Annotated in this window: 154 protein-coding genes and 1 tRNA gene; 43 read left to right on the forward strand and 112 right to left on the reverse strand. The window is 67.9% G+C overall.

The annotated features are described in order from the left end of the window. Window positions 1-571: 571 nt before the first annotated feature. From prpD to QLQ85_RS06355, 6 genes are all read right to left on the reverse strand, one after another. Complete coding sequence (gene prpD / locus QLQ85_RS06330) at window positions 572-2,056, reverse strand: 2-methylcitrate dehydratase (protein ID WP_282738208.1); 1,485 nt, start codon at window positions 2,054-2,056, stop codon at window positions 572-574. A gap of 124 nt (window positions 2,057-2,180) precedes the next feature. Continuing rightward, window positions 2,181-3,368 carry a 2-methylaconitate cis-trans isomerase PrpF gene (prpF, locus tag QLQ85_RS06335; RefSeq protein WP_282738209.1) on the reverse strand — a complete coding sequence of 396 codons (1,188 nt, stop codon included), beginning with the start codon at window positions 3,366-3,368 and terminating at the stop codon, window positions 2,181-2,183. A 94-nt stretch (window positions 3,369-3,462) separates the two neighbouring features. Continuing rightward, entirely contained in the window at window positions 3,463-6,081 is a 2,619-nt protein-coding gene (gene acnD, locus QLQ85_RS06340) for a Fe/S-dependent 2-methylisocitrate dehydratase AcnD (RefSeq protein WP_282738210.1), read from the reverse strand. Between the two features lie 68 nt (window positions 6,082-6,149). Then, window positions 6,150-7,277 carry a bifunctional 2-methylcitrate synthase/citrate synthase gene (gene prpC / locus QLQ85_RS06345; RefSeq protein ID WP_282738211.1) on the reverse strand — a complete coding sequence of 376 codons (1,128 nt, stop codon included), beginning with the start codon at window positions 7,275-7,277 and terminating at the stop codon, window positions 6,150-6,152. A gap of 116 nt (window positions 7,278-7,393) precedes the next feature. Further along, on the reverse strand, window positions 7,394-8,278 hold the full coding sequence (gene prpB / locus QLQ85_RS06350; protein ID WP_282738212.1) for a methylisocitrate lyase: 885 nt from the start codon (window positions 8,276-8,278) through the stop codon (window positions 7,394-7,396). A gap of 32 nt (window positions 8,279-8,310) precedes the next feature. Beyond that, window positions 8,311-9,021 (reverse strand): GntR family transcriptional regulator, encoded by a 711-nt coding sequence (locus QLQ85_RS06355; RefSeq protein WP_282738213.1) that lies wholly within the window; start codon window positions 9,019-9,021, stop codon window positions 8,311-8,313. 237 nt (window positions 9,022-9,258) lie between these two features. Here QLQ85_RS06355 and pabB point away from each other — a divergent pair, with 237 nt between their 5' ends. Both pabB and QLQ85_RS06365 read left to right on the forward strand, forming a co-directional pair. Then, entirely contained in the window at window positions 9,259-10,626 is a 1,368-nt protein-coding gene (gene pabB, locus QLQ85_RS06360) for an aminodeoxychorismate synthase component I (RefSeq protein WP_282738214.1), read from the forward strand. 114 nt (window positions 10,627-10,740) lie between these two features. After that, window positions 10,741-11,361, forward strand: coding sequence for a phosphoadenosine phosphosulfate reductase domain-containing protein (locus QLQ85_RS06365; protein WP_282722353.1), 621 nt, complete (start codon window positions 10,741-10,743; stop codon window positions 11,359-11,361). Between the two features lie 6 nt (window positions 11,362-11,367). Here the strand turns inward: QLQ85_RS06365 and cysB are convergent, their stop codons facing one another. Further along, window positions 11,368-12,339: an HTH-type transcriptional regulator CysB gene (gene cysB, locus QLQ85_RS06370; protein ID WP_282738215.1), complete on the reverse strand. Its 972-nt coding sequence runs from the start codon at window positions 12,337-12,339 to the stop codon at window positions 11,368-11,370. Window positions 12,340-12,599: 260 nt separating this feature from the next. Here cysB and trxA point away from each other — a divergent pair, with 260 nt between their 5' ends. Next, a complete protein-coding gene (trxA, locus tag QLQ85_RS06375) occupies window positions 12,600-12,923 on the forward strand; it encodes a thioredoxin (RefSeq protein WP_282738216.1) in 324 nt (107 codons plus the stop codon). 63 nt (window positions 12,924-12,986) lie between these two features. On the opposite strand, the gene QLQ85_RS06380 is transcribed toward trxA, so the two are convergent. After that, window positions 12,987-14,093 (reverse strand): AI-2E family transporter, encoded by a 1,107-nt coding sequence (locus tag QLQ85_RS06380; protein WP_282738217.1) that lies wholly within the window; start codon window positions 14,091-14,093, stop codon window positions 12,987-12,989. 197 nt (window positions 14,094-14,290) lie between these two features. Here QLQ85_RS06380 and QLQ85_RS06385 point away from each other — a divergent pair, with 197 nt between their 5' ends. Beyond that, entirely contained in the window at window positions 14,291-15,067 is a 777-nt protein-coding gene (locus QLQ85_RS06385) for an SIMPL domain-containing protein (protein WP_282738218.1), read from the forward strand. 131 nt (window positions 15,068-15,198) lie between these two features. On the opposite strand, the gene serS is transcribed toward QLQ85_RS06385, so the two are convergent. Next, the gene (gene serS / locus QLQ85_RS06390; RefSeq protein ID WP_282738219.1) at window positions 15,199-16,476 is read right to left on the reverse strand and encodes a serine--tRNA ligase; all 1,278 of its coding nucleotides are present in this window, start codon (window positions 16,474-16,476) and stop codon (window positions 15,199-15,201) included. A 199-nt stretch (window positions 16,477-16,675) separates the two neighbouring features. Here serS and QLQ85_RS06395 point away from each other — a divergent pair, with 199 nt between their 5' ends. Both QLQ85_RS06395 and QLQ85_RS06400 read left to right on the forward strand, forming a co-directional pair. Then, window positions 16,676-19,906: an FAD-binding and (Fe-S)-binding domain-containing protein gene (locus QLQ85_RS06395; RefSeq protein WP_282738220.1), complete on the forward strand. Its 3,231-nt coding sequence runs from the start codon at window positions 16,676-16,678 to the stop codon at window positions 19,904-19,906. Window positions 19,907-19,977: 71 nt separating this feature from the next. Beyond that, entirely contained in the window at window positions 19,978-20,178 is a 201-nt protein-coding gene (locus QLQ85_RS06400) for a DUF2905 domain-containing protein (protein WP_282722346.1), read from the forward strand. A gap of 61 nt (window positions 20,179-20,239) precedes the next feature. Here QLQ85_RS06400 and trpC read toward each other — a convergent pair whose 3' ends face one another. The 5 genes from trpC to QLQ85_RS06425 form a co-directional block, all read right to left on the reverse strand. Then, complete coding sequence (gene trpC, locus QLQ85_RS06405) at window positions 20,240-21,040, reverse strand: indole-3-glycerol phosphate synthase TrpC (RefSeq protein ID WP_282738221.1); 801 nt, start codon at window positions 21,038-21,040, stop codon at window positions 20,240-20,242. A 36-nt stretch (window positions 21,041-21,076) separates the two neighbouring features. Further along, a complete protein-coding gene (trpD, locus tag QLQ85_RS06410) occupies window positions 21,077-22,096 on the reverse strand; it encodes an anthranilate phosphoribosyltransferase (RefSeq protein WP_282738222.1) in 1,020 nt (339 codons plus the stop codon). Between the two features lie 28 nt (window positions 22,097-22,124). After that, window positions 22,125-22,709, reverse strand: a complete 585-nt coding sequence (locus QLQ85_RS06415; RefSeq protein WP_282738223.1) for an anthranilate synthase component II — start codon at window positions 22,707-22,709, stop codon at window positions 22,125-22,127. Window positions 22,710-22,793: 84 nt separating this feature from the next. Continuing rightward, on the reverse strand, window positions 22,794-24,281 hold the full coding sequence (trpE, locus tag QLQ85_RS06420) for an anthranilate synthase component I (protein WP_282738342.1): 1,488 nt from the start codon (window positions 24,279-24,281) through the stop codon (window positions 22,794-22,796). 265 nt (window positions 24,282-24,546) lie between these two features. Beyond that, window positions 24,547-25,212, reverse strand: a complete 666-nt coding sequence (locus tag QLQ85_RS06425; RefSeq protein WP_282738224.1) for a phosphoglycolate phosphatase — start codon at window positions 25,210-25,212, stop codon at window positions 24,547-24,549. A gap of 105 nt (window positions 25,213-25,317) precedes the next feature. Here QLQ85_RS06425 and QLQ85_RS06430 point away from each other — a divergent pair, with 105 nt between their 5' ends. Then, window positions 25,318-26,616 (forward strand): NAD(P)/FAD-dependent oxidoreductase, encoded by a 1,299-nt coding sequence (locus QLQ85_RS06430; RefSeq protein WP_282738225.1) that lies wholly within the window; start codon window positions 25,318-25,320, stop codon window positions 26,614-26,616. 78 nt (window positions 26,617-26,694) lie between these two features. On the opposite strand, the gene QLQ85_RS06435 is transcribed toward QLQ85_RS06430, so the two are convergent. Both QLQ85_RS06435 and rpe read right to left on the reverse strand, forming a co-directional pair. Continuing rightward, window positions 26,695-27,000, reverse strand: a complete 306-nt coding sequence (locus tag QLQ85_RS06435) for a GIY-YIG nuclease family protein (RefSeq protein WP_282722340.1) — start codon at window positions 26,998-27,000, stop codon at window positions 26,695-26,697. Continuing rightward, on the reverse strand, window positions 26,997-27,701 hold the full coding sequence (gene rpe / locus QLQ85_RS06440) for a ribulose-phosphate 3-epimerase (RefSeq protein ID WP_282738226.1): 705 nt from the start codon (window positions 27,699-27,701) through the stop codon (window positions 26,997-26,999). Before rpe ends, QLQ85_RS06435 begins: the two co-directional genes overlap by 4 nt. A 203-nt stretch (window positions 27,702-27,904) precedes the next feature. On the opposite strand from rpe, the gene cysP reads away from it, so the two are divergent. From cysP to QLQ85_RS06460, 4 genes are read left to right on the forward strand one after another with little or no spacing between them, the layout of a single operon-like run. After that, the gene (cysP, locus tag QLQ85_RS06445; RefSeq protein WP_282738227.1) at window positions 27,905-28,915 is read left to right on the forward strand and encodes a thiosulfate ABC transporter substrate-binding protein CysP; all 1,011 of its coding nucleotides are present in this window, start codon (window positions 27,905-27,907) and stop codon (window positions 28,913-28,915) included. Continuing rightward, on the forward strand, window positions 28,912-29,769 hold the full coding sequence (cysT, locus tag QLQ85_RS06450; RefSeq protein WP_282738228.1) for a sulfate ABC transporter permease subunit CysT: 858 nt from the start codon (window positions 28,912-28,914) through the stop codon (window positions 29,767-29,769). Before cysP ends, cysT begins: the two co-directional genes overlap by 4 nt. After that, window positions 29,769-30,614, forward strand: a complete 846-nt coding sequence (gene cysW, locus QLQ85_RS06455) for a sulfate ABC transporter permease subunit CysW (RefSeq protein ID WP_282738229.1) — start codon at window positions 29,769-29,771, stop codon at window positions 30,612-30,614. The genes cysT and cysW overlap by 1 nt, the downstream gene beginning before the upstream one ends. After that, entirely contained in the window at window positions 30,611-31,726 is a 1,116-nt protein-coding gene (locus QLQ85_RS06460; RefSeq protein ID WP_282738230.1) for a sulfate/molybdate ABC transporter ATP-binding protein, read from the forward strand. The genes cysW and QLQ85_RS06460 overlap by 4 nt, the downstream gene beginning before the upstream one ends. A gap of 70 nt (window positions 31,727-31,796) precedes the next feature. On the opposite strand, the gene QLQ85_RS06465 is transcribed toward QLQ85_RS06460, so the two are convergent. After that, window positions 31,797-32,237, reverse strand: coding sequence for a GNAT family N-acetyltransferase (locus tag QLQ85_RS06465; RefSeq protein WP_282738231.1), 441 nt, complete (start codon window positions 32,235-32,237; stop codon window positions 31,797-31,799). A gap of 124 nt (window positions 32,238-32,361) precedes the next feature. On the opposite strand from QLQ85_RS06465, the gene QLQ85_RS06470 reads away from it, so the two are divergent. Next, window positions 32,362-32,952 (forward strand): YajG family lipoprotein, encoded by a 591-nt coding sequence (locus QLQ85_RS06470; protein WP_282738232.1) that lies wholly within the window; start codon window positions 32,362-32,364, stop codon window positions 32,950-32,952. A gap of 79 nt (window positions 32,953-33,031) precedes the next feature. Here the strand turns inward: QLQ85_RS06470 and QLQ85_RS06475 are convergent, their stop codons facing one another. From QLQ85_RS06475 to QLQ85_RS06485, 3 genes are all read right to left on the reverse strand, one after another. Next, the gene (locus tag QLQ85_RS06475) at window positions 33,032-33,670 is read right to left on the reverse strand and encodes a class I SAM-dependent methyltransferase (RefSeq protein ID WP_282738233.1); all 639 of its coding nucleotides are present in this window, start codon (window positions 33,668-33,670) and stop codon (window positions 33,032-33,034) included. A gap of 22 nt (window positions 33,671-33,692) precedes the next feature. Further along, on the reverse strand, window positions 33,693-34,316 hold the full coding sequence (locus QLQ85_RS06480; RefSeq protein WP_282738234.1) for a TIGR04211 family SH3 domain-containing protein: 624 nt from the start codon (window positions 34,314-34,316) through the stop codon (window positions 33,693-33,695). A gap of 258 nt (window positions 34,317-34,574) precedes the next feature. Next, window positions 34,575-34,904: a DUF1820 family protein gene (locus QLQ85_RS06485; protein ID WP_102626271.1), complete on the reverse strand. Its 330-nt coding sequence runs from the start codon at window positions 34,902-34,904 to the stop codon at window positions 34,575-34,577. A 243-nt stretch (window positions 34,905-35,147) separates the two neighbouring features. On the opposite strand from QLQ85_RS06485, the gene miaB reads away from it, so the two are divergent. From miaB to lnt, 5 genes are all read left to right on the forward strand, one after another. Further along, a complete protein-coding gene (miaB, locus tag QLQ85_RS06490) occupies window positions 35,148-36,491 on the forward strand; it encodes a tRNA (N6-isopentenyl adenosine(37)-C2)-methylthiotransferase MiaB (RefSeq protein WP_282738235.1) in 1,344 nt (447 codons plus the stop codon). Window positions 36,492-36,578: 87 nt separating this feature from the next. After that, window positions 36,579-37,670 (forward strand): PhoH family protein, encoded by a 1,092-nt coding sequence (locus tag QLQ85_RS06495; RefSeq protein WP_282722329.1) that lies wholly within the window; start codon window positions 36,579-36,581, stop codon window positions 37,668-37,670. Then, entirely contained in the window at window positions 37,667-38,188 is a 522-nt protein-coding gene (gene ybeY / locus QLQ85_RS06500) for an rRNA maturation RNase YbeY (RefSeq protein ID WP_282738236.1), read from the forward strand. Before QLQ85_RS06495 ends, ybeY begins: the two co-directional genes overlap by 4 nt. After that, window positions 38,185-39,054 carry an HlyC/CorC family transporter gene (locus tag QLQ85_RS06505; RefSeq protein ID WP_282738237.1) on the forward strand — a complete coding sequence of 290 codons (870 nt, stop codon included), beginning with the start codon at window positions 38,185-38,187 and terminating at the stop codon, window positions 39,052-39,054. Before ybeY ends, QLQ85_RS06505 begins: the two co-directional genes overlap by 4 nt. A gap of 31 nt (window positions 39,055-39,085) precedes the next feature. Then, window positions 39,086-40,546, forward strand: coding sequence for an apolipoprotein N-acyltransferase (lnt, locus tag QLQ85_RS06510; protein ID WP_282738238.1), 1,461 nt, complete (start codon window positions 39,086-39,088; stop codon window positions 40,544-40,546). A gap of 126 nt (window positions 40,547-40,672) precedes the next feature. Here the strand turns inward: lnt and phaC are convergent, their stop codons facing one another. From phaC to prmB, 5 genes are all read right to left on the reverse strand, one after another. Continuing rightward, window positions 40,673-42,514: a class I poly(R)-hydroxyalkanoic acid synthase gene (gene phaC / locus QLQ85_RS06515; RefSeq protein WP_282738239.1), complete on the reverse strand. Its 1,842-nt coding sequence runs from the start codon at window positions 42,512-42,514 to the stop codon at window positions 40,673-40,675. Between the two features lie 133 nt (window positions 42,515-42,647). Next, window positions 42,648-43,070 carry a phasin family protein gene (locus tag QLQ85_RS06520; protein WP_282738240.1) on the reverse strand — a complete coding sequence of 141 codons (423 nt, stop codon included), beginning with the start codon at window positions 43,068-43,070 and terminating at the stop codon, window positions 42,648-42,650. A gap of 121 nt (window positions 43,071-43,191) precedes the next feature. Beyond that, the gene (locus QLQ85_RS06525) at window positions 43,192-43,593 is read right to left on the reverse strand and encodes a DUF6489 family protein (RefSeq protein ID WP_282738241.1); all 402 of its coding nucleotides are present in this window, start codon (window positions 43,591-43,593) and stop codon (window positions 43,192-43,194) included. A 56-nt stretch (window positions 43,594-43,649) separates the two neighbouring features. After that, on the reverse strand, window positions 43,650-44,735 hold the full coding sequence (aroC, locus tag QLQ85_RS06530) for a chorismate synthase (protein WP_282738242.1): 1,086 nt from the start codon (window positions 44,733-44,735) through the stop codon (window positions 43,650-43,652). 39 nt (window positions 44,736-44,774) lie between these two features. Then, window positions 44,775-45,728, reverse strand: coding sequence for a 50S ribosomal protein L3 N(5)-glutamine methyltransferase (prmB, locus tag QLQ85_RS06535; protein WP_282738243.1), 954 nt, complete (start codon window positions 45,726-45,728; stop codon window positions 44,775-44,777). A gap of 119 nt (window positions 45,729-45,847) precedes the next feature. Here prmB and QLQ85_RS06540 point away from each other — a divergent pair, with 119 nt between their 5' ends. Then, entirely contained in the window at window positions 45,848-46,423 is a 576-nt protein-coding gene (locus QLQ85_RS06540; RefSeq protein WP_282738244.1) for a Smr/MutS family protein, read from the forward strand. Between the two features lie 11 nt (window positions 46,424-46,434). Here the strand turns inward: QLQ85_RS06540 and QLQ85_RS06545 are convergent, their stop codons facing one another. The 19 genes from QLQ85_RS06545 to kdgD (QLQ85_RS06635) form a co-directional block, all read right to left on the reverse strand. Further along, complete coding sequence (locus tag QLQ85_RS06545) at window positions 46,435-47,508, reverse strand: patatin-like phospholipase family protein (RefSeq protein ID WP_282738245.1); 1,074 nt, start codon at window positions 47,506-47,508, stop codon at window positions 46,435-46,437. A 4-nt stretch (window positions 47,509-47,512) separates the two neighbouring features. Further along, a complete protein-coding gene (locus QLQ85_RS06550; protein WP_282738246.1) occupies window positions 47,513-48,400 on the reverse strand; it encodes an alpha/beta fold hydrolase in 888 nt (295 codons plus the stop codon). 2 nt (window positions 48,401-48,402) lie between these two features. Next, window positions 48,403-49,209 carry an alpha/beta fold hydrolase gene (locus tag QLQ85_RS06555; RefSeq protein WP_282738247.1) on the reverse strand — a complete coding sequence of 269 codons (807 nt, stop codon included), beginning with the start codon at window positions 49,207-49,209 and terminating at the stop codon, window positions 48,403-48,405. Window positions 49,210-49,517: 308 nt separating this feature from the next. Continuing rightward, complete coding sequence (locus QLQ85_RS06560) at window positions 49,518-49,652, reverse strand: hypothetical protein (protein ID WP_282738248.1); 135 nt, start codon at window positions 49,650-49,652, stop codon at window positions 49,518-49,520. Between the two features lie 55 nt (window positions 49,653-49,707). Further along, window positions 49,708-50,508, reverse strand: a complete 801-nt coding sequence (locus QLQ85_RS06565; protein WP_282738249.1) for an NAD-dependent epimerase/dehydratase family protein — start codon at window positions 50,506-50,508, stop codon at window positions 49,708-49,710. Between the two features lie 55 nt (window positions 50,509-50,563). Next, on the reverse strand, window positions 50,564-51,439 hold the full coding sequence (locus tag QLQ85_RS06570; RefSeq protein ID WP_282738250.1) for an amidohydrolase family protein: 876 nt from the start codon (window positions 51,437-51,439) through the stop codon (window positions 50,564-50,566). A gap of 4 nt (window positions 51,440-51,443) precedes the next feature. Continuing rightward, a complete protein-coding gene (locus tag QLQ85_RS06575) occupies window positions 51,444-52,580 on the reverse strand; it encodes a mandelate racemase/muconate lactonizing enzyme family protein (protein WP_282738251.1) in 1,137 nt (378 codons plus the stop codon). 28 nt (window positions 52,581-52,608) lie between these two features. Then, window positions 52,609-53,889, reverse strand: coding sequence for a TRAP transporter large permease (locus QLQ85_RS06580; protein ID WP_282738252.1), 1,281 nt, complete (start codon window positions 53,887-53,889; stop codon window positions 52,609-52,611). A 2-nt stretch (window positions 53,890-53,891) separates the two neighbouring features. Continuing rightward, a complete protein-coding gene (locus QLQ85_RS06585) occupies window positions 53,892-54,434 on the reverse strand; it encodes a TRAP transporter small permease (RefSeq protein ID WP_282738253.1) in 543 nt (180 codons plus the stop codon). A 61-nt stretch (window positions 54,435-54,495) separates the two neighbouring features. Beyond that, the gene (locus QLQ85_RS06590) at window positions 54,496-55,491 is read right to left on the reverse strand and encodes a TRAP transporter substrate-binding protein (protein WP_282738254.1); all 996 of its coding nucleotides are present in this window, start codon (window positions 55,489-55,491) and stop codon (window positions 54,496-54,498) included. A 32-nt stretch (window positions 55,492-55,523) separates the two neighbouring features. Then, window positions 55,524-56,441, reverse strand: coding sequence for a 5-dehydro-4-deoxyglucarate dehydratase (gene kdgD, locus QLQ85_RS06595; RefSeq protein WP_282738255.1), 918 nt, complete (start codon window positions 56,439-56,441; stop codon window positions 55,524-55,526). 431 nt (window positions 56,442-56,872) lie between these two features. Next, window positions 56,873-58,441 (reverse strand): aldehyde dehydrogenase (NADP(+)), encoded by a 1,569-nt coding sequence (locus QLQ85_RS06600; RefSeq protein ID WP_282738256.1) that lies wholly within the window; start codon window positions 58,439-58,441, stop codon window positions 56,873-56,875. Between the two features lie 24 nt (window positions 58,442-58,465). Further along, window positions 58,466-59,191, reverse strand: a complete 726-nt coding sequence (locus QLQ85_RS06605; protein ID WP_407650359.1) for a FadR/GntR family transcriptional regulator — start codon at window positions 59,189-59,191, stop codon at window positions 58,466-58,468. Window positions 59,192-59,274: 83 nt separating this feature from the next. Next, window positions 59,275-60,600: an enolase C-terminal domain-like protein gene (locus QLQ85_RS06610; protein WP_282738258.1), complete on the reverse strand. Its 1,326-nt coding sequence runs from the start codon at window positions 60,598-60,600 to the stop codon at window positions 59,275-59,277. A gap of 53 nt (window positions 60,601-60,653) precedes the next feature. Beyond that, window positions 60,654-62,216: a galactarate dehydratase gene (garD, locus tag QLQ85_RS06615; protein WP_282738259.1), complete on the reverse strand. Its 1,563-nt coding sequence runs from the start codon at window positions 62,214-62,216 to the stop codon at window positions 60,654-60,656. Between the two features lie 33 nt (window positions 62,217-62,249). Next, window positions 62,250-63,758, reverse strand: coding sequence for a tripartite tricarboxylate transporter permease (locus QLQ85_RS06620; protein WP_282738260.1), 1,509 nt, complete (start codon window positions 63,756-63,758; stop codon window positions 62,250-62,252). A gap of 17 nt (window positions 63,759-63,775) precedes the next feature. Continuing rightward, window positions 63,776-64,219, reverse strand: coding sequence for a tripartite tricarboxylate transporter TctB family protein (locus tag QLQ85_RS06625; RefSeq protein WP_282738261.1), 444 nt, complete (start codon window positions 64,217-64,219; stop codon window positions 63,776-63,778). Between the two features lie 107 nt (window positions 64,220-64,326). Next, window positions 64,327-65,382, reverse strand: a complete 1,056-nt coding sequence (locus QLQ85_RS06630; protein ID WP_282738262.1) for a type 2 periplasmic-binding domain-containing protein — start codon at window positions 65,380-65,382, stop codon at window positions 64,327-64,329. A gap of 29 nt (window positions 65,383-65,411) precedes the next feature. Beyond that, complete coding sequence (gene kdgD, locus QLQ85_RS06635; protein WP_282738263.1) at window positions 65,412-66,329, reverse strand: 5-dehydro-4-deoxyglucarate dehydratase; 918 nt, start codon at window positions 66,327-66,329, stop codon at window positions 65,412-65,414. Window positions 66,330-66,560: 231 nt separating this feature from the next. On the opposite strand from kdgD (QLQ85_RS06635), the gene QLQ85_RS06640 reads away from it, so the two are divergent. Further along, window positions 66,561-67,508, forward strand: coding sequence for an AEC family transporter (locus tag QLQ85_RS06640; protein ID WP_282738264.1), 948 nt, complete (start codon window positions 66,561-66,563; stop codon window positions 67,506-67,508). Here the strand turns inward: QLQ85_RS06640 and sixA are convergent. The 9 genes from sixA to QLQ85_RS06685 all read right to left on the reverse strand — a co-directional run bounded on the left by sixA (window position 67,505) and on the right by QLQ85_RS06685 (window position 76,732). After that, entirely contained in the window at window positions 67,505-67,987 is a 483-nt protein-coding gene (sixA, locus tag QLQ85_RS06645) for a phosphohistidine phosphatase SixA (RefSeq protein ID WP_282738265.1), read from the reverse strand. The genes QLQ85_RS06640 and sixA overlap by 4 nt on opposite strands. Then, a complete protein-coding gene (locus QLQ85_RS06650) occupies window positions 67,980-69,047 on the reverse strand; it encodes an NAD(P)H-dependent glycerol-3-phosphate dehydrogenase (protein WP_282738266.1) in 1,068 nt (355 codons plus the stop codon). Before QLQ85_RS06650 ends, sixA begins: the two co-directional genes overlap by 8 nt. A gap of 115 nt (window positions 69,048-69,162) precedes the next feature. Then, on the reverse strand, window positions 69,163-70,605 hold the full coding sequence (locus QLQ85_RS06655; RefSeq protein WP_282738267.1) for an NAD(P)(+) transhydrogenase (Re/Si-specific) subunit beta: 1,443 nt from the start codon (window positions 70,603-70,605) through the stop codon (window positions 69,163-69,165). Window positions 70,606-70,621: 16 nt separating this feature from the next. Continuing rightward, complete coding sequence (locus QLQ85_RS06660) at window positions 70,622-72,193, reverse strand: Re/Si-specific NAD(P)(+) transhydrogenase subunit alpha (RefSeq protein WP_282738268.1); 1,572 nt, start codon at window positions 72,191-72,193, stop codon at window positions 70,622-70,624. A 170-nt stretch (window positions 72,194-72,363) separates the two neighbouring features. After that, a complete protein-coding gene (locus QLQ85_RS06665; RefSeq protein WP_282738269.1) occupies window positions 72,364-73,188 on the reverse strand; it encodes a glucosaminidase domain-containing protein in 825 nt (274 codons plus the stop codon). A gap of 154 nt (window positions 73,189-73,342) precedes the next feature. Beyond that, on the reverse strand, window positions 73,343-75,247 hold the full coding sequence (gene htpG / locus QLQ85_RS06670; RefSeq protein ID WP_282738270.1) for a molecular chaperone HtpG: 1,905 nt from the start codon (window positions 75,245-75,247) through the stop codon (window positions 73,343-73,345). A 95-nt stretch (window positions 75,248-75,342) separates the two neighbouring features. Then, window positions 75,343-75,822: a PaaI family thioesterase gene (locus QLQ85_RS06675; protein ID WP_282738271.1), complete on the reverse strand. Its 480-nt coding sequence runs from the start codon at window positions 75,820-75,822 to the stop codon at window positions 75,343-75,345. Beyond that, complete coding sequence (locus QLQ85_RS06680; protein ID WP_282738272.1) at window positions 75,815-76,312, reverse strand: PaaI family thioesterase; 498 nt, start codon at window positions 76,310-76,312, stop codon at window positions 75,815-75,817. Before QLQ85_RS06680 ends, QLQ85_RS06675 begins: the two co-directional genes overlap by 8 nt. A gap of 51 nt (window positions 76,313-76,363) precedes the next feature. Next, window positions 76,364-76,732 carry a YkvA family protein gene (locus QLQ85_RS06685; protein WP_282738273.1) on the reverse strand — a complete coding sequence of 123 codons (369 nt, stop codon included), beginning with the start codon at window positions 76,730-76,732 and terminating at the stop codon, window positions 76,364-76,366. A 160-nt stretch (window positions 76,733-76,892) separates the two neighbouring features. Here QLQ85_RS06685 and QLQ85_RS06690 point away from each other — a divergent pair, with 160 nt between their 5' ends. Continuing rightward, window positions 76,893-78,833 carry a transglycosylase SLT domain-containing protein gene (locus tag QLQ85_RS06690; protein ID WP_407650357.1) on the forward strand — a complete coding sequence of 647 codons (1,941 nt, stop codon included), beginning with the start codon at window positions 76,893-76,895 and terminating at the stop codon, window positions 78,831-78,833. A gap of 16 nt (window positions 78,834-78,849) precedes the next feature. Here QLQ85_RS06690 and QLQ85_RS06695 read toward each other — a convergent pair whose 3' ends face one another. Continuing rightward, on the reverse strand, window positions 78,850-79,494 hold the full coding sequence (locus tag QLQ85_RS06695) for a LysE family translocator (RefSeq protein WP_282738274.1): 645 nt from the start codon (window positions 79,492-79,494) through the stop codon (window positions 78,850-78,852). Between the two features lie 304 nt (window positions 79,495-79,798). On the opposite strand from QLQ85_RS06695, the gene QLQ85_RS06700 reads away from it, so the two are divergent. Continuing rightward, window positions 79,799-80,005, forward strand: a complete 207-nt coding sequence (locus QLQ85_RS06700) for a cold-shock protein (RefSeq protein ID WP_010627343.1) — start codon at window positions 79,799-79,801, stop codon at window positions 80,003-80,005. A 128-nt stretch (window positions 80,006-80,133) separates the two neighbouring features. Here QLQ85_RS06700 and QLQ85_RS06705 read toward each other — a convergent pair whose 3' ends face one another. The 4 genes from QLQ85_RS06705 to QLQ85_RS06720 all read right to left on the reverse strand — a co-directional run bounded on the left by QLQ85_RS06705 (window position 80,134) and on the right by QLQ85_RS06720 (window position 83,845). Then, window positions 80,134-80,796, reverse strand: a complete 663-nt coding sequence (locus tag QLQ85_RS06705) for a hypothetical protein (protein ID WP_282738275.1) — start codon at window positions 80,794-80,796, stop codon at window positions 80,134-80,136. Between the two features lie 72 nt (window positions 80,797-80,868). Next, complete coding sequence (locus tag QLQ85_RS06710; protein WP_282738276.1) at window positions 80,869-81,297, reverse strand: VOC family protein; 429 nt, start codon at window positions 81,295-81,297, stop codon at window positions 80,869-80,871. 21 nt (window positions 81,298-81,318) lie between these two features. After that, a complete protein-coding gene (locus QLQ85_RS06715; protein WP_282738277.1) occupies window positions 81,319-83,235 on the reverse strand; it encodes a M48 family metallopeptidase in 1,917 nt (638 codons plus the stop codon). A 13-nt stretch (window positions 83,236-83,248) separates the two neighbouring features. After that, entirely contained in the window at window positions 83,249-83,845 is a 597-nt protein-coding gene (locus tag QLQ85_RS06720; RefSeq protein WP_282722293.1) for a LemA family protein, read from the reverse strand. A gap of 122 nt (window positions 83,846-83,967) precedes the next feature. Here QLQ85_RS06720 and QLQ85_RS06725 point away from each other — a divergent pair, with 122 nt between their 5' ends. Both QLQ85_RS06725 and QLQ85_RS06730 read left to right on the forward strand, forming a co-directional pair. After that, entirely contained in the window at window positions 83,968-85,566 is a 1,599-nt protein-coding gene (locus QLQ85_RS06725) for a cation:proton antiporter family protein (RefSeq protein WP_282738278.1), read from the forward strand. Between the two features lie 129 nt (window positions 85,567-85,695). Further along, on the forward strand, window positions 85,696-85,983 hold the full coding sequence (locus QLQ85_RS06730) for a hypothetical protein (RefSeq protein WP_282722291.1): 288 nt from the start codon (window positions 85,696-85,698) through the stop codon (window positions 85,981-85,983). Window positions 85,984-86,040: 57 nt separating this feature from the next. On the opposite strand, the gene pepN is transcribed toward QLQ85_RS06730, so the two are convergent. The 5 genes from pepN to QLQ85_RS06755 form a co-directional block, all read right to left on the reverse strand. Further along, window positions 86,041-88,674: an aminopeptidase N gene (gene pepN, locus QLQ85_RS06735; RefSeq protein WP_282738279.1), complete on the reverse strand. Its 2,634-nt coding sequence runs from the start codon at window positions 88,672-88,674 to the stop codon at window positions 86,041-86,043. Window positions 88,675-88,766: 92 nt separating this feature from the next. Further along, a complete protein-coding gene (locus QLQ85_RS06740; RefSeq protein WP_282738280.1) occupies window positions 88,767-89,144 on the reverse strand; it encodes a YbaN family protein in 378 nt (125 codons plus the stop codon). A 179-nt stretch (window positions 89,145-89,323) separates the two neighbouring features. Beyond that, on the reverse strand, window positions 89,324-89,854 hold the full coding sequence (locus tag QLQ85_RS06745) for an Hsp20/alpha crystallin family protein (protein WP_282738281.1): 531 nt from the start codon (window positions 89,852-89,854) through the stop codon (window positions 89,324-89,326). Between the two features lie 183 nt (window positions 89,855-90,037). Beyond that, window positions 90,038-90,523, reverse strand: a complete 486-nt coding sequence (locus QLQ85_RS06750; RefSeq protein ID WP_282722287.1) for a YajQ family cyclic di-GMP-binding protein — start codon at window positions 90,521-90,523, stop codon at window positions 90,038-90,040. A 43-nt stretch (window positions 90,524-90,566) separates the two neighbouring features. Further along, a complete protein-coding gene (locus QLQ85_RS06755) occupies window positions 90,567-91,064 on the reverse strand; it encodes a GNAT family N-acetyltransferase (protein ID WP_282738282.1) in 498 nt (165 codons plus the stop codon). Between the two features lie 177 nt (window positions 91,065-91,241). Here QLQ85_RS06755 and QLQ85_RS06760 point away from each other — a divergent pair, with 177 nt between their 5' ends. The 8 genes from QLQ85_RS06760 to QLQ85_RS06795 all read left to right on the forward strand — a co-directional run bounded on the left by QLQ85_RS06760 (window position 91,242) and on the right by QLQ85_RS06795 (window position 103,633). Then, complete coding sequence (locus tag QLQ85_RS06760; RefSeq protein WP_282738283.1) at window positions 91,242-92,738, forward strand: RimK family protein; 1,497 nt, start codon at window positions 91,242-91,244, stop codon at window positions 92,736-92,738. A gap of 79 nt (window positions 92,739-92,817) precedes the next feature. Then, window positions 92,818-93,417, forward strand: a complete 600-nt coding sequence (cobO, locus tag QLQ85_RS06765; RefSeq protein WP_282738284.1) for a cob(I)yrinic acid a,c-diamide adenosyltransferase — start codon at window positions 92,818-92,820, stop codon at window positions 93,415-93,417. A 356-nt stretch (window positions 93,418-93,773) separates the two neighbouring features. Next, on the forward strand, window positions 93,774-95,120 hold the full coding sequence (locus tag QLQ85_RS06770; protein WP_282738285.1) for a UDP-glucose dehydrogenase family protein: 1,347 nt from the start codon (window positions 93,774-93,776) through the stop codon (window positions 95,118-95,120). Window positions 95,121-95,129: 9 nt separating this feature from the next. Next, window positions 95,130-97,067, forward strand: coding sequence for a glycosyltransferase (locus QLQ85_RS06775; protein WP_282738286.1), 1,938 nt, complete (start codon window positions 95,130-95,132; stop codon window positions 97,065-97,067). An 18-nt stretch (window positions 97,068-97,085) separates the two neighbouring features. Further along, entirely contained in the window at window positions 97,086-98,636 is a 1,551-nt protein-coding gene (locus QLQ85_RS06780; RefSeq protein WP_282738287.1) for a PilZ domain-containing protein, read from the forward strand. A 68-nt stretch (window positions 98,637-98,704) separates the two neighbouring features. Further along, a complete protein-coding gene (locus QLQ85_RS06785; protein WP_282738288.1) occupies window positions 98,705-99,586 on the forward strand; it encodes a polysaccharide lyase in 882 nt (293 codons plus the stop codon). Between the two features lie 64 nt (window positions 99,587-99,650). Further along, a complete protein-coding gene (locus QLQ85_RS06790; RefSeq protein ID WP_282738289.1) occupies window positions 99,651-100,913 on the forward strand; it encodes an alginate lyase family protein in 1,263 nt (420 codons plus the stop codon). A 38-nt stretch (window positions 100,914-100,951) separates the two neighbouring features. After that, window positions 100,952-103,633 carry a tetratricopeptide repeat protein gene (locus QLQ85_RS06795; RefSeq protein WP_282738290.1) on the forward strand — a complete coding sequence of 894 codons (2,682 nt, stop codon included), beginning with the start codon at window positions 100,952-100,954 and terminating at the stop codon, window positions 103,631-103,633. A gap of 112 nt (window positions 103,634-103,745) precedes the next feature. Here the strand turns inward: QLQ85_RS06795 and QLQ85_RS06800 are convergent, their stop codons facing one another. From QLQ85_RS06800 to QLQ85_RS06850, 11 genes are all read right to left on the reverse strand, one after another. Further along, window positions 103,746-105,041: an adenylosuccinate synthase gene (locus QLQ85_RS06800; RefSeq protein WP_102627631.1), complete on the reverse strand. Its 1,296-nt coding sequence runs from the start codon at window positions 105,039-105,041 to the stop codon at window positions 103,746-103,748. A gap of 107 nt (window positions 105,042-105,148) precedes the next feature. Further along, window positions 105,149-106,324 carry an ATP phosphoribosyltransferase regulatory subunit gene (locus QLQ85_RS06805; protein ID WP_282738291.1) on the reverse strand — a complete coding sequence of 392 codons (1,176 nt, stop codon included), beginning with the start codon at window positions 106,322-106,324 and terminating at the stop codon, window positions 105,149-105,151. A gap of 231 nt (window positions 106,325-106,555) precedes the next feature. Beyond that, window positions 106,556-107,467 carry a protease modulator HflC gene (gene hflC / locus QLQ85_RS06810; protein WP_282738292.1) on the reverse strand — a complete coding sequence of 304 codons (912 nt, stop codon included), beginning with the start codon at window positions 107,465-107,467 and terminating at the stop codon, window positions 106,556-106,558. Further along, a complete protein-coding gene (gene hflK / locus QLQ85_RS06815; protein ID WP_282738293.1) occupies window positions 107,468-108,691 on the reverse strand; it encodes an FtsH protease activity modulator HflK in 1,224 nt (407 codons plus the stop codon). A 149-nt stretch (window positions 108,692-108,840) separates the two neighbouring features. Beyond that, window positions 108,841-110,157: a ribosome rescue GTPase HflX gene (gene hflX / locus QLQ85_RS06820; RefSeq protein WP_282738294.1), complete on the reverse strand. Its 1,317-nt coding sequence runs from the start codon at window positions 110,155-110,157 to the stop codon at window positions 108,841-108,843. An 8-nt stretch (window positions 110,158-110,165) separates the two neighbouring features. Continuing rightward, window positions 110,166-110,417, reverse strand: coding sequence for an RNA chaperone Hfq (hfq, locus tag QLQ85_RS06825; RefSeq protein WP_102627626.1), 252 nt, complete (start codon window positions 110,415-110,417; stop codon window positions 110,166-110,168). Window positions 110,418-110,541: 124 nt separating this feature from the next. Next, complete coding sequence (gene miaA / locus QLQ85_RS06830) at window positions 110,542-111,480, reverse strand: tRNA (adenosine(37)-N6)-dimethylallyltransferase MiaA (protein WP_282738295.1); 939 nt, start codon at window positions 111,478-111,480, stop codon at window positions 110,542-110,544. Window positions 111,481-111,484: 4 nt separating this feature from the next. Next, window positions 111,485-113,446 (reverse strand): DNA mismatch repair endonuclease MutL, encoded by a 1,962-nt coding sequence (gene mutL, locus QLQ85_RS06835; RefSeq protein WP_282738296.1) that lies wholly within the window; start codon window positions 113,444-113,446, stop codon window positions 111,485-111,487. Between the two features lie 69 nt (window positions 113,447-113,515). After that, entirely contained in the window at window positions 113,516-114,925 is a 1,410-nt protein-coding gene (locus QLQ85_RS06840; protein ID WP_282738344.1) for an N-acetylmuramoyl-L-alanine amidase, read from the reverse strand. Window positions 114,926-114,969: 44 nt separating this feature from the next. Next, window positions 114,970-115,479 (reverse strand): tRNA (adenosine(37)-N6)-threonylcarbamoyltransferase complex ATPase subunit type 1 TsaE, encoded by a 510-nt coding sequence (gene tsaE / locus QLQ85_RS06845; protein ID WP_282738297.1) that lies wholly within the window; start codon window positions 115,477-115,479, stop codon window positions 114,970-114,972. Then, entirely contained in the window at window positions 115,460-116,998 is a 1,539-nt protein-coding gene (locus QLQ85_RS06850) for an NAD(P)H-hydrate dehydratase (RefSeq protein WP_282738298.1), read from the reverse strand. Before QLQ85_RS06850 ends, tsaE begins: the two co-directional genes overlap by 20 nt. Window positions 116,999-117,119: 121 nt before the next feature. Between QLQ85_RS06850 and queG the strand changes: the two genes are divergently transcribed. Then, window positions 117,120-118,226: a tRNA epoxyqueuosine(34) reductase QueG gene (gene queG / locus QLQ85_RS06855; RefSeq protein ID WP_282738345.1), complete on the forward strand. Its 1,107-nt coding sequence runs from the start codon at window positions 117,120-117,122 to the stop codon at window positions 118,224-118,226. A 202-nt stretch (window positions 118,227-118,428) separates the two neighbouring features. Here queG and orn read toward each other — a convergent pair whose 3' ends face one another. Next, window positions 118,429-119,022, reverse strand: coding sequence for an oligoribonuclease (gene orn, locus QLQ85_RS06860; protein WP_282738299.1), 594 nt, complete (start codon window positions 119,020-119,022; stop codon window positions 118,429-118,431). Window positions 119,023-119,120: 98 nt separating this feature from the next. On the opposite strand from orn, the gene rsgA reads away from it, so the two are divergent. The 3 genes from rsgA to asd are packed head-to-tail and all read left to right on the forward strand — an operon-like array spanning window position 119,121 to window position 121,887. Beyond that, on the forward strand, window positions 119,121-120,140 hold the full coding sequence (gene rsgA, locus QLQ85_RS06865; RefSeq protein WP_282738300.1) for a small ribosomal subunit biogenesis GTPase RsgA: 1,020 nt from the start codon (window positions 119,121-119,123) through the stop codon (window positions 120,138-120,140). Window positions 120,141-120,192: 52 nt separating this feature from the next. Beyond that, window positions 120,193-121,023 (forward strand): sulfurtransferase, encoded by an 831-nt coding sequence (locus QLQ85_RS06870; protein ID WP_282738301.1) that lies wholly within the window; start codon window positions 120,193-120,195, stop codon window positions 121,021-121,023. Between the two features lie 15 nt (window positions 121,024-121,038). Then, the gene (gene asd / locus QLQ85_RS06875) at window positions 121,039-121,887 is read left to right on the forward strand and encodes an archaetidylserine decarboxylase (protein ID WP_282738302.1); all 849 of its coding nucleotides are present in this window, start codon (window positions 121,039-121,041) and stop codon (window positions 121,885-121,887) included. On the opposite strand, the gene epmA is transcribed toward asd, so the two are convergent. Together epmA and efp are read right to left on the reverse strand one after the other, a co-directional pair. Next, a complete protein-coding gene (gene epmA, locus QLQ85_RS06880; RefSeq protein ID WP_282738303.1) occupies window positions 121,884-122,858 on the reverse strand; it encodes an EF-P lysine aminoacylase EpmA in 975 nt (324 codons plus the stop codon). The two genes, asd and epmA, sit on opposite strands and share 4 nt — an antisense overlap. A 371-nt stretch (window positions 122,859-123,229) precedes the next feature. Beyond that, window positions 123,230-123,796, reverse strand: a complete 567-nt coding sequence (gene efp, locus QLQ85_RS06885; RefSeq protein ID WP_102628015.1) for an elongation factor P — start codon at window positions 123,794-123,796, stop codon at window positions 123,230-123,232. 108 nt (window positions 123,797-123,904) lie between these two features. Here efp and epmB point away from each other — a divergent pair, with 108 nt between their 5' ends. Next, window positions 123,905-124,942 (forward strand): EF-P beta-lysylation protein EpmB, encoded by a 1,038-nt coding sequence (gene epmB / locus QLQ85_RS06890; protein ID WP_282738304.1) that lies wholly within the window; start codon window positions 123,905-123,907, stop codon window positions 124,940-124,942. Here epmB and leuA read toward each other — a convergent pair. The 9 genes from leuA to pgi all read right to left on the reverse strand — a co-directional run bounded on the left by leuA (window position 124,939) and on the right by pgi (window position 137,221). After that, window positions 124,939-126,645 (reverse strand): 2-isopropylmalate synthase, encoded by a 1,707-nt coding sequence (gene leuA, locus QLQ85_RS06895; RefSeq protein ID WP_282738305.1) that lies wholly within the window; start codon window positions 126,643-126,645, stop codon window positions 124,939-124,941. The genes epmB and leuA overlap by 4 nt on opposite strands. 333 nt (window positions 126,646-126,978) lie before the next feature. Beyond that, window positions 126,979-127,341, reverse strand: a complete 363-nt coding sequence (locus QLQ85_RS06900) for a protealysin inhibitor emfourin (protein ID WP_282738306.1) — start codon at window positions 127,339-127,341, stop codon at window positions 126,979-126,981. Beyond that, window positions 127,338-128,381 carry a M4 family metallopeptidase gene (locus QLQ85_RS06905; RefSeq protein WP_282738307.1) on the reverse strand — a complete coding sequence of 348 codons (1,044 nt, stop codon included), beginning with the start codon at window positions 128,379-128,381 and terminating at the stop codon, window positions 127,338-127,340. The genes QLQ85_RS06900 and QLQ85_RS06905 overlap by 4 nt, the downstream gene beginning before the upstream one ends. Window positions 128,382-128,467: 86 nt before the next feature. After that, window positions 128,468-129,301 (reverse strand): ion transporter, encoded by an 834-nt coding sequence (locus QLQ85_RS06910; protein ID WP_282738308.1) that lies wholly within the window; start codon window positions 129,299-129,301, stop codon window positions 128,468-128,470. 4 nt (window positions 129,302-129,305) lie between these two features. Continuing rightward, window positions 129,306-130,526, reverse strand: coding sequence for a phosphoserine phosphatase SerB (serB, locus tag QLQ85_RS06915; protein WP_282738309.1), 1,221 nt, complete (start codon window positions 130,524-130,526; stop codon window positions 129,306-129,308). After that, entirely contained in the window at window positions 130,523-132,775 is a 2,253-nt protein-coding gene (gene parC, locus QLQ85_RS06920) for a DNA topoisomerase IV subunit A (RefSeq protein WP_282738310.1), read from the reverse strand. Before parC ends, serB begins: the two co-directional genes overlap by 4 nt. Before the next feature lie 216 nt (window positions 132,776-132,991). Then, window positions 132,992-134,872, reverse strand: a complete 1,881-nt coding sequence (gene parE, locus QLQ85_RS06925; RefSeq protein WP_282738311.1) for a DNA topoisomerase IV subunit B — start codon at window positions 134,870-134,872, stop codon at window positions 132,992-132,994. Continuing rightward, the gene (locus QLQ85_RS06930; RefSeq protein WP_282738312.1) at window positions 134,869-135,507 is read right to left on the reverse strand and encodes a YqiA/YcfP family alpha/beta fold hydrolase; all 639 of its coding nucleotides are present in this window, start codon (window positions 135,505-135,507) and stop codon (window positions 134,869-134,871) included. Before QLQ85_RS06930 ends, parE begins: the two co-directional genes overlap by 4 nt. Before the next feature lie 28 nt (window positions 135,508-135,535). Further along, a complete protein-coding gene (pgi, locus tag QLQ85_RS06935) occupies window positions 135,536-137,221 on the reverse strand; it encodes a glucose-6-phosphate isomerase (protein ID WP_282738313.1) in 1,686 nt (561 codons plus the stop codon). Between the two features lie 87 nt (window positions 137,222-137,308). Here pgi and cmoA point away from each other — a divergent pair, with 87 nt between their 5' ends. Both cmoA and cmoB read left to right on the forward strand, forming a co-directional pair. After that, a complete protein-coding gene (gene cmoA, locus QLQ85_RS06940; protein ID WP_282738314.1) occupies window positions 137,309-138,079 on the forward strand; it encodes a carboxy-S-adenosyl-L-methionine synthase CmoA in 771 nt (256 codons plus the stop codon). Between the two features lies 1 nt (window position 138,080). Further along, on the forward strand, window positions 138,081-139,073 hold the full coding sequence (gene cmoB, locus QLQ85_RS06945) for a tRNA 5-methoxyuridine(34)/uridine 5-oxyacetic acid(34) synthase CmoB (RefSeq protein ID WP_282738315.1): 993 nt from the start codon (window positions 138,081-138,083) through the stop codon (window positions 139,071-139,073). A 22-nt stretch (window positions 139,074-139,095) separates the two neighbouring features. Here cmoB and QLQ85_RS06950 read toward each other — a convergent pair whose 3' ends face one another. The 11 genes from QLQ85_RS06950 to QLQ85_RS07000 all read right to left on the reverse strand — a co-directional run bounded on the left by QLQ85_RS06950 (window position 139,096) and on the right by QLQ85_RS07000 (window position 149,432). After that, a complete protein-coding gene (locus QLQ85_RS06950; protein WP_282738316.1) occupies window positions 139,096-139,905 on the reverse strand; it encodes an ABC transporter ATP-binding protein in 810 nt (269 codons plus the stop codon). After that, window positions 139,899-140,972, reverse strand: coding sequence for a FecCD family ABC transporter permease (locus tag QLQ85_RS06955; RefSeq protein WP_282738317.1), 1,074 nt, complete (start codon window positions 140,970-140,972; stop codon window positions 139,899-139,901). Before QLQ85_RS06955 ends, QLQ85_RS06950 begins: the two co-directional genes overlap by 7 nt. Further along, a complete protein-coding gene (locus QLQ85_RS06960; RefSeq protein ID WP_282738318.1) occupies window positions 140,965-142,095 on the reverse strand; it encodes an ABC transporter substrate-binding protein in 1,131 nt (376 codons plus the stop codon). The genes QLQ85_RS06955 and QLQ85_RS06960 overlap by 8 nt, the downstream gene beginning before the upstream one ends. Window positions 142,096-142,265: 170 nt before the next feature. Then, entirely contained in the window at window positions 142,266-142,940 is a 675-nt protein-coding gene (locus QLQ85_RS06965; protein WP_282738319.1) for a zinc metallopeptidase, read from the reverse strand. A gap of 54 nt (window positions 142,941-142,994) precedes the next feature. Further along, window positions 142,995-144,098: an App1 family protein gene (locus tag QLQ85_RS06970; protein WP_282738320.1), complete on the reverse strand. Its 1,104-nt coding sequence runs from the start codon at window positions 144,096-144,098 to the stop codon at window positions 142,995-142,997. 189 nt (window positions 144,099-144,287) lie between these two features. Beyond that, window positions 144,288-145,712, reverse strand: coding sequence for a sulfate adenylyltransferase subunit CysN (gene cysN / locus QLQ85_RS06975; RefSeq protein ID WP_282738321.1), 1,425 nt, complete (start codon window positions 145,710-145,712; stop codon window positions 144,288-144,290). Beyond that, window positions 145,712-146,704 (reverse strand): sulfate adenylyltransferase subunit CysD, encoded by a 993-nt coding sequence (gene cysD, locus QLQ85_RS06980; protein WP_282738322.1) that lies wholly within the window; start codon window positions 146,702-146,704, stop codon window positions 145,712-145,714. The genes cysN and cysD overlap by 1 nt, the downstream gene beginning before the upstream one ends. Before the next feature lie 119 nt (window positions 146,705-146,823). Then, window positions 146,824-147,558, reverse strand: coding sequence for a phosphodiesterase (locus QLQ85_RS06985; RefSeq protein WP_282738323.1), 735 nt, complete (start codon window positions 147,556-147,558; stop codon window positions 146,824-146,826). 48 nt (window positions 147,559-147,606) lie between these two features. Further along, window positions 147,607-148,053, reverse strand: coding sequence for a DUF1249 domain-containing protein (locus tag QLQ85_RS06990; protein ID WP_282738324.1), 447 nt, complete (start codon window positions 148,051-148,053; stop codon window positions 147,607-147,609). A gap of 1 nt (window position 148,054) precedes the next feature. Continuing rightward, complete coding sequence (locus QLQ85_RS06995; RefSeq protein WP_282722242.1) at window positions 148,055-148,702, reverse strand: NUDIX domain-containing protein; 648 nt, start codon at window positions 148,700-148,702, stop codon at window positions 148,055-148,057. Window positions 148,703-148,796: 94 nt separating this feature from the next. Continuing rightward, window positions 148,797-149,432: a hypothetical protein gene (locus QLQ85_RS07000; RefSeq protein ID WP_282738325.1), complete on the reverse strand. Its 636-nt coding sequence runs from the start codon at window positions 149,430-149,432 to the stop codon at window positions 148,797-148,799. A 148-nt stretch (window positions 149,433-149,580) separates the two neighbouring features. Here QLQ85_RS07000 and greB point away from each other — a divergent pair, with 148 nt between their 5' ends. After that, window positions 149,581-150,120 (forward strand): transcription elongation factor GreB, encoded by a 540-nt coding sequence (gene greB / locus QLQ85_RS07005; RefSeq protein ID WP_282738326.1) that lies wholly within the window; start codon window positions 149,581-149,583, stop codon window positions 150,118-150,120. On the opposite strand, the gene QLQ85_RS07010 is transcribed toward greB, so the two are convergent. From QLQ85_RS07010 to QLQ85_RS07020, 3 genes are read right to left on the reverse strand one after another with little or no spacing between them, the layout of a single operon-like run. Next, a complete protein-coding gene (locus QLQ85_RS07010) occupies window positions 150,121-151,128 on the reverse strand; it encodes a class I SAM-dependent methyltransferase (RefSeq protein WP_282738327.1) in 1,008 nt (335 codons plus the stop codon). After that, entirely contained in the window at window positions 151,125-151,925 is an 801-nt protein-coding gene (locus QLQ85_RS07015) for a methyltransferase domain-containing protein (protein WP_282738328.1), read from the reverse strand. The genes QLQ85_RS07010 and QLQ85_RS07015 overlap by 4 nt, the downstream gene beginning before the upstream one ends. Before the next feature lie 10 nt (window positions 151,926-151,935). Next, window positions 151,936-153,462 (reverse strand): amidase, encoded by a 1,527-nt coding sequence (locus tag QLQ85_RS07020; protein ID WP_282738329.1) that lies wholly within the window; start codon window positions 153,460-153,462, stop codon window positions 151,936-151,938. Window positions 153,463-153,566: 104 nt separating this feature from the next. Between QLQ85_RS07020 and QLQ85_RS07025 the strand changes: the two genes are divergently transcribed. After that, window positions 153,567-153,643 (forward strand) — tRNA-Arg (locus tag QLQ85_RS07025). Window positions 153,644-153,815: 172 nt separating this feature from the next. Next, window positions 153,816-154,904: a type 2 periplasmic-binding domain-containing protein gene (locus QLQ85_RS07030; protein ID WP_282738330.1), complete on the forward strand. Its 1,089-nt coding sequence runs from the start codon at window positions 153,816-153,818 to the stop codon at window positions 154,902-154,904. A gap of 51 nt (window positions 154,905-154,955) precedes the next feature. On the opposite strand, the gene QLQ85_RS07035 is transcribed toward QLQ85_RS07030, so the two are convergent. The 9 genes from QLQ85_RS07035 to QLQ85_RS07075 form a co-directional block, all read right to left on the reverse strand. Beyond that, complete coding sequence (locus QLQ85_RS07035; RefSeq protein ID WP_282738331.1) at window positions 154,956-156,941, reverse strand: sensor domain-containing diguanylate cyclase; 1,986 nt, start codon at window positions 156,939-156,941, stop codon at window positions 154,956-154,958. A gap of 88 nt (window positions 156,942-157,029) precedes the next feature. Continuing rightward, window positions 157,030-159,024 (reverse strand): diguanylate cyclase domain-containing protein, encoded by a 1,995-nt coding sequence (locus tag QLQ85_RS07040; RefSeq protein WP_326521370.1) that lies wholly within the window; start codon window positions 159,022-159,024, stop codon window positions 157,030-157,032. 217 nt (window positions 159,025-159,241) lie between these two features. Further along, entirely contained in the window at window positions 159,242-160,375 is a 1,134-nt protein-coding gene (locus tag QLQ85_RS07045) for a porin (RefSeq protein WP_282738332.1), read from the reverse strand. 426 nt (window positions 160,376-160,801) lie between these two features. Continuing rightward, window positions 160,802-161,815 (reverse strand): ProQ/FINO family protein, encoded by a 1,014-nt coding sequence (locus QLQ85_RS07050; protein WP_282738333.1) that lies wholly within the window; start codon window positions 161,813-161,815, stop codon window positions 160,802-160,804. A gap of 108 nt (window positions 161,816-161,923) precedes the next feature. Continuing rightward, complete coding sequence (locus tag QLQ85_RS07055) at window positions 161,924-162,493, reverse strand: dihydrofolate reductase (protein WP_282738334.1); 570 nt, start codon at window positions 162,491-162,493, stop codon at window positions 161,924-161,926. Further along, window positions 162,490-163,263, reverse strand: a complete 774-nt coding sequence (locus QLQ85_RS07060) for a thymidylate synthase (RefSeq protein ID WP_282738347.1) — start codon at window positions 163,261-163,263, stop codon at window positions 162,490-162,492. The genes QLQ85_RS07055 and QLQ85_RS07060 overlap by 4 nt, the downstream gene beginning before the upstream one ends. Before the next feature lie 77 nt (window positions 163,264-163,340). Then, on the reverse strand, window positions 163,341-164,129 hold the full coding sequence (gene lgt, locus QLQ85_RS07065; RefSeq protein WP_282738335.1) for a prolipoprotein diacylglyceryl transferase: 789 nt from the start codon (window positions 164,127-164,129) through the stop codon (window positions 163,341-163,343). Between the two features lie 70 nt (window positions 164,130-164,199). Continuing rightward, window positions 164,200-164,979, reverse strand: coding sequence for a sulfite exporter TauE/SafE family protein (locus tag QLQ85_RS07070; RefSeq protein ID WP_407650360.1), 780 nt, complete (start codon window positions 164,977-164,979; stop codon window positions 164,200-164,202). Between the two features lie 11 nt (window positions 164,980-164,990). Next, complete coding sequence (locus QLQ85_RS07075) at window positions 164,991-166,376, reverse strand: response regulator (protein ID WP_282738337.1); 1,386 nt, start codon at window positions 166,374-166,376, stop codon at window positions 164,991-164,993. Window positions 166,377-166,489: 113 nt separating this feature from the next. On the opposite strand from QLQ85_RS07075, the gene QLQ85_RS07080 reads away from it, so the two are divergent. After that, window positions 166,490-167,269, forward strand: a complete 780-nt coding sequence (locus QLQ85_RS07080) for an NRDE family protein (protein WP_282738338.1) — start codon at window positions 166,490-166,492, stop codon at window positions 167,267-167,269. 29 nt (window positions 167,270-167,298) lie between these two features. Here QLQ85_RS07080 and ptsP read toward each other — a convergent pair whose 3' ends face one another. Both ptsP and QLQ85_RS07090 read right to left on the reverse strand, forming a co-directional pair. Beyond that, window positions 167,299-169,557 (reverse strand): phosphoenolpyruvate--protein phosphotransferase, encoded by a 2,259-nt coding sequence (ptsP, locus tag QLQ85_RS07085; RefSeq protein ID WP_282738348.1) that lies wholly within the window; start codon window positions 169,555-169,557, stop codon window positions 167,299-167,301. Between the two features lie 88 nt (window positions 169,558-169,645). Further along, window positions 169,646-170,137 carry an RNA pyrophosphohydrolase gene (locus QLQ85_RS07090; protein ID WP_282738339.1) on the reverse strand — a complete coding sequence of 164 codons (492 nt, stop codon included), beginning with the start codon at window positions 170,135-170,137 and terminating at the stop codon, window positions 169,646-169,648. Between the two features lie 175 nt (window positions 170,138-170,312). Between QLQ85_RS07090 and QLQ85_RS07095 the strand changes: the two genes are divergently transcribed. Next, complete coding sequence (locus tag QLQ85_RS07095; RefSeq protein ID WP_282738340.1) at window positions 170,313-170,969, forward strand: histidinol-phosphatase; 657 nt, start codon at window positions 170,313-170,315, stop codon at window positions 170,967-170,969. A 140-nt stretch (window positions 170,970-171,109) separates the two neighbouring features. Here the strand turns inward: QLQ85_RS07095 and QLQ85_RS07100 are convergent. Next, window positions 171,110-172,470 (reverse strand): IS3 family transposase gene (locus tag QLQ85_RS07100; protein ID WP_407650358.1). Its coding sequence is split into 2 segments (ribosomal slippage): window positions 171,110-172,005 and window positions 172,005-172,470, totalling 1,362 coding nucleotides; the frame shifts between segments, so codons are not numbered across the junction. Between the last annotated feature and the right edge of the window lie 51 nt (window positions 172,471-172,521).

Consider the following 172,521-nt stretch of genomic DNA (forward strand, 5'->3'; position numbering starts at 1 on the left):
GACGAGTCGCTTGCCTTGATGGTTCTGTGACTGGTCACCGACCCATCGACAAGCGCCCACATGAATTACCTGATCGATTGTTAAAGAGCGGCTCCACACCCTGTGAAGAGAGGAGCGTCTCGCTGTTGCTGTGCCGCGTGGCCCAGCGCCCGGCGAGGAAGGCGTATTCTACTGATTCGCTGCGGCGTGTCAAGCGCTGGTCGGCGATGAACTGCCTCCCGTTTTGCTGACCACCTCATCCTGCCCATGGCAGCAATGACTGGCGAATAGAGCCCTTAGCGAGCCCTGTAGCAGAGTGAGGCGCATTCTAGCGAATCCGCCGTGACTGTCAAGATTTATGCTTCCAGAACAATCACTTCTGCCACTCATCACCGCCTGCAACGTTGCCCGTCGCCGGCAGCGGATGCGTACTTTACGGATTTCACAGGGCATGCGCAACCCCCCCGCATCTAAAAAAGGTAGCCCACTCCTCGCCTCTCTGCCATGACTCGCGTCAAGTTTCTCCCTTGCCTGGTCGCCGTGCCGGCAAGACACCTCCCCGAGGCCATTCATGGCGATCGCCTGGACCGGGTCATATCACGAACAGATCGACAAACCTGTGGACCGGGGTGCTCTCCAGGCGAGCCTGATCCTTGCACAGCTCCAGGATCTGCGCACAGCGGCCGGAGGGGAAGCGAGTGGCCAGATTGCGCCTGAACTTCTCTTCCAGCACCGGGATGCCCTCGGCGCGGCGACGACGGTGTCCGATCGGGTATTCGACCTCGACCTTGTCGGTGGCACTGCCGTCCTTGAAGAATACCTGGATGGCATTGGCGATAGAGCGCTTCTCGGGGTCGTGGTAGTCACGGGAGTAGCGCTCATCCTCGACCACCTCCATCTTCTCGCGCAGCTCGTCGATGAGCGGGTTGGCGGCATGGAACTCATCCTCGTAGTGCTCGGCCACCAGGTTGCCGAAGATCAGCGGCACGGCGGTCATGTACTGGAGGCAGTGGTCACGGTCGGCGGGGTTCGCCAGCTTGCCGGACTTGGAGATGATGCGGATCGCCGAGTCATGGGTGGTCAGTACGATCCTGGCGATCTCGTCGAGACGCTCCCTGACCTGAGGATGCAGGGCAACGGCGGCTTCGCAGGCGGTCTGGGCGTGGAACTCGGCCGGGAAGGCAATCTTGAACAGCACGTTCTCCATCACATAGGTGCCGAAGTCGCGCTGGAAGGAGAACTTGCGCTCCGTCTCGGGCTTGAGCTTCTGGTCCTTGTTGGTCTTGGAGAACAGGATGTCGTAGAAGCCCCACTGCGGCGCCGTGAGCACACCGGGGATGCCCATCTCGCCGCGCAGGGCGATATCGGCCAACCGGACCCCCCGCGATGTCGCATCCCCCGCCGCCCAGCTCTTGCGCGAGCCGGCGTTCGGGGCGTGGCGATAGGTGCGCAGGCTCTGGCCGTCGACCCAGGCATGGGACAGGGCGGAGAGCAACTGTTCACGGTCGGCACCCATCATCCTGGCGGCCACCGCCGTGGACGCCACCTTGACCAGCACCACGTGGTCGAGGCCGACACGATTGAAGGAGTTGTCCAGCGCCAGCACGCCCTGGATCTCGTGGGCCATGATCATGGCCTCGAGCACATGGCGCATCCGCAGCGGCGCTTCACCCTCGGCGACTCGCTTCTGGGACAGGTGGTCGGCCACGGCCAGGATGCTACCCAGGTTGTCGGAAGGGTGGCCCCACTCGGCGGCCAGCCAGGTGTCATTGTAATCGAGCCAGCGGATGATCGTGCCGATGTCCCAGGCCGCCTTGACCGGATCGAGGCGGAAGGAGGTGCCGGGCACGCGGGCACCATGGGGCACCACGGTGCCCTCGACGAACGGCCCCAGGTGCTTGGTGCATTCCGGAAAGCGCAGCGCCAGCAAACCACAGCCCAGGGTGTCCATCAGGCAGTTGCGGGCGGTATCCAGGGCCTCGCCGCTCGCGATCCGGTACTCCAGGACGTAGTCGGCGATCCGCTGCAGCTCGACGTCGTAGTCCGGACGGACATTGGTTTCCACCGTCGTACTCATGAGTCTGCCTCCTCTTTCGCTGAATACGAAAAGGCTCGGCCACTTGCCAGGTACCCGGGCACGCCCTTCCCCTGACAGGAGTATCGTTATGGAGTGTCCGGGTGGCCAGAGGCAATTCGGTCGCTCACGCCAGTTGGAAGGCATCGCCGGGTACGCGGACCCAGCCTTCCATCAGCACTCTGGCGCTGCGGCTCATGACTGCCTTTGTCGCCGTCCACTCGCCGTTCACCTCCACGGCTTCGGCACCGACCCGCAACGTACCGGAGGGATGGCCGAAGTGCACGGAGGTGCGCTCGCCGCCGCCCGCGGCGAGGTTGACCAGGGTACCGGGAACCGCCGCGGCGGCGCCGATGGCCACGGCGGCGGTGCCCATCATGGCGTGGTGCAGCTTGCCCATGGAGAGCGCACGCACCAGCAGGTCCACATCGGCGGCCTCGACCAACTTGCCGCTGGAGGCAACGTAGTCGTCCGGCCGGGCCACGAAGGCCACCTTCGGCGTGTGCTGGCGGTTGGCGGCGTCAGCGACATGCTCGATCAGCCCCATGCGCACCGCGCCATGGGCGCGGATGGTCTCGAACATCGCCAGCGCCCTGTCGTCGCCGTTGATCGCCTCCTGCAGCTCGGTGCCGGTGTAGCCGATCGCCTCGGCATTGACGAAGATGGTCGGGATACCCGCATTGATCATGGTGGCCTTGAGGATCCCCACCCCCGGCACCTCGAGGTCGTCGACCGGGTTGCCGGTGGGGAACATCGCCCCCTCGCCGTCGGCCGGGTCCATGAACTCCACCGGGACCTCGGCCGCCGGGAAGGTGACGCCGTCGAGCTCGAAGTCGCCGGTCTCCTGCACCGCACCGTTGGTGATCGGCACCCGGGAGACAATGGTCTTGCCGATGTTGGCCTGCCAGATGCGCACGACAACCACGCCGTTTTCCGGAATGCGCTCAGGGTCCACCAGGCCGTTGCTGATGGCGAAGGGCCCCACGGCAGCGGAAAGGTTCCCGCAGTTGCCGCTCCAGTCGACGAAGGGCGTGTCGATGGCGATCTGGCCGAACAGGTAGTCGACGTCGTGATCGGGGCTCTCGCTCTTCGACAGGATGACCGTCTTGCTGGTGCTGGAGGTCGCCCCGCCCATGCCGTCGATCTGTTTCTGGTAGGGATCGGGACTGCCGATCACCCGCATCAGCAGCCTGTCCCGGGCCTCACCGGGCAACCGGGCGGCCACGGGCAGGTCCTGCAGGCGGAAGAAGACGCCCTTGCTGGTGCCACCACGCATGTAGGTGGCGGGAATCCTGATCTGGGGGACATGTGCCATGGAAATCGCTTCCTGTGGACAGGGAAGGAGCGACCCGGGCCTGGGAGGCGCCGGGTCGACAAGAGGGTTAAACCGATATCAGCCGTTAGCCGGCTCAGCCGACCGCTTCTGCCTCGGCTTCCAGGAAGTCCTGGGCGAAGCGCTGCAGCACGCCACCGGCATCATAGATCGACACTTCCTCCTGGGTATCCAGTCGGCAGGTCACCGGCACTCCCAGGCGTTCACCGTTCCGGCGGGTGATGACCAGGGTCAGGGTGGCACGCGGCGTGAACTCGCCGATCACGTCATAGGTCTCGGTGCCGTCGAGGTCCAGCGTCTTGCGGGTGGTACCGGCCTCGAACTGCAGCGGCAGCACGCCCATGCCGATCAGGTTGGTGCGATGGATGCGCTCGAAGCCCTCGGCGACGATCGCTTCCACGCCGGCCAGGCGTACGCCCTTGGCGGCCCAGTCGCGGGACGAGCCCTGACCGTAGTCGGCGCCGGCGACGATGATCAGCGGTTGTTTGCGCTGCATGTAGGCCTCGATGGCCTCCCACATGCGGGTCACCTGGCCTTCCGGCTCGATACGCGCCAGCGAGCCCTGCTTCACCGCGCCGGTATCATCCCGCACCATCTCGTTGAGCAGCTTGGGGTTGGCGAAGGTGGCCCGCTGGGCCGTCAGGTGATCGCCGCGGTGGGTAGCGTAGGAATTGAAGTCCTTCTCCGGCAGGCCCATCTTCGCCAGGTACTCCCCCGCGGCGCTGTTCGCCATGATGGCATTGGACGGCGACAGGTGATCGGTGGTGATGTTGTCACCGAGCACCGCCAGCGGACGCATGCCCCGCAGGGTACGCTCCCTGGCGAGGGCCCCTTCCCAGTAGGGAGGCCGACGAATGTAGGTGCTCTGCGGGCGCCACTCGTAGAGCGGGCTCACCTGGGCATGTGCGCCCTTGTCCACATCGAACATCGGGATATAGGTCTCCCGGAACTGTTCGGGCCTCACGCTCACCTTGACGATGGCGTCGATCTCCTCGTCGCTCGGCCAGATGTCCATCAGGGTGACGGGATTGCCGGCCGGGTCATGGCCCAGCACGTCCTTCTCGATGTCGAAGCGGATGGTGCCGGCAATCGCGTAGGCCACCACCAGCGGCGGCGAGGCCAGGAAGGCCTGCTTGGCGTAAGGGTGAATCCGCCCGTCGAAGTTGCGATTGCCGGACAGCACCGCGGTGGCGTAGAGATCACGGTCGATGATCTCCTGCTGGATCGCCGGGTCCAGGGCGCCGCTCATGCCGTTGCAGGTGGTGCAGGCGAACGCCACCACGCCGAAGCCCAGCGACTCCAGCTCGGGCAGCAGGTCGGCCTCTTCCAGGTACATCTTCACGGTCTTGGAACCCGGCGCCAACGAGGTCTTCACCCAGGGCTTGCGGGTCAGGCCCAGCCGGTTGGCGTTACGGGCGATCAGGCCGGCCGCCACCATGTTGCGCGGGTTGCTGGTGTTGGTGCAGCTGGTGATGGCGGCGATGATCACCGCGCCATCGGGCATCCTGCCTGCCTCGCTCTCCACCTTGCCGCTGATGCCGCGCGAGGCCAGCTCGGAGGTCGGCAACAGGGCATGGGGGTTGGAGGGGCCGGCCAGGGTGCGCGGCACGCTGGACAGGTCGAAGGTCAGCACGCGCTCGTACTCGGCGTTCGCCAGGCTATCGGCCCACAGGCCGGTCTCCCTGGCGAAACGCTCCACCAGCGCCACCTGGTCGTCGTCGCGACCGGTCAGCCTGAGGTAGTCGATGGTCTGCTCGTCGATGTAGAACATCGCCGCGGTGGCACCATATTCCGGCGTCATGTTGGAGATGGTGGCGCGGTCGCCCACGGTCAGCCTCGAGGCGCCCTCGCCGAAGAACTCCAGGTAGGCCCCCACCACCCGCTCGCGGCGGAGAAACTCGGTCAGCGCCAGCACCATGTCGGTGCTGGTGATGCCCGGCCGCAGCTTGCCGGTCAGCTCGACACCGATGATATCCGGCAGGCGCATCCAGGAGGCACGGCCCAGCATCACGCTCTCGGCTTCCAGGCCGCCCACCCCCACCGAGATCACGCCCAGGGCATCGACCATCGGCGTGTGGCTGTCGGTGCCGACACAGGTATCGACGAAGGCCACGCGCTTTCCATTCGCATCGGGGCGCACCTGGACCACCGGCGACATCTTCTCCAGGTTGATCTGGTGCATGATGCCATTGCCCGGGGGAATCACGTCGACGTTCTCGAACGCGGTCTTGGTCCAGTCGATGAAGTGGAAACGGTCGTCGTTGCGACGATCCTCGATGGCGCGGTTCTTCTCGAAGGCATCCGTCTCGAAGCCGGCATGCTCGACGGCCAGGGAGTGGTCGACGATCAGCTGGGTCGGGACCACCGGATTGACCTTGGCCGGGTCGCCGCCCTTGTCGGCGATGGCGTCACGCAGGCCGGCCAGGTCGACCAGCGCGGTCTGGCCGAGGATGTCGTGACACACCACGCGTGCCGGGAACCAGGGGAAATCGAGGTCGCGCTTGCGTTCGATGATCTGTTCGAGCGAGGCCGTGAGCGTCTCGGGGTCACAGCGGCGCACCAGGTTCTCCGCCAGAACCCGGGAGGTGTAGGGCAGCGTGTCGTAGGCACCGGGCTTGATCGCCTCGACGGCGGCGCGCGCGTCGAAGTAATCCAGCTCGGTGCCGGGAAGCGGTTTACGGTATTGGGTATTCATGGCGTCGGGCGTCTTCCGTGGGATCGGTGCGCAGGCGGCCGCTTGGGCCGCCTTTCGGGTGGGGGCGGTCAGTCACGCTCCTCGATCGGCACCCATACGCTATTCTCGGGGCCGACGTAGTCTGCGCTCGGGCGAATGATGCGGTTGTTGGAGCGCTGCTCGAACACATGGGCGCACCAGCCGGTGACACGCGAACAGACGAAGATCGGCGTGAACAGCTTGGTGGGGATGTCCATGAAGTGGTAGGCGCTGGCGTGGAAGAAGTCGGCGTTGCAGAACAGCTTCTTCTCGCGCCACATGACCGCCTCGACGCGCTCGGAGACCGGGTAGAGCACGCTGTCGCCCACGTCCTCGGCGAGCTTTTTCGACCACTCCTTGATGATGGCGTTGCGCGGGTCGGATTCGCGATAGATCGCGTGGCCGAAGCCCATGATCTTTTCCTTGCGCTCGAGCATGCCCAGAATCTTGCGCTCGGCCTCGTCAGGAGACTGCCAGTTCTCGATCATCGCCATCGCCGCCTCGTTGGCACCGCCGTGCAGCGGGCCGCGCAGCGAGCCGATGGCACCGGTCACACAGGAGTGCAGGTCGGAGAGAGTCGAGGCGCAGACGCGTGCGGTGAAGGTCGAGGCGTTGAACTCGTGCTCGGCATAGAGGATCAGCGAGACGTTCATCACCCGGGCGTGCAGCTCGCTGGGCGCCTCGTCGCGCAGCAGGTGCAGGAAGTGGGCGCCCACCGACTCGTCGTCGGTCTCGGTCTCGATGCGCACGCCGTCATGGGAGTAGCGGTACCAGTAGCAGATGATCGATGGCAGCACCGCCAGCAGGCGGTCGGAGGCGTCCTGCTGCTCGTCGAAGCTCTGCTCGGTCTCCAGGTTACCGAGCATCGAGGCGCCGGTACGCATCACGTCCATGGGGTGGGCGGAGGCCGGAATCTGCTCGAGCACCGCCTTGAGCGCCTGGGGCAGGCCGCGCAGGCCCTTGAGCCTGGTGATGTAGGCGGTAAGCTCGGCCTGGTTGGGCAGCTTGCCCTTGAGCAGCAGGTAGGCCACTTCCTCGAACTTGGCCTTCTCGGCCAGCTCCGCGATGTCAAAGCCACGGTAGGTCAGGCCAGAGCCGGTCTTGCCGACGGTGCACAACGCCGTGCTGCCGGCACTCTGGCCGCGCAGGCCGGTACTACTGACGGATTTATCTGCCATCTCGTGTCTCCTCGTCTTGCACTTGGCTGTCGTAGGCATGCTTGTCGTGTCGTTATTGTCGGGCGTCCGCCACAGCATTCCGGCGCGCGCCTCGTCGCCACCTGTCTCGGCACCCGTCAGTCGGCGCCTTCCTCGAAGAGGGCATCGAGCTTGCGCTCGAAATCGTGGTAGTTGAGAAAGTCGTAGAGCTCGTCGCGGGTCTGCATCAGCTCGACCACGTCCTTCTGGTGCCCCTTGTCGTGGATGCTCTGGTAGACCTTGAGTGCCGCCGCGTTCATGGCGCGGAAGGCCGACAACGGGTAGAGCACCATGCGACAGCCCACCTCCCCCAGCTCCTGCTGACTGAACAGCGGCGTGGCGCCGAACTCGGTGATATTGGCCAGGATCGGGGCGTCGACCTGCTCGCAGAAGGCGCGGTAGTCATCGAGGGAGTGCACCGCCTCGGCGAAGATGGCATCGGCACCGGCCTCGATGCAGGCGTTGGCACGCTCGATGGCGGCGTCCAGCCCCTGCTTCTGGAAGGCATCGGTGCGGGCGATCAGGTAGAAATCCGGATCGATGCGGGCATCGACGGCGGCCTTGATGCGATCGACCATCTCGGCCTGGGAGACGATCGCCTTGTTGGGGCGGTGACCGCAGCGCTTCTGGGCGACCTGGTCCTCGAGGTGCACCGCCGCCACCCCGGCACGCTGCATCTCCTTGACGGTGCGAGCGATATTGAAGGCGCCGCCCCAGCCGGTGTCGATGTCCACCAGCAGCGGCAGCTCGGTGGCACCGGTGATGCGATGGGCATCCTCGACCACGTCGTTCATGGTGGTCATGCCGAGATCCGGCAGGCCGAAGGACGCATTGGCCACGCCACCACCGGACAGGTAGATGGCCCGATGCCCGACGCGTTCGGCCATCATGGCGGTGTAGGCGTTGATGGTGCCGACGATGGGCAGCGGCCGACTGGCGTCGAGAGCGGTGCGGAAGCGAGCCCCCGGTGTCTGTTGCGTCATGCGATCTCTCCTCATGTGTATCCGGATCGGCCTCAGGGGGTCGTCTCGGCTTCCTGTGCCAGAATGGTGGCATAGCGGTCGGCGACATTGGCCCGCGAGGCACTGACGTGTCGACGCATCAACAGTTCGGCCAGTTCGGCATCGCCGGCCTCGATGGCATCGACGATACGATGGTGCTCGACGAAGGCGCGCTGGGGTCGCGAGCCGCTGGCGCTGAATTGGGTGCGATAGAGCCTGACCAGGTAATAGAGGTCGTCACAGAGCAGCGTCATCAGCATGCGGTTGTGACTGCCCTGGACGATGCGAAAGTGGAAGTCCAGGTCGCCCTCGCGCTGATAGTAGGCCTCGCCACGCTTGAGATCGCTCTGACGCTCGTGCAGCGCGAGCACCTCGCGCAGCCCGGCGACCTCCTCGCTGGTCATGTGTTCGGCGGCCAGGCGGGCCGCCATGCTCTCCAGCGCCTCCCGCAGGTCGAACAGTTCCAGCAGCTCCTTCATCGACAGCTTGACCACCCGCGCGCCCACATGGGGCACCCTCTCGATCAGGCGGTGCGCCTCGAGGCGACGCATCGCCTCGCGCAGCGGCCCGCGGGAGATGCCGTAGGCCTTCGACAGCCCGGGCTCGGTAATCTTGCTGCCCGGCGCCAGCTCCCCCCTGACGATGGCGTCCTGAAGCTGCTGGAAGACCCGCTCGGCCAGGGTGCGGACCTCGGGGGTAGCCTGTTCCGGTACGATTGAGTTCATGGCAATTGTCGACAATCAAGTGGTAAAAACACTTTAATCACTGACCGGCAGACGGTCAACCGTGGATAATACGCGACCGACTACACCTTTGGTTGTAGACAACTCACCACGCCAAGCGGGCGATGTCGACAATCCTGGCCGGCTCGTTGACGGGGCGTCCTTGCTCGAGGGCCAACGGGAGGGACAAACCGGGCCATGATGCCTAGAATGAGGCGCCTGTTCAGGGAAGGCACGTTGATGACACCACGACTCGAGATCACCCCCCTGCCCCACCGCGAGGATCCGTTGGGCTACTTCACGGCACTGCGCAACCGCCCCGGTGCCGTGCTGCTCGACAGCGGGCGCCCTGCCGCCCCGGGAGGACGCTACGACATCCTCAGCAGCGACCCGGTAGGTCTGCTCGAGATCGATGCCGAGGGTGAGGTGCACGGTGATCCGGCGCTCGTCGGCCTCTCCCCCTTTGCCGCCCAGCAGGCGCTGCTCGATCGCCTGTCGGCTACGGTGCCCGACAGCGACCTGCCGTTTCTCGGCGGTCTGATCGGTTACTGGAGCTACGACCTGGCGAGCCAGCTGGAGCCGATCCCCGGCCGGGCACGGCGGGTGGTCGACCTCCCCTCGAGTCGCGTCGGCCTGTATGACTGGGCCCTGATCCAGGATCAGGTGCGTCGGGAGACCTGGTTGGTGGCCACCCCCGAACGGCGTCGGCAGGTGGTCGCCTGGCTGGATGAGTCGCCCATGCCGCCAGGCGACTTCCGCCTGACCGCCCCCTTCGCCGGCGAGATGGATCGAGAGGGTTATCTGCAGCGCTTCGACGCCGTGCAGCACTATATCCGTGCCGGCGACTGCTACCAGATCAACCTGGCCCAGCGCTTCAGCGCCCCTTTCGCAGGCGACCTGTGGGCCGCCTACCTGCGACTGCGCGAGGCCACGCCGACTCCCTTCGCCGGCTACCTGGCCTGGCACGACAAGGCGATCCTGTCGCTTTCGCCCGAGCGCTTCCTGCGCTGCCTCGGCGACCAGATCGAGGCGCGCCCGATCAAGGGCACCCGCCCCCGCGGCGACACTCCCGAAGTGGACCGGCGCCTCGCCCTGGACCTCGAGGCGAGCCTCAAGGACCGCGCCGAGAACGTGATGATCGTCGATCTATTACGCAATGATCTGGGGCGGGTCTGCCGCCCGGGCAGCGTCCGGGTACCGCAACTCTGCGGACTCGAGAGCTACGCCAACGTCCACCACCTGGTCAGCGTGGTCACCGGTGAGCTGGACGCGGGGCGTCGTCCCCTGGACCTGCTGGAGGCCGCCTTTCCCGGCGGGTCCATCACCGGCGCGCCCAAGGTACGCGCCATGCAGATCATCGACGAGCTCGAGCCCTGCCGGCGCAGCGCCTACTGCGGCAGTCTCGGCTACGTGGACGTGCGCGGCCGCATGGATACCTCCATTGCCATCCGCACCGCCGTGGCCGATCGCGGCCGGCTGCACCTCTGGGGCGGTGGCGGCCTGGTGGCCGACTCCAGAGGCGAGGACGAGTACGCCGAGACCCTGGACAAGATCCGACACCTGATGGACGCCCTGACGGCCACCGACACTCAGCACGATATGGAATAAGTGGTGGCTTTTTTCTTTCATTTAGATATATCAATCCAATGAAACGGTATTGGGGGACGCTGCGCCGGCTTTGGTAGGGTAAGGCCAACTGCCGTCAACGACCCGGAGCCCCTCATGGCATCATCACTCGACGCTATCAACAGTGACCTTGGCAATGACCCCGACGCCCTGATCCGCTGGGCCCTGGAACAAGGCGAACGCCCCATCTGCACGACCAATTTCCGCCCTTTCGAGGCGGTCATCCTGCACATGGTCACGCGCCAGCGGCCGGACATCCCGGTGGTGTGGATGGACAACGGCTACAACACCGAGGCCACCTACCGCTTCGCCGACGAACTGGTTCAGCGGCTCGATCTCAACCTGATCACCTATCTGCCGCGCCGCTCACGGGCCCACCGGGAAGCCGTGGAGGGCCCGATGCCGGGCATCGAGGACCCTCGCCACGAGGCCTTTACCCGGGAAGTGAAGCTGGAACCCTTCGAGCGCGCGCTGCAGGAAATGGCACCGGACATCTGGTTCACGGCGCTGCGTGCCGAGGACACGCCGGAGCGCGCGCGCATGGCCCCCGTCAGCCGCAATGCCGATGGCTTGCTGAAGGTCTCACCGCTGCTGCACTGGAGCGCCCGGGACATGTACCAGTACCTGCAGGCCCACGACCTGCCCAACAACTTCGACTACTTCGACCCCACCAAGGTCGAGGAGAAGCGGGAGTGCGGTCTGCACCTGCAGCACTGAGCCGGGTCAGCGCACCGGTAGCGCGATCCCCTCGAACAGCCCCTGTTCATGGCGAGGCCCCGCCGTCATGGCGGCATCGACCAGGTCGCGGTTCAGGTGCGAAGCGAAGCGCTGGAGGAAGTCGTACATGTAGCTGCGCATGAAGGTGCCGCGACGGATGCCGATCTTGGTGGTCGAACTCTCGAACAGGTGCCCGGCATCGAGCGCCACAAGGTCGGTATCCTGTTCCGGATCCACCGCCATGTGGGCGACGATTCCCACTCCCATGCCCAGACGCACATAGGTCTTGATCACGTCGGCGTCGGCGGCCGTCAGCACCACGTTGGGAGACAGGCCATGGGCCCTGAAGGCGTCGTCGAGCTGGGATCGGCCGGTGAAGCCGAACACGTAGGTGACCAGCGGATGCGCGGCCAGGGCCTCGAGAGTCAGGGACTCGAGCTGGGCGAGGGGGTGATCCCTGGGGACCAGTACACAGCGATTCCAGCGATAGCAGGGCAGCAACACCAGGTCGTTGAACAGCTCCAGCGACTCGGTGGCGATGGCGAAATCGGCCTGACCGTCGCTGACCATCTGGGCGATCTGCTTGGGTGTGCCCTGCTGCATGTGCAGGGCCACGTCCGGGTACTTGCGGGTGAAATCGCGGATCACCGGAGGCAGCGCATAGCGTGCCTGGGTGTGGGTGGTGGCGATCGACAGGCTGCCGCGGCGTTCGTCGCTGTGCTCCTGGGCCACTTCCTTGATGTTCTCGGTCAGGCGCAGCACCCTGCCGGCCAGTTCGATGATCGCCTGTCCCGCCGGCGTGACCCGGGTGAGGTGCTTGCCGCTGCGGGCGAATATCTCCACACCGAGCTCGTCCTCCAGCAGGCGGATCTGCTTGGAAATCCCCGGCTGCGAGGTAAAGAGGCTCTGGGCCGTCGCCGACACGTTGAGATTGTGACGCGTGACTTCCCAGATATAGCGCAGCTGCTGAAGTTTCATGGTGGACTCGGCTCCCTCTGCCGCCCGACGACTCGATACACGATAGCGATTAAAGCGGCATCATGTAATCACTATATAGCATAAAAGAAAACCGCCCGGATCGGCCCTCCTCCCGACTCATGATAGTCGGGCGCTATGATCCGCCAAGTGGGCTCCCATTTGCCAGCAACCCGGTCGGCCGCTAACATCAGCCGACCGGACACGCCCCAAGCGTGTCACCCCGATCCGCTCGATGCAGCGCAACGTAACTGGAGAATCACATGGCCAACAACGTCGATGTCACCAATGCCAATTTCGAGCAGGAAGTCCTCAAGGCCGAGACACCGGTCCTGCTGAAGTTCTGGGCCCCCTGGTGTGGTCCCTGCAAGGTGATGGCACCGGTGGTCGACGAGGTCGCCGAGGAGCGTACCGGCAACCTCAAGGTCGTCAGCATCAATGTGGACGATGCCCCGGAGATCGCCGCCGAACAGGGAGTGCGTGGCGTTCCCACCGTGATGCTGTTCAAGTCGGGCAGCAAGGTGGCGTCCCTGGTCGGCGCCCAGTCCAAGTCGCAGCTGGTACAGTTCATCGACCAGAACGCCTGATCGGCTACCGCGGGAACACAGATGCCTCGCCCCGGCTCCGGCCGGGGCGAGGCCGTTCTGGGCTCATCCCGTGTCGTCACGCCGGGAGGGCGGCTGGTCGGCATCCTCGATGTCATCGTCGACGAAGCGCTCGCCGGGACCCAGCAGGTGGGCGATCCAGCGGGTATCGGGGTGACTGTCGAGGGCGATCTTGAGCGTCATGGTCAGCACCACCGAGAGCAGCATCCCCACCGCACCGAACACCCAGCCCCACACCACCAGTGAGAGAAAGGCCACGAAGGTCGACAGCCCCAGCGCTCGCCCCATGACCCGTGGCTCCACCAGGTTGCCGAGCACGAAGTTGATCACCAGATAGGCCGAGGCCAGCAGCATCGCCGACCACAGCCCGCCATCCTGGGCCACCAGCAGCAGCAGGACCGGCGGAACGGCGGCGATCGCCGAACCGATATTGGGAATGAAGTTGAGGGCAAAGGCGAGCACGGCCCACAGCAAGGGAAAATCCACGCCCACCAGCAGACAGGCCAACCAGACCAGCACCCCGGTCACCAGGCTGATCATCGTCTTGACGGCCAGGTAGCGCTTGAGCGTCAGGCTGAACTCGCCGAAACGGCGCAGGCTCGGCGCCGGATTGGACAGCGCCCGCGAGACCTTGTCGCGAAAATTGAGCGTCTCGAACAGCATGAACACCACCAACAGTGCCACCACCACGCTCTGCACCAGCAGGTTGCCCAGCTCACCGAGCAGTGCCGTCACCCAGGCGCCATCGTCCTCGATCTCCAGTAGACTGGCCAGGCGTTCCGGGTCGATGGCGAGCCCCATGGTGGCGAGCCTGTCGAGGAGACTCAGGTAGTACTCGTAGAGCCGCGTCTCGATGCCCGGCAGGGCCTCGACGAAGGTGCCGAAGCTGTTCACGACCAGCAGCCCCAGCAGAGACAGGAACACCCCGATCACCAGCAGGGTGAGCCAGACCGCCAGACGCAGGCTGAGCCCCAGGCGATGGAGCCACTGCACCGGTGCCGTGCAGACCACCGCGATGAACAGCGCCAGCAGCAGCGGCACGATCAGGTCCGACCCCGCCTTCATGCCGGCGATGATGATCACCAGGGCGGCCAGAGCCAGCGTGAGGTTGAGGGGGACGGTCCGTAAGGACTCGTCGTCGGGAAGGCGCATGCCGGGATCCCTACCAGCCAGTGAACACTCATGATGCCGCCTGCCGGGCGCGGGTACAAACCGTTTGAAATCCCCCTGGAAGAAGATGCAGATTCGATGGATGCTGCCCCGACCGCGGAACCACGGCTGACGTCTGCGCTCGAAGCAGGGCGCGGTATCATGCCGCCGCGTCCACCACCCGTTGCAAGGAGGCTTCCATGTCGCTCTCTCCGTCACCCCGGCAGCTGCTGCTGGGTGCCATACTCGTCGCCACGTCACTGATCGCCACCACCACGCTGGCCGAGGAGCCCCGCTCGCGGCTCGATGTCCAGGCCGAGGCCCAACTGGACGTGATACCCGATCGTGCCACCCTCAGCGCGCGCCTCTGGGAACGCACGCCGGCCATCGCCCAGCGAGACGACACCGCCAACGACCCCGATGCCCTGCGCGAGGCCCGCGACCGCCTGGAGACGCGCGCGGCCACCCTGATCCGCACCCTGGAAGAGGCCGGCCTGGAGCGCGAGGCGATCGGCGCCGGCTCCCTGAACGTGCAGCCCGAATACCTGCCCGGCGAGAGGCACGGAGGCGACGATCGCGAGACGCTGGTGCGCACCCGCCTCGAGCGCCCCTTCCGGGTCGAGATCGAGGACCTGGAACGCCTGCCGCTGCTGCTCGATGCCCTGACCGAGGCCGGCGTCGATGCGCTGGATGGCGTGACCTACGACCTCGCCGATCGTGACGCCGCCACCGACGAGGCGCTGGTCCAGGCACTGGAGAGGGCCCGCCGCAAGGCCGAGCTGATGGCCGAGACCCTGGGCGTGTCGCTGGGCGCGGTGACCGGCATCGCCGAGACTCGCCCCCCGGTCTATGCCCCACGCATGATGGCCATGAGCGCCGATGCCCGGGAGAGCGCGCCACAGGCCGAGTACCGCCCCGGCACCATCACCATCGAGGCAGGCGTCAGCGTCAGTTGGGAGATTGAACCACAGCCGTAAGCTGGAACCGCAGCATTCCCTCAAGCCAAACAAGCACAACCCCCATCGGACAATCCCGGATGGGGGTTGTTGATCTTCAAGCTTCCAGGCGCGAAGCGCCGCTCTTCAAGCTTACAGCGACCATTAACGCCTCAAGCGTTAATGGTATCGATCCCGCCCATATAGGGCCGCAGCGCCTCGGGCACGGCGATGGAACCGTCGGCGTTCTGGTGGTTCTCCATCACCGCGATCAGGCAGCGGCCCACCGCCAGGCCGGAACCGTTGAGGGTATGCAGCAGCTGCGGCTTCTTCTGTTCGGGATGGCGGAAGCGCGCCTGCATGCGCCGTGCCTGGAAGTCCTCGCAGTTGGACACCGAGGAGATCTCTCGGTAGGTGGCCTGGCTCGGCAGCCACACCTCCAGGTCGTAGGTCTTGGCGGCGCCGAACCCCATGTCGCCGGTGCACAGGGTCACCACCCGATAGGGCAGCTCCAGCGCCTGGAGGATCGCCTCGGCGTGGCCGCGCATTTCCTCCAGCGCCTCGTAGCTGCGCTCGGGCTCGACCAGCTGCACCATCTCCACCTTGTCGAACTGGTGCTGGCGGATCATGCCGCGGGTGTCACGGCCGTGGGAGCCCGCCTCGCTGCGGAAGCACGGCGTATGGGCGGTGAGCTTCACCGGCAGCGCCTTGAAGTCGAGGATCTCGTCCCGGGCGAAGTTGGTCAGCGGGACCTCGGCGGTGGGGATCAGATGGTAGCCGCGCTCGTCGTCGAGGCGGAACAGGTCCTCGCCAAATTTCGGCAACTGCCCGGTCCCGAAGAGCGAGTCGGCGTTGACCATGTAGGGGACATAGCACTCCTCGTAGCCGTGCTCGAGGGTCTGCTTGTCGAGCATGAACTGGGTCAGCGCCCGATGCAGCCGGGCGATCTGGCTGCGCATCACCGCGAAGCGCGCCCCGGTCAGCTTGGCCGCCAGGTCGAAGTCCAACTGGCCCAACTTGGCGCCCAGGTCCACATGGTCGCGGACCTCGAAGTCGAAGGCCTTCGGCGTGCCCCAACGGTGCAGCTCGAGGTTCTCCTCCTCGCTCTCGCCTACCGGCACGCTCTCGTGGGCCAGGTTGGGGATGCCGCTGACCAGGCCGTCCCACTCCTCCTGCACCTCGACCAGGCGCACCTTGGCGGTGTCCAGGCGCTCGCCCAGATCGGACACCTCATCGAGCAGCGGCTGGATGTCCTCGCCCTGGGCCTTGGCCTTGCCGATCGCCTTGGAACGGGTGTTACGCTCGTTCTGCAGGGACTCGGTCTCGGCCTGCAGCTCGCGACGCCGGGCCTCCAGCGTCGCGAGCCGCTCGGTATCGAGAGTGAAGCCCCGCGTGGCCAGTCGTTGGGCGACCGCATCGAGGTCGCTGCGCAGCAGTTTGGGATCGAGCATGGAATCCGGTCCGTTGCAGTCGTGAAAATCGATAGGGCTGTCGGTGACGACAGGCAAGACAGGCCGCCCATTGTAGGCAAAAGCCCGGCAGGGCGCCACGCGCCGGGATGCGCGCCACCGCCCTCTCGCGGTAGAGTAGGGCCATTCCCTCCCACCGTCGGGCCACGTCGCGGCGGCATCACAACAGAATACGACCATCATGATCGCAAGACTGGACACCACCGGCGAGCCCATCCACGCGACCCAGGAGGCCCCCTATCGGCGCTTCCTCGCGGCCCTCTCGGCCGCCGGCTTCGAGGGCGAGATCGCTCCCGACTACGCCAACCGCACGGTGCTCGCCACCGACAACTCCATCTACCAGCGCCTGCCCCAGGCGGTGCTCTACCCGAAGAACACCGCCGATCTCGAGCGCATCGCGCACCTCGCCGGCCAGGTGGAACACCGCCGGGTGGTACTGACCCCGCGCGGCGGCGGTACCGGCACCAACGGCCAGTCGCTTACCGACGGCCTGGTGGTGGACGTCTCCCGACACATGAACCGGATCCTCGAGATCGACGTCGAGAACCGCCGGGTGCGGGTCCAGGCCGGGGTGGTCAAGGACCAGCTCAACGCCGCCTTGAAGCCCCACGGCCTGTTCTTCGCCCCCGAGCTCTCCACCTCCAACCGCGCGACGATCGGCGGCATGATCTCCACCGATGCCAGCGGCCAGGGCAGTTGCGAATACGGCAAGACCCGCGACCACGTGCTCGAACTCGACAGCGTGCTGCTCGGCGGCGAGCGCCTGACCAGCCGCCCGGTGGAGGACGCCGACCTCGCGACGCTCTGCGCGCGCGACGATGTCACCGGCCGTGCCTATCGTACCGCCCGGGAGCTCATCGACACCCAGGGCGAGCTGATCCGCGCCAAGTTCCCACCGCTCAACCGCTGCCTGACCGGCTACGATCTGGCGCATCTGCGCGATGCCGAGGGCCGGCTCGACATGAACAGCCTGCTGTGCGGCTCCGAGGGTTCGCTGGGACTGCTCAACGAGGCGGTGCTCAACGTGCTGCCGATCCCCAGGCACTCGACGCTGGTCAACGTGCGCTACGCCGGCTTCATGGATGCCCTGCGCGACGCCAAGGCACTGATGGCGAGCAGTGCCAAGCCCACCTCCATCGAGACGGTGGACGACACCGTGCTGCTGCTGGCCATGGAGGATTTCATCTGGGACAGCGTCGCCGAGTTTTTTCCAGCCAGCGAGCCCGTCCCATCCGGCCAGGGCGGTGACACCGCCACGGCCACTCGCCCGGCGGTGGCGATCCGCGGCATCAACCTGGTCGAGTTCAACGACGACGACCCCGCGCGGCTGGCCGAACGGGTCGCGGCCTTCTGCCGCCATCTGGAGGCGGACGCGAGCGTCGAGCGCCTGGGCTACACCCTGGCCGAGGGACGCGATGCCATCCAGCGCGTCTACGCCATGCGCAAGCGCGCCGTGGGCCTGCTCGGCAACGTCCAGGGCGAGAAGCGTCCCATTCCCTTCGTCGAGGATACCGCGGTGCCGCCGGAGCACCTGGCGGACTTCATCGGTGAGTTCCGCGCCGCCCTGGATGCCCGCGGCCTCGAGTACGGCATGTTCGGCCACGTGGACGCCGGGGTGCTCCACGTGCGCCCGGCCATCGACATGAAGGACCCGGCGCAGGAGCGGCTGATCCGCGAGGTCTCCGACGAAGTGGCCACGCTCACCCACAAGTACCACGGCCTGCTGTGGGGCGAGCACGGCAAGGGCGTGCGCTCGGAATACGCGCCCCGGTTCTTCGGCGAACTCTATCCCAGCCTGCAGCGGGTCAAGGCTGCCTTCGACCCCCACAACCAGTTGAACCCCGGCAAGATCGCCACACCGCTCTCTATCCCGCCCGACGCCGCGGGAAAGGCGCTTGATACCCCGCCCGACGCCGCGGGCGCTACCGGTGCCGCCGCCACGGAAGCGCCGGCAAGGCTGGTCGACCCGGGCCTCTTGACCATCGACGGCGTGCCCACCCGCGGCCAGTACGATCGCCAGATCGACGAGCGGGTCTGGCAGGCCCACGGCGCCGCCGTCTACTGCAACGGCAACGGCGCCTGCTACAACTACGATCCCGATGACGCCATGTGCCCCTCCTGGAAGGCCACCCGGGAACGGGTCCACTCGCCCAAGGGGCGCGCCAGCCTGGTGCGCGAATGGTTGCGCCTGCAGGGCGCATCCGGCATCGACCTGGTGGAGGAATCGAAGAAGAAGCAGGCCGAGGGCGCCTGGGGCTTCGTCAAGGACTTCCCGCTGCGGCTCAGGAACACCCTGGCCAGGCGGCGCGGCGAGGCCGACTTCTCCCACGAGGTCTACGCGGCCATGGCCGGCTGCCTGGCCTGCAAGTCCTGCGCCGGCCAGTGCCCGGTCAAGGTCAATATCCCCGAGGCGCGCTCCCAGTTCCTCGAGGTCTACCACGGCCGCTACCTGCGCCCGCTGCGCGACTACCTGATCGGCGGCCTGGAGTTCATGGTGCCGACGCTCTCCCGGGTGGCGCCGCTCTATAACGCCGCCCTGGGCAACCGCCTGGTGGACCGCCTGCTGGCCGGCCCCATCGGCATGGTCGACAGCCCGCGATTGTCACGAGCGAGCCTGGCGAAACAGCTGCGCGCCTGGGGCGTCGCCGAGGCGACCCCCATCTCGCTCGGCCTGCTCACCGAGGTCCAGAAGGCCCGCAGCGTGGTGATCGTCCAGGACGCCTTCACCAGCTACTTCGAGGCCCGGCTGGTGATGGACATCGTCGAGCTGCTCAGCCGCCTCGACGTGCGGGTGTTCGTGGCGCCCTTCGCCCCCAGCGGCAAGCCGCTCAACGTCCAGGGCTTCCTCGGCGCCTTCGAGCGCACCGCCGAGAAGCAGGCCCGGCGACTGCGCACGCTGGCCGAGTTCGGCGTGCCGCTGGTGGGCATCGACCCGGCCATGACCCTGACCTACCGCCAGGAGTACGTGAAGGCGCTGGGCGAGGACGCCGTGCCCGAGGTGCTGATGCTACAGGAGTGGCTGGTGGCCCAGACGCCCTACCTGGCGCCGCGGGGCGGGGGCGAACAGGCCGATCCCGGCTACCGGCTGCTCGCCCACTGCACCGAGGCCACCAACGCCCCGGGCAGCCCCAAGGCCTGGCAGCAGGTGTTCGCCGCCTTCGGCCTCGACCTCGAGCTGGTCGCCACCGGCTGCTGCGGCATGTCCGGCACCTACGGCCACGAGGCCCGCAACCGCGCCACCTCCCGGGCCATCTACGGGCTCTCCTGGCAGACGCTGGTGGAAGACGAGACCAACGCCGGGCGCCTGCTGGCCACCGGCTACTCCTGCCGCAGCCAGGTCAAGCGGCTCTCCGACACGGCGCTTCCCCACCCACTGCAGGCCCTGCTCATGGAACTCAAGAGGCGCGGCTGAGCCAGCACGTAAAAACGCGCCCATCGGTAACACCACCGGTGGGCGCCCTGCCCCACTCAGGAGGCGATCCCATGAACCGCACCCTGATCCTGATCGGCCTGCTCATCATCGCCATCGGCCTGCTCTGGCCCTGGCTCTCAAGATTTCCCTTTGGGCAGTTGCCCGGTGATATCGTCATCCGACGCGAGAACGTCTCCTTCTACTTCCCCATCACCACCATGATCCTGCTGAGCCTGCTGGTCTCGGCCATCCTCTGGCTCTTCCACCGCTGAACGCGACAGCGGGCAGCCCTGAGGCTGCCCGCTGTCGTATCCGGACCACCACTACTAACACCTAGAAGAACAGTCGCCGCAGTGCCTCGCCGGGATCGTCCTCGCGCATGCAGGCCTCCCCCACCAGGAAGGCGTTGACGTCGTGTTCGCGCATGCGCAGCACGTCATTGCGAGTGTGGATGCCCGACTCGGTGACCACGGTGACGCCGGCGGGGATGCGCGGCAGCAGTTCCAGGGTGGTCTCGAGCCGAGTGTCGAAGGTGTGCAGGTCGCGATTGTTGATGCCCACCAGGGAGAGGTCGAGCTTCAATGCCCGCTCGAGCTCCAGGGCGTCGTGCACCTCCACCAGCACGTCCATGCCGAGCTCCACGGCCTGGCGATGGAGGTCCCGCATGCGGGCGTCGTCCATGGCGGCGGCGATCAGCAGGATGCAGTCGGCGCCGATGGCTCGCGCCTCGCTCACCTGATAGCCGTGGATGATGAAGTCCTTGCGGATCACCGGCAGCGAGCAGGCGTCGCGCACCTCGACCAGGAAGTCTTCGTGGCCCTGGAAGAAGTCGGCATCGGTGAGCACCGAGAGGCAGGCGGCACCGCCGGCGGCGTAGAGTGCGGCGATCTCGGCCGGGTGGAAATCCTCGCGTATCACGCCCTTGGAGGGCGAGGCCTTCTTGATCTCGGCGATCACCGCCGGGTCACCCTCGGCGATACAGCGATCCAGCGCCGAGATGAAACCTCGCGGGGCACCCTGCTTCCGGGCCAGGACCAGCAGTTCCTGCTCGGATACCGCGCGACGGCGCTCGGCGACCTCCTCGTCCTTGCGGGCCAGGATACGGGTGAGAATGGTTGGGATGGCAGCACTCATGTCGGTGTCCTGGTGATCGAGAAACGGAGCGCGTACTCAGGGAGTGAGCACGCGGGTGAAGTCGGCGAGTTCCTTCATCTTCTCCAGCGGCAGTTTCGAGGCCTGGGCATCCTGGGCCATCGCCACGCCCTCCTTGAAGTTGTCGGCGACGCCGGCGCAGTAGAGCGCCGCCCCGGCGTTGAGCGCGACGATATCCGCCGCCACCCCTTCCCCCACCAGGGCCTCACGCACCAGCCGCAGGCTGTCCTCGGCGCTGAGTACCTTGAGCGCATCCAGTGGCTGACGCGCGATGCCCACGTCTTCGGGCGCGATGGTGTACTCGCGGATCGCGCCGTCCTTCAGCTCGGCGACCCGGGTCGGGGCGGCCAACGAGATCTCGTCGAGGCCATCCTCGGCATGCACCACCATGACATGGCGACTGCCCAGGGTCTTGAGCACTTCGGCCATCAGCGGCACCAGCTCGGCGGCATAGACGCCGAGCACCTGATTGGGCGCGCCCGCCGGATTGGTCAAGGGACCGAGGATGTTGAACAGGGTGCGCACCCCCATTTCGCGACGCGGCGCCACCGCGAAGCGCATCGCCGGGTGGTGGTTGGGGGCGAACATGAAGCCGACGCCCACCTGCTCGATGCAGCGCCCCACCTGCTCGGCGTCCAGATCCAGGTGGATGCCGGCCACCGCGAACAGGTCGGCGCTGCCGGACGACGACGACACGCCCCGGTTGCCATGCTTGGCCACATGGGCGCCGCCGGCGGCGGCCACGAAACTCGAGGCGGTGGAGACATTGAACAGGTTGGCGCCGTCGCCGCCGGTGCCGACGATGTCGACCACGTTCTCGGCCGTGACCCTGACCGGGTTCATCAATTCGCGCATCACCTGGGCGGCGGCGCTGATCTCCTCGACGCTCTCGCCCTTCATCGCCATGCCCATCAGAAAGGCAGCGATCTGGGCGTCGCTGGCCTCGCCGGTCATGATCTGGCGCATCACCGCATGGGTGTCATCGAAACTCAGGCTCTCGCGGCGCATCACCGCGGCGATGGCCTCTCGCATCTGCATGGGACGATTCTCCTCTCGCTTGCGCGGCTCAGCGGCGTCTCAGGAAGTTGGCCAGCAGCTCGTGCCCCTGGCGGGTCAGGATCGACTCGGGGTGGAACTGCACCCCCTCGACATCCAGCTCACGGTGGCGCAACCCCATGATCAACCCCGGGGTAACGTCGTCGTCGTCGGTCCAGGCGGTGACCTCGAGGCAGGCCGGCAGGCTCTGCCGCTCCACCACCAGGGAGTGGTAGCGGGTCACCTCGAGTGGATCCTCCAGCCCCGCGAACACGCCCTCGCCACGATGGCGAATCCTCGAGGTCTTGCCGTGCATCACCTGGGGGGCCCGCACCACGCTGCCGCCATAGACCTGGCCGATCGCCTGATGGCCGAGGCACACACCGAGGATGGGAAGCCTCCCGGCAAAGTGGCGGATCGCCGCCATGGAGATGCCGGCCTCGTTGGGGGTGCAGGGCCCCGGCGAGATCACCAGGTGGCTGGGCGCGAGCGCCTCGATCTCCTCGAGGGTGATGGCATCGTTGCGGTGGGTGACCACTTCGGCCCCTAGCTCACCCAGGTACTGCACCACATTGAAGGTGAAACTGTCGTAATTGTCGATCATCAGCACGGACATGGATCGCTCTCCGGCGCTCGCCCGGCAACGCCAGGCGATGGAAATCAGGGGATCACTCGAGCACGAAGGTTATCGGGACCATCGCTACTCGAGGTTGTCGAGGCCGCGCTCGGCCATGGCCACGGCGCGGAACAGGGCACGTCCCTTGTTGAGGGTCTCCTGCCACTCCAGCTCGGGCTGTGAGTCGGCCACGATCCCGGCGCCGGCCTGGACGTGAAGCTCGCCATCCTTGATCACCGCGGTGCGGATGGCGATGGCGGTATCCATGTTGCCGTGCCAGGAGAGATAGCCCACGGCGCCGGAGTAGATACCGCGTTTGACCGGCTCCAGCTCGTCGATGATCTCCATCGCGCGGATCTTGGGCGCGCCGGAGAGAGTGCCCGCCGGGAAGGTCGCCCGCAGTACGTCCATCGCGGTCAGCCCCGGCCGCAACCGGCCGGTGACATTGGAGACGATGTGCATGACGTGGGAGTAGCGCTCCACCACCATCCGGTCGGTGACCTCCACCGACCCCGTCTCGCTGATGCGACCCACATCGTTGCGGCCCAGGTCGATCAGCATCAGGTGTTCGGCGCGCTCCTTGGGATCGCCCAGCAGGTCGGCCTCCAGGGCCCGGTCCTCCTCTTCCGTCCTGCCCCGCACCCGAGTGCCGGCGATCGGCCGCACGGTGACCTCGCCATCCTCCAGGCGGGTGAGGATCTCCGGCGAGGAACCCACCACCTGGTGGTCGTCGAGGTTGAGGAAGAACATGTAGGGCGAAGGGTTGAGGCTGCGCAGCGCCCGGTAGAGGTCCAGCGGCGAGGCCCGGTAGGGGATCGACATGCGCTGGGATGGCACGCACTGCATCACGTCGCCGGCCAGCACGTACTCCTTGATCGTCTCCACCGCGGCCTTGAAGCCCTCCTCGGTGAAGCCAGAGGTGAAGTGCCCCTCTTCCACCGCGGCGCCACCGGTGCCGGGGCTGATGGTATTGAGGGTGGCACTGCGCAGGCGCACCTCGAGCTGCTCGAGGTGCGCGCGAGCGCGCTCGTAGGCGTCCGGGTCGGCCGGATCGGCGTGAGTCCAGAGGGTCAGCCGGCCCGACAGGTTGTCGAACACCACCAGGTCGTTGCAGACCATCAGCAGGATGTCCGGCACGCCGATGGGATCGGGTTTCTGCACGCCGCGCAGGCGCGGTTCGATATAGCGGATGGTGTCGTAGCCGAAGTAGCCCACCAGGCCACCGTCGAAACGCGGCTGATCGTCGAGACGCGGCACCTTGAAGCGCGACTGGAACTGCTCGATCCAGGCCAGCGGATCCTCGACCTCGGTGGCACCCTGGCGCTCGCCGTCGACGACATGACTGACGGAGAAACCGCGCACCTCGATGCGCTCGCGACACGGCAGCCCGATGATCGAGTAGCGTCCCCACTTCTCGCCGCCTTGCACGGACTCCAGCAGGAAGGTCCAGGGCTCGTCGGCGAGCTTCAGGTAGGTGGACAGGGGCGTGTCGAGATCGGCCAGTACCTCGCGGGTGACCGGAATGCGGTTGTAGCCGGCGGTCGCCAGCTCACGGAAACGTTCGGGGGTCATCATGCCCGGATCCTCGATGATGGAAGTTGGCGATGGTGGTGACGGAGACGAGCGGAAGCCCGCTCAGCTGTGGAGCGTCACCATCGCCAGCCGCCGGGCACGGCGAGCGGCGCAGTCGGGTAGGCGGCGACCAGGGGGTCACCACCACGATAGGAGAGGTCATCCAGCGTCATGCGGCCGTCCATCGAAGCGTTTCCCGCGAGGGAAGTTATGATAGCGAAAACATATTGACCAGGCAGCGCTCATAGCGACAGCCAAAGTTACCCTAAACGAGTTCCGCCAGCGATTCAACTACCGCATCCGGGCCGCAGTCGCGCACCGGTTCGCCGTGATTGTAGCCGTAGGACACCGCCAGGGTACGGAAGCCCGCGCGCCGGCCCGCCGCGACGTCGTGGCGCGAATCCCCCACCATCAGGCAGGCCTCCGGCACCACCCGGAAGTGGGTCGCCACGTGCAGCAAGGGGGCCGGGGAGGGCTTCTTCTCCGGCAGGCTGTCGCCGCCGAGACACAGCCCGAAGTGTTTCTCCAGGCCGAAACCCTCGAGGATCGGGGCAATGAAGGCGAAGGGCTTGTTGGTCACCAGTGCCAGCGGCAATCCGCGTGCCCGCAGGCCATCCAGCGCCTCGCGCGCCCCGGGATAGAGCCGGGTGCGCGAGGCGGGAGCACGCCCGTAGTGCCCGAGAAAGCCCTGGTGACCACGTTCCAGCCAATCTGCCGTCGGCGTGCTGCCCAGTGCATCGGCCAGGGCGCGCTCCATCAGCTTGAGCGAGCCGTTGCCGACCCAGGCCCGCACCCTGGCCTCGCCGGCCGGCGCGAGCCCGAGGTCGACCAGGGCGGCATCCACCGCCACGGCCAGGTCGGGCACGGAGTCGATCAGCGTACCGTCGAGATCGAAGGTCACCAGCCGGATGCCGTCGAGGAGTGGGTGCATGGGAATCCTCCGCGGAAGGAAAGTTACCATTGTGCCGGATTGCCCATGGGCAGGGAATGCGGGCCGGCTTATGCTGGTACCCCCTTTATTCTCAGGAACTCACTCATGAGCGTACCAAGAATCGTGGTCGTCGGCGGTGGCGCCGGGGGCCTGGAGCTGGTCACCCGGCTCGGCCGCAGGCTCGGCAGGCGAGGCAAGGCCGAGATCGTGCTGGTGGACCGCAACTCGACCCATATCTGGAAGCCGCTACTGCACGAGGTCGCCACCGGCGCCCTGGATTCCGGACTGGACGAGATCGCCTATCAGGGGCACGCCCGGGCCCATGGCTACCAGTTCCAGCGCGGTACCCTGTGCGGCCTGGACCGGGAGGCGCGCACCCTGACCCTGGCGCCGATCCTCGACGACGACGGTGTCGAGGTGCTGCCCTCGCGGACCCTGCCCTACGACGAGCTGGTGATCGCCGTCGGCAGCGTCAGTAACGACTTCGGCACCCCGGGTGTCGCCGAACACTGCCACTTCCTGGACAGCCCCCACCAGGCCGAGGCCTTTCGTCGCGACATGCTCAATGTCTTCCTGCGCTACAACGCCCCGCAGCGGCAACGGAACCCGCGGATGGCAGTGGGGATCGTCGGCGCCGGCGCCACCGGCGTGGAGCTCGCCGCCGAGCTCTACGACGCCTCCCAGATGCTCAACAGCTATGGGTTCACTCCCCTCGAGAGCGAGCAACTCGAGGTGCACCTGATCGAGGCGGCTCCGGGCATCCTGCCGGCCCTGCCCGACCGCATCAGTCGGGCGGTGCATGCCGAGCTGGAGCGCCTCGGCGTCCGGGTGCACGTGGCGACACGGGTCACTGAGGTCGACTCCTCCGCCATCGTCACCGCCAGCGGTGAACGGATCGAGACCGACCTGAGCGTCTGGGCCGCCGGCATCAAGGCACCGGCCTTTCTCTCGGAGCTGGGCCTGGCGACGGAACGCAACCATCGCCTCAAGGTCGACGCCACCCTGCAGAGCGTCGACGATCCGCACATCTTCGCCTTCGGCGACTGTGCCAGCTGCCCCCAGGCGGGCGATGCGACGGTCCCCCCCCGCGCCCAGGCCGCCCACCAGCAGGCCAGCCGGCTGTATCGCAACCTGTTGGCACGGCTCGACGGCAAGCCGCTCAAGCCGTTCGTGTTCCGGGACCGGGGCTCGCTGATCTCGCTGGCCCATTTCGATGCCATCGGCAGCCTGATGCGCGGCGCCTCGGCACGCAGCCTGTTCATCGAGGGCCACCTCGCCAAGTTCTTCTACGCCTCGCTCTACCGCATGCACCAGCGCGCCATTCACGGCAGTCTGAAGACCGCCCTGATGGTGGTGGTGGATGGGCTCAACCGCTTCCTCAAGCCACGCATGAAGCTGCACTGAGCCGGACAGCGTCCGGGGCCGTCGTCGAACCGGCGGCGGCCCCGGGCGCTGCCTCAGCGTTCGAGCGCGGCCTCCTGGCTAACGGTGTCGCGGATGGCCTGCTTTCGGGCGCTCCGCCAGCCAGGCTCGCTTCTCCGTCGCCGGGAGACGCTTGAGCCAGGCCTCGAGCCGCAGCGCCTCGCCGCGGCTACCCACCGCCTCGTGGTGAACCAGTCGCAGGGGCCCGCGGCCACGCAACGCCTTGGCCCCACGCCCGGCACGGTGCTCGGCGAGCCGCCGCGTCACGTCGGTGGTGATGCCGGTATAGAGGGCACCACCGGCGGTCTCGATCAGGTAGAGGTGCCACCGCGGCGCCGGCGCCCCGCCGCCCTCCGCGCGACTCACCGGCGGATCACGGCCAGCTGCTCGCGGAACTCGCGGATCACGCTGTCGTAGCGATGCGGGTCGGCCTCGCTGCCGGCCTTGAACACCGCCGAACCGGCGACGAAGGTATCGGCCCCGGCCCGGGCGATCTCGGCGATGTTGTCGACCTTGACGCCGCCGTCGATCTCGAGGCGGATGTCGAGCCCCGAGGCGTCGATGCGTCGACGCGCCTCGCGCAACTTGTCCAGGGTGCCGGGCAGGAACGACTGGCCGCCGAAGCCGGGGTTGACGCTCATCAGCAGGATCATGTCGACCTTGTCCATCACATGGTCGAGGTAGGCGAGCGGGGTGGCCGGATTGAACACCAGCCCCGCCTTGCAGCCGCCGTCGCGGATCAGCTGCAGGGAGCGATCGATGTGGTCGGACGCCTCCGGGTGAAAGGTGATATAGCTCGCGCCGGCCTCGATGAAGTCACCGATCAGCCGGTCCACCGGCCGCACCATCAGGTGCGCGTCGATGGGCGCCGTCACGCCGTGCTTCCTCAGCGCCTCGCAGACCATGGGCCCGATGGTCAGGTTGGGCACATAGTGATTGTCCATCACATCGAAGTGGACGATGTCGGCCCCGGAAGCCAGCACGTTGTCCACCTCCTCGCCCAGGCGCGCGAAGTCGGCGGAGAGGATCGAGGGGGCGATGAGGAAGTCACGGGTCGCGTCGGTCATGGAAGTGTCCAGGCGGTTGCTCCAGAAAGAGTGCATTCTAGCAGAGGCACCCGTCTGGCAGCAGGCGCCACGGTTGTCGACGCCCGGGTCATGAAGAGCGACCATCAGTCTTTATTCCAAAAACAAATAAATAACGTGATTGTAATTCCTAAAATCGAGAATTAACCTTGTTGTTAGCGTCCAAACCATCTTCGGAGTCCCCCATGACCGCATCGCGCCTCCTCAAGCAGAGCCTGCTCGCCATCGCCCTGGGCACCGGCCTTGCCGGCCCGGCCATGGCCGCCGAGCGCGAACTGCTCAACTCCTCCTACGACATCGCTCGCGAGCTGTTCGCCGCCATCAATCCGGAGTTCACGGCCCGGTGGCAGGCCGAGCACGACGAAGAGGTCGAGATCAGCCAGTCCCACGGCGGTTCGTCCGCCCAGGCCCGCGCCATCCTCCAGGGGCTGCGTGCCGACGTGGTGACCTACAACCAGGTCACCGATGTCCAGGCGCTGGCCGACGGCGGCCTGGTGGCCGAGAACTGGCAGGCACAGCTGCCCAACAACGCCTCGCCCTACTACTCCACCACCGCCTTCCTGGTCCGCAAGGGCAACCCCAAGGGGATCGAGAACTGGGACGACCTGGTGCGCGAGGACGTGGAGATGGTCTTCCCCAACCCCAAGACCTCCGGCAACGGCCGCTACACCTACCTGGCCGCCTGGGGCTTCGCCGATCAGCAGTTCGACGGCGACGAGGAGCGGATCCACGACTTCATGCGCACCTTCCTGCGCAACGTGGCGGTCTTCGACACCGGCGGCCGCGGTGCCACCACCAGCTTCATCGAGCGCGGTATCGGCGACGTGCTGATCAGCTTCGAGTCCGAGGTCAACAACATCCGCCGCGAATACGGCGAGGAGGACTACGAGGTCATCGTGCCGCCGGTGAGCATCCTGGCCGAGTTCCCGGTGGCGGTGGTCGAGCCCAATGCCGAGCGTAACGGTAACCTCGATCTGGCCCGCGCCTACGTGGAGTACCTCTACAGCGAAGAGGCCCAGCGCCAGCTCGCCGGCTTCAACTACCGCGTGCACCACGAAGCGGTGGTCGAGGAGTTCGCCGAACGCTTCCCGCAGACCCAGCTGCTGCAGGTCGAGAACATCGTCGGTAGCTGGGAGGAGGCCATGGAAGAGCACTTCGCCGGCGGCGCCCTGCTGGATCAGTTGCAGCGTCGATGATCACGCTCGCCCTCCGCGCCGGCAGCACCCCCAGGCGTGTGCTGCCGGGCTTCGGTCTCTCGCTCGGCGTCAGCCTGCTGTTCGTCTCGCTGGTGCTGCTGCTGCCGATGACCGGGCTGTTCGGTCAGTTGGCCGATCTCAGCCTGGCCCAGTACTGGGCGATCATCACCGATGGCCGGGTAGTGGCCAGCTACACCGTCACCATGGGGGCCGCGGCGGTGGCGGCGATCGTCAATGCGGCCTTCGGCCTGCTGCTGGCCTGGGTGCTGGTGCGCTACGAGTTTCCCGGCAGGCGACTGCTCGATGCCCTGATGGACCTGCCCTTCGCCCTGCCCACGGCGGTGGCCGGCATCACGCTCGCCACCCTCTACTCGAGCAACGGCTGGGTGGGTCGCCTGCTCGAGCCGCTGGGTCTGCAGGTCGCCTACACCTGGGTGGGCATCGCCCTCGCCATGGCCTTCACCAGCATCCCCTTCGTGGTGCGCACCGTGCAACCGGTGCTCGAGGACCTGCCCGTTGAGGTGGACGAGGCGGCCCTGTCCCTCGGCGCCAGTGACGGCACCGCCTTCCGGCGGGTGATCCTGCCTCACCTCTGGCCGGCCCTGGTCACCGGCACCGGCCTCGCCTTCGTGCGCTCGCTGGGCGAGTTCGGCGCCATCATCTTCATCGCCGGCAACATGCCCTATGAGACCGAGATCACCGCGCTGATGATCTTCGTCAAGCTGCAGGAGTACGACTATGCCGGCGCCTCGGCCATCGCCTCGGTGGTCCTCGCCGTCTCGCTGGCCCTGCTGCTGGCCATCAACCTGTGGCAGGGACGCTTCATCAAGCGGCTGCATGGAGGGAAGGGCTGATGTCGCGACTCGAGGGTACCCAGCGCATCGGTGACGCCCCGCGGGTGCGGCGCCTGCTCGTGATCGCGGCGGTGGCCCTGTCGGCGCTGTTCCTGCTGCTGCCGCTGGTGGCGATCTTCGCCCAGGCCTTCGCCCAGGGCGCCGGGGTGTTCTGGACCAACGTCACCAACAGCTACACGCGCTCGGCCATTGGCCTGACACTGTTCATCACCGTGCTGACCATCCCGGTCAACCTGGTGTTCGGCGTCATGCTGGCCTGGCTGGTGACGCGCTTCCGCTTTCCCGGACGGCGCATCCTGCAGACCCTGATCGACATCCCCTTCGCGGTGTCGCCGGTGGTGGCGGGCCTGGTCTACCTGCTGCTCTACGGGCGCAACGGCTGGATCGGCGGCTGGCTGGACAGCCACGACATCCAGCTGATGTTCGCCTGGCCGGGCATCCTGATGGTGACCATCTTCGTCACCTGCCCCTTCGTGGCCCGGGAGTTGATCCCGCTGATGCAGGCCCAGGGCTCGCGTGACGAGGAGGCCGCCGTGACGCTGGGCGCCTCGGGCTGGACGCTGTTTCGCCGCGTGACCCTGCCCAACATCCGCTGGGCGCTGCTCTACGGGGTGATCCTCACCAACGCCCGGGCGGTGGGCGAGTTCGGCGCGGTGTCGGTGGTCTCCGGCGCCATCCGTGGCCAGACCAACACCCTGCCGCTGCACCTGGAGCAGCTCTATCAGGACTACAACACCGTGGGCGCCTTCGCCAGCGCTGCACTGCTGGCCCTGATCGCCCTGTTGACGCTGGCCGCCAAGGCCGGCCTGGAATGGCGCGCCGCGCGCCAGGAGGCTTCTACATGAGCATCCGCCTCGAGAACATCGCCAAGACCTATGGCCCGCCGGGTCAGGGGGCCGCCAGGGCCCTGGATCCCCTCGACCTGGAGATCCGCGAGGGCGAGCTGATCGGCCTGCTCGGCCCCTCCGGCTCCGGCAAGACCACCCTGCTGCGCATCATCGCCGGGCTCGAGGCCGCCGACCGCACGCCGGCACCCGGGCGCATCCTCTTCGGCGACCGCGACGTGACCCACGTGCACGTGCGCGACCGGCGCATCGGCTTCGTCTTCCAGCACTATGCGCTGTTCCGGCACATGACGGTCTACGACAACGTGGCCTTCGGCCTCACCGTGATGCCCCGTCGGCAGCGGCCGACCGGCGGCGAGATCCGCGCCCGGGTGCACCGCCTGCTGGAGATGGTCCAGCTCGAACAGCTGGCCAACCGCTACCCGGCCCAGCTCTCCGGCGGACAGCAGCAGCGCGTCTCGCTGGCCCGGGCGCTCGCCCTGCGACCCGACGTGCTGCTGCTCGACGAACCCTTCAGCGCGCTGGATGCCAAGGTGCGTCAGGAGCTGCGCCGCTGGCTGCGCCACCTACATGACGAGCTGAACTTCACCAGCGTCTTCGTCACCCACGACCAGGAGGAGGCACTGGAGCTCTCCGACCGGGTGGTGGTGATGAGCAACGGCCGCATCGAGCAGATCGACACGCCGGACAGCCTCTATCGCGCACCGGCCAACCGCTTCGTGTTCGAGTTCCTGGGCGACGTGAATCACCTGGAGGGAGAAGTGCGCGACGGCACCCTGACCTGTGGCGATGCACGGCTGGCGGTCGAGCTCCCCGACGGCCCGGAGGAGCTGCTGTTGCGCCCCCACGAGGTGAAACTGGCGGCAGCGCCGACCGCCGACGCCAGGCTGCCGGTCACCGTCACCGCCATCTCGCCGGTGGGCGCCGAAGTGAGGGTGGAACTCGCCGCGGACTGGATGGCTGCACCCTGGCTCGCCACGGTACGCCACGCCGACTACGAGCGCCTCGATCTGCAGCGCGGCCAGCGCCTCTACGCCCTGCCCCGGCGCTGGCATCGCTTCCCCGCGGCGTCAGGCACCCGCCCCACGAGAGCCCGCGAAGCGGTATCGTGATCCCGGAACCGGGCTCTCGATCCGCGACGCGCGGCCGATCGCCGATGGGCCGGGGTCGCGAACGTCGCGCTCACTCGCAGGCTGGCTGGCGGGTCCATTGCATCCGGGTCTCCTGCTCACCCGTCAGCGGGTCCTCGCGCTCGCCGCAGACCTGGAAGCCCAGCCGCCGGTAGAGGGAGACCGCCCGCACGTTACGCGAGTAGACACACAGGGTGATGCGGCGACGGCGTTCCATGGCATGGGCCATCAGCCGGGAACCGTGACCATAGCCCTGCACGTCCGGGTCGACGAACAGCGCCTCGAGGTGCTCGTCGTTGAGGGCGGCGAAGCCGATCACCCGGCTACCGATGTCCAGCACATGGACCTCGGCGGCGGGCAGGTAATCGCGCGCCATCGCCTCGGCCCGCGCCTCCCAGAACCCGGCGGGAATGAAATCGTGGGCCTGGCGCGAGGCTCGCAGCCAGATGTCGACGAGGAGAGGCATGTCCTCGGGCATCGCGGGTCGGATCATGAGGGCCATCCGTTGGTCTATCGCGACAGTGTAACCCTCCGCCGACACGCCGGGAATTCCTGCGCTCGTCGCCAGGGGATATACTCGCGGGACATCCTCCCATCCACCCTCACGGAGCCACCGGATGCGTCGACGCTCTTTCCTTCGCCTCTCCGCGGTGCTGCTCGCCGGCCTCTGGCTAACCGGCTGTGCCAGCCCCCACCACCTGCAACTGAGCCCCAAGCGCAGTGTCGCCGCGCCGCAGACCGGCAGCGGCCAGCAAATCACCGTGGTGGCCGTCGACGGCCGCGACAGCGAGGTGATCGGTACCCGCAGCGGCAGCGCCATGTCCACGTCCACCATCACGGCCAGCGCCCACGAGCTGGTGCCCCGGCTCCAGGCCGAGGCCGAGCGGGCCGTGCGCGAGATGGGCTTCAATCCCACCACCGAGAGTGCCCAGGGGCGCCCCAGCCTGACCCTGACACTCGATCACCTGGGCTACGAACGCGGCCAGAGCCGCCCGGTGATCGACGAGGCGCGCCTGGAGGCGGTGTTCATCGCCGAGGCGGTCAACGGCGGCAACACCTATACCGGCACCTACACCTCCCGGCGTACCCAGAGCTTTGCCGTGCGTCCCGACCGCGACACCAATACCCGCATGCTCAACGACCTGCTCTCGGACGGCCTCGACCGCGCCTTCCGCGATCCCGAGCTGGGCCGCCTGCTGGCACGCTGATCGCCTCCGCGGGCACCACGAGGGCGCCCCGCGGGGCGCCCTCGTGGCTTGCGGATGCCGGGCTCGAGACGCCGCGCCGCTAGACCGAAGGGCCGCGCCTCACCAGGGCCCAGGCGCTCTCACGGAAACCGCTGCCCGGCTCCGGCTCGCCGTCCTCCAGGTGGGTGACCTGGAAGTTGGGCTCGAACAGCTCGCGCACCTCCTCGGCGGCCACGCCGAAGGGCGGCCCTCCCTCGTCACCGGGCGCCCGGGTCAGGCTGATCAGCAGGCCACGGGCCCCGGGGGGGATCAGTTGGGCGAGATGGAAGGCGTAACGCTGCCGGGTGGCCGGCGGCAGGGCGATCAGGCCGGCGCGATCGTAGAAGGCACCGATCTCCGCCGCCTGCTCGATATGGAAGTGGAAGAAGTCGCCGCACCACAGCTCGACGTTCCCCTGGCGACAGACGTCGAAGCCGCCCTGCCGATATCGCGAGATCTCTCCCACCCCCGCGGCGACGAACTGTTCGATCGCCTCGGGAGCGAGCTCGATGCCCAGCACCGGGTGATCGTGCTGGCCCAGCCAGCGCATGTCCAGGCTCTTGCCGCACAGAGGCACCAGCACCTTGGTGCCGGGCGTCACACCCAACAGGGGCCAATAACGCACCAGCGAGGAGTGGATCTGCTCGCGGTGGAAGCCGATGCGGCCTTCCCGCCAGCGGTCGCGCCATTCGTTGGCCATCTTCGCTCCTGCCGGGCCCGGCTCAGAACCAGCGGTCGCGCTTCTTGCGGCGACGCGGCAGGTGAGGAATGATCAGGCCGACCAGCAGCCCTCCCCCGGCCACCCCGCCACCGTACATGAAGTAGCGCAGCAGCAGGTCCTCCTCCTGGGTATCGAGACGCGCCTGCAACCGACGGATGGTCCCACGCGACTGCTCGGCCTCGGCGTCGAGCTCGCGGTTATGGGCCTCGAGTTCCTCGATCCGCTCCTCGCCGGCGGCCAGGGCCTCGGTCATCGAGGAGACCCGGTTCTCCCACTCGTCGTTGATGCCGTCGAGTTCGTCGGTCAGTTGGGCCACCCGGGTTTCCAGCTCCGGCAGGCGCACCTGGGCACTGGGGGCCTGCTGGAGTTCGTTGCTCAGCACCCAGACGGTGTCGCCGTCGCCGTTCTGCACCCGGGAGTAATCGCCGCTGGTCTCCAGCACGGTGACCGGCTCACCGGCGGTCAGGGTGCCGACGATGCGGTAGCCGTCGGTGGGGCCACTGCGTACATAGGTGGTCAGTGAGTCGGAGACCCACTGGGTGCCGTCTTCGGCCTCCTGGGCGTGCAGCGGCAGGGCCAGCAGCCCCAGCCCCAGGGTCAAGAACTTGAAATCGTGTTTCGTCATGCCGTCGTCCTGGCTGTAACTAGCGGAATCCGCTCCTCCGCGACCCGTCACCGCCACCGGCATCCCTCCGGCAGCGGCACGATAAGACCTGAACTATCTGAAAACTACCGATGCCACCCGCCTTTCGGGCAAACGCCTGGTGTCCGGTGCCGTTTTCCACAGCTTCTGTGGACAAGTGCCGGGAAAACCGCTGGAAAGCCTCCGCCGAGGGCCACGCTGTCCGGCCTGCCCGCCTCCTGGTCATTGTATGACCAGGGTTCAGCGCTCACCCTTCGGGGGAGGGGCGAAGGATCGCGGAAACTCCGCCACCCGGCCCTCGCTCTTCACCGCTCTCGGCGGCCCCTCACGCTCCACCTCATCGATGCGCACGATGGCGTTGAGCGGCAGATAACTGCGCCCGACCCCGTCGAAGGTACGCCGCAGCTTGTCGGCGGAGGGATCCACCACCAGCTTCGAGACGTCCTCGAAGACGAACTCCTCGATTTCGATGAAGCCCCAGAGGTCGCTCTGGAAGATCTCGCGGACATACAGCTCCCAGACCTCACCCTGCTGGTGGAATACCACTCGATAGATCGGTTTGGCCGCCATGATAGTGCCTGTTCCTTGCCTGTCACCCTGAATATGACGCTCGTGCGTCGCGACATATCGCAAGGCGCCAAGGGTACCACAGACGGCCATTGTGCACCCGGGCGGCTGGCCCCCTGGGGGGTGCCTGCGTATAATGGGCGCATTCGAGCGGCCGCACCCGGCCGACCGCGCGACGACCTCGCGACCCCCATTCATCTTCATCGGTAACAGACGTCGGGCGCCAGCCGCCACGACCCTATTCTTATGGCGAAGAAACTCTTCATCAAGACGCACGGCTGCCAGATGAACGAGTACGACTCCGCGCGCATGGCGGATCTGCTCGGCGAATCCCACCAGCTGGAGCTCACCGACGACGAGCGCGAAGCCGACGTCATCCTGCTCAACACCTGCTCGATCCGCGAGAAGGCCCAGGAGAAGGTGTTCCACCAGCTCGGTCGCTGGAAGAAGCTCAAGGACGCCAACCCCGAGCTGGTGATCGGAGTGGGCGGCTGCGTCGCCAGCCAGGAGGGCGAGGCGCTGCGCAAGCGCGCGCCCCACGTCGACATGGTGTTCGGTCCCCAGACCCTGCATCGGGTGCCGGCGATGCTCGACTCGCGGCGCAACGACCAGATCTCGGTGGTCGACGTCACCTTCCCCGAGATCGAGAAGTTCGACCACCTGCCCAAGCCCAGCTCCGACGGTGCCACCGCCTTCGTCTCGGTGATGGAGGGCTGCTCCAAGTACTGCACCTTCTGCGTGGTGCCCTATACCCGCGGCGAGGAGGTCTCGCGGCCCTTCGAGGCGGTGATGGACGAGGTGATTCACCTGGCCGATCAGGGCGTGCGCGAGATCAACCTGCTGGGCCAGAACGTCAACGCCTATCGCGGCGAGAACCGGCTCGGCGACGAGATCGACCTGGCCGAGCTGATCGCCTGCGTGGCCGCGGTGGAGGGCATCGACCGCATCCGCTTCACCACCTCGCACCCGGTGGAGTTCTCCGACAGCCTGATCGAGGCCTATGGCGAGATCCCCGAGCTGGTCAGCCACCTGCACCTGCCGGTGCAGGCCGGCTCCGACCGCATCCTGGCGGCCATGAAGCGCGGCCACAGCGTCGAGGAGTACGTCGCGAAGATGGAGCGTATCCGCGCCCTGCGCCCGGACATCAGCTTCTCCTCCGACTTCATCGTCGGCTTCCCCGGCGAGACCGCGGAGGACTTCGAGGCGACCATGGACCTGATCCATCGCATCGGCTTCGACCACTCGTTCAGCTTCGTCTACTCGGCGCGCCCCGGCACCCCGGCGGCGGCCCTCGACGACGACACCCCCGAGGGCCTCAAGAAGCAGCGCCTGGCGATCCTCCAGGAGCGCATCAACCAGCAGGCGATGCAGATCAGCCGGCGCATGGTCGGGTCGACCCAGCGCATCCTGGTCACCGGCTTCTCGCCCAGGGACCCGGGGCAGCTCTCCGGGCGCACCGAGAACAACCGGGTGGTCAACTTCCGCGCGGCCAACCCCATCGACCTGATCGGCTACTTCGTCGACGTGGAGATCAGCGAGGCGCTGCCCAACTCCCTGCGCGGCGAGCTGGCGTCCCCGGAACGCTTCTGAGTCTTCGTTTCCGCCGTCATGCATTGCCCCGGCGACCGCCGGGGCAGTAAGCTGAGCCCACATACACAACGCACGGACCTCCCTGCCTTGAGCCAGCCAGCCACCCAGGCCAATCGCATCATCACCCTGAACCTCGAGCCCAATGATCCCCGGCGTCTGGCCAACCTCTGCGGCCAGCGCGACGAGCACCTCAAGCTGGTCGAGTCCCGGCTCGGCATCACCCTGCGCAACCGCGGCAACATCTTCCAGCTGGCCGGCCCCAGCCATCGCGTCAAGGCCGCCGCCAACGTGCTCGAGCATCTCTACCGCGAGGCCGAGGCCAGCGACCTGTCCCCCGATACCGTGCATCTCTTCCTGCAGGAGTCCGGCCTCGAGGCGCTGGACGAGGAGGAAGGTCCCGACCAGGAGGGCGAGGTGCTGCTGCGCACCCCGCGCACGCTGATCAAGCCTCGCGGCCTCAACCAGCAGGGCTATGTCCAGAGCATCCGCGCCCACGACATCAACTTCGGCATCGGCCCGGCCGGTACCGGCAAGACCTACCTGGCGGTGGCCGCGGCAGTGGAAGCCCTCAACCAGCAGGAGGTACGCCGCATCCTGCTGGTGCGCCCCGCGGTGGAGGCCGGCGAGAAGCTCGGCTTCCTGCCCGGCGACCTGGCCCAGAAGATCGATCCCTATCTGCGGCCGCTCTACGATGCCCTCTACGAAATGATCGGCTTCGAGCAGGTCGCCAAGCTGATCGAGCGCCAGGTGATCGAGATCGCCCCGCTGGCCTATATGCGCGGGCGCACCCTGAACAACGCCTTCATCATCCTCGACGAGAGCCAGAACACCACCCGCGAACAGATGAAGATGTTCCTGACGCGTATCGGCTTCGGCTCCACCGCGGTGATCACCGGCGACGTCACCCAGGTCGACCTGCCCCGCGGCCAGAGCTCGGGGCTGATCCAGGTACTCGACGTGCTCAAGGGCACCCCCGGCATCGGCGTGACCCACTTCGCCGCCAAGGACGTGGTGCGCCATCCGCTGGTGCAGCGCATCATCGAGGCCTACGACCACTTCGAGGCCGAGCAGGAGGCCGCCGAGCGCTCCCGCAAGGAGGCCCGGGAGCAGAAGCGCGAGACGCTCCGCCAGGAACGCATCGACCACGACCGAGCCAACGGAGAGCACAGAGACCCATGAATGCCCCGCTCGTCGACCGCCAGGTCGCCATCGAGGCCGTGGACCTGCCGAGCCAGGCCGAGCTCGAGGCCTGGGTCGCCGCGGTGCTCTCCCGCCATGACGTCGATCCCGCCTCGGAGCTGACGGTGCGCCTGGTCGACGCGGCGGAGAGCCGGGCCCTGAACCGCGACTACCGCGGCCGCGACAGGCCCACCAACGTGCTCTCCTTTCCCTTCGAGAGCCCGCCCGGCGTCGAGCTTGCGCTGCTCGGTGACCTGGTGATCTGCCATCCCGTGGTGGTCCGGGAAGCACGGGAGCAGGACAAGTCCCCGGCGGCTCACTACGCTCATATGGTGGTGCACGGCACCCTGCACCTGCTCGGATACGACCATCTCGAGGATGACGAGGCCGAGACCATGGAGGCGCTCGAGCGCGAGATCCTCGCCGGCCTGGGCATCAACGACCCCTATCGTGCGGACACCCGCGACGCCCCCGAGGCCACGGGCCCCGATACCGAGGACAAGAGAGCCGACGCATGAGCGAAGACCGATCGACCAGCCAGGGCGGCAAGTCCTGGTTCGAGAAGTTGTTCAGCGCCCTTTCCAGCGACAGCGACGAACCCAGCTCCCGGGACGAGCTTCTGGAGTTCCTGCGCCAGGCGGCCAGCCGACTCAAGCTCGAGCAGGACGCCATGATGATCATCGAAGGCGCCCTGCAGATCAGCGACCAGCAGGTCCGTGAGGTGCTGATCCCCCGCTCCCAGGTCACCGCCATCGCCCTCGACCAGCCCCTGGAGGAGTACCTGCCGGTGATCCTGGAGACAGGCCACTCGCGCTACCCGGTGATCGGCGAGAACCTCGACGAGGTCAAGGGCATCCTGCTGGCCAAGGACCTGCTGCCACTGCTGCGTCGCGGCCAGGAGAACGGCCTGCCGTTCCGCCTCGAGGAGGTGATCCGCCCGGCGATGTTCGTGCCCGAATCGAAGCGACTCAACAGCCTGCTCAAGGAGTTCCGCGACACCCACAACCACATGGCGGTAGTGGTCGACGAGTACGGCGGTACCGCCGGGATCGTCACCATCGAGGACATCCTCGAGCAGATCGTCGGCGACATCGAGGACGAGCACGACATCGACGAGGAGGAGGATATCCGTGAGCTCGGCGATGATCGCTACGCCATTCGCGCCCTGACCCCCATCGAGGATTTCAACGAACGCTTCCAGACGCGCTTCTCCGATGAGGAGTTCGACACCCTGGGAGGGCTGGTGATGCAGCGCTTCGGCCACCTGCCCGGCCGGGGCGAGCATACCGAGATCGGCGGCTGGCGTTTCACGGTGCTCAACGCCGACAACCGCCGCATCCGTCTGCTGGAAGCCCAGCCCCACGACGAACCGGGCAACGACTGACCCGATAAGCCTCTCCCCAAGGACGGCCAAGATGCCTGAACTGCGTTTCCCCCCGCTCCTGGGCTATCTGCTGGCCCTCGTCGCGGGGGGCTTCACCACCCTGACCGCCTCCCCCTTCGAACTCTGGTGGCTGGCCCCGGTGGCCGCCGGACTCGTCTATGCCGGCCTGCCGGCCCTGACTCCCGCCCAGGCCGCCCTGCGCGGCTGGTGCTATGGTGTCGGCCTGTTCGGCTCGGGGGCGTCCTGGGTCTACGTGTCTATCCATGACTATGGCTATACCGGCGTGCCCCTGGCGCTGTTCCTCACCGGCCTGTTCGTGGCCGGCCTGGCGCTGTTCTTCGCCGTCACGCTGTGGCTCTATCGTCTGCTGTGTGGCCCCCGTCTGGCGTTCCTCACCTTCGCCGGTGCCTGGGTACTGGGCGAGTGGCTGCGCACCTGGCTATTCACCGGGTTTCCCTGGTTGCTGCTGGGCAGCGGCCACGTCGACTCGCCGCTCGCCTCCTGGGCACCGGTGGTCGGGGTCTACGGCCTGTCGCTGATTACCGCCCTCACCGGCAGCCTGGGCGTAGAGCTCCTGCGCCGACGCTGGTGGGCATTGGCCCCCATCGCCGCCCTCTGGCTGGCCCCGCTGGCCCTGCCGACCCAGTGGAGCACGCCGGCCGGCGAACCGGTGCGCGTCGCCCTGCTGCAGGGCAACCTGCCGCAGTTGATCAAGTGGACCCCCGAAGGACGGCGCGTCGCCGCCAACACCTACAGCGACCTGACCCGCGAGCTCGACGACTCCATCGACCTGGTCGTCTGGCCCGAGGCCGCCCTGCCGATGTTCGAGGACGAGGCCGCCCCGCTGCTGGAACGGGTACAGTCCAACCTCGCCCCCGACACCGCCCTGCTCACCGGCATCCTGCAACGCACGGCTCGCGGGCTCTACTACAACAGCGTGATCGGTGTCGGTAGTGTGGAGGGCGAGTACCGCAAGGAGCACCTGGTGCCCTTCGGCGAGTACCTGCCCCTGGAAAACCTGCTGCGCGGCGCCATCGCCTTCTTCGACCTGCCGATGCCGGCGATGACGCCGGGTCCCGCCGGCCAGGCGCCGATCCGTGCCGCCGGCCTGACCATCGGCAACGCCATCTGCTACGAGATTATCTACGCCGACCTGGTCGCCGCCCGGTCCCGGGCTGCCGACATCCTGCTCACGGTCTCCAACGACACCTGGTTCGGCGCCTCCATCGGCCCCCTGCAGCATCTGCAGATGGCCCGTCTGCGGGCCCTGGAGAATGGCCGTCACGTGATCCGCGCCACCAGCAACGGGCTCACCGCGATCATCGATCCCCGGGGCAACGTCACCGCCCGGGCCCCCCAGTTCGAGATCGCCGCCCTCACCGGCGAGGTCACCGCCATGCAGGGCCTGACACCCTTCACCCGCACTGGCAGCTGGCCGGTCTGGCTGCTCGCCGCCGTGTTGGTCCTCCCAGGGCTGCGCCTGCGGCGCTGAGCTGGAAGCTGGAAATCAACGTTTTCCCCGAGGCAACAAACGACAACCCCTGCTGCGAGGCAGCAGGGGTTTATCTTCAGGCTTCCAGGCGCGAAGCGCCGCTCTTACAGCTTCAAGCTTAGGGCTTCAGGTTTCCGGCGAAGCCGGGGTCTCGCCCAGCACCTCGGGAATCGTCATCTTGACGTAGCGCCCCGGTGCCGGCTCGAGGATATCGAGTTCCCCCTCGCCGGGCTGGCGCGCCGGCACCATCTTCTCCGCGTCGACATAGCCGTTGCCGGTCATCCACTGCTGCCAGTGGGGCCACCAAGAGCCCTCGTGCCGCTCGGCACCGGCTAGCCACTCATCCGCCGTCTCCGGCAGTTCACCGTTGGTCCAGTAACCGTACTTGTTCCGGCTCGGCGGGTTGACGATACCGGCGATATGGCCCGAGCCCCCCAGCACGAAGGTCACCGGCCCCTTGGGCAGCAGCGCCCCGTAGTAGGTGCTGTTCCACTTGGCGATATGGTCCTCGCTGGTAGAGACGAAGTAGCTCGGCGTGGAGATCTTGCGCAGATCGATCTTCACACCGTCGAGCTCGATGCCGCCGGGCTCCACCAGGCGGTTCTCCAGGTACATGTGACGCAGGTACCAGGCGTGGGTGCCGGCCGGCAGGTTGGTGCCGTCGGTGTTCCAGTAGAGCAGGTCGAAGGGGGCCGGCATGTCCCCCTTGAGGTAGTTGCTGATATAGAAGGACCAGAAGAGGTCGTTCTCGCGCAGCAGGTTGAACGAGAACGCCATCACCCGCCCGTCCAGGTAGCCGTCACGCTCGAGCTTGGCCTCGATGCCGGCCAGCACCGGCTCGGAGAGGAAGACGCCAATGTCGCCGGGATCGCGGAAGTCCTGCAGGGTCGCCATGTAGGTCACCGACTTCACCTTGCGGCCGCGGCGGGTGCTGGTGAGGTAGGCGACGGTGGAGGCGGCCAGGGTGCCACCGATGCAGTAACTGAGCAGGTTGACCGATTTCTCGCCGGTGGCCTGCTCGATGGCCCCCATCGCGGCGATCGGCCCCATCTGCATGTAGTCGGCCCAGGTCAGGTCGCGCTGCTCGGGGCCGGGGTTGCGCCAGGAGATCAGGAATACCGTATGGCCCTGGTCCACCAGCCACTTGACCAGGGAGTTGTCCTGGCGAAGGTCGAGGATGTAGTACTTGTTGATCCAGGGCGGCACCATCAGCAGCGGCGTCTTGAAGACCTGCTCGGTGGAGGGGCTGTACTGGATCAGCTGGATCAGCTCGTTCTCGTAGACCACCGAGCCCGGGGTCACGGCGATGTTGTCGCCGACCGCGAAGGCACTGCGGTCGGTCATGGCGACATTGAGCCCTTCGGCGGAATTGGCCAGGTCCTCGCGCAGCCGGGTCAGGCCGTCGATCAGGTTCTGGCCGCGGGTCTCCAGGGTCTTGCGCATCACTTCGGGGTTGGTGGTGACGAAATTGGTCGGCGCCATGGCATTGACCACCTGGCGGGCATAGAAGGCCAGGTTGCGCTGCCGCTCGGGGTCGAGACCGTCGAGGCCCTCCACCAGTTCCTCGACCATCCGCGAGAACAGCAGGTACTGCTGCATGATCGCCAGGTAGTGCGGGTCGTTGGTCCAGGCCTCGTCGTTGAAGCGCCGGTCGCCCTTCGCCGGGGTGACCAGCGGCTCCATCGTCTCGCCGGCCAGTGCCCGCATGCCCTGCTGCCAGAGCTGGAACTGGTCCTGGAGCAGCCGTGACTGGGTCTGCCACAGCAGCGGGGGGTTGCGCATCAGCGACTCGGCTCCCGCCCGGAAGCTCTCGCGCATGTCCTCATAGACGGAGTCGGCGGCATCGCTGGGCACCATCCGCTCCATCATGTCCTCCATCAAGGCCCGATATTCCCCGCCGATCTCCTTGAGCTGGACGTTCCATGCCTCGAGCTCGGCCTGCGTCGGTGCGTGCACCCCTGGCTGCATTGCCCCCTCCTGACTTCCTGCCGGCTGATCGCCATCAATAAGAAAGCCGCCTCCCGCCACCCGCCGCGCGGGTACCGGGAAGCCGCCGTCGGTGTGGCCGGGCTCGGTCACACCACCTCAGTGCCCGTTCCGCTCAGCTCTTGCTGCCGCGCGAGGACTGACTGCTGGCCTTGGCCGGTGCGGCCTTGGCGCTGGCGCCGGCCTTCTCCGCCTGTTCGGTCATCTGCTGGCCGGTTTCGGCGAAGAGTTGCTCGAGCTGGTTCTTGAACTCGAGGCTCATCTCGCTCATGGCCCGGGCATCATCCAGCATCTGCCGGGAGAGTTCGTTCATCATCTCGGCCTGGCGAGTGCCGAAGTCGCGCATGCTCTCGGCATCGCCGACCTCACCGGCACTGCGCATGCGCTCGGTACCCATCTGGCTGTAGCGCTTCATCGACTCCAGCTGGTACTGGGTCATCTTCTCCATGTTGTCGAGCATCAGGGAGTTGATCTTGCGCATCGGCTCGAAGAACTGGCGGGTCTGCTCGTTGAAGGCGTCGGTCATCTTGTCTGACATGGCAGATACTCCTTGCGGGGTCTACATGGGTGGTAGCGCCACCCTTCATGTTGCACTGCACCAAAGAGTAGTCTGCCGGGGGCCGGGTTGCAATACGATCCTCGGCGAATCCGGCAGACGATCAGCCGTCCCGCTGGGTGCGAGAGCGAGCGCTGGCCGTGGTCTTGCGCCCGCCCCGGGAAGCAGCCGGCTTCGCCGCGCCGGCCTCGCCGTCGCCCTGCTCCTCCTTTCCACTCTGCTGGGCCGATCCGGTGCCGGCCTGGCGCAGCATGTCGAGCATCATCTGCTGGTAGGTGCCGAAGCTCGCCAGCCCCTGGGAGAGCCCCTGGGAGAGCCCCTGCGGCAGCCCCGGCTGCTGGAGGAACGGTTGCATCAGGCTCATGGGGTCGTAGCCCTCCACCCCGGATTCCATCTGCTTCTGGATGCGGCTCAGCAGGTCCTTCTGGAAGCCCTCGACATCCGGCAGGCCCAGCGCCTGGCGGAACTCCTCGGGGGTCAGGTCGAACTCGACATTGATCTTCATGGCAGCACTCTTGGTCGTCGTGATTCCAGTGTAGCAGCCATCACCGGGGCCGCGGCTCAACGCAGCCGCGGCGTCTCGACACGGACCTCGGCGTTCTGGCCGCGGTGACGCAGCAGGTGGTCCATCAGGGTCAGCGCCATCATCGCCTCGGCGATGGGCGTCGCACGAATCCCTACGCAGGGGTCATGGCGCCCCCGGGTGACCACCTCGACGGCATTGCCGTGGACGTCGATGCTGCGCCCCGGGGTGGTGATGCTCGAGGTGGGCTTGAGCGCCAGGTGGGCGACGATCGCCTGGCCGCTGGAGATGCCCCCCAGCACGCCGCCGGCGTGGTTGGAGAGAAAACCCTCGGGAGTCATCTCGTCACGGTGCTCGCTGCCGCGCTGGGTCACCGCGGCGAAGCCGTCACCGATCTCCACGCCCTTGACCGCGTTGATGCTCATCAGCCCATGGGCCAGCTCGGCGTCCAGGCGATCGAAGACCGGCTCGCCGAGCCCCGGCGGCACGCCCTCGGCCACCACGGTGATCCTTGCCCCCACCGAGTCCTGGTCGCGGCGCAGCCGGTCCATGTAGGCCTCGAGCTCGGGCACCCGCTCCGGGTCGGGGCAGAAGAAGGGATTGTCGTCGACCGCCGCCCAGTCCCTGAAGTCGATGGCGATGGGGCCGAGCTGGCTCATGTAGCCGCGCACCTCGATGCCAAGGGTCGCCAGGTACTTCTTGGCGATGGCACCGGCCGCCACCCGCATGGCGGTCTCCCGGGCGCTGGAGCGGCCCCCCCCGCGGTAGTCGCGGATGCCGTACTTGTGATGATAGCTGTAGTCGGCGTGGGCCGGACGGAACTGGTCCTTGATCTTCGAGTAGTCCTTGGAGCGCTGGTCGGTGTTCTCGATCACCAGGCCGATGGGGGTGCCGGTGGTCACTCCCTCGAAGACGCCGGAGAGGATCCGTACCTGGTCGGGCTCACGGCGCTGGGTGGTATGACGCGAGGTGCCCGGCCGGCGGCGATCCAGGTCACGCTGCAGGTCCTCTGCGGTGAGCGGCAGCCCCGGCGGGCAGCCGTCGACGATGGCCCCCAGCGCCGGGCCGTGGCTCTCGCCGAAGGTGGTGAGGGTGAACAGCTTGCCGAAGGTATTGCCGGACATGGGAGCTCCTCCTGGTATCAGAAGATCGGGGACGGTCGATCAGGCGAAGGACGCCCCATGGGCGTCGAGTTCCGCGGCGGTCAGGGCGAACACGCCCTGGCCACCACGCTCGAATTCCAGCCACAGGAAGGGCACCTCGGGGAAGGCGGCCTCCAGGTGGCGATCGGAGTTGCCCACCTCGACGATCAGCACGCCGTCGTCGGCGAGATGCTCCCGGGCCTGGCGCAGGATACGCCGCACGATGTCCAACCCGTCCTTGCCCGCCCCGAGGGCCAGCGTCGGTTCATGACGGTACTCGGCGGGCATGGTGACCAGGTCGCGGGCGTCCACATAGGGCGGGTTCGAGACGATCAGGTCGTAGCGCCGGCCGACGAGGCCGTCGAAGAGGTCGGACTCGACCGCCCTCACCCGCGCGCCGACGTCGTGGCGGGTGATATTGATCCTCGCCACCTCCAGCGCTTCGGGACTGATGTCGGCCAGGTCGACCTCGCAGGCAGGCAGGTGCAACGCCGTGGCGACGCCGATGCAGCCCGACCCGGTGCAGAGGTCGAGCACCCGCGCCGGTGGCTCTGCCGGGAACCAGGCGGCGAAGCCGTGCTCGATCAGTTCGGCGATGGGCGACCGCGGGATCAACACCCGCTCGTCGACGCTGAACGGAAAGCCGGCGAAGAAGGCCTCGCCGAGCAGATAGGGCAGCGGGCGACGCGTCTCGACGCGGGCACGCACCAGCGCCACGATGCGCGCACGCTCCATGGGCAGCAGCCGGGCATCGAGCACCCCGGGATCGATGTTCCAGGGCAGGTGCAGGGCACCCAGGGTCAGCGTCACCGCCTCGTCCCAGGCGGAATCGGTGCCATGCCCATAGAAGAGCCCCGCCAGATGGAACTCGCTGGCGGCCCAGCGCAGGCAGTCACGCAGGGTGACGAAGCCATCGCGAAGCTCGCTGTCGGCAAGCTGGAGCGTGGAGGTGGAGGCGTCGTTGAAAGCGGCCACGTGGCATCCTGTGGTTGACGGTTGCGGACGGCAAGAGGGCCCGATTGTACCCGGCCGGGCGGTTCACAGCCACGCTCGACTCGTTATACTGGCGCTCCCTGATCCAGTCCGAGTGCCCCATGAGTCGACACCGCCACCATCCGGACGACGACGACATCGACGCCTTTCGCCAGGCCCTGCGCGAAGCCGGCGTGCGGCCGATCGAGACCAATCGCGCCGATCCGGGCCGTCGCCGCCACTCCGATGCTTCCTCCGCCGCGCGCCGTGCCGCGGCCAGCGCCGCGAGCGATGAGCACGCCACGGGCCGGACGTCCGACGGCCGGGTGGAGCCGGTGAGTCCCTCGGAGCCGCTCGACTTCGCCCTGCCCGACCTGCCCTGGCGCACCCGCAGCCAGCTCAAGCGGGGCCGGATCGCCTGGGAAATCGGACTCGACCTGCACGGCTACACCCTGGAGGAGGCGCGCCGCGAACTGGAAGCCTTCCTGCGCGACGCCGCCGCCGAGGGTCGGCGCTGCGTGCTGGTGGTGCACGGCAAGGCCTGGGGCACCACCAGCGACTACCCGGTGATCAAGAGCCACGTCAACGCCTGGCTCAGGGAGTGGCCCGCCGTGCTCGCCTTCTGCTCGGCCACCGAGAGCGACGGTGGCACCGGGGCGGTCTACGTGCTGCTGCGACGACGCGGCCGGGACGGCTGAGCCCCATGCCCTCACGAGCCATCCGGCTCCTGCTCGACGGGCAATTTCGGCGACTCCACCACCTGTGCCTGGCTACTGCCCCAGGCTCGGTGCCTGCGGCCCTCGTAGCTATCGATCGCCTCCATGGCCAGCCGCTGCCCCAGGCGGATCAGCGCCTCGGCGCGATGGAACTCATAGGCGCCGCATACCGTCTTGGGCACCTCGATCAGCACATCGGGGGGATAGCCGGCCACCTTGTACTTGGCCAGCGCCGCCTGGGTGATATCGAACGAGGCCAGGATCATGTCCAACCGGCCCCAGGCGCGGCGGCCGACGGCCTGGTCGTCCTCTTCCTCGGCCCCGCTGCCGGGGCTCAGCCCGTCGAGCAGCCGGCGGGTGACCTCGCGCACGTCGTCCATCCAGCCGCTGAACTGCTGGCTCGCGGGCTCGCGCTGGGGGTCACCAGGCGGCTCGTCGTCGAGCCGTTCATCGTCTGCCAGCAACTCGTCCAGCGTCACCGGCCGCGGGCTATGGGCGGTGGTGTTCACCGCCAGCACCAGGTCGGCATGGGCCGAGACGAGGGGAATGATCGGCAATGGATTGAGCAGGCCGCCGTCCACCAGCACCTGGGCGCCACGATGCACCGGCGTGATCACCCCCGGCACGGCGATGGAGGCGCGAATCGCCTCCAGCAGCGGCCCACTCTGGAACCAGACCTCGCGCTGGCGCACCAGATCGGTAGCCACGGTGGTCAGCGGGATCGGCAGATCCTCGATGCGGGTGGCGCCGATAAGCGACTCGAGCTTGCTCATGACCTTGCTGGCGCGCATGGCGCCCATGGGGCTCCAGGTGACGTCGACCAGCCGGAGGACGTCGAAATAATCGAGCCGGCATACCCAGTCGCGGTAGGCCGGCAGCTTCCCCGCCGCGTAGATGCCCCCCACCAGGGCGCCCATGGAACAGCCGGAGATCGCCACGATCTCGTAGCCACGGGCCTCGAGCACTTCGATGACGCCGATATGGGCATAGCCACGCGCACCGCCGCTCCCCAGCACCAGCGCCACCCGCTTGCCCTCGTCCCGCTGCTCCACTCGCCGCCCACTCATCGGACTACCCTCCCTGCGGGTCATCCCGTCTCACCCTGTACCAGTCGACGATGGCCCGGGCCACGCCCTCCGCGGCCGCCGGCTCCAGGTGCAGGTGGTGGCCGCCCGGCAGCACCCGGCGTTCGAGCAACGACACCGCGGCTCGCGCCTTCGACGCCAGCTCGCGACTGCCGAGGATCCCGGCCTCGCCCTCCACCAGCAGCACCGGACACTCGATGGCGTCCAGCATGGCGAGCGCCTGAGCGGGGCTGAGCCTCACCGGCGAGGGACGCAACAGCCGACCATCGGTGCGCAACTGCAGGCAGCCATCCGCCGAGGGCTCGAGATTGCGCGCCACCAGCGGCTCGGCCGTCTCGGCGTCGATGGGGGTGGCCCCGCCGGCCACCCGGGCCGCCACCGCCGTCCTGATATCAGGATAGCGCGGCGCCGGTGAGACGGGGCGGCGATGTCCCAGCAGTCCCTTGCGCAGCTGCCGCGGTGCCTCGGCGGCGTCGGTGGTCACCGCACCGAGCCCGTCGAGCAGCACCAGGCGCCGAACGCGCTCCGGCAGGGCCGCCGCGGTCAGGCAGGAGACACCGGCGCCCATCGAGTGGGCCAGCAGGGTCGCCTGCTCGAGCCCCAGGTCGTCACAGGCATCGAGCAGGTCATGGCAGTAGTCCCAGAGGGCGTAGTCGCCATTCCCCGGCAGGTGGTGCGATAGGCCGTGCCCGGAGAAGTCGATGGCCACGATGCGAATGCCGAGCCGCTCGACCAGGCATGGCGCCAGCCGCGAGAAGCTCGCCGCATTGTCGAGCCAGCCGTGCAGTGCCAGCCAGGTCGGGGCGCCGTCATCGCCCCAGCTCAGGGCGGCCAGCCGCCCCCCGGCGAGGCGCAGGGATCGGACATCGTGCATGGTCAGTCGTCCAGCAGGGTGTGGAGGGTGGCCAGCAGCGCCTGGCGGGTCTCGTCGGGATACTCCATGGGAAACATGTGGGTCCCCGGTACCAGGGACACCGGCACGCCGCGGCGAACCAGGCGCCGACGACGGCGTGGCGTGATCAGGTCGGAGTCGGCGCCGGCCAGCAGGCCCACCGGCACCGACAGCCGCCGCGGCAGGCTGTCCAGGTGGTCGGGCAGGTGGCGGAAGATCTCCACCTCGATCTCCGGGTCATAGACCAGTGCCGCCCGGCCATCGTCCAGCAGCCGGGTTCCGCCCTCGATATAGTCGCGCAGCGCCTGCTCGGTGAAGCGGCGGAACAGCCCGCGGCGGCGCAGGTTCTTGCCCATCGACTCGCGATCGGGCCACACCGCGCGACGCCCCAGCGTCTTGCCGGCCGGGGTGACCCAGTCGACGAAACCGAAGCGCTTGGCCGCCTTCATTGCCCAGGCGTCGAAGCCGAGCATCAGCGGCGGGTCGAGCATCACCACACAGCGAAAGCGCTCGGGGGCCGTTTCGGCGGCCATCGCCATCAGCACGCCGCCCATGGAGTGCCCCACCCCGATCACCGGCCCCTCGAGGGTAGCCAGGTGCTCGAGCAACTCGTCACGCAGCGCCAGCCAGTTGTGGCCGACCGGGAAGTCCGGATGATGGCCGAGGCGATCCAGCGGGTGCAGGTCGAAGCGCTCGGCCAGCGGCGCCAGGAAGCTGCGATAGCAGAGGCCCGGAAAGCCGTTGGCATGGGCGAAGACCAGGGTGTCGCGATCGGGGGAGTGCATGGGCATGGGGCGTGTCCTGACTAGCGGTAGCAGACTAACGGGTTTACCATCGAAACGACAGGATAGCGCAGACAGCAAACACGTGTTTCACCCCCACGAAGCATCGCCTGGAGAGACCGTGACCAAGCCCCGCGACACCCGCCTTCGCAACCGCCTGTTCTTCACTGCCGTGATCGCCGCCCTCGTCGTCGGCCTGTGGCTGGTGCGCTGATGGGACGGCGCCATGGTGGCACAGTTCCGCTCGATCCGACATCACCATGAACAAGGCGGCCCGCAGGCCGCCAAAGGTTACAACTGGTTGCGAATTCCGGGGATCACTCGCGCTTGCCATCCACCAGGCGCGTGACGTTGAAGGGATTGTCGTCCTGAAGCGCCTCTGGCAGCAGGCCCGCGAGCAGGTTCTGGTAGCACACCGGGCGCAGGAAGCGCTGGATGGCGGCGCTGCCCACCGAGGGCTACCTTGTGTATCTCGAAACGTCCGGGTGGACCGCAATGCGGCCGGTCCTACCCATCGTCCGGATGTCCCCGGGTGACGAACTTTCCCCCCTGGTAGATGACGGCCGGGTCATCGGGATCCAGCTCGCGATCCTGACTCTCGATCTCCTCTCGCCAGGCCTCTGAGCTATCCCCGGGCATCCACCCCAGGAAGGCGGCCTGGTGGTTGTCCCACCACTTCTCGCTGTTGTCCGATGCCCCGTACACCAGGGTATGACCCAGCCTGGGCGTCACGAAGGCACGCCTGAGCAGGCTGACGAAGTCATCGACGCTCAGCCAGGTGGCCATCATCCGGGTATCGGCGGGCTTGGGAAAGCAGGAGCCGATGCGCACGCTGAGCGTCTCGACCCCGAACTTGTCGTGATACAGGCTGGCCAGATCCTCGCCGAAGCATTTCGAGACGCCGTAGAGCGAGTCGGGACGATGGGGCACCCCGGCATCGAGCCTGGCGGTGCGCGGGTAGTAGCCGATGGCGTGGTTGGAGCTGGCGAAGACGATCCGCGGCTTGCCATGGCGCCGCGCCGCCTCGTAGAGGTTATAGGTACCGATGATGTTTGACTGGAGGATGAGATGCCAGGGCCTCTCGACGGAGACACCCCCGAGATGGACGATACCCTCGCAATCGGCCACCAGGGCCTGCACGGCCTCGGCATCGGCCAGGTCACAGCCGACCAGTTCCTCGTGGGTCGCGGCCTCGCCCAGGTCGGCCAGGTCCGACAGCCTCACCTTGTGAGCCAGGCGCTGCAGGTGCGGACGAATGGCACTGCCCAGTCCGCCGGCGGCGCCCGTCACCAGGATTCGATTCAACATACGATGCTCTCCTCGCTGCTTGCCTTGCATGGGCCATGGAATGACCTCGATACGGTCATGATGCCGTCGGGAACCCGTACAGGGTTGCCGGGTTGTCCACCAGAATCCGTCGCTGCGTCTCGGGGCTCGCCCAGTCGAGCAGCACGTCGAGTTGTTCGGCATCGTCGGGATACTGCTCGCGGGGTACCCCGACATGGGGCCAGTTGCTGCCCCAGAGGATCCGGTCGGGGGCATGGGCGATGACGCGCCGGGCGATGGCCCCTACATCGCCCCAGGCCGGCCCGCCGGTCACGCTGGCCTCATAGGCCGCGCAGAGCTTGAACCAGGCATTGCCGCGATCCAGCAGTCGCAGGATCGCATCGACACGGCGGTCGTCTGCCGACACCGGCGGCATGAACTTGCCGACATGATCGATGATGTAGTCGGTCTCGACCCGGCGCAGCCCCTCGAGGTAGTCGTCGAGATGCCGACCGTTGAACTGCACCATCAGGTGCCAGCCGAAGGGGCGAATCAGACGTTCCACCTCGGGCATCTCCCGATGCGTCACGGCGCCCTTCGGCAGATTCATGATGCGTGCCCCGCGCACCCCCTTGTCATGCCACTCACGCAGACGCTCGACGGGGGTATCGGCCGCCACGGCCGCTACCCCCCGCGTCGTCTTGGTACCCAGTTTCGCCAGGGATTCGAGCAGCGCCCGGTTATCCCGCTGGTAGGCATTCGGCTGGGTCACCACGACGCGCTCCAGCCCCAGGCGCGCCTGCACACGGCGGTAATCCTCCACCGTGGCCAGCTCGGCGATCGCCGGCCCGCCGGGCTGGGCGACAAACCCCGGCAGATAGAGATGGATATGGCAATCGGTGGCCCCCGGCGGTGTCTGGAGCCGTGGTGCCGGGCCGTCCAGCGGCCGGGTATTGGCAGGTATCGCTGTCACGGCGTCACGCCTCCTCGAGCGCATAGCGTTGCAGGGCCTCTCGGTCGATCTCGATGCCGAGCCCCGGCCCGTCGGGAATCGCCACGACGCCACCGACATGCTCGATCGGCGTGCGCACCACCGCCTGGCGGAAGGGGTTCTCGGTGCGATCGAATTCGAGGATCGGTTCGATCGGGTCACGCCGCGGCGGGTTGGGCGGCAGCGCCGCCATGAACTGCAGGCTGGCGGCGATGCAGACGGCCGTGCCCCACACATGCGGCACGAGGCGCACGCCGTGCAGGGCCGCCATGTCGGCCACCCGGCGGATCTCGGTGAAGCCCCCGACGCCACAGATGTCGGGCTGAAGGATGTCCACCGCCCGGGTCGCCAGCGGCTCCTGCATGGCATAACGCCCGTGCCAGGTCTCGCCGCCGGCCACCGGGATGGGCTGGTCGGCGCGCACCGCGCGATAGGCCGAGACATGCTCGGGCAGCACCGGCTCCTCGAACCAGTCGACGCCGTAGCGGGCAGCCCTCCTGCCCACCTCCACCGCCTCCAGATAGTCGTAGCCGTGGTTGGCATCGATCATCAACCTGAGGTCGGGGCCGATGGCGTCGCGTACTGCCTCGATGACGCGCATGTCCTCCTCGACATCGAAGCCGATCTTGATCTTGACCGCATGGAAGCCCTCGTCGCGATAGCCCGCCACCTCGCGGGCGATATCCTCGACCCGATCGACGCCTTCCCGCCTGAAGGAGCCGGTGGCATAGGCCCGCACATTCTCCCGGAAGCGACCGCCCAGCAGGGTCGAGATCGGCACGCCGAAGCGCTTGCCCTTGATGTCCCACAGGGCGATGTCGATGCCGCTCAGGGCGGTCACGGTCAGGCCGCGCTGGCCCTGGTCGCGCAGGCGGTTGTAGAGCGCCAGCCAGAGCTTCTCGGTCTCCAGGGGATCCCGCCCCACCAGTGCGGTCGCATAGGCCGCGGCGACGGCGGCATTGGGCCTGGCGGGGCCCAGGCATTCGCCCCAGCCGGTGGTGCCGTCGTCGCACACGATCTCCACCAGGCAGTGCTGGCGCCGAGAGAAGTGCATCGAGGCACTCTCGAAGGCGGTATCCAGGGGGTGGTCGAGGATGTGGGTGTGTACCTCAGCAATCTTCATCGCATCTCGGTCCTGTTGGCAGCCGTCATTATCGGAAGAGGTTGGGTAGCGTCATCGACACCGCGGGCACGTAGGTCACCAGCATCAGCGCCACGAAGAGGGCGAGATAGAAGGGCCAGATGGTGCGCACTGCCTGTTCGATCTTGATCTTTCCCACCACGCAGCCGACGAACAGGCAGGCGCCCACGGGCGGCGTACAGAGTCCCAGCCCCAGGTTCATCATCATGATGATGCCGAAGTGGACCGGGTCCATGCCGAACTGCATGGCCACCGGCAGGAAGATGGGCGTGCAGATCAGGATGAGCGCGGCCATGTCCATGATCATGCCGAGCCCCAGCAGCAGCAGGTTGAGTAGCAGGAAGATGACGATGGGGTTGTCGGACAGCGCCAGGAGCATCTCCGTGAGCATCGCCGGCACGTTGTAGAGCGCCAGCAGATACGAGAAGGACGAGGCGCAGCCCACCAGGATCATCACCATCGCCGTCGTCTTCACCGACTGGAGCACGGCCGCCTTGAAGGACGCCCAGCGCAGCTCACGATAGACCAGGGCCGTGACGACGATGGCATAGATGGCCCCGAAGGCCCCGGACTCGGTGACGGTGAGGATCCCGGACAGCACGCCGCCGACGATGATCACCGCCGTGAACAGGCCGGGCAGCGCGGCGGCCAGGCTGATCACCAGCACGCCCCAACCCGGGAAGGGCTCGCCCTGATAGCCGCGGCGCACTGCCACCACGTAGGCCGCCACGGCCAGCGTCAGGCACATCAGGATGCCCGGCACGATCCCTGCCATGAACAGCTGGGTCACCGAGATTCCGCCTCCGGCGGCGACCGCATAGAGGATCATGTTGTGGCTGGGCGGGATGACCACGCCCGCCACGGAAGACGTCACGGTGACATTCACCGCATAGTCGGCATCGTAGCCCTTCTCCTTCATGACCGGCACCAGGATGGAACCGAGCGCCGAGGTATCGGCGACCGCCGAACCGGAGATGCCACCGAAGAGCATCGAGGAGGTGACATTGACGATGCCCAGGCCGCCTCGCAGCCTGCCCACCGCCGCCGAGGCCAGGCGCACCAGGCGGGTGGAGATCCCGCCATGCAGCATCAGTTCGCCGGCGAAGATGAAGAAGGGAATGGCCAGCAGCGAGAACACCGAGATCCCGGACAGCATTCGCTGAAAGGCGACGAACAGCGGCAGGCCCTCGTAGAGAAAGGTGACTACCGCGGCCAGGCCGACGGCGAAGGCCACCGGCGCCCCGGCCAGCAGGCCGAGGAAGAATAGCCCGAATAGAATGACGAGGCCCATGCTCAGGCATCCTCTTGATGATGGAGATCCAGGATCCTCGCCAGGAGGTTGGCGAAGGCGAACAGTGCGATCAGGACACCACAGATCACGAGCGGTACGGCGCGCCAGCTTTCCGTCAATCCGATCATGGGAATGGCGCGCTGCAGGTTCGACATCACCAGCCCCCAGCCCTCATGGGCCATGAAGCCACCGAAGATGAGCACGAAGAGATCGGCCACGTAGCGCGCCGTCGTCTTCAAGGGCCCGGGCAGACTCTCGCGGATGAAGTCGATGCTGAGATGGGCATTCCCCCTCACGCCGGCCGCCGCCCCCAGGCAGGTGATGTAGACCACGATCAACAGCGAGGACTGCTCGACCCAGGTGGGGGTGTCGTTCAATACATAGCGACCGAATACCAGCCACCCGAAACTGGCGATCAGGAAGACGAGCAGGACTCCGGCGACCAGCAGACAGAGACTGGCGATGCCATCCAGCAATCGACTCAGCATCCTGTGCAGTCGGGGCGAGATCACGCTAGCCTCGGATGAATCCACTTGAGCTCTCACGGCGCACTCCTCCTTGCCCTCCGGTGACCCGAGTCAACCGGAGGGTGTCCGACCTCGGCGGTCAGTTCGAGTTACGGATAGCGTCGACGAGCTCTTCCAGGTCGGGATTGCGTTCGACGAACCCGGCATAGACCGGGGCCATCAACTCCTGGAAGGCGGCCTTGTCCTCGACCTCATTGATCTCCACGCCGGCTTCCAGCACGATCTCACGGCTCTTCCGGGAGCCTTCCACCCAGAGGTCGCGCTGCATCTGCGATGCCTGGATCGCCTCTTCACGCACGATCTCCTGATCCTCGGGAGATAGCGCTTCCCAGCTGGCCCTGGCGATGCAGAGACACTCCGGAATGATGAGATGCTCGGTCAGGGAGTAGTACTCGGCAGCCTCGTAATGATTGCTGGACTCGAAGGAGGGATAGTTGTTCTCGGCCCCATCGAGGACCCCCGTGCGGAGCGACTGGTAGACCTCCCCGTAGGCCATCGGCGTGGCATTGCCGCCCAGGGCCTCGATCATTTCGACGTAAAGGTCGTTGTTCATGACCCGGACCTTCAACCCCTGGACGTCTTCGGGCGTTTGAATAGGGCGCTTGGTGTTGTAGAGGCTGCGAGCGCCGGAGTCGAACCAGGAGAGGGCGATCAGGTCCTTCTCGGCCAGCGCATCGGCAAACCGCTGACCGATCTCACCGTCCATGACGTCATGCATGTGCTCGATACTGCTGAAGATGAACGGCAGGGAGAGCACATTGGTCTCGTTGACGATCGGGCCCATGGGGCCCATGTTGAAGTTGGCGAAATCGAGGGCCCCGTTTCGCGTCTGCTCGATGGCATCGGGCTGATCCCCCAGCACGGCATTGTTGTAGACCTGCGGCTTCAAACGCCCTTCGGTCCTGTTGGCAACCCCCTCGGCAAAGGCCTCCAGTGCCACGGTATTGGGATAGCCGGGAGGATGGATGTTCCAGCCCCGCCAGTTGTTTGCCTGGGCGGGCAGCGACATGACGACCAGCGCAGCGGATACGGTCACGGCGCAGGCCGTCTTCTTCAGGAACATTGTTGTTTTCATGATAGTTTCCTTTTCGGCTTGGTGAGGCTGACTCATTGTTGCTTGGCGATACCCACCAGCGTTTCGAGCCGCTGGCGCTCCTCGGAAGTGGGCATGGTCAGGGGCGCGCGAACGCTGCCCGCCGGACGGCCGATGATCTCGGCCCCCGCCTTGATCAGGCTGACGGCATAGCCCGCCTTCCGATCCCTGAGGTCCACGAAGGGAATGAAGAAGTCGCGGGTGATCTGCTGCACGACCTCGCTGTTGCCCTTGCGCAGTTCCTGGTAGAACTTGACGGCCATGTCGGGCACGAAGTTGAACACCGCCGAGGAGTAGGTGTTGACCCCGATGGAGAGGTAGGCCTCGGCGAAGATCTCTGCGGTGGGCACGCCACCGACATAGACCAGGCGGTCGCCGACCGTCTTGATGATCTTGTTGAGCGCCTGGATGTCGCCCTTGCCATCCTTCAGGCCGATCAGGTTCGGGCACTGGTCCGCCAGCGCCTGGACCGACCCGGCATCGAGGATGCCGTTGGCGCGGTTGTAGTAGATGACGCCGAGCGCGGTCGAGTCGCAGATCTGCCGTGCATACTCGACCAGCCCCTCCTGGGGGCACTCGGTGAGGTAGGGCGGCATCAGCAGGATGCCGTCGGCGCCCGCCTCCTCCGCGGCACGAGCGAAGGCCTTGCCGCCCTCGACGCTCAAGCCGGCGCTGGCGATCACCGACAGCCTGCCATCCACCGTCTCCACGGCGACGCGCACGATCTCGCGGTACTCGTCGAGTGTCAGGCTGAAGAACTCGCCGGTACCGCCGGCCACGAAGACGGCGGAGATCTCATGGCCGACGAACCACTCCAGCCGCCGGCGATAGCGCTCGGCGTCGAAACGGCCCTGCTCGTTGAAATCGGTAATGGGGAATGAGAGCAGTCCATCACCCAAGGCTTGTTTCACTTCATCTTTGGAAAACTTCATTCGAGCCTCTTCTGTTATTGATATTGTTTCCAGAGGTTTGCCATACATCATACAAGCTAGACATTGATACGATGTATGACAACAGAGACCATGGTCGATAAAACGAAAGCCTCAATGGCGAGGATTTTGCTAGAGACCCGCTCACTTTCCTGGCGGTAACCCTATTCCTGCTGCACAGATCGCAGCATCAGCGTTACCGCCAGCTAGCGGGGCCGACCTCGATCCGCTGCCCCAGCCCCGCAGGACTGGGATCAGCTCCTGGATCACTCGTCGGATGTGGCGCCCTCTACCACGCTTCAACCCCCAAGTCATCCCGAGGCACCATCTTCGGGAACAGCGCCAGTCACGCGCTGCGCACCATGCCTGACGCATCCACAAAAAAGGCGGCCCGCAGGCCGCCAAAAACTCCCATCACTCGCTCGCGTCGGGATTCACTCACGCTGGCCGTCCACCAGCCGGGAGACATTCAGCGGGTTGCCGTCCTGGAGCGCCGAGGGCAGGAGCCCGGCCGGCAGGTTCTGGTAGCACACCGGGCGCAGGAAGCGCTGGATGGCGGCGCTGCCCACCGAGGTGGTGCGGGCGTCCGAGGTCGCCGGGAAGGGCCCGCCGTGGACCATGGCGTGGCACACCTCAACCCCGGTGGGCCAGCCGTTGGCCAGCACCCGGCCGGCCTTGCGCTCGAGCACCGGCAGCAGGGTACGCGCGGCCTCGAGGTCACCGTCATCCAGCTGCAGGGTGGCGGTCAGCTGGCCCTCCAGATGCTCGGCCACGGCCTTGACCTGATCGAGGTCGTCGCACTCGATGACCAACGCGGCGGCACCGAATACCTCGGCCTGCAGCGCCTCGCTGTGCAGGAAGTCGGCGCCGCGGGCGGCGAACAGCGCGGCCTGGCACTGGTGGGGCCCCTCGCCTACCTGACCGCGGGCGATCTCGCGGGCCTCGCCGGCCAGCTGGCCCACGCCGTCCTGGTAGGCGGCGTGGATGCCCGGGGTGAGCATGGTCTGGGCGGCGCTGGCCTGGACCGCCTCGCCGGCGGCCTGAACGAAGGCGTCGAGCGCCACGCCCTTGACGCCGATCACCAGGCCCGGGTTGGTGCAGAACTGCCCGGCGCCCATATTGAGCGAGGCGACGAAGGCCTCGGCAATGTCGGCACCCCGCGTTGCCAAGGCTTCCGGCAGCAGAAATACCGGATTGATGGAGCTCATCTCGGCGTAGACCGGGATCGGCTGGGGACGGGCCTGGGCCGTCTGCTGGAGCGCCAGGCCGCCGCCGCGCGAGCCGGTGAAGCCCACCGCCTGGATGCGCGGGTCGGCGACCAGCGCCTGGCCCACCTCGCGGCCGGCGCCGAACAGCACCGAGAAGACGCCCTCGGCCAGGCCGCACTTGGCCACCGCGGCCTGCACGGCGCGGCCCACCAGCTCGGAGGTGCCGGGGTGGGCGGAGTGGGCCTTGACCACCACCGGGCAGCCGGCGGCCAGCGCCGAGGCGGTGTCGCCGCCGGCCACGCTGAAGGCCAGCGGGAAGTTCGAGGCGCCGAACACGGCGACGGGCCCCAGGGCCACGTGGCGCTGGCGCAGGTCGACCCGCGGCAGCGGCTGACGCTCGGGCAACGCGGGGTCGAGGCGCACGTCGAGCCACTCGCCGGCGCGCACCACCGCGGCGAACAGGCGCAATTGGCCGCAGGTGCGGCCGCGCTCGCCCTCCAGGCGCGCCCGGGGCAGGCCGGTCTCGGCCATGGCACGGGTGATCAGGTCATCGCCCAGGGCCTCGATCTCGGCGGCGATGGTTTCGAGGAAAGCCGCGCGGTCCGCCAGCGAGCTCTCGCGATACGTGGCGTAAGCGGTCTCGGCGAGCTCGCAGGCCTGGGCGACCGCCTCGCGGTCCAGGCCCGGATACTCGGGGGCCAGGGCCTCGCCGCTGGATGGGTCGATGGCGCGGATGACGGCCTGGTCGCCGGTGACGGCGCTTTGGCCGATCAGGGAAGTGCCTTGTAGGGTCATGCTGTCTCCCTTGGTTTGCGGGGTTCAGTTTTCCTGATACTGCGCGTACATGTTCCGTGCCCGGTTGAGGTGCTGGAACATAGTCTCCTTGGCCGCCTCGCCGTCGCGGGACAGGATCGCCTCGAGGATATAGGCGTGTTCCTCCTGGACCCGCGCGAGATAACGCTCCGCGGCGGCCGGGTTGATATCGATGCTGAGCAGCTTGGCGCGGGGGATGCCGCTAGGGCTCAGCTGCTCGTAGAACTGCTCGAAGAAGGGGTTATGGGTAGCCCGGGCGATGGCATGGTGGAACTCGAAGTCCTCCACCCTGGCCTGGGACTTCTCCGCCTGGGCCTCGATGAAGGCGGCATGCGTAGCCTCGATGAGGCGGCGATCCTCGTCATCGTGCCGCAGGGCGGCCAGTTCCGCCGCCGCCGGTTCCAGGGCCAGGCGCAGCTCGAGGACATGCAGGATATCCTCCACCGTGGTCGGGTTGATGCGCTCCGCCGGCCGTGCCTCGACGGCCGTCGAGCGCAGGACGGTGGTGCCCACTCCGCGGCGCGTCTCCACCAGCCCCAGCGACTTGAGGTGAGTGATCGCCTCGCGGATCACCGTGCGGCTGACCCCGAAGGATTCGCACAGCTGACTTTCGGTGGGAAGCTTCTCACCCACCTTGACCTTTCCCTGAAGGATCAACGCCTCGAGTTGATCGGCGACGTGGACGGAGAGACTTCCCTGTTTCGCCACCTTGTGCAAATCCAACCGCGCGATTCCTGCTGGCATTTCCCTACCCTCTGCCATGAATAATCCCCCCGACCAAAAGTATGACTTTTAGTCTAACAGCCGGGTCGCCCTCAACGCACCAGCGCCGGCCGATTGGGATCGAACTCCCAGCCCGGGATCAGGTACTGCATGGCCATGGCGTCGTTGCGCTGGGTCACGTCGAGGCTCCGGTAGAGGCGATGGGCCGCCATCAGCTTCTCCTCGTCCAGCTCGACGCCCAGGCCCGGCGCCTTGGGCACCGTGAGCTTGCCATCGCGGATCGGGAACGGGTTCCGGGTGATGCGCTGGCCGTCCTGCCAGATCCAGTGGGTGTCGATGGCGGTGATCTCGCCCGGGCAGGCCGCCGCCACATGGGTCATCATCGCCAGCGAGATATCGAAGTGGTTGTTGCTGTGGGAGCCCCAGGTCATGCCCCACTCGTTGCACAGCTCGCCCACCGCCACGGCGCCCTGCATGGTCCAGAAGTGGCAGTCCGCCAGCGGGATATCCACGGCGTTGAGCTGCACGGCGTACTGCAGCTGCTTGAAGTCGGTGGCGATCATGTTGGTCGCGGTGGGCAGGCCGGTGCGCTTCTTGAACTCGGCCATGGTCTCGCGGCCCGAATAGCTCTCCTCCTGGCCGCAGGGATCCTCGGCGTAGCTCAGCAGGTCGCGGATCGGCGTCAGCACCCGCACCGCCTCGTCGAGCTTCCAGGCGCCGTTGGGGTCGAGGGTCAGGCGCGCCTCGGGGAAGGCCTCGTACAATGCCCGGATGCAGTCGGCCTCTTCCTCGCCGCGCAGCACACCGCCCTTGAGCTTGAAGTCCTTGAAGCCGTAGCGCTCATAGGCCGCCTTGGCCAGGTTGGCCACCGCCTCCGGGGTCAACGCCTCGCGGCAGCGCACCTCGTCCCAGGCATCCTGGGGGTCGGTCGCCTTGGGATAGGGAAGATCCGTCTTGGCCGGGTCGCCGAGCAGGAACAGGTAGCCCAAGGCCTCGACCTCGTCGCGCTGGCGGCCGTACTGGCCCAGCAGGTCGGCCACCGGCATGCCCAGCGCCTGGCCATAGAGGTCGTAAAGGGCCGACTCGAGGCCGGTGATCACGTGCACCGCCACGCGCAGGTCGAAGGTCTGGCGACCACGCTCCTCGCGCCCGTTCTGGGCCAGCATCAGGCGGACCCGGTTCAGCGTCTGCTTGATATCGTTGATCCGTGAACCTTCCACCAGCTCGCGGCACTGCTCCAGCCCCTTGAGGATGCCGGCACTGGAGGGGATCTCCCCGACCCCCTGGTTACCGGCATTGTCCTCGAGGATGACCACACAGCGGATGAACCAGGGCGCGTGCCCGCCGCTGAGGTTCAACAGGAAGCCGTCATAGCCGGCCACCGGCACGACACGCATCTTCTTGATCTTCGGAAACATAAGATTCTTGCCTCTTGAATTATCGGCCCAGGCGGGATGTCTTCCTGCCGGGCTCAGGTCACGGGAGCCGGATTGAACAGCACCAGGTCGTTGTGGATGCCCAGCCGGTCGGCCGCGGCCTGCTGGCGACCGCTCGCCACGTCGAGGATCAGGTGAAACAGCTCCCAGCCCACCTCCTCGATGCTGGCGTCGCCGGTGGCGATACGCCCCGCATCCAGGTCGATGATGTCGTGCCAGCGTCGCCCCAGCTGCGAGTTGGTGGAGACCTTGAGCACCGGCACCATCGCTAGGCCATAAGGTGTACCGCGGCCGGTGGTGAACACCTGAAGGTTCATGCCGGCCGCCAGTTGCAGGGTGCCGCAGATGAAATCGCTGGCCGGCGTGGCGGCGAAGGTCAGCCCCTTGCGGCGCAGCCGTTCGCCGGGGCCGATGACGTCTACGATAGGCGAGTTGCCGGACTTGATGACCGACCCCAGCGCCTTCTCGACAACGTTGGAAAGTCCCCCTTTCTTGTTGCCGGGGGAAGGGTTGGCGCTGCGATCGGCCTGCCCCTGGGAGAGATAGTCGTCGTACCACGCCATCTGTTCGATAAGCGCTCTTCCCACTTCCTCATCGATGGCGCGGGGCATCAGCAGATGGATGGCATCGCGCACCTCGGTGACCTCGGAGAACATCACGCTGCCACCGGCGCGCACGATCAGGTCGGTGGCGAAGCCCACGGCGGGGTTCGCGGTGACCCCCGAGAAGGCGTCGCTGCCGCCGCACTGCATGCCTACCACCAGGTCGGACGCCGGGCAGGTCTCGCGGCGGCGACGATTCAGGCGCTCGAGGTGGCGCTCGGCCATGGCCATGATGCCCTCGACCATCTCGCCGAAGCCCTGGAAGGACTCGTCCTGCAGACTCAGCACGTTGGCGTCGGGATCCGCCGCCTCGGTGTTCTCGTAGATCCTGACGGGCCGGTCGTCGAGCAGGGTGGAAGGCTGCAGTTTCTCGCATCCCAGGCCGATGACCATTACCTCGTTGCCGAAGTTGGGGTTCAGGGCGATGTTCTTCAGCGTGCGGATCGGCACGATGGCCGCAGGTGCATTGATGGCAACCCCGCACCCATAGGAGTGGTTGAGCCCCACCACATCGTCGACGTTGGGATAGCGGGGTAGCAGCTCACGCTTGATACGCCCCACCACGTAATCCACCGTACCGGCCACGCACTGCACGCTGGTGGTGATGCCCAGCACGTTCCTGGTGCCCACGCTGCCGTCCGGGTTGCGGAAGCCCTCGAAGGTGTAGCCCTCGAGCGGTTCGGCATCCGGGGCCGGCCGCGTGGCGAGCGGCAGGTCGCCCAGGGCTGGCGCCCGGGGCAGCCGCACCCTGGCTTCGTCGACGTGCTCGCCCCGGGCGATCGCCACCACGGCGTTGCCGATGACCTCGCCGTAACGAACGATGGGCTCATCGACGGCGATGTCGGTGAGGGCCAGCTTATGGCCCTGGGGGATCCGGCCGGTCGCGACCAGGCCCTCGCCCAGCGCCTGGCCCTCGGCGAGCCCCCCCGCTTCGACCACGATGGCGACATTGTCGTCGGGGTGGACCTTGATGATCTTGCCTTCGAAAGCGCTCATAGGGTTCCTCTTCACTATGCCTGGGGTGGATGCTCAGCCGAGCAGTTCCTGACGACGCTTGGCGCGGCTCTTCAGGCTCATCACGACCGAGAACACCACCGAGGCCAGGATCAGCAGCCACAGCACCACCGCGATGGGACTCTTGGTGAAGAAGATCGACAGGGTCCCGAACGACTCGAGGCTCTTGACGAAATAGACCTCCGCCTGACTGCCCAGGATGAAGCCGATGATCAGCGGCGCCACCTCCAGGCCGATCTTCTGGATCAGGTAGCCGAGGATGCCGAAGATCAGCAGCGTCCAGACATCGAACATGATGCCGTAGTTGATCGCATAGGCCCCCACCACGCACATCATCACGATGATCGGAAAGAGAATATGCTTGGGTACCATGACCACCTTGGCGATGTGCTTGATGGCATAGAACATCAGGAAGAACATCACGAAGTTGGCGAACACCAGCGCCGTCATCATGACGTACCAGGTCTCTGAGTTCTCGGGAATGAACAGCGGCCCCACCTGGATGCCCTGCAGGGTGAAGGCGCCGATCAACACGGCGGTGGTGGAGTCGCCGGGTATGCCCAGCGAGAGCAGCGGAATCAGGGCGCCACCGGTCAGGGCATTGTTGGCCGATTCCGAGGCGATGAGCCCCTGGGGTGCGCCCTTGCCCATCTGCGAGGAATCCCGTGCCAGGTTCTTCTCCTGGGTGTAGGCCAGCACCGAGGCGGCACTGCCCCCGACCCCCGGCAGCATGCCCACGAAGGTCCCGATGAAGGACGAGCGCACCAGATTGGTCAGGCGTCCCTTGAAGATCGAGAGTGAGAAACCACCGCCCTTGCCGATCTTGACGCGCTCGTTCGAAAGGTCGCTCTTCACCCCCTTCTCGGCCTCGAGCAGGATGGTGGAGATGCCGAAGATGCCGATCAGCACCGGCAGCAGGGAGAAGCCCTCGAACAGGTAGGGCTCCATGAAGTCGAACATCAGGCGCGTCTTGCCGTTGCCGCCATCGGAGATGCTGTAGTCACCGATCAGGCTCAACCAGATGCCGATCACCCCGCTGAAGATGCCGACCAGCATGCTGCTCGACAGGGAGGCGATGACGCTCAGGGCCAGCAGGATGATCAGGAACTTCTCCACGTAGGAAAACTTGATCGAGAAGTCCGCCAGCATGGGCGCGAACAGGAAGAGCACGGCGGCACTGATCAGCCCCCCGACGACCGAGGCGATGACACAGACCCGCAGGGCCTTCTCCCCCTCCCCCTTGCGGGCCATGGGATAGCCGTCGAAGGTGGTGGTGATCGAGGACGGCGTACCGGGAATGTTGAGCAGGACCGCCGGCACCATACCACCCGAAATGCCGCCCACGTAGAGGCCCAGCAGCAGTGCCAGGCCGTGGTGCAGGCCCAGGGCATAGGTCAGCGGCAGGCAGACCGCCACCGCCATGGTGGCGGTCATGCCGGGGATCGCGCCGAAGATGATGCCGATCAGGGCCCCGAATCCGGTGAGAAGAAAGAAGGTAATATCGAGAAGTGACAGGAATTCCATGGCGGCACTCGCTTCGGTCACGGCAGGGTGATGTTGAACAGCTTGGCCAGGATGAACCAGGCCAGACCGGGCGCAACGACGGCGTTGATCACCACGATGGTCACGGTCTTCTTCGTCCACTCATGCATGTACATCAGCGACATCAGCAGGATGAAGGCCATCGAGACGAACAGGAAACCGTAGCCCGTATAGGGGAAGAGATTGCCCACCACCGCCATCAGGTAGAAATACGCCACGATCAGGGCGAGGGTGCCGAAGAAACGGAAACCATCCATGGCCTCCCCCACGATGGGCAGGGTACGCTCCCCCCGCTTCACCTCGGCCAGGAAGGGGACCACCTTCGTGACCAGGATCAAGGCGAAAAGCCCCGCCATGACCCAGTGGATAATCGTCGGGAAGAACAGATGGGAGGTCTCGAAATCTATCGAGACGCTGAGCAGACTTGACAGACCTGATTCCATAGCGGCTCCGGCATGGGCAGGAGGACAGCCTGCCCATCATTGTTCTATAGCGATTCACACCCTATGGTGAGGACACCGGGGACATGGGCCACCGGTGCCCGGATCGCTTACTTGATGTTGTCGATGATGCCTTCGTAGCGAGACATCTTCTCGTACAGGTACTCCGAGGCCTCTTCCGAGGGCCTGAAGTTGGGGATGAAGAAGGAGTTCTTCTGCACCTCCTGGATCTCACCCTCGGCATAGATCTCGGTGAGCGCCTCATCGATCTGCTCGACGATGCCCGGATCCATGTCCTTGTTGTAGAGGAAGAAGAATTCCTTATCGAAGGTGAAGGTCTCGTCGTCGCCCATGGTGACGTGGACGTTGGGCTCGACGTACTCGAGCAGCTGCTCGCGGGTAGTCTGGCCGAGCCCATCCTCGGGTGCCTGCTCGATGGTGCCCTGGCGGGCTGTCAGCCAGACGAAGCGCATGGCCTTCTGGTCGTCCTCCGGCAGGCGGGTGTACTGCTCGTTGGCCTGCACGGTGCCATTGATCACGTCGGCCTGACCATCGAAGAGCTGCTGGTTCTTGTCCGACTGGGATCCGGTATTGACGGCAACCAGGTTGTCCTCCTGCCCCGGGTGCTCGATGGAAATAGCGTTCTTCAGGGCACTGAAGCCGATCTCGGAGACGCCGCCCGGCTGGATTGCCACCCGCACGGTCTCGCCGTCGCCCACCGCCGCGATGATGTCGTCGAGGGTCTGGTACGGGGAGTCCTTGGGGACCAGGTAGGCATTACCCGGGTTGATCGCCACGGTCGGCCCGACGGTGTACTTCTCGAAGATATTCTCGTAGCCCTCCACACCATACAGGTGTCCGAGATAAGACTGATCGTGGAAAATCATCAGGGTGTTGCCGCGGGAATCGCGGTCCAGGGTGCGGAACGCCGAACTCGCACCGACCGCATCGACCTTCATGTTGAGGTCGAGGTGCTCGGCCAGCTTGTCCACCACGATGGTGGAGTTCTGGTAGGTGTCGCCCCCGGTCGACGTGGAGCCGATCACGACCCGAACGTTGCCGCGCAGCTGGCCCTCCTGGGCCATGGCGATGCCGGCACCGAGGGTCATCGATGCCATGACGACGGCGGAACCCAGTCCTGCCAGTGTCTTCTTGGATACGGTCATGCTTTCACCTCTTTCTGCTGGTTGTCGATTTATAGTTGCTTGGCGATACCCACCAGCGTCTCGAGCCGCTGGCGCTCCTCGGCAGTGGGCATGGTCAGGGGCGCGCGCACGCTACCCGCCGGACGGCCGATGATCTCGGCACCGGCCTTGATCAGGCTGACGGCATAGCCCTTCTTGCGATCCCTGAGGTCCACGAAGGGAATGAAGAAGTCGCGGGTGATCAGCTTGACGACCTCGCGGTTACCCTTGCGAAGTTCCTGGTAGAAGGTCACGGCCATGTCGGGCACGAAGTTGAACACGGCCGAGGAGTAGGTGTTGACGCCGATGGACAGATAGGCCTCGGCGAAGATCTCGGCGGTGGGCACGCCGCCCACGTAGACCAGGCGATCGCCCACGGTCTTGACGATCTTGTTGAGCGCCTGGATGTCGCCCTTGCCATCCTTGAGACCGATCAGATTGGGGCAGGCATCGGCCAGTGCCTGGACCGACCCGGCATCGAGGATGCCATTGCCACGGTTGTAGTAGATGACGTTCACGGCGGTGGCATCACAGATCTGCCGGGCATACTCGACCAGCCCCTCCTGGGGGCACTCGGTGAGGTAAGGCGGCATCAGCAGGATACCGTCGGCGCCCGCCTCCTCGGCCGCCTCGGCGAAGGCCCTGCCGCTCTCGACGCTCAAGCCGGCGCTGGCGATCACCGGCAGCTTGCCGTCCACCGTCTCCACGGCGACGCGCACGATCTCGCGGAATTCATCGAGCGACAGGTTGAAGAACTCACCGGTGCCACCGGCGACGAATACCGCCGAGATGTCGTGACTGATGAACCACTCCAGCCGCCGGCGATAGCTCTCGGCGTCGAAGCGGCCCTCCTGATCGAAGTCCGTAATAGGAAACGACAGCAGGCCATCGCCGATGGCCTTTACCACTGCTTCTCTGGAAAACTTCACGCAACCATCCTCATGCTTTCCGGGGCCAGGGGCTCCCCGACCGCCTCTCGGGTGACCGACAATCACTTGTTGTCATACATCATACAAATAACAACCTAATCACCCTCGCAGCACCAGGCAAGCAGGAATCGGCAAATTACGACCAAAGTTGCACGACGGGCCGCCCGTGCGGAGACGCTTCGCCGGCTAAGGGGTATCATGGCGCCTGCTCACCTCGACATGGAGCCCCCCATGAGCCTTGGCGCCCTGCTGCTCGCCAGCCTGAATGTCACCCTGCCGGTCTTCGTCATGGTGTTCATCGGCTACCTGCTCAGGCGCCTGACCTGGATCGATTACGCCTTCGTGACGACCGCCTCGCAGCTGGTGTTCCGGGGCACCATGCCGGCGCTGATCTTCCTCAGCATCATCCGCGCCGATCTGGACGCCACCCTCAACCCGGCCCTGCTGGCCTTCTTCGCCCTGGCCACCCTGTGCAGCTTCCTGGCGAGCTGGGGCTGGGCCATCCTGAGAGTGCCCTACGCCGATCGTGGCAGCTGCATCCAGGGCGCCTTCCGCGGTAACTGCGGCATCGTCGGCCTGGCGCTGGCGGCCGGCATGTACGGCGAGGCGGGGCTCTCGACGGGAGGTTTGCTGCTGGGAGTGGTGATCCTCACCTACAACGCCTTCTCGGTGGTGGCGTTGGCCAGCCATCGGCCGGGACGCAGCGCGAACTGGCGCAGCATCTTCGCGCATATCGTGCGCAACCCGCTGATCCTGGCGGTGGTGGCGGCCGTGCCGGTGGCTGCCCTGGAGGTGGAGCTGCCGATCTGGCTGATGACGTCCGCCGGCTATTTCGCCTCCCTCACCCTGCCGCTGGCGCTGATCTGCGTGGGCGCCACCCTGTCGCTGCGCTCGGTGAAGGTGTCGGGAGGGCTGGCCCTGGAGACCAGCCTGATGAAGATGGTCGCCCTGCCGGCGCTGGCCACGGGCGCGGCCTGGCTGGTCGGCTTCGAGGGGCGCGAACTCGGGGTGCTCTTCCTGTTCTTCGCCAGCCCCACGGCGGCGGCCGCCTTCGTGATGGCCAAGGCCATGGGCGGCAATGCGGCCCTCACCGCCAACATCATCGCTCTGAGCACCCTGATGGCCAGCGTGACCATCACCCTGGGGGCCTTCGGCCTGAAGGCCGCCGGTTTGATCTAGGCGAGGTCCGCCGGCGCGGTGAAGCGCTCGAGCTGGGCGCAGCCCGCCACCCAGACCTCGGCCGAGAGCTCGGCCAGGCCAGCGGTGGGAAAGCCGCATCCGCGATCGGCCCGCCCTTCCACCAGCAGCCCCGTGAGGGCGCCCACCAACGGCATATGACTGACCAGCAGCAACGGCCCGTCACCCTCGTGTTCGAGCAGCCAGTCGACCACCGCCGCGGGGGAATCGTCGGGGGTGAGGAGCGGCAGGATCTCGACCTCGCACCCCAGCGATGCGGCGACCCGCTCCGCGGTCTGCCGGGCACGCGCATAGGGGCTCGCCAACAGGCGCAGGCGTGCAGGCGAAAGGTCCCCGCGACCGGCCAGCCAGTCCCCCATGCGGGCGGCCTCGTGCCTCCCCCGCTCGGTGAGGACACGCTCCGGATCCGGATGGCCCGGTGCCGCCTCGCCGTGGCGCATGATCAGCAGTCGCTCAGCCATCCTGCCCCCCGGAGTCCCGGTGGGCCTGTTGAACGTCCTCGCGGGAAAGGATGAACTCGACGTCGCTGCTCTGCTCGCCGAGCATCAGCATGCGGGCCATATCGCGGGCCGGCACGCCCTCGAACAGCACCTGGTAGAGCCCCTCGGCGAGCGGCATGTAGACGCCGTCCTGACGGGCCTTGTCGCGCACCAGGCGCACGGTGTTGACCCCTTCCGCCACCTGGCCCAGCGCCTCGATGGCCTCGTCCAGGGTCCTGCCCTCGCCCAGGGCCTGGCCCACCCGATAGTTGCGCGACAGGCTCGACGAGCAGGTGACGATCAGGTCGCCGACCCCGGCGAGCCCGAGGAAGGTCATCGGGTTGGCGCCCTGATCCACGGCGAAACGGCTCATCTCGGCCAGCGCCCGGGTCATCAGCATGCTGCGGGTGTTCTCGCCCATGCCCAGCGCTGCCGCCATGCCGGCGGCGATGGCATAGATGTTCTTGAGCGCCCCGCCCAACTCCACGCCGTAGCGGTCGTTGTTGGCGTAGACCCGGAAGTAGTCGCAGCCCAGCGCCGTCTGCACCCAGGTGCGGGTTTCCGGGTCGTCGCTGGCGATCACCGTGGCGGTGAGCTGCTTCTGGGCGATCTCCGAGGCCAGGTTGGGCCCCGAGATCACCCCGATGTGCGGAAAGCCGGTCTCCTCCTCGAGGATCTGGGTCATCAGCTTGAACCCCTCCTCCTGGATCCCCTTGGTGGTGCTGACCAGGATCTGGGCGGCATGCAGCCAGGGCCGCGCCTGGCGCACCACCTCGCGGAAGGCCTTGGAGGGAATCGCCACCAGCACCAGTTGGGCACCCTCGAGCACCTCGGCCATCTCGGTAGAGGCCACTACGGCGGGATTCATGGCGTAATCGGGCAGGTAACGGCCGTTGCAGTGCTCACGATTGATCTGCGCCGCCAGCGCCGGGTCACGCAGCCACTGCCGCACCCTGGCCCCGTTGTCGGCGGCGATGCTGGCCAGGGCGGTGCCGAAGCTGCCGCCGCCGAGCACCGCCACTTGCATGGCTTCGTCTGACATGGTCGCCCCTGAAAGTGGAGGTTGAAGGATGAATTGTAACGAAAAACGCCCCGTCGAGGGGCGTGTCGTGGTGAAGCCGGTACCCGGGCCGGCGCTGCGGCCCGGGCGGAACGCCTCAGTCGATCAGGTGCAGCAGCGAGTCGATGCTCGATCTGGCATCGCCGTAGAACATCCGGGTGTTCTCCTTGAAGAACAGCGGGTTCTCGATGCCGGAGTAGCCGGTGCCCTGACCGCGCTTGCAGACGAACACCTGCTTGGACTCCCAGACCTTCAACACCGGCATGCCGGCGATGGGGCTGTTGGGGTCATCCTGGGCGGCAGGGTTGACGATGTCGTTGGAGCCGATGACGATCACCACGTCGGTCTTGGCGAAGTCATCGTTGATCTCGTCCATCTCCAGCACGATGTCGTAGGGTACCCGGGCCTCGGCCAGCAGCACGTTCATGTGGCCCGGCAGTCGACCGGCCACCGGGTGAATACCGAAACGCACCTCCTTGCCGGCACTGCGCAACTTGCGGGTCAGCTCGCTCACCGCGTTCTGGGCCTGGGCCACCGCCATGCCGTAGCCCGGCACGATGATCACGCCATCGGCGTCGTTGAGCGCGCTGGCCACGCCGCCGGCGTCGATCGCCACCTGCTCGCCCTCGATCTCGGCGGCGGGCCCCTGGGTGCCGCCGAAGCCGCCGAGGATGACGTTGATGAAGTTGCGGTTCATCGCCTTGCACATGATGTAGGAGAGGATCGCACCGGAGGAGCCCACCAGGGCGCCGGTGACGATCAGCAGGTCATTGGACAGGGTGAAGCCGATGGCCGCCGCCGCCCAGCCCGAGTAGCTGTTGAGCATCGACACCACCACCGGCATGTCGGCCCCGCCGATACCCATGATCAGGTGATAGCCGATGAAGAACGCCAGCAAGGCGAGCACCAACAGCGTCCAGAATCCCGCCCCGCCGAGGTAGGCCACGGCCAGCAGCAGCGACAGCACCGCCGCACCGGCGTTGAGCAGATGCCCGCCGGGCAACTGACGCGGCTTACCATCGACCTTGCCGGCGAGTTTGCCGAAGGCGATGACCGACCCGGTGAAGGTCACCGCACCGATGAAGATCCCCAGCACCACCTCGATCTGCAGGAACAGCAGCTCATCGGGGGCCTTCTCGGCTACCAGGGCGGCAAAGGCCGAGAAGCCCTCGGTCGACTCGCCGACGGCCCGCGCGGCCAGTACCCGCCGCCGCTCCAGATCGGCGCTCCAGGCCACGAAGACCGCCGCCAGGCCGACGAAGCTGTGCAATGCCGCCACCAGTTGCGGCATCTCGGTCATGTCGACCTTCCTGGCCACGTAGACGCCGACCACGGCGCCGATGATCATCATCGGGATCATCCACCAGTAGCCGCCGATGCCCGGCCCGAAGGCGGTGAAGAACACCGCCACCCCCATACCCACGATGCCGTACCAGACGGCACGCTTGGCCTTTTCCTGATTGCTCAGCCCCCCCAGCGAGAGGATGAACAGTACACTTGCCGCAATGACGGCAGCAGATACGAATCCCTGACTCAACATGTCGCGTCTCCGCCGCTCAGGATTTCTGGAACATGGCGAGCATCCGGCGTGTCACCAGAAAGCCACCCACGATATTGATAGAGGCGATCAGCACCGAGATCGCCGCGAGCACGACGACGACACCGCTGCCCGAGCCGATCTGCAGGATTGCCCCGAGGATGATGATGCCCGAGATGGCGTTGGTGACCGCCATCAGCGGCGTGTGCAACGAATGGCTCACCCCCCAGATCACCTGGAAGCCGACGAAGCAGGCCAGCACGAAGACCACGAAGTGCTGCATGAAGGAGGCCGGCGCCACCTGGCCGAGCAGCAGCATCAGTGCCCCGCCCACCCCGAGCAGGGTGACCTGACGCTTGGTCTGGGCCTGGAAGGCAGCGTGCTCGGCGGCCTTCTTCTCCTCCGGCGTGGGTTCCTTGACCTTCTCCTTGGGCTTGGCGGCGGCGATGGCCTTGACCTTGGGCGGCGGCGGCGGGAAGGTGATCTCGCCGGCATGGGTCACCGTGGCGCCGCGGATGACGTCGTCCTCCATGTCGTGGACGATCGCGCCATCCTTCTCCGGCGTGAGATCGGTGAGCATGTGGCGGATGTTGGTGGCATAGAGCAGCGAGGCCTGGGTGGCCATGCGCGAGGGGAAGTCGGTATAGCCGACGATGGTCACGCCGTTGTCGGAGACCACCTTCTCGTCGGCACGGGTCAGGTCGCAGTTGCCGCCCTTCTCGGCCGCCAGGTCGACGATCACCGAGCCGGGCTTCATCGCCTCGACCATGTCCGCGAGCCACAGCTTGGGGGCCGGTCGGCCCGGAATCAACGCGGTGGTGATGACGATGTCGATATCCGGCGCCTGCTCGCGGAAACACGCGAGCTGCTTCTCGCGGAACTCGGGGCTCGAGGGCGCGGCATAGCCGCCGCTCTCCGACCCGTCCTGGCTCTCGTCGAAATCGAGGAACAGGAACTCGGCACCCATGGACTCGATCTGCTCGGCCACCTCGGGGCGCACGTCGAAGGCGCGCACGACCGCCCCCAGGCTGGTGGCGGTGCCGATGGCGGAGAGCCCCGCCACGCCGGCGCCGATCACCAGCACCTTGGCCGGCGGCACCTTGCCGGCGGCGGTCACCTGGCCGGTGAAGAAGCGGCCGAAGTTGTTGCCCGCCTCGATCACCGCCCGGTAGCCGGCGATATTGGCCATGCTCGAGAGCGCATCCATCTTCTGCGCCCGCGAGATCCGCGGCACCATGTCCATGGCGACGACCGTCGCTCCCTGAGCACGGCACTTCTCGAGCAGCGCCTCGTTCTGGGCTGGCCAGAAGAAGGTGATCAGCGTCTGCCCCTGGCGCAGGCGTCCGGCCTCCTCCTCGGAGGGCTCGCGCACCTTGATGACCACCTCGGCCTCGCTCCAGAGGGCCTCGGCGCCGTCGACGACGGTGACCCCGGCCGCCCGGTAGGCGTCGTCATCGAAGCCCGCGGCGACTCCGGCCCCGCTCTCGACGAGACACTCGTGACCCAGCTTCTGGATCTGCTGCGCGCTCTCGGGGGTCAGCGCGACGCGCGCCTCCCCCGCGGCACTCTCCCTGGGTGCTCCAATCTTCACTCCAACTCCTCCTATTATCCTTTTGTCGAGAAATCCCGACCGTCACTCATACCCCAGTGAAGGGCGAGGCACAAGCCACAGCTTGCCCGTCCGGGCAAGACAACGCTGTTCTCGAAACGACTGATGCCACCCCAGGGGGTGGCATCGTCGGCATCGGTCGTGTGGCAGCGTCAAGCAGTATCGTCGGAGCCGTGGCTGCGTATCAAGAGCGCATTGGTACGCAACAGCGCCAGCAGCACGTCCCGGTAATCGGCACGCACGGCATAGCGGTCGAGGGTAGCGATCAGCGCTTCGGGGGTGACGTCTTCGCGACTCGCCAGTTCGGCCCGGCGGGTGCGCAGCCGCTCATAGGCGCGGTGGGTATTGAGGTTGTGCAGATAGGCCCGTACCGCTTCCTGGACGCTGTCGAAGGCCTGGAAGCGACGGCCGCTACCCTGCTGGCCCAGCCCGCAGCCTTCACTGAAGCAGCGCATGCCGAACAGGTTGTTGCCCTGGCGGGCGAAGCGCGAGGTACCCCAGCCGGACTCTTCCACGGCCTGGATCACCACCATCTCCAGCGGCAGGGTATCGACGCGGGTCAGCAGGCGCGGGTCGACACCCTCGCCACGGCAGTCGAGCCGGTAGCCGGCACACAGCTCGGCCAGACGCTCACGCTCCTCGGCGTCTGGCAGGGCCGGCCGGTCCAGCAGGGCCTGGAGCCACTCCCGCTTGGCCTGGATGCGCGCATTCTCGGCCTCGACGATGGGCACCAGCATGGAGAGAAAGGCCGCCTTGCGCTTCGGACCGGCCGGCACGCCGCGCAGGTCCGGCAGCGCCGCCACCGGATCGTCGAGTTCCGCCGCGGCGTCGAAATCGGGCAGCGGCCCGTGCAGTTGGGGCTCGGCCAGCAACGGGCCGGCGGCAATGCCGAGCACCAGCAGCAGGATCGCGGCCAGGGCACCGAGCCGCCAGCGGGGATAACTCAGGCACAGCAGAAAGCGGGACAAGAGACGCATGGGATCATGCCTCATCGATGAAGATGGGCAACCTTAGCAGCCTTTCGCCGAAAATCCGATTGTTTTCTGCACTGCAGCAAACACCGTCCCGCCGGCACGCGCCGCCGGCGGGGTTGGTGACCACTCACTGGGGCGCCCCCCGGAAGCCGTTGGCTCAGGCCGTCAGCAGCCCATTGAGACGCCGCACATAGGCCGCGGGGTCGTCGAGATGCCCCCCTTCGGCGATGATCGCCTGGTCCAGCAGGATATGGGCCAGATCGGTGAAGGCCTCACCCTCCGCCGCCTCGAGCCGCTCGACCAAGGGGTGCGCCGGATTGAGCTCGAGGATCGGCTTGACCTCGGGCAGCGGCTGGCCAGCGGCCTCCATGATGCGGCGCATCTGGTAGCCCATCTCATGTTCCGGCAGCACCACGCAGGCCGGCGAGTCGGTCAGGCGATGGGTGACCCGCACTTCCTGGGCCAGCTCGCCGAGGGCCTCCTTGACCCGCTTGACCAGGGCCTCCTTGGCCTTGGCGGTCTCCTGCTGGGCCTGCTTTTCCGCCTCGTCCTCGACCTCGCCGAGGTCCAGGTCACCCTTGGCCACGTCGACGAAGTGCTTGCCGTCGAACTCGGTCAGATGACTCATCAGCCACTCGTCGATGCGGTCGTGGAGCAGCAGCACCTCGATGCCCTTCTTGCGGAAGATCTCGAGGTGGGGGCTGCTCTTGGCCGCATTGAAACTGTCGGCGACGATGTAGTAGACCTTGTCCTGCCCCTCCTTCATGCGCTCGACGTAGTCGGCCAGGGACTGGTCCTGGGTGGCGCTGTCGGTATGGGTGGTGGAGAAGCGCAGCAGGCCGGCGATCTTGTCGCGATTGGCGAAGTCCTCCGCCGGGCCCTCCTTGAGCACGCTGCCGAAGGTATTCCAGAAGCCCTGATAGGCCTCCTTGTCCTTGGCCAGCTTGCCGAGCATGTCCAGGGCACGCTTGGTCAGGGCGCTCTTGATCTTCTCGACCTTGGGGTCCTGCTGCAGCAGCTCCCGGGAGACGTTCAGCGACAGGTCGCGGGTGTCGAGCACCCCCTTGACGAAGCGCAGGTAGAGCGGCAGGAACTGCTCGGCGTCGTCCATGATGAAGACGCGCTGCACATAGAGCTTCACGCCACGGGCGCCGTCGCGCTCATAGAGGTCGAAGGGCGCGCGGCCCGGCACGTAGAGCAGGCTGACGTACTCGAGCTTGCCCTCGACCTTGTTGTGGCTCCAGGTCAGGGGGTCGCTGAAGTCGTGGGCCACGTGCTTGTAGAAGGCCTTGTACTCGTCGTCGGAGATCTCACCCTTGGGCCGCACCCAGAGCGCGGTGGCCTCGTTGACGGTCTCCCAGACGGTCTTCTCGCTGCCCTCGACCGGCTTGCCGTCGTCGTCCTTGTCGGTCTCGACACGCGGCATGCGCACCGGCACTTCGATGTGGTCGGAGTACTTGCGCACCAGGCTCTGCAGGCGGAAGTCGTCGGCGAACTCCCTGGCGTCCTGCTTCAGGTGCAGCACGATCTCGGTGCCGTGGGCCGCGCGCTCGACGTCGGCGACGGTGAACTCGCCCTCGCCCTTCGAGTGCCACTCCACCCCCTCGCCGGCCGGCGTGCCGGCCTTGCGCGTGCGTACGGTGATGTCGTCGGCGACGATGAAGCCAGAGTAGAAACCGACGCCGAACTGGCCGATCAGCTTCGCATCCTTCTGCTGTTCGCCGGAGAGCTGCTCGAGAAACTCGGCGGTGCCGGAGCGGGCGATGGTACCGAGATTGCTGATCACCTCGTCGCGGCTCATACCGATGCCGTTGTCGCGAACCGTGACGGTGCCCGCCTCCTGATCATGTTCGATCTCGATGCGCAGTTCGCTGTCGCCCTCGTACAGGGCATCGTTGTCCAGCGCCGCGTAGCGCAGCTTGTCGCAGGCGTCGGCGGCATTGGAAATCAGCTCGCGCAGGAAGATCTCCCGGTTGGAATACAGGGAGTGGATCATCAGGTGGAGGAGTTGCTTGACCTCGGTCTGGAAACCCAGGGTCTCTTCACGAATGGCAGTGGACATGCGTCGAATCCCTCGTCGTGTGCACAGGACGGCGGTGCAGGATCGGCACCGCCGGTTTCAAGGCTGACGGGGATATGGGGGCCGGGCCCCACTTTTCAAGCGTCGACTTCGCCCGTCGTGAGCGGATCGGCCAGCACGAAGTGCAGACGCGCCGTGGCCACCGGCACCGCCTCGTCTTCCTGCCAGGCACAGACCCGGACGTTGGCCATGCGCCGCCCCTCGCGCAGCAGCCGACAGCGGGCGTGGGTCGGCGCCACCCGGGCGGTGCGCAGGTAGTCGATGGAGAAATCGACAATATGCGGCAACCGCGGGATGCGGGTGGCGAGCATCAGGTCGAGGGTCGCGGCGGTCTCCATGAACGCCGCCACCACCCCGCCGTGCAGCGCCGGCAGCAGCACGTTGCCGACATTGCCCTCGCTGGGGGCGAGGCGGTACAACAGGCCGTCGGCGTGCGGGTCGGGGATCGCCGAGACGCCGATGCGCCGGGCATAGGGCACCCATGCCAGCCAGGCCTCGACATCCCCCTCGGCGCGGGTCCGCGCCAGCCACTCGACGTCGCTGAAGCCCTCACGCATGGTCGTCCTCCCCGGCGAACAGCGCCTCGGCGAAGCCTTGGGGCGTATTGCGAGGCCCCAGCCGCACGAAATTGCCGATGCCCCGTGCCAGAGGTCGGCCCGCCTCCTGCCACAGGGTGCCCTCGGTGAAGACCACCGACGCGGTGACCCGGAGCACGCGCGCCTCGGCGAAGATATCCCGCCCCGCCACACCTGGGCGGTAGTGGTCGACACGCAGGTCCAGGGTCGGGCAGACCTCCGGCGCCGGCAGGGCACAGAGCACCGCGGAACCACAGATGGTATCCAGCAGCATGGTCAGCACCCCGCCGTGCACCAGGCCGCGGGCGCTGTCGCCGAGCAGGTCTGCGCACCACGGCAGGCGCATGGTAACCACCGGCGGCGTCACCGTCAGCACCTCGAGGCCCAGCTCTCGGGTATGCGGTATCACCGTGACGAAACGGGTCAGGGCGCGGCGCCAGTCGGCGTCGCTGGGGGTCTGGCCGAGGGTCATCCGGGCCTCGCAGGCGGCAGCAGTCGGGAACGATCACTTCAAACGATCGTATCAAAGCGGAGGCTTCGCGTCGTGTCGACCTTCGCCGGAGGGCGGGTCGCCTCCCTCCCGGCGAGCCCGCCAGGCACGGTACCCCGCCAGGCGGCGATCGACCCGGGTGAGCAGCCAGCCGACGATCACCACATCGTCCACCAACCCCAGCACCAGGAGCATGTCGGGAATCAGGTCCAGCGGCGAGACCAGGTACGCCAGGGCCGCCAGCATCCACAGGAAGGCCGCCCAGGGCACCGGCCGATAGCGGCGCAGCAGCACATCGCGGGTCATGGGCAGGAACAGCCGCAGGGCGCGGCCCATCTCTCCCAGCACACGGGAGCGGCGGCGCAGCCGCTCGATCAGGAACCAGTCGCCGAATCTGGCCATCTCGATCTCCTTGCCGGCATGCGGGAACATCGCTACACGATAAGGTATCCCCACCGCGACGGACAGCCGGTGTCTGTCGGGTAGCGGCGACACTACTCAAGTGCCCTGCCATCGGCGACCATGGCGGCACCGCCGACCGCGAACCCCAAGAGGTCACGATATGCTGCCGCCATTCGGTCACTGCAAGGCCCTGATCGCCGCCACCCTGTGCTGCCTGCCACTGCTCGTACAGGGCGATGACCGCGCCATGCGCGACTCTCTGGAGGCCGCACGGAACCAGGAGTGGCAGAAGATCGACCAGGCGGCCATCGACGGCCACCCGTTGACCGGCTACGTGGAGTACCACCGCCTGCGTAACCGCCTGCCCCAGGCGGAACCGTCACAGATCCTCGACTTCATCGAGCGTCACGACGACTCGCCGCTGGGCGGGTGGATGCGCGGCCAGGCGATCGCCCGCTATGGCCACGCCGGCCGCTTCGGCGCTCTGCTGGCGGTGGCCGACGGCGTACCCGAGGGCACCGCGCGCCAGTGCTACTACTACACGGCCCTGCTCGGCCACGACCCCGCGACGGCCGCCGAGGGAGGGCGCGAGCTGTGGCGGGTCGGCCGCTCGCAGCCGGATGCCTGCGACGCCCTGTTCCGGGCCCTGCGCGAACGCGGCGAGATCGGCGAACGGGAGATCTGGGAGCGCAGGATGCTCGCCTGGCAGGCCGGCGAGACCGGGCTGATGAACTACCTCGGCAGGATGCTCGGCAGCCGCTGGCAGGAGGCGAACGACACCGTGGAGCGGCTGCGCAAGGACTACGCCGCGGTCACCCGGGTGCCCACCTGCATCGGCCCCGGCTGCCAGGGCAGCGGTGCGCTGTTCGTCGCCGCCATGCACGGCTTCACCCGCGCCGATACCGAGGCCGCCTATGAGGCCTGGCGCAAGATCGCCCCGCACCTGGAGCTCGAGGCTTCCAGCCGCCACGCCATCGAACGCGACCTGGTGTTCTACTCGCTGGTCCGGGACATCCGCCAGAACCGCGCCTGGGCCGACGAGGCCCTGGCCGGGATGTCCGACCCCGAGCTGCTCGAGCTGAGGGTGCGTACCGCCCTGGCCGAGCGCGACTGGCGGGGGGTCATTGACTGGGTCCACCGCATGCCCGACGAGCCGCGCCAGGACGCCCGCTGGCAGTACTGGCTCGGCCGGGCGCTGGAGCAGCTCGGTGACACGGCAACGGCGCAGACCGCCTATGCCGCCGCGGCCGAGGGACGCAGTTTCTTCGGCTTCGCCGCCGCCGACCGCCTGGGCCGCCCCTACGCCCTCAACCTGGAGCGCAACGGTTTCGACGACGACTACCGTGAGCAGGTCGCCCGCTGGCCGGTGGTGCAGCGTACCGAGGCGCTGATCCGCATCGGCGAACAGGGCCTGGCCAGCAGCGAATGGTACACCGCCGTGGCCCGAGCCACGCCCCGGGAGGCGCGCGCCCTGGCCGACTATGCCCAGCGACGGGGTTGGCACGCCAAGCTGGTGCAGACCACCATCACCGGGCAGATGTGGGATGCCCTGGACTGGCGCTTCCCGGAGGCCTACCGCGAGCACTTCCTGCACTGGGGGCGCGTTACCGGGGTCGACCCCTACCTGCTGATGGGGATCGCCCGCCGCGAGAGCGCCTACAATCCCGACGCGCTCTCGCCGGCCGGTGCCCGTGGCCTGATGCAGGTGATGCCGGGTACCGCCACCCAGCTCAGTCGGCAGCTCGGCATCAGCGATCCCGGCCCTTACGGCGTGCTCGACCCGGCACTCAACATCCGCCTCGGCAGCACCTACATCCGCGACATGCTCGACCGCTACCGCGGCAACCGCCTGGCCGCCGCCGCCGCCTACAACGCCGGCCCCGGTCGGGTCGACCGCTGGCTGCGCGACGCCCCGGAGGAGTTCGACCTCTTCGTCGAGAGCATCCCCTTCCGCGAGACCCGCAACTATGTCCAGGCGGTGCTTGCCTACCGGGCGATCTTCGAGAGCCTGGCCAACGGCGGCAGCAGCGAGGGCGTGGCGATGCTCAGCGCCGCGGAGAAGTCGGTGCGCTATGACCGTTCGCTGCTGGCGAGGAACTGAGCTTCGAGCTGCGATGTCAGCCCGGCTGGCGCTCCAGCGCCAGCTTGACCCCGAAGGCGATGAGCACGCCACCGGTCACCGCGTTGAGCCACCTGGCGACGGCGCGGCTGGCCAGCCAGCGCCCGGCGCTGCCCACCATCACCACGATGGCGATCTGCCACAGGTTGGCGATCACGAAATGCACCCCGGCGAGCCACAGCGACTTGGCCAGGGCCGGGTCCCCGGGGGCGATGAATTGGGGCAGGAAGGCCATGTAGAAGACCACCGTCTTGGGATTGAGCACGTTGGACAGGAAGCCCTCGCGTAGCGGCTGCCACACCGGCACCGCACGGCGACCGCCGCTGACGCCGGCCACCGGCAGCCCCTGACCGCGCCGGGCAGCGAGCAGGCTGTTCACCCCCAGCCAGACCAGGTAGGCGGCCCCGAGCAGCTTGAGCAGGCCGAAGGCCCACGCCGACTGCAGCAGGATCAACGAGATGCCCAGCGCCGAGACGGCGGCATGTACGAACAGCCCGCAGCAGATCGCCAGGCTGGTGAGCATGCCGTCACGCCTCCCTCCCCGGGCGGTGTTGCGGATCACCAGCAGGGTATCGACACCCGGGCTCATGGTCAGCAGGGTGATCGCCACCAGGAAGGGCCAGAAGTGTGCATCGATGAACATGAAAGGCCTCGCGCAAGAGAGCGGGACAGACGGCCGGCGGGTGCTGGACGCGTCGGGGGTTTCCATCTACAGTGAGCTTGCGGGCGGTTGCAACGGTTGCCCCGGCGACAGCCCGGTTGACGCAATCGGGGTGCCGGTGCACCATCCGCTGCGTTGGTCAGCAAGTAAAAAGTCGTCAGTTGTACTTCGATTCCTTCGATACACGCGGTGCGCACTTCTTCCTTGTCTTGCCCACGCACTTGGGGCGCTCGATACGGCATCGCGTGCCCGGCACGATCATTACAGTATGTTAAGGAAATCGACAATGGCAACTGGCACTGTCAAGTGGTTCAACGACACCAAGGGCTACGGCTTCATCTCTCCCGACGACGGTGGTGATGACCTGTTCGCGCACTTCTCCGAAATCCAGGCTGAAGGCTTCAAGACCCTGCAGGACGGCCAGAAGGTCACCTTCGAGGTCACCCAGGGCAAGAAGGGCCTTCAGGCCTCCAACATCCGGATCGCCAACTAAGGGAGTCATCCCTGGCGGCCCGGCGCCGGTTGTCGACCCCGTCTGACGACGACATCGCCAATCGGTGCTGCAGCCCGGAAACAGGAAGGCCCACCTCGCGGTGGGCCTTTTTCATGGGCAGCCGGGGGTCACTCCTCCTCGATCTCCATGGGCTCGAACTCGGGGCTTTCCTCCTGCTCCCGTTCCACCTCCTCGAACTGTTCCTCCAGGCGGCGCTGGGCCTCATCGAAACGGCGCTCCTGCTCCTCGATGATGGCATCGATGTCGCTGCTGGTGGGCTCGCCGGCCTGGGCAGCCTCCTCGTCGAGGCTGGACTCGCCGCGCTCCTCGAGGGGGTCACTGGACGGCTCGAGGTCGGTCGGATCCTCCATGGGCTCGAACTCGGGGCTCTCCTGCTCCACCTCCTCGAACTGCTCGTCGATGCGTCGACTCGCCTCCTCGAAGCGGCGCTCCTGCTCCTCGATGATGGCGTCGACGTCATCCCGGGTGGTCTCGCCGGGAAGCGCCTCATCGCCTTCCAGGCTGGTGTCGGGTGACTCGCCGAGGGTCTCGGCATCGGCATCGACCTCGCCGTCGCGATCTTGCTCGGTGTCGGCCTCCTCCTCCTCGGCGGGCAGCGGCGTCTCGGCAGCTATCGGCTCATCCTCGTCCATCTCGGCGGCAGGCTCCTGTGCCTCCTGCGTCTCCTCGGGCTGGGCAGGAGCGGGCTCGTCGTCGCCGTTGCCGCAGCCGGCGAGCCCCAGCGAGAGCGCCAGGGCAGCCACCAGAGGCATCCAGGGTTTCGTTGACATCCTCTATTACTCCTGACAAAGGGAACGATATTGCACCAGAGCGACACCGCTCCCGCAAGGCAGGGCGATCGCTCAGGTGGCAAACAGCTGGCCGGCGATGTCTCGGAACGCCTTGAACTCGATGGCATTGCCGGTGGGGTCGCGGAAGAACATGGTGGCCTGCTCGCCGGGTTCGCCGCGAAAGCGGATATAGGGCTCGATCTCGAAGCGCACCCCGGCCGCGGTCAAGCGGTCGACCAGCGCCTCCCAGTCACTCATCTCCAGCACCACGCCAAAGTGCGGCACCGGTACGCCATGACCGTCCACGGGGTTGCGATGGTCGTCGATGCCCTTGTCGCCCAGTTCCGGATTGAGGTGGCAGACGAACTGGTGGCCGAAGAGGTTGAAATCGACCCAGGTATCGCTGGAGCGGCCTTCCGGGCAGCCCAGCAGTTCGCCATAGAAGCGGCGGGCCTCGGCCAGATCTCGGACCTGCACGGCGAGATGGAAGGGAGTGAGCATCTCGATTCCTCCAAGGATGGGTTACCGGTGCTGTCCATCATGCCGCTCCCCGGGCCGGCTGGCCAGCCCACCTCTGTCAGGATCCGGCAGCGGACAGCCGAGGGTCCAGGCCACGGCCCGCAGCAGCTCTGCCTCTTCCGGCTCGACCCGTCCGTCGTGCTCCACGCAGCGGATCATGGCGGCGAGCAACGCCGCCCGCTCGGCCGTGGCCAGACGCACCAGCCGCTCCATGGCCCAGTCCAGGTCCGCTGCCAGGGCCGGCTCGGCCATGAAGTCGAGGGCAACGCCCAAGGCCTCGGCAGCCTGGCCGAATGCCTCGCGGGCCTCGGCCCCATCGCCCTGACCGGCTGTCGCCAGGGCCGAGAGCAACCGCGAGAGCGGCCCGCCCAGGTCGACCAGGTGCCGGTCACGCCGGGCGCGCCGCTCGCCCTCGATGCCCTGGACGACCAGCCGATGGAGCGCCCACTGCAGTGCCCCGGGGCGGGCCTCGATCGCCATCAGCCGCTCGAGGCAGGCATGGAAACCGGCGAACTGGGTGGTGGACAGCTGGCGCAGCACCGGCAGCGCCAGTTCGATCAGCGGCAGGCGATGGCCGGGTGCGAGTCGTGCCAGGGGCTCGGCGAGTCGATCCAGTTCCACGAGCACCTCGGGCAACGCCTGACTGTCGAGGGCGAGGCGCTGCTTCTCTCGGCTCTGCGGGTCGCCCCCCATCAGGATGCCGTAGACCAGCGCCCGGGCGGCGAAGGGGTCGTGGGCGGCCTCGATCAGCCGTGCCTCGATCTCGGCGAGGCGTTGGCGGGCGCGGGCGATGTCCGGGGCATCGAGCCGGCCGACGCTGGCCACCACGGCGGCGGCCAGGGTCGTACCGGTCGGTGGCGCGGATGTCGACGGGGGCTCGGCCCCGGCGGGGTCCGCCGGACGGGACGCCGGCGATGGCAGGCTGCCGTCCCAGTGGGGCAACACCCGGCGGATCCGCTGCTCCAGCGGCGGATGGGTCGAGGTGAGCCGGCTCATCGCCCGCACCCCGCGACCGAAGTAGAGATGGCTGAACTCCTCGGCATTGGCGGCCCCCAGGCGCGAGCCGGCCGAATGGGCGGCGAGTTTCTTCAGCGCCCCGCCGATGCCGTCGGGATTGCGGGTGTACTGCACGGCACTGGCGTCGGCGAGAAACTCGCGCTGGCGACTCACCGCCGCCTTGATCAGCCTGCCGCACAGGGTGCCGGCATAGCCCACCACCATCAGCGCCGCCCCCAGGCCCAGCACCGCGGCATGGCCGCCACCGCGGCGCGAGCGCCCCCGGCCACCCAGCACCGCGCCACGCAGCAGCATATGGCCGATCAGGCCGATCGCCAGGATGCCATGGAGCAGCGCCACCAGGCGCAGGTTGAGGCGCATGTCGCCGTGCAGGACATGGCTGAACTCGTGGGCGATCACCCCCTGCAGCTCGTCCCGGCCGAGGGTCTCGATGGCGCCCCGGGTGACCCCGATGGCCGCGTCATCGGGCGCATGGCCGGCGGCGAAGGCGTTGATGGCCGGGTCCTCGAGCAGATAGACCGCGGGCACCGGCAAGCCGGAGGCGATGGCCATCTCCTCCACCACGTTGAGCAGCCGGCGCTCGTTGTCGTCGCGGGTCTCGAGGTTGAGCGGCCGCCCACCCAGCGCCTCGGCCACTGCCGAGCCGCCGGCTCGCAACTGCAGATGACGCCCCAGGCTACCCAGCGCCACCACCAGGATCACCGCCACGGCCACGCCGCCCAGCAGGCGGGGATCCAGGGCCCGGGCCAGGGGGTCGCCGCCGGCCTGGCCGTCGAGCAGCACCAGTGCCAGCGCCACCACCAGCGAGGCAACGACGATCAACCCCGCCACGGCCAGCAGCAGCAACCCGACCAGCCGACCGGTGAGCCGCCGGGCCTGGTCCTGGGCCTCGAAGAAGTTCACGGGGCCACCCGCCTCAGAAACTCACGCGGGGAGCCGCCTGGATCTCGGCACTGTCCTCGAATTCCAGCAGGGCGGCGTCCTCGCGATGACCCAGGGGACCGGCCAGCAGCACCGGGGGGAAACTCTGCTTGTAGGTGTTGTACTGCATCACGGCGTCGTTGAAGGCCTGCCGGGCGAAAGCGACCCGGTTCTCGGTACTGGTGAGGGTCTCGCTCAACTGGCGCATGTTCTCCGAGGCCTTGAGGTCGGGGTAGGCCTCCATCACCACGTTGAGCCGGCCCAGCGCGGCCCCCAGGGCGCCTTCGGCGCCGGCGAGCTCGGCCATGGCGCCGGGTTCGCCGGGCCGGGCGGCGGCAGCCTGCAGGCCGGCCAGTGCACCGTTGCGCGCCTCGGTCACCGCCTGCAGGGTCTCGCGCTCGTGGGCCATGTAAGCCCTCGCCGTCTCCACCAGGTTGGGGATCAGGTCATAGCGGCGCTTGAGCTGCACCTCGATCTGGGCAAAGGCGTTGCCGTAGCGGTTCTTGAGCGTTACCAGGCGGTTGTAGATCGCCACGCCATAGACCAGCAACAGGCCCAGCAGCACCAGCACCACGATTGTCGAGATTTCCATGCATGTCTCCTCGTTACGGCGCGGCACGAGCGGCAGGCCAACCATGCCAATGGTCAGTGCCATTCCCGGACCAACCTCTTTACACTCTACCGTGTGACATATTTATCGAACAGGGACCGTCGATGATCGATGCAGCCTTTCTACTTGCCGCCTTCATCGGCGGTCTGTCGGCCGCGGCCGTGCGGCTGCCACCGCTGGTGGGGTTTCTCGTTGCCGGCTTCGCCCTGAACGCGCTGGGCTACGACAAGACCCCACTGCTCGAGTTGCTGTCCAACACCGGTGTCACCCTGCTGCTGTTCACCATCGGACTGAAGCTGGATGTGCGCACCCTGCTGCGCCATGACGTCTGGGGCAGCGCTTCCCTGCACATGCTGGGTTCGACGCTGCTGCTGATGTCCCTGCTGTCACTGTTCAAGTGGCTGGGGCTCGGGCTGCTGGCCGAGGCCGGCTGGCCGACGCTGGCGCTGCTGGGCTTCGCCCTCTCCTTCTCCAGCACCGTCTTCGTGGTCAAGGTGCTGGAGAAGCGCAGCGAGACCCAGACGGCCTATGGCCGGCTGGCCATCGGCGTGCTGATCATGCAGGACATCTTCGCGGTGCTCTTCATCACCGCCTCCACCGGTGAACTGCCGAGTCCCTGGGCCCTGGGGCTGCTGCTGCTGATCCCGGCCGCCCCTGCACTGCGCCGCCTCCTGGACCAGCTCGGCCATGGCGAGATGCAGCTACTGTTCGGCTTGCTGCTGGCCCTGGTGCTGGGCTACGCCCTCTTCGAGGCGGTGGGTGTCAAGGGCGACCTCGGTGCCCTGGTCATCGGCCTGCTCCTGGCCCCCCACCCCGCGGCCCAGGCCCTGGCCCGCTCCATGTTCAATATCAAGGAGCTGCTGCTGGTGGGATTCTTCCTGGGGATCGGGCTCACTGCCATGCCCGATGCGAGCCACCTCGGCATGGCCCTGGCCCTGGTGGCCGTGCTGCCGCTGAAGAGCCTGCTCTACCAATGGATCTTCATGCGCTTCCCCATGCGCCTTCGCACTTCGGTGCTCGCGACGCTGAGTCTCTCCAACTACTCGGAGTTCGGGCTGATCGTCGGGGCCATTGCCGTGTCCACCGGCTGGCTGAGCGGGGAGTGGCTGGTGATCCTGTCGCTGGCCGTGGCCCTGAGCTTCGGTAGTTCGGCAATGATCAATGGTGCCAGCGAGAGCATCTACCGCTGGCTCGAGCCTCGACTGCCGAAGCGTGACCCCAGCCGGCTGGCCGCCAGCGACCGCCCCATCGAGGTAGGGGATGCCGAGGCCGTGGTGCTGGGCATGGGGCGTATCGGCCGCAGTGTCTACCGGCGCCTGCAGAAAGTGTATGGTCTGCGTGTGCTGGGCATCGACAGCAACCCCAGTAGCGTGAAGCTGCTCCTCGAACGCGGTTTCAACGTGCTGGAGGGGGATGCCGTGGATTCCGATTTCTGGGACAAGCTGCTGATGTCCCCCGACGTGCAGATGGTGGTGCTGGCCATGCCGCACCACGCCGGCAACCTGGTCGCCCTGAAGCAACTGCGCTCGCGGGCATTTCCAGGGCGCATCACCGCCGTCGTGGAGTTTCCCGAGGAGATCGAGCCGATCCGTGAGCTGGGCGCCAATGCCGTCTTCCACGTCTACGATGAAGCCGGACGCGCCCTGGCTGACAGCGCCGCCGAGGAAGCCGGGATCTCGCCCCTGTCTCGGCAGCTCGGCTGATAGCCCATGCGGGTTGCCAGCCGGAGGCGTTTGCGGCTTGATGGCAGGCGAGCCCGGGGCGATAGCCTGCCGGACCATCCCGATGAATGACGCTCGCGTCGATCGTAGCTGTATTGGAACCCCTTGAGTATGGAAGACTTCTTCACCTGGCTCGGCGGCGCGCTCGGCGGCCTGATCCGTTTCGTCGTCGACCTGTTGCGCGGCTTCTTCGCCAACCTCGGCGACTCCGCCCGCGGCTTCCTGAGCGGCCTCGCCGAATCGCTCGGCATCGCCCCCTCGCTGATCAGCCTGCTGGTGCTGATCGTCGGCCTGTGGCTGCTGTGGAAGGGGCTGGCCGCCCTCCTGCGTCGCGCCTTCGTCGTCGCCCTGGTCTGGCTGCTGCTGGGCATGGTCGTGCTCAGCTGGCTGATCAATTAAGCCCACCGCCGCCCCCGAAACAGAGTGCCGCCCGATGGGCGGCGCTCGTGCGTTGGCTCAGGCCAGGGCCTTTTCGACCACCTCGTAGACGTTCGGCGAGAGCTCCTCGGCGCGGATGCGCTCGAGCTCGCCCTTCATCAGCGCCTGGCGGGTCTCCTCGAAGCGCTGCCAGCGGGTCAGCGGCGTGATGATGCGCGCGGCGATCTCCGGGTTGAGCCGGTTGAGCTCGATCACCACGTCGGCGAGCAGCTTGTATCCCTCGCCGTCGAGGCGATGGAAGTTGACCCGGTTCTGGCCGGCGAAGGTGCCGATCAGGGCGCGCACCTTGTTGGGGTTCTTCAGCGAGAAGGCCGGGTGGGCCATCAGGAACTTCACCCGCTCGAGCACGTCCGGCTGGGGGCGGGTGACCTGAATGCTGAACCACTGATCCATGACCAGCGGGTCGTGGGCCCACTTCTCGCCGAAGGCCTTGAGCGCCGGCTCGGCGATGTCATCCCGGCTGCTGTGCACCAGCAGGGTCAGGGCATGTCGCACGTCGGTCATGTTGTGGTCGGCCGTGAACTGGTCGCGGGCGAGTTCGATCGCCTGCTCGTCCTCCAGCGCCATCAGATAGGAGAGCGCCACGTTCTTCAGGCTGCGCGCGGCGATCTGCTCGGGCTCCGGGGCGTAGGCGGCGTCGGCGCGGTTCGCCTCGTAGAGGCGCAGGAAATCGTCGCGCAGGGCCGCCGCCAGCGACTGCTTGACGAAGTCACGGGCGGCGTGGATGGCATCCACGTCCACCAGCGGCTGCTGCTCGGCGATGTAGGCCTCGGAGGGCAGGGTCAACATCTCGGCGAGTACCGCCTTGTCGTCGGGGTCGGAGGCCAGCAGCCCGCGGAAGGCCTCCACCACCCGGGGGTCCATCACCTTCTCGACGCCGTTGCGGTGGGCGGCGATCAGGTCGTCGAGCGCCAGCAGGGCCAGGCGCTGGCCGGCGTCCCAGCGGTTGAAACCGTCGGAGTCGTGCTGCAGCAGGAAGGCCAGGTCCTCGCGGCCATAGGGGAAGCGCAGCTTGACCGGCGCCGAGAAGCCACGCAGCAGCGAGGGCACCGGGGCCTCGGCGACATCGGTGAAGACGAACTCCTGCTCCTCCTCGCGCAGGTGGATGACGGCGTCGCTGCCCAGCGCCTCGCCATCGAGGGTCAAGGGCAGGTCGCGGCCGGACTTGGTGCCCACCAGCCCCAGGCGAATCGGGATATGCAGGGCATGCTTCTCCACCTGGTCGGGCGTGGCCGGGGTGCGCTGCCGCAGGACCAGCCGGTACTCGCAGTGGGTGTAGTCGTATTCGCCATGGGCGTCGATCTCCGGGGTGCCGGCCTGGGAGTACCAGAGCATGAAGCGGGAGAGGTCCTGTCCGGAGACCTCGCCCATGCAGCCGACGAAGTCCTCGATGGTCACCGCCTGGCCGTCGAAGCGCTCGAAGTAGAGGTCGCTGCCGCGCCGGAAGGTCTCCCAGCCCACCAGGTTGCAGAGCATGCGCACGATCTCGGCGCCCTTCTCGTAGATGGTCAGGGTGTAGAAGTTGCCGATCTCGATGTAGTGATCGGGACGCACCGGGTGGGCGGTGGGACCGGCGTCCTCGGCGAACTGGGCGGTGCGGAAGAAGGAGATGTCCTCGATGCGCTTGACCGGCGCCGAGTTGGTGTCGGCGCTGAAGCACTGGTCGCGGAACACCGTGAAGCCCTCCTTGAGGGAGAGCTGGAACCAGTCGCGGCAGGTCACCCGGTTGCCCGACCAGTTGTGGAAATACTCGTGGGCGACGATGCCCTCGACCCGCTGGAAGGCGGCGTCGGTGGCGGTGTGCGGATGGGTCAGCACCGCCGCGGAGTTGAAGATGTTGAGCCCCTTGTTCTCCATGGCGCCCATGTTGAAGTCGTTGACCGCCACGATCATGAACAGGTCGAGGTCGTACTCGCGGCCGTAGGTTTGCTCGTCCCAGGCCATGGCGCGCTTCAGCGAGGCCATGGCGTGGTCGGTCTTGCCGAGGTTCTCCTCCTCGACCCAGATCTGCAGGGCTACCTCGCGGCCGCTCATGGTGGTGAAGCGGTCCTCGACCCGCTTCAGGTCACCGGCCACCAGGGCGAACAGGTAGCAGGGCTTGGGGTGCGGGTCCTCCCAGGTGACGAAGTGACGATCGCCCGGCAGGTCACCGCTCTCCACCGGGTTGCCGTTGGAGAGCAGCACCGGCAGGCTCGCGGCGTCGCCGATCAGCGTGGTCGAAAAGGTGGCCATCACGTCCGGACGGTCGGGGTAGAAGGTGATGCGCCGGAAGCCCTCGGCCTCGCACTGGGTGCAGTACATGCCGTTCGACTGGTAGAGCCCTTCGAGGGCGGTGTTCTCCTTCGGCGCGATCTCCACCTCGGTGTCGAGCAGGAAGGCTTCCGGCACGCGGTGCACGGTCAGGCCGTTCGCGGTGAGGCGGTACTCGTCCTCGTCGAGCGGCTGGCCGTCGATGGCGATGGCCTTGAGCGCAAGCTGCTCACCGTCGAGCTCCAGCGGTAGCCCGGGCTCGCGCTCGGGATGGCGCTCCAGATGCAGGCGCGCCTTGACCCGGGTGGCGGCAGGATCGAGATCGAACGTCAGCTCGGTGCGGGTCACGCGGTAGGCGGGGGGACGGTAGTCGTTGAGGTGGATCGGCTGCGGTTCGGACATCGAGGTGGCTCCTGTCGAGAATTGCCGACCATTGTACGGCCCCCCGCCCCCCTACCTCAAAGCACCTCGATCGCGGCGGCGAAACCGGCGCGTCAGGAAGCGACGGCGGGTTCTGGCCGGGTGACGATCCAGACCCCCAGCAGGAAGAGCCCGGCGATCAGGGCGAACTTCAGCCACGCCAGGCTGACCGTGAAGATCAGCACCAGCATCGAGCAGGCCAGCATGCCGGCGGCCAGCCACTTGGCATGCCGGGGAATGGCGCGCTCGCCCTCCCAGGCCATCACGGCTGGGCCGAAGCGAGGATGCTCGCGGATCCAGCCGGCGAAGCGCGGCGAGCCCCGCGACGCGGCCCACACTGCCAGCAGCATGAAGCAGGTGGTGGGCATCAGCGGCACGAAGACCCCGATCACGCCGAGCGCGAAACTGACCCAGGCGATGGCGATATAGACGGCACGTTGCAGCGTCGGCATCGAGTGCTCTCTCCCTCTTCCCTGATCCTTCATTGAAGCCCAAGGCGTCCGGCATGGCCAATCGCGATGCCCTATGGGACGAGGAGAGGCGAGCTATGGTCCGGTCACGAAGCGCAGCCCCGCGGTACTCGACAAGCACGGGCCCGCGTCCCGGCGGGCCCGTGACGGCGAGCGAGCGATCAGCCCTGGATGGGAATCTCGCGGCGTGACGCCTTCGCCTCCGGGGAGCGCGGGACGGTGACACGCAAAACGCCCTTGGCGAAGGAGGCCTTGATCTCCTCGACCCGGGCGTCACCCGGCAGGTCGAGGACCCTCCGGAAACTGCCGTAGGAGCGCTCGACGCGCTGGTAACGCTCCTCCTTGGTGGTGTTCTCCTGGCGCTTCTCGCCCTCGATCACCAGGCGGTGATCGTCCAGGCTCAGTTTGACATCCTTCTCCTCGACGCCGGGTACTTCGACGCTGATCTCGTAGCGGTCGTCGTGCTCGGCGATGTCGAGGCTCGGGCGCAGCAGCGCAGGCATGTCGCCGAAGCGGCTCTCCAGCGATGGCATGCCGAACTGGCGCAGCATGCCGTCCATCCAGCGGTCGAGTTCCTGATGCATGCTCGTCACTGGGGCCAGTTCGCCGCGGCGCGGCTCCACGGCCCCTGCCGGAGCATCGTGGCTCTCGCTCTTGAACCAGTTCCAGGGAGAGAATTTCTGCAGGTTCATCTGCCACACCTCCTTTCTCGTCTGTCGAAGATGCTCCACAGCAAGAACTCCGCCATTCGGCATTATCAGAATTGGTGGCAGCGGGGTACTTTTCAAGAGCCATGAAGGGGCCTCATGACCTGGATCAGGAAAGCCCGGGACCGGCCCGGGCAGGCAGCGGGTGGGCCCGCCAGGAGCCGCGGCTCAATCGCGGAAGTTGTCGAACTGCAGCGGCAGGTCGGGGCCCCCTTCTCCCTTGAGCAGGGCCATGGCCGCCTGCAGGTCGTCGCGCTTCTTGCCGGTCACGCGCACCTTCTCGCCCTGGATCTGGGCCTGGACCTTGAGCTTGGAATCCTTGATGCGCTTGACGATCTCCTTGGCCTCCTTCTGGTCGAGGCCCTGCTTGAGGACTACCTCCTGGCGGGCGCGCACCCCGGAGAGCACGGGGTCCTTGATATCCATGCAGCGGGCGTCGATGCCGCGCGCGATCAGCTTGTTGCGCAGCACCTCGAGCATCTGCTTGAGCTGGAAGTCGACCTCCGCCTCGAGCGATACGGTCTCGCCATTGAGCTCGAAGCTCGCGGTGACGCCCTTGAAGTCGAAGCGCGTCTGGATCTCCCGGTTGGCCTGGTCCACGGCGTTGCTAGCTTCGTGCTTGTCGAATTCGGAAACGATATCGAAGGAGGGCATGGTGCTGTCCTGGTGATCGATTGAAGATGGAAGGGTGATTCTATCAGCCCGCGCGCTCGACGACCTCGGCCGGCGGCGCCAGTACCTTGACCATCTGCCAGCCGGCGCAGCCGTCCTCGTAGTAGGACTCGAGCCAACACTCCAGCCGAAAGCCGAGGCGTCGGTAGAGCCCCAGCGCCACCCGGTTGTCGGCGCGCACCTCGAGGCCGAGGCGCTCGGCGCCCTGCGCCAGCGCCTCCTGCTCGAGCGCCTCGACGAGGCGACGCCCCAGGCCCTCGCCCCGTGCCGCGGGGTGCACGCAGAAGGAATAGAGCCGCGCACGCCGGCTGCCGCGGCGAAACAGCAAGGCGCCATAGCCCACTAACCGGCCCGCCTCCCCCTCGGCCACCTCGTCCTCGGCGACCAGGGTCAAGGCATGGGCACGATTGAGCAGGTGCCAGAGCTGGCGGCGACTGAAGCGGTCGCCGGTGAAGGCCGCCTGCTCCAGTCGATAGAGGTCGTCCAGGTCCCGGGGACGGGCCTGGCGCAGGGTCACGGTCATCTCATGCCTCCGGAGGTCACCGGCGTGATTGTGATCATGCTCGATATGCTTGTCAGCGCCCGGGATCATGAAATCTTTTCACCCGGCCCGCGACTTGTCGATGACCGGGCTCAAGGGCATGCTGGCTGCGTTCAGGCGGCCCCTTGCCGCCCCTCCCCGCCCGGCTGGAGCCCTCCCATGTGCCCCCTGCGCATCGTCGTCGACCGTCTGGATGACTGGCAACCCTACTACCCCTCCGAGGACCTGATCGGAGCCGACGACTTCCTCGCCCAGGACCGTCGCCATCGCGATGCCGACGCTCGGGACCGCACCACCCATGTGATCAACCTTAGCAGTGACCTCGATTATCTGGGCACCGGCTACTATGTCTCGCTGCTGGCTCAGGCTCGCGGCCAGCGGGTGCTGCCGACGGTGGAGACGCTCAACGAACTGTCGCGCAAGGCGCTGATCGATCTCCAGCTCGACACCCTGGCCCCGCTGCTCGGCGACCTGGCCCGGCTGGGCTCACTGGCCGGCGACAACCTGACCCTGCGGGTGCTGTTCGGCGAATGCCTCGAACCCCGGCTGGCCAGGCTCGCCCGCAAGCTGTTCGAACGCCTGCCCTGCCCGCTGCTCGAGGCGCGCCTGGTGCGTCGCCATGACGCCTGGCGGCTGGCACGGCTCAGGCCGATCCGGCTGCGCGACCTGGTCCCCGAGGAGCAGGACCTCTTCGCCACGGCGCTCAACCGCCACTCGCGCAAGGTATGGCGGACGCCCAAGGCACGCCGACGCTACCGCTTCGACCTGGCGATCCTGATCGATCCGAACGAGGCCCTGCCGCCGAGCAACCGCAGCGCCCTCAAGGCGTTCATCCGGGCCGGCCGACGGCTCGGCATCGACGTCTCGCTGGTCACCCGCCGCGATACCGGCCGTCTGGCGGAATTCGACGGCCTGTTCATCCGCGAGACCACGGCGCTCGATCACCATACCTACCGAATGGCCCGTCTGGCGGAGCACGAGGGCCTGGTGGTGATCGATGCTCCCCGCGACATCCTGCGCTGCACCAACAAGGTCTACCTGCACGCCCTGCTGCGTGCCCGCGGCGTGCCGGCCCCGGAAGGGGTCCTGCTCAAGCGTCACGACCGCCGTCCGCTGGCCGCGCGAATCGCCGGCCTGCACTTCCCCCTGGTGCTCAAGGTGCCGGACGGTTCCTTCTCCCGGGGGGTGGTCAAGGTCGAGTCACCGGCCCAGCTCGAGCGCGAGGCCGCCCGGCTGTTCGAGTCATCGGCCCTGCTGCTGCTGCAGGAGTGGCTGCCCACCGACTACGACTGGCGCATCGGCGTGCTCGACGGCCGGGTGCTGTTCGCCAGTCGCTACTACATGGCACGTGGGCACTGGCAGATCTACGACCACTCCGGCCCGCGGGTGAAGAGCGGCGGCTTCACCACCCATGACCCCGACGACGTACCCGCGGAGGTGATCAAGGCCGCCCTCAGGGCCACCCGCCTGATCGGCGACGGCTTCTACGGGGTCGACCTCAAGCAGGCCGGTGGGCGCGTGGTGGTGATCGAGGTCAACGACAACCCCAACGTGGATGCCGGCATCGAGGATGCGGTGCTCGGCCGCGCGCTCTATGAGCGGATCATGGGGGTCTTTCTCGCCCGCATGGAGGCCCGGGTGCGCGAGAGTTCCTGAGCCGGGTGGCCGCGGCTGACGGCCCCGCGCTTCTGGCGTAACCTGTCGGCCTCCCTGATCGCAACCGACCGGAGCCACGATGAGCGACCGCGATACCCGCCACAAGCACGCCATGCAGAAACTCAAGGCCCATGTCGACGAGAAGGTGGCCGGCGCCACCGAGCAGCGCGGCTTGCTGCTGGTGTTCACCGGCAACGGCAAGGGCAAGACCACCGCCGCCTGGGGCACCGTGACCCGGGCCCTGGGCTACGGCTACCGGGTCGGCGTGGTGCAGTTCATCAAGGGACTCTGGGAGTGCGGCGAACGCGAGCGCCTCGCCCAGGACCCCAACCTCGAGGTGGCGATCATGGCCACCGGCTTCACCTGGGACACCCAGAACCGCGAGGCCGACACCGAGGCCTGCCGCGAGGTGTGGGCCGAGGCCGCGCGCATGCTGGCCGACCCCGAGGTCTACCTGGTGGTGCTCGACGAGCTCACCTACATGCTCAAGTTCGGCTACCTCGACATCGAGACCGTGAAGCGGGCGATCGAAGACCGCCCCCCCGAGCAGACGGTGATCGTCACCGGCCGCAACGCCCATCGGGAGCTGGTCGCCATGGCCGACACCGTCACCGAGATGCAGGACGTGCGACACGCCTTCAACGACGGCCTCCAGGCCCGCCGCGGCATCGACTACTGAGCGGTTTGCCGACACCGAAAGTAACCCATACACATCATCTTTTAGCATCATCCTCCCGGCCACCTGTTGCCGATCGGCAACAACCAACTCCCTGATCTGCAAGGCTCATTCGATCTCGCGCCCGATCTGTTGCCTCACGGCGACGGATCGGGCGTTTCCGCGCGGCGACGCCATCCGGCTTGCGCCTCCAACCTGCTGATTCAACAGCCACCTTGAAACCTGGCCCGATTGTTGCTTGAAGGTCTGGTCGACTATTCACGTTTTCGGCCCTTCCGCGTCACCGCTAGCCGGCACCACCGGCGGCGGGCTGATGCGGTGTACAGGGAGCGGCCCATCAGCAAGGAGCAACGACGACCATGAGGATTACCATTTTCGGTTCCGGTTATGTGGGGCTGGTGACGGGTGCCTGCCTGGCCGATGTCGGCCATGATGTCATCTGTGTCGACGTGGACGAGGCCAAGGTGGCCCGCCTCGAGGCCGGCGAGGTGCCGATCTACGAGCCCGGCCTGGAGAGCCTGATCCGCCAGAACCAGGCCGCCGGACGCCTCCGCTTCACCACCGATGCCGCCAAGGGCGTGGCGTTCGGCCTGCTCCAGTTCATCGCCGTGGGCACCCCCTCCGACGAGGACGGCAGCGCCGACCTGCGCCATGTGCTCAAGGTCGCCGAGACCATCGGCCGCCACATGACCGAGTACCGGATCATCGTCGACAAGTCGACGGTACCGGTGGGGACGGCCAGCAAGGTGGAACGCGTCATCGCCGCCGAACTCGACCGTCGCGGCGTCGAGCTGGAGTTCGATGTCTGCTCGAACCCCGAGTTTCTCAAGGAGGGGGCCGCCATCGAGGACTTCTCCCGTGGTTCGCGGATCGTGGTCGGGACCGAGTCGGAGCGGGTCAAGAGCGCCATGCACGAGTGCTACGGTCCCTACAACCGCCAGCAGGAAAAGCTGATGTTCATGGCGGTGCGCAGCGCCGAGCTGACCAAGTACGCCGCCAACGCCATGCTCGCCACCAAGATCAGCTTCATCAACGAGATCGCCAACCTGGCCGAGCGCCTGGGCGCCGACATCGAGGAGGTGCGTCATGGCATCGGCAGCGATCCGCGCATCGGCTACAGCTTCATCTATCCCGGCTGCGGCTACGGCGGCTCCTGCTTTCCCAAGGACGTCAAGGCGCTGGCCCATACCGCCGAGGCGGCCGGCTATCCGGCAGAGATGATCGGTGCCGTGGAGCGCGTCAACGGCCGCCAGAAGGGCAAGCTGTTCGAGAAGCTGTGCCAGGCCTTCGACGGCCAGCTGGCCGGCAAGACCATCGCCCTGTGGGGGCTGGCCTTCAAGCCCAACACCGATGACATGCGCGAGGCGCCGAGCCGGGCGCTGATGGAGGCCCTGTGGCAGGCCGGCGCCCGGGTCCAGGCCTTCGACCCCGAGGCAGCCGAGGAGTGTCGCCGCCTCTATGGCGAGCGCGCCGACCTGGTACTCGCCGAGCGCCGCGACGAGGCCCTGGAAGGGGCGCATGCCCTGGTCATCTGCACCGAGTGGAAGGCCTTTCGCACCGTGGACTTCGCCCAGCTGCGCGAGACGCTGCTCGAGCCGGTGGTGGTCGACGGCCGCAATCTCTACCATCCCGACAGCGTCAAGGCCGCCGGGCTCAGCTACTACGCCATCGGCCGGGGCGACTCCGTGCGGCCCGTCCTGGCCTGAGGAGTCGAGATGAATCCGCCCCTTGACCGCGCCGTCGCCAGCCGGGTGACGGAGATCACCACCCTGATCCTGGTCCTGGCCCTGCTGGTGGTGGTGATCGTCGAGCTGCCCCGGGAGGTCTTCAGCGCCGAGTCGAAGAGCTTCTTTTTCGCCATCGGTGCCGTGGGCGCCTGGCGCTACTCCTGGTGGCTGGTCCAGGCGCTGCGTTCGGTGTGGTACAACCGCCACCTCTTCCCGCGACTGCGGGCCGAGGCCGATGCGGCCGCGGAGGTATCGCGGCCGCCGGAGCTCTACGTGCTCTGCACCTCCTTCCGCATCGACCCGGAAGTGAACTTCCGGGTCTACGATGCCCTGGTGCGCGAGCTCGTCGACTATGGGGTGCCCACCACCCTCTTCGCCTCGATCTCGGATCGCACCGACGTCGACGTCATCACCCACGTGATGGACGACCACGGCTGGCCCGGCAACGTCGAGGTGCGCTACATGTTCCAGAAGGGGGATGGCAAGCGCTCGGCCATGGCCGAGGTGTTGCGGGCGATCTCGCGGCGGCTGCCGGCCCCCGGGGCACTGCTGGTCTCCATGGACGGCGACATCCGCCTGGAGCCCGGTACCCTGAAGCATTCGCTGTCGTTCTTCCAGGCCGACGCGGACCTGGGTGCGCTGACCACCAACAACAGCGCCATCGTCACCGGTGGCGACGCCACCCGCGAATGGTACGACCTGCGCTATGCCCAGCGCCACCTGGTGATGAGCTCGTTGTCCGTCTCCAATCGACTGCTGGTGCTCACCGGTCGCTACAGCGCCTTTCGCGCCGACCTGGCGATGCAGCCGGACTTCATCGATCTGGTCGAGAACGACCAGGTCGAGCACTGGCGCTTCGGTCGCTTCAAGTTCCTCTCCGGTGACGACAAGTCGACCTGGTACTGGCTGCTGAAGAACGGCTGGCGGATGCGCTACATCCCCGACGTCTACGTCTCGGGGTTCGAGGAGCTACCCGACCGGCGGCGCTTCTTCGCCTCGACCACCGACCTGATGCGGCGCTGGTACGGCAACATGTTGCGCACCAGCAATCGGGCCATCGCCCTCGGGCCCCGCCCCATGGGGATGTTCGCCTGGTGGAGCCTGGTCGACCAGCGGCTCTCCATGTGGACCACCCTGATCGGGCCCACGGTGGCGATCCTGGTCACGCTCTTCGTGCGCCCCTCGTTCATCTTCGCCTACCTGCTGTGGATCCTCTTCACCCGTGGCATCGCCACCCTGATCCTGGCCTGGCAGCGAGGACGCTACAGCCTGCTGTGGATCCCTTTGATCTACTACAACCAGGTCTGGGGGGCCATCCTCAAGACCTACGTCAGCTTCCGCTTCAACCGCCAGAAGTGGTCGCGCCAGGGAATCTCCGCCGGCGAGCCCGACGACCCGGTCGCGGCGCGGCGCCAGCGCCACATGGGGCATGTCCTGCACGGCTTCGCCTACGGCGTGCTGCTGTTCGTGCTGATCCTCACCACCGGCGTCCTCGCCCCACCCGACCGCATGTCGCTCTCGATCGCCCGCGACACGGGCGTCACGGGCTCCGAGACGCCCGAGAACGTCAACCGCTGGTTGTCGCAGGTCATCACCACCCTGCCCGACGGTGGCACGGTCCGGCTGCCCGCCGGCAGCTTCCGGGTGAACGAGGCGCTGCTCGATACCCTGGAGGCCCCGGACGCGATACGGGCCGAGCGCATCGACGGCGCCAACGGTTCGCGTTCCACCACCCTGGCCCTCAGCCCGGGAGTCGCCGAGCACATCGAGGGACCGAACGGCACGGCCATCGACGAGATGGCGTTGTGCACCCCCGAGGCGAGCTGCGCCCTGACCCTGGACGAACATCGCCTGCCTCTCGTCAACGTTCGCCTGAGGGTAGAGACCGATCCCATCATGGAGGCCGTGGCGACGGCCGGCCCTTGAGCAAGGAGACAACAACGGATGGCTGACCATTATTCCGATCCCCGCGATCAGGACCGACACGAACCCACCCTGGGGGGCGCCCCCGACGATGGTCGCTACCCGGCGTGGGGGGGAGCGCCCCAGGACCGTGCCCGCCAGGCGAATGGCGACCGGATCCAGCACGAGCGCCGTGACGAACGGCGTCACATTCGTGTCTCGCCGCCCTTCCGGGTCAGGCTGGATGACGGCACCACGCTGACCGGCGCCGATGTATCGCTGGGCGGGTTCGCCCTCTACAGCGACCGCACCTTCCAGCCCGGCGAGGCGGTCTCGGCGTCGCTGCTGATGATGGCCGGCTCCACCGAGCTGGTCATCCCGCTGCGCGCCGAGTGCCGCCGTACCATGCCCGAGCCGAGCGGTCGTGGCTACAAGGTGGGGTTCGAGATCGTCGACATGGAACCACCGCACCGGGAGCTGCTGCGCCAGGAGATCCGCAGCTGCCTGAGCGGACGTACCGCCAGTGTCGAGGCGCTGGTGGCCGGCGAAGACCCCCAGACGCCGCGCCAGCGCCAGGCCGGGGTCGCCAAGCCCCTGCCCTCGTCGCGGCCGCCGCGCCCCATGCGCCGCTATGTGATGCTGTTCGCGGCCATCGGGGTGCTGGCCCTGGTAGCGGCCGCCACGGCCTACCGCAACTTCATGATGATCGAGCCGAGCTTCGCCGCCGTGACCGCACCGCGCATCGACATCCGCGCCCCCGGTCCCGGCATCCTCGCCGCCCATGACCTGCAGGCCGGCGACCGGGTCGAGCGTGACCAGTTGCTCACCAACGTCGAGAACAGCGACCTGGAGTCGGACCTGATCCTGGCCGATGCCGCCCAGCGCTACAACAACCGGCTGATCGAGAACCTCCAGGAACACCTCGATGGCGGCGGCCAGGAGGTCAGCCTGGCCAACTCCGCCCAGCCGGCGAGCGGCGACACTCTCACCTTCGAGTCGGTCTCGCCCGAGGTCGCCCGGGCACGCATCGAGCAGTTCGAGACGGCCCGCGACTACGAGAGCTCACGCATCACCGCCCTGGAGGCGCGCAAGGCCAACAACGACATCTACAGCCCCTGCGACTGCCTGGTGGCCTGGGCGCTGAGCAGCGCCGACGGCACCTACATCAACGAGAGCGAACGGATCATGACGCTGATCCGCACCGGCAAAGATGACGTGCTGGTCGAAGCGCTGGTGCACATGGGTGACATCGACCGTATCGAACCCAACCAGTTGGCCTACATCGCCCTGCCCAATGCCACGGAGCCGATTCGAGCGCGGGTGCGCAATGTCGCCCTCGATGTGGAACGCCAGCCCAGGGCGGGCTTCCCCAGCTGGGTCCGCCAACAGCAGAACGTCGCCAGCGTGCTGCTGGTGCCCGAGCGCGACCTGCCGGCGGAAAGCGTCGGCCAGCCGGTGGACGTGCGCTTCACCGAGGCCCCACTACTGGGCGCCGCCGCCGAGTGGGTCTGGCAGGGTGCCCGGGCGGTGATCCAGCTTGGCGACCGCATCTATCGCGCCGCCATGGAAGAAGACGACGGCGACACCGGCTGAGGCGTCGCCACACGATCCAGGCCCCGCGGCGCCAGGCGTCGCGGGCGATCATCCAGCCAGGAGGCACCATGATCTTGGATGCACCCCCCCTTGCCCGCCCCAGCGCCGGCCTGCCGCTGGCAGTGCTGCTGACGGCGCTCACCCCCTGGGCCGTACAGGCCGACGATATCGACGAGGCCTCGCTGGGCATGCCCCAGGCCGGGGTCTGCTCGGCGCGCTACACCGAGGTCGACTCTCCCCGTCCCAGCGACGCCGGGAACGGCCATGACGCCATCCGCGAGGGGTTCGATACCCGTCGCCACTGGGGCACCGACAAGAACGTGGAACGGCTGGGAGCCGGACAGACGGGTCTCGGCGAACCCGGGCTTCGCGTCCACTACCCCGAGGGCACCTCCTCGCCGGGTGACGACAAGGAAGGCGGCGCCGGTTTCTATACCGAACCCGCGGCCCTGGCCGGCGCCGAACGCGCCTGCCTGACCTACCGGGTGCGCTTCGAGCCCGGCTTCGACTTCGTCAAGGGGGGCAAGCTGCCCGGCCTCTACGGCGGCGAAGCGCCCAGCGGCGGCGAGCCCGCCGACGGCGAGAACGGCTTCTCCATGCGCCTGATGTGGCGCGAGCAGGGCCAGGGCGAGCTCTACGAATACGTGGTCGACCAGAAAGGCACCTCGGTGGGTCGCGGATTCTGGACCTTTCCCAGCGGCCAATGGGTGACCATCGAGCAGGAGATCGTACTCAACGATCCCGGAGAGGCGAACGGGCTGGCCCGGCTATGGATCGATGGCCAACCGGTCCTCGAGCAGCGCGATATCGTCTATCGCACCACGCCCGAGCTGACCATCGACGGCCTGATGTTCTCGACCTTCTTCGGCGGCAGCGGGGACGAATGGCGCACCCCCCGGGATCAATACGCGGATTTCGCCGCCTTCCGCCTCTACGGGCCGAGTGACTGATCCCTCGCTCCACCATGCAGAGCGCCTTTTCCGACCAACGACCGACCAGGGAGCGACCCCGACCATGCCCCATGCCCGACTCAGAGCCCTACTGTCGCGTTGTTCGCAGCCCGCGATCCTGGCGCTGCTGTTCGTCGGGCTCGCTGGCGTGGCCGGCGCCGACGAAAGCGAGCTGCTCAGCCGGGAGGAGCGCGAAGCCCTGGACCTCTCGGAATACCGGGTCAACGAACCGGACGCCGGCTACTTCGACGTCGCCGCGCGCATGGCCGAGCTCGAGCTGACCGACAACTCCATCCTGCTGCAGGAGCTCGACGAGCTCTCCCAGGGGCCGAGCTGCCAGCAGTTGCTGGAGTACGAGCCCATCACCACCCGGGTACGGGTCCCCGGCTACTACCCCAATCCGGAGGAGTGGGAGCTCGCCTCGGAGCCGCTGTTCCGCTTCGAGGACAACGTCTCGATGCTGGCCGGCTCCTTCGTCGCCAGTGGCGACCCCTACTACGCCGAGTGCCTGGTCCGCTATCTGGATCACTGGGCCGAGGCCGACGCGCTCACCGACTTCCACTACGACTCCATGCAGCCCCAGGCCTGGTTCGCCACCGAGTCGATGATCTTCGCCGCCGGCATGGCGTATGCCGTGGTGCGCCCCTACGTCGAGGGCCTGGAAGAGGAGCGCGAGCGCCTGGAGACCTGGCTCAACGAGCTCGCCCACCTCCACGCCGACATTCCCGGCGACGCCGAGAACAGCTGCTGCAACAACCACTTCTACCGGCGCGCCCTCTACGGCAGCGTGATCGGCGTGCTCACCGAGGACGACGAGCTGTTCCGCTTCGGGGTCAGCGCCATCTACTCCGCCCTGCACGACATGACCGAAGAAGGCGCCTTCCCCCTGGAGGTGAACCGTGGCCGGCGCGCCACCCACTACCAGAACTATGCCCTGCTCTACCTGGTGACCAACATGCAGGTCATCGCCCGCCAGGGCTACGAGGAGATCTTCGACCTCGAGATCGAGGGCAGGACCCTCCACGACGGCGTCGACTTCCTGTTCGATATCCTCGAGGATCCGGCGGCACTGGGGGACTACGCCCCTCTCGAGCAGTACACCGGCTTTCTCAAGGACCCGCAGTACTTCACCTGGATGGAGATCTACCAGACCCGTTTCGACGACCCGCGCGTCGACGACTTCGTGACCCGGGTACGCCCGCTCTACAACCGCAGCGCCGGGGGCTACGCCACGCTCTACTTCATGTCGCCCGACGCCCAGACCCACGTCTTCCGGGACGAGGAACAGCGCCAGACCGAGGCCTTCCGCGGCCTCGGCCAGCAGTGACGCCCGCGGTCGTCCATCCGCTCAACGAGGAACTCTCCATGAAGAAGACCGCCACTACCTTCCGCCCTCACGCCCCCTTGCGGCTCACGGTCTCGGCCGCCCTGCTGGCCTTGCTCGCCGGGTGCGTCGCCCCGGGACAGCCGAACGACAGCACCCGTGGCGTGCCGGCCGGCTACACCGACTGGTTCAATGGCGGCCCCCAGGCCGACATCGAGGGAGAGGACTGGAACAGGATCAGCCGCATCCAGGAACTGGTCGAGGCCGGGCAGTATGACGAGGCCATCGAGCGCCTCGAGCCCCTCGTGGCCCGCCACATTCCCCCCGCCCAGTACGAAATGGCCAAGCTGTATGACGCCGGCGAAGGGGTCGAGCGGGATCCCGCCGAAGCCGCCAGGCTCTACGGCAGGGCGATCGAGCTGCCCTCGCCGATCCTCGGCAACGCCTCGCTCAACCTCGCCGAGCACTACCGCGAGGGGGACGGCGTCGAGCGCAACGACGTGCTGGCCTATTACCTGCTGGACCAGGCCGTGGGCGAGGGTGTGGAGCGCGCCGAGCCGATGCTCGCCGAGCTGCTCGCCGAAGGCGGCGAGGGCGTCGGCGCCGACCCGGAGCGGGCCCGTCAGCTCCATGTCCGCGCCGCCGAGCGGGGGGACGCCCAGGCCCTGCAGGCTCTGGCCGAGGGCCATGGCCCCGGCGGCTGGCTGCCGGAAGAGCCGGAACGCGCCATGGATTATGCCCAGCGCTACGCCGCCACGCTCGAGGAGAAGGCTGCCGCCGGCGATACCAACGCCATGCGAGAGCTCGCCGGGCTGCATGCGCCGGACGGCCTGCTCGGTGACCAGCCGGAGCGGCGCCGGCAGTGGCTGGTGCGTGCCGCCGAGGCCGGGGATGAGGATGCCCTGGGCCAGGCCGGCAGAGCGATGATGGAGAGCGATCCACAGCGCGGCCGGGAACTGCTCGAGGCGGCGGCCGACCGCGGCGATGTGGACGCCATGACGCAGTTGGGCCGCTTCCTGCTCGACCCGGAACAGGGGCCGACCCAGCGGGGCGAGGCCGAGCGCTGGTTGAACCGTGCCATCGAGGCCGGCTCGGTGGACGCCATGGTGGCCCTCGGTGCGGCGCTGATCGATGACGCCGGCAAGCGGAGCCGTCTCATGGCACAGGACACCCTGGATGACGGCACCGGCGCCCCATCCACCACACTTGCCGACACGGCGATGAGTACCTCTCCCGACGTCAGACGGGGCATCGAGCTGCTCGAGCGGGGCGCCGAACAGGACGACCCGCTGGCCCTGGCATACCTCGGGGACATCTACCTCGGCGATGAGCTGGTACCGAGCCAGCCCTACCTGGCCATTGAGTACCTGGAGCGCGGTCACGAACTCGGACACCCCTGGGCCACCGAGCAGCTCGGCGCCGCCTATCTCGAGGGCCGCGGCGTGCCCGCCGACGGCCGTCGCGCCGAGGAACTGCTGCGGGAGGCCATCGACCAGGGGCAGAGCGGCGCCCAGCGGCTGCTCGGCGAGGCCCATCTCGAGGGCGAGGCGGTGCCCTTCCACCCCAGCCGTGGCGAGGAACTGCTCCTGGCCGCGGTGGAGGCCGGCGATACCAGCGCCATGACCACGCTCGGCGAGGCCTACCTCGCCGGCCCCCTCGAGGAGCAGCCCGGCCGCGGGCTGGAGTTGCTCGAGCAGGCGGCCCATCAGGGCGACGCCTACGCCATGGTGGTACTGGGGCGCGCCTACCGCGACGGCCAGGGCCTGCCGCGGGACCTCGACGCCGCCTCCCGCTGGCTGACCCGGGCCCGCGATGCCGGCCACGCCTCCGCCGACGAGGCCCTGACCGGACTCAACCGGGATCGTGGCGCCCAGGGTGACATCGGTGCCCTGGTCGAGGCCGCCGAGGACGGCCATCCGGGCGCCATGGCCGACCTCGGTCGCGCCTTCCTCCACGGCGAAGGGGTCGAGCAGAACCGCGAGCATGCCAGGGCCTGGCTCGAGCGCGCCGCCAACGCCGGCCATACCGGGGCCAGGGCCGAGTTCGGCGAGATGCTGCTCGAGAGTGACCCCCAGCGCGGCATGCAGTTGCTGCAGGGCGCCGCGGATGCCGGCCACGAGGGTGCCCGCCTCGCCCTGGGCCGCGCCTATCTCACCGGCGAGCACGGCGAGGCCGATGCCGAGCAGGGGCTCGCCTACCTGCGCCCTGCGGCCGAGGCCGGCAATCCCCACGCCGCCCAGTTGCTCGGCCAGGCCTACCTGGAAGGCAATGGCGTCGAGGCCGACCCGGCCCAGGCCGAGGAGTGGCTGACCCGGGCGGTGGAGAGCGGCGATCTCTCCTCCCGCGCCAACCTAGGCCGCGTCCTGCTGCGCGGCGAGGACGGCATGCCCCAGGATGCCGAGCGGGGCGTGGCGCTGCTGCAGGAGGCCGCCGACCAAGGGCATGCCGGTGCCCAGGCGACCCTGGGTCGCGAGTACCTGCGCGGCGACCTGCTCGAGCGCGACTCCCGCCGCGGGGCCGACTACCTGCTGCAGGCCGCCCATCAGGGTCACGCCAGTGCCCGGCTGGCGCTGGCCGAGGCCTACCTGTCGGCCAACGGCCTGGAGAACGCCAACCGCGAGCAGGCGCTGCTGTGGCTCGACGAGGTGATGGAGGGCGACAGCGACATCGCCCTGGAGACCCTGCACGACCTGCTCTCGGACGATATCGCCGCGGCCGAGTGACGCCCTGCCCCGCGCACGAGCCCTGTGGAAACGCGAAAGGCCGGCACTGGATGCCGGCCTTTCGCTTTCGTCGACGAGCGGTCACGTCACGGTGTCAGTCCCCCGACGACGTTCAGCCCTCGAAGGGATTGCGCAGCACGATCGTCTCGTTGCGGTCCGGGCCGGTGGAGATGATGTCGATGGAGGTGCCCACCTTCTCCTCGAGGAAACTGATGTAGGCGCGGGCGTTGGCCGGCAGGTCCTCGACGCGCTTGGCCCCCAGGGTCGACTCGCTCCAGCCCGGCAGGTCCTCGTAGAGCGGCTCGATGGCCTCGTAGCCCTCGGAATCGACCGGAGTGTCGAGGACCTCGCCGTCCTTGCTGCGATACCCGACGCAGACACGAATGTTCTCCAGGCCATCGAGCACGTCGAGCTTGGTCAGGCAGATCCCGGATACCGAGTTGATCTGCACCGCATGGCGCAGCGCCACGGCGTCGAACCAGCCGCAGCGACGCGGCCGCCCGGTGGTGGCGCCGAACTCGTGGCCGCGCTCGGCCAGGTGACGGCCGTGCTCGTCGAACAGCTCCGTGGGGAAGGGACCGGAGCCAACGCGGGTGGTGTAGGCCTTGGTGATGCCCAGCACGTAGTCGAGGTAGAGCGGCCCGACGCCGGAGCCGGTGGCGGTGCCGCCGGCGGTGGTGTTGGAGCTGGTGACGAAGGGATAGGTGCCGTGGTCGATGTCGAGCAGCGAGCCCTGGGCCCCCTCGAAGAGGATGTTCTCGCCGGCCCGGCGCAGGTCGTGGACCAGGCCCACGGTATCGCAGACCATGGGGCGCAGCTCCTCGGCCATCTCCATGGCCTCGTCGAGCACCTGCTGGAAGTCCACCGGGGCCTCGCCATGGTAGTTGACCAGCACGAAGTTGTGGTAGTCGAGCACCTCGCCGAGCTTGGAGGCGAAACGCTCCCGGTACAGCATGTCGCCCAGACGCAGCCCGCGACGGGCCACCTTGTCCTCGTAGGCCGGGCCGATGCCACGGCCGGTGGTGCCGATCTTGGCCACGCCGCGGGCCTTCTCGCGGGCCTGATCCAGGCGCACGTGGTACGGCAGGATCAGCGGGCAGGCCGGCGACAGGCGCAGGCGCTCGCGCACCGGCACGCCCTTGGCTTCCAGCTCGCGAATCTCCTTGATCAGCGCTTCCGGCGACAGCACCACGCCGTTGCCGATCACGCAGGTCTTGTCGGGCCGCAGGATGCCGGAAGGGATCAGGTGCAGGACGGTCTTCTCGCCGTCGATGACCAGGGTGTGGCCGGCATTGTGCCCGCCCTGGAAACGCACCACTGCCGAGGCGGACTCGGTGAGCAGGTCGACCACCTTGCCCTTGCCTTCGTCACCCCATTGGGTGCCCAGTACGACTACGTTCTTGCCCATAGTGCTCTCGTCTCTCGTTGCGGCGCCGCGCTGCCTGCGCCGCGCCCATGTCAGGCCCAGGGCCATCCTCGATGACCGGCGTGCCGGTCGGGCCCGTGTTGTGAAACCTACAGGGAGCGTGGCTCCCAGCGGCCGTCGATCCGCTCCAGGCGCCGGTTGCAGCGGTGCTCTTCGGGGCCGGTGCGCTGGCCGGGCAGCGCCTGGACGACCCGTTCGCCCCGCTCGCGCAGGGCGGCGATGGCCTCGTGCAGCCCTTCGCCCTCGGCCGGCGCCCAGACGCCGTCGTGGGCAGGCTCGCCGAGCGCCAGGGTGGCCAGCAGCTTGAGGTCCATGGAGAAGCCGGTGGCCGGCCGGGCGCGGCCGAAGGCGCGGCCGGTATCGTCATAGCGTCCGCCCTTGGCCAGGGCCTGGCCGTAGCCGGGCACGTAGGCGGCGAACATCATGCCGGTGTGGTACTGGTAGCCGCGCAGCTCGGCCAGGTCGAAGTAGGGTTCGACCTCGGGATGCCGGGTCTGGACCCCGCGATGCAGGGCCCGCAGCTGATCCAGCGCCGCGCCCACCGCCGCGGGCGCTTCGGCGAAGGCCTCACGCGCCTCGTCGAGCACCTCGGGACCGCCGTGCAACCGGCCGAGCGCCATGAACATCCCGGCCAGGGCCGGATCGCTGACGCACTCGGCGGCCCGATCCGCCAGCGCCCCCGGCGACTTGAGCTCCAGCGCCTCGAACAGTGCCCGCTCCTGCTCGGTCGTCAGCCCGGCGGCCTGTACCAGGCTACGGTAGATGCCGATGTGACCGAGTGCCAGGTGGATCTCGCCGGCGCCGGCGGCGACCAGGCTGGCCAGGGCCAGGTGCAGGATCTCCAGGTCGGCCTCGAGACCGGCATGGCCGAACAGCTCGACCCCGACCTGCACCGGGCTGCGCCCGCCCTGGTGCTGGTCGGCCTTGGCCCGCAGCACATTGGTGCAGTAGCACAGGCGCACCGGCCCCTGACGCTTCATCGAGTGGGCATCCATGCGCGCCACCTGGGGGGTGACGTCGGCGCTGACCCCCATCATGCGGCCGGTCAACTGGTCGGTCAGCTTGAAGGTCTGCAGGTCCAGGTCGGTCCCGGTGCCGGTCAACAGCGAATCGAGGAACTCCACCGGCGGCGGCATCACCTGGTCGTAGCCCCAGCGATGATAGAGATCGAGCAGCGCCCGACGCAGCTCCTCCATGCGGCTCGCCTGGGGAGGCAGCACCTCGTCCATGCCGTCGGGCAGCAGCCAGCGGTCAGCGATGGTCATGTCTTTTCGTCCTGCAACACAATGAATGGCCAGGGAAACATGTTCCGGTGAGCGGCCTTGCGCGGTGCTCGCCCGGATGGGGTGGAGGCCACAAAAAAACCGGGCCACGCCCGGTTGAAGGAGTCTACCACGTTTGGCGCGGGGTTGAACCCTGCCGGGCGGACTGCCGCCATCGTGTGATGGCGGCAGTCCGAGCACCGGGCGCGGGCCTAACCGACCGCTCCCGGCGCCCTACTCCTCCGGCGGCAACAGCGCATCAGCCTCGAGCCCCCGGTTCGTCGGGCTCTTGAGGTAACGGAAGAAATCGCTGGAGGGATCCAGCACCAGCATGTTGCCATCTCCCTCGAAGCTGTTGCGATAGGCGTTCAGGCTGCGCCAGAAGGCGAAGAACTCCGCATCCTGGGAGTAGGCCTCGGAGAAGATCGCCGCGGCCTCGGCGTCGCCCTCACCGCGCAGGGTCTCGGAACGCTCGGTGGCCTGGGCCAGCAATACCTGGCGGCGACGGTCGGCATTGGCGCGGATACGCTCGGCCTCCTCCTGGCCCTGGGCGCGCCACTCGCGGGCCTCCCGCTCACGCTCGGAGCGCATGCGATCATAGACCGCCGAGGAGACGTCCTCGGGCAGGTCGATACGCTTGACGCGGATGTCGACGATCGCCACGCCCAGCTCCTCGCGCATCAGGGCGTCGAGGTCATCGGCCGGGCCGGTCATCAGGTCGTCGCGACGCTCGGCGATGATCTGCTGCAGGTCGAGGCGACCGAACTCGTTACGCAGGCTCTCGTCGACCCGCGGCTGGATCAGGCGCGTGGCCATCATCTCGTCGCCGGCCGTGGCCTCGTAGTAGCGGGTCGGGTTGACCACCTGCCACTTGACGTAGGAGTCGACGATCACCGCCTTCTGCTCCAGGGTCAGGTAGCGGCTGGGCTCGGTATCCAGGGTCAGCACCCGGGTGTCGAACTTGCGCACCGTCTGGGTGACGGGGACCTTGAAGTGCAGCCCCGGCTGGATGTTCTCCTCGATGACCTCACCGAAGCGCAGCTTCACCGCGCGCTCGGTCTCGTCGACCACGTAGAGGCTGTTGCTGGCCAGCCAGGCGGCAGCGGCCAGGCCGCCGACGATGATCAGGGAACGATTGTTGATCATTTAGCGGCCCTCCCTGCGGATTCCACTGCTGTTGTTGCCACCGTTCGAGGACGACTGGCTGCCGCGCAGGCGCTCGAGCACTCTCGGGTCGAGCTCGCCCTCCTCACCGGTGCGCTCGGCGTCAGCGCTACGCTCGCCGCCGTTACCCATCTGGTCCAGCGGCAGGTACATCAGCGGGCTGTCGTCGGCCACGTCGACCAGTACCTTCGGCGTGCTGCCGAAGATCTCGGCGATGGCATCCAGGTAGAGACGCTCGCGCATGATGGCCGGCGAGTCCTGGTACTGGGCGAGCAGCGCCGTGAAGCGGTTGGCCTGACCGCGGGCCTCGGCCACCACCGACTCACGATAGCCCTGGCCCTGCTCGACCAGGCGCTGGGCCTGACCCTGGGCCTCGGGGATGATGGCGTTGGCGTAGGCCATGCCCTGGTTGATGGTCCGCTGGCGGTCCTCGCGGGCCCGGATCACGTCGTCGAAGGCATCGATCACCTGGGCGGGCGCCGAGGTCGACTCGATGTTGATGGTCTGCAACAGGATACCGGTGCCGTAGCTGTCCTGATAGGACTGCAGGCGGCTAGCCACCGAGCTGCCGAGGATCTCGCGCCCCGAGGTCAGGATATCGATCATGTCGGTGCCGCCGACCACGTGACGCAGCGCGGAGTCCAGGGCGTTCTCGATGGAGAGCTGCGGGTCGCGCACGTTGAGCACGAAGTCACGGGGGTTGTTGACCTGGTACTGGGCCGAGATCTCGACCTCGACGATGTTCTCGTCGCGGGTCAGCATCGACTGGGTCTGGGTCAGCGAACGCACCCGGGTCACGTTGACCATGCGCACGTCGTCGATCAGTGGCGGGTTCCAGTGCAGCCCGGGGTTGACCACTTCCTGGAACTTGCCGAAGCGCAGCACCACGCCGCGCTCCGACTGGTCGACCAGGTAGAAGCCGGTGGCCGCCCAGATCGCCAGCGCCACGATGATCAGCAGGCCCGGCAGGGCGAAGGTGTTGCGCGGCTTGCCACCGCCGCCCTTACCGCCGCCGCCCTTGCCGCCGCGGCCGCCGAGCATGCTGTTGAGCTTGTCCTGAAACTTCTTCAGGGCCTCGTCGAGATCGGGCGGGCCCTGATTGCCGCCGCGATTACCGCCGCCGCCACCATTGTTGCCGCCGCCGCGTCGGCCACCACCACTCCAGGGGTCGTGCTGGTTGCCACCACCAGGCTCATTCCAGGCCATACGTCCTCTCCACTCTGCGTTGCGTCCCGCCGACGGAGCGGCTCCGTGGCGGGTTTAGGTTGCGATCCGGTGTGCGCCGTCCGAGCGACGCCTGTCGACCTTGTCGTTATCTGTGCACGGCCGTGGCACGAACACGGTTCGTCGTTCGTTCAACCTTCCCAGACGGGCCGCTCCTGCAGCTCCCCCGGCAGGTAGTCGTCGGGATGCTCGCCGAGGCGTGCCATCAACTGCAGGAAGTCGCGCCGTGGCAGCCGCACCTCGAGCAGCACGTGTCCCTGGTCGTCGAAGGCTTCCTCGCGCACCGCCCCCAGCTCGTGCAGGCCGGCCCTCAACCGGCCCTGATCGGGCGAGAGGGTCAGCCGCACGTCGATCACATCCTCGGCCAGACGCTCGGAGAGCGCCTGCCCCAGCAGCTCCAGGCCGCGCCCCTCGCGGGCCGAGAGCCAGACCACCTCGGGGAGCCCCTCGCCGTCGCGTTCGATGCGCGGGGCACTGTCGAGCAGGTCGATCTTGTTCATCACCTTGAGCGTCGGCACCTCGAGGGCGCCGATTTCGTCGAGCACCGTCTCGACCTGAGTCACGTTGAGGTCACGGTCGGGATCGGCGGCATCGATCACGTGCACCAGCAGGGTCGCCTCGGCGGCCTCCTGCAGGGTGGCACGGAACGCTTCGACCAGCTTGTGGGGCAGATGGCGGATGAAGCCCACGGTGTCGGCCAGCACCACCGGCCCCACGTCGACGACCTCGAGGCGACGCAGGGTCGGATCGAGGGTAGCGAAGAGCTGGTCGGCCGCATAGACCTCCGACTCGGTGAGGGCATTGAACAACGTTGACTTGCCGGCGTTGGTGTAGCCGACCAGCGAGACACTGGGGATCTCGGCCCGGGAGCGGGCACGGCGATTCTGGCTACGCTGGCTGCGCACCTTGTCGAGCCGCTTGTGGATCGCCTTGATGCGCGCCCGCAGCAGCCGGCGGTCGGTCTCGAGCTGGGTTTCGCCGGGACCGCGCAGGCCGATACCGCCCTTCTGGCGCTCGAGGTGGGTCCAGCCACGCACCAGGCGCGTCGACATGTACTCGAGCTGGGCCAGTTCCACCTGCAGCTTGCCCTCGTGGGTGCGGGCGCGCTGGGCGAAGATGTCGAGGATCAGCCCGGTGCGGTCGAGCACGCGGCACTTGAGCTCGCGCTCGAGGTTGCGCTCCTGGGAAGGACTCAGCGCATGGTTGAAGATCACCAGCTCGGCGTGATGAACGGCCATCGCCTCGCGCAGCTCCTCCACCTTGCCCGATCCCACGAAGGTTCGCGAATCGGGCCGGTGTCGGCTACCGGTGAGCAGCGTGGCCGGTTCGGCGCCGGCGGAACGCACCAGCTCGAGGAACTCGCCCGGATCCTCGCGCTCCTGTTCGTCCTGGAAATCCACATGGACGAGTACCGCCGTTTCACCGGCGTCGGGACGTTCAAAAAACAATCAATACCTCACGCATTGTTTTCCGGCTGCGCGGCGGGGTCCTGGACCGGCAGGCGCACGTTGCGCGACGGCACCACGGTGGAGATGGCATGCTTGTAGACCATCTGACTGACGGTGTTGCGCAGCAGGATGACGAACTGGTCGAAGGACTCGATCTGACCCTGTAGCTTGATGCCGTTGACCAGGAAAATCGATACCGGAATGCGCTCCTTGCGGAGGATGTTCAGGTACGGGTCTTGAAGGGACTGCCCTTTGGACATGTTGCTCTCCCTGAATTGTCTCTGGGGGTTGAAGTTATGCTCGGTCACGCCGCAAACCAGTCGGCGCCTTGACGGTTACCCGAAGGGGCCTGGTCACCCGGCCACTCGAAAGGATTATCTTACGCTAACTGCCGAATTCGCGCACGAGTTTCAGCACTTCGCCCATGGGGTCGGGGCCCATGCTGTCCACCCAGTGCAGCCCGGCCCAGCCACGCATCCAGGTCAACTGGCGCTTGGCCAGCTGACGGGTGGCGACGATGCCGCGATGGCACAGTGTCTCCCGGTCATACTCGCCGTCGAGATACGCCCAGGTCTGGCGATAGCCCACGCTCTTCATCGACGGCAGCCCCGGATGCAGGTCGCCGCGGGCCCGCAGCGCGGCCACTTCCTCGACCAGGCCCGCTTCGAGCATCTGCCCGAAGCGGGCCTCGATGCGCGCGTGCAGCACCTTGCGGTCGAAGGGTGTCAGGCCTATCGACAGCACGCGCCAGGGGAAGGTTTCCGGACGCTGCGCCTGCCACAGCTCCGAGAGGGTGCGCCCGCTCAGGCGATGGACCTCCAGCGCCCGCATCAGCCGCTGCGGGTCGTTGGGGTGGATACGCGCCGCCGAGGCGGGGTCGATCCGGGCGAGCTCGGCGTGCAGCGCGGCGAGCCCGCCCCGCTCGAGGTCACGCTCCAGCTCGGCGCGCACCCAAGGGTCCGACGCCGGCAGGTTGGCCACCCCGAAGAGCAGCTGCTTGAGGTACATCATGGTGCCCCCCACCAGCAGCGGAGTGCCGCCGGCTGCGCTGATATGTCGCATCTCGGCGAGGGCGTCCTCGCGGAAATCGGCCGCCGAATAGGGCTCGGCCGGGTCGCGGATATCGATCAGCCGGTGTGGCGCCCGCGCGAGCTCGGCGGCACTGGGCTTGGCGCTGCCGATGTCCAGGCCGCGATAGACCATGGCCGAGTCGACGCTGATCAGCTCCAGGCCGCGGCGCTCGTGGAGCTCGATGGCCAGGTCGGTCTTGCCGGCGGCGGTGGGCCCCATCAGCAGGATGGCGGGGGGCCGCTTATCCATCATGGGACTATTGTCCTCGCAGGAAGAGGCGGTCGAGTTCCTTCATGGTCATCTCGGTCCAGGTGGGGCGGCCATGGTTGCACTGGCCGCTGCGCTCGGTGCGTTCCATGTCGCGCAACAGGGCGTTCATCTCCTCCAGCGTCAGGCGACGGTTGGCGCGCACGCTGCCGTGGCAGGCCATGGTGGCGAGCAACTCGTTGATGTGTGCCTCGAGGCGGTCGGATCGGCCGTAGCGCTCGAGATCCGCCAGCATCTCGCGGATCAGCGGCTCGACGTCGGCATCCGCCAGCAGCACCGGCAGCTGGCGCACCAGCAGGGTCTCGGGGCCGGCCACGTCGAGCTCGACGCCGAGCCGGGCAAAGGCCTCGCGCTCGGCCTCGACGGTGGCCACCTCGGCGGCGCTCGCCGCCAGCGATACCGGCACCAGCAGCGGCTGGGCCTCCAGCTCGCCGCCGTGCACCTGGGCCTTCATGCGCTCGTAGACGATGCGCTCGTGGGCGGCATGCATGTCCACCACGATCAGGCCGCGCTCGGTCTGGGACAGGATGTAGATCCCGTGCAGCTGGGCGATGGCGTAGCCGAGGGGAGGCGCCCGGGTGGCGTCCTCCTCGGGCAGCACGGGGCGAGGGTTCCCCGACTGCGCCTCCACCCCGGCGGGGACCCGACGCTCGCGCAGGGCCAGGCCCGCGGCGGTGCCGCCGGGGGCCGTCGGCTGTGGCGTCAGCAGCTGCTCCTCGTGACCGGGGTGCAGCGCCCGATAGCCGTCCATGAAGGCGCGGACACGGTCCGGCGTCACTCTCTCACGGGCCCCCTCGCCCACGTCCTCGCGCCCGTGCAGCGCCATGGGTTGCTGCTGCCAGCGCCCGGGGCTCTCGGCGACACCCTCGCCACCGCCGGCCGGCGCGGCGGCGGGCTCGCCTCGCGCCTCCTCCTTGGCCATCTCCCGCCCCCCGGCGCGGGCCTCGCCCAGGGCACGGTGCAGGCTGGAGAACAGGAAGTCGTGGACCATGCGCCCGTCGCGGAAGCGCACCTCGTGCTTGGTGGGGTGCACGTTGACGTCCACCACCAGGGGGTCGACCTCGAGGTAGAGCACGAAGACCGGATGGCGACCGTGGAAGAGCACGTCGCGATAGGCCTGGCGGATGGCGTGGGCCACCAGGCGGTCGCGCACCACCCGGCCGTTGACGAAGAAGTACTGCTGATCGGCCTGGGCCCGGGAGTGGGTGGGCAGGCCCACCCAGCCCCATAGGCGCAGGCCGCCGGTCTCGAGGTCCAGATGCAGGGCATTGTCGAGGAAGGCGCGGCCGAGCAGCGCGGCGATGCGCCGCTCCCGGGCGATCATGTCATCGCCGGGCCGCAGCTGGTGGAGGGTCTTCTGGTTGTGGCGCAGCACCCAGCCGATGTCGAAGCGCGACAGCGCCTGGCGGCGGAAGGCCTCCTCCACGTGGCCGAATTCGGTCTTCTCGGTGCGCAGGAACTTGCGCCGTGCCGGCGTATTGAAGAAGAGGTCACGCACCGTCACCGAGGTGCCGCGGGGGTGCGGCGCCGGAGAGACCCGCGGCTCCATCTGGCGCCCCTCGGCCACCACTCGCCAGCCACTCCGGGGATCATCGTCGATATTGGAGATCAGCTCGAGCCGCGATACCGAGCTGATCGAGGCCAGGGCCTCGCCGCGAAAGCCGAGACTCGCCACGCCCTCGAGTTCGTCCAGCGAGGCGATCTTGCTGGTGGCATGGCGGGACAGGGAGAGCGGCAGGTCCTCCTCGCCGATGCCGCTGCCATCGTCACGCACGCGGATCGAGCGCGTGCCGCCATTCTCCAGCTCGACCTCGATACGCCGACTGCCCGCATCGATGGCGTTCTCCACCAACTCCTTGACCACCGAAGCGGGGCGTTCGACCACCTCGCCGGCGGCGATCTGGTTGGCCAGCCGCGGATCGAGGACCTTGATGCGTCGCTGCGCTGTCATATCACTCCTCAAGACGAGCTGCGGGCTACGAGCCGCGAGCCCCCCTGCTCGAAGCCCGAAGCTCGGAGCTCAAGAACGGGGGATCCGGATCAGCTGCCCGACCCGGATCACGTCACCGTTGAGTTCGTTGGCCTGCTTCAACTGGGCCACCGGCACGCCGTGGCGGGCGGCGATCTCGGAGAGGGTATCACCGGGCTGGATGCGATACTCGTTGCCGTCGGTGCCGCGGCTCTGGTCACGCTGCCAGGCCAGCAGGCTGGCCGGGGGCGGGTTGCGCCGGAAGTGGTCACGCAGGCCGCCGAAGATCGCCCGGGCCACGCTCTGCTGGTGGGAGGCGTCACGCAGCCGGCGCTCCTCGTCCGGGTTGGAGATGAAGCCGGTCTCGATCAGCAGCGAGGGAATGTCCGGCGACTTCAGCACCATGAAGCCGGCCTGCTCCACCCGCGACTTGTGCAGCCGGTTGACCTGCCCCAACTGGTCGAGCACCTGCCCGCCGATGGTCAGGGAGTCGTTGAGGGTCGCGGTCATGGTCAGGTCCAGCAGCACACCGCGCAACACCTCGTCCTTGTCCTCCAGCGAGAGGTTGCCGTCCACCCCGCCGATCAGGTCGGCACGGTTCTCGCTGGCGGCCAGCCACTGGGCGGTCTCCGAGGTGGCGCCGCGTTGTGACAGGGCATAGACGGAGCTGCCGTTGGGCCGGGGGCTGTTGAAGGCGTCGGCATGGATCGAGACGAAGAAGTCGGCCTTCTGCTCGCGGGCGATGCGGGTGCGTTGACGCAACCCGATATAATAGTCGCCGTCGCGGATCATCACCGCCCGGAAGCCCTCGGCCTCGTTGACCTGCGCCTGCAGCCGCCGGGCGATCTCCATCACCACGTCCTTCTCGCGGGTACCGCTGGGGCCGATGGCTCCCGGGTCCTCGCCGCCATGGCCGGGGTCGATGGCGATGATGATGTCGCGCCGGGGATGGGGTCGGGCCTGCTGCAGGGCCACCGCCGGCTCCGACGCCACCTCGGCGCCACCGCTGCCGGCGCCGACCCGGGCCCGGTTGGCGGCGATCTCCTGCTCGCGGATCATCGCCTCGATGGGATCGATGGGGTCCTCCACGGCACTCTCGCCGGGATACTCCAGGTCAACCACCAGACGATGGCCATACTGGTCGTTGGGTGCGAGGGTGAAATGGCGCGGCTCCACCTCGCGCTCCAGCTCGAGCACCACCCGCAGGCCGTTGCCGTCGCGAACGCCGGTACGCACCCGGCTGATGGCGCTGCCGGCGAGATCCAGCCGGTCGACGTCGGCCTCGAGACGGCTGTCGTCCAGATCGATCACCAGCCGCCGGGGGTTGTCCAGGGAGAAGACGTTGGCCCGGGGGGCGGTGGAGAGATCGAAGACCAGCCGGGCGTGGTCAGGGGCGGCCCACAGGCGCACGTTCTCGACCTCACCCGCCCCGGCGGCCCCGGCCACCAACCAGGCCATCATCAACCATGCCGCCGACAGCAGGCGGCGACCGAACGCATCCTTTCTCATGGTGCCGTCTCGCCATCCATATCGACGAAGCTCCTGTCCCGAAGCAGTTCGGGGTCGGCGGCCAGCCGAGCCAGTACCCGGCGGCCGTGATCGCTGAATGCCTCGAGGCGCGCCTCGCGGCCCGTCCCGGCGAGCGCCAGGCTCACCACCAGATCGGGCATCGGCAACCAGCCCTCGCCTCGCTCCGCCCACTCGATGAGGCACAGTGCGTCCTCGGCCAGCAGATCGCGACCGCCGATGAACTCCAGCTCCTCGGGGTCGCCGAGGCGATAGAGGTCAAAGTGGTGGATGCGCGTCCCGGCGAGCTCGTAAGGCTCGACCAGAGTATAGGTGGGGCTCTTCACCGCGCCCCGGTGTCCATGGGCACGCAGGATGCCGCGGGCCAGGGTGGTCTTGCCGGCGCCCAACTCCCCCTGCAGATGCACTCGACCGTGCCCCTGCAGGGCCCGTCCCAGGCACTCGCCGAAGGCGACCTGGCGGTCTTCGTCATCGAGTCGCAGCTGCATGGCCATCGCCCGTCCCAGGGTTGATCAACAATTGCGCATAGGATGCCAGATCGCCGGCCAGCAGACCACGCTCGCCGATGTCGCCGGCCGCCATGTCGGCGGCCAGGGCGTGCACCAGCACACCCACCCGGGCGGCCGCTTCCAGGGGCAGGCCCTGCGCCAGCAGGCCGCCCAGAATTCCCGACAGCGCATCGCCCATGCCGCCACTGGCCATCCCCGGGTTGCCGAAGGGACAGACGGTGAGCCCCTCCGGCCCCGCCACCAGGGTACCGGCGCCCTTGAGGACCACCACCCCGCCGCGCCGCCGCTGGAGTTCACACACCGCCGCCGGCCGGTCGGTCTCGACCTCGGCCGCACTGATGCCCAGCAGACGCGCCGCCTCGCCGGGATGCGGAGTGAGAATCCAGTCATCGCGGCGCTCGCCCGACCAGCGCGCCGCCAGCAGGTTGAGTCCATCGGCATCGACCACCAGGGGGCGGGCCGCCTGGAGGGCGGCCTGCAGCATGCCCTGCCCCCAACTGCCCTGGCCGAGCCCGGGGCCGACCACCAGCACTCCGGCGTGCCCGGCCAGCTCGCCCAGCTCGGCGGCACCACGCACGCCATGCACCATCACCTCGGGCCGACGAACCAGGCTCGCCGTGACATGCGCCGGCGCCGTGGCCAGGCTGACCTTACCGGCCCCCAGCCGGGCACAGGCCTCGGCGGCGAGCAGCGCCGCGCCGCCGAAACCGGGCGCTCCGCCGAGGATCAGGGCATGGCCGAAATCGCCCTTGTGGGCGTCGCGAGCCCGCGGCGGCAGCCAGGCACCGACCAGCCCGGCATCGAGCAGCCGGGCCGCGGGCAGGAGGTCTGCCTGGGCCTCGGCATCGACGCCCAGGGAGCGGAAGTCCAGCTCCCCCACATGGGCCGGCGCCGCCCCGGTATGCAGGCCGAGCTTGTCACCGATGAAGGTCACGGTGCGTGTCGCCCGCACCGCGACACCGAGCACCGCCCCGGTATCGGCATGCAGCCCGGAGGGAATATCGATGGCGAGCACCGGCAGGTTGCTCTCGTTGACGGCGGCAATGGCGTCACGGATGTCGCCGCGCACCTCCCCGCCCAGGCCGGTGCCGAGCAGGGCATCGACGACCAGCTCGCCGCGCAGGGCCAGGCCCGGCCGCCACGACTCGACGCCCACGCCGGCGGCACTCGCCATCTCGGCGGCGCGCCGGGCATCGCCGGTCAGGTCATCCACCGCCTTGAGCAGGATGCGCTGCACCGTCCGGCCCTCGGCGGCGGCCAGGGCCGCCAGCACATGGCCGTCGCCACCGTTGTTGCCGCCGCCGCACAACACCGTGACCGTCCCGGCCCCCGGCCAGCGCGCCTTGAGGCCCTGCCAGGCGGCCATGGCCGCCCGCTGCATCAGGGCGAAGCCGTCGCCCTCCTCGGCAATGGTACGGCGATCGAGCTCTCGTACCTGCTCGGCCCGATAGAGCGGGCGACCGCGACGCTCCCAGTGATCGAACGCCTCGATGGACATCCGGTGTCTCCCCTGAACGTGATGCTTTACCATGGAGTGTAAGTTCTTCACGCCTCGCGCCAAGCCCCCCCGGGCGCAAAATGAGCGACGAGGCCTCTTCTTGCGTGGTTTTTACTCGATCATGAGTGCTCCGGCGCCGATTCCCGACACCCCGCCCGACCTCCAGGCCCTGGCCGACCGGATCAGGACCTGGGGACGCGAGCTCGGTTTCCAGCAGGTGGGCATCACCGACACCGACCTGGCCGAGGACGAGCAGCGCCTCGCTCGCTGGCTGGCCGCCGGCCACCACGGCGAGATGGGCTTCATGGCCAAGCATGGCACCAGGCGCACCCGCCCCGCCGAGCTGGTCCCCGGCACCCTCCGCGTGATCAGCGTGCGCCTGGACTACCTGCCCGCCGAGGTGGAGACCACCAAGGTGCTCGGCCAGCCGTCGATCGCCTACGTCTCCCGCTACGCCACGGGACGCGACTACCACAAGCTGATGCGCAAGCGCCTGGCCAGCCTGGCGCAGCGGATCGAAGCCGAGGTGGGGCCCTTCGGCTATCGCGCCTTCGTCGACTCCGCCCCGGTGATGGAGCGGGCGCTGGCGCGCAAGGCGGGGCTCGGCTGGTTCGGCAAGAACGCCATGTTGCTCAACCCCAGGGCCGGTTCGCTGTTCTTCCTCGGCGAACTCTACACCGACCTGCCGCTGCCGGTGGACGAGCCCTTCGAGTCCGACCACTGCGGCAGCTGCAGCGCCTGTCGCACCGCCTGCCCCACCGGGGCCATCGTCGAGGATCGGGTGGTCGACGCCCGGGCCTGCATCTCGTATCTCACCATCGAGCTGTTCGGCGCCATTCCCGAGCGCTACCGCGAGGCCATGGGCAACCGGGTATTCGGCTGCGACGACTGCCAGCTGGTCTGCCCCTTCACCCGTTTCACCCGCGTGACCCGCGAGGCCGACTTCGCCCCCCGCCACGACCTGGACCGGGCCAGCCTGGTATCGCTGTTCGCCTGGGGCGAGGAGGAGTTCCTCGACAGGACCGCCGGCAGCCCCATCCGCCGCATCGGCTACGAGCGCTGGCTGCGCAACCTGGCCGTGGGACTCGGCAACGCGCCCTGGAGCGAGGCGGTGGAAGCCGCGCTGATGGCCCGCCTGCCCTACCCCTCCGACCTGGTACGCGAGCATGTGCGCTGGGCGCTGGCCCGCCAGCGGCAGAAGCGCGGAGCGTTGATCGCCAGCGCTTAACAGCATTCAGGATCAAGGCGGATCACTACCTTCGAGAGCGGCGCCGGGGACAGGTCGTAGCGGAGGTCTTTTTCCAGGGAAGGAAAAAGTAGCGCCCAGGGAGGGGTTCACAGCGCCTCCGCGGAGACCTGTCGCCGGAAAAGCCGCGACTTCAGGCACCTATCACCCGTTGCCTTCAGCTGGCACTCGTAGCTCGGCGCTGCTACTCCTCCTCGTCGCGCTCCGTGCCCGGCAGACGCAGGAAGGTGGTGCGGTAGTGCGCAAGCTCGGCGATCGACTCGCGGATATCGTCCAGCGCCAGGTGCACGTTACGCTTGCTGAAACCCGCCAGGGCGCCCGGATTCCAGCGCCTGGCCAGCTCCTTCAGCGTCGAGACGTCGAGGTTGCGGTAGTGGAAGAACGCCAGCAGGTCGGGCATCTCGCGCTCCATGAAGCGGCGATCCTGGTGCACGCTGTTGCCGCACATCGGCGAACTGCCGGGCGCGACGTGCTCGCGCAGGAACTCGAGGGTGCGGCGCTCGGCCTCGGCGGTGTCGACCCGGCTGGCCTTCACCCGCTCGACCAGGCCCGACTCGCCATGGGTCTTCTGGTTCCAGTCGTCCATGGCGGCGAGCAGCTCGTCGGACTGGTGCACGGCGATCACCGGCCCCTCGGCCACCAGGTTGAGGTCGTTGTCGGTGACCAGGGTGGCGATCTCGATGATGCGCTCGCGATTCGGGTCGAGCCCGGTCATCTCCAGGTCGATCCACACCAGGCGCTGCGTGCGTGGGTCACGCTGTTCACTCGTCTCGGACATGCGAAGGGCTCCTTGCTGGGCGGCGCTGTGGCACGGCTGACGACAGCGGGCACCTCGGGTGAGTACAATACCCCCATTGTACCGAGCTTCGGGCCCCCATGAGCAAACGCAAGTTGAGCCGCCAGCAACGCTGGCGTATCGAGAAGATCCAGGCCGAGCGCGCCCGGCGCGCCGAGCAGCTCGATGCCCGGGATGCCGACAGGCTGGCCGCCGGGGAGTACGGCCCCGAGCAGCCGGGCCGGGTGATCGCCCACTTCGGCCGCACCCTGGACGTCGCTCCCGAGGGCGACGGCGATGCCGTGCGCTGCCACCTGCGTGCCAACCTCGAGGGCCTGGTCACCGGCGACCGCGTGATCTGGCGCGCCGCCCGGGACGGCAGTGGCGTGGTGGTGGCGCGAGCCGAGCGCGACAACGTGCTCGAGCGCCCCGACGCCCGCGGCCAGCTCAAGCCCGTGGCGGCCAACATCGACCAGATCCTGATCGTCTTCGCCGTGGAACCGGCGCCCCACGCCAACCTGATCGACCGCTACCTGGTGGCGGCCGAGGCCACCGGCATCGCCCCGGTGCTGGTGCTCAACAAGATCGACCTGCTGCCGGAAGCCGGTGGCCAGCTGCGCGAATTGCTCGGCCGCTACGAGGCGCTGGGCTACCCGGTGGTGGCGACCACCACGGCGCGCGCGGATGGCCTCGCGGCCCTGCTGGCCCGCCTGGACGGCCGCACTTCGGTCTTCGTCGGCCAGAGTGGCGTGGGCAAGTCCTCGTTGATCGGCCGCCTGCTGCCCGACGAGGAACTCCGCATCGGGGCACTGTCGAAGGATTCGCGCAAGGGCACCCATACCACCACCACGGCGCGCCTCTATCGGCTGCCCGCCTCCGATGGCGGCGAGCTGATCGACTCGCCGGGGATACGCGAGTTCGGTCTGGTTCATCTGGACGAGCAGCAGGTCGCCGAGGGCTTCATCGAGTTTCGCGACCACCTGGGCCGCTGCCGTTTCCGCGACTGCCGCCACCGCCATGAACCGGGCTGTGCGCTGCTCGCGGCCGTGGAACGCGGCGAGATCCATCCCGAACGCTTTGCCAGCTATCGACGCATCGTCGACACTCTCGACGAGAGCTGAGACAAGCACGTCAACGTCCCCCGAGTCGGGCCTGAAGGTAGGAGAGAGTGCCATGAGTTCAGAAGACAACCTGTTGCCGCTGATCGTCGAGCCCGAGCGACTCGCCGAGCACCTCGACGAGCCGTCGCTGCTGATCATCGACGTGCCGCTCAGGGCCGAGAGCCATGACCAGGGCCATGTGCCCGGCGCCGTCTTCCTGGATCATCGCCTGCTGCTGAGCGGCGAGGGCGAGGTGCCCTGCAAGGTGCCCGCCACCGACGCCCTCTCGCGGCTGTTCTCGTCGCTCGGCCTGACCCGCGACACCCATGTGGTGGCCTACGACGACGAGGGCGGCGGCTGGGCCGGGCGCCTGCTCTGGACCCTGGAGTTGATCGGCCACACCCGCTACTCCTACCTCAACGGCGGCATCCACGCCTGGCGGGAGGCCGGGCTGCCGGTCTCCACCGAGCCCCATGCTCCCACGCCCAGCGAGTACGAGGCCGAGATCCTGCACCCCGAGGTGGCCATCGACCGCCTCGAGCTCCAGGAGCGCCTGGGCGAGAAGGGCTTCGCCGTCTGGGACGCTCGCTCCCGGGCCGAATACGACGGCGAGAAGGGCGACAACCGGCATCTCGGCCATATCCCCGGGGCGGTGAACATGGAGTGGACCGACGCCATGGACCGTGAGCGCGCCCTGCGCATCCGCGACTACGCCGAGCTGATCACCGAGCTCGAGGCCCTGGGCTTGACCCCGGACATGGAGGTGGTCACCCACTGCCAGACCCACCACCGCAGCGGCTTCACCTGGCTGGTAGGTCGGGCACTCGGCTTCGAGAAGATCCGTGGCTATGCCGGCTCCTGGAAGGAGTGGGGCAACCGCGACGATACGCCGATCGAAAAATAGGATGGACTCCCTCTAGTGCTCCTTTCCAGACTCTTCGCCCTGATCCAGTACCCCCTGCCCCACCATCTGCTCTCGCGGCTGGTGGGCCAGTTCGCCGACTGCCGCCTGCCGTGGCTGAAGAACGCCCTGATCCGCGCCTTCGTCAAGCAGTTCAAGGTCGACATGACCGAGGCCGCCGAGCCCGACCCGACCGTCTATGCCACCTTCAACGACTTCTTCACCCGCGAGCTCAAGCCGGAGGCCCGCCCCCTCGGCGAGGGCGTGGTCAGCCCCGCCGACGGCACCCTCTCGCAGTTCGGCGCCATCGAGGCCGGCCAGCTGTTCCAGGCCAAGGGGCACCGCTTCTCGGCCATGGAGCTCTTCGGCGGCGACGGCGAGGCGGCGAGGCGCTACCTGGGCGGCAGCTTCGCCACCGTCTATCTCTCGCCGAGCGACTACCACCGGGTGCACATGCCGCTAGCCGGCACCCTGACCGAGATGGTCTATGTGCCGGGCCGGCTGTTCTCGGTGAACGCCGCCACCACCGAGCACGTGCCCAACCTGTTCGCCCGCAACGAGCGGCTGGTGTGCCACTTCGACACCGAATACGGGCCCATGGCGGTGGTACTGGTCGGCGCGATGATCGTCGCCGCCATCGAGACGGTGTGGGCCGGTCAGGTCACGCCGCTCTCGGGCGAGGTACGACGCATCCGTTTCGACACCCCGGTGCGCCTCGAGAGGGGCGAGGAGATGGGCCGCTTCAAGCTCGGCTCCACCGTGGTGATGGCCTTCGCCGAGCCGGCGACCTTCGCGGATGATCTCGAGCCTGGCGCCAAGGTGCGGATGGGCCAGTCGCTGGGGGCACTGCCCGGCAGCGATGCCTAGCAGCGCGGCGTGGCGAAGGCCATCACCTCCGCCACGCTCGCCCTGCCCAGGGCCAGCTGGATCAGCCGGTCGATGCCCAGGGCCACCCCGCTACCGCCCGGCATGCCGTGCGCAAGCGCCGCCAGCAGCCGCGCGTCGACGTCCACCTCGGGCAGGGCCAGCCGGCGGCGTTCGGCGTTGTCCTCGGCGAAGCGGGCGCGCTGCTCGGCGGCATCGGTGAGCTCGTCATAGCCGTTGGCGAGCTCCAGCCCCGCCAGGTAGACCTCGAAGCGCGACGCCACCCACTCGCCGTCCTCGGGGTCGCGATGACGCCGGGCCAGGGCCGCCTGGCTCGCCGGGTAGTCGACCACCACGTCCAGCCCCTCACGTCCCAGGGCCGGCTCGATGGCCAGGCTCATCAGCAGGTCCAGGCAGCTGTCGCGGGGGGCATCATCCATCTCGAGTCCGCCCGTGTCGCCGGCCAGCCGCTGCAGTTCGGCGAGCGGTGCCGCGAACGGGTCGAGGTTCAGGGTCTCGCGGAACAGCTCGCGGTAGCGGCGCCGGCGCAGCGGGCCGGGATCGCGCCCGAGCACCGCGTGAATCAGCCCCGCCGTCTCCTCGATCAACTCGTCGAGGGCGAACCCCGGCCGATACCACTCGAGCATGGTGAACTCGAGGTTGTGGCGCCGCCCTACCTCGCCGTCGCGGAAACTGCGCGCCAGTTGGAAGATGGGGCCGCTGCCGGCGGCCAGCAGTCGCTTCATGTGGAACTCCGGCGAGGTCTGCAGCCAGAGCCGCTCACGGCCGGCCGGCGTCGTGGCCTCGGTGCACAGCGACGCCAGGTGCACGTCGGTGCTGCCGCCGTGGCCCAGCACCGGGGTCTCCACCTCGAGCACCCCGCGCGCGGCGAAGAAGGCCCGCACCCCGGCCAGCAGCCGCGCCCGCTCGCGCAGGGTCTCGATTGTCGCCGTGGGTTGCCAGTCGCTTGCCATAGCACCATCCTCTACCAACGCGAAGGCCACACCGAAGCGTGGCCTTCAGGAGTCTAACGGAGCCGCGGCTTGCCCGGCGACAGGCCGTCGCGGAGGCGCTGTGAACCCTTCCCTGGGCGCTACATTTGCCATCCCTGACAAATGACCTCCGCTTCGCCCTGTCCCCGGCGCCGCTTGGCCACTCCGATTAACCATCTCTTGCGGCCTCTCCGAACGATGCTCAGGGCTAGGCCCGTTCCCTACGGGCCCTTCGCACTTCCCACATCCTTGTGGGTCGCAAGGCGAACCCCGGGTAAGGCGGCGGAGTTTAGCAGCGCTAAATGAGCAAGCCGTCCCGGGGTTCAACGCCGTATGAGCGAGTGCAGGAAGGCTTATGCTCGTGAAACGTACTCGCCGGAGCGCGTATCCACCTTCAGTACCTCGCCCTGGTTGATGAACAGCGGCACGCGCACCACGGCGCCGGAGGAGAGGGTCGCCGGCTTGGAGCCGCCCTGGGCGGTATCGCCCTTGAGGCCGGGGTCGGTCTCGACCACTTCCAGCTCGATGAAGTTGGGCGGACTGACGCTGATGGCGTTGTCGTTCCACAGGGTCACGGTGTAGGGCACCTGCTCCTTGAGCCACTTCTCGGTGTCGCCCAGGGCCTTCTTCTCCACCGCATACTGCTCGAAGGAACCGTCGGTCTTCATGAAGTGCCACATGTCGCCGTCGCTATAGAGGTACTCCATCTCCAGGTCCATCACGTCGGCACCTTCGAGGGATTCGCCGGACTTGAAGGTCCGCTCCCAGACGCGGCCGGTGATCAGGTTGCGCAGCTTGACGCGGTTGAAGGCCTGCCCCTTGCCGGGCTTGACGAATTCGTTCTCGACGATCGTGCAGGGATCGCCGTCGAGCATCACCTTCAGACCGCCCTTGAATTCATTGGTAGAATAGTTCGCCATGATCTCTCACCCATGTTCGAACACGCCACCGGCACTGGCCGGCGGCGCGCCCAAGCAAACGAAGTTCGACGAGGGCTCGCCCCTCGCCCGCATTGACTGGTGTGCCGCATGATAACCCGAAGCCCCGCCCTTTTGCAGCGTCCCGACCGGGAGGTGAGGCCCCTGACCAACTCCGCGCCCTGGCAGGCCCAGCTATCCCGGGCGATCCGCGACCCGCGCGAGCTGTGCCGGCGCCTCGGGCTGGACGACGCCTGGCGGCCGGGCGCCGAGGCCGGGCATCGCCTCTTCGAGGTGCGGGTGCCGGAGGCCTATCTCGCCCGCATCCGCCCCGGCGACCCGCACGATCCGCTGCTGCGCCAGGTGTTGCCGCTGATGGACGAGACCCGGCCGACACCGGGCTATGTGGCCGACCCCCTGGCCGAGGCCGACCACACCCCGGCGCGGGGGCTGATCCACAAGTACCAGGGCCGGGTGCTGCTGATCGCCAGCCCCGCCTGCGCGGTGAACTGCCGCTACTGCTTCCGCCGCCACTTCCCCTACGAGGAGAACTCGCCCTCCCGAGCCCAGTGGCAGCAGACGCTGGACCATCTGCGCGGGGACGACTCGATACGGGAAGCGATCCTCTCCGGCGGCGACCCCCTGGCCGCCAGCGACCGCCGGCTCGCCTGGCTGGTCGAGCGGCTCGAGGCCATCCCTCACCTGAAACGGCTGCGCATCCACACCCGCCTGCCGGTGGTGATCCCCGACCGCATCGACGACGCCCTGCTCGGCTGGCTCTCGGCCACCCGGCTGCAGAAGGTGGTGGTGCTGCATGTCAACCACGCCAACGAGATCGACGACGCCGTGGTCGCGGCCTGTACGCGCCTGAAGGCGGCCGGCGTCACCCTGCTCAACCAGAGCGTGCTGCTGCGCGGCGTCAACGACTCGGTGGACGCCCTGGCCGCGCTCTCCGAGCGCCTCTTCGAGGCCGGGGTACTGCCCTACTACCTGCACGTGCTCGACCCGGTGGCCGGTGCCGCCCAGTTCGACGTGCCGGATGACGAGGCCCGCGAGCTGGTCGCGGGCCTCAGAGAGGTGCTGCCGGGCTTCCTGATGCCGCGGCTGGTGCGCGAGATCCCCGGCGAGGCCAGCAAGACGCCCCTTTAAGCCAGCGTCGCCGCGGTGACATTGGCCGCCGGCTCGGCGGTGGAGACATGGCGGTTGATGGCGCTCATCACCCCCTTCATGGAGGCGCTGGTGATGCTCTCGTCGGTACCCACGCCGAACACCGCCTTGCCGTCGATGCGCACCTCCACGTAGGCGATCGCCTCGGCGTCGGCGCCCTGGCCGCGGGAGTGCTCGTGATAGTCGATGATCTCGACGTCATGGCCGGCCGCCGCCAGGGCCTTGATGAAGGCCGCCAGCGGGCCGTTGCCCTCGCCGCGGATGACCCGGCGCTCGCCGTGCTCCGCGATGGTCGCCTCCAGGCTCACCCGGGGGCTGTCGGGCTCCGAGGAGAGGCGATGACCGACCAGGGCATAGGGCTCGCGTCGCTCCAGGTACTCGTCGGCGAAGGCCTGGTAGATCATCTGCGAGGTGATCTCGCGCCCGGTGCGATCGGCGACCTCCTGTACCACCTGGCTGAACTCGATGGAGAGCCGGCGCGGCAGCTCGATGCCGTGCTCCTGCTCGAGCAGGTAGGAAACACCGCCCTTGCCCGACTGGCTGTTGACGCGGATCACCGCCTCGTAGCTGCGGCCCACGTCCATCGGGTCGATGGGCAGGTAGGGTACCTCCCACATGGCGTCGGGGTTGGCACGGCGCTCGGCCATGCCCTTCTTGATGGCGTCCTGGTGGGAGCCGGAGAAGGCGGTGAACACCAGGTCGCCCACGTAGGGGTGGCGCGGATGCACGGGCAGCTGGTTGCAGTACTCCACCTCGCGCATGATCGGCGTGATGTTGGAGAAGTCGAGCCCCGGGTGCACGCCCTGGGTGTAGAGGTTCATGGCCAGGGTGACGATATCGACGTTACCGGTACGCTCGCCGTTGCCGAACAGGGTGCCCTCGACGCGATCGGCACCGGCCATCACGGTGAGTTCGGCGGCGGCCACGCCGGAGCCGCGGTCGTTGTGTGGATGCACGCTGACGATCAGGCTGTCGCGCCCCTTCACGTGGCGGCAGAACCATTCGACCTGGTCGGCGTAATTGTTGGGGGTGGCCGCTTCCACGGTGGCCGGCAGGTTGACGATCATCGGCTTCTCGGCGGAGGCACCATAGGCCTCCATGACCGCCTCGACCACCTCCTTGGCGAAGTCCATTTCGGTGGTGGTGAACAGCTCCGGCGAGTACTGGAAGGTCCAGTTCGTCTCCGGCGCCGCCTCCATGCGGCTTCGGATCCGGGTGGTGGCATCCACGGCGATCTGAATGCACTCCTCCTTGCTGACGTTGAACACCACGCGGCGGAATACCGGATCGGTGGCATTGTAGACGTGGACGATGGCGTTCTTCGCGCCCGCGAGCGCCTCGAAGGTACGGTCGATCAGGTGCGGGCGGGCCTGGGTCAGCACCTGGATGGTGACGTCGTCGGGCACCTTGCCCTGCTCGATCAGCGCACGCACGAAGTCGAAGTCGGTCTGGGAGGCCGAGGGGAAGCCCACCTCGATCTCCTTGAAGCCGATCTTCACCAGCAGATCGAAGAAGCGCTTCTTGCGCTCATGGTCCATGGGGTCGATCAGCGACTGGTTGCCGTCGCGCAGGTCGACGCTGCACCACAGCGGGGGAGTCTCGATGCGGCGGTTCGGCCACTGGCGATCGGGCAGATCGACAGCGACGAAGGGGCGGTACTTGGCGGCGGGGTTGTCGAGCATCATGGTGGCATTCTCCCTGGGCTGGCGACTCTGGCGTTCGGAGGTCGGGCGGCATTCAGAAACGACAACGCCCCGGATGCATCAAGCATACCGGGGCGCCGGGACACACAGCAAAGCGATTCACACGGCCGACGACGACCGGGCGGGAACCGCGACTACTGCGGGCAACAATTCGGAAGGAAGACATTTCGACACCTCAACTGACCTGGACTGGAAAAAGCGATGCGCAGCGCATCACCCGGCACGATCAAAGGCCGGTTAGTAGTCGTAGGTCCAGGCTGAGGTGGCGAAATTCAGTGTTCATGTTCCCTAGAAAATCAGCATACGGCCCCCTTGTCAAGCCGGGCCGGCATCCTCGCCTTGACCGGGTCCCGCCCCGGCACGGCGCCACCACTCGAGCAGCGCCTCCGGCGCGGCATCCTCGGCCACCGTCAGCGCCCACACCACCGTGCCGGCGTCGTCCTCCACGCTCAGATGCAGCAGGCGTCGATCGGCCCCCGTTTGCGTGGCATCGGAAGGGCAGGCCTGCGCCAGGGCGGTGAGCAGCCGCTGCAGCTCGATGCGCTGCGTCTCGCTGCACAGGGCGCAGTGAATGCGCCGCGGCCGCACCAGTCCCGGAAAGTGGGCCACGCCCCCCTCGCGGCTGAGCCGCAGCACGCTGGCAGGCGTGAGGACCGGTGCCGCTCCGGGTGAGGTCATGGCAAGACCCCGACGGCACGCCAGGCCTCGCGTACCGCCTCGGCTTCCCGGCTCGAGGCCCCGAAGCGCCGGCCGGCATTGTCGCGGGTCAGCTCGGCGAAGGCGGCGAAGTCGCTGTCGTGGGCCAGGCGGCTGTCGACCAGGGTGTCGTACCACACCGGCCCCGCGCCCTCCCAGGCATGGCCCCCCAGGGCCGTGGCGGCGAGATGGAAGGCTCGGTTGGGGATCCCCGAATTGATATGCACGCCGCCGTTGTCCTCCCGGGTCTCGACGAAGTCATCCATGTGTCCCGGCTGGGGGTCGCGGCCAAGCAGTGGGTCGTCGTAGGCCGTGCCGGGCTCCGCCATGGAGCGCAGGGCGCGGCCGGCGACCCGCTCGGTGAACAGCCCGGCTCCGATCAACCAGTCGGCCTGCTCGACGCTCTGCTCATGGCGGTACTGCTTGACCAGGCTGCCGAACACATCCGACAGCGACTCGTTGAGCGCCCCGGCCTGGTGGGAATAGACCAGCCCCGCCTCGTACTGGATCACTCCGTGGGTCAGCTCATGGGCGATGATGTCGATGGCGATGGTGAAGCGGTTGAACAGCTCGCCGTCGCCGTCGCCGAAGACCATCTGGTTGCCGTCCCAGAAGGCGTTCTCGTAGTCCTGGCCGTAGTGCACCGTGGCCAGCAGCGCCATGCCCCGGTCGTCGAGGGAGTGGCGCTGGAACACCTCCCAGAACAGCCGATAGGTCGCCCCCAGGCCGTGATAGGCCTCGTCGACGGCGGCATCCCCGCTGGCACCCTCCCCCTCCCCGCGGACCAGCCGACCGGGCAGGCTCTGCTGCTGGTCGGCGGTGTGGACGTAGCGGGCCGGTTCGCCGCGCCGCGCGCTGCCCTCGGGCAGCGTCACGGCACCTGCCCGCGCGCGCAGGCCGTGATCGGCGAGCAGGGTATGACGGGCGCAGTCGCGAAGGCGGGGGCCACCCCCGCTGGCGATGCGCTCGAGCAGGTACGGTGGCAAGAAGGTCAACGGCTTACGGTGTCGCGAAGTGGTCATCCCTGTCCTCCTCGGGTACTCGGCCGGTCTCGGTCATCGAGACCGGATGACTCCTGGTCAGGCCTGCCTCGCCCCAGAAGGTTCCATCAGCGATCCCGCCGCTCCAGCAATGCCTCCATCCGCGAGAGCTGGTCGCGCATCTGACGCACGTCGCTGCGCAGGCCGTGCAGTTCGGCGGCCTCCCCTTCCCCGCTCTCCAGCTCGATCGCCAGGCTCTCCTTCTGCATCACGTCGAGCACGATGCCGATCATCATGTTGAGGAAGATGAAGGCGTTGAGGAAGATGAAGGTCAGGAAGTAGATCCAGGCGTAGGGGTAGTGCTCCATGGTCGGGTAGAGCACCGCGGTGGCCCAGCTCTCGAAGGTGGCGACCTGGAACAGCGTCAGCATGGCCAGCGAGATGTTGCCCCACAGCTGCTCGTCGACGCTGGCGAACAGGAAACTGCCGATGGCGCCGTAGATGTAGAAGATGATGAACATCAGCAGCGCCACGTAGCCCATGCGCGGGATCGACTTGAACAGCGCGGCGATCAGCATGCGCAGCTCGGGGATCATCGATACCAGGCGCAGCACCCGGAAGATCCGCAGCAGGCGCGCCAGCAGCACCATCTCGGAGTCGTCCAGGGGGATCAGGCTGGCGGTGACGATCAGGAAGTCGAAGACGTTCCAGCCGCGCTTGAAGAAGTCGCGCAGGCGCTTCTCCGCCGCCATGCGGATCAGGATCTCCACCAGGAAGAAGACGGTCACCGCCGTGTCGAGCAGCAGCAGCCACTCCTGGAAGGGGCTGACCTCCTCCTCGTAGGTCTTGGCGCCGATCAGCAGGGCCGAGACGACGATGATGGTGATCACCGTCAGCTCGAAGGCCTTGTGGGCGCGCAGCCGCTCGAAGCGCTCGCGCCAGGTCTCGAAGGTGGTACTCACGGCCCTACTCCTCCAGGTCCACCTGGCGGTAGCCGATCAGGTAGAGCACCGAATCGAGCCCCAGGGTGGAGATCGACTGGCGGGCCTGGCTGCGCACCAGCGGCTTGGCCCGGAAGGCGATGCCGAGCCCGGCGGCGGCCAGCATCTTGAGGTCGTTGGCGCCATCGCCCACGGCGATGGTCTGCTCCATGGCGAACCCCTCGCGCGCGGCGATCTCGCGCAGCAGCGCCGCCTTGCGGTCGGCGTCGAGGATCGGCTCGCGCACCTCGCCGGTGACCTTGCCGTTCTCGATCACCAGCTCGTTGGCATGGATCTCGTCGAAGCCGAGCCGCTCCTGCAGGTGGCGGGCGAAGTAGGTGAAGCCCCCGGAGAGGATCGCGGTGCGGTAGCCCAGACGCTTGAGCTGCGTCATCAGCCGCTCGACGCCATCCATCAGCGGAAGCTCCTCGGCGATCTCGGCGAGCACCGACTCGTCGAGTCCCTTCAGCTTGCTCATGCGCTCGCGGAAGCTCTGCTGGAAATCCAGCTCGCCGCGCATGGCGCGCTCGGTGACCTCGGCGACCTCGTCGCCGACGCCGTGACGCCGCGCGAGCTCGTCGATCACTTCGGTCTTGATCAGGGTCGAGTCCATGTCGAAGCAGACCAGGCGGCGGTGGCGACGCCAGATGGAGTCCTCCTGGATGGCGATGTCGACGCCGTGCATGGCGCCCAGCGCCAGGGCCTTCTCGCGCAGGGCATCGAGGTCGACCTCCTCGCCGCGCAGCCAGCACTCCACGCAGGCCCCGCTGATGAGCGCGTGTTCGTGGGGCACGCCGCCATCCAGCGGCTCGCGGCCGGAGAGGCGATGGATCAGCTCCACGGTCAGGCCATGCTCGGCGGTCAGTGCGCCCACCTCGGCGAGGATCCCCGCCGGCAGGTGCGGCGCCAGCAGCGTCAGGATCAACCGCGGCTGGCTGGCGTGGGCACTCCAGCGCTGGTAGTCCTCGGCGCTGACCTGGATCGCCTGGACGTCGAGCCCCAGGGCAGCGCCGGCGGCGGTGAGGGCGCCCTCCAGGTCGTTGTCCTGTCCGAGCCCCACCAGGGCCTCCAGGGAGAGCATGTCGAAGGTCACGCTCTGGTTGATGTCCAGCAGGCGGGCGCCGCTGGTCGCCAGCGCCTTGCCCAGGCCGGCCAGCTGGCCGGGACGCGCCGCGCCGGTGGCGCGGATCAGTACTCGTCGTGTCATTCACCACTCTCCAGCCGGTCGACCTTCTGCAGGCCACGGGGCAACTTGCTGCCGCGCCGGCCGCGTTCGCCACGATAGTAATCCAGATCGGCGGCCTTGAGCGTCAGGTGGCGCTTGCCGGCATGGATCACCAGCGAGCCCCCGGCGGGCACCACCACCAGGCTGCGCACGAACTCCTCGCGCCGGGCGGCTCGCGCCCCCGGAATGTCGATCATCTTGTTGCCCTTGCCCTTGGCCATCTCGGGCAGCTGCTCGAGGGGGAAGACCAGCAGCCGCCCCTCGTTGGAGACCGCAGCCACGCTGCCCCCCGCGTCCGCGGGTACCGCGCAGGGGGGCAGCACGTTGCAGCCCTTGGGCACGCTGAGCACCCCCTTGCCCGACTTGTTCTTGCCAACCAGTTCCTCGAGGCGGGCCACGAAGCCGTAGCCGCCGTCGGAGGCGAGCAGGAAGCGCGCCGAGGGTGGCGCCAGCATCAGCCCCGCCATGTGCGCCCCGGCCACCACGTTGACCCGGCTGGTCACCGGCTCGCCCTGGCCACGGGCACTGGGCAGGTTGTGGGCGGCCAGGGTATAGGCGCGCCCGGTGTCGTCGAGCAGCACCAACGGCTGGTTGGTCTTGCCCCGGGCGGCCAGGGCGAAGCGGTCGCCGGCCTTGTAGGAGAGCCCCGCGGGATCGATCTCGTGGCCGCGGGCCGCCCGGATCCAGCCCTTCTCGGAGAGCACCACGGTGACGGGATCGGCGCCGACCAGCTCGACCTCGGAGAGCGCCCGGGCCTCCTCGCGCTCGACGAGCGGCGAACGGCGGGCGTCGCCGTACTCCTTGCCGGCGGCGCGCAGCTCCTCCTCGATCAGGTCGGTGAGCCTGGCCTCGCTGCCGAGCAGCGCCTCGAGGTGCTGGCGTTCGGCCTCGAGCTCGTCCTGCTCGCCGCGAATCTTCATCTCCTCGAGCTTGGCCAGGTGGCGCAGGCGCAGCTCGAGGATCGCCTCGGCCTGGCGGTCGCTGAGCCCGAAGGCCGCCATCAACGCGGGCTTGGGCTCGTCCTCCTCGCGGATGATGCGAATCACCTCGTCGATGTTGAGGTAGGCGACGAGCAGGCCCTCGAGGATATGCAGACGATCCTGCACCTTGCCCAGGCGATGCTCGAGCCGTCGGCGCACGGTGGTGCGGCGGAAGCGCAGCCACTCGCCGAGCAGCTCGGGCAGCGCCAGCACCCGCGGCCGGCCGTCGAGGCCGATCACGTTCATGTTGACGCGGATGTTCTTCTCGAGATCGGTGGTGGCGAAGAGATGCGCCATCAGCGCCTCGATGTCGACCCGGTTGGAGCGCGGCTCGATCACCAGACGGGTCGGCTCCTCGTGGGTCGACTCGTCGCGCAGGTCGGCCACCATGGGCAGCTTCTTGGCCTGCATCTGGGCGGCGATCTGCTCGAGCACCTTGGCGCCGCTGACCTGGTAGGGCAGCGCAGTGATCACGATGCTGCCCTCCTCCATGACGTAGCGGGCACGCAGCTTCACCGAACCGCGACCGCTCTCGTAGAGCTTGCGCAGGTCGGCCCGCGGCGTGATGATCTCGGCCTCGGTGGGGAAGTCCGGCGCCGGCAGGTACTGGCCGAGGTCCGCCGTGGTCGCCTCGGGGTGGCGCAGCAGGTGACAGGTGGCCTCGACCACCTCGTTCACGTTATGCGGCGGGATGTCGGTGGCCATGCCCACGGCGATGCCGGTGCCGCCGTTGAGCAGCACATGGGGCAGCCGCGCCGGCAGCACCACCGGCTCGTTCATGGTGCCGTCGAAGTTGGGGGTCCAGTCGACGGTGCCCTGGCCGAGTTCGCTGAGCAACACCTCGGCGAACTTCGACAGCCGCGCCTCGGTGTAGCGCATGGCGGCGAACGACTTCGGATCGTCGGGGCTGCCCCAGTTGCCCTGGCCGTCGACCAGCGGGTAACGGTAGCTGAACGGCTGGGCCATCAGCACCATCGCCTCGTAGCAGGCGCTGTCGCCGTGGGGGTGGAACTTGCCGAGCACGTCGCCGACGGTACGCGCCGACTTCTTGTACTTGGCGCTGGCGGAGAGCGCCAGCTCGCGCATGGCGTAGACGATGCGCCGCTGCACCGGCTTCATGCCGTCGCCGATGTGCGGCAGCGCCCGGTCGAGGATGACGTACATCGAATAGTCGAGGTACGCCTTCTCGGTGTACTCGCGCAGCGAGAGGCGCTCGACATCGCCCTCCGCCACCTGGATATCCATGGTCATCGATTGACCCCTTTCATGATTTCATGGCCGTTGCCGTGCTGCACCAGTGCCCATTCGATCCAACCGTCGAGGCCGCGCCTGTGGGGTCAGACCCCAGCCGTGTCGTCTCGACCCGGCTCGTGAACCTTGCTGACGGCGGCGCCTCCGCCGGGGTCTGACCCCAAAGGCGACTCCGCCCGCCCCGGCGCCGCGCGCCTTGGCGCCTGCAGCTTGGCGCTATACCTCGATATCCGCCAGGTTGCCGTAGTCTTCCAGCCAGCTCTTGCGGTCGGCGGAGCGCTTCTTGGCCAGCAGCATGTCCATCATCTCCATGGTGCCGTCACCGACCTCCCGGGTCAGTTGCACCAGGCGCCGCGTCTCGGGGGCCATGGTGGTCTCGCGCAGCTGCAGCGGACTCATCTCGCCCAGGCCCTTGAAGCGCTGGACGTTGGGCGTGCCGCGCTTGCCCTCGAGCTTGCGCAGGGTCGCCGCCTTCTCGCTCTCGTCCAGGGCGTAGTGCACTTCCTTGCCGAGATCGATGCGGTAGAGTGGCGGCATGGCGACGTAGACGTGGCCGGCGTCCACCAGCGCCGGGAAGTGGCGCACGAAGAGCGCGCACAGCAGGGTGGCGATGTGCAGCCCGTCGGAATCGGCGTCGGCGAGGATGCAGACGCGGTGGTAGCGCAGCTTGGAGAGATCGTCGCTGCCCGGGTCCATGCCGATCGCCACGGCGATGTCGTGGACCTCCTGGGAGCCGTAGATGTCGTGGGCCTCCACCTCCCAGGTGTTGAGGATCTTGCCGCGCAGCGGCAGGATCGCCTGGGTCTCGCGGTTGCGCGCCTGCTTGGCGCTGCCGCCGGCCGAGTCGCCCTCCACCAGGAACAGCTCGCTGCCGGCCGGGTCCTGGCCCGAGCAGTCGGCCAGCTTGCCGGGCAGCGCCGGCCCCGAGGTGACCTTCTTGCGCGCCACCTTCCTGGCACTCTTCTGGCGGCGCTGGGCGGCGCTGATCACCAGCTCGGCCAGCGCCTCGGCCTGGTCGACATGATGGTTCAGCCACAGCGAGAAGGCGTCCTTGACCACCCCGGAGACGAATCCGGCCACGGTGCGCGACGACAGCCGCTCCTTGGTCTGGCCGGCGAACTGGGGGTCGAGCATCTTCACCGAGAGCACGTAGGCGACCCGCTCCCAGAGGTCCTCGGCGGTGAGCTTGACGCCCCGGGGCAACAGGCTGCGGTACTCGCAGAACTCGCGCAGGGCCTCGAGCAGGCCGGCGCGCAGGCCGTTGACGTGGGTGCCGCCCTGGGGGGTGGGGATCAGGTTGACGTAGCTCTCCAGCAGCGGCTCGCCGCCCTCCGGCAGCCACTGGATCGCCCAGTCCACCCCCTGCTCGTCGTCGGCGAAGTGACCGACGAAGGGCGAGGCCGGCAGCACCTCATAGCCGTCGGTGGCCTGGGCCAGGTAGTCGCGCAGGCCATCCTCGTACTGCCAGGCGCTCTCGCCGCCGTCGGTCTCGACCAGCACCACCCTGAGCCCCGGGCAGAGCACCGCCTTGGCCCGCAACAGGTGCTTCAGGCGCCCCAGCGACAGCTTCGGGCTGTCGAAGTAGCCCTCCTCGGGCCAGAAGCGCACCACGGTGCCCCGGGCGCGCCTGGCGCAGCTGCCGATCACCGCCAGCGGGGAGGCCAGTTCGCCGTGCTCGAAGGCCATGGCGTGGCGGTTGCCGTCGCGCAGCACCTCCACCTCGAGCCGCTTCGACAGGGCGTTGACCACCGACACCCCCACGCCGTGCAGGCCGCCGGAGAAGCGGTAGCTCGACTGGGAGAACTTGCCGCCGGCATGTAGCCGGGTGAGGATCAGCTCGACCCCGGACACGCCGTGTTCGGGGTGGATGTCGATGGGCATGCCGCGACCGTCGTCGGTGACCTCGATGCCGCCATCCTCGAACAGCCGTACCGTGATCTCCTGGGCATGGCCGGCCAGCGCCTCGTCGACGCTGTTGTCGATGACCTCCTGGACCAGGTGGTTGGGGCGGCTGGTGTCGGTATACATGCCGGGGCGCTTGCGCACCGGTTCGAGGCCGGAAAGCACTTCGATGGAGCTGGCACTGTATTGCGTCATGCGTCGTCCACATCCTGATGGGTGATGCACCCGGGGGCCAACGAATGGCCGCCGTGGGCGAAGATCGCCGGCAGATAGTCGGCCAGCGCCGTGAAGCCGTGCTCCCCCCCGGGGTGAAGAATGGTCCGTGCGCCACGATAGAAGGCGAAGGCGTCGGCCGGGTCCAGGGTCTCGTCGGCACTGCCCAGCAGCAGCAGGTAGCGCCCCGGCGTGACACCCCGCGGGGTGAGCGCCTCGAGCTCCTCGAGATGGATGGCCTCGACGGAGAAGCGCTCGCCGGTATGCTCGTTGACGAAGGCCTCGCCGACCCAGTCGGTCACCAGCCGGGCCGGGCCCACCGCCGGGTTGATCAGCACCGCCGGCAGGTCGTGGCGCTCGGCGACCAGCGTCGCCAGGAAGCCCCCCATGGAGCTGCCCGCGACCAGCGGGTGCGGCCCCACCCCCTCGAGCAGCGACTCGGCCAGCCGCAGGGCCGCACGCGGCCGGTGGGGCAACTGCGGTGTCGCGCAGGGCAGCCCCAGGACGGTGCAGGCGGAGCGCATCAGAGCCGCCTTGGGCGAGCCGCTGCCACTGTTGAAACCATGCAGGTAGAGCACACCACTGACCGCCGGTACGTGCAGGGCAGCGCTCAGCATACCGCAACCCCTGTACAAACAGCCAGCCTCATCGCGAATCGGTCTCCGCCGCCCGCTCTGCCGCCCAGACGGCCTCGATCAGCGCGCGGGTGGATTCGTCCATGGCCTCGAGGCCCTGACGGCTCTCGAGAATGCGCTGGGTCTCGCCGGCGATCTTCTTGCCCAGCTCCACCCCCCACTGGTCGAAGGGGTTGATCTCCCAGATCGTGGCCTGGACGAACACCTTGTGCTCGTAGAGGGCGATCAGCGCCCCCAGCGTCGCCGGCGTCAGCCGATCGAGCAGCACCGTGCTCGAGGGCTGGTTGCCGCGATAGCGCTTGTGGCCGGGGCGCGGGCCAGCGTCGTCGATGGCGTCGTCGCCGAGCATCAGCACCCGCGACTGGGCGAAGCAGTTGGCGAGCGTCAGGCGGTGCTGGCTCATCAGGTGATCGCGGGTCGCCTCGTCGGTCACGTCGTCGTAGCGCACCAGGGGCGCGATGAAGTCGCACTCCACCGCCTGGGTGCCCTGGTGCAGCAACTGGTAGAAGGCGTGCTGGGCATTGGGCCCGAGCTGGCCCCAGAGTACCGGGCAGGTCGAATAGCCCACCTCGCGGCCGTCGTGGGTCACCGACTTGCCGTTGGACTCCATCTCGAGCTGCTCGAGGTAGGCGGCGAAGTACTCCAGGCGGCCGTCATAGGGCAGGATGGAATGGGCGCGGATATCGAGGAAGTTGACGTTCCAGATCCCCGCCAGGGCCAGCAGCACCGGCAGGTTGTCGGCAAGCGCCGCCTCGCGGAAGTGGCGGTCCATGGCGTGGGCCCCGGCGAGCAGCTCGCGGAAGTTGTCCATGCCGACCACCAGGGCGATGGGCAGGCCGATGCCGCCCCACAGCGAGTAGCGCCCGCCGACCCACTCCCAGAACTCCAGCTGGTGATCCGGCGCGATGCCCCAGTCGTTCATCTTCTCGGGGCTCGCCGAGACGCCGATGAAGTGCTGGCACATCACCAGCCCGTCGTCGACACCCTCCTCCTGGCCCAGGCGCGACACCAGCCAGTCCCGGGCGGTACGTGCATTGGAGAGGGTATCGATGGTGGTGAACGACTTCGACGAGAGCACGAACAGCGTGGTCTCGGGGTTGAGGCGGGCCAGGTAGTCGGCCAGTTGGGAGCCGTCCATGGTCGAGGCGAAGTGCACCTCGGTGCGGTGCACGTCGTCCGGCCGGTAGTCGGCCAGGGCGTGGGTCACCATCAGGGGGCCGAGATCGGAACCGCCGACCCCCAGGTTGACCACGTTGCGGATCGCCTTGCCGGTGGCGCCGCGCCACTGGCCGGCATGCAAGCGCTCGACCATGGTCGCCATGTGATCCAGGGTGGCGTGCACCCCGGGCACCAGGTCCTCGCCCTCCACCACCAGCGACGCCTCCGCCGGCAGGCGCAGGGCGGTATGCAGCGCCGGACGATCCTCGCTCACGTTGACCCGCTCGCCCTCGAGCAGGGCGCGGATCGCCTCGGGCAGGCCGGCCTCCCGCGCCAGGTCCAGCAGCAGGCCGAAGGTCTCGTCGGACCAGCGCTGCTTGGAGAGATCCAGGGTCAACCCCGCCGCATGGCGGGTATAGGCCGCATGGCGACCGGGCGTACCGGCGAAGAGGTCGCGCAGGTGCACGCCTCGCATGGCGTCGGCATGAGCGGTCAGGGCGCGCCAGGCGCCTCGCTGGTCGATCGGGGTATGGGTCATGGTTTCCTCCTGGACATCCTGTCGTGCAGCCGAGGCGCGTGAGACGTAGAATGGGCGTCCTTTTCCGCACGATTTCCGGCTTGGCCCATGAGTGACGCATCTTACCGTGACGCGATCTTTTCGACACCCCTCGATCGGATGGCGCGCTTCTCCTTCGATGAGCAGGTCGTGGCCTGCTTTCCCGACATGATCCGCCGTTCGGTACCGGGCTACGGCCAGATACTCGGCATGCTGGGGCTGATCGCCCGGCGCCACCTGCGTCACGGCGCCCACGTCTACGACCTGGGCTGTTCGCTGGGGGCCGGCGGCCTGGCGCTGGCCGGCCAGTTGCCACCGGACGCCTTCCACTACACCGGGGTGGACCTCTCGCCGGCCATGGTGGCCCGGGCCCGGGAGACCCTGGCCGCGGAGTGCCCGGAGCACGCCGTCGAGATCGTCGAGGGCGATATCCGCGAACTCGACTACCGCCCCTCGGGGATGATCGTGCTCGACTTCACCCTGCAGTTCCTCGCCCCCGGGGAGCGTGACGCCGTGATCGACAAGCTGTTCGCCGCCCTGGAACCCGGTGGCGTGCTGGTGCTCTCGGAGAAGATCGTGGCCGACGACGAGCAGGACAATGCCTGGCTGGTGGAACGCTACCATGACTTCAAGCGCGCCAACGGCTACAGCGAGCTGGAGATCAGCCAGAAGCGTACGGCGCTCGAGAACGTGCTGGTGCCCGACACCCTGGCGGCCCATCACGAGCGCCTGGCCCGTGCGGGCTTCCCCCGCTCGCAGACCTGGTTCCAGTTCCTGAATTTCGCTTCGCTGATCGCGTTCAAGGAGATCAGTGGCAGCCCCGGCGAGAGCGCGCGCTGACATGCCGATTGCTCCCGAGCACCGCGACCTCTACCGAGCCTTCCTCGCCCAGGGGCTCGACACCTGGCTGGCCCGCCTCCCCGAGCAGTTGGCTCGCGGGCTGGACCGCAGCCGCTACGGCGACCTGCCCGCCTGGGAGAAGGCGGTGGCCAAGCTGCCCGTCCTCCCCGAGGCCCGCGAGGTGGCGCTGGACGGCGATACCGTCAGCGTCGACCTGGCGCTGACCGACAGCCAGCGCCGCCAGTGCGAGAACCTGCTGCGCAAGCTCGCGCCCTGGCGCAAGGGGCCCTTCCGCCTGGGGGGCATCCACATCGATACCGAGTGGCGCTCGGACTGGAAGTGGCGGCGCGTCTCCCCGCACCTGGCGAGCCTCGCCGGCCGGCGGGTGCTCGACGTGGGCGGCGGCAGCGGCTACCACGCCTGGCGCATGGCGGGCGCCGGCGCCGCCTTCGTGCTGGTGATCGACCCCTCGCCACGCTTCTTCTGGCAGTTCCGGGCGGTGCGCCACTTCGTCGGCGACGCCGACGGGGGGCGCACCCACTTCCTGCCGGTGGGCATCGAGGAGGTGCCCGAGGGGCTCGCCTTCTTCGACACGGTGTTCTCCATGGGCGTACTCTACCACCGTCCCTCGCCGCTGGAGCACCTGCTGCAGCTCAGGGACGCCCTGCGCCCGGGCGGCGAGCTGGTGCTCGAGACCCTGGTGGTCGAGGGCGGCGCCACCACCGTGCTGCTGCCCGGCGAGCGCTACGCCGCCATGCCCAACGTCTACTTCCTGCCGTCGTCGGCCGCGCTCTGCCAATGGCTCGAACGCTGCGGGTTCGACAAGGTGCGCGTGGTGGACGAAGCGGTGACCACCACCGACGAGCAGCGTGCCACCGACTGGATGACCTTCCAGTCGCTGGCCGATTTCCTCGATCCGCACGACCCGAGCAGGACCCGCGAGGGCTACCCGGCGCCGCGGCGGGCGGTGGTGATGGCCCAGAGAGCGAAGTGAACGAGCTGGAGCAGGCGCGCTGCTACTCCGCTACGCAGGCGTTGGGCTCGGCAGACGACCGGGCGAATCGCTCGCCCTTCGCCGTGACGCGGTCGACGATGACCTGACCGATCCCGCGCGAGCACGACTCGATGCGCGCCTCGACGTGGTAGACCTCACGCAGGAGGGCGGGGGTGACGATGTCGGACGACCGGCCACAGGCGATCAGCCGGCCGTCGGCAATGACCATGGTCTGGTCGGCAAAGCGCAGGGCGTGATTGAGGTCATGCAAGGCGATCAGGACCACCATCCCGCGTGCGCGGGCAAGACTGCGCATGTGGGTCAGCACTTCCATCTGCCGCGAGAGGTCGAGTGCCGATGTCGGCTCGTCCATCAGCAGGACGTCCGGTTCCCGCACCAGCGCCTGCGCCAGGCTGGCGAGCTGCCGCTGGCCGCCGGACAGCTCGCCGATATTCTTGAAGGCGATGTCCGAGATGCCGAGGACCCCCATGGTCTCGTCGATGTGCCCGAGATCGTCATCACCGACCGTCCAGGACGTCCCCTGCTTGCGGGCGAGCAGGATCGATTCGTAGACGCTGAGCACCGAGTTGGCGGAGGTATCCTGGGGCATGTAGCAGACGGCGTCCCGTCCCGGCTTCGCCCCTTCGACTCGCACTTGCCCCGGCCCGCGCAGGAGCCCGGCGATGCGCTTGAAGAGCGTCGACTTGCCCGCCGCATTGGGGCCGATCACCGCCACCACTTCGCCGCCCGCGAAGGCTGGCGTCGTCACGCCCTGGACCCGGAGCGTCCTGCCATAACGCGCACCGAGACCGTCGAGCCGGATGGTTACCATGAGCGCCTCGCATTGGAGAGGATGAGGGAGACGAAGAAGGGAATGCCGATGAGCGACGTCACGACGCCGATCGGAAAGATGGTGCCGGGAACGAGGGCCTTGCTGAGCACGGAACTGGCGGAGAGGATGAGCGCCCCGGCCAGCGCCGAGGCCGGCAGGAAGAAGCGTTGGTCCTCGCCGATCAGCATGCGGGCGATATGCGGCCCGACGAGCCCGATGAAGCCGATCGTACCGACGAAAGCCACGGGGATGGCGGCCAGCAGGCTCACCATCATCAGCGTCTCCAGGCGCAGCCGCGTGACCTTGACGCCGAAGCTCGCCGCCTTGTCCTCCCCCAGCCTGAGCGCCGTCAGCGCCCAGGCGCGTCGTGCAAAGACCGGCAAGACGACGACCAGCGCGAGGGTGGTGATGGCGAGCTTCGGCCAGGTCGCCTTGGTGAGGCTTCCCATGGTCCAGAAGACGACCGCGGCCAGGGCCTGCGAGGAAGCCAGGAACTGGACGAGCGCCAGCAGGGCGTTGAAGGTGAAGACCAGGGCGATGCCGAGCAGCACGATGGTCTCGACCGTCACGCCACGCTTGATGCTGAGCAGGTGGATGAGAAACGCCGCCAGCATGGCCATGACGAAGGCGTTGATCGGTACCACGTAGGCGATGGCCGCGGGGATGAGGGCCACGCCGAAGGCCAGCGCCAGGGCCGCGCCGAAGCTCGCGGCGGCCGAGATGCCCAGCGTGAAGGGGCTGGCGAGGGGGTTGTTGAGAATGGTCTGCATCTGCGCCCCTGCCACGCTGAGCGACGCGCCGACCACCACGGCCATCAGTGCAACCGGCATGCGGATCTCCCACACCACGACCCGCACCTGCCGGGACACGCTGTCGGACGCCAACAGCGCCCGCACCACCTCGCCGAGGCCATAACGGGCGGGACCGATGGCGAGGTCGACGCACAGACTGAAGACGAGCGCCAGGCCGAGTCCCAGGAGAATCAGTTGCCGCCGCCAGACCAGGGCGCGGTAGCGGTTGCGTTCCACGCCCGCGGTGGGTGCGGCGATCGTCGTGGGTTCATTCATCGCTCAGCGAGACCCAATGGCCGGGCCGGTAGGTGACCGGCAGGTACCTGTCGTGCAGCTCGCGGAAGGTCGCCTCAGGATCGAGATCGGAGAACAGCTCGGGATGCAGCCACTTCGCCATCTGCTGGATGGCGACGAACTGATAGGGGCTGTTGTAGAACTGGTGCCAGATGGCGTGCATCTGCCCCGTCTCGACGGCCTTCACGCCGGTCAACGCCGGCCGTTCGGTCAGCGCCTCGAGCTTGCGCAGTGCTTCCGTCTCGTCCTGGCCAGGACCGACACCGACCCAGTCGCCACCGGGCACATAGGCCTCCCAATCGCCGCCGGTGACGATGACCTGGTCCGGGTCAGAGGCGATGATCTGCTCGGGGTTGAGCGTGCCGAAGGTGCCGGGAACGATATCCTTGGCGATGTTCTGCCCGCCGGCCATTTCGACGAACTTGCCGAAGTTCTCGTCGCCGAAGCTCATGCAGCAATCATCCGAATAGCCACCGGCGCGGTCGATGAACACGGCCGGGTGTTCGGGATCGGCCTCTGCGATGACATCGGTGACGCGCCGGATCTCGGCGGCACGCCACGCGCTGAACGACGCGGCCCGCTCCTCCTCGCCGAACAGCTGGCCGAAGAGGCGCATGCTCGGTTCGGTATTGGTGAAGGGATGCTCCCGAAAGTCGACATAGACCACGGGAATGCCGGCGGCGGCGAGCTTCTCGATATATCGGGCGTCTTCCGTCGCCTGCTGCGACTCGATGTTCATGATCACCACGTCGGGATCGAGGGCGACCGCCTGCTCCACGTCGAAGGTGCCGTCCTTGAAGCCGCCGAAGGTCGGGATCTCCGCCATCTGCGGAAACTGCTCGAGATAGATGGCGTAGTTGTCGGGATCGGCCTGGCTGAAATCCTCACGCCAGCCGACCACGCGCCTGAAGGGATCGTCCGTGTCGAGCGCGGCCACGAGATAGATCTGCCGCCCCTCCCCCAGGATGACCCGCTGGACCGGGGCGTCCACCTCGACCTGGCGGCCGGCGATATCGGTCACCGTGACGGGCTCCGCCTGGGCGTGGAGGGCCGAGGCGGCGAGTAAGGCGATGGCGGCACATGCCGCAAGCTTGCGGAGGGTCATGGAGGCCTCACGTGTGGTAGGGAATGTGCGGAATCATATGGCTAATGAAACCTATTCTCAATAGATATCCCTGCGATAACCGCCGATCGAGCCGGACTGAACCGATCATCGACATGACGATGGGGGCACCCCCCCTCCTCCTGCAGCGTGATTCCCCTGCGAGTGCCGCCCTACCGCCTGAGGATCACCAGCCACCGCCCCAGGTTGAGCAGGCTGGCCAGCGAGGCGGCCACGTAGGTGAAGGCGCAGGCGGTGAGCACATGGCGGGCGCCGGGCATGTCGCAGGGCGGGAGGTACTCCTTGAGCAGCGGCAGAGCCCGCTGGAAGCTGGCGTCGAACTCCACCGGCAGGGTCACCAGGTGCACCAGGGCGGCGGTACCGAAACTGATCACCGCGGCCAGCAGCACGATCAGCATGCCGCCGGGCATGCGGGTGAGGATGAACAGGAAGGGAGCCGCCATCATCAGCAGCGCCCCGATCTTCTCGGCCTGCTGGGCCACCGCCACCAGCCGGCTGCGCACCAGCAGCGGCGCATAGCCGTGGTGGTGCTGGATGGCGTGGCCCACCTCGTGGGCCGCCACCGTCACCGCGGTGAGCGAGCGTCCCGCGTAGTGCTCCCGGGAGAGCCGCACCCGCCGTGCGTCGGGATCGTAGTGATCGCCCTGGTCACTAAGCTCCACCTTCACCCCGTCGATGCCGAGCCGCCTGAGCAGGTGCTCGGCCAGCTCCGCCCCGGTACCCGGGTAGTCGTCCCGCGGCCGGGCATGCCGCTTGAGCACCCACTTCGCCCAGAGGTTGGGCAGCAGGAAAATGGCCAGCAGCACGCCGATCAGGACAACGATCATCGCGACCTCGCTCGCCTGGATACTGTTTCATCATCGCCACTGTGCCACCTGGCGTCATCCCTCATCGACGCACACCTGACGCACCGCCACCAGGTCAGCCCGGGAGATCCACCCATGCCGGCAGGCATGAGCCGCCATGGCGGCGCTGTCGGCGGCCAGCACCAGCTCGCAGTCGCTGTGCGCGATCTCCTCGCGCAGTCGCTCGATGGCCCGTTCGCGGTCGGGCTGGCGATCGACCCGGCGAATGTAGATCGCCTTCACCCGACCGGGATGCTCCTTGACGATACGGGTATAGACCTCGGGGTCGTGCTGTCCGCTATCGCCGATCAGCACGCAGGGCAGGTCCTCCATCATCGTCAGCATGCGGGTGATCAGGTCATGCTTGTGGTCTTCGGCGCGGCGTGGCCAGGGGCGGCGCCAGGAGAGCCCCCATTCGCGCAGGAACAGGATCGGCCCTACCGGGATGCGGTTGAGCTGAAAGAACGCCTCGAGCATCTCGTAGATGCTCCAGGGCCCCCTGGAGACGTAGAGGATCGGGCGCCTGGCCTCTCCATCGGCACCGACGTGAAGCGCCCGGTAGAGCGCCGCGACACCGGGAAAGGCGGTGCGCTGATGCGCCTTCTGCACGAAAAGCCGATAGAGCATGCGCAGCCTGTCGGCAACACCGGTATACATCACGGTGTCGTCGATATCGCTGATCACCAGCAGGTCGGTCTCTGGTGGTGGGATATACACCTCGGCGTGGCAGTGCATCCGGTCATCGCCCTGGGTGACCTGCAGCTCGGCCTGGTGCCAGGAGAGATCCTGCGGCAGCGGCGTCTGGAGGGGCAGATGAATGTCGAAGAAGCCGTCGCGATCGGTGGTCGCGGTGGTCCGGTTGGCGCCCAGGCTCGCCTCCACACGGACGCCGGCCACCCCATGGCGAGCGATGCGGCGCACCACGTCTGCCACGTCACGCAGCAGGCCATGGTGGGGAATCGCCCGGCCCAGAGCGGCCTGGCGGAACACCCGCCCCATCACGAAGACCTCCTGCCGGGAGCCATAGCCACGGTAGGGATGGACCATGATGCCACCGCGACCGAGGTCACGCTTCATCGGCCGGGTGATGAAATGCAGCACGCGCCTGACCACGCCGGCGGAACGCCGTCTGCCCCCCATCAGCCGTGCCGCTCCGGTTCACCCCGGCCCGGGAAGGGGGCCGCCCCGGTGTCTTGCCTCATGCGCATCGTGACCTCCGACCATGGTGAGCATCGATGATGGCCAGCATGGCACCGGCGGAGAGCATACCGCAACGCGAAGCCCCGCATGATAGCGGGGCTTCGGGCCTACGGGACTACGGGCGACGACTCAGCGCAGCAGATCACGCAGATCCTTGGCCTCCCAGTGCGGGAAGTACTTGCGCACCAGGGCGTTGAGCTCCAGCTCGAAACCGGCCCAGTCGACCTCGCCGTGGGCCCTGGCGACCCCCTCGGCGGTACCGCGGATCATCCCGGCGCCGACCGTCACGTTGCTCAGCCGGTCGATGACGATGAAGCTCCCGGTACCCGGGCTGGTGGCGTAGTCGTCCAGCGGCACCTCGGCGGTCAGCTCCACCCGGCAGCGGGCGATGGCGTTGAGCTCGAGACGCTCGGTGGCATGGCGCTCCAGGGTATTGACGTCGACCTGGTGGTGGATCGCTCCCACCTGGCCGGAGACCGAGCGTCCGGCCAGGCGGATGTCGTACGACCGCCCCGGGGTCAGCGCCTCCTCGTGCATCCAGACGATGTCGGCCTCGAAGGCATTCGCCATGGCCACCTCGGCGTCCGCGGCGACGAGCCAGTCGCCGCGGGAGATGTCGATCTCGTCGTCCAGGGTCACGGTGACCGCCTGGCCGGGCCAGGCCGCGTCCAGATCGCCGTCGAAGGTGACGATACGCTCCACCGTCGAGGTCTTGCCCGAGGGCAGCGCCTTGACCGCCTGGCCGGGGCGCAGCACGCCCGCCTCCAGGGTGCCGGCGTAGCCGCGGAAGTCGAGGTTCGGCCGGTTGACGTACTGCACCGGCAGGCGCAGGTCGGTGAGGTTGCGGTCGCGGCTGACTTCCACGCCCTCGAGCAGCTCGAGCAGCGCCGGGCCCTCATACCACGCCATGGCGGCGCTCTTGTTGACCACGTTATCGCCCTTCAGGGCCGACATGGGCACGAAGTGGATGTCCTCGGCCGAGAGCTGTTCGGCGAAGAGGCGATAGTCGGCGACGATCTCGTCGAAGCGCGCCTGGTCGAAGTCGACCAGATCCATCTTGTTGACCGCGATCACCAGATGCCGGATGCCCAGCAGATCGGCGATGAAGCTGTGCCGACGGGTCTGGGTCTGCACCCCGTAGCGGGCATCGATCAGGATGATCGCCAGGCTGGCGGTCGAGGCCCCGGTGGCCATGTTGCGGGTGTACTGCTCGTGCCCCGGGGTGTCGGCGATGATGAACTTGCGCTTGTCGGTGGAGAAGAAGCGGTAGGCGACATCGATGGTGATGCCCTGCTCGCGCTCCGACTGCAGGCCGTCGACCAGCAGCGCCAGGTCGACCTCCTCACCGGTGGTGCCACTCTTCTTCGAGTCGCGAGTGATCGCCGCGAGCTGGTCGTCGAAGATCATCTTGGAGTCGTGCAGCAGCCGGCCGATCAGGGTCGACTTGCCGTCGTCGACGCTGCCGCAGGTGATGAAGCGCAGCAGGTCCTTGTTCTCGTGCTCGTGCAGATACTGCTCGATGTTCTCGGCAATGAGGTTCGATTGGTGTGCCATCAGAAATAGCCCTCGCGCTTCTTCTTCTCCATGGAGCCGGCCTGGTCGTGGTCGATGGCGCGGCCGCTGCGTTCGCTGGTGCGGGTCAGCAGCATCTCCTGGATGATCTCGGGCAGGGTCGCGGCCTTCGACTCCACCGCACCGGTCAGCGGGTAGCAGCCCAGGGTGCGGAAGCGCACCCACTTCTCTTCGGGCACCTCACCGGGCTCGAGCGGCAGGCGCTCGTCGTCGACCATGATCAGCATGCCGTCGCGCTCGACGACCGGGCGCGGGGCGGCGTAGTAGAGCGGCACGATGGGAATCTGCTCGAGGTGGATGTACTGCCAGATGTCCAGCTCGGTCCAGTTGGAGAGCGGGAAGGCGCGGATCGACTCGCCCTTGTTGACCCGGGCGTTGTAGAGGTTCCACAGCTCGGGACGCTGGTTCTTGGGGTCCCAGCGGTGGAACTTGTCGCGGAAGGAGAACACGCGCTCCTTGGCACGGCTCGCCTCCTCGTCGCGGCGGGCGCCGCCGAAGGCGGCATCGAAGCCGTACTTGTCCAGCGCCTGCTTGAGGGCCTGGGTCTTCATCACGTCGGTGTAACCGCTCGAGCCGTGATCGAAGGGGTTGATGCCGGCGGCCCGCCCCTCCTCGTTGATGTGCTCGATCAGCTCCATCCCCGATTCCGCCGCCATGCGATCGCGGAAGGCGATCATCTCGCGGAACTTCCAGGTGGTGTTGACGTGCATCAGCGGAAACGGCGGAGGCCCGGGATAGAAGGCCTTGCGCGCCAGGTGCAGCATCACCGAGGAGTCCTTGCCGATGGAGTAGAGCATCACCGGGTTCGAGAACTCGGCCGCCACCTCGCGGATGATATGGATCGACTCGGCCTCGAGCTGCTCGAGATGGGTCAGCCGACGCGGCGTGACGGCGGCAACCGACGCCGCGCCACTGGCCTGGGCGGCCGATTCGCGGATCGGTGCATGACGTGTCGGTGCAACATGAGTGGTCATGGCCCGGCTACCTCGCATGACGTTGAGCGTGAGATCATGCGCCACAGGTTAACGCCAGACCAATAATAACCCAAAAGAATTAATAACTATCTTTTTAGAACGAAAGAGGCTGGCCAGATTCACAGCTCGACGCGCTCGACCCAGGTGGTCAGGTCGCCGGCCTCGAGGTCGACGACCCGATAGCCGGGACGCGACGCCTCGTCGACGGCGAAGGTCTCGGCGCCGGGCAGGAACTGATCGGTGGTGGAGGGACAGCCGTAGACCGCCACCTCCCCCTCTTCCAGCCGCCGGCGGCTGGCGAAGGCCTGGTGGATATGGCCGCAGAGCACCGCCTTCACCTGCCGAAAGGCCGCCAGGGTCTGCCAGAAGGCCTCGCGGTCCTTGAGGCCGATCTCGTCGAGCCAGGCCGAGCCGACGGCCAGGGGCGGATGATGCATCACCAGCAGGGTCGGTCGGTCGTCCTCCTCGAGCCGGTCGGCCAGCCGGCCGAGCCGCTCGGGCCCCAGCTCGCCGTGGGGCTGGCCGCCGACCCGGGTATCGAGCAGCAGCACCCGCCAGGTATCGAGATCCAGGTCGTCGAGCAGTTCGCGTGTCTCGACCATCAGCGCCGGCTGGTCGTGGTTTCCCGCCAGCCAGAACCAGGGCGCGTTCAGCTGCGCCAGGGCACGGGCCGCCAGCTGGTAGGAGGCCGCGGTCTCGTCCTGGCTGACGTCACCGGTCACCAGCACCACGTCCGGCCGCTCGCGGTTCACCGCCTCGATCACCGCCTCGAGCTGGCGCAGCGGGAATCCGGCCCGGGAACGAGCCCGGGGGTCGGCATGCAGGTGGCAGTCGCTGATCTGGACCAGTCGCATCGGGGCAGCCTCTCCTCAGCACGGCTCGTTCAAGGTCACTGGTTCACTTCAAGGCAGCTCGGGCAGGTCGACGGAGTGGCCGTGGGCCAGGCCGTATTCGAGCCACTCGCCGAGGAAGCGGTTGAGCTGCAGCTTCTCGTCGGGCTGGTGCATGCGTGCGTTGGGGTAGCGGTAGCGGCCATGGAAGTGGCGCTGGCGCTGGAAGTCGGTGACTTCGGCCATGCGCACGTCGTGGTAGAGGTGCACGCGCATGCGCGGGGTCTCGATCATCTGGTCGAGGACGCCCTGCTGGGAGACCCGAGCGATGGTGGTGTAGGGGGCCTGCTCGAGCACCTCGATGCACAGCGCACCCAACCGTCGACCGCCGCGGAGCAGCTCCACCTCGCGGATCTCGCCGGCGTCCAGTTCCCCCAGCAGCCGGGTCAGGCGCAGGTAGTTGGCGGTGCACTCGCCCTGCAGGGTCTTCAGGTCGGTGACATAGGCTGTTCTCGACACGCTACCTCCTTGCTCGCAGTGATGCGCGTTCGCCCGCCAGCCAATGGAAGGCGATCAGACACATGGCATTGTCGAGTCGCCCGGCCTGGAGGAGTTCCCACGCTCGGGTAAACGGCAACACATGCACGCGGATGTCCTCGTGCTCCTCGTCGAGCCCGTGCACCCCACCGAGGCCACGGCTGTCGACCAGACCGCAGAACAGGGTGACCCGCTCGTCGCAGGCCCCGGGGCTGGGGTAGTAGGTATGCAGCTCGATCAGCTCGCCCACCTCGCAGCCGGCCTCTTCCAGCGTCTCGCGACGGGCGACCTCGGCGACGCTCTCGCCCCGCTCGACGAGCCCCGCCACCACCTCCAGCTTCCAGGGCGACGCAGGATCGTCGAACGCACCGGCACGGAACTGCTCGATCAATACCACGGTATCTCGCTCCACATCATAGAGCAGCACGCCCACGGCGTCGTGGCGACGATGCACTTCGCGCACGACCTCGCCGCTCCAGCCGCCCTCGAACAGGCGATGGCGCAGGTGCAGCTCCTCCAGGCGAAAGAAGCCCTGGTGCAGGCAGCGCCGCTCCAGCAGCTCGGCATCGGCGGCCGTGAAGGACAGCTGTGCGGTGAGATCCTGATCGTGCGGGTGACGGGGGTCGCTCATGCCGGTCTCCGGGTCGCAGGGTGGCGACCATTATCATGACCCGGCGAGGGGATGCCAACCGCCGCGGTAGGCGGCGGCCGGGGGAAGGACCGCCTCAGAGGCGGGACAGCAGCGCCCGGGCCTGTTGCCGCAGCGCCTCGTCGGAGGCCTGGCGATCCGCGCGGGCCCGGCCCTCGACGGCACGCCGCGCATGTTCCCGGGCCTCGTCGACTCGCCCCTCGTCGGCGAGGAAGGCAGCGTAGTAGAAATTGACGTCGATGCCCTCGGGGCGGATCTCCAGCGCGCGGCGGAACATGCGCTCGGCGGTGTCGCTATTGCCGAAGCCCAGCGGCCGTCCGGGGGCACGATGGTAGAGGGCCCCCAGGGTCACGTAGGCCGAACCGTTGCCCCCCTGCGGGTCGAGCTCGACGGCCTGCTCCAGGGCGTCGCGGGCACTGCGGGCGCTGCCCAGGGCCCCCAGGCCGCTGCGTTCCCGGGCATGGGAGGCCTCGATGATGCCATGCCAGACCCGCGGCATTGCCGCGTCGGGATGGGCCTCGGCCAGGCGCTCGGCCTCCCCGGACAGTTCCTTCAGGGCGCCGCGGCGCTCCCCCTCCGGCAACTCGGTGGTGACCCGTTCCCAGCGACTCTTCAGGGCATCGACCTGTGCTTCCCAGGCGAGCAGATGGGTGAGCGGGGCGATGGCGAGCCCCAGCCCCAGGGCGGTGGCCAGCAGATGGCGTCGAATCATGCGCTGTCTCCTCGGTGTCTTGTCGTTGTCCCACCCCTGAAATGTAACGAACGTTTGAATGATTCTCCAGTACGGATCTCCCCGGCTTGGCGATGCCGCCGCCGATGGCGTATGTTGCCTCTCTCACGTGGAAGGAAGGGCGACGCCGATGAAGGGCCGCAACATGACGCGCTGGCGCGACCCGGCCAAGGACCCGCGCCAGGAACCGAAGAGCAACCTGATCACCGCCGAAGGCGCCGACCGCCTGCGCGGCATTCTCGACCACCTGTCGCGGGTCAAGCGTCCCGCGCTCTCGGCCAAGGTCGGCGAGGCCGCGGCACTCGGCGACCGCAGCGAGAACGCCGACTACACCTACAACAAGAAGGAGCTCAACCGGGTCATCGCCCGGATCCGCTACCTGACCAAGCGCCTCGACGAACTGCAGGTGGTGGATCGGCTCCCGGAAGACACCGACCGGATCTACTTCGGCGCCTTCGTGACCCTGGAGGACGACGACGGCGAGGAGATGCGTATCCGCCTCGTCGGCCACGACGAGACCGACACGGCGAAACGCTGGATCAGCGTCGACGCCCCGCTGGCCAAGGCCCTGCTCGGCAAGTCGCTGGACGACGAGGTAACCGTCGCCGCCCCCGGCGGCGAGACCACCTATGTGATTACCGAGATCGCCTATCGCGAGCCCCAGTCCTGATCAGCGCCTGATCGCGCGGTAGACCCGGAAGCGGCGGTCGTCGGCGAGGATCTCGAAGCCGCCGAAGGCGCGCTCGAGCAGATCTGGGTAGGGCAGGAAGGCGTTGGCGACGATCACCAACTGGCCGCCGGACCGCAGGTGGTCGGGCGCCTCGAGGATCAGCCGCGCCGCCGGACCATAGTCGATGGCCCGCTCCTGGTGGAAGGGCGGGTTGCTGACGATGGCCGCGAAGCGCCTCTCGCCGAGCGCGGCATAGACATCACCGACCCGCGCCTCGCCGGCCAGACCGTTGGCGGCGAGCGTGCGACGGGTCGCCTCCACGGCGAACGCGTTGACGTCCACCGCCGTGACCCGGGCCCCGCGCCGGGCCAGCCAGGCGGCCAGGATGCCGTCGCCGCAGCCCATGTCCAGTATCTCGGCCGACCCTTCCGGCAGCACCGCCGGCAACCGCTCGAGCAGCAGCCGGGTGCCGTCGTCGAGCTTGCCGTGGCCGAACACGCCCGGGTGACTGACCAGCGTCACCCCCTCGGCCTCGAACGACGACCAGGCCGCCTCGGGGTCGAGGCCGACCCGGCCGAGGCGCGTCTCGAACAGCGAGCAGCGCCGGGCGGTGTCGCGCTTGCGACAGCCCAGGCCCAGCGCCGCCAGCACCCGGAGCACCCGCCGGATGCCCCCCTGGTTCTCGCCGGCGAGTTGCAGCGGCGTGCCCGGCGGCAGCACCGCACAGAGCCACAGCAGCCACCACTCGCCGAGCGCATGGCTCTTGGGCCAGAACAGCACGACCCCGGGCACGCCGCCACCGGCGGTGCCCGGCAGGCCGTCGTCGAAGGGCGAGAAGGCCGGCCGGCCCCGCGCGCGCCAGGCCTCGATCACCGACTGGTCGGCGCTGATCGTGGTGCCCTCCCCGCTCTCCAGCCAGGCGTCCCGCGGCGGGGCCACCCACCACCAGCCACGGTAGTCGAGGTCCTGGCGTTCCAGCAACTGGCAGACCGGGGTCTCGGCGCTCATGGGAGGGGCTCCTGGGGGCGGGGTTCGAGGGTGTAGAGCAGGTAGCGGCCCAGCCGCCAGTGAGGATCGACGCGGCAGTAGCGCTGCTCGAGGGCGAGCAGGCGTGCCCGGTCGGCATCGGACGGTGGCGGCTGGCGCAGGTAGTCGTGGAAGACGCGGATGCCGGCGACCGCCGAGATCGCCAGCCCGCTCTCGGCCGCCCAGGCCTCGACCTGGCCATGGGTCAGCGGCGAGATCGGCGTCAATCGCCGGCGCTTACCGGTGCCCTCGAGACGGTCGGCGAGCGCCTTCTCCAGGTTGCCCTTGACCACGTTGGACATCCGCAGCGCATCGCGGTTGAAGACCATCAGCGAGAGCTGGCCGCCCGGCGCCAGCAGCCTGGCCAGGGTGGCGAGCGCCGAGCGCGGGTCGGCCAGCCACTCGAGCACCGCATGGCAGGCGATCAGCCGCCAAGGGCCGGGGGCACACTCCGGCAGAGCCTGCAGCGGCGCCTGGAGCAGGCTCACCGGCTGCCCGGCCAGCCGCGCCCTGGCCCGCTCGAGCATCTCGCCGGAGGGCTCGGCCAGTGTCACCGGGTGGCCGCGTGCGGCGAACCAGGCCGCCAGTTGGCCGAGGCCGCCCCCCACGTCGAGCACCGGCTGGCCGTCGAGGTCGAGCATCTCCGGCAGCAGCCGGTCGAGCAGCGCCAGGCGCAGCTCGCCGCGGGCCGCGCCGTAGAGGCTGTCGGCAAACTTGTCGGCCAGGCCATCGAAGTGGCGGTCGCCGGCCGGGGACAGGGACGAAGGGATATCGGGCATGCCGGGCATTCTACCCGGGATCGGCCCGCGACTCACCGTTCGCCGAGCGAGGCAGCCGGTGCCCCCAGCCGCTGTCGGCCTCGAGCTCGGCGGCCAGCGCCAGCAGACGACGCTCGTCACCCATGGGGCCGATCGCCTGCACCCCCACTGGCAGGCCGTCCGGCGTGACATGCAGCGGCAGCGACATGGCCGGCTGGCCGGTGAGATTGGCCAGTTGGGTGAAGGGGGTGCGGCATAGCGCATCCCTGGCCAGGCGATGCAGCATGCCCGCCTTCAACGCCAGGGGGGCGGCCCCCGGCAAGGCCAGCAGCGACATCAGCCGCTCCTTGCCGGCGTCGGGATAGAGTTCACCCAGGCGCGGCGCCGGGGTCGCCGCCACCGGCATCAGCAGCACGTCGAAGCGGCGATGGAACTCGCCCATGGCCCGCGCCACCCGGTTCCAGTAGCGCTTGGCGAGCTCATAGTCCCGCGCCGACAGCCAACGCCCCAGCCGACCGATGGCTCGGGTCGATGGCTCGATGTCGAGCCGCCTCACCGGGACGCCGGTCTGCTCGCTGATCCAGGCCAGGTCGGCGGCCAGGTGGCCCAGGTAGAGCGTCAGGTAGCTGTCGGCCAGGCGCTCGCCCTCGACCGGCGGATCGCACCACTCCACCCCGTGGCCCATCGCCTCCAGGCGGCGGGCGGCCTGCTCCACCGCGTGTTGCACGTCGGGGGCGAGCCGGGTGCCCAGCGGCGCCCCCAGTGACTCGCCCAGGGAGACGGCGACCCGCAGCCGCGCAGGAGGACGGGCGATGGCGGCCAGGAAGCCCTCCTCGCGGAGGAGCGGCTGCGGCGCCCCCTCGTCCATGCCATTGGTTCGATCGAGCAGTGCCGCGCTGTCGCGTACGCTGCGGGTCAGGGCGTGCTCCACCACCGCCCCTTGCCACACCTCGGCGTACTGCGGGCCCAGCGGCACCCGCCCGCGGGAAGGCTTGAGGCCGAACAGCCCACAGTGGCTCGCCGGGATGCGCAGTGAACCACCGCCATCGCCGCCCATGGCCAGGGGCACCAGCCCACCGGCCACCGCCGCGGCGGCCCCGCCGCTGGAACCGCCCGGCGAGAACCCGGCCTTCCAGGGGTTCAGCGGATGGGCAAAGGCCCGCGGCTCGGTGATGCCCATCAGGCCCAGTTCCGGGGTGGCGGTCTGGCCGAGGATCACCAGTCCCGCCTCGCGCAGGCGACGCACCAGCGAGGCGTCCTCCGGCGCCCGCCAATCGACCAGGGCCGCACTACCGAAGGCGAGCGGCTCGCCGCCAATGGCCATCAGCAGGTCCTTGGTCAGGGTCGGCACCCCGGCGAAGGGCGCTGCGGGATCGATCCGGCGCCCCTCCTGCTCGGCCCGTTCGAAGCGATAGCGCACCACCGCGCCCAGCCGTGGATTCTCCGCTTCGATGGCGGCACAGGCCGCCGCGAAGACCTCCTCCCGGCTCACCTCGCCGCGACGGATCAAGGCCGCCAGCCCCAGGCCGTCGTAGGCGCGATACTCGCTCGGCTCCATGGCACTCCCTTCCACCCGATCCTCGTTCGGATCCCTCGACAGCGCCGGCCCCGGGCCGACGGGTTTATCTCATTCGCTCAAGCGCTTATAATGCGCCGCGTTTCGCCCTCTTAGCTCAGCAGGATAGAGCAGCCGCCTCCTAAGCGGCAGGTCGCAGGTTCGAATCCTGCAGAGGGCGCCACACCCGCTCGCTTTCTTCTCGTCAGCCTACACCCTTGGGCCGGGTCTTCGCCCGGCTCCTGCGCTCCCGGCAGTGGTGATCGCCTCGCCTGCTGCCTATGCTTCTCCAAGCCCTGTGCCGGAGAGCACAACGGGGCAGTATGGACAACGATCGCCGCACCGGAGCCCGTCACATGGCCAAGTTCCGCCTCCTGCCGACCCTGCTGGCGGGCATGATGCTCTCCGTCGCCAGCCTGTCGGATACCGCCCGGGCCGCCGACTACTATGCCGGCAAGACCATCCGCATGATCATTCCCCTCGCCCCCGGGGGCGGCACCGACACCTTCGGCCGCCTGATCGGCCGCCACCTGGGCCGCCATATACCCGGCCGGCCGACCATCGAGGCCGAGAACGTCACCGATGTCGGCGGCCTGCTGGGCAGCAACGAGTTCGCCGAAGGCGTCGAGCACGACGGCACCACCCTGCTGGCAAGCTCCGGCCACCTCAACCTGCGCGCCATCCTCGGGCTACGCGGGCTGCGCCTCGACCTCGACGAACTGGAACCCCTGGTCGCCGCCCCCATGGGCCATGTCACCGTCATTGCCGCCCGGGCCGGCATCGCGGAGCCACGCGAGGTGCTCGACGCCGAGGGTCCGCTGACCAAGGGCATCACCGACCCGATCGGCCTGCTCGAGTCGCTGATGGCCATGGAGCTGCTCGGGCTCGACTACCGGGGCGTGCCCGGTTACGGCAACCGCGGCGACACCCTCACCGCCTTCGAACGCGGCGAGCTGATGATCAACACCCAGAGCACTGCCTTCTACCTCGACAGGGTGGCGCCACTGGTCGAGGCCGGCAGCGCCATGCCGCTCTACGCCATCGGCTTCATCGACGAGGAGGGCAACCCGGTGCGCGACCCGGCGGTACCGGACATGATCACCGCCCCCGAGCTCTACGAGCAGATCCACGGCGAGATGCCCTCCGGCATCGCCTGGGAAGCCTTCAAGGTCACGGTACCCCTGGTACAGAACACGCGCGGCACCATCTGGGTCCACGCCGACATCCCCGAGCAGGCCATGGAGGCCCTGCGCCAGGGGGTCGCGGCGATGGTCGACGACCCCGAGTTCCAGGCGGCCCGCGACGAGATTCTCGGGGACTATGGGGTCATCCAGGGCGACGAGCTCGACTGGGTCAGGGCCACCATGGACGCCATCTCGCCGGAACTGATGAACTACCTGCGCGACCTGCTCGGCACACGCTTCGGCACCGAGTTCGAGGGATGACTCGCCGGTGCGCGGCGGCCCGGATGAACGCCCCCGCTTGCCCCGCCGCGCTCAGGACTCCGGCGATGCCACCCCCCGATCGCCATCGTGCACCACCACCCGGTTACGTCCCAGTCGCTTGGCCCGATAGCAGGCCTGGTCGACCCGCTGCAGAAAGGCCGGCAGGCTGCGGTCCGCCTCACCGAGCATGGCGATACCGATGCTCATGGTCACCCGGAAGCGGTGCTGCCCGGCCTGGAAGTCGAGCCGCCCGATCGCCTCGCGAAGGCGTTCGGCGACGTCCCGGGCCCGCATCAGCGGACAGGCCGGCAGCAGAATGGCGAACTCGTCGCCGCCCAGGCGGGCGACCGAATCGCTGTCGCGCACCGTCTCGATCAGCAGCTCGCCGATAGACCTGAGCATCTCGTCCCCTGCCGCATGGCCGGCGCTGTCGTTGACCGGCTTGAAATGATCGAGATCCATCATCATCAACGACAGTGGCATCTCGCCCTGCCGGTGGCGCTGGCCGGTCGCCGCCATCAGACGCGCCTCGAAGCCGCGCCGGTTGAGGCAACCGGTCAAGGGGTCGTGCTCGCTTTCCCAGTGCGACTGCTGCTCGCGGCGATGACGTTCGGTGATATCCACCACCGAGCCGATATAGCCGAGCGTCTGCTCCTCGGTGCGGACCGGCGATCCCTGCACCTCGACCCAGCGCGAGCCCCCGGAGGAGGTGTGGATCTCGATCTGGTACTGGAAGCCGTTGCGGGAGCGTACCAGTCGCTGCCAGTGGGCCCGGCTACGCTCGCGCGCCGCCTCGGGCAGCATCTGCGCCCAGTCGCCGTTCAGCAGGGCCTGGCTCGACCAGCCGGTGATCCGCTCCAGGGCCGGGTTGACGAAGGTGAGGCGTCCCCGGGCATCGACCAGATAGAGCCCCACCGGCGATGACGTCAGGGCGGCATCCAGGTAGGCCTTGCGCTCGGATGCCACCCGGTTGGCGTCCAGCATGCCGATATAGAGCCGATTGAAGGCCCGGGCGATGGCCTTCAGCTCGTGCGGGCCGGCCTCGCTGAGGGCGTGGCGTTGCCCCTGCTCGATGGCATCGACCTGGGCGACCACCCGCTTGAGCGGTCGAAAGGCCGAGCGCAGCAGCACCGCGCCGACCAGCCCGGCGAGCAGCGTCAAGGCCATCGCCACCCCCAGCAACGAGATCCAGAGCCGTTTCACCGGCGCATAGGCCGCGGCCAGGGGCACCACATAGCCGACCAGCCAGCCCGCCTCGGGCGAGAGAATGAAGGACTGCAGCGCCGGTTCGGCAGCGACGGTGGGCGCCTCGACCACGCCCTCGAAGCCGGCGATCGCGTCGGCCAGTATCGGGTTGCGCTCCACCGGCAGCGATCTCAGCAGCAGGCGTTCGTTCGGGTGGTGGAGAATGGTCCCGCCGGGCGATGCGATGGCCAGATAGCCTCCCGTGGCCACCTGCAGCCGGCTCATGCCGGCCAGCAGCCCCTCCTCGCGCGGCATCACCGCACCCGTGAGCACCCCACCGAGGTCGCCGTCGGCCTCGAACAGCGGTACCGCCAGGCGGATCACCGGCCGCCCGGGCACCCCCTCGGCCCGGGGTTCGCCGATACGGGGCCGGCGGGTCGCCGTCACCTCGGCCAGCACGGGCAGCTCGGCGAGCTCGAGACTCGGCACGACCCCGGGCGCCTCCCAGCGCCCGAGCACCGCCCCTTGCGGGGACACCACGGCCACGCTGTCGAACAGGGCCCTCAGGCCACGCTCTGCCGAGATCAGCGACGCCACCGACGTCGAGGTCGGGCGCGTGCCCTCCAGGCGCTCCGCGACGCCCGACAGGGCGCGCTGGCGGGTCAGCAGGTAGTCGTCGAGGCCCAGGGCGGTCAGCCGGGTCTCGAAGAGCAGGGTCTCGGAAATGGTCTCGCGCAGGCTGTCCCTGGCCACGAAGAAGGCCACCAGCACCATGACGACCAGCATGGCCAGCCAGCCGACCACGAAGGCGGAGAGGATGCGTCCCTGGAGCGAGCGAAGTGGCCGGAACATGGCGGTGACCGTGAAGCGTCGATATGAGACCCACTATAAACGGGCCATCGGGGGAGGATGCCATGATGCCCATCAACGTTCTGCGATGTCAGGCGATCTCGACCTGGTTGCGACCGGCGGCCTTGGCCCGGTAGCTGGCGGCGTCGGCGCGTTCGATGACCGTGACGATCTCCCGGTCGCCCTCCTGGAAGGCGGTGACGCCGATGCTCAGGGTGACACGGTACTCGCGGCCGCGATGCACCACGAAGACATCGGCGACGGCCTCGCGCAGGGTCTCGGCGATACGCCGGGCCTGGGCGAGGGTGCAGCTCGGCAGCAGCACCCCGAACTCGTCGCCGCCCTGGCGGGCCACGTGGTCGCTGCGCCGCACCTCCCAGGCCACCACCTGGGCGATGCGCCGGAGCATCTCGTCGCCCAGCGCATGGCCACCCTCGTCGTTGACCGGCTTGAAACGATCGAGATCGAACAGCAGCAGCGCCGAGGGCGTGCCGGCCTTGTGCCACTCGGCCAGCGCCTCCTCCAGGCGACGCTCGAAGCCGCGCCGGTTGAGCAGGCCGGTGAGGGGATCGTGCTCGGCTTCCCAGCGGCGCATGGCCTCCTCCTGATGGCGCTCGGTGATGTCCTTGACCGTACCCACGAAGCCGATGGTCCGGCCGTCGATGGCCACCTGGCTGGCATGCACCTCGAGCCACAGCAGGTCGCCATCGGCGCGAACGTAGCGGAACTGCCTGAGGAAGTCGTCACCGGTCTCGAGGCTGTGCTGCCAGAGGTCGATGGCCGACTGGCGGTCCGCGGCGTGGATGAACGTCACCCACGCCGCTTCGTCCCGGGCGGAGAAGGCATGGCCGGTCAGCTCCGTCAGCGCGGGGTTCATGTAGCGGATGCTGCCGCCCGTGTCGGTGACGAACATGCCCAGCGGCGACGACGACAGCACCCCCTCGAGGAACGCCTCACGATCCTGCAGTCGTTCGAGGGCCGAGCTGCGCTCCTCCTCCACCCGATTGAAGGTGCCGGCCAGCCGGCTGATCTCGTGCATCCGGGTATCGAGCGTCACCCGGCTGCGTCGCCCCTCGCCCACCTCGTCGATCTGCGTCTCGAGCCGGTGCAAGGGGTTCAGGGCATGGCGCACGAGCCACCACATCAGCGGCAGCAGCAGCATGGCGAAGGCGACGCCGAACCACCAGAGCCGGCGAAACAGCGATTGCAGCGGCGCATTCACCTGCTCCGCGGGCAGGAAGACCCCGGCCACCCAGTCGGCCGGCCAGACCTGACCGAAGGACTGGTAGGCCTCGCCGCCACCGATCAGTTGCGCCACAGCCTCGCCCTGCCAGCCGTCCAGCGCCCGGTGCAGCATGGCGTTCTCGTCGACCGTGGGCACCGGCTGCAGCACCAGAGAGGGGTCGGGATGGTAGAGAATGGTCCCCGAGGCCGTGGCCACGGCGGCGAAGCCGCCGGAACCGAGCCGCAGCCTATGCAGCCGCCGGAACAGGCCGCCGGAGTGAATGTTGACGAAGCCGCCGACGAAACCGTCGAACGCGCCGTCACGCCACCGCGGCACCACGAACAACACCAGCGGCATGTCACTGGCCCGGCCGATGAAGGGTTCGCTCACGTAGGGGCGGCGCATCGCCTCGACGAAGCGGAAATACTCGGTCTCGGCCGTCTCCAGGCCCACGCGCCCCTCCGCGACCGGCCAGTCGGCCAGTATCGTGCCGTCGGCGTCCGCCACCACCAGGCCATCGAACCACTCGAGCAGCGCATCGTTGTGCTTGAGCTCGCTGCGCAGGACCTCCTCGCCGGGCCGGCCAGCGCCATCTCGATGGCGCGCCCGGTCGAGCCTGGCGGCCAGCCGCTCCAGTGCGCCCAGGCGATCGTTGACCTGGGTCGTGACCTCGTCGGCGATCAGTCGTGACTCGTAGCTCAGGTGCGCGAAGTTGGTCTCGCGCACCAGCTGCAGCCCCGTCAGCCTGCCGCTGCCCATCAACAGCAAGGCCACCACCACCCAGGTGACGGCCAGGCCGATCATCAGCCGCCCCTGGAGCGAGAGAGTCGACTGGAAGAGAAACCGGAGTCGAGATAGCAAACGTCGCTCCCGGGTGAGTTAGCGATTGCCGATTCGCCTGGCTATCGGACCCTAGATGGTAGCGCAGGTCAAGCGCGGCCATGACGCGAATAGCCAGGCGCGACGGCCCCTTTCCCGCCTCTCCCTTCATTGTCTCGGCACCCGCCCACGAGAAAGCCGGCCCCGAGGGGCCGGCTTCTGTGTGCTGCGGGTGTCGCTACCTCAAGCGGTGGGCCGCTTAGAAGTGGTAACGGGCACCGACCAGCCAGTAGACGCTGTCGTCGTTCTCGTCGACCTCGACGCCATCGTCGGTGCTGACGGTGATGTCGCCCTGGTCGGCGCGGTGCAGCTCGCCGAAGACGTCGAAGTTGCTGGACACCTTGTAGTAGGCGCCGGCGGCCCAGGCGATGCGCTCCTCTTCTGCGTTGTCCAGGTCGACGCGATAGACGTCGGCGTGGAAGGCCCAGGCGCCGAGGGAGTAGCTGGCACCCAGGCCCCAGGTGTCGTAACCGGAATACTGCTCGACGTCGCCGCCGGCATCGATGGCACCGTCGTTGGTGTCCTGGGTCTCGTAGCCGAGGCGCGCGGAGAAGTTGTCGTTGAAGGCGTAGGAAGCGGTCGCGCCGTAGATGTTCTCGTCGGCACCGCGACGATCACGACCGGTATAGTTGTGGCGTGTGTCGCCATCGCCGGACAGGGCACGATCATCACGATCCTGGGCGAAGCCGGCGGCCAGGCGCAGGCCGCCCCACTCGTACTTCACGCCGCCCTGGGTGTTCAGCTCGGAGGAGTTGCTGCCGTCGGAACCAGCCACCTGACCGTTACCGGTGTAGTGCTTGGTCATGATGAAGGCCTGGAAACCGCTCAGGTCGGGCGTGAAATAGCCCAGGGAGTCGCCGCGGGCCTGCAGGTCGCCGCCCTGGCCAGCGGAGAGCTCAAGGCCGCGGTCGAGGTAGACATCGAAGGGCGCGGCGACGAAGGTGTTGTAGAAGCTGTCGAAGCTACCGGCCTGGATGGTACCGAACTGGTCGCTGCGCAGGCCGAGGAAGCTGTGACGCACTTCGCGGAAGCCGTCGGACTGGTCACGCTCGTCGCCCCTGAAGCGCCACTCGACGCTGGCGAAGGCGCTCAGGTCGGAGGTGAGCTGGTGGCTGCCGGAGAGACGCAGACGCGAGTAGACGTCCTTGAATTCAGTGCCGGTGGACTTGGCTTCGCCGTCCTGCTCCTCGGGACCGCCACCGGAGATGCCCATGGCGATACGGCCGTACAGGTCGACCTTGGTGCCATCCTGGTCGTAGACGGTAGCGGCCTGAGCGGCAGCTGAAGCGCCCAGGGCGCCGGCGATAGCAGTCGCTAACAGTGTCTTTTTCATCGCGATAGTTCCTTTGACTAGCTTACTGTTTCGATCGTTACTGCACGATTCACTCAGTGAATGCAGCCGGCTTGCCGGGCATGCTCATTTGCCTTTCCTGCTCGGCTCCCTCCCGGGAGGATGGCAGGTGGCGCGGCACCACCTCAGCGAAGCCTTGTTATAGTCCAATGCTCGCAAGGGAACTCTATACCGGGATTTTCGGGAACGCAACAAGAAAAAACACTGTTTTCCTTCAGAGCGCACCTTCCCTGCGGAACTTTCCCTCGCGCAGGCGGTCGACGAGCCCTCCCGGCTGGCCGGCCGCCGCTGCCGGCTGGCCGAGGCGAATCGACCGAATACAGCCCAGGCAGCGATGAGCGCGTTCATGATGCCCTGCGAATATGACAATGGCAAGTCAACGGTCGAGCCAGCGGCCGTCGTGCCTGGTCAGTGGCCGTTATGCTTGGCCAGCAGGGCGGAGAGCTTCTCTTCAAGGGTGGCCGGTGACGGGGCGGCGGTTGCGTCGCCGGCCGAATCATCGGCGCGGGAAGCCGGTTTCCCCGCCGACGCCTGGCTACCGGGGGGACGGTCCTCGGCTCGCCCCTGGTGCCGTTGCGGCTTGCCCTGGGGCTTGCGGCGGTTGGCCTGCAGCCGCTCGAGCTTCTTGCGGGCGTGCTCGGCGGCCTCGGCATCGACACGCCCGGCGGCCTGGCCGTCGAGGTCGATGCGCTCGGCGTCCTCGCGCACCGACTTGAGGTAGCGCGGCAGGTTGACGTAGCAGGCGAGTGCGCGGCGCACCAGCTTCTCCGGCCAGGGTTCGCGGGCGGCGAGCTCCTCGTGGATGCCGACCTTGAGCGGCCGGGTATGCCCCTTGAAGAAGGTCGAGCCGTAGCGCCGGTACCACTCGCCGAGCAGCGCCTGGGGCGACGGCGCCTCGCCGATCGGCAGGTCGCTCTGGGGATTGCGGGCCGGCTCGGCCGGCGCCGGTTGTCCGGCCTCCGGGGGGGCGGGCGCGACCCGGGCCGCCGCCCCCTTCGGGCGATGGCCGATGAGCGCCGAGAGGCCCTGGGCGCGGCGGGCCGGCAGCGCGAAGCCGCCGGCCGGCTCGCCGGCGGCGAGCTTGTCGTGCAGGTGGCGGTTGTGCGCCTCCAGCTCGCGGTTCTGCTCGTCGAGCTCGCGGTTCTCCTCAAGCAGCTCCAGGCGGTTCGCCTCGAGCTCGGCGAGACGACTCTCGAGGTCGTCGTTGCGCTGCGCCAGGCCACGCTGGCTGGCCAGGGCCTCCTCGGCGCGGGCAACGAGCTCGGCATTGCGCGCCTCGAGCTCGCTGCGGCGGCGTTCCAGCTCGGCCAGCCGGGCCTGCATGGCCGCCTGTTGCACGCGGGCCTCGTGCAGGGTACCCAGCAGGCTCTCGGCACGGTTCTCCAGTGCCGCCAGCAGACGGGTTGAGCGTTCCTCGATCAAACCGATTCCCTCCAACACAAGCCCTTCACGACGAGGCATTAACCCCCAAGTCTGTGCCAGAAGCCGCAGCATGACAAATGTCGCCGGATGGAGACCCTCGATGCCCCCTCACCCGCTCGCCACCGGCCCGCTGGCCGTGCCGTCGGCGAGTCGCCGGCGGTAGTGCACGAAACTGTAGGCCGGCTGCCCCTCGGCGGGCTCGCCGGGCACCCGCTGCACCTCTTCCCACTCGGCCATGTCGAGCTCGGGGAAGCGGGCGTCGCCCTCCACGTCGATATCGACCTCGGTGAGGTAGAGCCGCGAGGCCAGCGGCAACGCCTGGGCATAGATCTGGGCACCGCCCATCACCATGAGCTCGTCGCAGGCATCGATGGTGGCCTGCTGGTCGGCCAGCGCCAGAGCGGAGGCGAGGTCATGGCAGACCCGCACGCCCTCGTGGTGGAAGGCGGGGTCACGGCTCACCACGATATTCAGGCGGCCGGGCAGCGGGCGCCCGATCGACTCGAAGGTCTTGCGCCCCATCACCAGCGGCTTGGCCTGGGTCATGCGCTTGAAGAACTTGAGGTCCTCGGGCAGGTACCAGGGCAGCCGGTTGTCGACGCCGATCACCCGGTTGCGGGCCAGGGCGGCGATCATCGCGACGGGCACCAGGGTTTCCTCTTGCGTCCTGTCGCTCATACGGCGACCTCGGCCTTGATATGGGGGTGCGCCTCGTAGCCCTCGATGGCGATATCCTCGAAGCGAAACGCGAAGAGATCCGTCACCTCGGGGTTGAGCCGAAGCCGCGGCGGCGCCAGGGGTGTGCGCGAGAGCTGCAGCTCGGCCTGCTCCAGATGGTTCAGGTAGAGGTGTGCATCGCCCAGGGTGTGGACGAAGTCGCCGGGCTCGAGCCCGCTGACCCGGGCGATCATCTGCGTCAGCAGCGCGTAGCTGGCGATATTGAAGGGCACGCCGAGGAAGATGTCGGCACTGCGCTGGTAGAGCTGGCAGGAGAGCCGCCCCTCGGCCACGTAGAACTGGAACAGGCAGTGGCACGGCGGCAGCGCCATCTCGTCGACCAGCGCCGGGTTCCAGGCCGAGACGATCAGCCGCCGCGACCGGGGGGTCGTGCGGATCTGCTCGAGCAGCCTGGCGATCTGGTCGACGTGGCCACCCCACGGGTCGGGCCAGCTGCGCCACTGGTAGCCGTAGACCGGGCCGAGGTCGCCGTTCTCGTCGGCCCAGTCGTCCCAGATGCGCACCCCATGCTCCTTGAGGTAGGCGATATTGGTGTCGCCGCGCAGGAACCACAGCAGCTCATGGATGATCGAGCGCAGGTGCAGCTTCTTGGTGGTCACCAGCGGGAAGCCCCGCGAGAGATCGAAGCGCATCTGATGGCCGAACAGCGAACGGGTGCCCACCCCGGTGCGATCGTCGCGCTCCGTGCCGCGGTCGAGCACGGCACGCATCAGATCGAGGTAGGGCTGTTCGAGAGGAGGCAGGGAATCGACGGTCACGGCTCGTCCAGCAGTTGGAAATGGGGCGATTAGTGTACAGCATCCACCGGTTGGCGGCGCGACCAGAGGACCAGCAGGCTACCGAAGGCGATCATCGGCAGGGTCAGCAGCATGCCCATGGTCACCCAGCCGAAGGCGATGAAGCCGAGATGGGCGTCGGGCAGGCGCACGAACTCGACCGCGAAGCGGAACACGCCGTAGAGCAGCAGGAAGAGGCCGGAGACCAGCCCGCGTCGCCGCGGCGTGGCCGAGACCCACCACAACGCCGCGAACAGCACGGCGCCCTCGAGCAGCGCCTCGTAGAGCGCCGAGGGGTGGCGCGGCTCGGGCCCCATGCCGGGGAACGGCATGCCCCAGGGCAGCTCGGTCAGCCGACCGGGCAGCTCGCGGTTGATGAAGTTGCCGATGCGCCCGCCCCCCAGGCCGATCGGCACCAGGGGGGCGACGAAATCGGTGAGGGTGAAGAAGGCCAGCCGCTTCTTCCTGGCGAACCAGAGCGCCGCCAGCAGTACCCCGGCGAGGCCGCCGTGGAAGCTCATGCCACCATCCCAGATCCGGAAGATCCAGAGTGGGTCCGCCAGCCACTGGCCCATGCCATAGAAGAGTGCATAGCCCAGCCGGCCGCCCAGCACCACGCCGAGGGCGGCATAGAACAGCAGGTCGCCCACGTCGTCATGGGTCAGGCCGATGCGGGCGGCACGCCGCCTGCCCAACCACCAGGCGGCGACGAAGCCGATCACGTACATCAGGCCATACCAGTGGACCTGGAGCGGCCCCAGGGAGATGGCGACCGGGTCGATGTCGGGATAGCGGAGCATGGATGTCCTCTGGAGCCGTCAGCCGCGACACGACCACCCGGCGTGCCATGGGCAATGATTTGTCTTGTCGCTATAACAGAAATCTTACCCCCACCAGCGCCAGCAGGGCGGCGAAGGCGAGGCGCAGGGTACGAGCCGGCAGGCGGTGGGCCAGCTGCACGCCGAGGCGCGCGAAGGGCACGCTGGCCAGCACGATACCGAGAAATGCCGGCCACATCACGAAGCCGGTGGCTCCGGCAGGCAACAGCGGATGGCCCCAGCCCACCACCATGAAGGTGGCCGCCCCGAACAGCGCGATGGGCAGGCCACAGGCCGACGAGGTGCCCACGGCCTGGGTCATGGTGGCGCCACAGCGAGTCAACCAGGGCACGCAGAGCATGCCGCCACCGATGCCGAACAGCGCCGAGATGCCGCCGATCACGACACCGGCCAGGCCCATCCCGAGCCTGCCCGGCGCGGCGCTGCCCGGTCTCGGGCCACGTGCCAGCGCCATCCTCAGCGCCATCAGCAGCACGAAGGCGCCGAACAGGGTACCGAGCAGGCCGCCGGAGAGACGCCCGGCGACGAAGACGCCACCGATGGCCCCGAGCATCAGGCCGGGCAGCAGGGCCTGAAACCACCGCCGCTGGATGCTGCCGCGCCGGTGATGCCCCCAGGTCGAGGAGGCACCGGTGATGACGATGGTCGCGAGGGACGTCCCCACGGCCAGGTGCATCGCGACCTCCGGGGCGACCCCCTGGAGTCCGAAGGCAACCACCAGGGCCGGCACGATGACCAGCCCGCCGCCGACGCCGAACAACCCCGCCATGGTCCCGGCGGCGGCGCCCAGCATCAGGTAGACGAGCAGCATCGCGAGAACGCTCACGGCGACCCGGTTTCCTCCTGGGCCTCCGGCAACCACCGCTGCACCAGGTCGATCAACGCCTGGGGCCGATAGGGCTTGGCCAGATAGTCGTCCATCCCGGCCTCGCGGAAGCGCTGCCGGTCGGCATCGCTGGCATTGGCGGTCAGTGCCACCAGGATGCTGCGCTGGCCCTCGACCCGACCGGCCTCCTGTTCGCGCCAGCGCAGACTGGCTTCCACCCCGTCCATGTCGGGCATGAAGATATCCATCAATACCAGGTCGAAGGCTTGCCGGGCCTGGCACTCCAGTGCCTGTGCCCCGGAGGTGGCGGTCTCCACGCTATAGCCCTGCCCCTCGAGCACCTGCTGGGCCAGCATCAGGTTGACCGGTCCGTCATCGACGATCAGCACCCGCGCGGGCCCGCTGGCGGATGCCCCGGCGCCCTGGGCCCGCGGTTCATCGGTCAGATTGGCCAGTAACACCGAGATGTCGGCCAGCCTCTCGCGCAGCTCCAGCACGGACCGACGACCGGCGGCATCGCGGCGTACCAGGGCCGCCTCCTGGTCCAGCACCTCGCCCAGCGAGACCATCAGCGGTTTCAGCTCCCGTCGCAGGTGGCTCAGGTAGCCGGACTTGAGTCGTGACTCTTCCCGGGCCCGCTGGCGCCCGACCAGCAACTGGTCGAGGCGACGTTCCCGGTGCTCGAGGTCGTCGAGCAGCACCAGCGCATGGCCCCGATCGTCCTCCAGCCGCAACTGCAACCACCGGGACGACGGCCTCCTGGCGCCCACGGGACGCACCACGCACCGCTCGAGGTCGCTCTGCGACTCGTCGACCGGCAGGAGCTGACTCACCGCCAGGCCACGCAGCTCGCCCTGGCCCAGCAGTTCCTCCATGGCCGCGTTGGCGACCAGCACGCGGTCTCGCGTGGCCAGCAATGCCGGCCGACCGCTGGCCGCCAGCATGCGCTCGAGATGCGGGGCCCTGGCCTGCTCATCGAGCAGTGCAGCCACGCCGTCGAGCAGCCGCGACAGGCGGCGAACGGGATCGCCTTCGCTGGCGGTGTCTTCCACCGCGGCGATCGGCACCGACCGGCCGAGTCGAGGTTGGGCCAGGTATCGTTCGCCGATGGCGAGCTGTTCGTCGAGGGCCCCCTCGCAGGTCGCCAGGCGCTGACGCAGCAGGGTCAGGAAGACGAGCACGTTGGCGCTGCTGCCCACCAACAAGGCCAGCATCATCCAGAAGGTGGCACTCCAGGAGGCATGGGAGGGCACCATCCACCACAGCAGCACACCGACGACCAGACAGAGCGCCACCAGGACCCCCTGCGCCAGCAGCACTGGCCAGAGGATGGGCTGGATCAGTCGTGACCAGAGGCGTTCCTTGCTCGACTCGACGCGCATTGTCTTCCCTGAACCGGTGCGAAGATGACCCGAGTTTACGCCGCCCTGCCGCCCCTGTCATGGCACGCGCCTCGCGCCTTCCCCCCGACGCGGCGCCACGCTAAGCTGCCGTCATGTGCCTGATCGCCCTCGACCATCGTCCCGCCAGTGCCTGCCTGTTGCGACTGGTGGCCAATCGTGACGAGTTTCACGCCCGCCCCACCGCGCCGCTGGCCGCCTGGCGCGATGCCCCCGACATCGTCGGAGGACGCGACCTGGAGGCCGGGGGAACCTGGCTGGCCGTGCATCGTCGCGGCCGTTTCGCCGCCGTCACCAATGTCCGCGACCCCTCCCTCAAGGTGCCGGCCGGCGCCCCCAGCCGCGGCGCCCTGGTGCGCGAGGCCCTCGAGTGCGACGACCTGCCGGCCTGGCTCGACCGGCTCGCCTCGGGCGATGCCCGGCATTATGCGGGATTCAACCTGCTGGCCGGCGACGGTGAGCGACTCTGGCATCTTCATCGCGGCGCTGACGACCTCTCGCTGAAGACGGCACCGCCGGGCCTGCACGGGCTCTCCAATGCCAGCCTGAACACGCCCTGGCCCAAGCTGATCGCCGCCCGCCAGGGGCTCGCCACCAGCGTGCGCCGCGACCACTGGCCAGGCGACGCCCTGGCGGCGCTGGGCGACCCGCATCCGGCCGATGACGATCAGTTGCCGGAGACCGGGGTGGGGCTGGAGCTGGAGCGCCGGCTCTCCTCCCCCTTCATCGTCGGCCAGGACTACGGCACCCGGGCAACGACCTGGCTCGCCTGGTACGCCGATGGGTGGATCGAGATCGGCGAGCGCCGGTTCGGGCCGAACGGGGTGATGCAGGGGGAGAACGAACTGCGGGTCTCGACGGACCGCAAGCCGTAAGCTCTTCCGGCTCACGGGCGAAGCCCGGCTCAATCCCTCGGTGGCAACAGGTGCGCCAGTTGCCACTCGCCGAGTTGCTCGTTCAGGTGGCGACGCACCGCAGCGGGGCTGTCCAGGCGCAGGGTCTCCTCGACCAGCTGGCGAGCGGCCTCCAGCGGCACCCGGCGAATGGCGGCCCGCACCCGCGGCAGGCTGGGGGCGTTCATCGACAGCGAATTGAACCCCATGCCCATCAGCAACAGGGCACCGGCCGGATCGCCGGCCAGCTCGCCGCACACCGAGATCGGCATCTTCAGCGCGGCCGACTCCTCGGCGAGTCGCGCCATGGCCGCCAGCACGGCCGGGTGGCAGGCGTCGTAGAGCCCGGCGACCCGCGGATTGTTGCGGTCCACCGCCAGCAGGTACTGGGTCAGGTCGTTGCTGCCCACCGAGAAGAAGTCGACGCGCTCGGCCAGGGCGTCGAGCTGGTAGAGGGTCGCCGGTACTTCCAGCATCACTCCCACCCTGGGGCGATTGACCGTGACCCCCTCCTCGCCCAGCTCGAGAATGGCCCGATCGAGCAGTTTCAGGGCGTCGTCGACCTCGTCGACATTGGTGACCATTGGCAACAACACCTGAAGATTATCGAGCCCCTGGGAGGCACGCAGCATGGCGCGCAGTTGCACCATCAGCACCTCGGGATGGTCCAGGGTGACACGGATGCCCCGCCAGCCGAGGAAGGGGTTGGCCTCCTCGATGGGAAAATAGGGCAGGTCCTTGTCGCCGCCGATGTCCAGGGTACGCATCACCACCGGCAGCGGTGCGAAGCTCTCGAGCTGCTCGCGGTAGAGCCGGGTCTGCTCCTGCTCGCCGGGAAAGCGTTCGGTGATCATGAACGGCACTTCGGTGCGATAGAGCCCCACCCCGCCGATGCGACTCTTCAGCGATGCCGCGGCCTCCACCGCCAGGCCGGTGTTGACCATCAACGGCATGTCATGGCCGTCCGGGGTGCGGCTCGGCAGGTCCTGCTCGTGCTCGAGCACTTCGGCCAGTGCCCGCTCCTCGGCGATCAGGCTCTGGTAGTGGCTTTCCAGCTCGGCGCCGGGGCGCACGAAGAGCCGTCCGCGATGCCCGTCGAGCACCACCCGGGCACCGCCCAGCCGCGGCAGCGGCAGGTCGACCATGCCGAGTACCGTGGGAATGCCCATGGCCCGGGCGATGATCGCCACGTGGGAGGTGCTCGAGCCGCTCACCGAGACCAGCCCGGCCAGCTTGTCGCGGGGCACCTCGCCGAGCATCGCCACGCTGATCTCGTCGCCGACCAGGATGGTACTGTCCGGATAGACGTCGGGGGTCTGGGGCGTCTCCTCCTGGAGGTGGGCCAGCACCCGGCGCCCCAGGTCGCGCACGTCGGCGGCCCGTTCGCGGAGATAGTCGTCGTCGACCCGCTCGAGGTACTGCACATGGCGGCGCACCACATCGGCCAGCGCGCCGGGCGCCCACTGCCCCTCGCGGATGCGCTTGACCACCTCCTGGGAGAGCGCCGCCTCGCCCAGCATCTGCTGGTAGACCTCGAACAGCGCCAGCTCCTGGGCCGAGATACGGTTGGCCAGGCGCTCACCGGCGGCGCGGATCTCCTCGCGAACCCGGCCGATGGCCTCCCTGAGCCGGGTGATCTCGTAGTCGACATCGGTGGGAATCAGATCCGGCACGCTGTTCAGGTCGGCGGGAGGGGCGATCACCACCGCCTCGCCTATCGCCATCCCCGGCGAGGAAGCCACCCCGGTGAACATGGCCTGGCCATCGAGGCTCGGCCGGGTGAGGCTGCCGGTGGCCAGGGCGTGGGCCAGCACCCCGGCCAGCTGCGCCGCCATGGTGACCAGGAAGGCCTCGTCCTCCTCGTCGTAACGGCGTTTCTCGGCCTGCTGCACCACCAGCACGCCGAGTGTGCGGCGCTGATGGATGATCGGCACCCCGAGGAAGCTGGAGTAGCGCTCCTCGCCGGTGGCCTCGAAATAGCGGAACTGGGGATGCGCCTGGGCGTCCTCCAGGTTGAGCGGCTCCTCGCGGCTCGCCACCAGGCCCACCAGCCCTTCGCCCCTCGGCAGGGTCACATGCCCCACCGCCTGGGTACGCAGGCCGATGGTCTCCATCAGCACCAGTTGGTCGAGCTCGGCGTCGTGAAGATAGAAGGAGCAGACATCGGTACGCATCGCCTTGCGGATGCGGCGTACCATCGTCGACAGGGCCACGTCCAGGTTGCGAGCCCCGTTGACCTCCTGAATGATGCGGCGCAAAACCTCGAGCATCGGCGTCCTGGTGTCCATTCGTTGTTCTCTCTCGCCTTGCCGGGGAGTTCACTGACCTTGTCAGACCCCGGCTGCCGCCACGGTGTTCCTAACCATGGCCAAGAGCCAGCCGCTGGGCCCGCGGGGATAACTCCCGCAGGGCACGCCGGTAGACTTCCCGCTTGAAGGGTACCACCTGCCCGAGGGGGTACCAGTAACTGACCCAGCGCCAGCCGTCGAATTCCGGCTTGGGAGAGCCATCCATGCAGATCCGGTGCTCCTGGCAACGAATCCGCAGCAGGAACCACTTCTGTTTCTGGCCGATGCAGACCGGCCGTGAGTTGGTGCGAATCATGCGTCGCGGCAGGCGGTAGCGCAGCCAGCCCCGGGTGCAGGCAAGGATCTCGACGTCATCGGCGGTGAGGCCGATTTCCTCGTACAGCTCACGAAAAAGTGCCTGTTGCGGTGTCTCGTTCGCCTTGATGCCTCCCTGGGGAAACTGCCACGCATTCTGCCCTACCCGACGCGCCCAAAGCAGCTGCCCCAGTTCATTGGCGATGATGATGCCAACGTTGGGGCGAAAGCCGTCAGCGTCGATCACGGGCTTCACCTTATGAATCCACAATTGGAACCATTCTTCCACAAGGCCACGAAGCGCATCAATACGCTCTGCGTCGCATGCGGGACGACTCGCGACCGGAGACCGGTTCTGCCATAATCGCCGGCTTTCGCACATGACCGATACCGACCTTGTCGATAATCAATGGGGAGTTGCCGTGAGCCTGGCCATCTTCGACCTGGACAACACGCTGCTGTCGATCGACAGCGACCATGCCTGGGGCGAGTTTCTGCTGGAACAGGGCGCCGTGGACCCGGTGGCCTACCGGGAAGCCAATGATCGTTTCCTGGCCGACTACGAGGCCGGCACCCTGGACATCCACGCCTTCCTCGAGGTGGCCCTGAGGCCCCTCGCCGAGAACAGCCCCGAGCAGCTCGCCGCCTGGCACCAGCAGTTCATGGCCAGCAAGATCGAGCCACACATCCTGCCCAAGGGCGAGGAACTGGTGGCCCGCCACCGTACCCGCGGCGACACCCTGATGATCATCACCGCCACCAACCGCTTCATCACCGGCCCCATCGCCGAACGCCTGGGGGTGGACGAACTGATCGCCGTGGAGCCCGAGATCGTCGCTGGCCGCTATACCGGCAGGGTCAGCGGCGTCCCCAGCTATCGGGAAGGCAAGGTCGAGCGCCTCGAGCAGTGGCTGGTCGACAAGGAGCTGACCCTCGACGGCGCCTGGTTCTACAGCGACTCCCACAACGACCTGGCGCTGCTGGAACTGGTCGACCACCCGGTGGCGGTGGATCCGGATCCCACCCTGCGCGAGGTGGCCGAGCAGAAAGGCTGGAAGATCATCAGCCTGCGGGACTGATCCGGGCTTCGCCCGGATCAGAGCTGGAAGCCGGAAGCTGGAAGGTCCGGCTTCGCCGAGGCCTGGTAAGCGCCCACATATGAAGAAACCCCGCTCAGGGGTGTGAACTTGAACTGACCCCCAATAGTTGGACGGTTCGTTCAGCCGGCGCCCAAGGCCTGAGTCCTGTACTGTACGGGGCTCAGGCCTTTTAGTTTCAGCCTGATGCGCTCGTGGTTGTAGTAATGGATGTAACGATCGAGGCCTTGCTGCAACTGCTCAACCGTATCGAACCGGTTCAGGTGGAAATACTCGGCCTTCAGGGTGCCGAAGAAGCTCTCCATGGCGGCATTGTCCAAGCAGTTGCCCTTGCGTGACATGCTCTGGGTCAGCGCCTGTCCTGCCAACAGGGCGCGATAGGTGGGATGCTGGTAATGCCACCCCTGATCGGAATGCAGCAGTGGCCGGTCCGAGTGCTTCAAGCGGGCAAAGGCCTGCTGCAGCATGTGCTTCACCAGTGAGAGTACGGGACGCCTGCTGGTCTGATAGGCGACGATCTCGCCGTTGTAGAGATCCATGATGGGGGACAGATACAGCTTCTGTCCGTCGACGTTGAACTCCGTGATGTCGGTCACCCACTTCTGATTCGGTCCTTCTGCCTGAAACTGCCGGTCGAGTACGTTGGGAGCCACATGTCCCACTGCTCCTCGGTAGGCGCGATACCGCTTTGGGCGAACCAGGGACTTCAAGCCCAGCTGTTGCATCAAGCGCTGGACGGCCTTGTGGTTGATCACTTCACCTGCCTGCCGTAGGGCAGCAGTGATGCGGCGATAACCATAGCGCCCTTTGTGGCTATCGTAGATCGCCCGGATACGCGCCTTCAGGGGCGCGCACTGATCGTCAGCGCCCAGGGCCTTGAGCTGGTAGTAGAACGTGCTGCGCGGTAGCTCTGCCGCACGCAGCAGCAGAGCCAGCGAATGCTCGTGCCTTAACCCTTGGACGGCTTGGGCTTTCTGCCCTGCGTTGCCGCCTGCTTCTCCCGGATCAAGGCATCGAGCTTTTTTAGATAGGCGTTCTCCGCCCGCAGATACGCCAACTCTTTGAGCAACTCCTCATGAGAGCGCTCTTCATCAGGTGGGGGTGGTGGTGAAGGCGGCTTTTTGACCATCGGGCGGCGTCCCTTTCGCTTTGGCGATAACGCAGTCAGGCCACCACTATGGTACTGCTGCTCCCATATGCCAATAGCGGCATCTCCGCGAATATCGAACAGGGTGGCAGCCTGCCGGCGTGACAAGCCATCTCGCCACATTCTCTCGAGTACCGCCAGCTTGAAGGCAGCACTGTAGTGACTGTACTTCTTGCCTAGCCCCGGCGCGCCATGCTGGCGGTAGCGTTCCCGCCATTTACGCACCAGGGAATGGTCAAGGCGATGCTGGCGAGCCACCTCGCGTAGGCTAGTGTCCTCATGCAAACACTGCTGCACCACTAGCAGCTTGAACCACTCGTCGTATCGATTGCTCATAGAAACACCCCGAGGGTTGGATTAGGTGTCCAACTTTCGGGGTGCAGTTCA

This window comes from Halomonas kalidii (genome assembly GCF_030010475.1).
Lineage (GTDB): Bacteria > Pseudomonadota > Gammaproteobacteria > Pseudomonadales > Halomonadaceae > Halomonas > Halomonas heilongjiangensis.

Excerpts from the sequence above, each read along its gene's own strand:
- prpD (WP_282738208.1), bottom strand. The coding sequence starts at position 2,056 with ATGAGTACGACGGTGGAAACCAATGTCCGTCCGGACTACGACGTCGAG.
- prpF (WP_282738209.1), bottom strand. The coding sequence starts at position 3,368 with ATGGCACATGTCCCCCAGATCAGGATTCCCGCCACCTACATGCGTGGT.
- acnD (WP_282738210.1), bottom strand. The coding sequence starts at position 6,081 with ATGAATACCCAATACCGTAAACCGCTTCCCGGCACCGAGCTGGATTAC.
- prpC (WP_282738211.1), bottom strand. The coding sequence starts at position 7,277 with ATGGCAGATAAATCCGTCAGTAGTACCGGCCTGCGCGGCCAGAGTGCC.
- prpB (WP_282738212.1), bottom strand. The coding sequence starts at position 8,278 with ATGACGCAACAGACACCGGGGGCTCGCTTCCGCACCGCTCTCGACGCC.
- QLQ85_RS06355 (WP_282738213.1), bottom strand. The coding sequence starts at position 9,021 with ATGAACTCAATCGTACCGGAACAGGCTACCCCCGAGGTCCGCACCCTG.
- pabB (WP_282738214.1), top strand. The coding sequence starts at position 9,259 with ATGACACCACGACTCGAGATCACCCCCCTGCCCCACCGCGAGGATCCG.
- QLQ85_RS06365 (WP_282722353.1), top strand. The coding sequence starts at position 10,741 with ATGGCATCATCACTCGACGCTATCAACAGTGACCTTGGCAATGACCCC.
- cysB (WP_282738215.1), bottom strand. The coding sequence starts at position 12,339 with ATGAAACTTCAGCAGCTGCGCTATATCTGGGAAGTCACGCGTCACAAT.
- trxA (WP_282738216.1), top strand. The coding sequence starts at position 12,600 with ATGGCCAACAACGTCGATGTCACCAATGCCAATTTCGAGCAGGAAGTC.
- QLQ85_RS06380 (WP_282738217.1), bottom strand. The coding sequence starts at position 14,093 with ATGCGCCTTCCCGACGACGAGTCCTTACGGACCGTCCCCCTCAACCTC.
- QLQ85_RS06385 (WP_282738218.1), top strand. The coding sequence starts at position 14,291 with ATGTCGCTCTCTCCGTCACCCCGGCAGCTGCTGCTGGGTGCCATACTC.
- serS (WP_282738219.1), bottom strand. The coding sequence starts at position 16,476 with ATGCTCGATCCCAAACTGCTGCGCAGCGACCTCGATGCGGTCGCCCAA.
- QLQ85_RS06395 (WP_282738220.1), top strand. The coding sequence starts at position 16,676 with ATGATCGCAAGACTGGACACCACCGGCGAGCCCATCCACGCGACCCAG.
- QLQ85_RS06400 (WP_282722346.1), top strand. The coding sequence starts at position 19,978 with ATGAACCGCACCCTGATCCTGATCGGCCTGCTCATCATCGCCATCGGC.
- trpC (WP_282738221.1), bottom strand. The coding sequence starts at position 21,040 with ATGAGTGCTGCCATCCCAACCATTCTCACCCGTATCCTGGCCCGCAAG.
- trpD (WP_282738222.1), bottom strand. The coding sequence starts at position 22,096 with ATGCAGATGCGAGAGGCCATCGCCGCGGTGATGCGCCGCGAGAGCCTG.
- QLQ85_RS06415 (WP_282738223.1), bottom strand. The coding sequence starts at position 22,709 with ATGTCCGTGCTGATGATCGACAATTACGACAGTTTCACCTTCAATGTG.
- trpE (WP_282738342.1), bottom strand. The coding sequence starts at position 24,281 with ATGACCCCCGAACGTTTCCGTGAGCTGGCGACCGCCGGCTACAACCGC.
- QLQ85_RS06425 (WP_282738224.1), bottom strand. The coding sequence starts at position 25,212 with ATGCACCCACTCCTCGACGGCATCCGGCTGGTGACCTTCGATCTCGAC.
- QLQ85_RS06430 (WP_282738225.1), top strand. The coding sequence starts at position 25,318 with ATGAGCGTACCAAGAATCGTGGTCGTCGGCGGTGGCGCCGGGGGCCTG.
- rpe (WP_282738226.1), bottom strand. The coding sequence starts at position 27,701 with ATGACCGACGCGACCCGTGACTTCCTCATCGCCCCCTCGATCCTCTCC.
- cysP (WP_282738227.1), top strand. The coding sequence starts at position 27,905 with ATGACCGCATCGCGCCTCCTCAAGCAGAGCCTGCTCGCCATCGCCCTG.
- cysT (WP_282738228.1), top strand. The coding sequence starts at position 28,912 with ATGATCACGCTCGCCCTCCGCGCCGGCAGCACCCCCAGGCGTGTGCTG.
- cysW (WP_282738229.1), top strand. The coding sequence starts at position 29,769 with ATGTCGCGACTCGAGGGTACCCAGCGCATCGGTGACGCCCCGCGGGTG.
- QLQ85_RS06460 (WP_282738230.1), top strand. The coding sequence starts at position 30,611 with ATGAGCATCCGCCTCGAGAACATCGCCAAGACCTATGGCCCGCCGGGT.
- QLQ85_RS06465 (WP_282738231.1), bottom strand. The coding sequence starts at position 32,237 with ATGATCCGACCCGCGATGCCCGAGGACATGCCTCTCCTCGTCGACATC.
- QLQ85_RS06470 (WP_282738232.1), top strand. The coding sequence starts at position 32,362 with ATGCGTCGACGCTCTTTCCTTCGCCTCTCCGCGGTGCTGCTCGCCGGC.
- QLQ85_RS06475 (WP_282738233.1), bottom strand. The coding sequence starts at position 33,670 with ATGGCCAACGAATGGCGCGACCGCTGGCGGGAAGGCCGCATCGGCTTC.
- QLQ85_RS06480 (WP_282738234.1), bottom strand. The coding sequence starts at position 34,316 with ATGACGAAACACGATTTCAAGTTCTTGACCCTGGGGCTGGGGCTGCTG.
- QLQ85_RS06485 (WP_102626271.1), bottom strand. The coding sequence starts at position 34,904 with ATGGCGGCCAAACCGATCTATCGAGTGGTATTCCACCAGCAGGGTGAG.
- miaB (WP_282738235.1), top strand. The coding sequence starts at position 35,148 with ATGGCGAAGAAACTCTTCATCAAGACGCACGGCTGCCAGATGAACGAG.
- ybeY (WP_282738236.1), top strand. The coding sequence starts at position 37,667 with ATGAATGCCCCGCTCGTCGACCGCCAGGTCGCCATCGAGGCCGTGGAC.
- QLQ85_RS06505 (WP_282738237.1), top strand. The coding sequence starts at position 38,185 with ATGAGCGAAGACCGATCGACCAGCCAGGGCGGCAAGTCCTGGTTCGAG.
- lnt (WP_282738238.1), top strand. The coding sequence starts at position 39,086 with ATGCCTGAACTGCGTTTCCCCCCGCTCCTGGGCTATCTGCTGGCCCTC.
- phaC (WP_282738239.1), bottom strand. The coding sequence starts at position 42,514 with ATGCAGCCAGGGGTGCACGCACCGACGCAGGCCGAGCTCGAGGCATGG.
- QLQ85_RS06520 (WP_282738240.1), bottom strand. The coding sequence starts at position 43,070 with ATGTCAGACAAGATGACCGACGCCTTCAACGAGCAGACCCGCCAGTTC.
- QLQ85_RS06525 (WP_282738241.1), bottom strand. The coding sequence starts at position 43,593 with ATGAAGATCAATGTCGAGTTCGACCTGACCCCCGAGGAGTTCCGCCAG.
- aroC (WP_282738242.1), bottom strand. The coding sequence starts at position 44,735 with ATGTCCGGCAATACCTTCGGCAAGCTGTTCACCCTCACCACCTTCGGC.
- QLQ85_RS06540 (WP_282738244.1), top strand. The coding sequence starts at position 45,848 with ATGAGTCGACACCGCCACCATCCGGACGACGACGACATCGACGCCTTT.
- QLQ85_RS06545 (WP_282738245.1), bottom strand. The coding sequence starts at position 47,508 with ATGAGTGGGCGGCGAGTGGAGCAGCGGGACGAGGGCAAGCGGGTGGCG.
- QLQ85_RS06550 (WP_282738246.1), bottom strand. The coding sequence starts at position 48,400 with ATGCACGATGTCCGATCCCTGCGCCTCGCCGGGGGGCGGCTGGCCGCC.
- QLQ85_RS06555 (WP_282738247.1), bottom strand. The coding sequence starts at position 49,209 with ATGCCCATGCACTCCCCCGATCGCGACACCCTGGTCTTCGCCCATGCC.
- QLQ85_RS06565 (WP_282738249.1), bottom strand. The coding sequence starts at position 50,508 with ATGTTGAATCGAATCCTGGTGACGGGCGCCGCCGGCGGACTGGGCAGT.
- QLQ85_RS06575 (WP_282738251.1), bottom strand. The coding sequence starts at position 52,580 with ATGAAGATTGCTGAGGTACACACCCACATCCTCGACCACCCCCTGGAT.
- QLQ85_RS06580 (WP_282738252.1), bottom strand. The coding sequence starts at position 53,889 with ATGGGCCTCGTCATTCTATTCGGGCTATTCTTCCTCGGCCTGCTGGCC.
- QLQ85_RS06590 (WP_282738254.1), bottom strand. The coding sequence starts at position 55,491 with ATGAAAACAACAATGTTCCTGAAGAAGACGGCCTGCGCCGTGACCGTA.
- kdgD (WP_282738255.1), bottom strand. The coding sequence starts at position 56,441 with ATGAAGTTTTCCAAAGATGAAGTGAAACAAGCCTTGGGTGATGGACTG.
- QLQ85_RS06600 (WP_282738256.1), bottom strand. The coding sequence starts at position 58,441 with ATGACCCTACAAGGCACTTCCCTGATCGGCCAAAGCGCCGTCACCGGC.
- QLQ85_RS06610 (WP_282738258.1), bottom strand. The coding sequence starts at position 60,600 with ATGTTTCCGAAGATCAAGAAGATGCGTGTCGTGCCGGTGGCCGGCTAT.
- garD (WP_282738259.1), bottom strand. The coding sequence starts at position 62,216 with ATGAGCGCTTTCGAAGGCAAGATCATCAAGGTCCACCCCGACGACAAT.
- QLQ85_RS06620 (WP_282738260.1), bottom strand. The coding sequence starts at position 63,758 with ATGGAATTCCTGTCACTTCTCGATATTACCTTCTTTCTTCTCACCGGA.
- QLQ85_RS06625 (WP_282738261.1), bottom strand. The coding sequence starts at position 64,219 with ATGGAATCAGGTCTGTCAAGTCTGCTCAGCGTCTCGATAGATTTCGAG.
- QLQ85_RS06630 (WP_282738262.1), bottom strand. The coding sequence starts at position 65,382 with ATGACCGTATCCAAGAAGACACTGGCAGGACTGGGTTCCGCCGTCGTC.
- QLQ85_RS06640 (WP_282738264.1), top strand. The coding sequence starts at position 66,561 with ATGAGCCTTGGCGCCCTGCTGCTCGCCAGCCTGAATGTCACCCTGCCG.
- sixA (WP_282738265.1), bottom strand. The coding sequence starts at position 67,987 with ATGGCTGAGCGACTGCTGATCATGCGCCACGGCGAGGCGGCACCGGGC.
- QLQ85_RS06650 (WP_282738266.1), bottom strand. The coding sequence starts at position 69,047 with ATGTCAGACGAAGCCATGCAAGTGGCGGTGCTCGGCGGCGGCAGCTTC.
- QLQ85_RS06655 (WP_282738267.1), bottom strand. The coding sequence starts at position 70,605 with ATGTTGAGTCAGGGATTCGTATCTGCTGCCGTCATTGCGGCAAGTGTA.
- QLQ85_RS06665 (WP_282738269.1), bottom strand. The coding sequence starts at position 73,188 with ATGCGTCTCTTGTCCCGCTTTCTGCTGTGCCTGAGTTATCCCCGCTGG.
- htpG (WP_282738270.1), bottom strand. The coding sequence starts at position 75,247 with ATGTCCACTGCCATTCGTGAAGAGACCCTGGGTTTCCAGACCGAGGTC.
- QLQ85_RS06675 (WP_282738271.1), bottom strand. The coding sequence starts at position 75,822 with ATGCGTGAGGGCTTCAGCGACGTCGAGTGGCTGGCGCGGACCCGCGCC.
- QLQ85_RS06680 (WP_282738272.1), bottom strand. The coding sequence starts at position 76,312 with ATGACCCTCGGCCAGACCCCCAGCGACGCCGACTGGCGCCGCGCCCTG.
- QLQ85_RS06685 (WP_282738273.1), bottom strand. The coding sequence starts at position 76,732 with ATGGCCAGATTCGGCGACTGGTTCCTGATCGAGCGGCTGCGCCGCCGC.
- QLQ85_RS06690 (WP_407650357.1), top strand. The coding sequence starts at position 76,893 with ATGCTGCCGCCATTCGGTCACTGCAAGGCCCTGATCGCCGCCACCCTG.
- QLQ85_RS06695 (WP_282738274.1), bottom strand. The coding sequence starts at position 79,494 with ATGTTCATCGATGCACACTTCTGGCCCTTCCTGGTGGCGATCACCCTG.
- QLQ85_RS06700 (WP_010627343.1), top strand. The coding sequence starts at position 79,799 with ATGGCAACTGGCACTGTCAAGTGGTTCAACGACACCAAGGGCTACGGC.
- QLQ85_RS06705 (WP_282738275.1), bottom strand. The coding sequence starts at position 80,796 with ATGTCAACGAAACCCTGGATGCCTCTGGTGGCTGCCCTGGCGCTCTCG.
- QLQ85_RS06710 (WP_282738276.1), bottom strand. The coding sequence starts at position 81,297 with ATGCTCACTCCCTTCCATCTCGCCGTGCAGGTCCGAGATCTGGCCGAG.
- QLQ85_RS06720 (WP_282722293.1), bottom strand. The coding sequence starts at position 83,845 with ATGGAAATCTCGACAATCGTGGTGCTGGTGCTGCTGGGCCTGTTGCTG.
- QLQ85_RS06725 (WP_282738278.1), top strand. The coding sequence starts at position 83,968 with ATGATCGATGCAGCCTTTCTACTTGCCGCCTTCATCGGCGGTCTGTCG.
- QLQ85_RS06730 (WP_282722291.1), top strand. The coding sequence starts at position 85,696 with ATGGAAGACTTCTTCACCTGGCTCGGCGGCGCGCTCGGCGGCCTGATC.
- pepN (WP_282738279.1), bottom strand. The coding sequence starts at position 88,674 with ATGTCCGAACCGCAGCCGATCCACCTCAACGACTACCGTCCCCCCGCC.
- QLQ85_RS06740 (WP_282738280.1), bottom strand. The coding sequence starts at position 89,144 with ATGCCGACGCTGCAACGTGCCGTCTATATCGCCATCGCCTGGGTCAGT.
- QLQ85_RS06745 (WP_282738281.1), bottom strand. The coding sequence starts at position 89,854 with ATGAACCTGCAGAAATTCTCTCCCTGGAACTGGTTCAAGAGCGAGAGC.
- QLQ85_RS06750 (WP_282722287.1), bottom strand. The coding sequence starts at position 90,523 with ATGCCCTCCTTCGATATCGTTTCCGAATTCGACAAGCACGAAGCTAGC.
- QLQ85_RS06755 (WP_282738282.1), bottom strand. The coding sequence starts at position 91,064 with ATGACCGTGACCCTGCGCCAGGCCCGTCCCCGGGACCTGGACGACCTC.
- QLQ85_RS06760 (WP_282738283.1), top strand. The coding sequence starts at position 91,242 with ATGTGCCCCCTGCGCATCGTCGTCGACCGTCTGGATGACTGGCAACCC.
- cobO (WP_282738284.1), top strand. The coding sequence starts at position 92,818 with ATGAGCGACCGCGATACCCGCCACAAGCACGCCATGCAGAAACTCAAG.
- QLQ85_RS06770 (WP_282738285.1), top strand. The coding sequence starts at position 93,774 with ATGAGGATTACCATTTTCGGTTCCGGTTATGTGGGGCTGGTGACGGGT.
- QLQ85_RS06775 (WP_282738286.1), top strand. The coding sequence starts at position 95,130 with ATGAATCCGCCCCTTGACCGCGCCGTCGCCAGCCGGGTGACGGAGATC.
- QLQ85_RS06780 (WP_282738287.1), top strand. The coding sequence starts at position 97,086 with ATGGCTGACCATTATTCCGATCCCCGCGATCAGGACCGACACGAACCC.
- QLQ85_RS06785 (WP_282738288.1), top strand. The coding sequence starts at position 98,705 with ATGATCTTGGATGCACCCCCCCTTGCCCGCCCCAGCGCCGGCCTGCCG.
- QLQ85_RS06790 (WP_282738289.1), top strand. The coding sequence starts at position 99,651 with ATGCCCCATGCCCGACTCAGAGCCCTACTGTCGCGTTGTTCGCAGCCC.
- QLQ85_RS06795 (WP_282738290.1), top strand. The coding sequence starts at position 100,952 with ATGAAGAAGACCGCCACTACCTTCCGCCCTCACGCCCCCTTGCGGCTC.
- QLQ85_RS06800 (WP_102627631.1), bottom strand. The coding sequence starts at position 105,041 with ATGGGCAAGAACGTAGTCGTACTGGGCACCCAATGGGGTGACGAAGGC.
- QLQ85_RS06805 (WP_282738291.1), bottom strand. The coding sequence starts at position 106,324 with ATGACCATCGCTGACCGCTGGCTGCTGCCCGACGGCATGGACGAGGTG.
- hflC (WP_282738292.1), bottom strand. The coding sequence starts at position 107,467 with ATGATCAACAATCGTTCCCTGATCATCGTCGGCGGCCTGGCCGCTGCC.
- hflK (WP_282738293.1), bottom strand. The coding sequence starts at position 108,691 with ATGGCCTGGAATGAGCCTGGTGGTGGCAACCAGCACGACCCCTGGAGT.
- hfq (WP_102627626.1), bottom strand. The coding sequence starts at position 110,417 with ATGTCCAAAGGGCAGTCCCTTCAAGACCCGTACCTGAACATCCTCCGC.
- miaA (WP_282738295.1), bottom strand. The coding sequence starts at position 111,480 with ATGATGGATAAGCGGCCCCCCGCCATCCTGCTGATGGGGCCCACCGCC.
- mutL (WP_282738296.1), bottom strand. The coding sequence starts at position 113,446 with ATGACAGCGCAGCGACGCATCAAGGTCCTCGATCCGCGGCTGGCCAAC.
- QLQ85_RS06840 (WP_282738344.1), bottom strand. The coding sequence starts at position 114,925 with ATGATGGCCTGGTTGGTGGCCGGGGCCGCCGGGGCGGGTGAGGTCGAG.
- tsaE (WP_282738297.1), bottom strand. The coding sequence starts at position 115,479 with ATGCAGCTGCGACTCGATGACGAAGACCGCCAGGTCGCCTTCGGCGAG.
- QLQ85_RS06850 (WP_282738298.1), bottom strand. The coding sequence starts at position 116,998 with ATGTCCATCGAGGCGTTCGATCACTGGGAGCGTCGCGGTCGCCCGCTC.
- queG (WP_282738345.1), top strand. The coding sequence starts at position 117,120 with ATGAGTGCTCCGGCGCCGATTCCCGACACCCCGCCCGACCTCCAGGCC.
- orn (WP_282738299.1), bottom strand. The coding sequence starts at position 119,022 with ATGTCCGAGACGAGTGAACAGCGTGACCCACGCACGCAGCGCCTGGTG.
- rsgA (WP_282738300.1), top strand. The coding sequence starts at position 119,121 with ATGAGCAAACGCAAGTTGAGCCGCCAGCAACGCTGGCGTATCGAGAAG.
- QLQ85_RS06870 (WP_282738301.1), top strand. The coding sequence starts at position 120,193 with ATGAGTTCAGAAGACAACCTGTTGCCGCTGATCGTCGAGCCCGAGCGA.
- epmA (WP_282738303.1), bottom strand. The coding sequence starts at position 122,858 with ATGGCAAGCGACTGGCAACCCACGGCGACAATCGAGACCCTGCGCGAG.
- efp (WP_102628015.1), bottom strand. The coding sequence starts at position 123,796 with ATGGCGAACTATTCTACCAATGAATTCAAGGGCGGTCTGAAGGTGATG.
- epmB (WP_282738304.1), top strand. The coding sequence starts at position 123,905 with ATGATAACCCGAAGCCCCGCCCTTTTGCAGCGTCCCGACCGGGAGGTG.
- leuA (WP_282738305.1), bottom strand. The coding sequence starts at position 126,645 with ATGATGCTCGACAACCCCGCCGCCAAGTACCGCCCCTTCGTCGCTGTC.
- QLQ85_RS06900 (WP_282738306.1), bottom strand. The coding sequence starts at position 127,341 with ATGACCTCACCCGGAGCGGCACCGGTCCTCACGCCTGCCAGCGTGCTG.
- QLQ85_RS06905 (WP_282738307.1), bottom strand. The coding sequence starts at position 128,381 with ATGACCACTTCGCGACACCGTAAGCCGTTGACCTTCTTGCCACCGTAC.
- serB (WP_282738309.1), bottom strand. The coding sequence starts at position 130,526 with ATGACACGACGAGTACTGATCCGCGCCACCGGCGCGGCGCGTCCCGGC.
- parC (WP_282738310.1), bottom strand. The coding sequence starts at position 132,775 with ATGACCATGGATATCCAGGTGGCGGAGGGCGATGTCGAGCGCCTCTCG.
- parE (WP_282738311.1), bottom strand. The coding sequence starts at position 134,872 with ATGACGCAATACAGTGCCAGCTCCATCGAAGTGCTTTCCGGCCTCGAA.
- QLQ85_RS06930 (WP_282738312.1), bottom strand. The coding sequence starts at position 135,507 with ATGCTGAGCGCTGCCCTGCACGTACCGGCGGTCAGTGGTGTGCTCTAC.
- pgi (WP_282738313.1), bottom strand. The coding sequence starts at position 137,221 with ATGACCCATACCCCGATCGACCAGCGAGGCGCCTGGCGCGCCCTGACC.
- cmoA (WP_282738314.1), top strand. The coding sequence starts at position 137,309 with ATGAGTGACGCATCTTACCGTGACGCGATCTTTTCGACACCCCTCGAT.
- cmoB (WP_282738315.1), top strand. The coding sequence starts at position 138,081 with ATGCCGATTGCTCCCGAGCACCGCGACCTCTACCGAGCCTTCCTCGCC.
- QLQ85_RS06950 (WP_282738316.1), bottom strand. The coding sequence starts at position 139,905 with ATGGTAACCATCCGGCTCGACGGTCTCGGTGCGCGTTATGGCAGGACG.
- QLQ85_RS06955 (WP_282738317.1), bottom strand. The coding sequence starts at position 140,972 with ATGAATGAACCCACGACGATCGCCGCACCCACCGCGGGCGTGGAACGC.
- QLQ85_RS06960 (WP_282738318.1), bottom strand. The coding sequence starts at position 142,095 with ATGACCCTCCGCAAGCTTGCGGCATGTGCCGCCATCGCCTTACTCGCC.
- QLQ85_RS06965 (WP_282738319.1), bottom strand. The coding sequence starts at position 142,940 with ATGATCGTTGTCCTGATCGGCGTGCTGCTGGCCATTTTCCTGCTGCCC.
- QLQ85_RS06970 (WP_282738320.1), bottom strand. The coding sequence starts at position 144,098 with ATGGGGGGCAGACGGCGTTCCGCCGGCGTGGTCAGGCGCGTGCTGCAT.
- cysN (WP_282738321.1), bottom strand. The coding sequence starts at position 145,712 with ATGGCACACCAATCGAACCTCATTGCCGAGAACATCGAGCAGTATCTG.
- cysD (WP_282738322.1), bottom strand. The coding sequence starts at position 146,704 with ATGACCACTCATGTTGCACCGACACGTCATGCACCGATCCGCGAATCG.
- QLQ85_RS06985 (WP_282738323.1), bottom strand. The coding sequence starts at position 147,558 with ATGCGACTGGTCCAGATCAGCGACTGCCACCTGCATGCCGACCCCCGG.
- QLQ85_RS06995 (WP_282722242.1), bottom strand. The coding sequence starts at position 148,702 with ATGAGCGACCCCCGTCACCCGCACGATCAGGATCTCACCGCACAGCTG.
- QLQ85_RS07000 (WP_282738325.1), bottom strand. The coding sequence starts at position 149,432 with ATGATTCGACGCCATCTGCTGGCCACCGCCCTGGGGCTGGGGCTCGCC.
- greB (WP_282738326.1), top strand. The coding sequence starts at position 149,581 with ATGAAGGGCCGCAACATGACGCGCTGGCGCGACCCGGCCAAGGACCCG.
- QLQ85_RS07010 (WP_282738327.1), bottom strand. The coding sequence starts at position 151,128 with ATGAGCGCCGAGACCCCGGTCTGCCAGTTGCTGGAACGCCAGGACCTC.
- QLQ85_RS07015 (WP_282738328.1), bottom strand. The coding sequence starts at position 151,925 with ATGCCCGATATCCCTTCGTCCCTGTCCCCGGCCGGCGACCGCCACTTC.
- QLQ85_RS07020 (WP_282738329.1), bottom strand. The coding sequence starts at position 153,462 with ATGGAGCCGAGCGAGTATCGCGCCTACGACGGCCTGGGGCTGGCGGCC.
- QLQ85_RS07030 (WP_282738330.1), top strand. The coding sequence starts at position 153,816 with ATGGCCAAGTTCCGCCTCCTGCCGACCCTGCTGGCGGGCATGATGCTC.
- QLQ85_RS07035 (WP_282738331.1), bottom strand. The coding sequence starts at position 156,941 with ATGTTCCGGCCACTTCGCTCGCTCCAGGGACGCATCCTCTCCGCCTTC.
- QLQ85_RS07045 (WP_282738332.1), bottom strand. The coding sequence starts at position 160,375 with ATGAAAAAGACACTGTTAGCGACTGCTATCGCCGGCGCCCTGGGCGCT.
- QLQ85_RS07055 (WP_282738334.1), bottom strand. The coding sequence starts at position 162,493 with ATGAGCGACAGGACGCAAGAGGAAACCCTGGTGCCCGTCGCGATGATC.
- QLQ85_RS07060 (WP_282738347.1), bottom strand. The coding sequence starts at position 163,263 with ATGCGTGCCGTGCTCGACCGCGGCACGGAGCGCGACGATCGCACCGGG.
- lgt (WP_282738335.1), bottom strand. The coding sequence starts at position 164,129 with ATGCTCCGCTATCCCGACATCGACCCGGTCGCCATCTCCCTGGGGCCG.
- QLQ85_RS07070 (WP_407650360.1), bottom strand. The coding sequence starts at position 164,979 with ATGCTGCTCGTCTACCTGATGCTGGGCGCCGCCGCCGGGACCATGGCG.
- QLQ85_RS07075 (WP_282738337.1), bottom strand. The coding sequence starts at position 166,376 with ATGCGCGTCGAGTCGAGCAAGGAACGCCTCTGGTCACGACTGATCCAG.
- QLQ85_RS07080 (WP_282738338.1), top strand. The coding sequence starts at position 166,490 with ATGTGCCTGATCGCCCTCGACCATCGTCCCGCCAGTGCCTGCCTGTTG.
- ptsP (WP_282738348.1), bottom strand. The coding sequence starts at position 169,557 with ATGCTCGAGGTTTTGCGCCGCATCATTCAGGAGGTCAACGGGGCTCGC.